This is a genomic window from Kitasatospora sp. NPDC056446 (genome assembly GCF_042796115.1).
Lineage (GTDB): Bacteria > Actinomycetota > Actinomycetes > Streptomycetales > Streptomycetaceae > Kitasatospora.
Genome location: NZ_JBHTRF010000010.1, coordinates 1 through 180,367, shown reverse-complemented (window position 1 = coordinate 180,367; position 180,367 = coordinate 1). Strand labels below are relative to the sequence as shown.

Sequence of the window (180,367 nt, the reverse complement as noted above, 5' to 3'; positions counted from 1 at the left end):
GCTGCGCGAAGCCGGACTGCACCCTGGCCCGCCGGTACGGCCCTCGTCGGCCCGCTGGAGCAACCGCGGGCCGTCGGCTACAGGCCGCCGAAGGCCCGGGCCCTCGGGGCCGTCCGGCCCGTTCCGGCTGTCAACGTTTCGCGGGCCGCAAACCCCTGCGGGGGACGGGAAGTGAACATCCGTCGATTCACGGCCGGCCGTCGTGCCGCATGCGCCATAACGGAGGGGTTCCCGCTCCGCCGACTCCGAGGACCCCACCCATGCCGATCAGCAACTACGGCGTGCTCGCCGCCACCGCCGTCGACCGGCGCCGCGAGGGCGGCACCGGCACCCCGCACTACCAGATCCACCTGCGCGACGGGCAGGGCACCGACTACCGCGCGGCGGTCAACGTGCTCTCCCAGCAGGCCCCGCCGGACCTGCGCTACCTGGTCGACGAGGACTTCCGGCACCCGGTCACCGGGCTCCTCCCGGCCGCCGGCAGCGGCTGGAACCCGCTGCCCTCCCGCCCCGGCGCGGCGAGCCTGGACTTCGTCCGCGGGCGCCTCTTCGACCCCGCCGCGATGAAGGTGCTGCCGCCCGACGCCCCGGGCCCGGACAACGACCTCGGCGATGTGCTCGACCGCTGCGTCCAGCAGGCGATCGCCGACCCGGCCGCCGCCCTCTACGTCTTCGGGCAGCGCTTCGGCCCGGAACCCTCCGTCCCGGACAAGGTGTTCGGCTTCCTGCCCGGCAACGGCGTCCACGACATCCACATGAACCAGGGCAACAGCGGCCGCTTCACCGGCGACGACGGCGTCTACCAGGACGGCGGCCTGCTCGTCCACCTCCCGGACCGGGGCCGCTGGACCGCGGTCTTCCTGGCCTTCCAGTCCCAGTCCTGGCACACCGACGACCGCACCGGCCACACCCTGCCCGGCACCACCCCCGTTCCGCACCCCACCCGGCACCACCAGCCCGCCGAGCGGCCCTGACGCCGTACGGCCCTGACGCCGTACGGCCCGGGGCACGCCGAACGGCCTCCCCAGCCGGACGGTGGTCCGGCCGGGGAGGCCGTCGGGGCTCCCCACCCCCGCGCGCAGGGTCGAGGCGGGGGTGGGAGCGGAGGGTGCGGGCCCCGGATCGCGGGGCCCGTCAGCTTTGGGCCGCCGCCGGGGCCGCCGGGGCCTCGGCGGGGCGCTCGGAGCGGGCGACCAGCCGCCAGGCGGCGAGGGCGCCGAGCAGGTAGGCGACGCCGACCAGGACGAACGAGACGGAGGCGCCCCGGCTCCAGTCCGGGGTGGCGTGCAGCACCACGCCGACCACCGCGATGCCCACCAGCGACCCGATCTGGCGGTTGGCGTTCAGCACCGACCCGGCGACGTTGGCGTGCTCGGGCCCGGCGGAGTCCACCATGGCCGCCGTCATGCCGGGGGAGATCACACCGGAGCCGACGCAGGCCACGCCGATGCCGATGGCGATCAGCCAGTAGGGCGTCGACGCGGAGATCGCGGTCAGCCCCAGCGAGCAGACCCCCGCCAGCAGCATGAAGACCGTCAGCAGCGGCCCGTTGGCGTACCGCCCGGAGATCTTGGAATAGACCACGTTCGCCAGCGGGGACAGGATGGTGATCGGGATCAGCTCCAGGCCGGCCACGAACGGGCTCGCGCCCTGGGCGTGCTGGAAGAACAGGCCGAGCATGAAGATGGTGCCGAAGAGCGCGAAGTTGAAGAAGAAGCCGACGAGGTTGGCACCGGAGAAGCCCGGACGGCGGAACAGCGCCCACGGCATGACCGGCTTGTCGCCACGGCGCTCGCGCCGGACCAGGAGGGCGGCGGCGACCACCGCGACGGCGTACGCGACGACCACCGGGGCCGCCCCCCAGCCGAGTTGCGGGCCCTCGATCAGGGCGTAGCTGAGCGCGGCGAGGGCCACGATCCAGATGAGGTGGCCGAGCGGTGCGGGCCGGGCCGCGCGGGCCTGCGGCGCGGCGATGAACCGCTTGGTCATCAGCATGCCGACCACGCCGATCGGCAGGTTGAGCAGGAAGATGCTCTGCCAGCCGAGCGAGCCCACCATGAGGCCGCCGAGCGTCGGGCCGATGCCCGAGGAGGTGGCGACGATCGCCGACCACAGACCGAGCATCCGGGTCCGCTGACGCTTCTCCGGGAACGAGAACACCAGCAGGGACAGCGAACTCGGCATGAACAGCGCGGCGCCGGCGCCCTGCACCATCCGGGCCGCGATCAGCAGCTCCGGCGTGGAGGACAGCGCGCACCCGAGCGAGGCCAGCAGGAACAGGCCCATGCCCCACATGTAGACCGTCTTCGCGCCGAGCCAGTTGGCCAGGCCGCCGGCCAGCATCAGCAGGGACGCGAAGGTCAGGATGTAGCCGTCCACGACCCAGGTGAGCTGGGTGAGCGTGGCGCCCAGCTTCTCCTGGAGGGTCGCGCCGGCGACGTTGACGATGGTGACGTCGAGGGTGGCCATCACGAAGCCGGTGGCCAGTGCGGCGATCTTCAACCCGCTGGAGGTGTTCGGCGGGGCGGCTGGGGAGGCGCCGGTCTGCGCCGGGCTGGTCTCGGCGGTTGTCATCGCTGGTTCCTTCTTTGCGGGTGACCGCTGCGCGTGGAGCGAGCAACTCGCGGGCCGCACGGTCGAGTTGGGTTGAGAAGCGCAGTTCAACTGAAAGGTATACGACGACACTTGTCAAATTGGACGGTAGTCGTCATATGACCGGAGTCGTACGATGGACGGGAAGCGATACCAGAGAGGTGCCATGTGACTGCCCACGCAGCCGACGACCGCATCGGCGACCACGCCGACGCCGCCGACATCACCCTGCAGCGACTCCTGGAAGCGTTCGCCGACCCGGTGCGCCGCAGCATCGTCCGGCAGATCGCCAACGCCCCCGATGCCACCGCCTGCGGCACCTTCAATCTCTCGGTGACCAGGTCCACCGCGACCCACCACTTCCGGGTGCTGCGGCAGTCCGGCCTGCTCCGGCAGTCCTACGTCGGCACCTCCAAGATGAACACCCTGCGCCGCGAGGACCTGGAAGCGGCTTACCCGGGGCTGCTGGACACCCTCATCGCCGCGGCGAACCGGGAGGCCGCCGCCGCCGCCTCCGCCTCCCCAAGCACCGTCTCCGCGGACACCGCCGGCTGAAGCGGGGCGTCGCCGGGGCGCCCGCCACCGGCCGGCCTCAGTCCAGCGAGGCCAGTGCGGCGGCGTCGAACGGGCGCAGCTCGTCCGTCCGCCCGGTGCGCACCTGTTCGGCCCAGGCCGGGTTGGCCACCAGCGCCCGCCCGACCGCGACCAGGTCGAACTCGCCCTCGGCGAGGCGCCGGGCCACCAGGCCGATGTCGTCGACCTCCGCGCCCCGCCCCTCCACGTACCCGAGGAAGTCGCTGTCGCGCAGGCCGACCGAGCCGACGGTGATGGTGGGCCGCCCGGTCACCTTCTTCACCCAGCCCGCCAGGTTGAGCCCGGAGCCCTCGAACGCGGGCTCCCAGAACCGCCGGGTGGAGCAGTGGAAGACGTCGACCCCGGCGTCCACCAGCGGTGCCAGGAAGGCCTCCAGCGCCCGCGGGTCGTCCGCGATCCGCGCCTGGTAGTGCGCGACCTTCCACTGCGAGACGCGCAGGATGACGGGGAAGTCCGGCCCGGTGGCCGCGCGGCAGGCCCGGACCACCTCGGCGGCGAACCGCGTCCGGCCGGCCGGGCCGCCGCCGTAGCCGTCGGTGCGGCGATTGGTGACGTCCCAGAAGAACTGGTCGAACAGGTAGCCGTGGGCGGCGTGCAGCTCGATCCCGTCGAAGCCCAGCCGGTGGGCGTCGGCGGCGGCCCGGGCGAAGGCCTCGACGACCTCGGCGATGTCGGACTCGGACAGCGCGCGCCCGGCCGGGCGGCCCGGCTCCAGACCGGACGGGCTGAGCAGGCCGCCCGGCGGCTCGAACAGGTCGACGCCCTTCGGGGCCGTGCGGCGGGCCTCGGCCAGGGACTTGCCCCACAGCAGCGGGTCCTGGCCGACGTGCCACAGCTGGGGGACGATCCGCCCGCCGGCGGCGTGGACCGCGCGGGCCACCCCGGCCCACCCGGCCAGCGCGTCCACCCCGTGGAAGCGAGGTACCGACGGCCGGTTGCCGGCCGAGGGGTGGCCCACGAAGGTGCCCTCGGTGATGATCAGCCCCACGCCGTGCCGGGCCCGGCGGGCGTAGTACTCGGCGACGTCCGCGCCGGGCACCCCGCCGGGGGACAGGTCGCGGGACATCGGGGCCATGACGACCCGGTTCTCCAGGGCCAGCCCCCCGGCCTTGAACGGCTCGAACAGCGGTGCCGCGGCTGCCGATCGGGACGGTGTCGTGCTCACGTGACTGCCTTCCTTCCAGACGGCCCTGCGGTCAGCCGGCCAGGCCGGTCCGCGCCCGCATCTCGCCGGGGGTGAACATGTGCGGGAACAGCACGCCGCCCGGGTCGAGCGGGGCCGACGCGTCCAGGCCGCCGAGGTCCACCGGGGTGAACCCGGCGTCGTGCACCAGGCCCGCCACCACGGCCTTGGCCGGGGCGTCGTCGCCCGCGATCGCGACGGCCCAGAAGTGCCGCTGCCGGGTGCCGCGCGACCAGAGCAGCTCGTCCATGACGTGGGTGAACGCCCGGACCACGGTGGCGTCGGGCAGTTGCTTCGAGGCGTGCCGGCCCTGGGTCACCCCGGGGGTGAGCCCGGAGACCACCCGGCCGTCCTCGGTGAGCGTCACCGGGTTGGTGGCGTCGATGACGATCTTCCCGGCGAGGTGCCCGCCGACCTCGGCGAGCACCTCCGCCGCGGCCTCGTGCGGGACGGACAGCAGCAGGACGTCGGCCGCCCGGGCCGTCTCGGCGAGGGTGGCCGCGACGGCCCCGGCGCCCAGCGGTTCGACGAAGGAGGCCAGGCGTTCCGGGGTGCGGGAGCCGAAGGTCACCGTGTGGCCGGCGGCCAGCCAGTGGCGGCCGACCGGCCGGCCGATGTTGCCGGCGCCGAGGACGCCGAGCTTCAGCGGCGTCGTGGAGGTGGTCATGGCAGTGGGGTTCCTTCCGGGAGCGGCTGGTCAGGCCGCGGAGGCCTGGGCGGCGAGGGCCTCGGCCGCGGCGTTGCGCTCGGCCTCGGTGCGCACGTCGAGCTGCTCGTAGTCCTTCTTCGCCGCCTCGATGGCGTCCTCGATCGACAGGACCCGGGGCAGGCCGAAGACCTCGGTGATGCCCTCCAGCCGCTCGGGGATGGTGCCGCCGATGATGTGGGTGGGGATCTTCAGCTCGTCCAGCACGTTCAGCAGGTGCTCGTCGGAGAGCACTCGGAAGCGCTCGTTCACCGGGCGGTGGCCGTTCGGGTCCAGCGGGAACTCGATCGGCAGGTGGACGAAGGCGTCGTAGGTCTCCTTGGCGTACTGCTTGAGCGCGACGCCGAGTTGGGCGACGACCTGCTCGTAGAAGCGGATCTCGTCGGTCTTCTCGACCGATTCGAGGCCGATGGACTCGTTGGGGTTGATGCCGACCGTGACGCGGACGGTGGCGTAGGTCCACTCGTGCAGCGAGGAGCCGTCGGAGATGTACCCGCCGGGCAGGTGGCTCTCGTGCACGGCCCGCTCGACGTAGCGGCGCACCACCAGCTGGATCAGCTCGGCCGCGTTGCACTCCTCCAGGGTCTTGCCCGGTACGGCGTGCGGCAGGATCTCCCGCATGGTCTTGGCGTGGGTGCGCGGGACGCCCGTCAGGTGGGCCAGCGCCATGGTGGTCAGGGTCTTGCCGGAGGAGTAGGTCCCGGAGATCGCAAGCTTCATGGTGTGCCTCTCGGACGACGGAAAACACCGGAAACGGGAAAGGGGGGAGCGGAAAGCGGGGAACGCGGGAGGGCGGCACCCGCGCGGAGAACGGGAAGCACGCGGACGCGCGAATCGCGGAAGAAGCGGAGCGCGGAACTCGGGAGGCGCGTACGGCGCGTACGGCGCGGATTCCGGCCCGTGGGCCGCCGCCGGCGGTCCGGTCGGATTCTCCGGTCCCGGGGTGGCGGTGCGTGAGAAAGGTTAGCGGCCGTGGAACTCGTGGGGCCAGGCTCCCCGTTTGCACACCCGTGTTCCCTCCGCGCCGGGGTGGGAGAGGGGGCGGGGCCGGGCCGCGGCTGCCCGGCCGGCCCGGTTGTGCGACTGGCGCCGCGGCCTCGGTTGCACACCGCCGGGCGGCCCGACCGGGGCCGGGGGCAGGGGAGTTGCCCCGCTCAGCCGACCCGGAGGACCGTGCGCAGCACGTGCCAGGCGTCGTCCGGCTCGACCGGGACGCCGTGGGCGCCGTCCCAGCTCGGCATGTACGAGAAGCCGTACAGGACGACCAGGATCAGGTGGGCGAGGGATTCCGCCGGATAGGACGGCGTGATCTCCCGTTCCTCCTGGGCTCTTCGCACACTCGTCACCATTTCCTGGCGGATGTCGCCGAACAGCCCGTGCGAATCGCCGAGGGAGCGTTCGCAGTCCGCCGCGAGCCGCAGCGCGGCCCGGAAACGGACGTTGGTCTCGAACTGTCCGCGCATCCGGCCGATGAGTTCGGTGAGCGCCGTCCCCGCCGAGGGCTTGGGGGGAGCGGCCCCGGGATCGGCCCGCAGGCTCTTCCAGTGCTCGACGCTCTCGTTGACCAGTTCGGAGGCGAGCTGGTGCTTGGAGCCGAAGTGCGCGTACAGCGCGCCCTTCGTCATTCCGGTCCGGGCCACGACGGCCTCGACCTTGGTGGCCGCGAAGCCGTGGACGGCGAACTCCTCCGCCGCGGCGTCCAGTACGCGTTCCCGGGTCAGCCATGCCCTGGCCTGCTTCACCACCGTGGCGGCCTTGTCACTCTGTTCACCCTTGAAAACCTACCTGTGCGAAGGTTTGCTGTCGAGGATAGCGACCGCCGGGGGCGGGCGGCCCGCCCCCGATGGTCGACCGGCCCTGACGGTGCGTCAATATCCCTGTGGAGCGGCCGGGCCGAGCAGGGCGTCGGCGTACTCGGCGGCGGCCGCCGGGGTGCCCAGCGCGCCATGGGTGGCCGCGGTGGTGATGTCGCGCCAGTACCGCTGGAAGGCGGAGCCGTCCCGGTGGACGTGCGAACCCGCGGCGTGGAAGAGGCGGTCGACCGCGGCGGCGCACCAGCGCACGGCGGTGACGGAGTCCCGCCGGTTCTCCGCCACCAGCAGCGGCGTCACCGCCTCCTCGTCCGCGCGCCGCGCGGCCCGCTCCAGGAGCAGCCGGGCCGCCGCGATCTGCGCCGAGCCCTCGCTCAGCGCCTGGTCGGTCTCGGCCCGCCGGGGGGCGACCGCCGCGGCGCTCCAGGCGTCCAGCGCGCCCTGGGCCGCGCCCGCCACCGGCCCGGCGAACATCAGCGCGCCGGCCAGCTGCACCGGCACCCGGTGGCAGCGTCCCGCGTCCCGCGTCGCGGGCCGTCGCAGGTCCGCCATGGTGAAGGAGCGCCGGGCGGGGACGAAGGCCCCCGCGACCTCCACCGCGTTGCTGCCCGTCCCGCGCATGCCCAGGCTGCGCCAGGTGTCCAGGACGGTCCAGTCCGCCCGGGGCAGCGCGAGGATCCGGTGCTCGGGGCGGTCCGGCGGCCCGGTGCGGGCGGCCAGCAGCAGCCAGTCGGCGTGGTCGACCCCGCTGGCGGTGTCCCACCTGCCGCCGAGCCGCCAGCCGCCCGGCACCGGGACGGCCTCCCCGCGCGGGGGCATGATGGCGGTGGCGACCGGCACGTCGGGGGAGCGGCCCCACAGCTCCCGCCGGCCCTCCTCGGGGAGGTAGGAGGCGAGCCGTCCGTGCGCGGCGAACAGCGTGGCGCACCAGGCGGTGGACGGGCAGGTGGCGGCCACCGTCACCGAGGCGGCGAGCAGCGCCGAGAACGTCCCCGCGGTCCCGCCGAACTCCCGTGGCACGAAGTGCCGGAGGAACCCGGCGGCGGTGATCGCGGCCACCGCCTCCCGGCCGAGCCGGCGCCGCTCCTCCAGCGCGGGCAGGTCGCGCTCCGCCGCCCGGACCACCCGCCCGACGGCCCCGGCGGGGAGCCCGACGGGGCCCGCCGCCCCGCTCACCGGGCGTCCCGGCGGGGCGTCAGGTCCGGTGCGGACCGGTACCCGAGGACGGCCGAGGCCAGCGTCGTCCCGCCCTGGACGGCCGTGACCTCCGCCGTCCCCGCGTCCGGTCCGGGGCGGACGGTGACGCCCACCGGGACGTCCGGCTCCCCGAAGGCGCCGAAGGCCGCGCGGATCCGGGCCGGGTCGGCCGGGGCCCCGGTGGCGAAGGCGGCCTGTCGGAAGGCTTCCAGCAGCACCATGCCCGGCACGTGGTCGGAGGGGTGGTCGAACAACACAGGGTGGCCGGGGTCGGGGTCGAGCAGGAACGCGCCGGGGGCGCCCCCCGGGTCGCGGGCGAGCAGGACGTGCCGGTCGTCCGGGTACCCCGCCTCCCAGGGGGCGAGCCGTCGGGGCTCCCCGGCGGACTCGCCGGCCGGTGTCGGGGCCGAGGCCGGTGTCGGGGTCGGGGTCGGGGTCGGGGCCGAGCGCCGGGCGCGGTCGCGCACCAGCGCGTAGAACTCGGGGTGCCGGACCTCCCAGCGGAATCCGGCCCGGCCGACGGGCACGCCGTCGACGGACGCCAGGGCGTCCAGCACCAGGCCGGTGCGGTGCGGGGTGGCCGTGGTCCGGGTGCAGACGGCGTCGAGCAGGAGGTGCAGCGGCCCGGCCGGCCGGAGCGCCGAACCGGCCGGGGTCAGGTCGAGGTCGAGGGCGGCGAGGACGAACGGATGCCCCTGCGGAACGCGGTGGAAGCGGTGCGACAGGTGGATCAGGGCCTGCCGGACGGTCTCGACCAGCAGCAGCGGGTCGAGCGGCCGGCCCGTCCCGCCCGGGTGCAGGAAGCGGTGCCGGTGCCACACGGCGGCTACGGCGAACCGGCCGTCCCCCGTACGGGCGGCGTCGGTGAGGAGGACCTCGTCCTGGGCGGCCTTGTGGACGGTGGCGGCCGGCAGGCGGTGGCGGAACGACAGCGTCCGCTCGGGCGGCGCCTGGGCGGCCGGCGGCAGGTACCTTGTCGATGCGGTGATGCCGGACATACGAGCACGTCTCCCCGTCGGTGCGCCGTTCCCTAAGGTGGTGCCACCCCGCTGCGGACGCGGGTCGCCCTCCCCGGGCGGCCGTTGATCACGGCCAAGAAATATACCTGGGAGAAGGTATATAGCCCGGAGCGACGGGACGCGAGAGAGGAACAGGGAACAGTGAGTCAGAGCAAGAGGGCCGCCGGCGAGCCGCTGTGGCCGGCGCTGCGCACCGGAGCGGCCGGGGCCGGGCCCTGTCTGCGGCAGGAGCGCGCCGAACGCACCAGGGAGCAGATCCTGCACTGCGCCGCACGGATCTTCGCCGAGCGCGGCTACGAGCGGACCGGCATCAAGGACGTGGCCGACGAGGTGGCCATGACCAAGGGGGCGGTCTACTTCCACTTCCCCAACAAGCAGGCGCTGGCCGTCGCCGTCGTCGAGGAGCTCTACTCCCGCTGGCCGGTCACGCTGGAGGCGGTCCGGGGCAAGGGGCTCTCGCCGCTGGACACGGTGATCGAGATGTTCAACGCCGCCACCACCGCGTTCCTGGAGGACCCGATCATGCAGGCCGGCACCCGGCTGCAGAACGAGCGCGCCGCCATCGACGTCGAACTGCCGCTGCCGTACGTGGACTGGACGAACCTGATCTCGATGCTGCTGCGCGAGGCCGGGGAGCAGGGGCAGTTGGCCGAGCACGTGGACCCGGACGTGGCCGCCCGGGTCGCGGTGTCGGCCTTCTTCGGCGCCCAGCACATCTCCGACAACCTTTACGCGCGGGCCGACTTCGCGGAACGCTGGCGCGAGGTGCGCGACACCCTGTTCCCGGCGCTGCGGGCCCGGCCGCGGTCCGGCGCGGCCGGGAGCCGTGCCCGCCCGGCGGCCGGCGGCCGCGCCGAGACGGGTGCCCGTCCGGCGTCCGGCACCCGTCCGGAGACCGCCGCCCGCCCCGCCCGAAGCGTCACCCCGAGGTGACCCGAGCCCCCGAGGAGCCCCCCGTGTCCCTGCCCGCCCGGCTGGCGTTCAGCGACGTCGACGAGACGTTGATCGACTGCAAGAGCATGTTCGACTTCCTCGACCACTACCTCGCCGCCCGGTACGGCCCGCAGGGCCTGCGGCGCGGCCGCCGGGTGCGGGAGGAGCTGACCGCGCTGGCGGCCGGCGGCACGCCGCGCGAGGAGACCAACCGGATCTACTACCGGGAGTGGGCCGGAGAGCCGGCCGGTGCCGCCGCCGAGGCCGGCCGGGCCTGGTTCGCGGAGCGCTCCGCGCGCACCGGCTTCTACATCGGCTCCGTCCGCGACGCCCTGACGCGCCACCGGGCGGCGGGCGACGGGGTCGTGCTGGTCTCCGGTTCGTTCCCGGCGATCCTCGACCCGATCGCGGCCGACATCGGCGCGACGCACCTGGTGTGCAGCCGGCCCGAGGTGCGCGGGGGAGTGTTCACCGGCGGCCTCGACGGCGAGCCGGTGATCGGGGAGGAGAAGCGCCGGGCCGTGCGCGCCCTGCTCGGCCGCCACCCGTGGATCGATCCGGCGCACTGCTACGGCTACGGGGACCACGCCTCCGACCTGCCGATGCTCACCGAGGTGGGGAACCCGGTCGTCGTCGGCGATCCGGCGTTGGCCGAACTGCTGCCCGGCGCCCGGCTGTTGCTGCTCGACGGTGCCTCCGCCGCGGGCTGACCGAGGGGCGCCCCGCCCGGTGTGTGACGGTTCTGCTGCCGCATGTTACGCCCTCATTAAAATACCTTCCCAGAGGTATGTTCATGTGCCACGATCTCGATGGAGCATTCGGCACCGGCCGTCGTGGAGCCACCCGGAGGCCCGCACCGACGGAACCCGCCCCCGCGGGCCCGCCGGTCGGCCGGGTGGCCCGGCGGCGCGGGCCGGTGCCCCTTTGGCCTGTCTCGACGAGGAGACGACCCAGCAGACCCAGGGAACCGGGCGGTACTTCCGCGAGCCGGGCGGTGACGGCACCACACCGCTCGTCCGACCGCCCTCCCCCGACGCATGCCAGAGGACTCGCCGTGAAGCAAGAGACCGTCAGCGACCGCGCCGAACCGCCCCTCACCTCCGCGCCCGGTCTACCGCCCCAGGAGTGGGCGCCGCCCCTGTCCGAGATCGTGCCGGTGCCGGTCGGGGCACTGCTGCCGGCCGATTCGCCGCGCACCGCCGGCGAGGACCCGGAGCACCTCAGGACCCTGGCCCGACTCGACCAGGACCTCCCGCCGATCATCGTCCACCGGTCCAGCATGCGGGTGATCGACGGCATGCACCGGCTGCGGGTGGCCGCCGCGCAGGGCCGGCCCGTCATCCCCGCCCGCTTCTTCGAAGGCTCCGAACGCGACGCCTTCGTCCTCTCCGTCCAGAGCAACACCCGCCACGGCCTCCCGCTCTCCCGGGACGACCGCACGGCCGCCGCCCGGCGCATCCTGCTCTCGCACGCCGAGTGGTCGGACCGGATGGTCGCCTCGGTCGCCGGACTGTCCACCAAGGCCGTGCGCGAACTGCGGCGCAGCGAGAGCGGGACCATCCCGCACGCCGCGGCCCGGATCGGCCGCGACGGGCGGGTCCGCCCGCTGGACAGCGCGCTCGGCCGGCTGCGCGCCGGCGAACTGATCAGCGCCAACCCCCGGGCGTCGCTGCGCGCCATCGCCGACGAGGCGGGCGTCTCCCCGGGGACGGTCCGCGACGTACGGGAGCGGCTACGGCGCGGCGAGGACCCGGTGCCCACCGGGCGCCGGCCGGCCCGGTCCGGACCCTCGACCCGCCCCGCGTCCCCGACCGGCCCGGCGTCCCCGACCGGCCCCGCCCCCGGGGGCCGACGGACCGCCCCCGTCCCGCAGCAGCCCGGCCAGGACCTCGCCCGGGTCATGGAACGGCTGATGAGCGACCCCGCGCTCCGGCTCACGGAGAGCGGACGCCACCTGCTGCGGATGCTCACCAGCAGCCTCCTGCCGCCCGAGCAGCGGGACCAGCTGGCCCGCAGCATCCCGCCGCACTGTGCCGACCGGGTCTCCCGGCTCGCCCTCGAATGCGCCGCCGCCTGGCGGGAGTTCGCGCACCAGGTGGAGACCGCGCAGCCGGAGGGCGGCCCGGTCCGAGCCACCGAGCGGCCCCCGGCCGCCCAGCCCGGGGCGGGGAGGGCCGGTGTTCCCGCAGCCGTCTGAACCGGTGCGCCGCCGACCGGTCGACGGCGCACCGGCCCGGAGGCTGTGCAACCAGGACCCGTCCTCAGTCGCACAGACGGTCGATCCGGGCGGCGGTCCGGTCACCCTGCTCGGGCTGCACCCGGCCGGCGGCAGCACGGCGTTCTTCGCCGGCTGGCAACGGGCACTGGGGGAGCGGGTGCACCTCGTCCCGGTCCGGATCCCCGGCCGGGACCCGGCCGGCGGCCACTGCCGCCAAGGGCTGCCCGGCCTGGTCGCCGCGCTGGAGCAGGACCTCGGCCCGCTCCTGGACCGGCCGTACCTCCTCTACGGCCACAGCATGGGCGCCCTGCTCGCCTACCGGCTCACCCGGCACCGGGCCGAGCACGGGCGGCGGCTGCCGGAGCGACTGCTGGTCGGCGCCTACCCGGCGCCCCACCTGCCGCATCCGCTGCGCCGGGCGGCGCGCCTCACGGACGCCGAACTCGTCGCCTGGCTCCTCGACTTCGGCGCGCTCCCGGCCGCCCTGCGGGCGGACACCGGCTGGCTGAGCGAACGGATCGCCCTGGTGCGGGCGGAGATCGGCCTCTGCGCCGGGGACAACGAGGGCTCCACCCACCGGACGCTGCCGTGTCCGGTCGAGGTGTTCTCCGGGGAGGACGATCCGCTGGTCCCGGCGGCGGACGCGGCCGCCTGGTCCGCGCACGCAGGCGGGGGCTTCGAGCTGCACCGCGTCCCCGGCGGCCACTTCTTCCCGAGGGAGGCCAAGGACGCCTTCTTCCGCCGCCTCGGCGGCCTGGTCGCGCCGCTGGCGGCCGTCTGACCGGCCGCGTTCCGGCGGGTCGTGTTCCGCCCTGTGCCGTCCTTGCTCCGCCCTTCGCCCTTCGCCTTTGGCCCTCGGTCCGCGGTCCGCATGCCGTCGTGCCGCGGTCCGCATGCCGTCGTGCCGCCGTCCGGTGGCCGGCGAGCGATCTCCGTGCTTGCGGAAGGCGTGGGCGGCGGGCAGAGTTCTCCGTGCCGGTCCGAACTACCCGCCGGACAAAGGGAGTTCGAGTTCCGAAGGCGGAGGGGCGAGATGCCCGCCGCCACGCCGGGCGCCCGATCCGCTCCGCCGCAGGCGCACCTCCCCGCGGCAGGTGACGTCCCCCGCGCCCGTACCTTCCGCACGGCCGCCCGAAGCGCCCCGCCCGAAGCGCCCCGCCCGACGGCCGAGGCCGGTAGGGGCGGACCCGCTTTCCCCGTCCCCGGATCCTCCCCGCACCCCGCCGCGCCCGCGCCGCCGAACGCACCGCCGACACCCAGCCCAGAGGAAGGAGGTCGCCATGCCGCACGCGCACACCCCGCCCGAGGCCGTCCAACTGCTGACCCCGGACGGCGAACGGAAGCACCACCCGGACTACCCGCTCGAACTGACGCCGCATCAACTCATCGGCCTCTACGAGGACATGGTCCGCGCCCGCCGGATCGACGCCGAGGGGGTGCTGCTCCAGCGCCAGGGCGAACTCGCCCTCTGGCCCTCGCTGCTGGGGCAGGAGGCGGCCCAGATCGGCTCCGCCCGGGCACTCGACGACGAGGACCACGTCTTCCCCAGCTACCGCGACCACGGCACGGCACTGTGCCGGCAGGTCGACCCCCTCGACCTCTTCGCGCTGTTCCGGGGCGCCACCAACGGCGGGTGGGACCCGCAGGAGCACAACGTCCACCTCTACACCCTCGTCATCGGCGCCCAGACGCTGCACGCCACCGGCTACGCGATGGGCGTGGCCAAGGACGGCGCGGAGAGCGCCGTCATCGTCTACTTCGGCGACGGTGCGACCAGCCAGGGCGACGTCAGTGAGGCCTTCAACTTCGCCGCCCTGAACGACGCCCCGATCGTGTTCTTCTGCCAGAACAACCAGTGGGCGATCTCCGAGCCCAGCGACAGGCAGAGCCGGGTGCCGATCCACCGGCGCGCCTCCGGCTTCGGCTTCCCCGGGATCCTGGTGGACGGCAACGACGTCCTGGCCTGCCTGGCCGTCACCCGCGAGGCCCTGCGGCGCGCCCGCAGCGGCCAGGGGCCGACGCTGATCGAGGCGTTCACCTACCGGATGGGCGCCCACACCACCTCCGACGACCCCACCCGCTACCGCGACGCGGAGGAGGTGCGCGCCTGGGAGCGGAAGGACCCGATCGCCCGCCTCCGGGCCCACCTGCTGGCCGACGGCGGGGCGGACGAGGAGCGGCTCGCCCGGGTCGACCGGGACGCCGAGGAGGAGGCCCGGTCCGTGCGCGCGGCCGTCCGCTCGATGGCCGCACCCCCGGCGGAGGCCATGTTCGCCCACGTGTACGCGGACGGCCACGCCCTGGTGGCGGAGGAAGCCGAGCAGTTCGCCGCCTACACCGCCGGCTTCGCTCCGACGGAAGGGGCCTGAGATGGCCGGACACCGGGCACCGGACGGGGCCCCCGACCCCACGCTCGCGCAGGGGATCAACTCGGCCCTGCGCGCCGCCCTGGAGGAGGACCCCCGGGTGCTCGTCATGGGCGAGGACGTCGGCAGGCTCGGCGGCGTCTTCCGGGTGACCGACGGCCTGCAGAAGGACTTCGGCGAGGGCCGGGTGATCGACACCCCGCTGGCCGAGTCCGGCATCGTCGGCACCGCGATCGGTCTGGCGCTGCGCGGCTACCGCCCGGTGGTGGAGATCCAGTTCGACGGCTTCGTGTTCCCCGCCTTCGACCAGATCGTCACCCAGCTGGCGAAACTGCACGCCCGCTCGAACGGCCGGATCACGCTCCCGGTGGTCATCCGCATCCCGTACGGCGGCGGCATCGGCGCGGTCGAGCACCACAGCGAGTCCCCCGAGGCGCTCTTCGCCCACGTCGGGGGAGTGAAGGTGGTCTCGCCGTCCAACCCCGCCGACGCGCACTGGATGCTCCGGCAGGCCGTCGCCGGCCGTGACCCGGTCGTCTACTTCGAGCCCAAGCGCCGCTACTACGACCGCGGCCCGGTGCCCGCCGCCGCCGAACTGCCCCTGCACGCCGCCCGGGTGGCCAGGCCGGGGCGGGACCTGACGCTGCTCGGCTACGGGCCGACGGTCGCGACCTGCCTGGAGGCGGCGGCGGTGGCCGCGGCGGACGGCGACAGCCTGGAGGTGGTCGACCTGCGCTCGGTGTCCCCGATGGACTTCGACACGATCGAGGCGTCGGTACGGCGCACCGGACGGCTGGTCGTCGTGCACGAGGCCCCGGTGTTCTTCGGCGCCGGAGCCGAGATCGCCGGCCGGATCACCGAACGGTGCTTCCACCACCTGGAGGCCCCGGTGCTGCGGGTCGGCGGCTACCACATGCCGTACCCGCCCGCCGCCTTCGAGGAGTCGTACCTGCCGGACGTCGACCGCGTCCTGGACGCCGTCGACCGCGCCCTGGCCTACTGAGGAGAGGAACCGTGACCACAACCGTGCAGCGCGTCCGCGAGTTCCCCCTGCCCGACGTGGGCGAGGGGCTGGTGGACGCGGAGATCCTCGCCTGGCACGTGAAGGCGGGCGACCGGGTGGCCGACGGCCAGGTCGTCTGCGAGGTCGAGACGGCGAAGGCCGCCGTCGAGTTGCCGATCCCGTACGACGGGGTGGTGCACCGGATCCACGTCGAGGCCGGGACGACGGTCGCGGTGGGCGCGGTCATCATCTCGATCGACACCGGTACGGACGCCGCCGGGCCCGTCGCGGTCGAGCCCCCCGCTGCCGAACCCGTTGCCGCCGAGGCCCCCGCCGAGCCCCCCGCCGTGGAGCCGGCCGCCCGGCAGCCGGTGCTGGTCGGCTACGGCGTGGCCCCCGGCCGGTCCGGCCGCAGGCCCCGCCGGAGCGCGACGGCGGCACCCGCCGCGGCCGGTCGCACCGAGCGGCCCGCCGCCAAGCCGCCGGTCCGCAAGCTGGCCAGGGACCTCGGGGTGGACCTGGGCCTGGTCGTCCCGACCGGCGTCGGGGGCGTGGTGACCAGGGCGGACGTGCACGCGGCCAGCCCCGCGCCGGCCACCGCGCCGGACACCTCGCCCGGCACCCCGTCGGTCCCCGGTACCCCGCCGGCGGCCCCCCAGGCCGGTCTGCCGGCCGACCCCGCCCCGACCGCCGGCGAGACCCGCATCCCGGTGCGGGGGGTGCGCCGGGCCACCGCCCGGGCCGTGGTCGCGAGCGCGTTCACCGCCCCGCACGTCACGGAGTTCATCACCGTCGACGTGACCCGCACCATGGCCCTGGTCCGGGAGCTGAAGCAGGACCCGGAGCTGGCCGGCCTGCGGGTGAACCCGCTGCTGCTGGTGGCCCGGGCGTTCCTGCTCGCCATCCGGCGCCACCCGGAGATCAACGCCGGCTGGGACGAGGAGAACCAGGAGATCGTCCGCAAGGACCGGATCAACCTGGGCATCGCCGCCGCCACCGACCGCGGTCTGATCGTCCCGACCGTCAGGGACGCGGGCGGCCTGACGCTGCCGCGGCTCGCCCACGCGCTCGGGGACCTGGTCGCCGCCGCCCGGGAGGGCAGGACCACGCCGGCCGCGATGACGGGCGGCACCGTCACCCTCACCAACATCGGGGTGTTCGGCGTGGATACGGGCACGCCGATCCTCAACCCCGGCGAGTCGGCGATCCTCGCCTTCGGCGCCGTCCGGGAGCGGCCCTGGGTGCACCGGGGCGAGGTCAGGCCCCGGCAGGTCACCACCCTCGCGCTCTCCTTCGACCACCGGCTGGTCGACGGCGAGCTGGGGTCGAAGGTGCTGGCCGACACCGCGGCCGTCCTGGAACACCCGAAGCGCCTGCTCACCTGGGCCTAGGCACGAGTGAGCCGACGCGGCCCGGCCGACCCGGTCCCGCCGAATCCACGAGGGAAGCCATGACAGACACCACAGACACCTCAGACACCGCCGACACCACAGGCACCGCAGGCACCGCAGAGCAGACCCGCCCCGATCGCGTCACCGTCGACGACTACCTGGGGCCGGGGGAGAAGCGCTTCTTCGGCGAGGGCTACAAGCGCGCCCGGCAGCGGCTCACGGACGTCCGGGTGGGCCCCGGCCCGGACGGCACCGCCACCGTCACGGCCCTCGCCACCGTCCGCTACCCGGACGACTGGTCGAAGAAGGGCAAGCGCAACCAGCGCCCGCACCTCAGCAGCATCGACGTGCTGCTGCTGGCCGGCGAGGCCGCCGAGGTGTACCTCGCCCACGTGCTGGGCCTGGACGCCGGGCAGCGCGCCGCCGCCCGGCTGCGCCGGGTCCGGATGAAGGCCGGCACCAGCCCGGTCGAGGAGGACCTCGACCTGTTCCCGGTCGAGGCGGCCGTCTCCGAACTCCCCGGCGCGAGCGGGGACCCGAGGGTCCGGGTGTCCGTCGCCGACTGCCGGGTCGGCGCCCTGCGGGTGCGGCTGGAGATCGAGCACCCGGCCGGCGCCACCCGCACCGGGCCCGGCTCGTACGCCGACCCGGACGAGCTGCTGGGCAGCGCCGCGCTGCGCCCGTACGGCACCGCGCACCAGGCCAAGTACCAGGTGATCGAGGGCCTTGCAGTCGACTTCCCGGCGAACTCGGCCGCCGCCACGGTGAGTTCGCGCTTCCGATCGGACGAGGACCTGCCGGTGCGGGGGCTGGAGAGCTACAGCCACCGGGCCACCTCGATCCTCGACGCCTTCGTCGCCACCATCCAGCTCGGCCAGATCCTGCTCTACGAGATCGACGGCGTCCCCCGCTCGGCGAGCAACACCCTCTGGATGCGGCAGACCGTGCTCGACATCGGCGACCCGCACCAGCCGGTCACCGAGCCCGAGCGGCTCACCGTGCACCTCGACGAGACCGAACTGCTCACCTCGCGCGAGGGCGAGACCTGGCGGCTGGTCGACATCGTCGGCGCCTTCCGGCACATGTCGGTCCGCTGCTCGGCCGCCCACCGGCTGCCCTGACCTCCCTGACCTCCCCGCTGGCCAGCCCGCCCTGCCCGACCGCCCGACCGCCCCGATGACGCCGACCGCCCACTGTGGAAAGGACCCAGACCATGACCGTTCGACTCCGCCGCGCCACCCCCGGAGGCCGGTCATGAGCCGGGCCGCCGTCCTCGCCGGCCTCGGCGCCACGGTGCCGGAGCGGGCCGTCGACAACGACGAGATCTCCCGGCTGGTCGACACCGACGACGAGTGGATCCGGACCAGGACGGGCATCCGCCGCCGCTACTGGGCGGCGCCCGGCACCGCCACCGGCGACCTCGCGACGGTCGCTGGCCGACGGGCGCTGGAGTCCGCCGGCGTCGACACGGTCGACCAGGTGATCCTGGCGACGAGCACCCCCAACCGTCCGATGCCCGCCACCGCCCCGGAGGTCGCCGCCGCGCTCGGCCTCGGCGGGGTGCCCGGCTTCGACCTGTCCGCCGCCTGCGCCGGCTTCGTCTACGGCCTGCACTCCGCCGCCGGCGCGATCGCGGCCGGATTCGCCGAACGCGTCCTGGTGATCGGCGCGGACATCTGGTCCACCCGGCTGGACCCGGAGGACCGCGCCACCGCCATCATCTTCGGCGACGGCGCCGGCGCGGCCGTCGTGCGCGCCGGGGAGGCCGCCGAGCCCGGCGCCCTGACCGGCTTCGACCTCGGCAGCGACGGCGCCAACCGGGACCTTGCCTTCCTGCCCGCCGGCGGATCCCGCCAGCGCTCCGAGCGGGCCCCGCTGCGCGAGGAGGACAACTACCTGGCCATGCGCGGCAAGGAGATCTTCACGCACGCGGTCGAGCGGATGGCCGGCTCCTCCGAAGCGCTGCTGCGCGCGATCGGCTGGGCGGCCGAGGACCTCGACTGGTTCGTCGGCCACCAGGCGAACGTCCGCATCCTGCACACCGTCGCGGACGTGATGAAGGTGCCGCGCGAGCAGGTGGTGGTGCACCTCGACAAGGTCGGGAACACCTCGGCCGCCTCGATCCCCCTCGCCCTCACCGACGCCGCCGCCGAGGGCCGGCTCGAACCCGGGCAGAAGGTGCTGCTGACCTCCTTCGGCGGCGGGCTGAGCTGGGGTTCGACGGCCCTGACCTGGCCCGACATCAAGGTCACCGGCATCGAGTCCGACTGATCCGGCCATCCGCCCGCCCGGCCACCCGGCTGCCCAGCCCCCCGCCTCCGCCCCCACTCCCGCCCCCGGCACCCCGATCGAAAGGACCGACGATGGACCGGATCTCCGAGCGCATCCTCGAACTCCTGCGTGACAAGTTCTCCCTCGAAGGCGAGGTCACCGCCACGACCGCCTTCTCCGACCTCGAACTCGACTCCCTCGTCCTGCTGGAACTGTCGGTCATCCTGGAGCGCGAGTTCGGCGCCCGTGTCCCCGAGGACGAGATGGCCGACGCGGGCAGCGTGGCCGGCCTGGCCGCCCTGATATCCGCCCGGACGGCGGCGGTCTGACCCCCGCTCCTCCTACTCCTTACGACACTCCTTCCGACGAATCAGGAATCACCCATGACGCTGAAGAACCGTTCGGGACAGCCCGTCGATCAGGCCCGCATCGACGAGCTCCGCGCCGCGGTCCGCGGCGAGGTGTTCGCCCAGGACGACGAGGGGTACGCCCAGGCACGGCTGGTGTGGAACGGCTACTTCAGCCGCCGCCCGGGCCTGATCGTGCGCTGCGCGGGCGCCGCCGACGTGGTCGACGCGGTCCGCTTCGCCACCGAGCACGACGTCCTGCTCGCCGTCCGCAGCGGCGGGCACAGCTACCCGGGCCACTCGACGATCGACGACGGCCTGGTCGTCGACCTGAGCCGGCTGAAGGGCATCCGGGTCGACCTCCAGCGCGGCGTGGCGATCTGCGAGCCGGGCCTGCTGCTGGCCGAACTCGACGACGAGACCTACCGGTTCGGGCTCTCGGTGACCGGCGGCCAGGTGTCGCACACCGGCATCGCCGGGCTGACGCTCGGCGGCGGGATCGGCTGGCTCTGCCGTTCCCAGGGCCTCACCGTGGACAACCTGGTCGCGGCGGACGTGGTCCTCGCGAACGGCGAGGTACGGCGGGCCAGCGCGGAGGACGACGCCGACCTGTTCTGGGCGATCCGTGGTGGCGGCGGCAACTTCGGCGTCGTCACCTCCTTCGAGTACAAGCTGCACCCGCAGGGCGCCTGCCGCACCGGCGTGGTGGCCTACCGCGCCGACGACCACGCGGCGGTCGCCCGAGGCCTCTCCGCGTTCGCCGAGACCGCCCCGGACCGGCTGGCCCTGGCCGTCGGCTTCTTCGACCTGGAGGACGGCGCGACGGGCATCGCCGTCCGCTACGTCGACACCGCGCCGGCCGAGGACACGGACGCGCTCGTCGACGCCCTGGCCGGCTTCGGCCCCGAGCCGGTGCTGCGGACCACCGAGACCCTGCCGTACCCGAAGGTCCAGCAGCTCGTCGACGCGGACATGGCCCACCACCGCCGCTACTACACCCGCTCCTTCATGGTCGACACCGTGACCGAGGAGGCCCTCGCCACCCTGGTCGACGGGTACCGGGCCCGGAAGTCGCCGCTGTCCCAGATCGGCCTGATGCTCCTCGGCGGCGAGGTCGCCCGGGTCGCCCCGGAGGCCACCGCCTACCCGCACCGCGACCCCGGCTTCCTGGTGACCCTGCTCGGCGGCTGGACCGACGAGCGGGACGACGAGGCCAACACCGGCTGGTGCCGCTCCGTCTACGACACCCTCCAGAAGTTCACCTCGGGCGGGGTGTACGTCAACGAACTGGTCGACGAGGGGGAGCGCCGCATCCTGTCCGCCTACGGCGAGGGCCACTACCGGCGGCTGTCCGAACTGAAGGCGAAGTACGACCCGAACAACGTGTTCCGGGTGAACCAGAACATCAAGCCCGCCAAGCCCGCCCACCCCTGACCGGCACCCCGGCCACCTCAGGAACCGGGGGAACCCCGGAAAACAGAAGAACCCCCAGACGAATCTGGGGGTTCCTGCCGGTGTCCGAGGGGGGACTTGAACCCCCACGCCCGATAAAGGGCACTAGCACCTCAAGCTAGCGCGTCTGCCATTCCGCCACCCGGACCAGGTGTCGTCCTCGCGGCTTCCGATCTCTCGTCCGTCGCGCTGACAGATGTAACTGTAGCAAAGATCGGCTTGGGGTCCCAAAACGGCTCCGGGCGGCGGAGTGGGGCCGGTGGCGGGGGCAAGGGGCGGCGTGTGGCGGGGGCGTGACCAGGGGGTTTCGGGGGCGTGCGGGGGGTGGATCCGGGTCGGGGGCTGGGGGAGGATGGGCGGACGTGCTCGTACGGCCCGGGTGCAGGTCCCGGGGGTGGCGCGCTGGTGCGTCGGTGCGGGCCAGAGACGAGGAGTGACCGTGAGCGAGCGGAGCGAGTCTGCGGCGTCGCAGGTGACGGCTGAGTCGGAGGTCGCCGGGATCTGTCGCGATCTGATCCGGATCGACACCAGCAACTACGGCGACGGTTCCGGTCCGGGCGAGCGCAAGGCGGCCGAGTACGTCGCCGAGCAGCTCGCCGAGTTCGGGCTCGAACCGAAGATCTTCGAGTCGGCCAAGGGGCGGGCCTCGACGGTGGTCCGGATCGAGGGCGAGGACCGTTCCCGCCCCGGCCTGCTGATCCACGGCCACACGGACGTGGTGCCGGCCAACGCCGCGGACTGGACGTACGACCCGTTCGGCGGCGAGATCGCCGACGGCTGCGTCTGGGGGCGCGGCGCGGTCGACATGAAGGACATGGACGCGATGACCCTGGCGGTCATCCGGGACCGGCTGCGCACCGGGCGCAAGCCCCCGCGCGACATCGTGCTGGCCTTCCTCGCGGACGAGGAGGCTGGCGGCACGTACGGCGCGCGCTTCCTGGTGGACAAGCACCCGGGGCTGTTCGAGGGCGTGACCGAGGCGATCGGCGAGGTCGGCGGCTTCTCCTTCACGGTCAACGACCAGGTCCGCCTCTACCTGGTGGAGACGGCCGAGAAGGGCATGCACTGGATGCGCCTGACGGTCGAGGGCCGGGCCGGGCACGGTTCGATGACGAACGACGACAACGCGATCACCGAGCTGTGCGAGGCGGTGGCCCGGCTCGGCCGGCACCAGTTCCCGCTGCGGATCACCAAGACCGTCCGGGCCTTCCTGGACGAGCTGTCCGACGCGCTCGGGGTCGAGCTGGACCCGGAGGACATGGACGAGACGCTGCGCGTCCTCGGCGGCATCGCCAAGATGATCGGCACCACGCTGCGCAACACCGCGCAGCCGACCATGCTCGGCGCCGGGTACAAGGTGAACGTGATCCCCGGTCAGGCGACCGCGCACGTGGACGGCCGCTTCCTGCCCGGCTACGAGGAGGAGTTCCTGGCCGAGCTGGACAGCGTGCTCGGCCCGCGCGTGAAGCGCGAGAGCCTGCACTCGGACAAGGCGATCGAGACGGGCTTCGACGGGGCGCTGGTCGAGGCGATGCAGACCGCGCTGCGGGCCGAGGACCCGATCGCCCGGGCGGTGCCGTACTGCCTGTCGGGCGGGACGGACGCCAAGTCCTTCCAGGACCTGGGGATCCGCTGCTTCGGCTTCGCGCCGCTCCAGCTGCCGCCGGAGCTGGACTTCGCCGGGATGTTCCACGGTGTGGACGAGCGGGTGCCGGTGGACGGCCTGAAGTTCGGCGTCCGGGTGCTGGACCGCTTCATCGACGCCTGCTGACGAGGCTCGACGTTCATCGACGCCTGCTGATCAGGTGACTCGGTCGGCCCGCTCCCGGAGTGCCGGGGGCGGGCCGAACGCATTGTCCGAGCTGATGATTGTGGGACGAGTCGAAAGAGATCGACAGAAACGATTCTGCCCGGGATTCCAGGGTGATCATGTGTACGAGTCATCACCGTTGCGGGTGAATGGCAAATCTGTTCCGTACCCCGTTTGCCGCAGCGTCGTTCATTCCTGTGGAGCCCGCCGAACGGGCTGCGTTGTCCATACAGGAGGAATGATGAAGGTCAAGAAGATCGCCGCTGTCGCCGCTGCCACCGGTGGCCTGGTGCTCGCCGCCGCCGGTGTCGCATCCGCGCATGGCGGTGCCGGTGCCGAGGGTGTGGCCGCCGGTTCCCCGGGCGTCGTCTCCGGCAACCAGATCCAGGTCCCGGTGCACATCCCGGTCAACCTGTGCGGCAACACCGTGAGCGTGATCGGTGTGCTGAACCCGGCGTTCGGCAACCACTGCGCCAACTTCTGAGCCGTGCTCCGGGCCGCTGAGGCCCGTTGAGTCGACTCGACCCGGCCCCCGGGCGGCGGACGCGCCGCGCCGGGGGCGTTCGCGTACCCGGCGGCGGCCGGGTGCGGACGGTCGCGGCGGACGGTCGCGGCGGTCAGTCGGGCTGCGGACGGTCGCCGCGGTCGGTCGCGGCGAGGGCAGACGCGGTGCGGATACACGGGTAGCGACACGATCGCTCGATCGAGTGAAGCTGCCGCGTTCGGCCCAACCTCCCCGTTCGCCTCTCGTTAACTCCTGTGCAGCCGAAGACCCTGCGTGATTTACGGATATATCAAAATTCCGACTTTCATAAGGTTCATGCCAAGGTCGACACGTCGTCTCGAAAACGTCAGGGGAAAACATGAGGAATGTAGCCAAGAAGGGGATCCTCACGGCCGTGGCCACCGGCAGTGTGCTGGCCTCGACCGCCGGCTACGCCTACGCGGGTGCCGAGGCGCAAGGAGGTGCGGTCGGGTCAGCGGGCGTCGCCTCGGGCAACTCGGTGCAGGTGCCGATCGAGGTGCCGATCAATGCCTGCGGCAACACGGTCGACGTGATCGGCGCGCTGAACCCGTCGTTCGGCAACCACTGCGCCAACGCCGGCGGCGGTCGCCACGCGGCGCCCGCGTCCGGGCAGTCCGGCCACGGCGGCCACGGCGGCCAGGCCGGTGGCGGCACCGCGGGCTCCGGCGCCGGCGGCAGCCGGGGCACCACCGCCGCGGGCTCCTCCGCCTCCGGGACAGCCGCCAACTCGCCCGGTGTGGTGTCCGGCAACAGCATCCAGGCCCCGGTCGACGTCCCGGTCAACGCCTGCGGCAACTCCGTCGACGTGGTCGGCGTCGCGAACCCGGCCTTCGGCAACGACTGCGCCAACGTGGCACATCCCGCGCCGAAGCCCGCGCCGAAGCCGACCGAGGACTGCCCCGAGGGCAGCCACCCGACCCCGCCGCAGGTCGGCGGCGAGACCAACCCGGGCATCCCGCGCACCGGCGGCCCGACCACCGCGCCGCCCGCGACCCCGAGCACCCAGGCCGTCCCGGCCGCCGCCCGTACGACGGCTGCCACGGCGGACACCCCCGTCGGCCAGCTGGCGTCCACCGGCGCGGGCAGCGTGGAACTGCTCGGCGCGGCCGGGCTCGCCCTGCTGCTCGGCGGCGGCGTGCTCTACCGCCGCGCCCGCGCCGGGGCTCGCTGACCCGACCGGTCGCCGGCCCCGCGGACCCTCCGCGCGGCCGGCCCCGCACCCCGTCCACGCGCACCCGCCGGGGACGACGACGCACCCGCGGCCACCGGATCACCGGGCGGTCGCGGGTGCGTCAAGGGCGTGCCCGAAGAGCGCGTGCCCGAAGGACGTGTGCCCGAGGAGCGCGCGCCGGAAGGGCGTCTGTGGAGGGCGCGGGTGAAGGCCGTGCGGGCGTCCGTGCGGGGCGGAGCGGCCCCGTCACCAGTTCCGGACCTGGCGGATGATCTTCCGCTTGAGCCGGACCGTCCGGCTGCCGTCGGGGAACAGCCGCAGCCGGTCGAGCTCCCAGTGCCCGTACTCGGCATGCTCGGTGAGCAGTTGGCGTGCCGCGTTGCGGGTGGTGCCGCGCGGCATGCGCAGCGACTGGTACTCGTACTCCGGCTGCCGGACCGGCTTCCGTGGGATCAAAACGCTCCTCCTGGAGATCACCTTCAAGCAAGCCTACGGCCTGCCCCGGACAGTCGGCCCGGGTATTTCCGGCCGTCCTCCCGCGCGGAACCGGCAGCCCGGAGGCCCCGGATCCGCACCCTCGACTGACAGTGCATCAGTTGTGTTGTCCCTGGGGAGGGGATACCCCGATCCCGGCGCGTGAAGCGGTGCCCGGACGGCCCCGCCGGGTCCGGCGCGCGCCCTCCGCGCCCCGCTCGCGCCGGTGCCGCACGGGGACGGATCGGTGCAGATCGGGCATCAGGGCGGAAGTTGCGGTGAAATCGCGGGTGTAGGTGACAACCGCTGTGCGTACCGACACCGCGGGGAGATAGCGTCTGCACCATGTCTGATGCCGCGCAGCCCACCATTGCCGAGGTACGCGCCGCCGCTGAGGCGGTCAAGGCCGCCATCGACCGTCATCTGGAAGCGGTGTCAAGCCCCAACGCAACCGATGATCCCGCCGTGACCGACGCTTACGAGCAGCTCGCGACGGCGGCCATCGCCTATGACCAGCTCCTGTACGAGGCGTACGACGAGGTCACGCCCTTCGAGATCCCCGGGGACGAGGGCCCCGGCGGGTACCACGGCCCCGAGCAGCCCGAGGCGATCAGCGTGCTGATCCGCCGTGACTACCACGTCGTCGACTCCACGAGGTTGCGCGCCCAGGCCGAGCGGCTGGACGAGTCGCTGACCCCGGGCGGAGCCGGCCCGGGCGGGGTGAACGCCGCGATCGGCGTGCTGTTCGGCGAGTACGAGCCGGACGAGATCGCCGCCCGCAGCGAGGAGTTCGGGCTGGAGGAGGGGGACTCGACGCTCTGGGTCGCGGCGGCCGAGCCGACCGAGCCGGGCGAGTGGCTGCCGGAGCCCTTCGAGCACGCCGATCCGCAGCTGCTGATCTGCCGGTTCGACGTGAGCGAGGTCTACGACGACGAGGACCCGGACGACTGAACGCGGTCCGGAACGGACGAAGGGCGGGCCCCCTGACCATCGGGGCCCGCCCTTCGCGCGTGGCGCGCCGGTGCGGCCGGTGCGCCGGGTGTCAGTCCACCGAGGCGGCGTTCTCGGCGAGCACCGCCCGCAGCCGGGTGGTACGCGGCTGCGCCGGGCGCTCGGCGACGGCCTGGGCGAGCGCCGGGCCCGCCGCGTGCACCACGGACAGGTGCCGTTCGGCCCGCCCGAAGGCGGTGTAGACCCACTGCCGGGTGAGCGCCGGGGCGGCGTCCTCCGGGAGCACGACCACGGCGCCCGGCCAGCGGCGCCCGAGCGCCTGGTGGACGGTCAGCGCCCAGCCGTGCCGCAGCTTGGCGGCATCGGCGGGCGGGACCGTCCGGCGCGAGCCGTCCGCGTACTCCAGGTGCAGGCCGGTGGCGTCGCCGTCCAGCACCCGGGCCGGGCGGGTGATGCCGGGCGTGGGGGACTCGACCACCCGGTCGCCCGGATCGAAGCCGCCGAACCGGCCGGGGCCGGGGTTGAGCCGCGCCTTGGCGGCCGCGTTCAGGGCCCGGGTGCCGGCCGAGCCGCCGTGGCCCGGGGTGAGCAGCACCACCTGCTCGGCGGGGATGCCGAGGGCGCGCGGGATGGAGTCGGTGAGCAGCTGGACGGCGCGGTGGACGGCCTCGCCGCCGTCCTTGGCGGTCAGGATGACCACCTCCTTGTCCGGCGCCTCGACCGGCTGGAGCTCGCCGATGCCGATGCCGGAGACCAGCTCGCCGATCGGGCCGAAGTCCGGGGTGCGGGAGGCGACCGCCGGGCAGGCCTTGGCGGCCAGCAGGTCGGCGAAGAAGCGGCCGGGGCCGGCCGACCAGAGCTGGCCCGGGTCGCCGCTGAACACCAGCCGGGTGCCGTCGGCGAGCGACTCCAGGACGGTCGCGGCCAGTTCGAGGTCCAGCAGCGGGGCGTCCAGGACGACCAGCAGGTCCAGCGCGAGCATGCCGTCCGGGGTGCGGCCGGGGCCGGCGGCACCGGAGAGCAGGTCGGCGAGGGTGACCACGGCGGGGGACTCGGTGGTGCCGGCATCGGCCTCGGCGCCGGCCGGGGCGAGCGCCGCGAAGGAATCCCGGCCCTGGTCGGTCCAGGTGGCGGCCCAGGCCCGCAGCCCGAGGCCCCGGGCGGCGGCGACCAGCGCGGCCGGTTCGGCCCGGGCCGCCTCGCCGCCGCTGTGCAGCACCAGGGCGCTGTCGGCGACGGCGCGGATCAGGGCGCTCGCGGAGGAGGACGACGCGGTTTCGGCGGCGGCCTCCCACGCGGCCGGGCCGGGGGCGGCGGGGGCTTCCTGGGTCGCGTCCTGAGTCGCGTCCCCGGTGTCCTCCGAGCCCTCCCCGTCCGCCGTGTCCTCGGCGTCCCCGGTGTCCTGGGTGGCCTCGGTGTCCGCCGGTTCGGCGTCCGCGCCCGGAACGAAGGTGGCCATCAGCTGGACCAGCGCCTCGGCGAGGGTGTCCTCCGCCATCGCCAGCCGCTCCAGCGCGAGCAGCGTGCGGGTCGGGGGCTCGTCGTCCTCGCCGCCCGCCGCGTGCGCCTCGGCTCCGGTGAGCTCCTCCTGCGAGGGCAGCACCCGCCCGTCCTCGACGGCGGCCTGGACCGCGGCGGCCGGGTCCGGCATCCGGAGCTTCTCGAGCCCGGCGGTCACGTCGGCCAGTTCCTGGGCCGAGTGCCCGCGCAGCGCCGCCTGCTCCAGCAGCCACTGCACCAGCGCCTGGGCGCGGCGCCGGTCGCCCGGTTCGGCCTCGGGGCCGAGCAGTTCACGGGCGAAGCCGTCCGCGTGCTCGGGACGGACGCCGGGCAGGCCGAGCACCGCCCACGGGTCCTCGCGCAGCCGTTCGGCGGCGTCGTCGCCGAACTCGGCCACGGCCGCCGCCGCCAGCTCGGCGGGGGCGCCACCGCCGGTCAGCACCGCTGCGGTCGCCCGGAGCACGTCGTCGCCAGGCCCCTCGGGGACCCGGGCGGCACGCGCGGGCACCACGACCGGTGCGGCCGGAGCGGCCGCCGGAGCTGCGGCGGGAGCAGCCGGCCCGGCCTGCCCGGCGGGCTCGGCGGGCCGCCGGGCCGGTGCGGAGGCCGGAGCCTCCGATGCCTCCCGAGCCTCCGATGCGTCCGGAGCCTGCGGATCCTCCGGCGACTGCGGTTCCTCCGAAGCCTGCGGATCCTCCGCGGACTTCCGGGGCAGCGGAGGATCCGGCCTCATCCCGCCCAGCCCCTGCGGCCTGGTGCTGAGCAGCTCCTGCCTCAGCGCCGCGACCTTGGCCGCCTTGGCCGCCTCCGCCGGAGTCACCTGGGCCCCGCCGGCTCCTGCCGGAGCACCGTTCCCCGTGTCACTCATCGTCGTCCGCTCCAAGGTCACTCCACTGCGTGTTCTGCTCGTCGATCCGGCCGGGCCGTCACAGCTCGGTCCACCCTTGGTCCGGGTAGCGGTGCACCGGCGACGAGACGTCGTCCAGCGCGCTGCGGATCTCACCCGGAAGCGTAAGCGCCTCCACCGACAGCGCCGCCTGGAGCTGCCCCACCGTCCGCGCCCCGACCAGCGCGCTCGCCACCCCGGGCCGGTCCCGGACCCAGGCCAGCGCGACCGCCAGCGGGCTGCTGGCGAGCCCGTCGGCGGCGGTGGCGAGAGCGTCGACGATCCGCCGGGAGCGCTCCCCGAGGTACGGCTGGACGAACCCGGTCAGGTAGGGGGAGGCGCCGCGCGAGTCCTGCGGGACGCCGTGCCGGTACTTGCCGGTGAGCACCCCGCGCCCGAGCGGCGAGCCGGCCAGCACCCCGATCCCGGCGTCCAGCGCGGCGGGCAGCGCCTCGCGCTCGATCCCGCGCTGCAGCAGCGAGTACTCCAGCTGCGCCCCGGCCAGCGAGGCCCGCCCGTGGTGGGCGCGCTGCCAGGTGGCGGCCTTGGCGAGCTGCCAGCCGCTGAAGTCGCAGACCCCGACGTAGCGGGCGCGCCCGGAGGAGACGGCGATGTCGAGCGCGCTGAGCGTCTCCTCGACCGGGGTCGCGGGGTCGAAGGCGTGCACCTGCCACAGGTCGACGTAGTCGGTGCCGAGCCGGCGCAGCGAGGCGTCCAGGGCGGTGAGCAGGTGGCCGCGCGATCCGTCGAAGCGGCGGGCGGACTCGGGGACGCTGCCGGCCTTCGTGGCGATGACGAGTTCGGACCGGGGGATCAGGTTGTCGGTGAGCCGGGAGATCAGGTACTCGGCCCCGCCGTCGGCGTACACGTCGGCGGTGTCGACCAGGGTGCCGCCGGCGTCGACGAACTCCTTGAGCTGCTCGGCGGCCTCGTGCTCGTCGGTGTCGCGGCCCCAGGTCATGGTGCCGAGGGCGAGCCGGGAGACCTGGAGTCCGGTGCGGCCGAGGTGACGCTTTTCCATCGGGCGGGCCCTCCACTGGCCGGTGGCGCCGGGAGCCCGGCAGCCCTGTAAACGCGCAGGTGGGGAGAGTGCTCCCCCCGTCGGCTGAGCGTAGCGGCCGGTGCGCGGACAGGTGGGAAGACCCGCAGAACGATCACTGCCGCCGCAGGTGGGGCGCATGTGACCCAGCCCACCACTACCCGTCAGTAGCATGTCCGGCGCGGGCGCGGTTACCCTCGGCCCGACCCAACCCACTGGAAGGTGTGGCAGATGCGACTCGGGATCAACCTCGGCTACTGGGGACTCGGCATGGACGCCGACAACATCGCCGTGGCCCAGGAGGCGGACCGCCTCGGCTACGCGGTCTGCTGGGCGGCGGAGGCGTACGGCTCGGACGCCGCGACGGTGCTCAGCTACGTGGCCGCGAAGACGGAGCGGATCGACGTCGGCTCGGCCATCTTCCAGATCCCGGCCCGCACCCCGGCCATGACCGCGATGACCGCCGCGACCCTGGACACCCTCTCCGGCGGACGGTTCCGCCTGGGCCTCGGCGTCTCCGGCCCGCAGGTCTCCGAGGGCTGGTACGGCGTGAAGTTCGACAAGCCGCTCGCCCGCACCCGCGAGTACGTGGAGATCATCCGCAAGGCGATGTCCCGCGAGCGGCTGGTCCACGAGGGCGCGAACTGGACGCTGCCGCTGCCCGGCGGCCCCGGCAAGCCGATCAAGCTCACCGTGCACCCGGTGCGCGAGCACATCCCGCTGTACATCGCCGCGATCGGCCCGAAGAACCTGGAGCTGACCGGCGAGATCGCCGACGGCTGGCTCGGCATCTTCTTCTCGCCCGAGCACGCCGCGCTCTCCCTGGACCCGCTGGTGGCCGGCCGTGCCAAGGCCGGGAAGACACTGGACGGCTTCGACCTCTGCCCGACCGTGAACCTGGCGGTCGGCGAGGACATCAAGGCCGGGGTCGACGCCCTGCGCTCGTACGCGGCGCTCTACATCGGCGGCATGGGCAGCAAGGAGAAGAACTTCTACAACCAGCTCACCCGCCGGATGGGCTTCGAGCAGGCGGCCGACGAGATCCAGGAGAAGTACCTGGCCAAGGACTACGCGGGCGCCGCCGCCGCCGTCCCGCACGACCTGATCGACGCGACCTCGCTGATCGGCGACGCCGCCCGGATCGCTGACCGGATGCAGGCCTACGCCGAGGCGGGCGTCACCACGCTCACCCTGGCCCCGGCCGGGTTCACCCTCGACGAGCGGATCCAGGCGCTGCGCACCGGCGTCGCGGCGCTGGAGCGCGCCGGGCTGGCCTAGCCGGTCCTAGCCGGTCCTAGCCGGACCTCGCCGGACCGGACACCCCGGCACCCCGGCACCCGGCACCCGGGCAGCGGGTGCCGGGGTATCCGGGCGGCGCTACAGCCAGTCGTGCCGCTTGAACACCCGGTGCAGCACCAGGCAGACCAGGACCATCAGGGTCAGCACCGCCGGGTACCCCCAGGGCTGGTGCAGCTCGGGCATGTCATCGAAGTTCATCCCGTAGACGCCCGCGATCATCGTCGGCACGGCGGCCAGCGCCGCCCAGGCCGAGATCTTCCGCATGTCGTTGTTCTGCTGCACGCTGACCTGCGCCAGGTTGGCGTTGAGGATGTCGGACAGCAGCCGGTCCATGCCGTCCACCTGGTCGTTCACCCGGGCCAGGTGGTCGGCGACGTCCCGCAGGTAGGGCGCCGTCTCGGGGCGGACGAAGCGGGTGTGGCGATCCAGCGTCAGCATCGGCTCCAGCAGCGGGCCGGTGGCGCGGCGCACGGACATCACCTGGCGCTTGTAGCCGTAGATCCGCCCGGCGGTGTCGCGGCCGACCCGGCCGGGGGCGAAGATGTCCGCCTCCAGCTCGTCCAGGTCGGCCTGCAGCCCGGTGGTGACCTCCATGTAGCCGTCCACGACGGTGTCGGCGACGGAGTGCAGCACCGAGCTGGGCCCGTAGCGCAGCAGCTCGGGCTCCTGCTCCAGCCGGGCTCGCAGGCCGCTGAGCGGGCTGTCGGTGCCGTGCCGGACGGTCATCACGAAGTCGCGGCCGAGGAAGACCATCACCTCGCCGACCGTGACGGCGTGCGCGCCGGGGGCGTAGCCGAGGGTCTTCAGGGCGATGAACAGGGAGCCCTGGTAGGCCTCGACCTTGGGGCGCTGGTGGGCGCTGACGGCGTCCTCGACGGCCAGTGGGTGCAGCGCGAACTCCTTGCCGACGTGGTCGAGTTCCTCGGCGGTCGGTTCGAAGAGGCCTATCCAGACGAAGCCGTCCGGACCGGCCGCGCGGGCGGCGGCGAGCGCGCCGGCCAGGTCGTCGGGGGCCTCGATCCGGCGGCCGTCGCAGTAGGCGGCGCAGTGGACGATCATGCGGGCCATTGTCACCCGGCCGCGGCCGTCCGGCACGGACCGGGCGCGCGGGCGACATCCGGACCGGCGGCCGGGCGGCGTCCGGACCGGGCAGGCGGCGTCCGGACCGGGCGGGAAACCGGACGGTGACCCGCTCCCACGGCCGTGCCCGGAGGCCGTAGGCTAAGCCCCATGCCCACCCTGCTGCTCGTCCGTCACGGCCGCTCCACCGCGAACACCGCCGGGATCCTGGCCGGTTGGACCCCCGGCGTGGACCTCGACGACACCGGGCGCGGGCAGGCCGCCGCGCTGGCCGGCCGGCTGGCGGGCATCCCGCTGGCACAGGCCGTCAGCAGCCCGCTGGAGCGCTGTCGGCAGACTCTGGAACCGCTGCTCGCCGCCCGGCCCGAGCTGGGCCGGCCGACCGAGGACGAGCGGCTGGGGGAGTGCCACTACGGCGACTGGACCGGCCGTCCGCTGGCCGAGCTGGCCAAGGAGCCGCTCTGGCGCACCGTCCAGGACCACGCCGCAGCCGCGGCCTTCCCCGGTGGCGAGTCGCTGCGCGAGCTGAGCCACCGGACGGTGAGCGCGGTGCGCGAGTGGAACGGGAAGATCGCCGCCGAGCACGGCGAGGACGCGGTCTGGATCGCCTGCTCGCACGGCGACGTGATCAAGGCGGTGGTGGCCGACGCGCTCGGCCTGCACCTGGACCACTTCCAGCGGATCAGCGTCGAGCCCTGCTCGGTCACCGCGATCCGCTACACCCCGCAGCGGCCCTTCGTGCTGAGAATGGGCGACACCGGCGACCTGGCGTCGCTGGCGCCGAGGCCCGGCCCGGCCGCGGCCGCCCCGTCCGGCGACGCGGTGGTCGGCGGCACGGCCTGAGCGGTCCGTCCGCCGGCACCGGCCGCCCGGTGCCGACCGACCGCCGCCGCCCGAGGCCGGAGTCCGCGCCGGGAGCCCGTGGCCGGAGCCCGCACCAAGGCCCGTGACACGGGCCCGGGGCAGCCCGGGCGGTCGGCACCCCGACCGAGCGGCACCGTCCGCACCCTGCGGTGCCACCCCGCCCGCGGCCGTCGGCTCGGCTCCCCGGCCGGAGCCCGAAGGTCGTAGGGTGACTTACGAGTCCGAACACCCGCGATCCCCCACGGAGGATCCGCGCCGACCGACACGATCCGGAGCGAGAGCGTGCCCCGTCAGGTCTACTTCTACGACCAGCCCGAACGGTTCGTGGCCGGTACCGTCGGCCAGCCCGGCGCCAGGTCGTTCTACCTCCAGGCCAGTGCCCGGGGCCGGATCACCAGCGTGCTGCTGGAGAAGACCCAGGTCGCGGCGCTCGCGGAGCGGATCGAGGAGGTCCTGGACGAGGCGCTGCGGCGCAGCGGCGGCGACACCGCCATTCCGGCCGCCGCCCCGAACGACCTGCTCGACACCGCCCCGCTGGACCTGCCGCTGGAGCAGGAGTTCCGGGTCGGCACCATGGCCCTGGCCTGGGACAGCGCGGACAGCTGTCTGGTGGTCGAGGCGCAGGCGGTGGTCGAGGAGGACGAGGAGGAGGACGCCGAGGCGGTCTTCACCGACGACGACAACGGCCCGGACATGCTGCGGGTGCGGCTGTCGGGCGCGATGGCCCGGGTGTTCGCCAAGCGCGCCCTGGACCTGGTCGCGGCCGGCCGCAAGCCCTGCCCGTTCTGCAACCTGCCGCTCGACCCGGAGGGCCACCTGTGCCCGCGCGCGAACGGTTACCGGCGCTGAACACCCAGACCCCGCCGCAGGCCGACCCGGCCGCCGCCGCCGCGCTGGCCGCCGACGTGCCCACCGCCCTCGCGCTGCTGCGCCAGGGCGAACTGACCGTGCACGGCCGCCTCACCGACGCCTCCAACGCCGCGCTGTACTGCACGGTCGCGCACGGCTCGCTGAGCGCGCAGGCCGTCTACAAGCCGGTGGCCGGCGAGCGCCCGCTCTGGGACTTCCCGGACGGCACGCTGGCGGGCCGCGAGGTCGCCGCGTACGAGCTGTCCGCCGCGACCGGCTGGGCGCTGATCCCGCCCACCGTGCTGCGCGACGGCCCGCACGGGCCCGGCATGGTGCAGCTGTGGGTCGAGCCGGACCCGGAGGCCGAGCCGCTGCTCGCGCTCCAGGACCCGCGCGGCCCGGAGGAGGGCTGGCTGCCGATCGTCCGGGCCGAGGTCGAGGGCGGGCGCACCGCGCTGCTGGTGCACCACGACGACCGTCGGCTGCGCCGGCTCGCCGTCCTGGACGCGGTGCTCAACAACGCCGACCGCAAGGGCGGCCACCTGATCCCGGCCGCCGACGGCCGGGTGTACGGCATCGACCACGGCGTCACCTTCAACACCGAGGGCAAGCTGCGCACCCTGCTCTGGGGCTGGGCCGGGGACCCGCTGCCGGCCGAGGCGCTGGAGGTGCTGACCGGGCTGGCCGAGCAGCTGGACGGCGAACTCGCCGAGCGCCTCGCCCCGCACCTGACGGCGGCCGAACTGGACGCCACCCGCGCCCGGGTGGCCGGGCTGCGCGGCTCCGGCCGCCACCCGCTGCCCTCCGAGGAGTGGCCCGCGATCCCCTGGCCGCCGATGTAGCCGGTGCGGCGGTCCGCGCCGGGCCGGAGCAGCGGACGGCCCGATGGTCCGGACCGGTCGATGGTCTGGACCTGTCGCCGGGATAGGTCGCACACTGCTCCGATGGACGCGCGACGGACCACCCCCACCCCCCGGGCCACGCCGGACCTGCCGTTGCACCGGCTGCAGGTCCCGCTGCCCCAGCTGCTCCCCTTCGCCATCGGCAGCTTCGACGCGATCGGCCCGCTGTCCCGGGCCGGATTCCCCCACCGGCACTCCTTCTACGAGATCGTCCACGTCACCGGAGGACGTGGTGCCCACGTCCTGGACCTGGTCCACCGGCCTTTGGCGCCACCGCAGTTGTGTGTGATCACGCCGGGCCAGGTGCACTACTGGGCGGACGCCGAGGGCCTCGTCGGCCGGGTCGCCCTGTTCAACGAGGACTTCCTGCTCGGCCACCCGCAGGACCTCGCCGCCCTGCGGGCCCTGGCCGGCCGTCCGGCCCTGGCGCTCGGTGAACACGCCGACGCGGTGGGCGCGTTGTTCGCCGACATGGAGCACGAGTACCGGACGATGGCGCCCGGCTACCAGGGCGTGCTGCGGGCCAGCCTGCACATCCTGATCGTCCGGGCGCTGCGGGCCTGTGTCCCGAGCGACCGCCCCTCGGTGCCCAGCCGGCCGGCCGAAGTGGCCGCCGCCTTCACCCGGTTGATCGCCAAGCCGGGCGGGGTGCGGCACTCGGTGGCCTCCACCGCGCAGGAACTCGGCGTCTCCCCGGGGCACTTGCAGACCCTGGTGAAGCAGGCCACCGGACGCACCCCGGGCGGCCTGATCCGCCGCCAGCAGACCCTGGAGGCCAAACGACTGCTCGCCTGCACGGATTTGACGATCCGTCAGGTGTCGAAGGAGGCCGGATTCGTGGACCCGGCGTACTTCTGCCGGTTCTTCCGCCGGGAGACCGGGATGACGCCGGGGGAGTTCCGGGCCCGGGTCGACGGAAATCACCACGATCCCCGGATCATGTCCATCGCGGTCGCACCCGACGGCCCGTAACTTTGCTGCTGGCCACCGGTGGCCGGTCCGGCGCGCTTGGACGGGCGACCGGTCCGGCCCTTGTCATGCCCCCACCATGGCAAGGGCCGCCCCCACACCCCGCCTCATGAGAAGGAGACGGCGCATGCCCACGCCCGACGGCATGATCAGCCGCAAGACCGTACTGAAGGCCGCCGCCGCGCTCGGGGCCGCCCCGCTGCTGATCGGCGGCGGGGTCGCACTGGCCCGGGACCAGGCCGGCAGCGGTCAGGCCCCGGAACTCACCCCCGACTGCCACGACGGTGACGACCCCACGATCGAGCAGACCGAGGGCCCCTACTTCAAGCCCAACTCCCCGCTGCGCAGCTCCATGGTCAACGACGGCCCCGGCACCCGCCTGGTCGTCAGCGGCTACGTCTTCGGCAGTGCCTGCCGGCCCGTCTCCGGTGTCCTGCTGGACTTCTGGCAGGCCGACGACAACGGCACCTACGACAACGTCGGCTACACCTTCCGCGGCCACCAGTTCAGCGACGCCAACGGCGCGTTCAAGCTGGACACCATCGTGCCCGGCCTCTACCCGGGCCGCACCCGGCACATCCACGTCAAGCTCCAGGCCCCCGGGCGCCGGATCGTCACCACCCAGCTGTACTTCCCGGGCGAGCCGCGCAACAGCACGGACACCATCTACGACCCCCGGCTGCTGATGAACGTCCGGCAGAACGGCAACGTCCGCGAGGGCAGCTACGACTTCGTGCTGGACGTGCCGCAGACCCCCGGCACGCCGAGCCCGACGCCCACGCCCACCGCCACCTCGACCCCGACCGGGACGCCCACCACGCCGCCGAGCGGCAGCTGGGCGGCCGGCACCTCCTACCGCGCGGGCGACCGCGTCACCTACTCCGGCGTCTCCTACGTCTGCCTCCAGGCGCACACCGCCCTGGTCGGCTGGGAGCCGCCGAACGTGCCGGCCCTCTGGCAGCGGTCGTAGCGGCTCCGGCCGCATCACCCGGGGAGCCGGGCGCCCGGTCGGCGGCAGGGCCGACCGGGCGCTCAACCATGTCCGCCCCCGGCATCGGCCGGGCCTTCCGCAGGGCCCTGACCGGGTCCTGACCGGGTCCTGACCGGGCCCTGACCAGGCCCGGATCCACCGCCGGAACCGTTCATTACCAGTCGGGAAGCGGTCGGGCAACGACTGAAAGAGAATCCAGTCGATCTTTCGCACTGGTTGGGCTTTCAAATGTTCGCAAGGTTAAAGTTGTTTCCATGCATGCCTGGCCCGCCTCCGAGGTTCCCGCCCTGCCTGGTCAGGGGCTCCCCCTCCGTATCCACGACACCGCAGCGGGCACGGTCCGAGAGGTGGTGCCGCAGGACGGCACCGCCCGGATCTACGTCTGCGGCATCACGCCCTACGACGCGACCCACCTGGGCCACGCCGCCACCTACAACGCGTTCGACCTGGTGCAGCGCGTCTGGAAGGACGCCGGCCACGACGTCCTGTACATCCAGAACGTCACCGACGTCGACGACCCGCTGCTCCAGCGCGCGGTCGAGACCGGCCAGGACTGGACCGCGCTGGCCGAGCGCGAGACGGCCCTGTTCCGCGAGGACATGACCGCGCTGCGGATGCTCCCGCCGGCCCACTACATCGGCGCCGTCGAGTCGATCCCGTGGATCGTCCCGATCGTCCAGAAGCTGCTGGCCTCCGGCGCCGCCTACTCGCTGGACGGCGACATCTACTTCTCGGTCGACGCCGACCCGCACTTCGGCGAGGTCTCCGGCCTCAGCCGCGAGGCCATGCGCCCGGTCTTCGCCGAGCGCGGCGGCGACCCGGACCGCCCGGGCAAGCGCAACCCGCTGGACGCCCTGCTCTGGCTGGCCGCCCGCCCCGGCGAGCCCGCCTGGGACACCGAGCTCGGCCACGGCCGCCCCGGCTGGCACATCGAGTGCGTCGCCATCGCGCTCCAGTACCTCGGCATGTCCTTCGACATCCAGGGCGGCGGCAGCGACCTCTCCTTCCCGCACCACGAGATGGGCGCCGCGCACGCCCAGGTCGCCTCCGGCACCCACCCGTACGCCAGGGCGTACGTGCACGCGGGCATGGTCGGCCTGGACGGGCAGAAGATGTCCAAGTCGCGCGGCAACCTGGTCTTCGTCTCGACGCTGCGCCGCGAGGGCGTCGACCCGGCGGCGATCCGCCTGGCGCTGCTCTCGCACCACTACCGCTCCGACTGGGAGTGGACCAAGGACGTCCTGGACGAGGCCGTCGAGCGCCTCGCCCGCTGGCGCGCCGCGGTCTCCCGCCCGGACGGCCCGTCGGCCGAGTCCCTGCTCGCCGAGGTCCGTGCGGCGCTCGCGGAGGACCTGGACGCGCCCGCCGCGCTGGCCGCCGTCGACCGCTGGGCGGAGCGGCAGGAGACCGGGGGCGGCACCGAGATCGGCGCGCCCGGCCTGGTGACCCGCACCGTGGACGCCCTGCTCGGCGTCGCGCTGTAGGTCCCGCCCGGAACCCGGAACCCGGCAGCCGGAACCCCGTACCACACAAGCCGAAGGGGCGTCAGGACCATCGTCCTGACGCCCCTTCGGCGTGCGGCGCCCCGCCCGCGGGCGGGCCCACCGGTGCTCGGCGGCCTACTCGTCCTCGGCGCCGTCCTGGCTCTCCCGGGCCGGGCCCGGCGGCTCCGGCTCGGCCGGCCGCTCCGCCGTGGCGTGCCCGGACACCGGGTCCGCCGTGGCGTGCCCGGCCACCGGCTTCTCGCCGGTCGGCCCGACGTTCTCCCGGCGGCGCAGGTAGCGCTCGAACTCGCGGGCGATGGCGTCCCCGGACGCCTCCGGCAGCTCCGCGGTGTCCTGCGCCTCCTCCAGCTGCTGGACGTACTCGGCCACCTCGCTGTCCTCGGCGGCCAGCTGGTCGACGCCCAGCTGCCAGGCCCGGGCGTCATCGCCGAGCTCGCCCGGCGGGATGCGCAGGTCCAGCAGGTCCTCCAGCTTGTTGACCAGCGCCAGCGTGGCCTTGGGGTTCGGCGGCTGCGAGACGTAGTGCGGTACCGCCGCCCAGAGCGTCACGGCCGGGACCCCGGCGTGCGTGCAGGCCTCCTGGAGCACGCCGACGATGCCGGTCGGGCCCTCGTAGCGGCTCTCCTCCAGGTCCAGCTGACGGGCCAGCTCCGGGTCGGAAGTGACCCCGCTGACCGGCACCGGGCGGCTGTGCGGGGTGTCGCCGAGCAGTGCGCCCAGGATCACCACCAGCTCGATGCCCAGCTCGTGCGCGAAGCCCAGCAGCTCGTTGCAGAACGAGCGCCAGCGCATGCTCGGCTCGATGCCGCGGACCAGTACGACGTCCCTGGTCGTCGGCTCCGTCACCCGGATCACCGAGAGCCGGGTGGTCGGCCAGGTGATCCGGCGGATGCCGCCGTCCAGCCAGACCGTGGGCCGGTTGACCTGGAAGTCGTAGTAGTCCTCCGCGTCCAGGGCGGCGATGACCTTGCCGCCCCAGGTCTCGTCCAGATGCGCCAGGGCCGCCGAGGCGGCGTCGCCCGCGTCGTTCCAGCCCTCGAAGGCACAGACCATCACCGGGTCGATCAACTCGGGAACATCTTCCAGCTCGATCACCCAGCGTCTCCCTCCGGTCGGTAACAGGACCGGCACCGCCCCGGCTGGTTTGCCTGGGCGCCGACGGGCCGGCTGCCGACTGTCGAACCTCTCGTCTCCCATGGAACGCCTCGCTCCATGGTCCCTACCTGCCCAGCCTACGGGCTTTGATGCGCACCGAGGCGGGGACCGGGACAGTCTGGGGGAGCCGGGCGCCCCGATCCAGCGGATATCGGCCCCCCGGAACCTGACGGTCCGTCAGGTCGCCGGGGCGGGTGCGGACCGCGTCCGGGCGGTGGCGCAGCGCGACGGGCGTGCCGCCCCGGCGCCGCGGCGGGATGATGAACGGGCGGGGGCCGGGTGGAAGGGGCCGGACCGATGAACCGATGGCTGTGGATCGGCGCGGGCGCGGCCGCGCTGGCCGGTACCGCGCTGGTGGCGGCGGACCGGGCCGGGCGGCGGCTGCCGGTGGAGCACGTCACCGAGGGCGGCCTGGAGCTCGCCCAGCCGCCCGGCGCGGTCTGGGACGTGCTCACCGACATCGACCTCTACCCGGCCTGGCGCCCGGGCCTCACCCATGTCGAGCGGCTGCCCGCCACGGCCGGCGGCCGGGTGCGCTGGCGCGAGTACGACCGGCACGGGCACACCACCTTCGAGGTGGTGGCCAGCGAGGCCCCGCACCGCCTGGTCACCGGCATCGCCGACCCGGACCTGCCGTACGGCGGCACCTGGACGTACGTGCTCACCGCGGCCGGGCCGGGCTGCTCGCTGACCGTCACCGAGCGCGGCGAGGTCCGCCGGCCGCTGTACCGGGCCGCCTCGCACTACCTGGTGGGCGAGGATGCGACGGTCCACCGCTACCTGGGCGCGCTGGCCCACCGCCTGGGCGTCTGACGGCCGCGCGCCGGCCGCCGCCCCCGACCGGGAGGCAGGGAGGCAGGGGGCCGGCGCGGCCGGCTACCGCACGTCCACCCAGCCGTTCCGGTACGCCGCCCAGTTCTCCGGCGTCGCGGCGAAGTCGACGTACAGCGCGACGCCGAAGTTCGCCCGGTGCGGGTCCTCCCGGCCCAGGCCCAGCCGGACGCCGCGGACGGCCGCCCCGACGGTCTCGGCGTCGCCCCAGTGGCCCCACCGGTCGTCCCAGTAGAACGGCAGGCCGATCAGCAGGTCCACGTCGGCGGGGGTGGCCCGCAGGGCCAGTTCGGTCTGCTTGGCGACGTAGCCGCCGTACAGCGGTTCGGTCGGCATCGAGGTGTCGTAGGTCATCACCGCGATCTGGTCGACCCGGCGGGCGGTCTCGGTGAAGTACGCCTGGTCCCACCACTTGCCGTGGTCGGTGAGCAGGATGCCCGCCGTGTGCAGGCCCGGGACCGGGTCGATCTGCGGGGCCGCGACCGAGAGCTTGGCGCCGCGAGCCGCGGTGACCGGGCGGACCTGGTCGAGCAGGGCCAGCCAGCCGGCCGAACCCGGCCGGATCGGCTCCATGTCGAAGTGCACGCCGTCGAAGCCGAGGTCCAGCACCTGGCGGGTGGAGGCGGTGACCCGCTCCCGGGTGGGGGCGTCCTCCAGGTCCATGGCGTCCCGCTCCGGCTTGACCTCGTCGCCCAGCCAGCCCTGCACCCGCACCCCCGGCAGCTCCCGGTGCACGGTGTCGGTGAACCAGCGGGCCCGCGGGTGGACGGCCGGCGGCAGCGAGCCGTCGTGCTCCAGCGGGCCGGTGTGCACGTACAGGTCGCGGATGCCGGTGCCGGCCAGCTGCCGTACCAGCGCCGCGACGTCGGTCTCGGTCTTGCGGCCGTCCACCCAGGCGTGGCCGAGCCAGATCACGTCGCGGCCCCGGGTGCGGGCCTCGGCGGCGGGTTCACCCGTGTAGTGCAGGCGGATCGAGACGAACAGCGAGCCGAGCGCGGCGACCGGCACGGCCGCCGCCAGTGTCACCACCAGCACTGTCCGGCGCCACCAGGACCAGTCTCGCCAACGGGCGCGCAGCGCGCGGAACGGGGCCGCCAGGGCCCCTCCGACGCGCCGCGCGCGGGTCCGGAATCGGGCCACGCGGTTGCTCCCCCCTTGCGGTCGAGGGCCCAGGATACGGAATGGGCCCGCAAGCCCACCCGTCGGCCGGATACCCTGACCACGTGCGTCCCGAGTAAGCGGGGTGCAAAGCCGACAGCCGTCGCACCAGGGAGAAGCCCCATGGCCACTGCAGCCGATCCGTCCGTCACCCAGCAGAGCCGCGCGAGCGCACTGCGTGAAGCGCTCGCCACCAGGGTGGTGGTGGCCGATGGTGCGATGGGCACCATGCTCCAGGCGCAGGATCCGACGCTGGAGGACTTCCAGAACCTCGAAGGCTGCAACGAGGTCCTCAACATCACCCGGCCGGACATCGTCCGCTCCGTCCACGAGGCCTACTTCGGCGTGGGCGTGGACTGCGTGGAGACCAACACCTTCGGCGCCAACTTCGCCGCGCTCGCCGAGTACGAGATCGCCGAGCGGATCTTCGAGCTGTCCGAGTCCGGTGCCCGGATCGCCCGCGAGGTGGCCGACGCCCACACCGCCGTGGACGGCCGCACCCGCTGGGTGCTCGGCTCGATCGGCCCCGGCACCAAGCTGCCGACCCTGGGCCACGCCCCGTACGAGACGCTGCGCGACGGCTTCCAGCAGAACGCGGCCGGCCTGATCGCCGGCGGCGCCGACGCCCTGCTGGTCGAGACCAGCCAGGACCTGCTGCAGACCAAGGCCGCCGTGCTGGGCTCCAAGCGCGCCCTCGCCGAGGCCGGGCTGGACCTGCCGGTGCTGGTGCAGGTGACGGTGGAGACCACCGGCACCATGCTGCTCGGCTCCGAGATCGGCGCCGCGCTCACCGCGCTGGAGCCGCTCGGCGTGGACTACATCGGCCTGAACTGCGCCACCGGCCCGGCCGAGATGAGCGAGCACCTGCGCTACCTCGCCAAGAACGCCCGGATCGGCCTGTCCTGCATGCCGAACGCGGGCCTGCCGGTGCTCGGCAAGGACGGCGCCCACTACCCGCTGTCCCCGGCCGAACTGGCCGACGCGCACGACGTGTTCACCCGCGAGTACGGCCTCTCGCTGGTCGGCGGCTGCTGTGGCACCACGCCCGAGCACCTGCGCCAGGTGGTCGAGCGGGTCCAGGGCCGGCCGGTCACCGCGCGCGAGCCGAAGCCCGAGCCCTCGGCGGCCTCGCTGTACCAGGCGGTGCCGTTCCGCCAGGACACCTCGTACCTGGCGATCGGCGAGCGCACCAACGCCAACGGCTCGAAGAAGTTCCGCGAGTCGATGCTGGCCGGCGACTGGCAGGCCTGCGTGGAGATCGCCCGCGACCAGATCCGGGACGGCTCGCACCTGCTGGACCTCTGCGTGGACTACGTCGGCCGCGACGGCGTCGCCGACATGAAGGAGATCGCCGGCCGCCTGGCCACGGCCTCCACCCTGCCGATCGTGCTGGACTCCACCGAGCCGCCCGTGCTGCGGGCCGGCCTGGAGGCCCTCGGCGGCCGCGCGGTGCTCAACTCGGTCAACTACGAGGACGGCAACGCCCCCGACTCCCGCTTCGGCCGGATCGCCTCGCTGGCCCGCGAGCACGGCGCCGGCCTGATCGCGCTGACCATCGACGAGGAGGGCCAGGCCCGCACGGCCGCCGCCAAGGTGGACATCGCCGAGCGGCTGATCGCCGAGCTCACCGCCGACTACGGCATCGACGAGGGCTCGATCCTGGTCGACTGCCTCACCTTCACCCTGGCCACCGGCCAGGAGGAGTCCCGCCGGGACGGCATCGAGACCATCGAGGCGATCCGCGAGCTCAAGCGCCGCCGCCCGAAGGTGCAGACCACGCTCGGCCTGTCGAACATCTCCTTCGGCCTCAACCCGGCCGCCCGCGTGGTGCTCAACTCGGTCTTCCTGCACGAGTGCGTGGAGGCCGGCCTGGACTCGGCGATCGTGCACGCCTCCAAGATCCTGCCGATCGCGCGGATCCCCGAGGAGCAGCGGGAGACCGCCCTGGACCTGGTCTACGACCGCCGCCGGGACGGCTACGACCCGCTGCAGCGCCTGCTGCAGCTGTTCGAGGGCGTCTCCTCGGCCTCGGTCAGGGCCTCCAAGGCCGAGGAGCTGGCCGCGCTCCCGCTGGACGAGCGGCTGCAGCGCCGGATCATCGACGGCGAGCGCAACGGCCTGACGGACGACCTGGACGAGGCCCTGGCCGGGCGCCCGGCGCTGGAGATCATCAACGACACCCTGCTGGCCGGCATGAAGGTGGTCGGCGAGCTCTTCGGCTCCGGCCAGATGCAGCTGCCGTTCGTGCTCCAGTCCGCCGAGGTGATGAAGACCGCGGTGGCCCACCTGGAGCCGTTCATGGAGAAGTCCGACAGCGAGGGCAAGGGCACCATCGTGCTGGCCACCGTCAAGGGCGACGTCCACGACATCGGCAAGAACCTGGTCGACATCATCCTGTCCAACAACGGCTACAACGTGGTCAACCTGGGCATCAAGCAGCCGGTCTCGGCGATCCTGGACGCCGCGCAGGAGCACAACGCGGACGTGATCGGGATGTCCGGCCTGCTGGTGAAGTCCACCGTGATCATGAAGGAGAACCTGGAGGAGCTCAACCAGCGCAAGCTGGCCGCGAGCTTCCCGGTGATCCTCGGCGGCGCCGCCCTCACCCGGGCCTACGTCGAGCAGGACCTGCACGAGATCTACGAGGGCGAGGTCCGCTACGCCCGGGACGCCTTCGAGGGCCTGCGGCTGATGGACGCGCTGATCGCGGTCAAGCGCGGTGTGCCCGGCGCGACCCTGCCGGAGCTCAAGCAGCGCCGGCACGTCCGGGTCGAGGTGGAGGAGCCGGAGCCGGAGGTCAACCTCGGCCAGATCCGCTCCGACGTCACCGTCGACAACACCGTGCCCGCCCCGCCGTTCTGGGGCGACCGGATCGTCAAGGGCATCCCGTTCGCCGACTACGCCTCCTGGCTGGACGAGGACGCGCTGTTCAAGGGCCAGTGGGGCCTGAAGGCGGCCCGCTCGGGCGAGGGCCCGTCCTACGAGGAGCTGGTGGAGACCGAGGGCCGGCCGCGGCTGCGGGCCTGGCTGGACCGGCTGCAGACCGAGGGCTGGCTGGAGGCGGCCGTGGTCTACGGCTACTACCCGGCGAACTCCAAGGGCGACGACCTGATCGTCTTCCACGAGGACGGCACCGAGCGCACCCGGTTCACCTTCCCGCGCCAGCGCCGCGGCCGCCGGCTCTGCCTGGCCGACTTCTTCCGCCCGGAGGAGTCCGGCGTGCGGGACGTGGTGGGCCTCCAGGTCGTCACCATGGGCAACCGGATCTCGGAGGCGGCCAACGAGCTGTTCGCCGGGAACTCCTACCGCGACTACCTGGAGCTGCACGGCCTCTCGGTGCAACTGGCCGAGGCGCTGGCCGAGTTCTGGCACGCCCGGGTCCGCTTCGAGCTGGGCTTCTCCGGTGAGGACCCGCAGGACGTCAAGGACATGTTCGCGCTCAAGTACCGGGGTGCCCGCTTCTCGCTCGGCTACGGGGCCTGCCCGGAGCTGGAGGACCGCGCCAAGATCGCCGACCTGCTGAAGCCCGAGCGGATCGGCGTGGTGCTCTCCGAGGAGTTCCAGCTGCACCCGGAGCAGTCCACCGACGCGATCGTGATCCACCACCCGGAGGCGAAGTACTTCAACGCCCGGTAATCCCCGCGCCCCGCTGCGTTCGCTCTTTCCGGACGAAGCGGGCGTATCCTGGATGATCCTGAACGGGCCGGTCCGCAGACCAGCGGGCCGGCCCGTGCCATCCCCGGGGCGTCCCCGGGCCGCCGGAAGGACGTCCGCCATGACCACCAGTCCCACCGCCACCCGCGTCCTCGACCACGGGGACGACCGCGGCCTCCAGGCGGTGCTGCTGGACATGGACGGGACGCTGGTGGACACCGAGGACTTCTGGTGGCAGGCCGAGGTCTCGCTCTTCGCCGAGCTGGGCCACGTGCTGGACGAGGCGGACCGCGCCCACGTGGTCGGCGGCCCGATGACCCGGGTGATGGAGTACCTGGTCGCCCGGACCGGCGTGGACATCGCCCCGGCCGACCTGGGCGCGCTCGTCAACCAGCGCTTCGTGGACCTGCTGGCGGACGGCGTGCCGCTCATGCCGGGTGCCGAGCGCCTCCTCAACACCCTTGCCGCGCACGGGATCCCGGCCGCCATGGTGTCCGCCTCGCACCGCCACGTGATCGACATCGTGCTGCGCTCGCTGGGCGCCCACCACTTCGCCTTCACCATCGGCGGGGACGAGGTGCCGCGCACCAAGCCGTTCCCGGACCCGTACCTGGAGGCGGCCCGCCGGCTGGGCGCGGAGCCGGCCCGCTGCGTGGTGGTCGAGGACACCCCGACCGGGGTGCGGGCGGGCGAGGCGGCCGGCTGCGCGGTGATCGCGGTGCCGTCGGTGGCGCCGATCGAGCCGGCGCCGGGGCGGCTGGTGCTGGCCTCGCTGGAGGAGGTCGACCTCGAACTGCTGCGCTCGCTGGTGGCCTCGCGAGTGTGATTGTCATCTCATTGCGGCCCGGCCCTACCGGCCGGTAAGCGGCCCGCCGAGACTCCCACCTGGGGGGATCGGGGGAGAAAAAGGGCATTGGCTGACATCTCGTCGGGCGGGGCGTGATGCCCTGAACCGCCGTGTCCCAAACGTCATCTGCACGGGTATCGGTCGTGCGTGTTCGATATGGCACGCTACTCGGGTTTCGTGCCACCGATAAGGACGCGTCCCGTGAAGACTTCAGCTGAACGCCTCGCAGTACTCGGCTGCGCCGGTCTGGTCGCCGTGACGGTGGCCGGCTGCGGATCCGTGACCGACGCCGTCAAGGGGGACAGCGGCAAGTCGATCACCATGGGCACCAGCCAGCTGACCGGCGTGCTGGACCCGGCCACCGCCTACGACTCCGGCTCCTGGCTGATCCTGCGCAACACCTTCCAGTCACTGCTGACCTTCCCGGCCGCCGCCAGCGCGCCCACCCCGGACGCCGCGCAGTCCTGCGAGTTCACCGGCAGCGAGGCCACCGAGTACCACTGCACCCTGCGGCCCGGGCTGAAGTTCTCCAACGGCCACCCGCTGACCGCCGCCGACGTGGTCTTCTCGGTCGAGCGCACCAAGAAGATCAACGACGAGAACGGCCCGGTCTCGCTGCTCTCCTCGATCAAGTCCGTCGAGGCCAAGGGCGACACCGAGGTGGTCTTCCACCTCTCCGCGCCCGACGCCACCCTGCCGGCCAAGCTGGCCACCCCGGCCGGCGCCATCGTCGACCACCAGGTCTACCCGGCCGACAAGGCGCTGCCCAACGACAAGCAGATAGGCTCCGGCCCCTACCGCTTCGACTCGGTCGAGACCCCGGGCGGCAGCAAGCAGCTGGGCAAGGTCGTGCTGTCGGCCAACGACAAGTACGGCGGCGACGCCAAGCTGCGCAACAGCAAGTTCACCGTGCGGTACTTCGACAAGACCGACGACCTCAAGGCCGCGCTGGACAAGGGCGACGTCGACCTCACCGACAACAGCCTGGAGCCGAACACCGCCGCCCAGATCCGGTCCGACCAGCAGGGCGGCAAGACCGACCTCCAGGTGACCGAGGGCGACAGCAACGACACCCGCTCGCTGGTCTTCAACACCAAGGACCCGGCCGTGTCGAACCCGGCCGTCCGCCAGGCCGCCGCGCAGCTGATGGACCGCAAGTCGCTCGCCCGCGACGTCTTCGCCCGGACCGTCCAGCCGCTGTACGCGATGGTCCCGGCCGGCGTCACCGGCCACACCACCGCCTTCTTCGACCGCTACGGCGACCAGGACGCGGCCAAGGCCAAGAAGATCCTCACCGACGCCAAGGTCCAGACCCCGGTCAAGCTCACCCTGACCTGGTCCCGCTCGCGGGCCGGCAGCAACGAGGCCGAGACGCTGAAGAAGCAGCTGGAGGCCGGCGGCCTCTTCCAGGTGACGGTCCAGCAGGAGCCGGACTGGGAGACGTACAAGAAGGGCTGGGCCGACGGCAAGTACCAGGCGTACGTCATCGGCTGGTTCGCGGACTACCCCGACCCGGACAACTACATCGCCCCGCTGCTGGTCAACGGCGGTGCCTACCACCACGGTTGGGACGACCCGCGGATCAGCGGCAAGCTCGTCCCGGACGGCCTCAAGCAGGCCGACCGCAGCGCCGCGGTGACCGGCTACGCGCAGATCCAGCAGATCGAGGCCGAGAACGTGCCGCTGATCCCGCTGTACCAGAACAAGGCGTTCTTCGCGGCGCGCTCCTACGTCACCGGCGTCGAGTCCACCGTCGACACCACCGGCTTCTTCCGCTTCTGGGAGATCAGCCGGAGCAGCAAGTAGCGCTCACGGAACGGCGGCCCGCCCGCTCCCCGTCGTCACGGGGGAGCGGACGGGCCGCCGTCGCGTCCGCGCGGGCCGTTCCCGGCCCGTCCCGGCCCTACAGGGCGCCGGGGCGCACCAGGCCGCTCTCGTAGGCGTACACCGCCGCCTGCACCCGGTCACGCAGCTGGAGCTTGGTCAGCACATGGCCGACGTGGGTCTTCACGGTGGTCTCGCTGACGAACAGCTCGGCCGCGATCTCCGCGTTCGACAGCCCCCGCGCGACCAGCTTCAGCACCTCCAGCTCACGCTCGGTCAGCGCGCTCAGCGCCTGCGGCGGCGCCTCGTCGCCCGAGGGCAGCTTGGTGGCGTACATGTCCAGCAGCCGCCGGGTGATGCTCGGCGCCAGCATCGCCGCGCCGTCCGCGACCACCCGGATCGCCTGCACCAGCTCCTCGGCCGGGACGTCCTTCAGCAGGAAGCCGCTGGCACCCGCGCGCAGCGCCTCCACCACGTACTCGTCCAGGTCGAAGGTGGTCAGCACCAGCACCTTGGCCGGGCCGTCCCGCCCCGGGCCGGCGATCCGGCGGGTCGCCTCGACACCGTCCATCCTGGGCATCCGGATGTCCATCAGCACCACGTCGGGCTGCAGCGCCCGCACCTGGTCCAGCGCCTGCTGACCGTCGCCGGCCTCACCGACCACCACCAGGTCGGACTCCGCCTCCAGGATCATCCGGAAACCGGTGCGCAGCAGCGGCTGGTCGTCGACCAGCAGCACTCGGATCGTCACTAGGACTCCTTGCTCCTCGGATCCCCCGTGGGATCGTCTTCGTCAGACGTACGGCTCAGCGGCAGCGGGTACGGCGGGGGCGTGCCGCCGAACTCCGGGCAGCTGGCCTGGTGGTCGCACCAGTCGCAGAGGCGGTTGCGGGTGGCCGGGAAGTCCCCGGTGGCCACCGCGTGCCCGATCCGCTCCCACAGCGCCTTCAGCTTGCGCTCCACCGCCAGCAGGTCGGCCTGGTCCGGGTCGTAGCTGACCACGTCCCCGCCCCCGCCGAGGTAGACCAGCTGGAGGCGCTTGGGGATCACGCCCTTCCAGCGCCACACCACCAGGGCGTAGAACTTCATCTGGAACATCGCCTTGCCCTCGAAGTCCCGCGAGGGCGCCCGGCCGGTCTTGTAGTCCACCAGCCGGACCTCGCCGGTCGGGGCGACGTCCACCCGGTCGATGTAGCCGCGCAGCAGCAGCCCCGAGTCCAGGGCCGTCTCCACGTACAGCTCCCGCTCCACCGGGTGCAGCCGGGTCGGGTCCTCCAGCCGGAACCACTGGCCGAGCAGCTTCTCGGCGTCCGCCAGCCAGCGGGTGAGCGCCGCGCCGTCCGGGTCGTCCGGGAACAACGAGCCCAGTTCCGGCCGTTCACCGAGCAGCCGCTCCCACTGCGGGCGCAGCAGGCCCAGCGCGCGCTCCGGCGTCCGCTCGGTCGCCGGGCTGTCGAACAGCCGCTCCAGCACCGCGTGCACCAGCGTGCCCCGGGTGGCCGCCGAGCTCGGCGGCTCGGGCAGCCGGTCGATCACCCGCAGCCGGTACAGCAGGGGGCAGGTGAGGAAGTCACCCGCCCGGGAGGGGGACAGGCCGGTAGGGGGCGCCGCCGGGCGCACCGGGGCCCCGGTGGCACTGGTGGTGGTCTGCTGCATGACCACGAGCCTATTGCCCCTCGCTGTCATCCTGCTGCCACGGTGCTGCCACCGGGGCCCGCGGAGTGGGTATGAACAGCGGGAGGGGCGCGGGGCGCCGGAGCGCCGCGATCACGTAGCGTGGGCGCACCGGGGCACGACGGGGGAGACGACCGAAGGGATCACGGTGAGCGACAGCAGGGGGCAGCAGACCTCCGACCAGCCACCGCAGGACGACCACGGGCGCCCGGCCGGGCAGCCGCGGGAGCGCGGCAGCGGCATCCTGATGGGCCGCCCCTTCGGCGTGCCGATCTACGTCACCCCGTCCTGGTTCGTCATCGCCGCACTGATCACCTGGGTGTTCGGCGGGCAGCTCGACGAGGTCCTGCCCGACCTCGGCGCCGCCCGCTACCTGGTCGCGTTCTCCTTCGCGGTCGCCTTCTACGCCTCCGTCCTGGTGCACGAGCTCGCCCACACCCTGGTCGCGCTGCGCTACAAGCTCGGGGTGCGGCGGATCCAGCTCCAGTTCTTCGGCGGCGTCTCCGAGATCGAGAACGAGGCCACCACGCCCTGGCGGGAGTTCTGGCTGGCCTTCGTCGGCCCGCTGCTCTCGCTGGCCCTCGGCGGCGTGTTCTACCTCGCCATGCAGGCCGTGGAGCTGTCCACGGTGCCCGGCGTGCTCCTCACCGGCCTGATGGTGTCCAACCTGGTGGTCGCCGCCTTCAACCTGCTGCCCGGCCTGCCGCTGGACGGCGGGCGGATGCTGCGGGCCGTCGTCTGGGCGGTCACCGGCAGGCCGATGGCCGGCACGGTGGCCGCCGCCTGGGTCGGCCGGGCGCTGGCGGTCGCCGTGCTGATCGGGCTGCCCCTGGCCGGCGCCGCCCGCGGCGTCGAGCGCACCACCACCGACACCCTGGTGGACGCGGTGCTCGCCGCCGTGCTCGCCGCGATCATCTGGAACGGCGCCACCGGCAGCGTGCGCAACGCCCGGCTCAAGGAGGCGCTGCCCGGCCTGCGGCTGCGCGAGCTCGCCCGCCGGGCCGTCGAGGTCACCGCCGACACCCCGCTCGGCGAGGCGATGCGCCGCGCCCGCGAGGCCGAGGCCGGCGCGGTGGTCGTGGTGGACGGCCGGGGCGAGCCGATCGCCATCCTCCGCGAGTCCGCGGTACGGGCCGTACCCGAGCACCGCCGCCCCTGGGTGGCCGTCGGCCCGCTCGCCCGCGACCTCGAACCCGGGCTGCGGCTGGACGCCGACCTCGGCGGCGAGGACCTGCTGCGGGCCGTCCAGACCACCCCGGCGGGGGAGTACCTGGTGGTCGAGGCGGACGGCCGGGTGTACGGCGTCGCGGCCCTCAGCGACATCGAGCAGCGGCTGACCTCCGCCGTCTCCGGGCGCTGACGCCCCCCGTCACCAGCGGGGCCGCCGGGGCTGCCGGGGCCGCCGGTGCGGCCGTGGAGGGGGTCGACCACCGGGCGTGGTGAGGCGGGGCACCCCGCTTCCCTTAGGATTGTCCGTATGTCCGAACCGACCGGTGCCGCCCGCCGACGCGGGCCCTTCCAGGTCGGGGACCAGGTCCAGCTGACCGACCCCAAGGGTCGCCACTACACGTTCACGCTCCAGGCCGGGAACCAGTTCCACACCCACAAGGGTGCGTTCCCGCATGACGAGCTGATCGGCGCCCCCGAAGGCACGGTCGTGCGCACCACGGGGAACGTCCCGTACCTCGCGCTGCGCCCCCTGCTCCCCGACTACGTCCTGTCCATGCCCCGCGGCGCCGCCGTGATCTACCCCAAGGACGCGGGGCAGATCCTGGCGATGGCCGACATCTTCGCGGGCGCCCGCGTGGTCGAGGCCGGCGTCGGCTCCGGCGCGCTCAGCACGTACCTGCTGCGCGCCGTCGGCGAGCAAGGGATGCTGGCCTCCTACGAGCGCCGGCAGGACTTCGCCGACATCGCGCAGAACAACGTCGAGCGCTACTTCGGCGGGCCGCACCCGGCGTGGAAGCTCACCGTCGGCGACCTCCAGGACAACCTGGTGGAGTCCGACGTCGACCGCGTCATCCTCGACATGCTGGCCCCCTGGGAGTGCCTGGACGTCGCCTCCAAGGCGCTCGTCCCCGGCGGCCTCATCTGCTGCTACGTGGCCACCACGACGCAGATGTCCAAGACCGTCGAGGCGCTGCGCGACCACGGCACCTTCACCGAGCCGCAGGCCTGGGAGACCATGGTCCGCACCTGGCACCTGGAGGGCCTGGCCGTCCGCCCGGACCACCGGATGATCGGCCACACCGGCTTCCTGCTCACCGCCCGCCGCCTGGCGGACGGCGTCGAGCCGCCGCTGCGCCGCCGCCGCCCGTCCAAGGGCGCGTACGGCGAGGACTACGACAACGGGGCCTCCGAGCAGACCCTGAAGGAGCGCGCGGCCGCCCGCAAGGCCGCCCGCGCCGACGAGGCCGACCAGCCCGACCTGGGCTGATCCCGCGGCAGCGGACAGGGGTGGCACGAGCAATCTCGTGCCACCCCTTGGCATTTCCGTCGACCGGGTGTGGGACGATGCTCGCTCACACGGACCAGCTCCTGGAGCACTGGAGGGGACGCCTGGTGGAGACCGCGGTCGGGACGACGGCGACGGCTGGACAGCACGCACCGCGGGGCCGCACGGGGCCCGGGCACGCGCGCACCGCCCCCTGGCACTGGGCCCTCGCCCTGGCCGGCTGCGGCGCGGTGGTGGCCGCCGCCCTCGCCGCCTCCCCGGCGACCGGCACCCCGCTGCCCGCGCACGGCACCCCGGCGGCCCTCGCGGCGAGCGCGGCCCCCGACCCGGCCCGGGCCCAACTCCCGATGGACTGCGGACCGTTCCCGGTCAAGACGGTGCTCAGCGTGCCCGCCCGGCTGGGCGACGGACGCCCCGCCACCGTGGTCGCCGCGCACTGCGCCGCCGAGAACGGCACCCCGCCGGACGCCGTCTTCCTGCTCGGCCCCGGCCCCGGCGGCCGCCCGGAGGTGACGGCCACCCTGCTCTCCGAGCGCGAGAACCTCACCGTGAGCCGGCTCGCGGTGCGCTCCGACGGCGCCATCACCGGCCACGCGCAGGGGTATTCGAGCCAGGACGTGCCGCGCTTCCGGCCCGACATCTCACTCGACCTCACCTGGACGCGCAAGGGCGGCGGCTGGGACCGCTCCCAGACCGCCGCCCCGGTCAGCCTGACCTAGCTGTTACTCGCCCGCTCGCCGGGTCAATTCACTCCGCGTCGGGCCCGTACACCTCGACCCGGTCCGCGACCCGGCGCACGTGGATGCAGTCGCCGGGGCACTCCTTGGCCGAGTCCACCACGTCCTGAAGGATCGTCAGCGGCACCGGGGCGGTCTCCCCGGGCTGCTGGCGCAGCTCGTCGTCCGCACCCTTCACGTAGGCCAGGCCGTCGATGTCGAGCTCGAAGACCTCCGGCGCGTACTGCACGCAGATGCCGTCGCCGGTGCAGAGGTCCTGGTCGATCCACACCTCCAGTGCCTCGGTCGTCGCCGCGGTCTGCTCGGTCACCGACATGGTCTCCTGCCGTTTCTGTCCCGGGTCGCCCATTTACGGAGCAATCCCGCCATTCGTACAACGATCGGACCTCGGGTCGTGGTCGCGATCGGATATCACTTCGCTCGACGATACATCTGGCCCGCTTTGGGTGGTGCGCGGTGGGTATCCCCTATGCAGAGGGGAAGCACGCTGGGGCGAAGATCGGACACGCCCGTTCCATCTTTCTTGATCTAGGGGTTTACGGACCCCTGGTCCCAGGTAGGGTCTGGAAGCGTCCAGCTCCCCGGAGGAGGTGAGGACCGTGGCAGCCCACGATGACGACTACAACCGCAGCACCGGCAGGCCCGCTCGTGGTTCCGACGAGGCCGCTCAGGTCTCGTTCCTTGAGCAGGAAATCGCCGTGTTGCGCCGCAAGCTCGCCGACTCGCCGCGCAATTCGAGGATCCTCGAAGAGCGGATCGTCGAGCTCCAGACCAACCTGGCGGGCGTGACCGCCCAGAACGACCGGCTCGCCTCCACCCTGCGCGAGGCCCGCGACCAGATCGTGGCCCTCAAGGAGGAAGTGGACCGGCTCGCACAGCCCCCGGCCGGCTTCGGCACCTTCCTCGAAGCGAACGAGGACGGCACCGCGGACATCTTCACCGGCGGGCGCAAGCTCCGCGTGAACGTCAGCCCCAACGTCGCCCTCGACGAGCTGCGCCGCGGCCAGGAGGTGATGCTCAACGAGGCCCTCAACATCGTGGACGCGATGGCCTTCGAGCGCATCGGCGAGATCGTCACCCTCAAGGAGGTCCTGGAGGACGGCGAGCGCGCCCTGGTTCTCGGCCACACCGACGAGGAGCGCGTCGTGCGCCTCGCCGAACCGCTGCGCGAGGTCACGATCCGGGCGGGGGATGCCCTGCTGCTGGAGCCCCGCTCCGGCTACGTGTACGAGGTCGTGCCGAAGTCCGAGGTCGAGGAGCTGGTGCTCGAAGAGGTCCCGGACATCGACTACCGCCAGATCGGCGGGCTGGGCAACCAGATCGAGCTGATCCGCGACGCGGTCGAGCTGCCCTACCTGCACGCCGACCTGTTCAAGGAGTACGAGCTGCGCCCGCCCAAGGGCGTCCTGCTCTACGGCCCGCCCGGCTGCGGCAAGACGCTCATCGCCAAGGCGGTCGCCAACTCGCTGGCCAAGAAGGTCGCCGAGGTCACCGGCCGGCCCCAGGGCAAGAGCTACTTCCTCAACATCAAGGGCCCCGAGCTGCTCAACAAGTACGTGGGCGAGACCGAGCGGCAGATCCGCCTGGTCTTCCAGCGGGCCCGGGAGAAGGCGAGCGAGGGCACGCCCGTCATCGTCTTCTTCGACGAGATGGAGTCGCTGTTCCGCACCCGCGGTTCCGGCGTCAGCTCGGACGTGGAGAACACCATCGTCCCGCAGCTGCTCGCCGAGATCGACGGCGTGGAGGGCCTGGAGAACGTCATCGTCATCGGCGCCTCGAACCGCGAGGACATGATCGACCCGGCGATCCTGCGGCCCGGCCGCCTGGACGTCAAGATCAAGATCGAGCGCCCGGACGCCGAGGCCGCGAAGGACATCTTCTCCAAGTACCTCAAGGACTCGCTGCCGTTCCACCCGGACGACCTCAAGGAGCACGACAGCTCCGTCGAGGCCACGGTGGCCGCGATGATCCAGGCGGTGGTGGAGCGGATGTACTCCGAGACCGAGGAGAACCGCTTCCTGGAGGTCACCTACGCCAACGGTGACAAGGAGGTCCTGTACTTCAAGGACTTCAACTCCGGTGCGATGATCCAGAACATCGTCGACCGCGCGAAGAAGATGGCCATCAAGGACTTCCTCGACCACGGCCAGCACGGTCTCCGTGTCTCCCACCTGCTCGCCGCCTGCGTGGACGAGTTCAAGGAGAACGAGGACCTCCCGAACACCACCAACCCGGACGACTGGGCCCGCATCTCCGGCAAGAAGGGCGAGCGGATCGTCTTCATCCGCACGCTGGTCACCGGCAAGCAGGGCGCCGAGTCCGGCCGCTCCATCGACACTGTCGCCAACACCGGGCAGTACCTGTAGTCACGCGGTTACCCGGGCCGGCAGCGGTCCCCGGAGCTGTACGCACACCGTCCGGCTGTGGCGCCTCGCGGCCCCGCAGCCGGACGGCGCGTCTCGGGGCCCGCCGTTCGGCGCCGGGTCCTAGGCTCGACCCACCGTCCGCGGTCAGATGGCCGGCGCCGGTGTAGTTCAGCGGTACGTCAGCGTGCTCCGCCCGCCGGGGGCGGCGCACCGGGCAAGGAGGGCCGCATGACCGTACGGCGCGTGATGGGCATCGAGACCGAGTACGGGATCTCCGTGCCCGGGCACCCCAACGCCAACGCCATGCTCACCTCGTCCCAGATCGTCAACGCGTACGCGGCGGCGATGCACCGGGCCCGGCGGGCCCGCTGGGACTTCGAGGAGGAGAACCCGCTGCGCGACGCCCGGGGCTTCGACCTCGCGCGCGAGGTGGCGGACGCCAGCCAGCTGACCGACGAGGACATCGGCCTCGCCAACATCATCCTCACCAACGGGGCCCGGTTCTACGTGGACCACGCGCACCCCGAGTACAGCTCGCCCGAGGTGACCAACCCGCGCGACGCCGTGCTGTGGGACAAGGCCGGCGAGCGGGTCATGGCGGCCGCCGCACAGCGCGCCCTGGAGCTGCCCAACGGGCAGAACATCCACCTGTACAAGAACAACACGGACAACAAGGGCGCCTCCTACGGCACCCACGAGAACTACCTGATGAAGCGGGCGACCCCGTTCGCCGACATCGTCCGCCACCTCACGCCCTTCTTCGTCTCCCGGCAGGTGGTCACCGGAGCGGGCCGGGTCGGCATCGGCCAGGACGGCTCGGCGCACGGCTTCCAGATCAGCCAGCGGGCCGACTACTTCGAGGTCGAGGTCGGCCTGGAGACCACGCTCAAGCGGCCGATCATCAACACCCGGGACGAACCGCACGCGGACGCCGAGAAGTACCGCCGGCTGCACGTGATCATCGGGGACGCCAACCTCTCGGAGATCTCCACCTACCTCAAGCTGGGCACCACCGCGCTGGTCCTGTCGATGATCGAGGACTCCTTCATCGCCTCCGACCTCGCCGTCGACCAGCCCGTGCGCACCCTGCACCGGGTCTCCCACGACCCGACGCTCAAGCACCTGATCACCCTGCGCAACGGGCGCAAGCTCACCGCCGTCCAACTCCAGCTGGAGTACTTCGAACTGGCCCACAAGTACGTCGAGGACCGCTTCGGCAACGACGCGGACGAGCAGACCGTCGACGTGCTGACGCGCTGGGAGGACGTCCTGGGCCGGCTGGAGCGCGACCCGATGTCGCTGTCCCGGCAGCTGGACTGGATCGCCAAGCGGGAGATCCTGGAGGGCTACCGCAGCCGGGACGCCCTGGAGTGGGAGAACCCGAGGCTGCACCTGGTCGACCTCCAGTACAGCGACGTACGGCCCGAGAAGGGCCTCTACAACCGTCTGGTGGCGCGCGGGCGCTTCGAGCGGCTGCTGACCGACGACGAGGTCGAGCGGGCCGTCTCCAAGCCCCCGGAGGACACCAGGGCGTACTTCCGCGGGCGCTGCCTGGAGCAGTACGCGGAGCACGTCGCGGCGGCCTCCTGGGACTCGGTGATCTTCGACCTGCCGGGCCGGGACTCGTTGCAGAGGGTGCCCACCCTGGAGCCGCTGCGCGGGACCCGCAACCACGTCAAGGAGCTGCTGGACCGCTGCCGCACGGCCGAGGACCTGCTCCGGGTGCTGTCCGGCGGGTAACTTTTCGATCACCACGGGTGAACCTCCGCCGAATGGGAATCATCCGGGGTGGCAGCGGGTGTTGGACAAGAAGCGCCACCGGCAAACCGGGAGCGGCAGTCGCACCTTGTGTATAGGGTCGGTGCAGCAAGCAGCGACCGAACCGTGCCAGACGAATCGAGCGGGGTGAGGGAAATGGCGAGCAAGGACACCGGCGGCGGCCAGCAGCGGGCGAACCGCTCCTCCGAGGAGGTCGAGGAGCAGGTCGCGGAAACGCAGAATTCCGACGACCTCAAGGAACGCCAGGAAAAGCTGGGCGACGACGTCGACGCGGTGCTGGACGAAATCGACGAGGTCCTGGAGTCGAATGCGGAAGATTTCGTCCGCGGATTCGTGCAGAAGGGCGGGCAATAGCCCCTCCCCGGCATTCGGGAATTCACGGTCGCGGCCGTCGAGGGCGGCCGGGCGGCGCCTGCCGTCCGGCCGCCCGGCACCTCACCTCCACCCGTGGACAGTGATCATCGGACGGGTAGGGTGCGGGCAGCGCGCGCTTCAAGCTACCTGGAAGGAATCGTGTGGAAGCCAACACTCGTGGCACCGGGCGTCTACCGGCTGCCTTCCTGACCCCGGGGTCGTCCTCGTTCCTCGACTTCCTCGCCGAGCACAAGCCGGAGCTGGTCCCCGGTCTGCGCGGGCTCCCCGAGGGTGTTGTCGTCGAGGCCCCGCACGGGACCACGATCGTGTCCGCGGTCTTCGACGGCGGTGTGGTGATCGCCGGTGACCGCCGGGCCACGATGGGCAACGTGATCGCCCAGCGCGACATGGAGAAGGTCTTCCCGGCCGACGAGTACAGCGCGGTCGGCATCGCCGGCACCGCCGGCCTCGCGGTCGAGATGGTCCGGCTGTTCCAGCTGGAGCTGGAGCACTACGAGAAGATCGAGGGCACCGTGCTCTCCCTGGAGGGCAAGGCGAACCGCCTCACCACCATGATCCGGGGCAACCTGGGCATGGCGATGCAAGGCCTCGCCGTGGTGCCGATGTTCGCCGGCTACGACCTGGACCTCGGCCGCGGCCGGATCTTCAACTACGACGTGACCGGCGGGCGTTCGGAGGAGCGCGGGTTCGCCGCCACCGGCTCGGGCTCGGTCTACGCCCGCGGCTCGATGAAGAAGCTCTACCGCGAGGGCCTGACGGCCGAGCAGGCCTCGACCCTGGTCGTCCAGGCGCTCTACGACGCGGCCGACGACGACTCCGCCACCGGCGGCCCCGACCTCACCCGCAAGATCTTCCCGCTCGTCTCGCTGATCACCGAGGACGGCTTCCGCCGCCTCACCGACGCGGAGGTCGGCGCGATCGCCCGCTCGATCACCGACGAGCGGCTCGTCCACCCCAACGGCCCGCAGGCCCCGCTGCTCTAGCCAGCACCTCACAGGAAAGGGACGACCGCCGGTGTCGACACCGTTCTACGTCTCGCCCCAGCAGGCCATGGCGGACCGCGCGGAGTACGCCCGCAAGGGCATCGCGCGCGGCCGCAGCGTGGTCGTGCTCACCTACGCCGACGGCATCGTCTTCGTCGCGGAGAACACCTCCAGGGCGCTGCACAAGGTCTCCGAGATCTACGACAAGATCGCCTTCGCGGCGGTCGGGCGCTACAACGAGTTCGAGAACCTGCGCATCGGCGGCGTCCGCTACGCCGATCTGCGCGGCTACTCCTACGACCGGGCCGACGTCACGGCCCGGGGCCTGGCCAACGTGTACGCCCAGACCCTGGGCACCATCTTCTCCTCGGTCGGCGAGAAGCCGTACGAGGTCGAGCTGATCGTGGCCGAGGTCGGCCGCGGCACCGACAACGACCAGATCTACCGGCTCACGCCGGACGGCTCGGTCGTCGACGAGAAGAACTACGTGGTGGTCGGCGGCAACGCCGACTCGATCGGCAACTACCTGGGCCAGCGCCACCGCGTGGGCCTGAGCCTCACCGAGGCGGTGAAGGTCGCGGTCGACTCGCTCGCCCGCGACCCCAACGGCGGCAGCCCGCGCACCCTCACCCCGGAGCAGCTGGAGGTCGCGGTGCTCGACCGCCAGCGGTTCCAGCAGCGCAAGTTCAAGCGGATCCTGGGCAACCAGCTCGGCCGGCTGCTGGACGGGGACCAGTCCGCGGAGACGGACGACGACGAGAACCCGGCGGACACCGCGCCGGAGTAGCAGTGCCTGAGGAGTCCCGTACGGCGGCCGGACCGCCGTCCGTACGGGGCTCCGGTGCCCCTGCGGCGGCCCAGTCGTCGTGGAGGCGGTTTCGGACAGCTCCGACAGAGAATGGAGTGCTCATGGACCGCCGGATTTTCGGGCTGGAGAACGAGTACGGGGTGACCTGCACGTTCCGCGGGCAGCGGCGGCTGTCCCCGGACGAGGTCGCGCGGTACCTGTTCCGCCGGGTCGTCTCCTGGGGCCGCAGCAGCAACGTCTTCCTGCGCAACGGCGCCAGGCTCTACCTCGACGTCGGCTCCCACCCCGAGTACGCCACCCCCGAGTGCGACGACGTGACCGAGCTGGTGACGCACGACAAGGCGGGGGAGCGCATCCTCGAAGGGCTCCTGGTGGACGCCGAGCGGCGGCTGCACGAGGAGGGCATCGCGGGGGACGTCTACCTCTTCAAGAACAACACCGACTCGGCCGGGAACTCCTACGGCTGCCACGAGAACTACCTGGTGGCCCGGCACGGCGAGTTCTCCCGGCTGGCCGACGTGCTGATCCCGTTCCTGGTCACCCGGCAGCTGATCTGCGGGGCCGGCAAGGTGCTGCAGACCCCGCGCGGGGCGGTGTTCTGCGTCAGCCAGCGCGCCGAGCACATCTGGGAGGGCGTCAGCTCCGCCACCACCCGCTCGCGGCCGATCATCAACACCCGTGACGAGCCGCACGCGGACGCCGAGCGCTACCGCCGGCTGCACGTGATCGTCGGCGACTCCAACATGTCCGAGACCACGACGCTGCTCAAGGTCGGTGCCACCGACCTGGTGCTGCGGCTGATCGAGGCCGGCGTGGTGATGCGCGACCTGACCCTGGAGAACCCGATCCGGGCGATCCGCGAGGTCAGCCACGACCTCACCGGCACCCACCAGGTGCGGCTCGCCAACGGCCGGGAGGCCAGCGCGCTGGACATCCAGGAGGAGTACTACACCAAGGCGCTGGAGTTCGCGGACCGCAAGGGCATCAACACCGGCACGGTGGGCCGGGTCCTCGACCTGTGGGGCCGCACCCTGGAGGCGGTCCGCAGCGAGCGCCTCGACGGGGTGGCCACCGAGATCGACTGGATCATGAAGTACAAGCTCATCGAGCGCTACCGCGAGAAGCACGACATGAGCATGTCCAACCCGCGGGTGGCCCAGATCGACCTGGCGTACCACGACATCCACCGCCGTCGCGGCCTGTTCTACCTGCTCCAGAACAAGGGCCAGGCGAAGCGGATCACCACCGACCTCAAGACCTTCGAGGCCAAGTCGATCCCGCCGCAGACCACCCGGGCCCGGCTGCGCGGGGACTTCATCCGCCGGGCGCAGGAGCAGCGCCGGGACTTCACGGTCGACTGGGTGCACCTGAAGCTGAACGACCAGGCGCAGCGCACGGTGCTGTGCAAGGACCCGTTCCGCTCGGTCGACGAGCGGGTGGAGAAGCTCATCGCGGGGATGTGACCCGGGAGTGTGAGCCCGGGGCGGCCCTGGTGTGAGCCGGGGCGCGGCCCGGGTGTGAGCAAGGCCTCAAGATCGCGGTGGTGGGTCCGGCCCCGGTGGTGTCTACCGGGGCCGGACGCGTGCCGGGCATACGCTGTCCGTCGAGTCAGGAGAGCCGACTTCGACCGACAGTTAGGACCACCGTGCGCCGCTCCGCCGGTTTGCTTCTCACCCTGCCGCTGCTGCTGGCGGTCGCCTGCAGCAGTTCCCCGAAGGCGGCCGGCCCGGCGACACCGTCCGCGGCGAGCGCCGCCCCCACGGTGCCGGCGCCGGTCGGCGAGGCGTCGCCGATGCCCACTCTTTCGGGTGGCGGGTTCGGCAGCAAGGCGACCATCACCATCCCCGAGGGCCAGCAGCCCAGCGGCCAGTTCGTGGTGAGCACGGTGAGCGAGGGCGAGCGCTCCACCGTCAACAAGGGCGACTGGGTGACGGTCAACTACACGGCGAAGGACTGGACCACCGGCAAGGACCTGCCCAGCTCGTACGACCCGAGCGGCAAGCCGCAGCTCTACCAGGCCGGCAGTGGACAGCTGGTGCCGGCGCTGGACCAGAGCGTGATCGGCAAGAAGGTGGGCTCCCGGCTGCTCGTGGTGGCCCCGCCGGCGGCGGCCTTCGGCGAGCAGGGCTCCACCCAGCTGGGCGTCAACAAGAACGACACCGTGGTGTTCGTGCTGGACATCATGGAGAGCCTGCCGCAGGACTCCACGCTGACCGGGACCATGACCGAGCCGGCCGCGACGCTGCCGCAGGTCAAGGACAACGGGAAGGCGCCGGTGACGATCACCGTCCCGGCCGGTCAGGCGGCGCCCACGGACCTCCAGCAGGCGGTGCTGATCAAGGGCGAGGGCAAGCAGGTCAAGAGCGGGCAGACCCTGGTGGTGCAGTACACCGGGGTGCTGTGGGGCAACGGCCAGCAGTTCGACGCCTCCTGGACGCACGGCGGCGCGCAGGCGGTGCAGATCGGCACCGGGAGCGTGATCGAGGGCTGGGACAAGGGGCTGGTGGGGCAGAACGTCGGCAGCCGGGTGCTGCTGGTGGTGCCGCCCGCGCTCGGCTACCAGGACAAGGCCCAGGGCTCCGTCCCCGCCAACTCCACGCTCGTCTTCGTGATCGACATTCTGGAAGCGGTCTAGGGGCGTGCTCTAGGAACTCACCCGGGGGATTCCGTACGCTTGGGCGGACGCTCGTACAACGAAGCGTCCGCCCTCATCCTGAGCTGTCATAATGCCCTCGCGCTGTGGCAGGCGCCGCCCGGCGCCAAGGTCCGGGGCGGGCGGTGCGACGGCAGTCCGGCGCTCAGCACGCCGGGTGCAGACCTGGAACCTGTGGCGAGATGGATGGGGAGTCATGACTGAGAAGACGCCGAGCCCGGGCGGGGCCGGTACCGCGGCGAACGACGGCCCTGCGGGTGACCCGGCCGCCTCCCGTCCGGGCGGACCGCTTCCGGGCGACGGCGAGTCGATCGTCGTTCCGCCGTCGATCCTGAAGCAGCAGGCCGGCTGGGCGCAGCCCGGCGAGGCGCCGCGGGCCGCGGGCGGGACCAAGACCGACGAGGCCCCGCAGATCTTCGCCTCCAACGTGCGCAAGAGCGACACCTCGGAGGCCGGGTACGACGAGAACCCGCCCGGTGTCGGCCGCCTGGGCGTGATCCTCGGCACGGTGATCGCCCTGCTGCTGGTCGGCAGCGGTGTCACGCTCTACATGGTGAACAAGGACGGCTCCAAGGACAGCGCCTCGGCCGCCAAGCCGGACGCGGCCAAGAGCGCGCCGCCCACGCCGACCGCCGAGCCGGTGCCGCCGATCAAGGACAGCGCCAAGGTGCTGCCGACCGTCACCGGTGACTTCGGCAAGAAGGCCGACATCCAGGTGCCGGGCGAGGCCTCGGACGGTTCCTTCGTGGTCAAGGTCCTCACCGAGGGCACCGGCGCCAAGGTGGACAAGAACTCCTGGACCTCGGTGGACTACACCGCCAAGGACTGGAACACCGGCAAGGACATCCCGAGCTCGTACGACGCCAACGGCAAGCCGCAGATCTTCCAGGCGGGCACCGACTCGCTGATCCCGGCGCTGGACCAGGCCGTGATGGGGAAGAAGGCCGGCAGCCGGCTGCTGGTGGTGGCCCCGCCGGCCGCCGGATTCGGCTCGCAGGGCAAGGCCGACATGTCGATCGGGCCCAAGGACGACCTGATCTTCGTGATCGACATCCGTAACGCCAACGCGCCGGACTCGGTGGTCAGCGGCACGGTCACCCCGCCGCCGGCGGACTTCCCGCAGGTCAAGGACAACGGCAAGAAGCCGGCCGAGATCACCCCGGTGGCCGGCGCCAAGGACCCGACCGAGCTGAAGTCGCACGTCCTGATCAAGGGCACCGGGCCGAAGGTGGAGAAGGGCGAGAAGGTCGTCGTCCAGTACACCGGCGCGCTCGCCAAGGACGGCAAGATGTTCGACTCCTCGCTCAGCAAGGGCCAGGCGTTCTCCTTCCCGGTCGGCGGCGGCCAGGTCATCCAGGGCTGGGACCAGGGCCTGGAGGGCCAGACCGTGGGCAGCCGGGTGGAGCTGGTGATCCCGGCCGCGCTGGGCTACGGCGACAAGGGCCAGGGCGACATCCCGCCCGGCGCGACGCTGGTCTTCGTGGTGGACATCCTGGACGCGGGTCAGGGCTGATCCACTTTCGGGTGACAATGGTGAATGTGTGACCTCCGGGTCCGGCCGCGTGGCCGGACCCGGACGGGCGGCGGGCGCGCGTACCGTGGTCCGCCCGTACGTCGTACGGGCGGACCGGGGCGGGCGTCCGCCGCTTGGTCGTGTAATGCAATGCGAAACGTGAGAAGAGGGACTGTGAGCGCCAACCTCAACGAGAAGCCCGAGATCGACTTCCCGATCGGCGACGCCCCGACGGAGCTGCAGATCCGCGACATCGTCGTCGGTGACGGCGCGGAGGCCAAGTCGGGCCAGAACGTCAGCGTCCGCTACGTCGGCGTGACCTTCGAGACCGGCGAGGAGTTCGACGCGAGCTGGAACCGGAGCCCGAACGAGTTCCGCTTCCCGTTGGGCGGCGGCCGGGTCATCAAGGGCTGGGACCGCGGTGTCGTCGGCATGAAGGTCGGCGGCCGCCGCGAGCTGACCATCCCGTCGCACCTGGCGTACGGCAACCAGTCGCCGACCCCGGCGATCCCGGCCGGCTCCACGCTGATCTTCGTGGTCGACCTGCTGGCCGTCTGAGGCCGTGCGGACCGTGGGCCGGACCCCTCCGGGGGCCCGGCCCACGGGCGTGTCCGGGGCCGGACGGCACCGCCCGGGGGCCGGGTGCGGGACGCGGCTTTTGCACTGCGTACCGCTACCGGTACGGTCGGTCCCGCCGGGTGGTGATCGCCCGGTTGGCGCACCCCGCGCGCGGCGCGGCACACCGGAAGGGTCAGCGATGGCGATCGCCAAGGCAGAGCGGCTGATGAATCTCGCCCTGTGCCTGATGAACACCAGACGTCCGCTCTCCAAGAAGGAGCTGCGGGAATCCATCGAGGCGTACCGCGAGGCCTGGCAGAGCAGCAGCGAGGACGCCTTCAACCGGATGTTCGAGCGGGACAAGGACGACCTGCGCGAGCTCGGCCTGGTGATCGACGTCGACGAGAGCACCCTGGACGGCGAGCTCGGCTACCTGGCCCGGGCCGACCGCAACCGGCTGCCCGAGATCGCGCTGGACGCGGAGGAGGCGGCCGCGCTGACCCTGGCGGCCCGGGTCTGGCAGCAGGCCAAGATGTCCGGCGCGGCCAGCGGCGCGCTGCAGAAGCTGCGCGCGGCCGGGGTGCCGTTCACCGAGCCCGAGGGCCGTACCGCCCTGGAGCCGCGCATCCCCGCCCGGGAGGCCGCGTTCGAGCCGCTGCTCACCGCCGCCCGGGACCGCCGTCCGGTCACCTTCGAGTATCGCAAGGCCGGTGCCGCCGCCGTCGAGCAGCGCAGCGTCGAGCCGTGGGCGCTGGAGTGCTGGCGCGGGCACTGGTACCTGGCCGGGTACGACCGCGACCGCGGCGACGCCCGGGTGTTCCGGCTCAGCCGGATCCCCGGCAAGGTGCGGGCGAGGACCGGGGCCTTCGTCGGCACCGTGCCCGAGCACGTGGACGTCCGGGCCACCGTGGCGAAGTTCGCGGGGGAGGGCGCCACCGCCACCGCGACCGTCCGGGTCCGCCGGGGCGCGGGCTTCCCGCTGCGCACCAAGGCGCTGAACAGCACCCGGGTCGACGAGGCCTGGGACGAGCTGGAGATCCCGTACGGCAACGGGCTGGGCGCCGACCTCGCGGAGTTCGGGCCGGATGTGCTGGTGCTCGGGCCGGAGGAGCTGCGGGCGGATGTGGTCGACCGGCTTCGGGCGGTCGCGGGGCTGGACTCGGAGGACGTGCGGGCATGAGCAATGCGATCGACCAGACGCGACGGATGCTGTCGCTGGTCACCTACCTGCGGGAGCGGCCGGGGGCCGAGGTCGCCGAGGTGGCCCGGGCCTTCGGGATCAGTGAGCGCGAGCTGATCGGGGACCTCAACGTGCTGCCGATGTGCGGCACCAGTTTCCGCGGCGGCGACCTGCTCGACATCGACACCGACGGCGAGCGGATCTGGTGGCACAACGTCGACGACGTGGCCCAGCCGCTGCGGCTGGCCGCCGACGAGGCGACCGCGCTGCTGGTCGCGGCCCGCGCCGTCGCCGGGCTGCCCGGGCTGCGGGCCGGGGACCGCGAGGCGCTCACCCGGGCCGTCGCCAAGATCGAGAACGCGGCGGGGGAGAGCGCCGAGGGCAGCGCCCGGGTCGGCGTCACCTTCGAGGCCGAGAGCCACGTCTTCGCCGACATCGACCGCGCGCTCAGCGAGGGCCGCCGGGTCTGGCTGCGCTACTACTCGCACGGGCGCGGCGGGATGACCGAGCGCGAGGTCGACCCGATCCGGCTGCTCACCGAGGGCCACACCTACCTCGAGGCCTGGTGCCGCACCTCCGAGGACCACCGGATGTTCCGGCTGGACCGGGTCGCCGAGATCCGCGTCCTGGACGTCCCGGCCGACCCGCCCCGGCGCGAGCCGCGGGACCTGAGCGGCGGACTGGTCAACCCGGCGGCGGACGACCCCGAGGTGGTGGTCGAGGTCTCCTCCGGCGGACGCTGGGTGGCCGAGTACTACACCCACGACCGGGCCGAGGAACTGCCCGACGGCGGGCTGCGGATCACCCTGCGCAGCGCCGACCCCTCCCAGCTGCGCCCGCTGGCGCTGCGGCTGGGCCGGGACGGCCGGATCGTCTCGCCGCCCGAACTGGCCGGGCAGGCGCGCTCGGCCGCGCGGGAGGCACTGGCCGCCTACGGGGAGGGGCAGGTCTGAGCGGTGGAGCCCGGGACCAGATTCAAGGTGTACTGCTCGGAGTGCCGGGAGAAGGTGGAGCTCCCGGCCGACGGGTTCCGGCTGACCCTCGGTCGGACTCCGGCCCAGGCGCACTACAGCTTCGGCTGCCCGCTGTGCGGGGCGGCGGTGCGCAAACCGGCCGGCGAGAAGATCGTCGAGGCGCTGCTCGGGGCCGGGGTGCGCACCATGCGGCTCGTCCCGGCCGAGGGGTAGTGCCCGTATAGGGTGGGCGCATGTCCTGGATGCTCGTCGCCGCCGTCCTGCTCGCCACCGCGGGCCTGCTGGTCCTCGGGGTCCTCGCGACCCGGCTCTGGCTGGACGTGCGGGCGCTCGCCAAGGGCGTGGACACGGCCTCGCGGGCGCTGGCCTCGGCGGCGGAGGAGCTGGCGGACGCGGTCCCGGCCCGTACCGGGTCGCCGGCCGTGTAGCACGGCCGGACCGTCGGTGGTACGGGGGCTGCTGTGCGGGGGCAGGGGCGGGTTACGCTTCCAGTCGGCTCCCGAACCGTGTACCGGGGGCTGCTGTCCTGTTCGGGCGGCCTTCGTCGCGGCGTCATCCGCAGCGGTTACCATCCGCAGCGGACGGCCCGGTCGGGCCGCCATGACTGAAGGTGGTCGCGCATGCGCATCTCGATGACCGCAATCGTGGTGATCGTGGTTCTCGCCATCGTGCTGTTCGGAGCCAAGCGGCTGCCGGAGGTGGCGCGCTCGCTGGGGAAGTCGCTGCGGATCCTGAAGAGCGAGGCCAGGGCGATGCGGACGGACGGTGAGCCCGCGCAGCCCGAGCAGCCGGAGCGGCCCGCTCCGGCCCCGGCTCCGGTGGACGGCACCGCGGCCAGGACCATCCAGGCCGCCCCGGGGGCCTCGGGCACGGCCCGTCCGGTCGCCGAGCCCGCCGCCGGGCCGTCCGCGCCCGACGGCGACCGCCCGCACTGAGCGCGGTGGGCGTGACCACGCAGATGGAGGCCCGTCGACCGGCGGGCCTCGACGCACGAGTTGAGGACCGGGGTTGAGCAAGCTCTCCAAGGCGTCGAAGGCGTCAAAGGATCCTGAGGGGCGGATGGCCCTCGCCGACCACCTGCGGGAACTGCGCAACCGCGTGGTCAAGTCGGTCCTGGCGATCTTGGTGTTCACGATCGTCGCGGGGATCTACCACAAGCAGTTGGAGAGCTTCCTCCTCCAGCCGCTGCCGCAGTGCAACAAGGCGAACGCGGCGGACTACCACGGGCGCTGCGCCCAGGTGTCCAACATCGGGCTCACCGCGGGCTTCAACTGGATGCTGAAGGTCGCGCTGACGGCGGGCGTGGTGGCGGCCGTCCCGGTCTGGCTGTACCAGGTGTGGGCCTTCGTCGCGCCGGGTCTGCACCGGCACGAGAAGAAGTACACCGTCATCTTCATGGTCTGCGGGGCCCCGCTGTTCCTGGCGGGCGTGGCCTGCGCCTTCCTGGTGATGCCGACCACGGTCGAGGTGTTGATCTCGTTCACGCCGAACGACACGACGCCGATCCTCCCGCCCGAGGACTACTTCGACATCGCCACCCGGATGGTGCTGGTCTTCGGTCTGGCCTTCGAGTTCCCGCTGCTGCTGGTCATGCTCAACCTGGTCGGCATCGTGACCGGCAAGCGGCTGCTCGGCTGGTGGCGCGGCATGGTCATGGGCATCACGGTGTTCGCCGCCTTCGCGACCCCGAGCGCGGAGCCGATCAGCATGCTGGTCCTGGCCGCGCCGATCTGGGCGCTGTTCTTCATCGCGGTGGGCGTCGCCCTGTTCAACGACAAGCGGAAGGCGCGCCGCGACCCGGACGCCGGGCTGGACGACGAGGAGGCCTCGCACCTGGACCTCAGCGTGCAGGCGGTGGACGGCGCGGAGAGCGTCGCGGCCTCGGCGGCTCCGACGGCGAGCAGCGCCCCGGTGCCGGCCGCCCGCCACGAGCAGATGGACGACATCACCTGAGCCGGTGAGCCGTCCTGAGGCCCCGGTCCGTCGCCTTCGAGCGGCGGGCCGGGGCTTTTCGCTGGTCGGGGCCCTGTCGGTGTCCCGGCCGGGCTCGGCCGGAATCGGCGCGGCGGTCTTGGCAGGGTAGATGGAATGTGACATATTACTGTCGTGCTGAAGACCGAGAGACCTCCCCTGGATGTCGTCGTGGTCGGCGCCGGAGTGGTCGGTGCCGCCTGCGCCTACTACGCCGCCCGCGCCGGGCTCGCCGTCGCCGTCGTGGACCGCGGGCCGGTGGCCGGCGGCACCACCGGCGCGGGCGAGGGCAACCTGCTGGTCTCCGACAAGGAGCCCGGGCCCGAACTCGACCTCGCCCTGCTCAGCACCCGGCTGTGGCGCGAACTCGCCGAGGACCTCGGCGCGGCCGTCGAGTACGAGCCCAAGGGCGGCGTGGTGGTCGCCTCCACCGCCGCCGGGCAGGAGGCGCTGCGCGCCTTCGCCGCAGGGCAGCGCACCGCCGGGGTCATCGCCGAGGAGGTCCCCGGCGACCGGCTGCGGGAGCTGGAGCCGCACCTCGCCCCCGGCCTGGCCGGCGGCTTCCACTACCCGCAGGACGCCCAGGTCCAGCCCGCCCTCGCCGCCGCCCACCTGCTGCGCGAGGCCCGCCGGATGGGCGCCGAGCTGATCACCGGGGAAGCCGTCACGGAGATCGAGCGGGGACCCGACGGCGCCGTGCGCGGCGTCCGGACCGAGCGGCGCCGACTGGCCGTGCCCGCCGTGGTGAACGCGGCCGGCACCTGGGGCGGCGAGCTGGCCGCCCTGGCCGGAGTGCACCTGCCGGTGCTGCCCCGGCGCGGCTTCGTCCTGGTCACCGAGCCGCTGCCGCGGGTGGTCCGGCACAAGGTCTACGCCGCCGACTACGTGGCCAACGTGGCCAGCGGCTCGGCCGGCCTGGAGACCTCCGCCGTGATCGAGGGCACCCCGGGCGGGCCGGTGCTGATCGGCGCCAGCCGGGAGCGGGTCGGCTTCGACCGCACCCTCTCCCAGGAGGTGCTGCGCCGCCTCGCCGGACAGGCCGCCGCGCTCTTCCCGGTGCTCGCGGACGTCACCGTGATGCGCGCCTACCGGGGCTTCCGCCCGTACCTCCCGGACCACCTGCCGGCCATCGGCGCGGACCCCCGGGTGGCCGGGCTGTACCACGCCTGCGGGCACGAGGGGGCCGGCATCGGGCTGGCCCCGGCGACCGGACTGCTGATCAGCGAACAGCTCACCGGCAAGCAGCCGGAACTCGACCTGACGCCGTTCCGGGCGGACCGGTTCCCGGCCGCCTGAGCTTCCGTTCCCGTACATGAGATTCCGTCCTGGATTGGAGACGCCGCCGATGCGCCGCCGCACCCCCGCCGGGCTGGTCGAGGCCGAGCCCGGGCCCGCCCACCACATCGAGTTCGACGGGCGGCCCGTCCCCGCGCTGCCCGGGCAGTCGATCGCCGCCGCGCTCTGGGCGGACGGCGTGCTCGCCTGGCGCACCACCCGGGTCGGCGGGAAGCCGCGCGGGGCGTTCTGCGGCATCGGCGCCTGCTTCGACTGCCTGGCCACCGTGGACGGCCGACCCAACCAGCGCACCTGCTTGCTCCCCGCCGAGCCCGGCACCACCGTCACCACCCAGGAGGGCCACGGCCGTGCCGACCTCGCCGTCTGACCCCTTCCGGTACGACCTCGCGGTGATCGGGGCCGGCCCGGCCGGACTCGCCGCCGCCGTCACCGCCGCCGACCTCGGGCTGCGCTGCGTCCTGCTGGACGGCGGCACGAGCACCGGCGGCCAGTACTACCGCCACCCGGCGCCCGGCCTCGGCGCGGCCCGGCCGGACCGGCTGCACCACCACTGGTCCACCTACCGCGGCCTGGCCGACCGGCTCGCCGCCCACGAACGGGCCGGGCGGGCCGCCTTCCGGGGCGGACACCAGGTCTGGGCGCTGGAGAGCGTCGAGGACGGCTTCGCGGCGCACGTCACCCGCGGGCCGGAGAGCACCGACCGGGCCACCGTCCGGACCCGGTCGGTGCTGCTCGCCACCGGGGCCTACGAGCGGCAGCTGCCGTTCCCGGGCTGGACCCTGCCCGGGGTGGTCACCGCGGGCGGCGCGCAGGCCATGCTCAAGGCCGGCCTGGTGCTGCCCGGGAAGCGGATCGTGGTCGCCGGGAGCGGACCGCTGCTGCTCGCCGCGGCGTCCTCGCTGGTCACCGCCGGGGCCGAGGTGCCCGCCGTGGTCGAGGCCACCGCCTACCTCGGGTACGCGCGGCGCCCGGGCGTCCTGGCGGGCGTCCCCGGCAAGCTCGTGGAGGGCGCCGGCCACGGGCGCGCGCTGCTGCGGCACGGCGTACGGCTGCGCCCGCGCAGCGCCGTGGTCGAGGCGCACGGCACCGACCGGGTCACCGGCGTCACGGTGGCCAGGCTGGACGCCGACTGGCGGCCGGTGCCCGGCACCGAGCGGCGGATCGACTGCGACGCGCTCGCCGTCGGCCACGGCCTGCTGCCGCAGATCGACCTGGCCACCGAACTGGGCGCCCGCACCCGCACCGGGCCGGACGGCGCGGTCGCGCTGGACGTCGACGCCCGGCTGCGCACCAGCGTGCCCGGCCTCTGGTCGGCGGGGGAGACCAACGGCGTCGGCGGCGCCGACCTCGCGATCGCCGAGGGCGAGCTGGCCGCGCACGCGGTGGCCGGGGCGCTGCCCGGGCCCGCGCTGCTGCGCCGCCGGACCCGGCTGCGGGCCTTCGCCGACCTGATGGCGGCGGCCCACCGGCCGGGGCCCGGCTGGACCGGCTGGCTGCGCCCGGACACCGACGTCTGCCGGTGCGAGGAAGTGCCGGTCGCGGCGATCCGGGAGGCCGTGGACGAGCTGGGCGCGGGCGATCCGCGCACCGTGAAGCTGCTCACCCGGGCCGGGATGGGCTGGTGCCAGGGACGGATGTGCGGTCCGGCCGTGGCCTGCCTGGCCGGCCAGGGTGAGCCGGGACCGGACCGGCGGCCGCTGGGCTGCCCGGTGCCGCTGTCCCAGCTGGCGGCGGGGCCCTCTACGGGGTCGTAGCGGGCCCGTCGTCGAACGGACGGGCCGGGGACCTTGTCTCCGGCCCGTCCGCACTTATAAAATGTCACACCTCACCAAGGAGTTCATCGTGTCCATCACCCAGCACGACACCACCCGTCCCTGGCGCGGCATCATGGTCGCCACCACGATCCCGCTGCGCCCGGACCACTCCGTCGACTACGACGCCTACGCCGCGCACGTCCGCTGGCTGATCGACTCCGGCTGTGAGGGCGTCGTCCCCAACGGCTCGCTGGGCGAGTACCAGACGCTCACCGCCGAGGAGCGCGCCCGGGTCGTCGAGGTGGCGGTCGAGGCGGCCGGCGACGGCTCCCGGGTCATGCCCGGCGTGGCCGCCTACGGCAGCGCCGAGTCCCGCCGCTGGGCCGAGCAGGCCGCCGAGGCCAGCGCCGGCTCCGTCCTGCTGCTGCCGCCGAACGCCTTCCGGGCCGACCACGCCTCGGTGCGCGCGCACTACGCCGAGGTCGCCAAGGCCGGCCTGCCGATCGTGGCGTACAACAACCCGATCGACACCAAGGTCGACCTCGTCCCGCCGCTGCTCGCCCAGCTGCACGCCGAGGGCTCCATCGTCGCGGTCAAGGAGTTCAGCGGCGACGTCCGCCGGGCGTACGAGATCGCCGAGCTCGCCCCTGGCCTCGACCTGCTGATCGGCGCCGACGACGTGCTGCTGGAGCTGGCGCTGGCCGGCGCGGTCGGCTGGATCGCCGGCTACCCGAACGCGCTCCCGGCGGCCTCGGTGGCGCTCTACGACGCCGCCGTCAAGCACGACCTGGAGACGGCGCTGCCGCTGTACAAGTCGCTGCACTCGCTGCTGCGCTGGGACTCCAAGACCGAGTTCGTCCAGGCCATCAAGCTGTCCATGGACATCGCCGGGCGCCCCGGCGGCCCGGTCCGGGCCCCGCGCCAGGAGCTCCCCGGGGACATCGAGGCGGCCGTCCGCGCGGCCACCGAGAAGGCGCTGGCCGACGGCCTCGTCTGAGATCCTTCCCCGGTCCGGACTCTCCGGGCGCTCCGGACCTCCGGACGCTCAGGACTTCCGGATGCCCAGGACCTCCCGGCCGGCTGCGGCGGCAGCCGGCCAGGTCCGCCCCCCATCAGGCACCAGATTCCGTAGGGAGTTGTGACCCATGCGCAGCCGTCACGTGTTCCACGCCGTCGACTCGCACACCGAGGGCATGCCGACCCGGGTGATCACCGGCGGCTTCGGTGTCATCCCCGGCGCCACCATGGCCGAGCGCCGGGTGCACTTCCAGCAGCACCTGGACCACTTCCGCACCCTGCTGATGTACGAGCCCCGCGGCCACGCGGCGATGAGCGGCGCCGTCCTCCAGCCGCCGACCCGCCCGGACGCCGACTTCGGCGTGCTCTACATCGAGGTCTCCGGCCTGCTGCCGATGTGCGGCCACGGCACCATCGGGGTCGCCACCGTGCTCGTCGAGACCGGGATGGTGCCGGTGGTCGAGCCGGTCACCACCGTGCGGCTGGACACCCCGGCCGGCCTGGTGGTCGCCGAGGTGCACGTCGAGGACGGCGCAGCCAAGGCGGTGACCATCCGCAACGTGCCCTCCTACACGGAGGCGCTGGACCGCAAGATCGAGGTGCCCGGCTACGGCGCGGTGACCTACGACCTCGCGTACGGCGGCAACTTCTACGCCGTCCTGCCGCTCGCCGAGTTCGGGCTGCCCTTCGAGCGCGAGCGCAAGCGGGACATCCTGGACGCCGGCCTCGCCCTGATGGACGCCATCAACGCGGGCCCGGACCGGCCCGTGCACCCCGAGGACCCGTCCATCCACAGCTGCCACCACGTCCAGCTGCTCGCCCCCGGCTCCACCGCCGAGCACTCCCGGCACGCGATGGCCATCCACCCCGGCTGGTTCGACCGCTCGCCCTGCGGCACCGGCACCTCGGCACGGATGGCCCAGCTGCACACCCGCGGCGAACTCCCCCTCGGGCGGGACTTCCGCAACGACTCCTTCATCGGCACGACCTTCACCGGTCGGCTGGTCGAGGAGACCGAGGTGGCCGGGCGCCCCGCCGTGGTGCCCACCGTCACCGGGCGGGCCTGGGTCACCGGCACCGCCCAGTACTTCCTCGACCCGAGCGACCCGTTCCCGGCCGGGTTCCTGCTGTAAGCCGCACCTGCTCCGAACTCCCCCTGAAGGGCTGCCAGCTGTGACCATCACCTCGTACAACCCCGCCGACCCGGACGACCTCGTGGCCGTCGTCGAGGAACCCGGCGCCGAGGCCGTGCGGGCCGCCGTCGGGCGGGCCCGGGCGGCGCAGACCGGCTGGCTCGCGGCCGGCGCGGGCGCCCGCTCGGCGGCGCTCGGCCGGATCGCGGACGCGGTCGAGGCGCACGCGGAGGAACTGACCGCGCTGATCGTGCGCGAGGTCGGCAAGCCGCTCGCCGAGGCCCGCGGCGAGGTCGCCCGGACGGCGGCGATCTGGCGCTACTACGCGCAGGCGCCGTACGCCCCGTCCGGAGCCGTGCACGAGACCGCCGCCGGCGCCGGACTGCTGCTCACCCGGCGCCGCCCGCACGGGGTGGCCGGGCTGATCGCGCCGTGGAACTTCCCGCTGGCGATCCCGACCTGGAAGGCCGCGCCGGCGCTGGCGGTGGGCAACACGGTGGTGCTCAAGCCGGCGCCCGAGGCGACCGCGTGCGCGCTGCGGCTGGCCGAACTGGCCCGGGCGGCCGGGGTGTCCGAGGACGTGTTCACCGTGGTCCCCGGCGGGGCGGAGGAAGGCGCGGCGCTGGTCGACGCGGCGGACGTGGTCTCCTTCACCGGCTCGACCGGCGTCGGCCGGGCCGTGGTCCGGGCCGCGACCGAGCGCGGCGTGCCCGTGCAGGCCGAACTCGGCGGGCTCAACGCCGCGCTGGTGCTGCCGGACGCCGACATCGCGACCGCGGCCGCGCACGTCGCGGCGGCCATCGCCGGGTACGCCGGGCAGAAGTGCACCGCCACCTCCCGGGTGATCGCGGTCGGCGCCGCGTACGAGCCGCTGCGCGAAGCCCTGGTGAAGGCGCTGGCGGCCGTCGACGACACGGTGTGCGGCCCGGTGGTCAACTCCGCCGCCCGGGAACGGCTGACCCTCGCCGTCGGCTCGGCCGTCGAAGCCGGGGCCAGCGTGCTCACCGGCGGCGGGGTGCCCGACCGGATCGGCTGGTTCGTCGAACCGACCCTGCTCGCCGACGTGCCGGCCGAACACCCGCTGGCCCGCGAGGAGTTCTTCGGCCCGATCGCGGTGCTGCACGCCGCCGCCGACCTGGACGAGGCGATCGCCCTCGCCAACGACACCCCGCACAGCCTCGCCACCTCGGTGCACACCCGCAGCCTGGACGTGGCGCTGGCCGTCGCCGACCGGCTCGACGCGGGCATGATCCGGGTCAACGCGCCGTCCAGCGGCGTCGACTTCCACCTGCCCTTCGGCGGGGCCAAGGGCGCCGCCCACGGCGACCGCGAACAGGGCCAGGCCGCCCTGGACTTCTACACCGTCGGCCGGACCGTCAGCGTGCTCCCGGGCGGGGGTGCCTGATGTTCGTGCGGACCATCGACTACCACACGGCCGGCGAGCCGTTCCGGATCGTCCTGGACGGCCTCCCGGCCATCCCCGGCGACACCGTCGCCGAGCGGCGGGCCATCGCGCTCGGCGCGGGCGGCAGCGCCACCGCGCCCCGGCCCAGCCCGCTGGACGAGGTCCGGCAGCTGCTCACCCGGGAGCCGCGCGGACACGCCGGGATGTACGGCGGGTTCCTGGTGCCGCCGGACGACGACGAGGCGCACCTGGGCGTCCTGTTCTGGCACAAGGACGGCTACTCGACGGCCTGCGGGCACGGCACCATCGCGCTCGGCGCCTGGGCGGTCGAGTCGGGACTGGTCGCGGCCCCCGAGGACGGCGTGGCACGGGTGCGGATCGACGTGCCCTCCGGCCGGGTCACCGCACTGGTCCACCGGGCCGGCGGGCGCACCACCGGCGTCACCTTCCGCAACGTGCCCACCCGGGTCAGCGCGCTGAAGCTGCCGGTGGAGACCTCGCGTGGCACGGTCGAGGTCGCGGTCGCGCACTCCGGCGCCTGCTACGCCTCGGTGCCGGCGGCGGCCCTCGGGCTCGCCGTCGAACTGGACCAGCTGCCCGAACTCACCGCCGTGGGCCGGGAGATCAGGGCGGCCCTGGCCGGATCGGAGGCCGTGGCGCACCCGACCGACGCCCGGCTGTCCGGCGTGTACGGGGTGATCCTGTACGACGAACTCCCGTCCGAGGACGGGGTACTGAACCAGCGGAACGTCACCGTCTTCGCGGACGGGCAGATCGACCGGTCGCCCTGCGGCTCCGGCACCTCCGCCCGGCTCGCGGTGCTCGCCGCCGAAGGCCGGCTCGCCCCGGGCGAGCCGCTGCGGCACGAGTCGATCATCGGCACGGTGTTCAGCGGCCGGGTGCTCCCGGACGGCGACCCGCCCCCAGCCTGGCGGCCGGGAGGTGCCCCCAGTGTCGGCGTTGTCACCGAGGTCGGCGGCACCGCCCACCGCACCGGCGAGCACGGCTTCGTGCTCGAACCGGGCGACGAACTGGGGACGGGGTTCCTGCTGTGAGTCCGACTGCGAGGCCCGGCGAGGCGGTTGTGCCGCTCCAGTACGCCGTACCGGGCACCGGCGGGGTCGGGCCCGCCGGAGCGGTGGGGGCGATCGAGCGGGTGCTGCTGGACGGGTTCGACCCGGAAGCGGCACCCGCCCGGTCGGCGGTGCCGGTACCCGCCGGCGAACTGCTGATGATGCCCGCCGCCGCCGGGCCGTACGCGGGCGTGAAGATCGCCGGGGTCGCCCCGGCCAACCCCGGACGGGGACTGCCCCGGATCACCGGCAGCTACCTGCTCCTGGACGGGCCCACCCTCCAGCCGCTCGCACTGCTGGACGGCGCCGCGCTCACCGCGCTGCGCACCCCCGCCGTCACGGCGGCCGCGCTGCGCCGGCTGGCCGTGCCGGAGGCCGAGCACCTGGTGCTGTTCGGCTCCGGGCCGCAGGCCTACGGGCACCTGGACGCGCTGCTGGCCGTCCGGCCGCTCACCCGGCTCACCGTGGTCGCCCGCGACACCGGACGGGCCGAGGCACTGGCGGCGTACGGGCAGCGGCTCGGCCTCGCGGCCGCCGTCGGCGGGCCCAAGGCCGTCCGGGACGCCGACCTGGTGGTCTGCTGCACCACGGCGCGCGCGCCGCTGTTCGACGGCGCGCTGGTCCCCGCGCACGCGGCGGTCGCCGCGGTCGGCTCGCACGAGCCGGACGCGCGGGAGGTGGACGAGATGCTGGTCGGGCGCGCCGAACTGTACGTGGAGGCGCGGTCGGTCGCGGCCCGGGAGGCCGGGGACCTGCTGATGGCGGGCGTCGCCGGGCGGCAGGTGTGGAACCTGGCCGAACTGGTGCGCGGGGACGCGCTGCTGCCGGAAGGGCGGCCGCGGTTCTTCAAGAGCGTCGGGATGGCCTGGGAGGACCTGGCGGTCGCGGCGGAGGTGTACCGGGCGGGCGGCCCGCGCTAGCGGCGGCCTGCTGTGGCGGCGGCCGCCCTGGCGCCGGTCGTCGCGGGGCCGGCCGCCCTGGCGTCAGTCGCCGTAGAGGCAGAGCCAGCTCCCCGGGGTCGCGGCGCAGTGGGCGAGCAGGTTCCGCAGGTCGCGGACGGCCGCCCGCTGCGCCTCCGTGGTGCAGCGGGAGAGCAGGGCGGTGGCCTCCTCGAAGGTGGCGCCCGCGTCCTGCTCGTTGAGCAGCGTGTCCCCGTAGGGGTCGATCCGGCGGAGCCGGTGGTCGGACGGCCCGGCGTGCGCGGCCAGGGCCTCGGCCAGGTCGCCGCCGTGGCCGGTCGACAGGTGCAGCAGGGCGGGGCCGGTGCGGCGGCCGTTGTTCGGGCGGCCGTCGTACAGGGCGATCTCGATCGACACGTGCGTTACTCCTGGCGCTGGTCGGGAGTTGTGAGGCTGGAGTCGGCCCGGTGGGAAGGGATCCCCCACCGGGCCGGCTTCGCTGCGTCCCGGATCGTGTGCGGTCGGCCGTTGTCACCGCCGACCCGGTACTGCCACCATGAACGTCCGCGGGGCTGACGGATCATGTGAATCACGGACAGTTGTGCACGCAACGTAACGTGACATTGTACGCTGGGGTTCAGCACCCACCCGGAGGAAACACCATGGCCGACCTCAAACCCCGCACCCTGATCTCCGTCCAGGAGCGGCTTCGCGACCAGGTCGCCCACGCGCTCCGGGCGGCCCTGATCTCCGGCGAGCTGCGCCCCGGCGTCGTCTACTCGGCACCCGCCCTCGCCGCCGACTTCGGCGTCTCCGCGACCCCGGTCCGCGAGGCCATGCTCGACCTCGCGCGCGAGGGCCTCGTCGAGGCCGTCCGCAACAAGGGCTTCCGGGTCACCGAGCTCACCGAGCGCGACCTCGACGACTACACCGAGATCCGCGCCCTCATCGAGGTCCCGACCGTCGGCCTGGTCACCCGCACCGCGACCAAGGAGCAGCTGGAACGGCTGCGCCCGCAGGCCGAGGCGATCGTCGCCGCCGCCCGCAAGCACGACCTGATCGGCTACCTGGAGGCCGACCGGCAGTTCCACCTGGACCTGCTCGGCCTGGCCGGCAACGCGCGGCTGGTCGACGTCGTCGGCGACCTGCGCAAGCGCTCGCGCCTCTACGGGCTCAACCGGCTCGACGAGCGCGGCGAGCTGGTGTCGTCGGCGGAGGAGCACCTGGAGCTGCTGGACCTGATGCTCGCCGGCGACGCGGCGGAGGCGGAGGCCTGCATGACGCGCCACCTCAGCCACGTCCGCTCGCTGTGGGCCGGCCAGGAGGACGCGGCCGAACCGGAGCGCCCGGCGCTGCGACTGCGGGCCCGCTGAGGCCAAACCGCCCGTTCGGGTGAAAACCGGGGCTCGGGCGTCGGAAGGCGCTCGCGCTCTACGATGATGTTCTCGACATCGGCAGCAGGAGGAAATCCATGTCCGCCGCAGCAGTGGAAGAGCCCATGGAGCAGCTGACGCTGCTCGAAGCCGCCGAGCTGATCTCCAACCAGCTCGTCGGCTACCGGGTCGAGATCATCGGGAGCGAGATCACTGTGACGCCGCCGCCGAACATCCAGCACGGTCGGTCGCTGACCAGGCTCATGCGCCTGCTGTTCGCCGCCGGTCTCGACGATGACGACGCGGAGGTCTTCCAGAACCTGGGAATCTGGCTGCCGGGCGGGCCGTCCGACTTCGCCGTTCCCGACCTGGCGATCGTCGACGCACACAGCGATGACAGGCAGGTCGAGTACAACTGCTATGACCCGGCGATCTTTCGCCTGGTACTGGAGGTCACCTCCTCCAATTTCGGCGACGATCTGAAGAAGAAGCCCGCCGCCTACGCCTCGGCCGGAGTGCCCGTCTACGTCATCGTGGACCGGACGAACCAGCGGGTCATGGTGCTCACCGAGCCGCAGGACGGCGAGTACCGCGTGCACGCCGTCCACCACCCGGGGCAGTCGTTCGCCCTGCCGGAGTCGATCGGGGCGTCGGTGACCCTCGCGGTGGACGACGTGCTCATCGCCAAGAAGTAGCTCAGGCCGCCGCGGGCACCGTCAGCCGGCCGTCGTGGACCTCGGCGACCTGGTCGACGGCCGTCAGGTGGGTGCGGTCGTGGGTGACCAGGACCGTGGCCGTCGCCCGGCGGTGGGTGAGTTCCGTGATCAGGTCCAGGACGGCGGCGCCGCGTTCGTGGTCGAGGGCGCTGGTCGGCTCGTCGACCAGCAGGACGGTGGGGTCGTTCATCAGGGCCCGGGCGATGTTGATCCGCTGGCGCTGGCCGCCGGAGAGCTGGTGCGGCCGGCGCCCGGCCTGGTCGCGCAGGCCGACGGCGTCCAGCAGCTCCAGCGCGCGGGGGAGTGCCTCGCGCGGGGAGCGGCCGTCCAGGTGGGCCATCACCTGGAGCTGCTCGGCGGCGGTGAGCGACGGCAGCAGGTTGGCCTGCTGGAAGACGATGCCGATCCTGGTGCGGCGCAGCGCGGTGAGGTCGGCCCGGCTGAGGCCCGCGGTGTCGGTGCCGTCGACGACGACCTGCCCGGAGTCCGGGCTGATCAGGGTGGCGGCCACCGCCAGCAGGCTGGACTTGCCGGAGCCGGACGGGCCGACGACGGCGGTGATCGAGCCCTTGGGGACGGTCAGCGAGACGTCGTCCAGGGCGGTGAGCCGGCCGTCGCCGTCCGGGTAGGTGAGGGTGATGCGGTCGAGGCTGAGACTCATCGGGCGCTCCCCAGGGCGGTCAGCGGGTCGACGGAGGTGATCCGGCGGATGGACAGGGCCGCGCCGATCGCGCCGAGGGCGATCATGACGACGGCGGGCAGCAGGACGGTCGGGGCGTCCAGGACGAACGGGACGGCGGAGCCGATCAGCGCGCCGAAGCCGGAGGCGATCGCGGTGCCGACGGCCGTACCGAGCAGCAGGAGCAGGACGGCCTGGCCGAGCGCGTCGCGCAGCAGGTAGCGGGTGGAGGCGCCGAGGGCCTTGAGGACGGCGATGTCGCCGCTGCGCTGGATCGTCCAGACGGTGAAGAACGCGCCGATGACCAGCGCCGAGATGGCGAACAGGAAGCCGCGCATCAGCTGGAGGGAGCCGTTCTCCGAGGTGTAGGAGCCGATCGCGGCGAGGGCGTCGTCGCGGGTGCGGCTCTCCGTGCCGTGGCGGGCGTCGGCGGCGGTGAGGTCGGCGTCCTTCGTGGTGGTGAGCGCGATGACGGTGGCGTGGCCGGTGCCGCCGGGGGCGAACTGCTGCCAGTCGGTGAGGCTGGTCCAGATCACCGGGGTGTGGCTGTACGCGGCGTCGCCGTCGACGGCGGCGACCCGCAGCGGGTGGCCGGCCAGGGTGAATTCGGCGCCGGGGGCGAGGCCGCCCAGGTTCTCGGCGGCGGTCTTGGACAGCACCGCCTGGCCGGGGGCGATCCGGCCGCCCTGCGGGGCCAGCCCGGAGCCGTCCGGGACGCCGAAGGCCGAGAGCGCGGAGGTGCGCTGCCCGGCGGCGGCCTTGGTGGTGGTGATGCCGAGCGGCTGGGCGGAGGTGACGCCGGGCTCGCGGGCCCAGGCCTGCCACTGCTCGGGGGTGACCTGGGAGTCGGTGAAGGACAGCTTCTGCCCGTCGGCGGGCTTGGAGAACACCAGGTGATCGGCGGGCAGGCCGGTGATCGCGGAGATGTTCTGGCGGCCGAGGCCGGCGGTCAGACCGGACAGCAGGCCGACCAGTACGGTGATCAGGACGATGACGGTTCCCATCAGGGCGAACCGCCCCTTGGCGAACCACAGGTCCCTCCAGGCGACGAACACGTTTGGCCTTCCTCTGGTCAGCTGTTTTCCGACGTTTCCACCGTCCCGGATCAGGGGGCCCGGAGGCATCGAGCCGGGGATTGCATCCTGGGCATCAAAGGGGAGAAGCGGAGTTCAACCTTTTGATTGATGCCGGGCGGGCAGAGCGGAACTTAGGCTGGAGGGATGGCGACCGAACGATCCAGAACCACCCCCGTCGCCCGCGTCCTCCAGGTCTGCCTGCACCTGCTCGTTGCGGGGCTGCTCGCGCTCGCCGTCGCCCGTGCCGCCTTCGCCGACCGCGGCGGCGATCCCGCGGCCGTCGCCGCGGCGGCCACCGCGATGGGCGCCGCCTACGCCGTCGGGCCGCGGCTGGCCGCCGTCCGGCGATCGCACCGGGCGGCCGCGCTCTGGCTGACGCTGCTCGGTGTCACCTGGGCGGGCGTCCTGATCGCCACCCAGGACGGGGTGTGGCTGGCGTTCCCGCTGTACTTCCTGGAACTGCACCTGCTCGGGCGGCGCTCCGGGCCGGTGGCCGTCGGGCTGACCGCCGTCGCCGCGATCGTCGCCTGGTCCTGGCACCAGCACAGCTTCAGCTTCGCCGCCTCGATCGGGCCGGCGCTCGGCGCGGCCGTCGCCACCGCCACCGTGCTCGGCTACCAGGCGCTGTACCGGGAGAGCGAGGAGCGGCGCCGGCTGATCGACGAGCTCACCGCCGCCCGAGCCGACCTCGCCGCCGCCCACCACACGGCCGGGGTGCTCGCCGAGCGGGAGCGCCTGGCCCGCGAGATCCACGACACCCTCGCACAGAGCCTCAGCTCCATCCAGCTGCTGCTGCGGGCCGCCCAGCGGGCCCTGCCCGAGCGCACCGAGACCGCCGCCGGGTACGTCGAGCAGGCGCGGCAGGCCGCCCAGGACAACCTGGACGAGGCCCGGCGGTTCGTCCGCGCGCTCACCCCGGCCGCGTTGGACGGCGACTCGCTGGCGGTCGCGCTGGAGCGGCTGTGCGCCACGACGACCGCGCAGAGCGGCCTGCCGGTGAAGCTGCACCTGTCCGGCGACCCGGTCCGGCTGCCGGTGGCCCAGGAGGTCGCGCTGCTGCGGATCGCGCAGTCGGCGCTCGGCAACGCCGTCCGGCACGCGAAGTCCTCGCGGGCCGAGGTGACACTCAGCTACATGGAGGGTGAGGTGGCGCTGGACGTGGTCGACGACGGGGCCGGGTTCGACCCGGCGGTGGTCGCGGGCCGGACCGGCGGGGACGGCGGCTTCGGGCTGCCCTCGATGCGGGCCCGGGCGCGGGCGCTCGGCGGGACCTTCACGGTGGAGTCGGCGCCGGGGGAGGGGACGGCGGTGGCGGTGCAGCTGCCCATCGGGCCGGGGACTCCGGGCTCTCCGGGGGCCCATGAGGCTCATGGGGCTCCGGGTGCTCCGGCCGCACCGGGAACGGGGGCGGCGTCGTGATCCGGCTGCTGATCGCCGACGACCACCCCGTGGTGCGGGCCGGGCTGCGGGCCGTCCTGGAGAGCGAACCGGACTTCGCGATCGTCGCGGAGGCGGCGACCGCCGAGCGGGCCGTCGAACTCGCGGCCGAGGCGGACGTCGACGTGGTGCTGATGGACCTGCAGTTCGGGCCCGGCGCGGCGATGAACGGCGCGCAGGCCACGGCGGCGATCACCGCCCGGCCGGGCGCGCCCCGGGTCCTGGTCGTCACCACCTACGACACCGACGCCGACACGCTGCCCGCCCTGGAGGCGGGCGCGACCGGGTACCTGCTGAAGGACGCGCCGCCCGAGGAACTGGCCCAGGCCGTCCGGGCGGCCGCGGCCGGACGCTCCGCGCTGGCGTCCAGCGTCGCCGACCGGCTGCTCGAACGGATGCGGACCCCGGCGGCGGCCCTCAGCGCCCGGGAGACCGAGGTGCTCGGCCTGGTCGCCGACGGGCTCACCAACCAGCGGATCAGCCAGCGGCTGCACCTCAGCCAGGCCACCGTGAAGTCCCATCTGGTGCACATCTACACCAAGTTGGGGGTCGACTCGCGCACGGCGGCGGTACGGGAGGCGCGCGGGCGGGGGCTGATCCGCCGAGCGTAGGGTGGGTGGGGTCCGAACCTTCCGGTGGAGTGGAGGAACCCCGATGGCCGTCCGATTCACGGAGTTCGCCGAGTTCGTGGAGTCGGCGGCGTTCGCCGTACCGGTGATCGCCGCGCCGATGGCGGGCGGGGCCTCGACCCCGGACCTGGTCACCGCGGTGAACCGGGCCGGCGGCCTCGGCTTCCTCGCGGCGGGGTACCGGAGCGCCGAGGCGATGGCCGAACAGATCACGCGGGTGCGCGAGTCGGGCGACCGCCCGTACGGCGTGAACCTCTTCGTCCCGGCCCCGCCCGGCGACCCGGCGGCCGTCGCCGCCTACCGGGAACGGCTGCGGCCCGAGGCCGAGCAATGGGGGGTCGCGCTGCCGGAGCAGATCGGGCCGGACCGCGACGACTGGGACGCCAAGCTCGCCGTGCTGCTCGCCGACCCGGTGCCGGTGGTCTCCTACACCTTCGGACTGCCCACGGCGGCGGAGGCGGCCGCCGTCCGGGCGGCCGGGACGCTCCAGGTCGGCACCGTCACCACCCCCGAGGAGGCGCGGGCGGCCGAGGCGGTCGGGATGGACGCGCTCTGCGTGCAGGGTCCGGAGGCCGGCGGGCACCGGGGCACTCACCGGGTCGCCGACCCGCCCGGCGAGCTGCCGCTGCTGCGACTGCTGCCCGCCGTACGGGCGGTGACGTCCCTGCCGCTGATCGCCGCGGGCGGGCTCGGCGACGGCCCGGCGGTCGCGGCGGCCCTGCGGGCCGGGGCGGTCGCGGTACAGCTGGGGACGGCCCTGCTGCGGGCCGACGAGTCCGGAGCCTCGCCCGCCCACCGGGCCGCGCTCACCGACCTCCCGGAGACCGCCGTCACCCGCGCCTTCACCGGGCGCTCCGCCCGTGGCCTGCGCAACGCCTTCATCGACCGCCACGGCCCGTACGCCCCGCCCGCCTACCCCGAGGTCCACCACCTCACCGCCCCCCTGCGGGCCGCCGCCACCCGCCGAGGGGACACCACGGCGATGCACCTGTGGGCGGGTACCGCCCACCGCCTGGCCCGCACGGGCCCGGCGGAGCGGATCGTCACCGACCTGTGGCGCGCGGCCCAGGAGTAGTGCGCCCGGCGCGCACCGGAAGCCGAGTGCCATCCCCCGCAGGAGTGGATTGAACGGGCGGTCGAGTGATGTCCACAAGTGAGTGCTTAACGTGGCGCTCATGGTGAAGTGGACCGGTGGAGCAGGCCGATGAAGGGGCGTAGTTGGACCGAGGTGCGAGCCGAGGTCGTGAAACGGTTTCCCGAGCTGGTGACGCCGGAGGCGGAAGAGAGGCGGGGGCAGGTCCGCCAGGAGATGCTTGCTCAGATCCGTGGGCATGAGCTTGCCGAGCTGCGGCGCAAGGCAGGACTCACGCAGAAGCACGTGGCCGAGTTGCTCGGGGTGAGCCAGGCGCGGGTGTCGCAGATCGAGCACGGGCAGGTGGACAGCCTGGACAACCTCCGGGCCTACGCCGCCGCGATCGGCGGGGAGGTCGAGGTCACGGTTCGGCAGGGCGAGCGGACGATCAAGGTGGCCTGACCGTCCGCCTTCCGTGCGGCTTCGGTGCCGTTCAGCTCAGCAGGGTCGCCATCCAGGCCTCGATGTCCGGGGCCGTCCTGGGGAGGGCGGCGGACATCAGGCGGGCGCCGTCCGGGGTGATGACCAGGTCGTCCTCGATGCGGATGCCGAGGCCGCGGAGTTCGAGCGGGAGGGTCTCGTCGTCGGGCTGGAGGTAGAGGCCGGGTTCGACGGTGAGGACCATGCCCTCCTCCAGGACGCCGTCCAGGTAGCGGTCGGCGCGGGACTTGGCGCAGTCGTGGTAGTCGAGGCCGAGCATGTGGCCGCTGCCGCAGAGGGTGTAGCGGCGGTACAGGCCGTTGTCCTCGGCGAGGGCCTGTTCGGCGGGGACGCGCAGGACGCCCCAGTCGGCGAGGCCTTCGGCGATGACCTTCATCGCCGCGCGGTGGAAGTCGCGGAAGCGGGCGCCGGGGCGCAGGGCGGCGATGCCGGCGCTCTGGGCGGCGAGGACCAGGTCGTAGGCCTGGCGCTGGACGGGGGTGAAGGTGCCGCCGAGCGGCAGGGTGCGGGTGATGTCGGCGGCGTAGAGGGTGTCGGTCTCGACGCCGGCGTCCAGGAGGAGCAGGGCGTTCGGGTCGAGGGCGCCGTCGTTGCGGATCCAGTGCAGGACGCAGGCGTGGGCGCCGGAGGCGGCGATGGTGGTGTAGGCGGTGCCGTTGCCCTCGGCGCGGGCGCGCAGGTCGAAGACGCCCTCGATCCAGCGTTCGCCGCGGTGGTGGCGCAGGGCGGTGGGCAGGGCGCGGACGACGTCCTCGAAGCCGGTGACGGTGTGGTCGACGGCGAGTTGCAGCTGGCCGACCTCCCACTGGTCCTTGACCAGGCGCAATTCGGACAGGACGGCGGCGAGTTCGCCGTTCTGGTGGGAGGCCGTGCGCCGCCTGGTGGCGTCGTCGACCTGGGCGTCGGCGCCGGTCAGCACCCGGGTGGGCGGCTGGGGCCCGGAGAGCAGTCCGGCCAGGCGGTCGAGGTGTTCGGTGCGGATGCCGGTGAGCCGGGCGGCTTCGGCGAGGTCGGGGCGGGAGCCGACCCAGAACTCGCCGTAGCGGCGGTCGCGGTAGAACTCGCCGCCGTCGCGGGGGGAGCGGGGGCGCAGGTAGAGGACCGGTTCGTGGCCTTCGGGGCCGGCCGGTTCGAGGACGAGGACGTGGTCGGCCTGGTCCTCGCCGGTGAGTCCGGTGAGCCAGACGTAGGCGCTGTGCGGGCGGAAGCGGTGGTCCAGGTCGTTGCAGCGGACCTTGAGCCGGCCGGCCGGGACGATCAGCCGTTCGCCGGGGAAGGCGGCGGAGAGGCGGGCGCGGCGGCCGGCGAAACGGTCGTAGCCGGGGACGCGCAGGTCCTCGGGAAGGGGGGTGTCGGCCCAGCGGGTGCCCATGAAGGCGGCGAGGGCGGGGGTGACCGGGAGGTCGTGGCTCCCGGTGTCGAGGCCGGTCGGGGTGAGGGTCACCGGTGAACTCCTTGGCGGGGCTGGGGAGATGTGCGGCACGGACACAGCTCGGTAACGGGTGGCGTCACCTCTTGTGCAGTGCAATTTCACATTACTATGTTACGGGTCACACAGCGGAGCGGCCTGATCAGGCCCCCCACAGCGGAGTTGCACATGACCAGGCGCACCCATGCCGCCCTCGCGGCGGCCCTCGCGGCGACCCTCACCCTCGGCCTCGGGGCCTGCAAGAACGACAAGAGCGACGGCGGCAGCGACGCGGCCCCCTCGAACACCCAGGGCCCGGGCGCGGCGGCCGGCTCGGTCGTCGGCGGTACCCCCGTCAAGGGCGGCACCCTCACCGTCCTGACCAACCAGGACTTCGCCCACCTCGACCCGGCCCGCAACTGGGTGGTGCCGCACATGGACTTCGGGACCAGGCTGCTCTACCGCACCCTGACGACCTTCAAGTCCGAGCCGGGCGCGGCCGGCAGCGAGATCGTCCCGGACCTGGCCACCGACCTGGGCAGGTCCTCCGAGGGCGGCAAGGTGTGGACCTTCACCCTCAAGGACGGCCTCAAGTACGAGGACGGCAGCCCGATCAAGGCCGCCGACATCAAGTACAACGTCGAGCGGTCCTTCTCCCCGGACCTCACCGGCGGCCCCGACTACGCGATCCAGTACCTGGCCGGCGGCGAGAGCTACAAGGGCCCGCTGAACGGCGAGCACCTGGCGAGCATCGAGACGCCGGACGACAAGACGATCGTCTTCCACCTGAAGCGCCCGGTCGCCGAGTTCTCCGACACCGTCACCCTGCCGACCTTCTCCCCGGTGCCGCAGTCCCAGGAGAAGGGCACCCAGTACGACTCCCGGCCGTTCTCCTCCGGCCCGTACAAGATCGAGAGCTACGACCGCGGCAAGCAGCTGGTGCTGGTCCGCAACACCGGCTGGGACCAGGGCACCGACACCGTCCGCAAGGCGTACCCGGACCGGATCGTGGTCACCCAGGGCATCAAGGGCGGCCAGGCCGACGACCGGATCATCGCCAGCGACGGCGCCGACGCCAACGCCATCAACATGCCCTGGATGCAGCACGAGACCGTCGCCAAGGTGCTGCCCAAGGCGGACGTCAAGTCCCGCATGGTCGCCGAGCAGACCGGCTGCACCGACATGCTGTACCTGAACACCGCCAAGGCCCCCTTCGACGACCCGAAGGTGCGCGAGGCCGTCATGTGGGCGGTGGACCGCGAGGCGCAGGTCACCGCGTTCGGCGGCCCGGCGGTGACCGACGTGGCGACCTCCTTCCTGCCCCCGTCGCTGACCGGCGGGGTCAAGTCCGACCCGCTGAAGATCCCGGTGGCCGGCGACCCGGAGAAGGCCAAGGCGATGCTCAAGGACGCCGGCAAGTCCGACCTCAAGGTCGCGCTCACCGTCTCCCTGGGCGACAAGACCCGCGCCGAGGCGATCCAGCAGTCGCTGGCCAAGGCCGGGATCCAGGTCACCGTCAACACCACCGACCCGTCCGCCTTCGCCGACACCATCGGGGACATCAAGAACGCCCCCGAGCTGACCATCAACGGCTGGTGTCCCGACTACCCCTCCGGCGCGACCTTCCTGCCGTTCCTGTTCGACGGCCGCACCATCAAGGACAAGGGCAACCAGGGCAACTACAGCCAGTTCAAGGACCAGGCCACGATGGACCGGATGGACCAGATCGCGGCCATGACGGACGTCAACGAGGCCAACAAGGCCTGGCAGCAGCTGGACCAGGACCTGATGAAGAAGGCCCCGGCCGTCCCGCTGATGTGGCAGCGCCGCCCCCTGCTGGTGGGCACCAACGTGGCCGGCGCGTTCGGCAACTCCGGCTTCGCGGGCATGATCGACCTCGCCGTGGTCGGCCTCAAGGACCCCGCCAAGGGCAAGGGCTGAGGGGCCGGCACCGATGAGTAGCACCACTCCACCAGGAGTCGCAGAGCCCGCCGCCGCAGCCGGTGCCACGGCGGCGGGTGCCGCGAAGTCCGCCGGGCGCGGCCCGTGGCGGCTGGTCTGGGACCAGCTGTGGGCCAAGGGCTCGGCCCGCTTCGGGCTGATCACCGTCGGCGTGCTGATCCTGGCCGCCGTCCTCGCCGACCCGCTGAGCTCGCTCGGCGGCTGGACCCCCGAGGAGTTCGACAAGCGCGCCATCGACCCGTACCTGGGCGGCCTGCCCAGGGGCGACTTCGGCGGTATCAGCGCCCGGCACTGGCTGGGCGTCGAGCCGATCACCGGTCGCGACCTGTTCGCCCGGGTGCTGCACGGCGGCCAGGTCTCCCTGCTGATCGCCTTCACCGCGACCGCCGTCGTCGTCATCGCGGGCACCCTGGCCGGCATCGCGGCCGGCTACTTCGGCGGCCGCACCGACGCGCTGCTGTCCCGGCTGATGGACCTCACGATGTCCTTCCCGTCGCTGATCTTCATGATCGCGATGATGTCGGTGGCCAAGGACGTCAACCGGATCCTGCTGATCACCATGGTGATCGGCCTGTTCACCTGGCCCGGCATCGCCCGCGTGGTCCGCGGCCAGACCCTGTCGCTCAAACACCGCGAGTACGTCGAGGCCGCCAAGGTCGGCGGTGCCCGTTCCTGGCGCATCCTCACCCGGGAGATCCTGCCGAACGTCTCCGGCCCGATCATCGCCTACACCACCCTGCTCATCCCCGGCATGATCGCCACCGAGGCCGCGCTCAGCTACCTCGGCGTGGGCGTCCGCCCGCCGACCGCGTCCTGGGGCCAGATGATCGCCGAAAGCATCGTGCACTACGAGACCGACCCGACCTACTTCCTGATCCCCACCGCCTTCCTGTTCCTCGCCGTGCTCGCCTTCACCCTGCTCGGGGACACGCTGCGCGACATCCTCGACCCCCGGGGAGGCCGGTCGTGATCCTCTACCTCGGCCGCCGACTGCTCGGCGTGGCGGGCATCCTGCTCGCCATCTGCGCCATCACCTTCACCATCTTCTACCTGCTGCCCAACGACCCGGCCGCGGCCGCCTGCGGCAAGACGTGCAGCCCCGAGCGGCTCGCCGACGTCCAGGCCGCGATGGGCCTGGACAAGCCGATCTGGGACCAGTTCCTCGCCTACCTCGGCGGCATCTTCGCCGGCCGCGACTACGGCTCCGGGCCGAGCGCCGTGCACTGCGGCTTCCCGTGCCTCGGCTACTCCTACGAGTACGGGCTGCCGGTCTGGGACCTGCTGACCGACCGTCTGCCGGTGTCCGTCTCGCTGGCCCTCGGCGCGGCCGTGCTCTGGCTGATCCTCGGCCTCGGCGCGGGCGTCAGCTCGGCGCTGCGCAAGGGCAGGCCGATCGACAAGGCGCTGATGGTGCTCTCGGTGGGCACCGCCTCGCTGCCGGTCTACTTCACCTCGATCATGCTGATCTGGGGCGTCGTCAGGACGGCCGGACTGCTGCCCTACCCGGCCTACCACCAGTTCACCGAGAATCCCGTCGCGTGGGCCTCCAACCTGCTGCTGCCGTGGATCGCCCTGGCCCTGCTGTACGCGGCCATGTACGCCCGGCAGAGCCGCAACTCGATGATCGAGGCGATGGCCGAGCCCTACATCCGCACCGCGCGGGCCAAGGGACTGCCCGCGCGGACGGTCACCGTCAAGCACGGGCTGCGCTCCGCGATGACACCGATCCTGACCATCTTCGGCATGGACCTCGGCGGCCTGCTGGCCGGCGCCGTCATCACCGAGTCGATCTTCGGCCTGCCCGGCGTCGGCCGGCTGTTCTACGACGGCCTCGGCCGCTCCGACCAGCCCGTCATCCTCGGCGTCACCCTGCTCGCGGCCTTCTTCATCGTCGTGGCGAACCTGCTGGTCGACCTGCTCTACGCGTTCGTCGACCCGAGAGTGAGGTACTGATGGCCAGCCTTCTGGAGGTCGATGACCTCAAGGTCGCCTTCGACACCCCGCGCGGCACCGTCCGGGCCGTGGACGGCATCTCCTTCACCGTCGAGTCCGGGCGCACGCTCGGGCTGGTCGGCGAGTCCGGCAGCGGCAAGTCCGTCACCTCGCTCGCCGTCATGGGCCTGCACCACGGCGCCGCCGTCACCGGCTCGATCCGGCTGCACGGGCAGGAGCTCAACGGGCTCGGGGAGAAGGAACTGGGCACCGTGCGGGGCCGGCGGATCGCGATGATCTTCCAGGACCCGCTGTCCAGCCTGCACCCCTTCTACACCGTCGGCGAGCAGATCGCCGAGCACTACCGGGTGCACTTCAAGGCCAACCGCAAGGCCGGCCGGGCCCGCGCGATCGAGATGCTGGCCGAGGTCGGCATCCCGGAGCCGGCCCGCCGGGTCGACGAGTACCCGCACCAGTTCTCCGGCGGCATGCGCCAGCGCGTCATGATCGCGATGGCACTCGCCTGCGAGCCGGAACTGCTGATCGCCGACGAGCCCACCACGGCCCTCGACGTCACCGTCCAGGCACAGATCCTCGACCTGATCGCCCGGATCCAGCAGGAGCGCGGCCTCGGCGTCGTGATGATCACCCACGACCTCGGCGTGGTCGCCCGGGTGGCCCACGACGTGCTGGTCATGTACGGCGGCCGGGCCGCCGAACAGGCCCCGGTCGAGGGGCTGTTCGCCCGGCCCGCGCACCCGTACACCCGTGGCCTGCTGGACTCGCTGCCGCGCCTGGACGACACCGACGACGCCCCGCTGCGGGCCATCCCCGGCAGCCCGCCGTCGCTGATCGCCCCCGCCCCCGGCTGCTCCTTCGCCCCGCGCTGCGCCCGCACCACCGCCGCGTCCGCCGAGGAACACGCCCGCTGCCTGGCCGAACGCCCCGTGCTCGGCCCGCTCGCCCCCGGCCACCAGGCCGCCTGCCACCTGCCGCTGGTGCCGGAAGGGGTGCTGTGATGACCGAACCGCTGACCGAACCGCTGCTGTCCGTCAGGGACTTGGTGAAGACCTTCCCTGGCCGGCGCAGCCGCACCGGCCGGCCCGGAGCGCCGATCCGGGCCGTGGACGGGGTCAGCTTCGACGTCGGCGCGGGGGAGACGCTCGGCCTGGTCGGCGAGTCCGGCTGCGGAAAGTCCACCACCGGCCGGATGATCGTCCGGCTGCTCGACCCGACCTCGGGCACCGTCACCTTCGACGGCACCGAGATCGGCGGGCTCTCCCAGGCCCGGCTGCGCCCGCACCGGCGGGACCTCCAGATGGTCTTCCAGGACCCGTACTCCTCGCTCAACCCCCGGCAGACGGTGTCCCGGATCATCTCCGAGCCGCTGCTCGTCCAGGGGGAGAGCGCGACGGCCGCGCGCAAGCGGGCCGCCGAGCTGATGGAACTGGTCGGGCTGATCCCCGAGCACCTGGACCGCTACCCGCACGAGTTCTCCGGCGGCCAGGCGCAGCGCATCGGCATCGCCCGCTCGCTGGCCACCTCGCCGCGGCTGGTGATCGCCGACGAGCCGGTCTCCGCCCTGGACGTGTCCATCCAGGCCCAGGTGGTCAACCTGATGGAGCGGCTCCAGCAGGAGCTCGGACTGGCGTACGTGTTCATCGCGCACGACCTGTCGGTGGTCAAGCGGGTCTGCGACCGGGTCGCGGTGATGTACCTGGGCCGGATCGTGGAGATCGGCGACAAGGCCGACGTCTACGGCAGCCCCGCGCACCCGTACACCAGGGCGCTGCTGTCCGCGGTGCCGCTGCCGGACCCGGCGGCGGAGCGGGCCCGGGAGCGGATCGTGCTGCTCGGCGACCCGCCGAGCCCGGCCGACCCGCCGCCCGGGTGCAGCTTCCACCCGCGCTGCCCGAAGGCGCAGGACCTGTGCCGGACGGAGCGGCCGCTGCTGCAGATCGCCGGGCCGGGCACCCGGCAGGCGGCCTGCCACTTCCCGGAGGTGTGATCCGGGGCCTCCCGGAGGCGGTCCGGGACTGCCCGGAGGTGTGATCCGGGCATCTGATACCCCCGGTCGGACGTGGCGGGGAACCTTGCGAGGGCCGCGTCCGACCGGGTTCCGACGTTTCCGGGCGCGCTTCCGGGTGCTTACCTCCCGGGCGCTTGCTTCCCGTGCTCCCGGTCCTCGTGCGCCCGGCTCTCCTGCGCCCGGACCTCGTGCTCCCGGTCCTCCTCCGGCAGCAGGAGGCGCGGCCCCGGGCCCTCCGCGGCCAGCTCGTCGCCGGGGTTGAGCACCCGGCAGCGGCGCAGCGACACGCAGCCGCAGCCGATGCAGCCGGTCAGCTCGCCCTCCAGCCGTTCCAGTTCCAGCCGGCGGGCGCGCAGCTGCTCCGTCCAGCGGCGGGAGATGCGCTCCCAGTCGTGCTTGCCCGGCATCCGGTCCTCCGGGAGGCCGGTGAAGACCTCGGCGACCTCGCTGAGCGGGATGCCGAGCCGTTTGGCGACCAGGATGAGCGAGATCCGGCGCAGCACGTGCCGCCGGTAGCGGCGCTGGTTGCCGGCCGACCGCTCGGAGGAGATCAGCCCCTGGTCCTCGTAGAAGCGCACCGCCGAGGTGGCGATCCCGGCCCGCCGGGCCACCTCGCCGACGCTCAGCAGATCGACCGGCGCGGTGGTCATGGCGGCCTCCTTGACTTCAAGTTCTGTTGAAGTCCTAGCGTACCGGACGTGACCGAATCATCTGCCGTGAAGAACGGCACAGCCGTTGCTCAGCTGGACAGTTACCCAGCGGAGCCGCCGTCCGACGGCAGCTCCGGCGGGTGGCGTGAACTCTTCTCCCGCCGTAACGCGGCCGCCGCCTCGATCCTGGCGGGCGGGGTCGCGCTGTACGCGATGAACCTGTACCTCACCGCCGCGCTGATGCCCTCGATCGTCGGTGACATCGGCGGTGACCGTTACTACGCGTGGGTGGCCACCGGCTTCCTGATGGCGGCCGTCATCGCCTCGATGCTGGTCAGCCGGCTGCTGGACCGGCTCGGCGCCGCCCGCGCCTACGTCCTGGGGTTCCTGGTGTTCGGCGCGGGCGCGGTACTCAACGCGCTCAGCCCGTCGATGGCGGCGCTGATCCTCGGCCGGGTGGTGCAGGGCCTCGGCGGCGGCCTGGTGGCCGGGCTCGGCTACGCCGTGATCCGCAGCGCGCTGCCGGAGCGGCTGTGGACCCGGGCGGCCGGGCTGGTCTCCGCGATGTGGGGCGTCGGCACCCTGGTGGGGCCGTCGCTGGGCGGGCTCTTCGCCCAGCTGGGCGCCTGGCGCGGGGCGTACGCGCTGCTGCTGGCGGCTGCCCTGGTGCTGGCCGCGCTGGCCCGCCGGGTGCTGCCCGGCCGGTCCGCCGAGGGGCGGCGGAGCGGCCCGGTGCCGCTGCCCTCGCTGCTGCTGCTCACCCTGGCGGCGGCTGCCTTCAGCGTCAGCGCGACCGTTCCGAGCGGCTGGCCGACGGCGGTCTGCATCCTCGCCGGCGTGGTCCTGCTGGTGGGCTTCGTGGCGGTCGAGCGGCGCGGTACGGCGACCGTCCTGCCCAAGCAGACCTACCGGGCGGGCAGCCCACTGAAGTGGCTCTACCTGACCGTCGCGGTGCTGTGCGCGGGCGTGGTGGCGGAGAACTTCATCCCGCTGTTCGGCCAGGAGCTGGGCGGCCTCGGCCCGCTGGTGGCCGGGTTCCTCGGCGCGGCGGTGTCGGCGGGCTGGACGGCGGCCCAGCTCTTCAGCGTCGGGATCGGGTCGGTGCGCGGCCGGGCCCGGGCGATCCGCACCGCCCCGCTGGTGCTGGTCGGCGGGCTGCTGGTCTACGGGCTGACGCAGACCGGGCACGCCTCCGGCCCGCGGGTGCTGCTGTGGGCGGTGGCGCTGTTCGTCGCCGGGACCGGCATCGGCCTGGCCTTCCCGCACCTGAGCGTGGCCGCGATGCGCAGCAGCAGCGACCCGGCCGAGGGCGGCAAGGCCGCCGCGGCCATCAACACCACTCAGCTGATCGCCTTCTCGGTGACGTCGGCGCTGGCCGGCACCCTGGTCAACCTGGGCGCCGACCGCCCGGTCGACGCGGCGCGGTACATGACCTTCGGGATCGCCGCGATCACCGCGTGCGGGGTGGCGACGGCCCGGCTCACCGCCCGCCGGCTCGGGCCACCGCTCCCGAAGGCCGCCGCCTCCGGGAGCGGTGAGCCCGGGCCGGGCGGGCCCGACACCGGGTGGAGCCGGGTGGAGCCGGGCGGGCCCCGGAGCGGGTGAGCCCCGAGAGCAGGCCCCGGATCCCTTTTCGTCGGGGGGATCCGGGGCCCTTCACCGTGCAGTGCCGTGCCGAGCTGTGCCCGGCCCGGCCCGCCTCAGCGCGGCCCGGCGGTCGCCGGTCGGGTCAGGAGGCCGGGCCCACCCGGACGGTGGTGATCCGCCCGCCCTGGGACTCCCGGACGACCTCGATCTTCGTGTTGGTGTCCGGCACCTTGACCGTCAGCTGCGGCGTCGCCGGGTCGGCGTACACCCCGCTGTGGTCGTTGAACACCGGGACGGCCGGCTCGGACGGGATCCGCACCGCGACGCCGCCCTTGTGCAGCGTGAACGGCGTGGTCGGCTTGAGCGAGAAGGTGGCGTCGAAGGTCTGCGCCCGCCCGTTGACCAGCGTCCCGTCGGCGAAGCGGATCGGCGCCGGGTGGGCGTCGATCGGCAGGATCAGCCCGCCGCCGGGGTGGTCCTTGGTGTTGTTGTCGCCGTAGGAGGTGTCCCACAGCCAGAGCAGGACGCCTTCCTGGTACGGGTAGTTGTCGACCACGTTGGCCTTGCCCGCGACGCCGCTGTAGCCGAAGTTGTACGGGCCGGTCTTCAGGAAGGACCCGTAGCCGGCGTAGCGGCGGTTCTCGGCGAGGTAGGCGCGCGGGTGCTGCTTGACGGCGGTGCGGCCGGTGATGACGGTGAACCCGTTCGCCGTCCAGCCGTTCGTCCCGTTCTCCGCGCCGTCGGCGAACAGCTCGGCGCCGCCGGCGGTGGCCTTCACGGCGTCGACGAGGACGCCGCGGCCGTGGGTGTTGTTGTCCGAGGTGGCGTGGAAGCGCAGCCGGACCTGCTGCCCGAGGTAGGTGTCCAGCGGGATGTGCAGCTTCCGGTAGGTGCCGGAACTCCCGCTCAGCCCGGGGGTGTTGGCGCTGGTGTTGCCGATCGGCGCGCCGTCGACGGTGCCGCCGAGGGCGGTCCAGTGCTTGCCCTGGTCGGTGGAGGCCTCGACGGTCAGGAAGTCGTAGTCCTGCTCGGTGTCGTACCAGACGGCGGCGTCCAAGGCGGCCGGGCCGGCGGCGGTGCGCAGGTCGACGTCCCGGGCGAGCGAGTTGTCGAGGCTGTCGCCGGTGTCGCTCCACCACTGCTTGCCGCCCTCGTACGGGTCGGCGAGGTCGGTGCGGGTGGTGCCGTCGGGCAGGTGGATGAGGACCGCCTGCGCCTGGTCGGTGTTGTAGCTGCTCACCCCGAGGGCGTGGCTGGAGCGGGTGGCGGCCTGGCCCTCGTCGTAGTCGAGCCAGCCGAACTGGAGCTTGCTCCAGGCGTCGAGGTCGCCCGGGTAGCCGCCGGTGGTGTTGGGGCCCTTGCCCAGGTACGAGCCGGAGGACATCAGCGACCAGAAGTTGACGCTGTTGTCGCCGCCGTTGGTCGGGTAGAGGTCGGGCAGCCCGAGGTTGTGGCCGTACTCGTGGGCGAACAGACCGACGCCGCTGTTCTCGCCCGCCTGGACGTAGTCGTAGACGTAGAGGCCGGTGTCGCCGACGGGCGCGCCGCCGATCTTGTCGCCCTCGGGGCCGGTCTGCCCGGTGGCGTCCGGGAAGGCCCAACTGCGGTGCGCCCACAGCGCGTCGGCGCCCTGGGCGCCGCCGCCCCAGGTCTCGTCCACGCCGGCGTGGACCACGATGACGTTGTCCAGGTAGCCGTCGGGCTTGTTGAACTCGCCGTCCTTGTCGTGGTCGTAGCGGTCGTAGACGTCGTACTGGGCGAGCTGCGCCTTGATGTCGGCGACGGAGCGCCCCTTGGCGACCTCGCCGTCGTACCAGGCCTTCACCGCGTCCCGGACGAACTCCTGGGCCTGCGTCCAGGCGCCGGAGCCCTGCGGGCCCTTGTTGCTGCCGTAGCGGGCCTCGTTGTACGGGACGGTGACCCAGTCGCTGACGGTGCCCTCGACGTCGTACCGGCCGGAGGACTGGGTGCGGTAGTAGTTGCGCATCGACACGGCGCCGGGCGCGTCGTCGAAGAACATCTTCTGGTAGTACGAGCGGTCGAAGTCCGACGACCACAGCGTGTGGTTGTCGTCCTTGCCCGGCTTGGGGATCTGGTTGTGACGCGGGCCGGCGGTGCCGCCGTAGCGCGGCTGGCCGTTCCACTGGGTGGAGTTGTCGACCTGGTCGCCGAACTGGGCGAGGATCACGAAGACCTTGTCCGTGCGCTGGTGCGCCAGTTGGACGTAGTCGTTGCCGATCTTCACCTTCGCGGGCGCCCGCTTGCCGGCGCTCTTGGCGACGGAGCCCTTGTTGAGCTGCTCCAGGGCCTTGCTGCGGAGCGCCTGGCGCTCGCGCTCCTGCGGGACGACGGGGGCGGGCGGTGCCTCGGCGCCCTGGGCGGCGGGGTCGCCGGCCTCGGCGGCGGCGACGGTGGGGGGTGCGGGGGTGGCGGCCTGGGCGGGGGTGCCCAGCAGGGTGGCCGCTATCGCGCTCGTGGTGAGCGCGGCGGCGAGGGCCGCGGACAGTCTGCGCAACTGACGGGTCCTTTCCGGGAGATGGGGGTGCTTCCGGTCATCGGTAGGTGAAGCGCAGGTAATATTTCACATGTCACGGGTCACGTGGAAGGGGCTCGGCGCAAGCGAAAGGGGCGGGGGCCCCCCCGGGGGGGCGCCCCCGCCCCCGCCGGGCCCCCCCGCCTCTGGCCGCTCGCCGCGGTCCCCGGCGCGCTCTCGCTCTGGCTGCCGCGCGGCGGCCTCCTCGCCACCGGCAGCGCCGCCGTCTACGCGCTGGGCACCCTCGCCCTCGCCCTGCACGCACCGCTGCGACTGGCCCGCACCCGCTCCCTCGCCCCCGGCGAGACCGCGGTGCTCACCGCACTCGCCGCGCCCTCGGTCGCCGGGGTCGCCCTGGTCGCCGAACGCTCCGGCTACCCGCTGTTCGGCTTCGAGCCGCACATCCTGGCGCTGACCGTCCCGCACTTCCACTACGCCGGGTTCACCGCCGCCCTGGTCGCCGGACTGGTCTGCCGCGCCGCCGACCCGGCCTCCCGCGCGGCCCGCTGCGCGGCGCTCAGCGTCCCGGCCGGCACCCTGCTGGTCCTGGCCGGGTACTTCCTCGGCAACTGGTGGCAGTTCGCCGGGGCCCTCGTGCTGACCACCGGGATGTGGCTGGTCGGCCTGGTCACCTGGCGCGAGCTGCGGCCCCGGGCGGGCGACGCCGTCACGGCCCGGCTGCTCGCCGTCTCCTCCGCCGTCCTCGCGCTCACCATGCTGCTCGCCCTCTGGTGGGCGCTCGGCCGGGCCGCCGGACTCCCCCACCCCACCCTGGGCTGGATGGCCGCCAGCCACGGGGTCGGCAACGCCCTCGGCTTCGCCCTCTGTGCCCTCCTCGCCTGGCGCCGGCTCACCACCTCGGAGGCCCACCGATGACCGACCTCAGCTACCCCGAACAGGGCGCCAGCGCCACCGGCGCGCTCCCCGACGGCTACCACCACCTGCGGCACCGGGCCCTGATCGGCCACGGCCGCGCCGCCCTGGAGGTCGCCGGAGCCGCCCTGCTGGGCTGGCGGATGCACCGGCTGGCGGGCGTCCTGATCGAGGCGGAGGCCGACAAGGCGGCCCCAGGGCTCGCCGTCCACTGCGCGATCGGCGTCGGCCCGCTGCGCGCCGGGGCCCCGAACCGGGTGCTGGCCACCATCGACGGCCCGGACCGCCACGGCTTCACCTACGGGACCCGGCACGGCCACCTGGCCTGCGGTGAGGAGACCTTCCTGGTCGGGTTGGAGCCGGACGGGAAGGTCTGGTTCACCGTCACCGCCTTCAGCCGCCCCGTCGCCTGGTACGCCCGGCTGGCCGGCCCGCTGCTGCCGCTCGCCCAGCGCGCCTTCGCCCGGCGCTGCGGCCGGGTGCTGGCCCGGATCGCCGCGGACGCGGTGTAAATGCCGCGACCGGCGGAGCGGCCGTCCGGCATGATCACCCGATGATGTCGATGCAGCCGGTCCTGGAGATACGCGCCACCGACGGCTTCACCCTCTGGCCCACGAGCGACCACGGGCCGTACGGGAGCCTCCCCCTGCACGGGAAGCTGACGCCGGCCGAGGTGGGCACGGCACTCTGGCAGCTGGCCGACCTCAACGACGTCGAGCTCAGCCCCGAGGAGGCCGCCGAACGCGGCCCCCGCCCGGAGGACCCGCTCGGGGCCTTCCTGCACGGGCTGCTCACCGACCCCGGCCCGTACGCCCCCGGCGGCCTGTGGGTGACCGACCCCGCCACCGGCACCGTCTTCGAACCCGGCTGCTGCACCGGCCTGGGGGAGTGGCGAGGCTGGCTGGACGTCACCGACGGCGGCGGCACCGCCTGGTTCGGCCACGACCCGGACGCCCGGGCCGAGTACGTCGGCAGGGTCGTCCGGCTCACCCAGGACGCCGAGGACCCGGGCAGCGCCGTGATCGAGCTGCCGCCGGCCGAGCTGCGCCGCCTGCTCGCCGACGCCGAACGGGACCTGCGGGACTTCCTCGACCTGGCGGCGCGCTGGGCCGAACGGCACCTGCCCGACCACGCCGCCGCCCTCACCGCCGCGATCGCCCGCGCGCTGGACCTGGACCCGGAGCCGGCCCCGGCCCCGGCCCCGGAGCCACCGGCATGACCAGCTTCCACACGCACCGGGCCCGGGTGCACGACACCTCGCTACCGCTGTACCGGCGGCACAGTGCGCTGCGCACCTGCCTGACCTGCTTCGCCCCGTACGGGCTACGGGCGACCTACCACCACCTCACGGTCGCCGCCCGGATGCCCCGGCACCTGGAGACCGACCCGGACTCGCTGCCGCGCGCGGTGGACGAGCTGCACGAGGCACGGGAGCTGTGGCGGGCCCGGGCCGAGGAGTACCGGGCGCAGCGCCGCGCGGAGAAGCGGGCCGGGCGGCGGCAGACCTCGCGGCCGGCCTGGTGGCACCTGTCCTGGTGGGGGTCGCCGGACTCCGCGTGGAGCCACGACCCCTTCCTGCACCCGCCGTTGAGCCTGCCCGACTACGTCCGGCGGCAGAACGCGCTGCTGGACGGCGCCGAGCTGCCCGGCTGCCCGGCCTGCGGGGAGGAGGGCCCGCCGGTGCGGGTGCCGGTCCCGGGCTGCGACGGCCTGGCCGGGCTGTGCCGGTCCTGCGCACGGGTGCTGACGCCGTGCCCGTGCGGACGGTGGCACAGCTTCGAGCCGACGCTGCGGGTCGGCTGGAGCCGCACGTGGCGGCGGGAGCACATGTCCGGCACCGGCGAGCCGGATCCGCACTGGCCCGGCGTCCGGGGCGCCGCCCGGGTCGAGCGACTGGCCGCGTACCGCCCCGTGCACGGGCCGTACTGAGCCCGGCCCGGCGGGACCGGCTCAGGCCCGGCGGGACCGGCTCAGGCCCAGCGGGACCGGCTCAGGCCCGGTGCGCCGGCACGGCGACCAGGACGGCGCCCGTGCCCTGGACGCGCACCTCGAAGTGGTCGATGTCGCCCGGCTGGAGCGCCGCTCCGCCGGTGGTGCGCAGCACCCCGTCCGGGCTCCCGTAGCCGCCCGCCGGGACGGTCCAGGTGTTCACCGTCTGCTGGGCCCCGGTGTGTGAGACGGCGACCAGGGCGCAGGTCAACGGGCCCCGGACACCGGAGAGTTGCATGCTGACCCGGCTGCCCCAGGTGGTCCCGTCCACACCGACGGTGGCGTGCGCGCCGGTGGCCGGATCGGTGGCGCTGAACTGCTCGGCCACCGCGACCACGGCGGGCGTGCTGTCCGCGGTGAGCACCGCGGCCGTGACGGCGGGGCCCGCCGCCACCATCGCGGTCGCGGCCAGGGCGAGCACCAGCCGGCGCACCCGGCCGCGCCGCCGGACGGTGCCGGCCTCGGCGACCAGCCGGTCCAGGAGGTGCGGGTCCGGACGCGGCGCGGGGGCGGCCGGGTCCAGCCCGGCGGAGGTCGCGGAGGCGGCGTACTCGGCGAGCAGCGGTTCGACGAAGCCGAACCCGGCCACCTGTTCGGCGCACCGGGGGCAGTCCGCGAGGTGACGTTCGAAGGCGGTGCGCTCGGCGGGCTCCAGCAGGCCGAGGACGTACGCCCCGGCGTCGACGTGCTCCGGGCCGCCAGGGCCGCCGGTGCCGCCGGTGCCGCCGGTGCCGCCGGTGCCGCCGCTGCCGCCAGGCGTGTCACCGGGCAGGTCGCCGGGCGCGGGGTCGGGGCGCTTGGTCACGATGTCACTCCCCGTTCCTCCAGTGCGAGCCTGAGCGAGCGCAGGGCGTAGAACACCCGCGACCGGACGGTCCCGGCCGGGATGCCGAGCACGGCCGCCGCCTCGTTGGCCGTGCGGCCCTTCAGATAGGTCTCCACGATGATCTCGCGGTGCGCCGCCGAGAGGTCGCCGAGCGCGTCCGCGACGGTCATCATCCGTAGCGCCCGGTCGAGTTCGTCCTCGGCGGGCAGCAGTTCCAGCGCGGTGGCGGCCACCTCGTGCGGCCTGGCCAGGGCGCCGCGGTGCTCGTCGATCACGATCCGCCGGGCGACCGTGGCCAGCCAGGGCCGCAGCGAGCCCGCCCCCGGGTCGAGCCGGTGGATGTTGCGCCAGGCCCGGAGCAGGGTCTCCTGGACGACGTCCTCGGCCCGCTGCCGGTCCCCGGCGACCAGGTGGAGCACGAACCCGAGCAGCGGACCGGCGTGCTCGCGGTACAGGGCGCGCATCAACTCCTCGTCCGACGCCCCCGCGCCGTGGCCGGCCGTGCCGCCGACGGGGTGCTCCTCGGTCACCACATCATCGTCGCGCACCCGGGCCTCCTGGTCGACGGCGGTCGGCATCGGTCAGCCGCCCCGGTCAGTAGCCCGGGGTGCTGGGCATCGGACTGGGCGTGGCCGGGCTCGGCTTGGTGCTCGGGGCCGGGGCCGGGGTGCTGTTCATCGCGGCGCCCGCCTTGCCGCCGGTCGGGGTGACCGCGAACCAGGTGCCGCCGACGCCCTGGCCCTTGGTGTCGCCGGGCTTGGCGTCCGGCGAGTAGCGGTAGACCGGCCAGCCGTTGAGGGTGACCTGCTTGGTGCCGTCCGAACGGGTGACGGTGCCGACCAGCTTGCTGTCGATGCCCTTCACCGTGACGTTGCCCGCGGCGTGCTCGGGCGGCCAGATGGTGGAGCAGCTGCCGTTGCAGTAGGACTCCGACGGGTTGCTCTCGTCCTGGTCGAAGCGGTAGAGCGTGAAGCCGGCGCTGTCGGTGACGATCGTGCCCAGCTTGGGGTCGTTCGCGGTCTGCAGGGTGGCGCTCGCCGGGGCGCTCGCGCTGCCCGGCGAACTCGTCGAGCTCGACGAGCCGGGCGTGGTCGACATACTCGGTGCGCCGGACTTGCCGCCCCCGGACGACCCGCAGCCGGCGATCAGGGTGACTGCCGCGATCCCGGCGGCGGCCATCACGGCGGCGCGGCGGGTACGGGGTGTGCGGGGCATGGGGTGCCTCCCGCGGTCGGTACGGACTGGACACCCTCCTGTACGGACGGCGGCGGCCGGCTGCTCACCGCCGGCCCGTCCGGCTCCGGAATACCCGGTCGACCACGACCGTTGTGGCGGGCACACGGGCAGATGGCCTGTACCGCCTCCTCCGGAAGGGAAGGAACCGCGAGATGAGCAGCACGGTCGAGCTGACCAAGGAGAACTTCGACGACATCGTCCCCGGCCCGGAGGGCCAGGACTTCGTCTTCATCGACTTCTGGGCCGGGTGGTGCGGTCCCTGTCGCCAGTTCGCCCCGGTGTACGAGAAGGCGGCCGAGCGCCACCCGGACCTGGTCTTCGCCAAGGTCGACACCGAGGCCCAGCAGGAACTGGCGTCCGCGTTCGGCATCCAGTCGATCCCCACGCTGGCGATCATCCGCGAGGGCGTGCTGGTCTTCTCGCAGCCCGGAGCGCTGCCCGAGACGGTGTTCGAGGACCTGATCGGCCAGGCCCGCGGCCTGGACATGGCCGAGGTGAAGCGCAAGGTCGCCGAGGAGCAGGCGGCCGGCGGCCAGGCCTGAGGCCCGGTCCGGCCGGCGGAGGCCCGGGGAGTGCGTCTTCCCGGGCCTCCGCCGTACCTCGGACCGGCCCCGCCGTACCCCGGACCGGACCCGCCGTGCCTCGAACCGGCCCCGCCCCCTCGGCGCCGCGCCACCGGCGCTTATCCGGGCGACGTCCCGCCCCACCACTCCTAGAGTCGTCAGTGACCGCGGCCCCACCGGGGGCCTCCCACGGGGGCCCTGCCGACGAAGGAGTGAACCGCCATGAGCACGTTCGTACTGGTCCCCGGATTCTGGCTCGGTGCCTGGGCCTGGGACGAGGTGGCCGCGCCGCTGCGCGCCGCCGGGCACGGCGTCCACCCGGTGAGCCTGCCCGGGCTGGCCGAACGGGCGGGCGAGGCCGGGGAGTTCGGCCTGGAGGAGCACATCGCCGACCTGGCCGAGCTGCTGGTCCGCGAGGACCTGTGGGACGTCGTGGTGGTCGCGCACAGCGGCGCGTCCGCCCCGGTGGGCGGGCTCGCGGACCGGATGCCGGAGCGGATCCGGCGGGTGGTCTACCTGGACAGCGGTCCGGTGGTCGACGGCGGTTCGCTGTACGACGCCTGGCAGCCCGACTACCGCGAGGCGGCCGACGCCTCGGTGGTCGACGGCCGCCTCCCGCTGCCGCCGTGGGACGTGATCGCCGCCCAGGGCGCCAGTGTCGAGGGGCTGGACGAGGACACGCTGGCCCGGATCCGCGCGCGGGCCACCCCGCACCCGGCCGGGGCGTACCGGGACCGGCTGCGGCTGACCGGCGCCGGGGCCGCCCTGCCGCAGGCACTGGTGTCCTGTTCGTTCCCGATCGCCCAGGTCCGGGAGATGATCGCGGCCGGCCACCCGTGGTTCGTCGGGCTCGACGGGCCGAACTGGGAGCTGCGCGAACTGCCCACCGGGCACTGGCCGATGTTCTCCCGCCCGGCCGACACGGCGGCGGTGCTCGCGGAGCTGGCCGCGCTCTGACCCCGCCCGGGCACGCCCGCCGTCCCGCACGTCCCGGCCCGCCCCCGGCCCCCCTGGGCACCGTACGGGTCGCCCGGTCCGCGCACTCCGCGTGTCCGTCCGTCGCGAAGACGCGCCCGGCGCGGCAGGATGGGCCCACGCCGTACCCGAGCGGAGGAGGGGAACCCATGAACGAGCGGACCGGCCGTACCGAACCGCCCGCAGCCGGACCCGAGTTCGGACCGGGCACCACCGCTCCGGCCGCCCGGAGCACCGCCGCACCGCGCCACCCGGGCGCCGGGGCGGCCATCGACACGACGGAGGACCGGGCATGACCAGCACCGCCGAGGAGTACGACGTCATCGTCCTGGGAGCCGGCCCGACCGGCGAGAACGTGGCGGACCGGACGGTCGCCGCCGGGCTGCGCACGGTCGTCGTGGAGGCCGAGCTGGTCGGCGGCGAGTGCTCGTACTGGGCGTGCATGCCGAGCAAGGCGCTGCTGCGCCCGGCCGCCGCGCTGGCCGACGCCCGCGCGGTGGCCGGCTCCCGGGAGGCGGTCGGCGACGGCCGGCTGGACCCGGCCGCGGTGCTGGCCCGGCGGGACTCCTTCGCCTCGCACTGGAGCGACGACGGCCAGGTGCGGTGGCTGCGGGACACCGGTATCGAGCTGGTCCGCGGCCACGGCCGGCTGGCCGGCGAGCGGACGGTGACCGTGGAGGCCGAGGACGGCAGTGAGCGGGTGCTCACCGCCCGGCACGCCGTCGCGGTGTGCACCGGCAGCCGCCCGGTGCTGCCCGCGCACGTGCCGGGGCTCGCCGGGGCCCACGCTTGGACCAACCGGGAGGCGACCGGCGCGCCCGCCGTCCCCGGGCGGCTGGCGGTGGTCGGCGGCGGGGTGGTCGGCGTGGAGATGGCCACCGCCTGGCGGGCGCTCGGCTCGGAGGTGGTGCTGCTGGTGCGCGGCGAGGGCCTGCTGCCCCGGATGGAGCCGTTCGCGGGCGAGCTGGTCGCGGAGGGCCTGCGCGAGGCCGGCGTGGACCTCCGCTTCGGCACCGAGGTCACCGCGCTGGAACGGGCGGACGGCTCCGGGCCGGTCACTCTGACGCTCGGGGACGGTGAGCGGCTGACCACCGACGAGGTGCTGTACGCGACCGGCCGGGCCCCGCGCACCGCCGACGTCGGGCTGGAGCAGGTCGGTCTGAAGCCGGGCGACTGGCTGGAGGTGGACGACAGCTGCACGGTGCTCGGCGTCGACGGCGGGTGGCTGTACGCCGCCGGGGACGTCAACCACCGGGCGCTGCTCACCCACCAGGGCAAGTACCAGGCCCGGATCACCGGCGCGGCGATCGCCGCCCGCGCCCAGGGGAGCCCGCTGGACACCTCGCGCTGGGGCGCGCACGCCGCGTCCGCCGACCTCGCGGGCGCGCCCCAGGTGGTGTTCACGCAACCGGAGGTCGCCGCCGTCGGCCTGACCCTGGCCGCCGCCGAGGAGGCCGGGCTGCGGGTCAAGGCCGTCGACCACGACCTCGGGGCCGTCGCCGGGGCGTCGCTCTACGGCGACGACTACCGCGGGCAGGCCCGGGTGGTCGTCGACCTGGACCGCGGGGTGCTGGTCGGCGCCTGCCTGGTCGGCCCCGCCGTGGCCGAACTGCTGCACTCCGCGACCGTCGCGGTGGTCGGCGAGGTGCCGATCGACCGGCTCTGGCACGCGGTGCCCGCCTACCCGACGATCAGCGAGGTCTGGCTGCGGCTGCTGGAGGGCTGCCGGGAGTAGCACGGGAGTAGCACCCCGGGACCGGCCCCCACCGCCCGGCCCACCGCCCGGCCCGGCGCCGGCCCTCCCGGGTGAACGGCGCGGCGAGGTGTGACCACCCGTGGACGGCGGGACACTGGCAGTCGGGGGCCGTCCCGGGGGGCCGCGCTCGTGACCAGGTGGTGTGAGGCATGACCGAGGTGCTGTTGGCTGTCGGAACCGAGAAGGGCCTCTTTCTCGGCCGCAGCCGCGACCGGCTGACGTGGGAGTTCAGCGGGCCGCACTTCCCGATGAACGCGATCTACTCCGTCTCCATCGACCGCCGCGGCGGCCGGACCAGACTCCTCGCCGGCGCCGACAGCAGCCACTGGGGCCCCTCGGTCTGGCGCTCCGAGGACCTCGGCGCGACCTGGTACGAACCGCCGCGGCCGGCCATCCGCTTCCCCGAGTCGACCGGCGCCTCGCTCACCCGGGTCTGGCAGCTCCAGCCCGCCGGGGCCGAGGCCCCCGGCGTCGTCTACGCGGGCACCGAACCCGCCGCACTGTTCCGCTCCACCGACGGCGGCGAGACCTTCGCCCTGGTCGAGTCGCTCTGGGAGCACCCCCAGCGGCCGCAGTGGGGCGCCGGCTACGGCGGCCAGGGCCTGCACACCATCCTCACCGACCCGCGCGACCCGCAGCGGCTGCTGGTCGCCGTCTCCAGCGGCGGCGTCTACCGCAGCAAGGACGGCGGCGACAGCTGGGAGCCCTCCAACACCGGGCTGCGCGCCGAGTTCCTCCCGCCGGAGAGCCAGTACCCCGAGTTCGGCCAGTGCGTGCACAAGATCGCCGCCGACCCGGTCCAGCCGGACCGGCTCTACCTCCAGAACCACGGCGGCGTCTACCGCAGCGACGACTGGGGCGGCAGCTGGCGATCGATCGTCGACGGGCTGCCCGCCGAGTTCGGCTTCGCCGTGGCCGCCCACCCCCGCCGGGGCGACACCGCCTACCTCTTCCCGCTCGGCGGCTCCGACGACCGCGTCCCGCCCGGCCGGCGCTGCCGGGTCTTCCGCACCACCGACGGCGGCACCAGCTGGCAGCAGCTCGCCGACGGCCTGCCCGGCGAGGACCACTACGGCATCGTGCTGCGCGACGGCCTGCGCACCGACGACGCCGACCCGGTCGGGATCTACTTCGGCAACCGGACCGGCGACGTCTACGGCAGCCGGGACGAGGGCGAGAGCTGGTCGCTGCTGCTCGCCCACCTGCCCGACGTACTCTGCGTCCGGGCGGCGGAGGTCGCCTGAGCGGAGGCGGCCCGCCGGACGTTCCACCGCCCTACGCCCGGACACCCGGACGCCCGGACGCCCGGACGCCCGGACGCCCGCCGGAAAACCGGTTGCCCCGGTGCACGGTTCCGGTGAGCATGAGCCGCCGACGAACGATCTCGTGCGAACACGTGTAAAGGGGTGGGCCATGGCCGAAGCGGACTGGGTGGTCAGGTACGACGGCGGCGGCACGCCGGTGCTGCGCTACCAGCAGGGCGAACGGGAGGGCCGGCCCTGGGCCGACCTGCTGGAGGTGCTGGACGGATCGGCGGACGCGGCCGGGTTCATCCGCGCCGAGCTGCCCGGGTGGGTGGTCTCCGGCAGCCCCGAGCTCGGGCAGCGGCTGGTCGCCGACGGCGCGACGGTGCTACGCCACGCCCACACCTTCCGGCGGGACCTGCGCGCCGACCCCCCGCCCGCCGACTGGGCCGGGGCCCCGCTGCGCGAGGGCCTGCGGGCGGTGCCCTGCGACCGCGCGCCCGAGGAGCTGTTCGAGGCCTGGCGGGCCGCCTTCGCCCCCGGCCACGTCGACCACTTCCCCGGCGACGACGCCCAGGCGCTCTCCGAACGCGTCGCCACCCTGCTGGCCGGCCGGGCCGTCGGGCCGGTGCTGCCCTCCAGCGTGCTGGCCGTGGACCCGGAGGACCGGGTGGTCGCCGGGGCGATCCTCACCGACCGCGACGGCCTGCCCTGGGTCGCCGAGGTCTTCCGCCACCCCCTTCGCGGCTACCGGGGCCTCGGCGCCGACGTCCTGCGCCGCGCGGTCGCGGACGCGGCCGCGCGCGGGCTCGCCGACGTCCACCTGGTGGTGTCCGAGGGCAACCCGGCCCGCCGGCTCTACGAGTCGCTGGACTTCCTGCTGCAGGAGACCTCGCTGACGGTGATCGTCCCGGAGTAGCCCACCCCCGGAGCCCGCCCCTGGGGACGGTTCCCCGGGGGCGGGCCGGCTCCCTAGGGGCTGGTCTGCTGCCTAAGGGTGGGCCAGTTCCAGGACGACGATGCCGCCCAGGACCGTGAGCGCCGCGGTCAGCCGCAGCCGGCCGAGGCGCTCACGGAACACCACCGCGGCGATCAGCGCGGCGATCACGATGCTGGTCTCCCGCAGCGCCGCGACCGTCGCCAGGTCCCCCCGGGACTGCGCCCACACCACCAGGCCGTACGCCGTCAGCGAGAGCACCCCGCCCGCGATCCCCAGCGGCACCGCCCGCCCGGCCCCGGCGAGCAGCGAGGGGCCGCGCCGGACCCGGACGATCAGCGCCAGGACGGGCCCCTGGAGCAGGAACAGCCAGGCCACGTAGCCGCCGACCGTCCCGGCGTGCCGGACGCCGTTGCCGTCCAGCACCGTGTACACGGCGATCATCACGCCCGTCCCGACGGCGGCCCCCAGCGCGGGCAGCTGCGCCCGCCCGGGTATGCCCTGGGCGAAGGCCAGCCCGATCAGCCCGCAGGAGATCACCGCCACGCCCAGCAGCTGCCCGGCTCCCGGGGGCCGCCCGAGCAGCGTGGCCGAGATCAGCGCCACCAGCAGCGGCGCCGTGCCCCGGGCGATCGGGTACATCTGGCCGAAGTCGCCCAGCTGGTACGCCTTCAGCAGCAGCAGTGTGGAGGCCACCTCGACCGCGACCGAGGACAGCAGGTACGGCCAGGCGGCAGCCGCCGGCAGCGGGTTGAGCAGCACCAGGACGAGCCCGCAGCCGGTGTAGGTCAGGTTGATCAGCGCGAAGCCGACCAGCTTGTCCGGGATCCGGTGCGCCAGGCCGTTCCAGACGGCGTGCAGCACGGCCGCCGTGAGCACGGCGACCGGCACCACCGGGACGGGACCGGGCATGACGGACCTCCCCTCCGACGGCCCGCCGGTGTCCCGGCAGGCTTGGAATCGAATTCCACGCTATCCTAGCGCCATGGAAGGACATTCCGAGTTCACGCCCCTGGAGTCCCGTCTCGCCGCGCAGATCCGGGCCCGGCTCGGCGAGCTGCGCGGCACCGAGGCCCGGGTCGCCCGGGTGGTGCTGGAGCGTGGCACCGACCTGGTGCACCTGAGCGTCAGCGACGTGGCGACGCTGGCGGGCACCGCCCCCTCCTCGGTGGTCCGGGCGTGCCAGCGGCTCGGCTTCCGCGGCTACCAGGAGCTGAAGATCGCCGCCGCCCGGCACGCCCCCGCCGCCGCACCCGACCCCGCCGACCCGGCCGACCGGGGCGATCCGGCCGCCCGGGCGCTCGCCGACACCCTGCGCGCCGCCCGGGCCGCCCTGGACGGCCTCACCGCCACGCTCCGCGCCGACGACCTGCGGGCGGCCGCCGCGCTGCTGGACGGCGCGGACCGGGTGGTGCTGCTCGGCGCCGGGCTGTCCGGCGCGGTGGTGCTCGACCTCGCGTACCGGCTGCGCGCGCTCGGCCTGCTGGTGGACTCCCCCGCCGACCCGATCACCGCCCAGCTGGCCGCCGCCGGGCTCGGGCCGGGCGGCGTCTGCCTCGCGGTCAGCCACACCGGCGCGACCCGCACCGTGGTGGACGCCGCCCGGCTGGCCCGCGAGGCCGGGGCCGACGTGCTGGCGCTCACCAGCTACGCCCGCTCGCCGCTCACCGAGACGGCCACCCGCACCCTGGTCGCGGGCGGGCAGGAGCTGGTCTTCGGCCTGGAGACCACCGCCAGCCGGCTGGCCCACCTGGCCGCCGTGGACGCGCTCGCCCAGACCCTGCTGGCGCTGCGCGGGCCGCGGGCCGAGCGGGCGCTGCGGCTCTCCGAGGACGTCACGGCCGACCACGCGTACTGACCGTGCGGCCGGGCCTACCCGGTGGGCGGGTGCCCGCCCTCGACCCGGGCGCCGCGGACCACGACCATGGTCAGGCCGACCGCGACCAGCAGCTCCGCCCAGAAGAACGCCGCGTAGTCCAGCAGCGAACCGATCGGCGGGCTGCCGGGCGCGGCGTTGCGCATGCCGACCAGCGCGAACAGGGTGGCCGCCATCCAGCCGAGGGCGGGCCAGAGGATCCCCCGCCGCTGCCGGACGATCAGCCAGGCCGCCACCAGGACGGACAGCGCCAGCGCCCACATCGCCGCCATCATGAACCAGGCCAGGATGAAGGTGCTGCGCGAGCGGCTGATCCGCTCGGTGACCGCGACGGCGCCCCCCTCGCTGTCCTCGGCGCTCAGCTTGAAGGCGAAGAACGGATCGGCCTCGCCGACCCCGATCACCACCGGCACGGGCTGCCCGCCGGCGGTGGCCTGGAAGCCGATCAGCGCGTGGTAGCGGTCGAAGGGGTAGTCGGTGACCCGCCCGTCGAGCAGGTTGAACATCACCGCGCCGGAGGCGATCCGCTGCCCCGCCGGGTACTTGAGCGAGGTCTGTTCCAGCGAGGTGGTCTCCAGCACGACGTCGCGGGCCGGCGCCAGCGGGTCGTCCGGCACCGCCAGGGCTCCGTGCGGCAGCAGCAGGACCTTGGCGGTGAGCGTCTGCGCGGCCGCGTCGACCCGCTGGAGCACCACGTCCACCTCCAGGAAGTCCGGACCGGGGGCGGTCCCGGCGATCTGGTCGTGGCTGCGGCTGGAGCGCTCGTCGAGGTAGAGCAGCAGCCCGGCGGCGACGGACAGCACGATCGCCGCCAGCACGGCGTACGCGCGCCAGGGCCTGACCTTCGGCCGGACGGCGTTCGTGGCGCGCGCCCGGGCGCGGCTGCGGGCCCGGATGCGGACCGGCGGCCGGGCCGTCGGGCGCGGTGGCCGGGCGGTCCGGCGGCGCGGCGGCGTGCTCATCGGCCTGCTCCCACGGTCGGCGGCGGCGACGGCGGCCGCCCGTTCCGCCACCCTCCGCGCGCCGCCGCCCGCCGCGCAACCGCAGACGGCCGATCGGGGCCCGCCGGGTGCGCGGAAAACACGCTGGTCGGAGGTGTCGGAGGTGCTGTGTAGGCTCAACGCTCATGGCGAGGGTGACGAGGGACGATGTGGCACGGGCGGCGGGGACGTCCACGGCGGTCGTGAGTTATGTGATCAACGACGGGCCGCGGCCGGTGGCGCCGGCGACCCGGGCGCGGGTGCTCGCGGCGGTCGAGGAGCTCGGCTACCGGCCCAACCGGGTCGCCCAGGCGATGGCGCGGCGGCGGACCAACCTGCTCGGGATGGTCGTGCCGGACGCCCGGCAGCCGTTCTTCGCAGGGCTCGCCCACGCCGTCGAGCAGGCCGCCGCCGAGCACGGCCGGCTGCTGCTGATCGGCAACTCCGACTACGCGGACGAGCGCGAGGCGCACTACATCCGCGCCTTCCTGGGGATGCAGGTGGACGGCCTGATCCTGGTCACCCAGGACCCGGCCACCCCGGGGCTGACCGGCTTCGACGTGGCCGACGGCACCCCGGTGGTGCTGCTGCACCACCGCGCGGAGAGCGAGAACGGCGTCGCCGTGGTCGCGGACGACGAGGGCGGCGCCCGCGAGGTGGTCCGCCACCTGCTCGGGCACGGGCACGCCGAGGTGCACTGCTTCGGCGGCACCCGGTCGCTCAGCCCGCACGACCCGGTCACCGGGCGGACGGCCGGCTGGGTCGCCGCGCTGGAGGAGGCCGGGCTGCCCACCGAGGGTCGGCTCGTCCCGGCGCCGTTCGACCGCGTCCGGGCGCACGCCGGGGCGCTCGCCCTGCTGGCCCGGCCGGACCGGCCGTCCGCCGTGTTCTGCACGACGGACGACCAGGCGATCGGTCTGCTGCGGGCCGCCGACGACCTCGGGATCCGGGTGCCGGAGGACCTGGCGGTGGCCGGTTTCGACGACATCGCCGAGGCGGTGATCGCCGGTCCCGCGCTGACCACGGTGACCACCGCGCAGGACGAGATGGCCCGTGCCGCGCTGGACCTCGTCCTCGGCGGGGCCGGGAGCCGCGCCGCCGGTGCCCGGACCTTCCCGGCCCGGCTGGTGGTGCGGCGCTCCTGCGGCTGCCCGGCGCCGGACCGGGCTGCTCCGGCCGACACCACCGGCGCGGCCCTGGCCGACACCGGCGCGGCCCTGGCCGACACCGGCGCGGCCCTGGGCTGACACCGGCGCGGCCCTGGGCTGACACCGGCGCGCCGCCGCCGGCGGCGCCGTCCGCCGCACAGGTCCGGGCGGGCAGGCGACGAATCGTCCGACCACCCCTGCGTCCGCCCGCGGGCCCCCGCCGGGGCGCGGGCGAACTGCCGTCAGCCGTCCAGCAGTTCGTCCGCGAGCAGGTCCATCAGCAGGTTGTCGTGCCAGGTGCCGTCCGACCCGCGCTCGTACTGGCGCATGGTGCCGACCGTCCGGAAGCCGACCTTGGTGTAGCAGCGGATCGCGGCGAGGTTGTCCGCGGCCGGGTCGATCACCAGCCGGTGGTAGTGGTGGACCTTCACCAGGTAGCGGGCCATCGTGCGCACCGCGTCGGTGCCCAGGCCCATGCCGTGCACCGTCGGATCCAGGTAGAGGTCCATCCCGGCGTGCCGGTACTCGTCGTCGTTGTTGGCGTACCACTGGATGGCGCCGACCACCTGGCCGCCCAGGTCGACCGCGAAGGTCTCGGTGTCGGGCGATTCCAGGTCGTTGGCGACCTCGGCGGGCAGGTCGTCACCGCCCCTCCAACGGGCGAACACCTCGGGCGTGCCGCGGATGGCCGCCAGGGCCGGGATGTCGTCGGTGGTGGCCGGTCGGAGCGTGACCAGGGCGCCGTGCAGAATCGTCCCCATATGGGGCATGTTGGCACGGAAACCCGGCTCCGGCGAGCCTTTTTGCCGTGCTACGCGGTCGGGTGCGCCGGGTCGCCCAGCGGGCCGAGCCAGACGGCGGTGACGGCACTGACGTACCGGGCGCCACAGTAGTCGTCGGGGACGACGAGCTGCGGGCCGACGGCGTCCAGCGGGGCGCCGTCCATGCTGGTGGCCAGCAGGATCCGCCGGCCGCCGAACTCCGGGTCGATCTCGGCCCAGGAGACCACCGCCCGGTGGCCGTCGGCGCCGGCCACCGAGAGCAGGAAGCGCAGCCGCTGCTTGCGGCCGGAGAAGTCCATCCGGGGGCGGGCCTCGCGCAGCACGTCGAGCAGCGCGGGGCCCTCGTAGCCGTGGCGCTGCTCGCCCTCGGTCCGGCAGTCGAAGCTGACCTCGACCCGGTGGGCGGGGAGGGCGCGCAGCTGGTCGACGGTCAGCTCGGCGGGCCGGTCGAGGTGGCCGTACAGCCGGACGGTGGGTCTCGCCGGGGTCATGGTGCTCCCTCCTCCCGGGCCGCAGCGCCGCGCCCCGGGAGGAGGACTACCCGAGGAACCATCCGGGCATTCGCAGCTGCGAGCCTGAAAGGCCGTATTCATCCGCAGCTGCGATGGCATATCCGCCGTTCGGCCGGAATCTGCGGCCCTGCCCGCCGGAACCCGGGCTCCCGCTCAGTCGTCCCCCGGCTGCAGCGCCCGCAGGACGTAGCGGGCACTGCCGGTGGAGCAGCCGACCAGGACCACGTCCTCGCCGTCCCGGCACTCGATCACGTCCCAGTGCCTCTCGATCGCCTCCGGGTCGCCCTCGCGCCACCGCCGGACCTCGGCCACCTCCAGCCCGGCGGGCAGGTGGTGGGCCCGCGCGCTGCTCGCGCGCAGCGGCGAGATCGCGAGCGCGGTCACCGAGACGTGCAGGAACTCCGCCGTCGGACGGCAGTACGGCCGGGCTCCGGTGACCGAACCCGGGAAGACCAGCACCTGCCCCTCGGCGAACGCGTCACCGCTCTTCTTCCCGTCCGTCTCCGGATCTCCGGGCGCCGGTCCGCCCACCGCCCCCAGCACCTCGACGACCGCGGTCAGAATGTCCACGAGCATTCGGATCCCCCCTCTGTCGCTCGCACGTTCGGATCATTCGACCACGGACGGGGCGTCGGCCGGAAGCGGGCGGGTCAGGGGGTCTCGTCCTGGCGGAGCCGGGTGCTGACCCGGCCGAGGCCTTCGGCGAGGACGGCCAGCTGCTCGCGGCTGAGCACGTCGATCAGCAGCTCGCGGACCAGGGCGACGTGTCCGGGCGCGGCCTGGCGCAGCACCTCCCGCCCCTGGTCGGTGAGTTCGGCGAAGACGCCGCGCACGTCGCTGGGACAGGAGCGGCGACCGACCAGCCCCATCCGCTCCAGTTGGGTGACCTGGTAGGTCAGGCCGCTCTTGGAGGTGACCAGCTTGTCGGCGAGCTCGGTCATCCGCAGCGAGTCGCCGGGGGCGGCGGAGAGGTGCACCAGGATCTCGTACTGCTGGTGCGAGAGGCCGGAGTCGTCCTTCAGCTGGCGTTCCAGCCGGCGGTTCAGCAGGTTGCTCGCGGTGACGAAGCCCCGCCAGGCGGCCATCTCGTCCGGGTCCAGCCAGCGGGGTTCGTTCAGTGAGGACATGGGACGAATCCTACTCCTGTTGTTCAAATTCGAACGAAGGTGTACCGTCGATCCCAGTAGACGTTCAAATTTGAACTACTATCGAACCACCACCCCGTGAACCCTCACGATCCGGTCCCGAGGAGGACGCCATGAGCGCCGCGGCCCCCGAGCGCATGCCCGCCCTGTACCTGTCGCACGGCGCTCCGCCGCTGGCCGACGACCCGGTCTGGCCGGGCGAACTGGCCGCTTGGTCCGCCGACCTGCCGCGGCCCAAGGCCGTCCTGATGGTCTCCGCGCACTGGGAGGAGGCCCCGCTCGCCCTCGGCACCGTCACCACCATGCCGCTGGTCTACGACTTCTGGGGCTTCCCCGAGCACTACTACCAGGTCCGGTACGCCGCCCCCGGCGCGCCCGAGCTCGCCGAGCGCGTGCGCAAGCTGCTGCGCGCCCCCGGCACGCCCGTCCAGGACATCCCCGACCGCGGGCTCGACCACGGCGCCTACGTCCCGCTGGTCGAGATGTACCCCGAGGCCGACGTCCCGGTCCTCCAGGTCTCGCTGCCCACCCTCGACCCCCGGCGGCTGATGGAGATCGGCCGCAAGCTCGCCCCGCTGCGCGACGAGGGCGTGCTGATCGTCGGCAGCGGCTTCTTCACCCACAACCTGCGGGCACTCAGCAGCGACGGCCGGATCACCTCGGTGATGGCCGAGTTCGACGACTGGGGCCGGCGCGCCCTGGAGGCCCACGACCTCGACGCGCTGCTCGACTTCGAGCACAAGGCCCCGGCCGGGCGCCTCGCCCACCCGCGCACCGAGCACTTCGCCCCGCTGTTCGTCACCCTCGGCGCCGGCGAGGCCGACCTGGACAGCCAGCGCAGCGTCATCGACGGGTTCTGGATGGGCCTGGCCAAGCGCTCGATCCAGCTGGGCTGAACCCCGCACCGGGGCCGGCGCCCGCGAGGACCGGCACCATAGGGCCGGCGCTCACAGGGCACAGCAGGTGAAGCGCTCGCCGATGTGCTCGGGCTGCTCGATCTCGTCCACCAGGGCGACCGCGTAGTCCGGCACCGAGATCCGGCTGCGCCCCTCGGCGTCGGTGAGCAGCTGCTCCAGTCCGGTGCGGTACCGGCCGGTCCGCTCCCCCGGGCCGATCTCGGCGGCCGGGCTGAGCACCGTCCAGCGGAGGTCGGAGACCGTCCGGAAGTAGTCCAGCGCCGCGCCGTGCGCGTGCATGATCTGCAGGACCGGCCCCGGCAGCCCCGGGGCGTCCCAGACCCGCACGCCCGGCGCGGTCTCCAGGCTGCCCGCCCCGCCGACCGCGATCAGCCGGGGCGCCGCGCCGTCGAGCCCGCGCAGGCCCTCGACCAGGGAGCGGGCGGCGGGCTCGATCAGCGCCAGGTGGCCCGGGCCGTCGCCGCCGCCGACCGCGCTCACCAGGACGTCCCGGCCGGCCGCGACCCGGGCCACGTCCGCCGGGTCCAGCACGTCCCCGCGCTCGACGGCGGCGGCCCCGCCCCGGTAGCGGTCCGGGTCGCGGACCACGGCGGTGACCTCGTGCCCGCGCGCCGCCGCCTCCGCGACGACCGCGCTGCCGATGCTGCCGTTGGCGCCGATCACGGCGATCCTGGCCATGGGGTACCTGCCTGGTGGCTCGGTGGGGCTGCGGGTGCCGACCGGCGCCGGAGCGGACAACACCCGTCCGATCGGCGTCCGGCCGATCGGCATCGGACAGGGTCGATTATCGGACGGACTCCCCGCAGCGGCCTCCGGGCGGGCGGCCGAAGCGGGGATCCGGCTCAGGCCTGACCGGTGGCGACGCGCTCGGCCCGGCTGCGCTCGACGCAGAACTCGTTGCCCTCCGGATCCGCCAGGGTGATCCACCCCGTGCCGTCCGGCCGGCGGTGGTCGCCCAGCACGGTGGCGCCCAGGGCGACCAGACGCGCCGCCTCCTCGTCCCGGCCGCGGTCCTGCGGCTGGAGGTCGAGGTGGACCCGGTTCTTCACCGACTTGCCGTCGGACACCCGGATGAACAGCAGCTGGGCGCCGTCGGACAGCACCGCGGCCTCCTCGTCCCCCGGGTTGTCGTCCTCGGCCAGGGTGCCGTCCAGTGCCTGCGCCCAGAAGCTCGCCAGGGCGTACGGGTCGGCGCAATCGATCGTCACATGTCGTACCAGAGAAGCCATGAGGCCTACTCTGACCTGCCGTGTTCGGATCCGTCCAGCCGTTTCCGGGAGTGCCGGTGGCCGTCCAGCGGATAGGGCGGGAACGCCGGAACGATCTCCAGCAGCGGGTAGCCGCTCTTCTCCGCGACCCGGCAGGAGGCGTGGTTGTCGCCCTCGTGCAGCAGGTCGAGCCGGCCCAGGCCGTCCTCCGCGAAGACGTCGAACGCCCAGACGGTGAGAGCCTCCACCGCGCGCGGTGCCACGCCCCGGCCGCGGGCCGGGCCCGCCGTCCAGTACCCCACCTCGGCCGTCCCCCCGCCCGGCGCACCGCGCTTGAGCACCACGGTGCCGACCAGCCGGCCGGCCTCGACGACCGCGAAGGTGTACCGGGTGCCGGCCAGCCGGCCCTCGTACTGCACGCCCAGCCAGTGCGCGGCCTGCTCGGCCGTGTCCAGCGGGGTGCGGTGAAGCGGCGCAGCGTCTCGTCCCGGTATATCTCGACCAGGGCCGGCGCGTCCGCGGACTCGAAGGGCCTCAGCAGCAGGCCTTCGGCGGTCGGATGCACGGTGACGGTCACTTCTCCGGGCCCTCCCAGCCCCAGCGCGGTCGGACCGGGCTCGCCGGGGTCGGTGCCGGCCGGGGAGACGGAGACGTCCTCCGCGAGGCAGTGGCCGGAGCCGGGCAGTTCGTCGCTCATGGGTGTTCTCCCCGTGGGTGGATGACCGTGCGGTGCGCCCTTCCTACCAGTCGGCGGCGCCGGGGCGGGCTCTCGGGCCCGGTATCCGCGCCTGGCTCGACCGACGGCGGAAGGGCCGCCGGGGGGCGGGCGACACCCCCGATCGGGGGTGTGCAGGAGGCGGGTGGGGGAGGACAGTGGGCCCATGCAGATTCCACTCTCCGTGATGGACTTCCTCGACCGGGCCGAGCTGGTCTACGGCGACCGGGTCGGCATCGTCGACGAGCCGGTGCAGCCGGCCGAATCCTGGGGCGAGCTGAGCTACCGCCGCGTCGCCGGACTCGCCCGGGCCCAGGCGGCCGGGCTGGACCGGCTCGGGGTCGGGCCCGGCGAGCGGGTCGCGGTCGTCTCGCACAACTCGGCCCGGCTGCTCACCTCCTTCTTCGGCGTGAGCGGGTACGGCCGGGTGCTGGTGCCGGTGAACTTCCGGCTGAAGGCCGAGGAGGTCGCGTACATCATCGAGCAGAGCGGCGCCTCCGTCCTGCTGGTCGACCCCGAACTCGCCGACGCGCTCGACGGAGTGGTGGCCAAGCACAAGTTCGTGCTCGGCGCGGACAGCGACGCCCTGCTGTACGACTTCGACAACTCCCCCCGGCAGTACGCGGTTTCCGAGAACGACACCGCCACCATCAACTACACCAGCGGAACGACCGCCCGCTCCAAGGGCGTTCAGCTCACCCACCGCAACGTCTGGCTGAACGCGACGCTGATGGGCCTGCACTACGGCGCGAACGACCGGGACGTCTACCTGCACACCCTGCCGATGTTCCACGCCAACGGCTGGGGCCTGCCGTTCTCGCTGACCGGGCTCGGCGCCCGGCACATCGTGCTGCGCAAGGTGGACGGCGCGGAGATCCTGCGCCGGGTCGAGCGGCACGGGGTGACCTTCCTGTCCGGCGCGCCCGCCGTGGTCCAGATGGTGCTGGACGCGGCCGCCGACTGGGACGGCCCGGTGCCCGGCCGGGACCGGGTGCGGATGATCGTGGCCGGCGCCCCGCCGCCGACCTCGGTGGTGCAGCAGGTCGAGGAGCAGCTCGGCTGGGAGTTCATGCAGCTCTACGGGCTGACCGAGACCTCCCCGATCGTCACGGTCAACCGCTCGCGGGCCGAGTGGGACGCGCTGCCGGCCGCCGAGCGGGCCGAGAAGCTGGTGCAGGCGGGCGCCCCGGCACTCGGTACCCGGCTGCGGGTGGACGCCTCCGGCGAGGTGCTGGTGCGCTCCAACACGGTGCTGGACGGCTACTGGCAGCAGCCCGAGGCCACCGCCGAGGCGCTGCGGGACGAGTGGTTCCACACCGGCGACGGCGGCGTCCTCACCGACGGGCAGCTGACGATCTCGGACCGGAAGAAGGACGTCATCATCAGCGGCGGGGAGAACGTCTCCTCGATCGAGGTGGAGGACTGCCTGTACGGCCACCCGGCGGTCGCCGAGGCCGCGGTGATCGGGGTGCCGCACGAGAAGTGGGGCGAGACGGTGAAGGCGCTGGTGGTCCTGCGGGAGGGCCACGGGCCGGTCACCGAGGGCGAGTTGATCGCGCACTGCAAGCAGCGGCTGGCCGGCTACAAGTCGCCCACCTCGGTGGAGTTCCGGGACGCGCTGCCGCGCACCGCCACCGGGAAGCTGCAGAAGTTCCGGCTGCGCGAGCCGTACTGGGCCGACCGGGAGCGCGGGGTCAACTGACCAGGCCCGCCCGGCCGCCGGGCCGCCGGGCCGCCGGGCCGCCGGGTCGCCGGGTCGCCGGGTCGCCGGGTCGCCGGGTCGCCGGGGCTCAGCCGACCAGGCCCGACTCCCGCGCGGCGAGGGCGAGTTCGGTCCGGTTGCGGACGCCGAGCTTGTGCATCGCGGACTTGAGGTAGCCGGTCACGGTGTTGCAGGTCAGGCCCAGCCGGGCGGCGATCTCCGGGTTGGTCCGGCCGGTCGCCGCCCAGCGCAGCACCTCGTGCTCGCGCGGGGTCAACGGCCGTACGGGGGCGGCTGGCCGGGGCTTCTCGCGGTTCCAGGCGGCGGCTCCGGCGAGCGCCCGCGCGGCGGCCCGGGCGAGGCCGCCGACGGCGGCGATCCGGACGTCCCCGAACGGCACCACGGCACGTACCGAGGCGTACACCACGCCGTGCACGGCGGCCCCGTCCAGCAGCGGGACGGTGAGCATCGCGTACAGGTCCTCGGCCGCCACGGCCGCGTCGTAGTGGTGCGAAATGGTCGTCGCCGCACGATAGTCGGGCACCCAGGTGGGCGCGCGTTCGGCGAGCGCCCGGCCGCCGAGGCCGAGTCCGGCCGGGACGGGCACGTTGTGCAGCAGGTCCGCCCGGGTGCCGGCCCAGTGGCGCAGCACCATGCCCTCGCAGCCCTTCCCGTGGCCCGGCAGCGGCTCCGGCAGGCCGACCAGGCCGACGTCGACGCCGCACTCCGCCACCACCCGCCGGGCGAGGTCGCCCAGCACGGCGTCCCGCACCAGCTCGGCCGCCCGGGCGTCGAGTTCGGGGTCCTCGGGGCGCGCGGTACCGTCGGCCGGGCGCGCAGCTTGGGGGGTGTCCGCGCTCGTCATCGCGCGATTGTCACACGCGGTGCGGGCGGTGGCGAGGGTTCCGACGTGCGTGTTTCGCGGAGTGCCGGGCGCCGGTGGCGGGGCGGGCGTAGGGTGCGGCCGTGACTACGGGCGGGTAGCGACTGCCTTGATCGGAGGGGAAACCGATGACCGAGCCGAGCACTCCCAGCGCCCCGCACGCCCCGGCGCCGCCCGCGGCGGACGTCCTGGGCGTGCTGGAGGACCTGCGGGCCGAGAGCGCCGTCCTGGACGGGCTGCTCACCGGCCTGCCGGCGGAGGGCTGGACCCGGTCGACGCCCGCCGAGGGCTGGACGATCGCGCACCAGATCGCCCACCTGGCCTGGACCGACGACTGGACGGCGCTGGCCGCCCGGGACGCGGAGGGCTTCGACGCGGCGCTCGGCGCCCGCTTCGCCGAACTGGTGGCGGCCGGGGCCGACCCGGTCGAGGAGGGGGCGCGGGAGGGCGCCGCCGCCGAGCCGGTGGTGCTGCTCGCCCGCTGGCGGGCCGGGCGGGAGGCGGCGCGGGAGGCGCTGTCCGCCGCGCCGGCCGACGTACGGCTGCCCTGGTTCGGCCCGCCGATGAAGCCCGCGTCGATGGCGACCGCGCGGCTGATGGAGACCTGGGCGCACGGCCAGGACGTCGCCGACGCGCTCGGCGTCACCCGCGAGCCGACCGCCCGGCTGCGGCACATCGCCCACCTGGGGCTGCGCACCCTGGGATTCGCCTTCACCGTGCACGGCCTGCCCGCGCCGGAACGGCCGGTACGGCTCGAACTGACCGCCCCCGACGGCGGGACGTGGGCCCTCGGCCCGGCCGGGGCACAGGACCTGGTGACCGGCCCGGCCCTGGACTTCTGCCTCCTGGTGACCCGGCGCCGCCACCGGGACGACCTCGCCCTCACCGCCACCGGCCCGGTCGCCACCGCCTGGCTCCCGATCGCCCAGGCCTTCGCGGGGGCGCCGGGCAAGGAACGCCCGCCCCGGGCGTAGCACCGGCGTCGCTCCGGGGTCCGGCTTTGGGGTTCAATGGCGGGCATGAACGCCCTGCTCGGCAACCTGCCCGCCATTTCCGACCTGCGCGACCGCTGCCGCGCGCTGGCCACCCTCGACGCGATCCTCAGCCCGGACGACTGGGAGGCGCGGTACCACTCCTTCGACGCCTCCTGGGACGAGGACGAGGTGCTGGCCTCGATGCGCAACGGCGAGGGCGACGACTGGGTCGTGGTCTTCTCCCCCGCCGGCGCCTACGGACGCGGCTTCGACCACGAGACCCCCAACGCCCCCGAGTTGCTCGCGGCCGTCCCCGAGGAGTTCCGCCGCTTCGCCGAGGAGCCCGCCTTCGGGGACGAGGACGGGCCCACCGTCACCCTCTGCTTCTGGCGCGCCCCCGGCGACGCGGCCTGGCAGGGCCCGGCCGCCGAGCAGTCCGGCGCGGAGCTGTTCGCGCTGGTGCTGGACGGCTCGGCCGAGGCGTACCGGGACTGGGCCGAGGAGTACTTCGAGTCGGAGCAGCCGCTGGACCTCGCCGCGATCGGGCACGTCCTGGCGCTGCGCCCGCTCACCCCGGAGGTGGTGGCGGCGCTCAACCCGGACACCGACCTGGAGGAGCTCGCGGAGGACCTCGCGGAGATCGGCTACCCGGCCTGACCTTCCCGGCCGGCCCGGCCGGCCTGCCGGGCCGGCCGGCCCACTCGGCCTGTTCGGCCTGTTCCGGGGCCCTCGAAGCTTCGGCGGCTTCGGGGGCCCCGGTGTTCTCAGAGCCCGATCCGGAGCGGGGTGAGCCGGGTGGCGATCAGGTTGGTGGCGCCCCGGTCGCGTTCGATGTGGCCGTGCACCAGCAGCCCGGCCCGGTCCAGGGCGGTACGGCGCTGGGACTCCCAGACCGGGCGGTTGCAGATCACGTTGATCAGGCCGGTCTCGTCCTCCAGGCTGAGGAAGAGCACCCCGCCCGCCGTCGGCGGCCGCTGCCGGTGGGTGACCAGGCCGCCGACCAGCACCGCCGTCCCCGGCGGCACGTCCGGGAGGCGGGCCGCGCAGAGCGCGCCACCGCGCTCCAGGTGGGCCCGCAGGTGCTGCAGCGGGTGGCTGGTGGCGGAGGTGCCGGTGGCCCACAGGTCGGCGATGGTCTCCTCGACCGGGCTCATCCCGGGCAGCTCCGGGGCGCCGGTGCCGGGCGTGGTGCCGGGGATCAGCGCGGCCGAGATCCCGGCGAACGCCCCTGCCGCCCACAGAGCCTGACGCCTTGTCAGCCCGAAGCAGTCGAAGGCCCCGGCGGTCGCCAGCGCCTCCAGGGCGGGTGCGGGCAGGCCGGTGCGGCGGGCGAAGTCCTCCAGGTCGGCGTACGGCTGTCCGGCCACGACCGCCTCGGCCTGCGGGGTGCCGATGCCGCGGACGGTCTCCAGGCCGAGCCGGATGGCCGGTTGCGGGCGCCCGGCGGTCAGCGGCGGTTTCGGGGTCGGCCCCCGGTACGGCTCCAGGGTGGGACGCGCCCCGCTGGCGTTGACGTCCACCCCGCGTACCCGGACGCCGTGCCGCCGCACGTCCGCGACCAGGCTGAGCGGCGAGTAGAAGCCCATCGGCTGGTTGGCCAGCAGGGCGCAGGTGAAGGCCGCCGGGAAGTGGTGCTTGAGCCAGGCGCTGGCGTACACCAGGTAGGCGAAGCTGATCGCGTGGCTCTCCGGGAAGCCGTAGTTGGAGAAGGCCTCGATCTTGCCGTAGACGTCCTCGGCGACCTCCGGCGGGATGCCGCGCTCGGCCATCCCGCCCAGCAGCCGCTCGCGCAGCCGGGCGACCCGCTCGTGCGAGCGCTTGGCGCCCATCGCCTGGCGCAGCCGGTCGGCCTCGGCGGGGCTGAACCCGGCGCAGTCGATGGCGAGTTGCATCATCTGCTCCTGGAACAGCGGCACCCCGAGGGTCTTGCCGAGCGCGTTCTCCATCAGCGGGTGCGGGCAGCCGGGCGGCTCCGCCCCGGCGCGGCGGCGCAGGTACGGGTGGACGGAACCGCCCTGGATCGGGCCGGGGCGGATCAGCGCGACCTCGACCACCAGGTCGTAGAAGTGGTCGGGCTTGAGCCGGGGCAGCGTCGCCATCTGGGCGCGGGACTCGACCTGGAACACGCCGACGGTGTCGGCCCGGCGCAGCATCGCGTACACGCCCGGGTCGTCGTCCGGGATGGTCGCCAGGTCGTAGCGCAGGCCGTGGTGGCGCTCGACCAGGTCGCAGGCGTCGTGCAGCGCGGCGAGCATGCCGAGGCCGAGCAGGTCGATCTTCACCAGCCCGGCACCGGCGGTGGACTCCTTGTCCCACTGGAGGACGGAACGCCCCGGCATCCGGGCCCACTCGGTCGGGCAGATCTCGCCGATCGGCTCCCGGGTCAGCACCATGCCGCCCGAGTGGATGCCCAGGTGGCGTGGCAGGCCGTGGAGCCGGGTGGCGAGCGAGAGCACGTCGGCCGGGATGACGGCGTCCGCGCCGGGGGCGGAGCGGAAGTCGGTCTGCCGGCTGAAGGCGTCCACCTGCCCTTGCGGGTAGCCGAGCACTCTGGCTGCGTCGCGGATCGCCAGCCGGGGCCGGTAGGTGATCACATTGGCGACCTGGGCGGCGTGGTCGCGGCCGTAGCGGCGGTAGACGTACTGGATGACCTCCTCGCGACGGCGGTTCTCGATGTCCAGGTCGATGTCGGGCGGCCCGTCCCGGGCGGTGGAGAGGAAGCGCTCGAACAGCAGCCGGTAGTGGACCGGATCGACGGCGGTGATCCCGAGGGCGTAGCAGACCGCCGAGTTGGCGGCCGAGCCGCGCCCCTGGCACCAGATGTCCTGGCTGCGGCAAAAGTCCACGATGTCGTGCACGATCAGGAAGTAGCCGGCCAGGTCGAGGTCCTCGATCACGTCCAGCTCCCTGGCGAGCTGGCGGCGGGCGGCGGCGTTGCCGGGGCCGAAGCGGGCCGGGCCCCCGGCCGCGACCAGGGCGCGCAGGTGGCTGGTCTCGGTCTCGCCCTCGGGGACGGGGAAGCCGGGCAGCTCCGGGTCCAGCCGGGCGAAGTCGAAGGCGCAGGCCCGGCCGAGGTCGGCGGTGGCCCGCTGCACGCCCGGGAAGCGGGCCAGCCGGCCGGCCATCTCGCGGCCCGAGCGCAGGTGCGCGGTGCCGGCCGCCCTGGTCCAGCCGGCCGCGTCCTGGAGGGTGCGGCGCTCGCTCAGCGCGGCGAGGCTCTGCGCGAGGCGGCCCTGGGCGGGACCGGCGTGGTGGGCGTTGGTGGAGGCGACGGCGGTCAGCCCGTGTCCGGCGGCGAGCGCGGCGAGGGCGTCGTTGCGCCGGTCGTCGCCGGGCAGCCACTGGTCGATCAGTTCGACGTACACGTTCTCGCGCCCGAACGCCTCGGTGAGGGTGGTGAGCCGCTGCCCGGCCGTACCGTCCGCCAGGCCCGCCGGGACCCGGCCGAGGCGGCAGCCGGTGAGCACCGCCCAGTGGCCGTCGTGCGCCCCGGCCAGCGCCGCGAGGTCGTACACCGGGCGGCCCTTCGCGCCGCCGGCCAGCTGGGCGGCGGCGATCGCGGCGGAGAGCCTGCGGTAACCGGCCGGGTCGCGGGCGAGGACCAGCAGGTGCTCGGCCTCGGCCGGGGGGTGGTTCGGGGTTCGCGGGTTCTGCGGGGGTTGCGGGGTTCGCGGGGGCTGCGGGCGCTCGGCCTCGGCCGGGGCGGTCGGGGGGCGGTTCAGGGTCAGCTCGGCGCCGAACACGGTGGCCACCCCGGTGCCCCGGGCCGCCTCGGCGAGCCGGACGGCGCCGTACAGGCCGTCGTGGTCGGTGACCGCCAGGGTCTCCACACCCAGCCGGGCCGCCTCGGCGACCAGGTCCTCCGGGTCGCTGGCGCCGTCCAGGAAGCTGAAGGCGGAATGGACGTGCAGTTCGGCCCAGGGCTCCTGCGGACCGGCGGGGCCCTTCGGGTCCTCCGGGTTCCCGCGGCCCTCCGGCATCGGGGGCGACGGCGCGGGGTGTTCCTGCGGCGCCGCGGGCTCCGGCCGGCCGGGGCGGTGCAGCGGGACGACCGTACGGTCCGGCGCCGTGCCGGTCAGCCGCCGGTGCAGTTCGCTCCAGGGAACGGTGGGGTGGCTGGTGAAGCCCATCGGGGGTCGCCTTCGTCGTTCTCGTGCTCGTCCTGCCCCCCTTCGGCCCGGCCGCCGGTCAGTCGTAACCGGCCTCCAGGTACCACGCACCCCCCTCCACCGTCAGCAGCAGCGCCCGGCCGCCGCCCACCACGACCTGGAACCGCGCCCGGCGTCGGGCGAGCGACCGGTCCCACCAGTACTCGACCGCCGGCCACGGCCCGGTCCAGCCGTCGACCCGCTCCTCCCGCCCCCGGACCACGACCAGCACCGGCCGCGCCGACACCCCCGCCCGGCCGTCCACCGTGACCGGCTGCCCGGCCCCGTCCAGCACCCGTACCGGCGCGGGCTCCCGCAGCACCACGGCCGGCCACACCTCCGGCAGCCGCCCCGGCCACGGCGCGTCGGCCGGCACCGCCGCGTCGTACGGCTCGCCCCACGGCACCCTGACCGCCTGCTCCCCCGGACCGCGCCCGCCGGCCGGCTCGATCCGGCGCAACCCGGCGTGCCCGAGCACCGCCTGCACCCGGGCGACCGCGCGCTCCACCCGGTCGTCGGCGACCGCCTGGCCCCACAGCCCCAACTGGCGCCCCTGGTCCGGGGAAAGGCCGTCGGGGGCCAACCGGAGCAGGGTGAAGCCGGTGTCGGGGTCCTCCCCGGCGGCGGCGAAGGTGCCCGCGCCCTGCCAGGCCTGGAGCTGCCAGCGGACCCGCTCGGCCAGCGCCGTCGCCGACAGCCTGCCCTCGTGCCGCCACAGCCGGGACGCCGTCCGGCCGTCCGCGCAGGCCACCTCGACGGCCACCCGGCGGCAGGTCAACCCGGCCCCGGCCAGCCGCTGGTGCAGCGCCTCGGCCAGCGTGCGCGCGACGAACACCAGCGGCTCGGCCAGCGGCTCCGGCGGATCGAAGCGCTGCTCGACGGCGAGGTCCGGCTCCTGGTCGCGCGGTACCAGCGGGCGCGGCTGCAGCCCGCGGGCCAGCCGGTGCGCGGCCGTCCCGGCCGGGCCGAAGCGGTCCGCGACCGCCTCGGACGGCAGTGCCGCGAACGCCCCGACGGTGGGCAGGCCGAGGCGCCCGAGCAACTCGGCCGGCGCCTCGTCGCCCAGCGTGCCCACCGGGTACGGGGCGAGGAACTCCGCCGTCCGGCCGGCCGGGACCAGCACACCCGCCCGGGCGGCGAGCACGGCGGCGAACAGGCCGTCGGCGACGCCGACCTGGGCTTGCGGGGTGTTCGCCCGGGGGGTGCCGGGGCGCGCGGGGGTGGCGGGGGTGCCGGGGCGCGCGGGGGTGGCGGGGGCGGTGAGGGTGTCGGGGGTGGTGGGGGTGGCGGGGGTGACCGCGCCGGGGACGGCGTCCGGGACGGGCGGCTGCCCGAGGGCGTCCGCCACCGCCGTACGAACCTTGGCCGCCAGCGCCTCCTCGCCGCCGAAGTAGCGCCCCGGCCCCTTCACCGGGATCGCGCACAGGCCCGGGCGGATCACCTCCACCCGGGGCGTGAACGCCTCCACCGCCGCGACCACCGGCTCGAAGCGGCGGGCCTCCGCCTCCGGGTCGCGGTCGCGCAGTTCCAGCTCCGGGCAGAGCCGCTGGGCCAGCTTGAGCCGCTGCCCCTGCCGCACCCCGGCCGCCCGGGCGCCCGCCGAACAGGCGAGGATCCGCCCGCCCTCGGTCACCGCCACCGGGTCGTCGGCGGTGACGGCCACCACCGGCCAGTCCGGGCACCAGACCGCCAGCACCCGGGGGGTCCGGTCCGCCACGGGCCCGGGCGGCTCGCCGCCGGGCGTCGCGCTGCCGGGTCGCTCGTTCTCGGGTCCCGCGCTCTCGGGTCCCGCGTTCTCGGGTCTCGTACTCTCGGGTCCCGCGCTCTCGGACCGCTCGCTGTCGGGTCGTTCGCCGCCCGCTCTCCCGCTCCCGGGCATCTCAGACCACCGCCGCGATGTGCGGGGCCGCCGGCTCCGCCACGGGCTGCGACTGCTCCCGGAGCGGGCGCACCGCGCCGTACTCGTCCGGCAGCCAGAGCCGGGCCGTGCGGCCGCGCACCGCCGAGCCCCGGCCTTCGGCCACCACCTCCACCTGCCGGCCGGCGAGCTGCCCGTGGCCGTCGCCCAGCCCGACCCAGTGCCCGGACCGCACCGCCAGCCGCAGCACCGCGCCCGGCCACGGCCCGGCGACCAGCAGTACGCAGCCGCTGCGCCGCAGCACCGCCGCCAGCCGGGCGGCCGACTTCGGCGGCACCGGCCCGTCCGGGCGCAGCATGATCAGTTCGACCGCGCCGGCCAGCACCGACACCACCTCGGCCCAGTGCGGCCCGGGGTCGTCCGCGACCAGCAGTCGGCGCAGGTCCAGCCCGTAGCCCTGGGCGGCGGCCAGTCCGAGGTCGGGCAGCCCGACCGCCGCCGCCCAGCCGCCCTCGGTCTCCCGTACTCCGGCGGCGAGCGCCAGCAGCAGTCCGGCGTCCCCGCCCGCCACCGACACGGCGGTGCCGCGCCGCAGCCCGCCGTCCGGCAGGACCTCCCGCAGGGCGGGTGGCACCGGCAGCAGGCCCCGGGTCTCCGCCGTCGCCCCGGACCCCCCGCGCTCCCCCGGCAGGGCAGCCGGGAGCGCCACCGGTCGGAGCAGGGGGCGTGCGGGCTGCTCGACGGTGGATTCGAAAACAGATTCGAAAACGGGCACGACCCCAGGATCGAACATCTGTTCGCAAAGATTCAAGTCCGACCCCGTAGCCCGACCCGTCACACTCCGTGCCAGGTCACGGCGGGTGCCGCCGCCGGACGGGTGAAAACGCTCGGCCGACCGGACTACCGACAAATCTTTTTTCCTTGACAAATTTTTCTGTCGGTCAGATCCTGGAACAGTGCTGGACGTCGCTGTGATCGAAGAACCCGCCGCGGCCGAGGCGTCCTTGGACCCGATCCGGGCCCGGATCCTCGCCGCCCTCGCCGAACCCGGTTCGGCCGCCATGCTGGCCACCCGCCTGGGCCTGCCCCGGCAGAAGGTCAACTACCACCTGAAGGAACTGGAACGACACGCACTCGTCGAACTCGTCCAGGAACGGCGCAAGGGCAACGTCACCGAACGGGTGTACCGCGCCACCGCGGCCTCCTACGTGATCTCCCCCAGCGTCCTCGCCGCCGTCAGCCCCGACCCCTCCCGCTCACCCGACCAGCTCTCCGCCCGCTGGCTGCTGGCCCTCGGCTCGCGGCTGGTGCAAGAGGTCGGGAGCCTGCTCACCGGCGCCACCCGGGCCCGGCGGCGGGTCGCCACCTTCGGCATCGACGCACAGGTGCGGTTCGCCTCCGCCGCCGACCGGACGGCCTTCGCCGAGGAACTGGCCCAGGCCGTGGCGACCCTCGTCAGCCGCTACCACGACGAGTCCGCCCCCGACGGCCGCAGCCACCGGGTGATCGTCGGACTCCACCAGATCCCCGCGGTGGCACAGCCCGCGGCCGGACCCGAGCCTGAACCCGAGGCAGCGGCAGCGACAGCGACAGCGACAGCGACAGCACAGACCGGGACCGAGCCGAACCGGGCCGGGACCGAACCGAAGCAGGAGGACCCACGATGACGCACCCGTTCGAGATCGAGCTGGAGACCTCCCTGCCCGCGAGCCCCGACCAGGTCTGGGACGCGATCGCCACCGGACCGGGGATCGACTCCTGGTTCATGGGCCGCAACGAACTGGACCCGCGCGAGGGCGGCACCGCCGCCATGGAGACCGGGGGCCACCGCTCAGAGGCGGTGATCACCGCCTACGAACCCGGCAAGCGCCTGGCCACCCGTACGGCCGCCGCCGAGGACGGCCGCTTCATGGCCTTCGAGTACCTGATCGAGGGCCGGGACGGCGGCGCCACCGTACTGCGCGTCGTCCACAGCGGCCTGCTCGGCAACGACTGGCAGGACGAGTACGACGCGCTGCGCCGCGGCTGGCCCTTCCACCTCCACACGCTCCGCGAGTACCTCACCCACTTCACCGGCCGCACCGCCGTACCCGTCTTCGCCGCGGCACCGTCCGCCGGACGGCCGGAGCCGGAGGTCCGGGCCGCCCTCGCCGGCGCCCTGTCGCTGGCCCTTCCGGTCACCACGGGCGCACGGGCCCACGCCGAGCCGGCCGGACTGCCGCCGCTGGACGGCGAGGTGGTCTGGGCGGACGACGAGCGCCTCGAAGTCCGCACCGCCGACGGGCTGTACACCTTCCACCACGGCTCGGGCCTGGTGCTGATGTTCCACCACCTCTTCGGCGCCGCACCGGAGGGGGCCGAAGCCGCCTGGCAGCGGTGGCTGACCGGGCAGCTCGCCTGAGCCCGTGGACCTACCGGCCCGCCGACCTGCCGACCCGCTGACCCGCTGACCTACTGACCCGCAAGCCCGCAAGCCCGTACGAGAACCGAGGAACCACCCATGCGCACCCTGATCAGTTCCGCCTTCATCTCGCTCGACGGCGTCGTCGAGGCCCCCGGCGGCGAGCCCGGCTACCGGAACTCCGGATGGACCTTCAAGGACATCGACTTCGTCCCCGAGGCGTTCGAGATCAAGGGGCGGGAGCAGGAGGAGGCCACCGCGATGCTGCTGGGCCGGGTCAGCTACCAGGCATTCAGCCCGGTGTGGCCGGACATGGCGGACTTCGCCCGCTACCGGACCCTCCCGAAGTACGTCGTCTCCACCACCCTCACCGACGACGACCTGGTGTCGAACTGGGGCGAGACCACCATCCTGCGCTCGATCGACGAGGTCGCCGCCCTGAAGGAGACCGAGGGCGGCCCGATCATCGCCCACGGCAGCGCCGCCCTAAACCAGGCCCTCTCCGACGCCGGCCTGATCGACCGCTACCACCTGCTCGTCTACCCCCTGCTGCTCGGCGCGGGCAAGCGCCTGTTCAGCAGCACGGACAAGGACGCCCAGAAGCTGAAGCTGGTCGAGCACGAGGCCTACAGCAACGGCCTGCAGAAGCAGGTCTTCGACGTCGTCCGCTGAACCTATCTGCCCTGAAAGGGAATTGACTGTCCGTCAATTCCCTTTCAGGGAGCGGCGAACGGACTGCGGACAGTGGGCAGCGGAAATCGGTGGACGGGCCCCCGGTGATCGACAGACTGTCCCCATGACTGTGACGGATGACAAGACCGACCTGCGGATCTACCTCCAGGACGCCCGCGACGCCCTGCTCTGGAAGCTCGAAGGCCTCTCCGAGTACGACCTGCGCCGCCCGCTCACCCCCACCGGGACCAACCTGCTCGGGCTGGTCAAGCACCTCACCGGGGCCGAAGCCCTCTACTTCGGCGACACCTTCGGGCGCCCGTTCCCCGAGCAGGCCCCGCTGTGGTTCATCGGCGGCACCGAGCCGAACGGCGACCTGTGGGCGCGGGCGGACGAGAGCACCGAGGAGATCGTCGGACGCTACCGGCGGGTCTGGGCGCACTCCGACGCCACCATCGAGGCCCTGCCGCTGGACGCGACCGGCCGGCTGCCGTTCGGCGACCGCCCCGAACAGACCCTGCACCGGGTGCTCGTCCACATGATCGCCGAATGCCACCGGCACATCGGCCACGCCGACCTGGTCCGCGAACTCGTCGACGGCGCCGTCGGCCAACGCCCCGACGGCGCCAACACCGCCGAGGGCGACGCGGACTGGTGGCAGGCCCACCACGACCGCGTGGAGCAGGCGGCCCGGAAGGCCGGCGGACTCGCCTGACCCGCCGGCCCCTCAGGGCCGGCCACCCGACCCGCCCCTGAGGGGCCGCTGCCCCCGTGGCTCCCCGTGGTTCCCCGCCCGATCGGGGCGCGATCGGGGCACAGGCTACTGGGCCGGGCGGGACCTGTCGGTCGGGGTTTCAAGATGGCGGGCGAGGACGGCGGCGAGTGCGAGGTACGCCTCGACCTTCGCGGCTCCGACGAGAGTGTCGGGCGACACGCGTTTTGGCAGCCGGTCCAGATACGCACGGGCGGCGTTGGCGTGGTCAACGTAGTCACTCATGCAGGCCCCCCCTGAGAATGAACACACAATGTGTGTGGAGCCTACGGCTGTCCACCGGGCCGCGGAGCCGTTTTGGCGGATGTCCCGTCCGGACCGGGGTCGAGAATGCCACTGCCGGGGACCGGGGCATGACGAAGGCCCCGGCCGGCGGCAACTACCCGCTGACCTCGGCCTTTCAGGCGCTCACTGCGAAGTGCCCCGGTGGGATCCGAACCTGTGCACCCGCCTCCGGCGTACGGTGCTCCGATGAGCCTGATGGAGTGGATCGATTCCGAGGGCGGGCCACTGGTGCTCGTCCCCGAAGCGGCACTGGGTGCGTGGACGGGTTGTGCGGGCGCGGACTACGACCGGGCCTGCGGGACCGACGGCCACCTCGGGCTGCTGGATGTCGGCGGGGCGCAGGCGCTGGTCCTCGGCGAGGAGCCCGCGTCGACGACCTACCTGCCCGAACAGGGACTGCTGTTGCGCTGGGTGGCGGCGGAATCCGAGGAGGCGGTCCTCGCCGCCCTGCCACGGGCCCTGCGACTCGCCGCATGGGAGCCGGAGACGGTCTGGGAGGTGGCGGGCGGTCCGGTGTACCTCTTCGACGCCGGGTGGACGGGTGCGGAGTCCGCCGCCGAGGGACGGCTCCGCCTCGACCTGGCCGCCGGGCGCCACCGCGTCCGCGCCGCTTACGTGGAACCGGACGGGGAGACCTCGGTCATGCTCGTCCGGCTGGGGGCAGTGGACGCGGCCTCCGAGGCCTGACCCTGGACTGGACTGGGACCGGGCTGGGACCGGTCGCGAGGCCCGGGCCGGTCGGCGGGCGGCACGGGGTGGCCGCCGGGCTCAGGCATGATCGGCACGTGAACGGGGCGGAGCAGGGCGTGCGGGTGGCCGTGCGATGCCCGGACTGCGGGGGCGCCGCCGTCCGGAGCGTCGGGCAGTTCCTGATGAACGGGCGGGAGCTGTGGTGGGATTCCGCGCTCTCCTGCCCGCACTGCGGCACCGAACTGTGCGAGCACACGGGCCCGGAGCCGGCCCCGGAGGGCATCCGCGAAGCCCTGTCGGCCACCCACGGCCCGGCCCGGCTCCGGCTCGCCGGGCCGCTCGCCGATCCGCCGGCAGCGCCGCGGACGCTCCGCGAGGTCTCCGGGGCCTCGTTGTCCCGGTCGCGTGAACTCCTGGACCGGCTGCGGGACTTCGGCGCGGCCGGAGCGGCCGTCGAGATGGCGTACTGGCGGGTCCGGCTGGCCGAGCGGGGTGTCACGGCGGAGGTGTCGGACGGCTTCGGCCGGGCGTACCGGTACGTGGGGCCGCCGGAGCTGCGGACGGCGGGCGGTCCCGTCGGCCGACCGGTGCGCACGGCCGGGGAGTTCACCGCCTGGGCGGAGGCCCGTACGGCGGCCGAGCTCGCGGAGCCGTTCACCTTCGTCGTGGAGCTGGGCGGCTCGCTGCGCCTGAATCCGCGCCGCAGCGAGCACGTGGCCTGCGCGCGGCCCCCTGGCCGCCGGAGCGTGGCCCTCTGGTCGCCGAGCCGGTGGACCGTCGTGCCTCCCCCGGCCCGAAACCGGCCGGCGATGTCCGACCGGGCCGCTAGGGTCTGGGGATCGGGGACGGGGAAGGGCGGGGCACGTGGAGTGCGAGCAGGTGGCGGGGTTGCCGGACGGCGTGGTGCACGCGGGGAGCCGGGAGTTCCTGACGCGGGAGGGGCTGCCGGCCGCCGGGGCGTTCCTGGACTTCGGCGCGCTCGGGAGCGGGGAGCTGCGAGCCGCCCCGGGCGACACGCAGCGACTGTTCGTCCTCGGGGAGACGGACTACTGCACGCCCTTCGCCGCCGTCGGCAACCTGGTGCTGCTGGACGGCACGACCGGTGAGGTGTTCCTGGACAACGGCGGCCCGCGACGGGACCTGCTGGCCTCCGACCTGACCGCGCTGGCCGGGCTGGTGCGCGAGGTGGAGGCGGTCGCCGAGGCGGCCCGACAGCCTCGGGCGCTGGACGGGCGGCGCGGGCCGGCAGCCGTGGCCGAGGTGCTGGCGGAGGCCGGGCGGCGGATGCGGGAGGTCGATCCCGCGCTGTTCGGGGACGACGCCGCGCTGTTCGGGGACGACGCCGCGCCGCCCGCCCACTGGCCCACCGCGCTGCTGGTGCGGGCGCTGGGCTGGGGAGCGGCACCGGGCGGTCCGGACGGTCTCGCGTACGACATCGGCGCGGAGCTGGTGACGGAGGTCGCCGCGCTGACGGACGAGGAGGACGGCCCCGGCCGGGTCCACCGGTTCCGGCCCGAGCACCTGCCCGCCGGGCTGCGGCACGAGCCGACCCGGCGGCTGCTGACCGAGGTCGGGCTGCCGCTGGGCGGGGCGATATTCGGGGTGTGCGACGAGCCGCTGGTCACCATGGGCGAGGCCTACCCGGAGTACTTCGACGGCGAGGAGGAGCGCCCGTACCAGCGGGACTTCATCGCGCTCGGGGACTGGCCGACCGACCTCACGATCGCGCTGGACGGCGCCACCGGCCGACTGGAACTGCCCGACTGGTACGACGACGGCCAACCCGAGGCCTACCTGAACCGCGACCTGTCCGCCCTGCTCTACGCCCTGTGGACGTACGCGCGGCTGCGCGCCGAGTGGGAGCGCTGGGACTACGGCCGGGGCCGCGGCACCTGGGCCGTGTTCGACCCGCAGTCGCTGCTGAGCACGGTGGTGGACCGGCTGGTGGAGGCCGTCGACCCGGAAGCCTTCGCCTCGCCGGGCCGGTCCTGGCGGCTGCTCGCCGAGGACGGGCACATGGGTGGCCTGCTGGGGTGACGCCGCGGCGTCGTGCTCCGCCGGGCCGCCGCCGCGCACCTCCGGGGCGGGCGACGGTCGCCGGTACGCTGCCCCGGTGACGAACATCCGTACGGCGGCCAGGCGACGGCGGGCGGTGCTCCTCGTCGGCGCCGCAGCCCTCGCCCTCGCCTCGGCGGCCGGACTGTACGGCCTGCTGTACGTACGGTCGCTGCACTACGCCGAGCGGTGCGAACACGGCCAGGTGTCGGGCGGCGGGCGACTGCTGGAGACGGGCGCGTCCTGGCTGCCACCGGACGCCTGGTGCCGCTTCGAGCACCAGAGCCTGTCCACCACCCCGTTCTGGGCGCTGCTGGTGTTCTACGGCCTGCTGACGGTGGTGGTGTGGTCGACGACCGGACTGGTCCGGCTCGTCCGGCCGCGCCCGTACCCCGGGCTGGACTGGCAGCCGGGACGCGGGCTGCGCTGACCGGCCCCACCGGCCCGGTACGGCCCCGGGCGGCGGGCGAGGGCGACGGGCGACGGGCGAGGGCCCCGCGCGACGGCCGCGGACGACGGTGAGCGCACGACGGAAGGGGCTCCCGGGCCGGGCGTAGGCTGTGCGATTCGATCACTTCGATCACATCGAACACTTTGATCACATCGTTCACTCCGGGCGCTCGGAAGGAGCACGCGAGAGATGCACAGCGATACGGGGGACCTCTACCGCGCGTTCGCGGAGCGGGAGGCTCGCGGCAACTCCGCGATCTACCAGGACCTGGCCGAACACGTCGCCGGGGACGACCGGTTGCGCACGCTGCTGGATGGGCTGCCGGCCGCGAAGCGGCAGCCGAACCTGCTGTTCGGCGCGGTCCGCCACCTGGGCGGGCCGGTGACGGAGGGCTGGCCGGCCTTCCGGGACTGGGTGGCGGCCCACTGGGCCGAGGCATCGGCGACGATGCTGGAGCGGCGGACGCAGACCAACGAGGCGGGCCGCTGCGCCACCCTCCTGCCGCTGCTGGCGGCACTGCCGCAGCCCCTCGCGCTGATCGAGGTGGGGGCCTCGGCCGGGCTCTGCCTGTACCCGGACCGGTACCGCTACCGCTACCGGCACCTGTCGGCGGACGGGACGGGCGCCCCGGCGACCGAGTTCGGTGCCGTGACGAGCCCGGTGACGCTGGACTGCGCGGTGAGCGGACCGGTGCCGCTCCCCGCGTCCCTGCGGGAACGGCTGCCGGAGGTGGTGTGGCGGGCCGGGATCGACCTCAATCCGCTGGACGTCCGGGCCGAGGAGGACGTGCGCTGGCTGGAGTCGCTGGTCTGGCCGGAGCAGACCCACCGGCTGGACCGGTTGCGCGGCGCCGTCCGGGTCGCCCGGGCCGAACCGCCGCTGCTGGTGCGCGGCGATCTCAACGCGGCGGTACGGGAGTTGGTGGCGCAGGTACCGGCGGGAGCGACGCCTGTGGTGTTCCACAGCGCCGTACTCGCCTACCTGCCGCCGGAGGCGCGGGAGGAGTTCGCGGTGACCGTGCGGGAGCTGCCGGGGCACTGGATCTCCAACGAGGCGGTCTCCGTGCTGCCGGCCGTCGCCCGACGCCTGCCCCGCCCGGCCCCGGCCGGGTCCGGGCTGTTCGCGCTCGCCCTGGACGAGCGGCCGGTGGCCTTCACCGGCCCGCACGGGCAGTCCCTGGACTGGTTCGGCGAGGCATAGGCGCCGGGGGCGGTGGCGGTGGCGGCACCGGGCCGGAATCGGCAGGGGCTGGGGCTGGGCAGAGGCTCGGCAGGGGCTCGGCAAAGTGCTGGAAACGCGGACTTGAAGTTGCCGCAGCGGCAGCTTCTACCGTCGTGACCAGGGCCGGAGGAACCGGCCCTGGTACGACGAACGTGGGGAACCGGAAGCGAGGGGAGGCGGCCATGGCCTGGCCGATTGCGGAGGTCGCCCGGATGTCCGGGGTGACCGCCCGGACTCTGCGGCACTACGACGAGATCGGACTGCTGCCCCCGGCCAGGATCGGCTCCAACGGCCACCGCTACTACGAGGAACGGCAGTTGCTGCAACTGCAGCAGATCCTCGTGCTGCGGGCGCTGGGCGTCGGACTGACCGGGATCGCCCGGATCCTGCATGACCAGGTGGACCAAGTGGACGCCCTGCGGGGCCACCATCGGCAGCTGGTTTCCGAGCGCGACCGGCTGGACGCCCTGGCCGCCACCGTTTCCCGCACGATCGCCGACCTGGAACGTTCCCGAGAGGACGGCACGCCCATGACCATCAACCGACCCGAGAACCTGTTCGAGGGCATGCAGCCCGCCGACATCGACGCGAGCCTGCGCGACTTCCCCGAGCACGCCGAGGCGGCCCGGCGGGTGACCGCCGCGATGAGCCCGGAGGAGGTCGAGGCCGGGCAGCGCGAGCGGACCGCGCGCATGGTCCGTCTGGCGGAGCTGCTGGCGGCCGGCCACCCGGCCGACGCCGAGCCCGTGCAGAGCACGATCGACGAGGAGTACCGACAGCTCGGCACCATCCGGCCCGTCACTGTGGAGGAGTACCTCGCGATCGCGCGCTCCTGCACCGAGAACGAGCAGTGGGGTGCCGCGTACGAGGCCATCGCCCCGGGCCTGGCCGCGTACCAGCGGGCCGCCATGGAGGCGTACGCGGCGGCACGGCTGTCCTGACTCCTCACTCCTGAGACCGCGGGCCCGAGGCCTGGGCCCGCAGTCTCAGGGGTTCCGAGACCGCAGGTCCTGAGACCGCAGGCCCTGCCGGGGTCCTCTCCCGCCCGGGGGACGGGAGAGGACCCCGCCGTCACTCCGTCCGCAGCGCGGTGACCGTCCGGGTCCGGGCCGCCCAGGTGGCGGGCAGGGCGGCACCGAGCAGGGCCAGCACCAGGCCGCCGAGTATCAGGGGCCCCACCACCGCCGGGTCGAACACGCCGATGTCCGTGTCGGGCACCCCGATCCCGGCGGCGCGGGCCATCGCCGGCATCACCTGGTGGTGCACCGCGATCCCGATCGGGACTCCGATCAGCCCGGCGACCAGTCCGCTGGCGCAGACGGAGGTGAGCACCATCCCGACGGTCTGCCGGGGCGACATCCCGAGCGCCTTGAGCACCCCGAGGTCGTGCACCCGCTCCCGGGTGTCCAGGAGCACGGTGTTGAGCACCCCGAGCCCCGCGACCACGGCGAGCAGCAGTGTGAGCGTCGCCGCCAGGGTGTTCATCGCCAGCACCACGATGTTGATGTGCTGCTCGCCGGGAGCGGCGCTCAGCCCCATGGGCCGGACCGCGCTGTCCAGCGCGTCGGCGTACGCCTTCGCGTCGGTGCCCGGGGTGAGGTCGATGTGGAAGGCGATGGCCTCTTCGGCGACGGCGCCGCCGAGTGGGGCCAGCGTGGACCGGTCCAGCAGGACGGAGTCGCTGGTGCCCAGGACCTCACCGGTGATCGTCGCCGGGGTGGTGCGCCCGTGGTCGGTGAGGGTCACGGTGTCACCGACCTTCGCCCGGTTGGCGCGCAGGTAGGCGGAGCCGACCACGATCTCCCCTGGGCCGTGGAACCAGCGGCCGGAGACCAGCTGGTAGCCGTTCCAGGAGGCGTCACCGGTGAACGCGACCACCTCGGAGCGCGCGGTGCTCCCCGCCACGGCCACCGGCGTCGGGACGCTGCTGTACCAGGCCCGGGTGCCGGGCCTGGCCTCGATCGCCCTGGCCACGGCGGCCTCGTCCACGTGGCCGGCGGGGTCGGGGGTGCCCTCGATCGGGGTCTGGACCATGACCTTGCCCCCGCGCCCGCTGTCCAGGCCGTCCTGGAGCAGGCCGAGCGAGAGCGTCAGGCCGACGCAGAGGGTGACCCCGGCCGTACCGAGCACCACCGCGGCCGCCGTGGTGGCCGAGCGGCCCGGCCGGTTGAACGGGCTCGCCAGTCCGAGGCTCAGCGCACGCGGCACCGGCAGCCGGCCCACCCCGTTGCGGACCCTCGCCAGGAGGCCCGCCGCCCCGGCCCGGCCCGGGGCCCCCTCGGCGGCGGCGCGCTTGGCGCCCGGGGCCGTGCGGCCGATCGCGAGCGCCTCCACCGTGCGCAGCCGCCCGGCCCGCAGCGCGGGCACCAGCGCGGTGCCCGCCACCGCGGCCAGGGCCGCCGCCGGGACGGCGAGGTCCACCCAGAGCGGGATGCCGAGCAGGCCGCCGCGCAGGGCCTTGTGGGCGATGCCGAGGACCGGTACGGAGAGCAGGTTGCCGCCGAGCACGCCGAGCCCCGTGCCGATCCCGGCGGGGATCAGCGCCTGGCCGACGTAGGCGCGCGCCACCAGGGCCGGGGTGAAGCCCAGTGACTTGAGGATGCCGATCCGCCGGGTGGCGGCGGTGACGGCTCCGCTGACCACGACGCCGATGATCAGCACCGACATGGCCAGGCCGAGCGCCCCGAAGGCGGTGACGAACGGGACGAAGGTCGAGGCCGTCCGGTCGGCCTCCTCCTGCGCGGGCCGGTACGAGGTCGCCCTGGTGAGCGCGCCGGCCGGGACCGCGGCGACGATCGCGGCGTGGTCGGCCTCCACTTCGGCGTCGGTGCCGGCGTGGCCGAAGCGGTAGAGGTACTGGACGGCGGGCGTCGTACCGGGCGCGGTGAGCCCGGCGACCTGCTCGGGGGCGACCCAGCCGTCCGCGCTCCAGGAGACGGAGGCCGCGAGGCCGACCACCTTGAGCGTCGGATGCCCGGGGAGGTCCGGGAACTGCATGCTGTCGCCGACGGTCAGCGGGGAGCGGCTGTCCGGGAACACCACCTCGCCGGGGCCCGCGACCCAGCGGCCCCTGGTGATCCGCAGGCCGTCCATCGGGCCGTCCTGTGCCCGACCGACCAGCGTCATCGGAGGGAGCGGCGTGCCGGGCGACGGGATCCCGGTGCCCTCCCCCGCGCGCGGCCGGACGCCGACCGCCGGGTAGGGGCCGGCCGAGGCCGTCACCCCGGGCGCGTGGGCGGCCGCGGCGAGCTGGGCCGGGCTCGCCTTGGCCGGGTCGTACAGCACGTTCAGGTGCGCGCCGTGCTGGTCGGCGAAGGAGCGCTGGTACGGGCCCTGGGCGGCGACCAGCAGCCCGACCGCGAGGATGCACGCCGTCACGGACATCATCGTGGTGAGCACCATGACCAAGGTCTGGACCCGCTTGCGGCCCACCCCGGCCCGGACCACCTTGCCGAGCGCGCTCATGCGCCCGCCTCCCTTCGCTCGACCCCGGCCTTCGCCGACCCGCGGCTCCCCCGCGCCGGCCCCGTCACAGCAAGCCTCCGGAGGCCGGCACGGCAGCGGTGTCCCGGACCAGCCGGCCGTCGAGCAGCTCGATCGTCCGGTCGGCGCAGGCCTCGGCGAGCGCGGTGTCATGGGTGACCAGCAGGATCGTCTGGCCCTCCGCGTTGAGCCCGCGCAGCAGGTCGCGGACGTCGGCGGCCGAGGCGGTGTCCAGCGCCCCGGTGGGCTCGTCGGCGAGCAGCACCGGCGGCCGGTTCATCAATGCCCGGGCCACCGCGACCCGCTGGCGCTCACCGCCGGAGAGCCGGCCGGGGAAGGCCTTGGCGTGCCGGGCCACCCCCAGCCGCTCCAGCAGCTCCCCGGCCCGGGCCCGGGCCTGCTCCCGGCGCATCCCGGCGAGCTGGGCCGGGAGCAGCACGTTGTCCTCGGCGTTCAGGTCGTCGAGCAGGTTGAAGAACTGGAACACCATGCCGATCCGTGTCCGCCGGTACTCGGCCAGTGCCGCCTCGCCGAGCTTGTGGACGCCCACGCCGTCCACCTCCACCTCGCCCTCGCTCGGGCGGTCGAGGCCCGCGATCAGGTTCAGCAGGGTGGACTTTCCGCTGCCCGAGCGGCCGAGCACGGCCAGCGCCTCCCCGGCCCGTACCTCCAGGTCGAGCCCGGCCAGGGCGGGAGGGGCTGTGTCGGATCGGTCGTACGTCTTGCTGACGCCGCGGATCCGGATGATCGGCGCGTTCACGGGCCCTCCACGGTTCGGGGTCCGGCACCGGGAGGCCCCGGTCCGGCTGACGGAACAGACGCTACGAATCGGGGAGGGGCCGCGGACAACCGTCTGGACGGCGTCTTCGGGGTGTATCCAGATACACCCCGAACTGGGTGTCCAGGCCTAGAGCGTCGGTTGTCGGGGGCCGGGCACACTGAGCTGGCGAAGATCGGAAACCGGGGTCCGCGGAGGCTCCGGGGCCACGGGCTTCGGGGCCCCCGGCGGGGGTTCCCGGGACGGCGAGGGGGCGCGTCATGCGTGCGGAGACGAGTACGGCGGCGGGTACGGCCGCGAGGCCGGCGGCGGGTGCGGGCCTGGGAGCGAGTGCGGGCCTGGGAGCGGTGCTCCGGGCCGCCAGGCGGGTGAGCGGGGCCTGTGTGGACGGGGTGCGCGCCTGGTACGTGGTGACGCTGGCCGTGACGGGCCTGGTCTCGCTGCTGGCCGGGCCGGTCCTGCTGGCCGCCGCGCTGTTCGGCCCCGACGAATCCCACCTGTTCGGGCCGGGCGGCCCCCTCATCCTGCTGGTGCCGTGCGGGCCGGTCGCCCTCTGGGCGCTCTGCTGGGCCACCGGGGGCGGCGGCCGGGCGGCCGGGGCCGCGCTGTTCGCCCCGGGCGCGCTCGCGGTGACGGCGACGCACCTCTACGGCGGCGCCGCGCCCGGCAGCCGGTCCGTCTCGCTGTGGCTGGCGCCGTCACTGCTGGTGCTCGGGCTGTTCTGCGCGCGCTGGATCGCGACGGAGAGCCGGCGGGTCGTCGGCAAGTGGAGCGGGCGGCCGGTCCCGGTGCCGTACCGAGGCCGGGCCGGAGCCGCCGGCCCCTGGCAGCGGCTGCGGGCCGGCGGCTGGCTGACCGACCCGGCGACCTGGCGGGATCTGGCCTGGGCGCTGCTCAGCGGGTGCGCGGTGCTGCTCACCGCCGCGATCGTGGTGCTGACCCCGATCGCCCTGGAGATCTTCGGCCGGAACGGGACGTTCTTCCCGCTGTTCATCATCTACTCGATGGGCCTCTGGGTCGCCCCGGTGGCCGCGCTGTGGGCCGCCCCGCCGGTCCTGCGGATCCACGAGAGGGCCGCCCGGGCCCTGCTCGGGCCCTCCCGCCGGGCCGACCTCGCCCACCAGGTCAGCCACCTGGTGCGGACCAGGGCGGACACCATCGACGCCGGGGCGGCCGAGCTGCGCCGGATCGAACGGGACCTGCACGACGGCGCGCAGGCCCGGCTGGTGGCCCTGGGCATGCTGCTGACCGTGGCCGAGCAGCTGAAGGACGACCCGGACGCCCTCGGCCCGCTGCTGGCCGAGGCCCGGACCTCCTCGGTGAAGGCACTGGGCGAGCTGCGGGACCTGGTCCGGGGCATCCACCCCCCGGTACTCGCCGACCGAGGGCTGGCCGACGCGGTGCAGGCGACGGCGCTGGACCTGCCGCTGCCGGTCACCTTCACCGGCAGCCTGCCCGGCCGGGCACCCGCCCCGGTCGAGTCGGCCGCCTACTTCGCGGTCACCGAACTGCTGGCCAACGTGGTGAAGCACGCAGGCGCCTCGCACGTATGGATCGAGATAGGGCACAGTAACGGGCTGCTGCGGATATCGGTCACCGACGACGGGCGCGGCGGCGCCGACCCGTCGCGGGGCACCGGCCTCAGCGGAACCGAACGCCGACTGTCCGCCTTCGACGGGGTGCTCGCCATCAGCAGCCCGTCCGGGGGGCCGACCATCGTGAACCTGGAGATCCCGTGCGCGTTGTCATCGCCGAAGACCTCTTCCTCCTCCGGGACGGCCTGACCCGGCTGCTGGAGGCCAGCGGCATGGAGGTCACCGCGGCGGTCGAGAACGGGGAGCAGTTGCTCGCCGCGGTGGCGGCCGACCGGCCCGACATCGCCGTGGTCGACGTCCGGCTGCCGCCGAGCTTCACGGACGAGGGGCTACGGGCCGCGCTGGCGGCCCGTCAGGCCCACCCCGGGCTTCCCGTCCTGGTGCTGTCGCAGTTCGTGGAGCAGCTGTACGCGCGCGAGCTGCTGGCCGGCAGCACCGGCGGGATCGGCTATCTACTGAAGGACCGGGTGATGGACGGCTCCCAGTTCATCGACGCCGTCCGACGGGTCGCCCAGGGCGGTACCGCGATGGACCCCGAGGTGATCACCCGGCTGCTCACCCACAACTCCTCGGCGGGCCCGGTCTCCACCCTCTCCCCGCGTGAACGGCAGGTGCTGGCGCTGATGGCCGAGGGTCGCTCCAACGCCGCCATCGCCCAGCAGCTGGTGATCACCGAGCGGGCGGTCGCCAAGCACACCGCATCGATCTTCGTCCGGCTCGACCTCCAGCCCTCCGACGACGACAACCGCCGGGTCCTGGCCGTCCTGGCCCACCTCAACAACTCCTGAAAGGAGCCGCCGGCCACAGCACCCGAGCCGCCCCGCACCCACCCCTTGAAAGATCACCGACAAGTGGCGAGTGGCCCTCCGCTGCAGGGGGCTCGCCCGCCACCGAACCGGTCATTTAGGCTGGTGACGTGCTCATCCTTGTTCGCCGCCGCCACGTGGACCTGCTCCGCGTGACCACCATGTCCTGTCGACGCTCCGGCTGAACCTCGCTTCACCCACCCTCAACGGCGGCCCCACCCGGCCGCCACCGCCTCCCGGCCCCGGAGCACCCGCCGCACCAGGCGCAGCTCCGCCCGTCCCCGGTCGACCACCGGGACCGGCCGGGACGAGACCCAGCGGATGTCACACATGACGCAGCAGCACACGCCCATATCCGAAACCGGCTCCGACTCCGGTTCCGACATCGGCACCGACGCCCCCACGGACGCCTCCACCGCCGCCCACCCGGACGCCCTCAGCACCGCCCCCACGGACGCCCTCCCGGTGATCGACCTCTCGCTCGCCACCGGCAGCCCGGAGGACCGTCGCCGCCTGCACGACGAGCTCCGCGACGCGGCCACCGGCGTCGGCTTCTTCCAGCTCGTCGGCCACGGTGTCACCCCGGAGGAGACGGCCGCGCTCACCGGAGCCATGCGCGCCTTCTTCGCCCTCCCCGAAGCCGACCGGCTCGCCGTGAGCAACCTCAACTCCCCGCACTACCGGGGCTACACCCGCACCGGCGACGAGCGCACCGGCGGCAGCCAGGACTGGCGCGACCAGCTGGACATCGGCGCCGAGCTGCCCCCGCACGTCCCCGGCACCGGCGAGCCCCCGTACTGGTGGCTGGAGGGGCCCAACCAGTGGCCCGAGGCGCTCCCCGAGCTGCGCGCCGCCGCCCTCGGCTGGATCGACCGGCTCGGTGACGTCGCCCGACGGCTGCTGCACGAACTCCTCACCGCGATCGGCGCCCGCCCCGACTTCTACGACCAGGCCTTCGCGGGCCACCCGCACCTGCGCCTCAAGCTGGTCCGCTACCCCGGCACCGCCCCGAACGGCGCAGGCCAGGGCGTCGGCGCCCACAAGGACTACGGCTTCATCACCCTGCTGCTCCAGGACACCGTGGGCGGCCTCCAGGTGGAACGCCAGGACGGCACCTTCCTGGACATCCCCCCGGTCGAGGGAGCCTTCGTCGTCAACCTCGGCGAGCTGCTGGAGGTGGCCACGGACGGCTACCTCAAGGCCACCAACCACCGCGTGGTCAGCCCGGTCGGCGCCCGCGAGCGCTTCTCCGTCCCGTTCTTCTACAACCCGCGCCTCGACGCCCACATCGCGCCGCTGGACTTCCCGCTCGCCCACCACGCCCCCGGCGCCACCGAGGACCCGGACAACCCCCTCTTCGCCGACTTCGGCCTCAACGAGTGGAAGGGCTACACCCGGGCCCACCCCGAGGTCACCCGCCGCCACCACGCCGCCCTCGCCTGAACCGGGGCTGCCACCACGGCGCCACCACGCCACCGAGCCACCACGCGGCCCTGGCACCCCTGAAGCCCCCGGCACACCTGACGCCCCTGCCCGAAACCGGACCCCGGTGGACGGCAGGGGCGTCGGCGTACCGCGGGAAGAGGCCGAGGACGAGCCGACGAGAGGCCGCCGGCCGCGAGTGTCCGACGGGTGGGGTTGACTGTCCGTCGATCGATCACACGTACCGGCAGCCCGGCCGATCACCGGGCGGGAGAGCGGCGGAGGCCCCTCATGCAGGAGGACATCATGACGGCCGGGGCGGGGCTGCGGGTCTACCCCGACCCCGCGGAGGTGTTCGTCACCGACCAGGTCGAACTGGCGGCGCACCTGCACCCGTTGGTCTCGATCGACCTCGCCGGGGTGGACCCGGCCTGGCAGGGGTGGATCCACCTGGTCAGCCCGCTGGAGCCGGCGGAGGCCTACCTCGGCGACCACACCGAGGCCTTCCACTCACCCCTGCAGAGGACCAACTGGCTCGGGTTCTCGATGGAGGGCGACCGCTACCGCCTCCTCGGCGACCCGCGCTACTTCGCTCGGGCGACGACCCCCGAGGAACTGCCCGACCCCTGGCCCGGGTTCCGTACGCGGCTCGACGAGCACTGCGACGCCGAGGAGCGCAGCTACCTGGCACACCGGGACGCCTACCGTCGCGAGGGCGTCCTGCTCATGCGCGACGACGACGGGTCGCCGCGATACGAAGGTGCCACCGCCCTGACCCTGCTGGAGCAGCTCGGCGGCGACGCGGACTCGCACGGCAACTGGGTCCAGCCCGAGCTGTTCCACGTCGAGTACGACGAGGACACCGCGTGGCCGGTCAGTCCGGCGGGCAACCCGTTCCGCTTCGTGGCCTCGGCGCACGGCTGGAACTACCGGCGCACGGGCGCCGACTCGATCCTGCTGTTCTTCGAGCCGGTCGAGCGGCTCGCGCTGCTGACCTTCGACTGGAGCTGAGGCGCCGGCCGGGGCCCGCGTCCGGCCCGACGGCGGGCCGCCACGGGCACCGGTGGACCGGCACGGGCAGCACTGTCACACTGCTGCTGTTACAGCAGGAGTGTGCCAGTAGGAGGCAGCAGATGGGGGAGCACGGCGCCGTGGTGGGTGAGGTGCGGCTGACGGTGGACGAGTTGGCGGCGCGGGCCGGGGTGACGGTGCGGACGGTGCGGTTCTACGGGACGAAGGGGCTGCTGCCGCCCCCGGAGCTGGGGCCGCGGCGGGTGGGGCTGTACGGGGAGGCGCACCTGGACCGGCTGGGGCTGATCGAGGAGTTGCAGCGGCAGGGGCTGACGCTGGCGGCGATCGAGCGGTACCTGGCGCGGCTGCCGCAGGACAGCACACCGCTGGACCTGGCGATCCACCGGGCGCTGGTGGCGTCCTGGACGCCCGAGGCCACCGAGGAGCTGGGGCGGGCGCAGTTGGAGCGGCGGGCCGGGCAGGGGCTGTCGGAGGAGCACATCGAGCGGCTGGCGGCGATGGGGGCGCTGGAGCGGACCGACGACACCGGGGTGTTCCGGGTGGACCCGGGCCTGCTGCCGTTGGGCGTGCGGATCCTGGACGTGCCGATCCCGCTGGACACCCTGCTGGCCGCCCGGGCGGTGGTGCTGGAGCACAGCCGGGCGACCGCGCGGGAGCTGCAGCGGCTGTTCCGGGAGACGGTCTGGAAGCCCTACCGGGAGAGCGAGCCGGCACCGGCGGAGCTCGCCCGGATGAAGGCGCTGACCGACCACATCCAGCCGATGGTGGCGCAGGCCCTGGTCACGGCGTTCCAGCGCTCGCTCCGGGAGGAGTTGGGTGAGGCCGTCCTCAACACAGCCTCACCCGAGCACCACAACGAGCCGGACCCCTCGTAGGAGCCCCTCACAGGAACCGTCAGTCGGTGAACGTCCGTCCCTCGGCCGCGATCCGCTCCAGCAGCGCCGGCGGCGCGAACCGCTCGCCGTACGCGGCGGCGAGTTCGCGGGCTCGGGCCGCGAAGCCGGCCGGGCCGCCCTCGTACCCGTTGATGTACTGGAACACGCCGCCCGTCCAGACGGGGAAGCCGATGCCGAGGATCGAACCCACGTTGGCGTCGGCGACCGAGATCAGTACGCCCTCCTCCAGGCAGCGCACGGAGTCCAGGGCCTCGCTGAACAGCATCCGCTCCTTGAGGTCCTCGAACGGGACCTCGCCCGCCCCGGCGGCGTCCCCGTCCGAGAAGTGCTCCAGCAGGCCGGGCCAGAGCCGCCCGCGCTTGCCGTCCTCGCCGTACTCGTAGAAGCCCGCGCCGCCGCTGCGCCCGGGGCGGCCGAACTCGTCGACCATCCGGTCGACCACCGCGTCCGCCGGGTGCGGCGTCCAGGTGCCGCCGACGGCCTCGACCGAGCGCCGGTACTCGTCGCGGATCTTGCGCGGCAGGGTGAGGGTGAGCTCGTCCATCAGGGAGAGCACCTTGGCGGGGTACCCGGCCTGGGCGGCGGCCTGCTCGACGGAGGCGGGGTGGATGCCCTCGCCGACCATGGCGACGCCCTCGTTGAGGAACTGGCCGATGACCCGCGAGGTGAAGAAGCCCCGGGAGTCGTTGACGACGATCGGGGTCCGGTCGATCTGCCGGACCAGGTCGAAGGCGCGGGCCAGGGCCTCGTCGCCGGTCTGCGGGCCGCGGATGATCTCCACGAGCCGCATCTTGTCGACGGGCGAGAAGAAGTGCAGCCCGATGAAGTCGCCGGTGCGCCGGACGCCCTCGGCGAGCAGGCCGATCGGCAGGGTGGAGGTGTTGGAGCAGAGCAGCGCGTCGGGGGCGACGACGCCTTCGATCTCCTGGAACACCTTGTGCTTGAGCTCGGTGTTCTCGAAGACCGCCTCGATGACCGTGTCGCAGCCGGCCAGGTCGGCGGGGTCGCCGGTGGGGGTGATCCGGGCGAGCAGGGCGTCGCGCTTGGCCTCGGTGGAGCGCCCGCGGGCGATGGCCTTGTTCAGCAGCCCTTCGGAGTAGGCCTTTCCGCGCTCGGCGGCCTCGGTGCTGACGTCCTTGAGGACGACCTCGATGCCGGCCTTGGCGCAGGTGTAGGCGATGCCGGCGCCCATCATCCCGGCGCCGATCACGGCGACCTTGCGGGCCGACCGCTTCTCGATGTCCTTGGGGCGCCCGGCACCGGAGTTGACCGCCTGCATGTCGAAGAACAGTGCCTGGATCATGTTCTTGCTGGTCTGGCCGCAGGCGAGTTCGGTGAAGTACCGGGCCTCGACGGCCATCGCGGTGTCGACGTCCACCTGGGTGCTCTCCACCGCGGCGGCCAGGACGTTGCGCGGGGCCGGGTAGGGCGCGCCGTTCAGCTGCTTGCGCAGGTTGGCGGGGAAGGCGGGCAGGTTGGCGGCGAGGGCCGGGGTCGAGGGGGTGCCGCCGGGGATCCGGTAGCCCTTGACGTCCCAGGGCTGGACGGCGGTCGGGTTGGCTTCGATCCAGGCGCGCGCCCGGGCGGTCAACTCCTCCGGGGTGTCGACGAGTTCGTGCACCAGGCCGTGCTCCAGGGCCTGCGCCGGGCGGTACTGGCTGCCTTGCAGCAGGAACTTCAGCAGGGCGTCGGTGATGCCGAACAGCCGTACCGTACGGACCACTCCGCCGCCGCCGGGCAGCAGGCCGAGGGTGACCTCGGGCAGGCCGATCCGGCTGGCCGGGGTGTCGAGCGCGATCCGGTGGTGGCAGGCGAGGGCGATCTCCAGGCCGCCGCCGAGCGCGCTGCCGTTGACGGCGGCGACGACCGGCTTGCCGAGGGTCTCCAGGGTGCGCAGCGAGCGCTTGATCCGCATCGACTTCTCGAAGACGGCTTCGGCGTCCTCGGGCCTGGCCGCGGAGAGCATCCGGAGGTCTCCCCCGGCGAAGAAGGTCTTCTTGCCGGAGGCGATGACCACGCCGCGCAGCGCGTCGCCGAGGCCGGCCAGGCGGCCGACGACGGCCTCGAAGTCGGCGGTGAAGGCCTCGTTCATGGTGTTGACGGACTGGGTGGGGTCGTCGAGGACGAGGGTGACCACGCCGTCCTGGTCCTGCTCCCAGCGGATGGTGGTGGTGTCGCTCATGAGGTTCACGGTCTCCAGGTCTGCGGGGAGGGGGTCAGACGCGCTCGACGATGGTGGCGACGCCCATGCCGCCGCCCACGCAGAGGGTGATCAGGCCGTAGCGCAGGTCGCGCCGCTCCAGTTCGTCGACCACGGTGCCGAGCAGCATCGCGCCGGTCGCGCCGAGCGGGTGGCCGAGGGCGATCGCGCCGCCGTTGACGTTCACCTGGTCGTGGCGGAAGCCGAGTTCGCGGATGAAGCGGAGCGCGACGGCGGCGAAGGCCTCGTTGATCTCGACCAGGTCGATGTCGGAGGCGGTGAGCCCGGCCTTGGCGAGCGCCTTGCGGGTGGCCGGGGCCGGGCCGGTGAGCATGATGGTGGGCTCGGAGCCGGAGACCGCGGCGGAGACGATCCGGGCGCGCGGGCGCAGCCCGTACCGCTCGCCGACCTCGCGGTTGCCGATGGCGACGAGGGCGGCGCCGTCGACGATGCCGGAGGAGTTGCCGGCGTGGTGGACGTGATCGATGGCCTCCACCCAGTGGTACTTCTGCAGGGCGACGGCGTCGAAGCCGCCGGCCTCGCCGATCGCGGCGAAGGAGGGCTTGAGGGCGGCCAGGGTGTCGACGGTGGTGCCGGGGCGGATGAACTCGTCGCGCTCCAGTACGACCAGGCCGTTGCGGTCGCGCACCGGGACCACCGAGCGGTCGAACAGGCCGTCCGCCTGGGCCTTGGCGGCGCGGGCCTGGGACTCGGCGGCGAAGGCGTCCACGTCGGTGCGGGAGAGGCCCTCGATGGTGGCGATGAGGTCGGCACCGATGCCCTGCGGGACGAAGTCGGTCTGGTAGGCGGTCATCGGGTCGGCGAACCAGGCGCCGCCGTCGGAGGCCATCTTGACCCGGGACATCGACTCCACGCCGCCGGCCAGGACCAGGTCCTCCCAGCCCGAACGGACCTTGGCGGCGGCCAGGTTGACGGCTTCCAGGCCGGAGGCGCAGAAGCGGTTCTCCTGGACGCCGGCGACGGTGTCGGGCAGTCCGGCCGCGATGGCCGCGATCCGGGCGATGTCGGAGCCCTGGTCGCCGACCGGGCTGACCACGCCGAGCACGATGTCGTCGATCGCGGCCGGGTCCAACTCGGGGTAGCGGGCGCGCAGTTCGTGGATCAGGCCGACGACCAGGTCGATCGGCTTGGTGCCGTGCAGCGAACCGGTGGCCTTGCCCCGGCCGCGCGGGGTGCGGATCGCGTCGTAGACGTACGCTTCGGTGGTCACGATGGGGGTGCCTTTCGGGGCGGGGGGGTCGGGGCAGAGGGTCCGGGGCAGAGGGTCCGGGGAGGCGGGGGCCGAAGAGGACCGGGACGGGCCGGGGAGGGTTCAGCCCAGGATGGAGCGGCCCACGATCTCCTTCATGATCTCGGTGGTACCGCCGTAGATGGTCTGGATGCGGCCGTCGGTGAACGCCCGGGCGACCGGGAACTCGCTCATGTACCCGTAGCCGCCGTGCAGTTGGAGGCACCGGTCGGCGGTGCGCTTCTGCAGTTCGGTGGCCCACCACTTGGCCATCGAGGCGTCCGCCGGGGTGAGCGCCCAGCGGTTGTGCTCGGTGATGCAGCGGTCGACGAAGGTCCGGGTGACGGCGCACTCGGTGGCGAGTTCGGCGATCTCGAAGCGGACGTGCTGCAGCTTGGCGAGCGGCCGGCCGAAGGCCTCGCGCTGCTTGACGTAGTCGGTGGTGATCTCGACCAGGTACTCGGCGCCGGCGATCGCGGCGGCGGCGATGGTGAGCCGCTCCTGGGCGAGGTTCCGCATCAGGTGGACGAAGCCGCCGTTGAGCTCTCCGAGCAGGTTCTCCTTCGACACCCGGACGTCGTCGAAGAACAACTCGGCGGTGTCCTGGGCCTTCTGGCCGATCTTGTCGAGGTTGCGGCCGCGTTCGAAGCCGGGCGTGCCGCGCTCGACGGCCAGCAGGCTCAGGCCGTGCGCCCCGCCCTCGGGGGTGGTGCGGGCCACCACGACGACCAGGTCGGCGAGGATGCCGTTGGAGATGAAGGTCTTGGCGCCGTTGAGCAGGAAGTGGTCGCCCCGGTCGACCGCCTGGGTGCGGATGCCTTGCAGGTCGGAGCCGGTGCCGGGCTCCGTCATGGCGATCGCGGTGATCAGTTCGCCCGAGCAGAAGCCCGGCAGCCAGCGGCGCTTCTGCTCCTCGGTGGCGAGCGAGGTCAGATAGGGGCCGATGATGTCGTTGTGCAGGCCGATCGCCAGCCCGGAGGCGCCGGCCCGGGCGAACTCCTCGGCCAGCACGGCGGCGTAGCGGAAGTCCGGGGTGCCGCCACCGCCGTACTCCTCGGGGACGGCGAGCCCCAGCAGGCCCTGCCGGCCGGCCGCGAGCCAGACGGAACGGTCGACGATCCCGGCCTTCTCCCAGCGGTCGTAGTGCGGCAGCACCTCCTTGGCGAGGAAGGCCCGCACGGTGGCCCGGAAGTCGTCGTGCTGCTCGGTGAAGATCTCGCGCTGCAACGCTACTCTCCTTGGTCTGCTGCGGAGTCGAGGGAGGGGATGCCCCAGTCCCGGGCCACGTCGGCGGTGTCCGCGCCCGGCAGGGCCGGCGGGCGGCGCAGCGCGCCGGGGGTGGCGGAGAAGCGCGGGGCGGGGGCGGGCTGGGTGACGCCGCCGGCTTCGACGTAGGTGCCGCGCGCCGACAGGTGGCCGTCCGCCGCTGCCTGACGCATCGTCAGGACCGGTTCCACGCAGGCGTCCGAACCGGCGAAGACGGCTTCCCACTCGGCCCTGGTCCGGGTGGCGAAGCGGGCGGCGATCCGGGCCCGCAGTTCGGGCCAGCGGGGCAGGTCGTACTGGCCGGGGGCGTCCGGGCCCAGTTCCAGCAGGCCGGCGAACTCGGCGTAGAAGCGCGGCTCCAGGGCGCCGACGGCCAGGTGTCCGCCGTCGGCCGCCCGGTAGACCGCGTAGAACGGGGCGCCGCCGTCCAGCAGGTTCGTCCCCCGGCGGTCCTGCCAGTGGCCGGCGGCGAGCAGGCCCCAGAGCATGCTGCCGAGGTGCGCCGCGCCGTCCACGATCGCGGCGTCCACCACCTGGCCGGTGCCGGTGGCCCGGGCGTGGTGCAGGCCCGCGAGCAGGCCGACGACCAGGTAGAGCGAGCCGCCCGCGTAGTCGCCCAGCAGGTTGGCCGGGATCCCGGGTGCCTCGTCGGCACCCCCGGGCGCCGCCACCAGGCCCAGTACCCCGGCCACCGCCGCGTACCCGAGGTCGTGCCCGGCGGTCGCGGCCCGCGGCCCCTGCTGCCCCCACCCGGTCATCCGCCCGTACACCAGCGCCGGGTTGCGGGCCAGGCACGCCTGCGGTCCTACCCCGAGGCGTTCCGCGACACCCGGCCGGTAGCCCTCGATCAGCAGATCGGCCCGCTCGACCAGGTCGAGCACCCGGCCGGGCCCCTCCGGTGCCTTCAGGTCGACCAGCACCGAGCGCTTGTTGCGGTTGCTGAGGTCGTACGCCGGATCGGTGCCGAGCGGTGACGGCTCCGGCCGGTCCACCCGCACCACGTCCGCCCCGAGGTCCCCCAGCAGCATCGCCGCGAACGGCCCCGGCCCGATGCCCGCGAGTTCCACCACCCGCACACCCGCCAACGGTCCGCCCACCGGCGGCCTGCCCGACGGCGGCCCGCCCGACGACGAACCCGGGCCGCCCGCGCCGCCCGCTGGACTGCTTGTGTCACGCACTGGCCGCAGAACCCTTCGGGGTTTGACAGTAAAGCTGTAACACTCGGGATGATAGGCAAGCGACCCGCCGGTAACAAGACCTCCGCGCCGCTCCGGCCTCCCCCGGGTCCGCGCCCGTCCGAGCACCCGGCCGCGCGGCCCGGAATATGGGCGGACACCCGTCGGCGTAATGGCCTATCGTGCGAGGCGTCCATTACGAATGACCACAGGGGAATCGTCATGACCACGGCCCAGCACACCGCCCGCACCGTCGTCGCCGTGTCCGAGCGACTGGTGCTCACCCGCCCGCAGGAGGGGGACGCGGAGGCGATGTTCGCCGTGCACGGGGACCCGGAGACCAACCGGTACAACCCGCACGGACCGCAGCGGGACCTCGCGGCGGCGCAGGAGGCACTGGACGGCTTCGTGGCCGACTGGGTGCGGGACGGGATCGGGTACTGCACCGTGTCGACGCGGGAGGAGCCGGGGGTGGTCATCGGGTTCGCCGGGCTGTACCTGCACACACTGGACGGACAGCGGGTGTTCAACCTCTACTACCGCTTCCGGCCGTCCGCCTGGGGCAAGGGGTACGCGGCGGAGGCCGCGCGGGCGGCGATGGCCGAGGGGCGGCCGCGCTTCCCCGGGGTGCCGGTGGTCGCCCTGATCCGGGCCGACAACCTGCCCTCGCGCCGGCTCGCCGAGCGGCTCGGGCTGGTGGCGGACCCGGACGGGCGGGTCGACGAGGAGGAGCGGCTGATCCACCGGATGGCCTGACCGGGAGGGTTCAGAACCAGGGCGCGGCGGCCGCCGTCAGCGCTTGCAGGGCTTCGGCGAGGGTGGTGGCGGCGCCCAGGGCCCCGGTGAGGGTGTACACGGCGCGCCTGATCCGGTCCCCGCCCGAGTCCCCAACGCCCGCCACCGCAGGACCGGTCCCGGTCCCGGCGGAGGCCTCCGCCACCTCGTCCAGCGCCTGCCCGGCCGCCTCCGCGGCGGCCGACGGGAGTTCGCCCGGCGGGAGCGCCCGCAGTCCTGCCCGCAGGGCGTCCACCGCGGCGAGCAGCGCCCGCGGTTCGGGGGCTTCGCCCTGCTCGGGGACGGTCTGCCGGTGGGTGAACTCGGCGCGGGCGCGGCTGCCGCTCTGCACGATCCCGGTGACGTTCCCGGTGATGCTGATCCCGCCGTGGTCGTCGGACGTGTTCGCCATATCGGTCGGCTCCTGATCGGTTTCGAAGACCGGTGGTCTCGGGGCTGTCGGTCGTGGGCGCCGGCGGTTCCGGGGCCCGGTCAGTCCTGCTGCGGCCCGCTGCCGACGCGCTGCGCCGGCGGGGTGACCGTCCGGTACGACGCGCTCGCCGCCGCCCCGCTCTGGACGACGCCGTGCACGTCGCCGTGCACCTGGACGCCGCTGTTGATCACCACGTTCTGCAGCACCTCGGCGCCGTCGGTGCGGAACCCGTGGTCCCGCAGGCAGTCGCGGACCGCGGACACGATCCGGGCCCGGACGGCCTTCACGAACCGCTGGACGTCCATCTCCTGGAACAGCTGCTGGTAGGCGGCCTCCGCGCCCAGTTCCCGGACGGACAGGGCGGGGCCGTGGTCGACCGGCCGGTTCTCCCGGCACATCCGGACGTACCGGCGCGCGTTGCGCACCTCCGCCCGTCGGCTGCGGGCGGCGCGGCGCAGCACTCCGGCCGAGCCCGCCACCAGGACGGGCAGCGAGGCCAGCGCGGCCGCGGCGAGGCCGAACCAGTCGCCCGCGTCGACGGGCGGGGCCGCGGTGTCGATCGCGTGGTAGGCGCGGGCGACGGGCGGCAGGACGAAGGCCCGACTCTCCAGGAACAGCTGCCCGCCCTGGAGTTGGGCCCGGACGTAGACCGTCACGACCACCTCGGCGTTCCAGCCCTCGACCCGTACCGCGAGGTAGTGGCGCAGCCGCTCCTCGGCGGCGAGGTCGACACTGTCCGCCCACCAGTGCGCCGCGCCGTACGGGGCACCCGCCGGTCCGGCCGGTGCGGGCCCGGCTGAACCGGTCCCGGGGGAACCCGTCCCGGGGGAACCCGTCCCGGGCGAACCGGTCCCGGGCACGGGGCGCGTCACGGACCGCTCCGCGTACGGCGCGAGGGCGGCGAACGCCGTACCGGGGCCGTAGCCGCACCAGTCGGTGGCCGGGCCGAGGCGCTTGCCGCTCTTGAACACCAGGTCGTCCACCGTGATCCCGTGCAGCCGGTCGCCCGGGTACGCCGGTACGGAGGCGGCGCCGAGGCGGGCCAGTTCGGCGCGCAGCCGGGCGTGGACGACGGGGACGGTCAGCACGGGGGTCGGGTCGGCGGCGGGGGCGGCGGCCGGGTCGGGCAGCAGCTCGTCCGCGAAGGACCAGTGGTCGAGCTGGACCCCGGCGCCGACGAAGGGCGCGTAGTCGCTGTAGACGACGTCCGGGTAGGCCTGCTGCCAGGCGAGCCGGTGGTAGACCTCCTGGCGGACCGGGTCCTCGGGGACGGCGGCGCGCCCGGCCCCGAGGTCGTGCAGGGTCCGTTCGAGCCGCACCCGGCCGGCGAGGGCCACCAGGAACCAGACGGCCAGCAGGCCGCCGACGAAGGCCCACCCCAGCACCTGCCCGGCCACCAGTGCGCAGCCGACGGCCAGCCAGGTGCCGAGCCGGCGCCTCCCGGGCCGGTCGGACCGGGCCAGCCAGGCCGCCACGAACACCAGCGGGATGCCCAGGTAGGCCAGCCCCACCCGGACCAGCAGGCCTACCGCCCGCGAGCCGGCGTCCGGCCCGGAGACCGGCTCGGACGCCGACAGGGACAGCAGGTCCAGCACCACGACGGCCGGCACCGCACCGGCCGCCAGCAGGACCAGGACGGCCCGCCCGACGGCCTGCCTGCGGGCGGCGAAGCACTCCTTGAGCACCGTCCCCAGGTCCACCCCGGGCGTCGGCGCCGGGACCCGGTACGGGTGCTCGGCCAGCTCCTCGATCACCGCGTCCCGGAAGGCCGGGTCCAGGTGGGCCCCCGCCCGCAGGTAGGCGGTCGCGTCACCGCACTCGGGCCCGGCCTGGGCCCGGATGAGCTGCTGCGAGGGGTCCGGGACGGGGGCGGCGGCCGGCCTCGGCGGAGGCCGAAGCGGAGACGGAGACGGAGACGGAGACGGAGACGGATCGGGCCGCCGGGACGGCGGCAGTGGTACGGACGGCTCGGCCATGTCGTGTCCCCTCCCGTGAAGTGCGCACCCGAATCAACGAGCCGCTCCACCGTCGGGAGGACGGCCGGGGACCGAGGTTCCCCCGGAGGAGGGAGGCCTACCCTTCACCGGGTTGACGTCCGGGGACGGGCGCGGCGGGACCGTGGAGGGCATGAGAATCGATGAACGCGCCGTACGGGCCGGAGCCGCGTGGACCGCGGTGGCCGCGACCGTGCCGTACCTGACGCTCAAACTGCTGTGGTTGACCGGGCACCCGGTGGGGTCCGACGACCCCGCCGGGTTGGACCGGCTCTGGCTGGTGAACCTGCTCACCTTCGGAATGGACGCGATCGCCGTCGCCCTGGCCCTGGCCTTCGTCCGGCCGTGGGGCCGGCGGGTACCGGCCGGGCTGGTGGCGTTCCCCATGTGGGTGGCGACCGGACTGCTCGGCACCATCCTGGTCGCGCTGCCGGTATTCCTGCTCACCCTCCTGGTGCGGGGGCCCGAGCACGGCGGCGGAAACGACGACCACGGCCTCGGCGGCTGGGTGTTCGCCGTCGTGTACGGCGGCTTCACCGTGCAGGGCCTCGCGCTGATCACCGCCTTCGTCCTGTACGCCCGACGGCGCTGGGCCGGCCTGCTGCGGCAGCGGATCGGCGACCTGCCGCACTCCCCCACGCTGACCGTTCAGCGCGCCCTCGCCTGCGTCGCCGCGCTGCTCGCCGTCGGTGTCGCGGCGGCCCGGGTCTACTGGGCGGCGGGCGGAACGGCCGGGCTGCCGGTCGCGATGGTGGAAGAGGGGAACGGGGGCGTCGCGGTGATGGACGGGGTGACGGCGGTGATGGCGGTGGTCACCGCGGTGGCGCTGCCGGCCCTGGTGTTCCGGTTCGGGCCCCGGCGGCGGCTGCTCGGACCGCTGCTGGCGGTCTGGACGGCGGCCGGTTCGCTGTTCGGCTGGGGTGGCTGGCAGCTGGTGGCCCTCGGGGCGACGGCGGGCCGGGTGACGGACCTGCGGAAGGCGGTGCCCGGGCTGATGCCCCTGGTGGAGACCGGCCAACTGGTCGTCGGGGTGCTGGTCCTGGCCGTCGGCGCGATCGCCCTGACCGAGCACGCCGCGGCCTCGGCGGCCCGGACCGCGGCGGCGGGCCTCCCGACCGGACGCCCCGACGGCCCGCAGCCCGCCGACCGGCGGCCCGACAACCCCCGGCCCGACGACCGGCAGGCCGAAGACCCCCGGCCTAAAAACCGACAGTCGGATGATCGGGCTGACGTAGAGTCACCCCGGTGAACACGGGGGCGGGCACGCGGCTGCGGCGTGCGGTGGCGGCGACGGTCGGGCGGCGGGCCCGGCTGCGCTGGGTGCACCTGGTGCTGGGCGGCGCGCTGCTGATGCCGTACTGGCTGCTGTCGGTGGTGCTGCTCGGAGCGCTCAACCCGGCCCAAGGCCCCTTCCGGCAGATGCTGTGGCAATTCCTCTCGCTGTTCACCTCGCTGCCGATGGCCGCCGTCACCGCGCTGCTGCCGACGGTCCGGGCCCTGGAGGGCGCGGCCGCGCGGGCGCTGTGCTCGGCCGCGCGGCCGGAGGAACTGGCCACCGGGCCGGCCCGTTCGTGGCCCGCCCGCCGGCGCACCGCGCTCTGGTTCGTGCTGCACCTGTTCTTCGGCGGGGTGGTCGCCGGAATGACCCTGGCCGGGACGCCGTTCGCGGTGGCGCTGGCCTTCGGCTACGGCGGGATCCGGGACCTCACCCGGTTCTGGACGGACCACTTCCCCGGCTGGATGATCACCGGCCCCGCCCTTGGCCTCGCCGTCCTGCTGCTGATCGCCCTCACCAACGCCGGCTGCGGCGCGCTGCTCGCCCGCTGGGCGCCCGCCCTGCTCGGCCCGACCCCGGAGGAACGACTGGCCGTCGCCGAGCGGCGGGCCACCGTGCTCGCCCAACGCAACCGGCTGGCGCGCGAGTTGCACGACTCGGTCGGGCACGCGCTCAGCGCGGTCGGCATCCAGGCCTCGGCGGCCGGCCGGGTGCTGCGCACCGACCCGGACTTCGCCGCCGAGGCGTTGCGGGCGATCGAGGAGACCGCGCGGGCGGCCGTCGCCGAACTGGACACCGTGCTCGGCCTGCTGCGCGAGGAGGACCCCGGGACCGCCGGGCCGGCCGGGCCCACCCTCGCCGGACTGGACGACCTGCTGCGCCAGCTCGCCCGCACCGGGGTGACGGTGGACGCCGAACTGGCCCCCGGCCTGGCCGGACTGCCCGCCCCGGTCTCCCGCGAGGCGTACCGGATCGTGCAGGAGGGCCTGACCAATGTGCTGCGGCACGCCGGGCCCGCCCCCGCCGGACTGCGGGTCGGGCTGGCCGGCGGGCGACTGGAGATCGAACTGACCAACCCGCTGGGCCCCGGGCGCCCGAGCCGCCCCGGCGGCGGACGCGGGCTGCGCGGGATCGGGGAGCGCGCGACGGCCCTGCGCGGCGGCAGCACGGCGGGGCCGGACGCGGACGGGACGACGTGGCGGCTGGCCGTCTGGCTGCCGGTGGAAGGGACCGCACGATGAACGACCGGCGCACCGGCGCACGGGACAACCGGCGCACGGGACCACGGGCGGACGGGACCACCGGCAAACGGGACCACGGGCGAACGGGACAACGAGTGGACGGGGAAACGCATGGACGGTGACGGCATCCGCGTGGTGATCGCGGACGACGAGCGGCTGGTCCGCACGGGCCTGCGGGTGGTGATCGACGCCGAGCCGGACCTCACCGTGGTCGGCGAGGCCGCCGACGGGGCCGAGGTCATCCCGCTGGTGCGCGAACTGCGGCCGGACGTGGTGCTGATGGACGTCCGGATGCCCGGCATCGACGGGATCCGGGCCACCGAACAGCTGGTCGGCGGGATGGCCGAGCCGCCGAGGATCCTGGTGGTCACCACCTTCGAGCACGACGACCACGTGTACGACGCGCTGCGCGCGGGCGCGGCCGGGTTCCTGCTCAAGCGGGCCCGGGCGGAGGAGATGGTGCAGGCCGTACGACTGGTCGCGCGCGGGGACTCGCTGCTCTTCCCGGCGGCCGTCCGCGACCTCGCGCTGCGCCACGGCGCGGACCGCCGGCGGGAGGCCGGCGCGGTCGACCGGGGGCCGACCGGGCGGCTGACCGAGCGGGAGGGGCAGGTGCTGCGGCTGATGGCCACCGGGCTGAACAACGGTGAGATCGCAGCCCAGTTGGTGGTGAGCCAGGAGACGGTGAAGACGCACGTCGGCAGCGTCCTCGCCAAGCTCGGCGCGCGGGACCGCACCCAGGCGGTCATCGCGGCGTACGAGTCGGGGTTCGTCCTGCCCGGCTGAACCGACGGGGAGCGGTCGCGAGGGCAGGGCTCCGGGGAGGTCCCGGGGAGGGGCCACCGCCGGAGGTCGCACACGTGTTCCACCTCATCGGTACCAGCGAGTAGAGTGCGAACTTCCCCTTCAGCCGTCCGATACCTCCCGTATCGCCTGGAACGAACTGGTGACCGTATGACAGTCCGGACCCGCCCCGCGCTGTGGTGGCGCATGGGGATCGTCCTCTCGGCGGGCCTCGGCCTGATCCTCGGCGTGGCACCGCTGGTGTACTTCACCGTGCAGAGCAACGTGATCGTGTTCGGCTACTTCATCGGCGCGGTGTACTGGATGGTCAGGCGCGACACCGTGGACGCGCCCGCGCCCCGGCTGCGCGGCGCCGCCACGCTGTACATCCTGATCACCGGGCTGGTCTCGCACATCCTGCTGCAGCACGGCGCCAACCCGCTGCCCGGACTGGTCAGCGGGCCGGACAAGCTGGCGCACTGGTCGTCCTTCTTCCTGCACTACGTGACGCCGGTGATGGTGATCATCGACTGGCTGGTGCTGAAGCCGCGCAACGCGGCGGCCTGGAAGGACGTACCGCTCTGGCTGGCGTTCCCGCTCGGCTACGCGGCGATCGTGCTGGCCCGCAACGCGCTGTTCGACGACTACCCGACGCCCTACCCCTACTTCTTCTTCGACCCGACCACCAAGGGCTACGGCTACGTCTGGGGGCAGATCGCCCAGCTGACCGTCGAGTTCGTGGTGCTCGCCGCCCTCGTCATAGGACTCGACCGGCTCGGGACGCTGGTCGCGGGCAAACTGCGGCCCGCACCTCGGGCGTAGCCCCGCAGCTCAGGCACGCCCGGCCCGGCACGGCACGGCAGGCACAGCCCCGCACACGGCGGTGGCTCCGGAAGCGACACACCGCGTCCGGGGCCACCGCCGACGGGTTTTCACCAGCCGTCAAAACCGTTTGCTGTCGATACCCCCTGGGACCGTTCCGCCCCGGCGCCGGATGGGCCCCGAGGAGGAAACGGATGCGGCGCGCCGGATGACGCCGGGGCGGCGGGGGCGCCCGTAGCGTCGGGAACGGCGGCGGAGGGGTTCCGCGGGGGAAGCCGGAGTTCGGCGGAGGCCGGAGATGACGCACAGGGGAATCGGCAGGACGGCGGCCGCGGTGGTGGCGCTCGCGACCGCGGCGGGGCTGGCGGCACCGGGGGTCGCCGCAGCACAGGGACGGCCGGGGAGCCCGCCGGTCGGGTTCTGGCGGACGGACGGCTACGGCATGGTGATCGCGATCGCCGGGGACCGGCTCACCGCCTACGACGTGACCGAGCACAGCTGCGTGCCCGGCTGGATCACCGCGACCCAGGCCGGCCCGCCCGGTCAGGACGGCACCACCCGCTACACCATGGGCACCAACGCGCTGACGCTCACCCCGAAGGGCCGCGACCGGCTCGTCGACCAGGAGGAGGGCGGGGTCGGCAGCAAGGCGCTCACCCGCCTCGCCGCCCTGCCGGCGCTGTGCGCCGCTCCGGCGTCGAACGACCCGCTCGCGGTCTTCGACCGGTTCTGGGAGACCTTCGAGGAGAACTACCCGTTCTTCGCCGCCAAGGGCATCGACTGGCAGGCCGTCCGGGACGAGCAGCGGCGCAGGATCACCCCGGCGACGACCACCGAGCAGGTGCAGGAGGTCTTCGTCGACATGCTCCGGCCGCTGGGCGACGCGCACACCGGACTGGCCCGGGTGGTCGACGGACAGCCGAAGCCCGTGTTCGGCGGACGGCGGCCCGGCACGACGGAGCGCACCAAGGAACTGACCGCGCAGGCCCGGCAGGCCTCCGCCGCCCAGCTGACCGGCCCGGAGCAGCTCTTCGCCGGCGGCCGGCTCGGCGTGGGGCTGCTCCCCGACGGCATCGGCTACCTCCGGGTGAGCAGCTTCAACAGCTACACCGACGGCGACTACCGCAGCCAGGTCGACGAGCTGGACAAGGCGCTGGACGCCCTGCTGGCCGACCCGGACCGGCTCACCGGCCTGGTCGTCGACGTGCGGCTGAACGGCGGCGGCTCGGACGCGCTCGGACTGCACATCGCCGCCCGGCTCACCGACTGCCCCTACGTCGCCTACCGGAAGGTGGCGCGCAACGACCCGGCCGACCCGACGAAGTTCACCCGGCCCCAGCCGATCACCGTGCGGCCCTCGGCGGGCGGGCACTTCACCGGACCGGTGGCGGTGCTCACCTCCTCGATCTCGGCCAGTGCCGCGGAGACCTTCACCCAGGCCATGATGGGGCGCTCCCCGCACGTGGTCCGGATCGGCGAGAACACCCAGGGCGTCTACTCCGACGTGCTGATGAAGACCCTCTCGCCGGACTTCATGGTCGTCCTGCCGAACGAGAAGTACCTGACCCGGAGCGGCAGCACCTTCGACGGACCGGGCATCCCGCCGGACGTCCGCACCCCGGTGTTCACCCCCGACGAGCTGGCCGGGCTCAAGGACTCCGCCCTGAGCACGGCCCGCCGGGTGCTCACCGACCAGGCCGACCAGACCGACCAGACCGACCAGGCTGCCCGGGGCGACCAGACCGACCGGGGCGACCGATCGGCACAGGCCGACCGGCAGGAGTAGCCCCCCGCCCCCGCCCCTGCCTCCGCCGACGCGGTACCCGCTACATCGGATCCACCGTCCTCAGGTCGCCGTCCAGCTCCAGCCACCTCGTCAGCCCGAGGCCGCGCAGGAACGGCAGGTCGTGGCTGGCCACGATCAGCGCGCCCTGGTAGGCGGCCAGTGCCTCGGTGAGCTGCCGGACGCTGGCGAGGTCCAGGTTGTTGGTCGGCTCGTCGAGCAGCAGCAGCTGCGGCGGCGGGTCGGCCAGCAGCAGGGCGGCCAGTGTCGCCCGGAACCGCTCGCCGCCGGAGAGGGTGGCGGCCGGCTGGTCGGCCCGGGCGCCGCGGAACAGGAAGCGGGCGAGCCGGGCGCGGATCGCGTTGTCCCCGGCGGCCGGGGCGAACCGTTTGACGTTCTCCACGACGGTGAGCCCGTCGTCCAGCAGGTCGAGCCGCTGCGGGAGGTGGCGCAGCGGCACCGGGGTGGTGATCTCTCCTTCCAGTGGGGCGAGTTCGCCCGCGATGGCGCGCAGCAGGGTGGACTTGCCGGCCCCGTTGCGGCCGACCAGGGCGATCCGCTCGGGCCCGCGCAGGTCGAGTTCGGCGGTGCTGCCGTGGGGCAGCCTGACCTTCTGCAGGGTGAGCACGGTGCGCCCGGCCGGGACGGCGGTGCGATGGGGGGACCCCCGGCCGGAGGCTGGGGGAAGGTCGATCCGGATCTCGGCGTCGTCGCGCACGGCCTCCTCGGCCGCGCTGAGCCGTGCCCGGGCCTCCTCCAGCCGCTCGGTGTGCATGCCCTGGAGCCGGCCGGCCGTTTCCTGGCCCTTGCGCTTGAGCATCCCCGCGAAGATGTGCGGGTCGTTGCGGGTGACCGAGCGCTTCTTGCCGTACGCGGCGCTGCGGTCCAGCCGGGTGCGGGCCTCGGCCAGGTCCCGCTTCTGGCGCTGGACGTCGGCCTCGGCGTTGCGCAGCAGCCGCTCGGCCGTCTCCTGCTGGGCCGTGAGGGTGCGCTCGTACTCGGCGAAGTTGCCGCCGTACCAGGTGACTTCGCCGTCCCGGAGGTCGGCGATCTGGTCGACGTGCCGGAGCAGCTCGCGGTCGTGGCTGACGATCAGCATCACGCCCTGCCAGCCGGCCACCGTCTCGTAGAGCCGCTCGCGGGCGGCCCGGTCGAGGTTGTTGGTGGGCTCGTCGAGCAGCAGGACGTCGGGGCGGGCCATCAGCAGGGCGGCCAGCCGCAGCAGCACCGCCTCGCCGCCGGAGAGCTCGCCGGTGGTGCGGTCGAGGCCGAGGCGGCGCAGGCCGAGCCGGTCGAGCGTGGCGCGGGCGCGCTCCTCGACGTCCCAGTCGTCGCCGACGGCGTCGAAGTGGCGCTGGTCGGTGTCGCCGGACTCAATGGCGTGCAGGGCCTCGCGGGCGGCGCGGACGCCGAGCGCCTCGTCCACCCGCAGGGTCGTGTCGAGCGTCAGGCCCTGGGGCAGGTAGCCGAGCTCGCCGTCGACCCGGACGGTGCCACCGGTGGGGGTGAGCTCGCCGGCGATCAGCCGCAGCAGGGTGGACTTGCCCGCGCCGTTGAGCCCGATCAGGCCGGTACGGCCGGGGCCGACGGCGAGGTGGAACCCGTCCAGGACGGGTTTGCCGTCGGGCCACTCGAACGTGAGGTCGGTGCAGAGGACGGCGGTGGTGGGTTGTGCCATGGAGGCCTCCCGGGGTGGTTGCCGAAGGGGTGGTGAGCAACACGGGGAGACACCGCGGGTGCGGAACGGTACGGCCGGAGGGGAGCGAAGGGGTGGCGTCACACGGGGGATCGCCACGGGGCCGTGACTGAGGTCGCACACACGCGCACCACGCGGCAGCGGTGCCTGCGTGGCGGGGCGGTGTCCCGGAACCTCAGTAGAGCAACGGCCTTCTCCTTGTCTGGCTGATGACTCCCACCACGCTAAGGACCTCCCGGAACGCCCGCAACCGGTTTTCCGGGCGGCCCCGGCCGGCACCTCACGCCCGGCCCGGACCGGCCCCGCAAAGGCTCGCGCCGGCCCGCGGCACCCCACCCGGAACCCCCCAACGGGCGCCCGCGCCAAGGCCGCAGGGAGGCCCGGTGCCGATCCGGTGCCGATCCCGTGACAGCCCCGTCCCGGTCGGGGGCGGATGTAAGGAGTTCCTTATCAACATGGCAGACTCCTCACCTGCCATACCTGCGGCCGGTGGGCCGTACCCGAGGATCGGGCCGTATGGCGGTCGTCAAACAGGGGGATTTGAACGCATGTCACCGATATCCCGGCCGAGCCGTGCCGTCCTGGGCGCCTCCGTGGCCGCACTGACCATGGTGGTCGCCACCGCGTGCGGACCGGACAACAGCGACCCGGTCGTGGCCCAGACCTCCGCGCCCACGGTCGCGGCCGACGCCTCCGGGAAGCCCGGCGCGGCCCCGATCAAGCTTCCGACGCTCGAAGAGCTGAAGACCTGGAAGCTGGACGACTGGGACAAGTGGGCCCAGGCGAACGTCGTGCCCCCGGCGGTCAAGGGCTACTGGACCCTGCAGAAGCTGCTGAACGCCAAGCCCAAGCCGCTGCCGCAGGCCCCCGCCCAGGACCCGACGCAGGCGCCGGCGCCGCAGCCGACCAGCGCGGCCCCGGCGCAGCCCACCGCCGCCCAGCCGCCGGCCGGCCCCGACCAGCTGCCCGCCGTGGTCCCGGCGAAGCCCGTGGCGCACCCGTTCCCCAAGAACATGCACGTCAACGGCAAGATCTTCTTCAAGGACGGCAACGAGGACTACGTGTGCTCCGGCACCGTCGTCTCCGACCCGGCCAACCCCGGCAAGAGCAACCTGGTGTGGACCGCGAGCCACTGCCTGCACGGCGGCAAGGGCAACAAGTACTACACCGACATCACCTTCGCCCCGGCCTTCAACAGCAACGGCGTGCTGAGCAACGGCAACAAGCAGAAGTCCAAGCTGGACGACGCGGAGCCGTACGGCGAGTGGGGCGCGACCGCCGGCATGGTCTCGCCGCAGTGGACCGCCGAGGCCGACCCGGAGCACGGCGGCCCGTGGAGCCAGTACGACTTCGGCATCATCAAGGTCGCCAACCCGGACCCGAACGGCAAGTCGCTGGAGGAGACCGTCGGCGGCTCGGTGCCGCTGTGGTTCAACGCCCCGCGCGACCAGCTGGCCTCCGTCGCCAACTACGGCTTCCCGGAGGGCAAGCCCTTCGACGGCGTCGAGCTGGAGCACTGCGACGGCGGCAAGCCGTCCAGGAAGACCGGCGACCCGAGCCGCCCGGCGATGCTGCTGATCGGCTGCAACATGACCGGCGGCAGCAGCGGCGGCGGCTGGTACGCGACCAAGGACGGCAAGCCGGCCCTGGTCAGCGACACCTCGATCGGCAACGGCGCGAACACCTACGAGGCCGGTCCGTACCTGGAGGACGTGGCCCAGCACATGTTCGAGTACTTCTCGAAGAAGGCCAAGTGATCCACGGGGAGTGACCTCCCCCACTGCTCCCCGGGGGCCGCGGCTGCCACAGCCGCGGCCCCCGGGCGTTTCCGGCGCCCGACCGGAACGCCGGGGGCCGGGAACGCCGGGGCCGCCGTGCCCCGTCTTTTCCGGCCCGGGCCCCGCTCCTCCTACAATCGGCCCCATCATGAGCGCGACACTCGTAGTCAAGGACCTCAGCGCCGGCCACGGCGAACGCACCCTCTTCACCGGCCTGGACCTGGTCATCGCCCCCGGCGACGTGATCGGCCTGGTCGGGGTGAACGGCGCCGGCAAGTCGACCCTGCTGCGGCTGCTGGCGGGCCTGGACACCCCCGAGGGCGGCTCGCTGCGGCTGAGCCCGGCCAGTGCCAACATCGGCCACCTCCCCCAGGAGCCGGAGCGCCGCGAGGGCGAGTCGGTCCGGGACTTCCTGGCCCGCCGCACCGGCGTGGCGGACGCCCAGACCGCGCTGGACGAGGCCACCGAGGGCCTGGTCGAGGGCCGGCCGGGCGCCGACGACGCGTACGCGGCGAGCCTGGACCGCTGGCTGGAGCTCGGCGGCGCCGACCTGGAGGAGCGCGCCGAGGAGGTCGCCGACTCGCTCGGCCTGAAGGTCTCCCTGGACCTGCCGATGACGGCGCTCTCCGGCGGCCAGGCCGCCCGGGCCGGCCTGGCCTCGCTGCTGCTCTCCCGCTACGACGTCTTCCTGCTGGACGAGCCCACCAACGACCTCGACCTGGACGGCCTGGAGCGGCTGGAGTCCTTCGTCAAGGGCCTGCGCGCCGGCACCGTGCTGATCAGCCACGACCGCGAGTTCCTGGCCCGCACCGTGACCAAGGTGCTGGAGCTGGACCTGCACCAGCAGCAGGTCAACCTGTACGGCGGCGGCTACGAGGCGTACCTGGAGGAGCGGGCGGTCTCCCGCCGGCACGCCCGGGAGGAGTACGACGAGTACGCCGACACCAAGGCCGGGCTGGAGGCCCGCGCCCGGATGCAGCGCGGCTGGATGGAGCACGGCGTGCGCAACGCCCGCCGCAAGTCCTCCGACAACGACAAGATCGGACGCGCGATGCGCTCCGAGTCCACCGAGAAGCAGGCCTCCAAGGCCCGGCAGACCCAGCGGATGATCGAGCGGCTGGACGTGGTCGAGGAGCCCCGCAAGGAGTGGGAGCTGCGGATGGAGATCGCCGCCGCGCCGCGCTCCGGCTCGGTGGTCGCCACCCTGCGCGGGGCCACCGCCCGGCGCGGCGGCTTCGCCTTCGGCCCGGTGGACCTGCAGATCGACTGGGCCGACCGGGTCGCCATCACCGGGGCCAACGGCGCGGGCAAGTCCACGCTGCTGGCGGCCCTGCTGGGCCGGCTCGAACTCGACGGCGGCAGCGCCTCGTTGGGCTCGGGCGTGGTGGTCGGCGAGGTGGACCAGGCGCGCGGCCTGTTCCTCGGCGGGGAGCCGCTGGCGGACGCCTTCGCCGCCGCCGTCCCGGAGCTGTCGCCGGAGGACGTGCGCACCCTGCTCGCCAAGTTCGGCCTCAAGGCGGTGCACGTGATGCGCCCTGCCGACACCCTCTCCCCCGGCGAGCGCACCCGGGCCGCGCTGGCGCTGCTGCAGGCCCGCGGGGTGAACCTGCTGGTGCTGGACGAGCCCACCAACCACCTGGACCTGCCCGCGATCGAGCAGTTGGAGTCCGCGCTCGGCTCGTACACCGGCACCCTGCTGCTGGTCACCCACGACCGGCGGATGCTGGACACCGTCGCGGTGAACCGGCGGATAGAGGTCCGGGACGGGCGGGTGCACGAGCTGTAGCCGCTGGCCCGACCGGCCCGACCGGCCCGGTGATCGGCCCGGTGATCAGCCCCTCCGGGAATTGGTCTCGACCTCTTCCCGGAGGGGCCGTCATGTGCTGTGCTGTGCGCCATGGTTGACCGTACAGATGTTGACAGCGCGAACGGCGCGAACGGCGCCGTGGCGGAGACGTCCCATCCGACCGTCCCGCTCACCCCCATGACGGTGCCCGCCCACGAGGCCGAGGCCCGCAGCAGGTCCTTCCACGACGTGATGGCGCAGCGCCGGACCGTCCGGGACTACACCACCCGCCCGATCCCCGACGGGGTCGTCGAATGGGCGGTCCGGACCGCGAGCACCGCGCCCAGCGGCGCCCACGTCCAGCCCTGGCGGTTCGTGGTGATCACCGACCCGGAGCGCAAGCGGCGGCTGCGCGAGGCCGCCGAGGCCGAGGAGCGCGAGTTCTACGGCCACCGGGCGTCGGAGGAGTGGCTGGCGGCGCTGGCGCCGATCGGCACCGACTGGCGCAAGCCGTTCCTGGAGGACGCGCCGGCCGTGATCGTGGTGTTCGAGGTGCACAAGGGGCCCGACTCGCCGCGCCCCTACTACACCAAGGAGTCGGTCGGGATCGCCGTCGGCCTGCTGCTGGCCTCGCTGCACCAGGCCGGGCTGGCCACCCTGACCCACACACCGAGCCCGATGAAGTTCCTCAACGAGGTGTGCGACCGCCCGGCCGAGGAGCGCGCGGCGTACGTGATCCCGGTCGGCTACCCGGCCGAGGGCGCGCGCGTACCGGATCTGCGGCGCAAGGAGCTCGACGAGGTGATGGTCCGGCTCTGACCCGCCGGGGCCGTGGCCGCGCACGCCCCGCCGGCGGGGAAATCGCGTGGTGACGGGTCCGGGCCAAGGACATAATCGCCGTCATGAGCCACCCACAGTCATGCTCCTGTGACCGCGTCCCGGCGGCAGGGGCGCGGACGGCGGCGGAGACGGCGACGGACACGCCCCCGGAGTCCTCCGCGGAGGTGACCGCCGGGCGGCCGCCCGAACGGCTGCGGCTGCCCGGCGGCCTCTGGCTGCGCCGCCGCAGCAGCACCCACTCCGCGGCGCTGAACCGGGCCGTCCGCGCCAACCTGGACCACCTGCGGCCCTGGATGGAGTGGGCGGCCGAAGCCCCCAGCCGGGCGCGCACCGCCGAACTCACCCGGGCCGGCTCGGCCGCCTGGGAGGCCGGCACCGACTTCATGTACCTGGCCGGCCTGGACGCCGAGCCCGGCGGTGTGATCGGCGCCTTCGGCCTGCACGGGCGGATCGGCCCGGGCGCGCTGGAGCTCGGCTACTGGGTCGCCGCCGGGCACGTCGGCCGCGGCATCGCCACCGCCGCGACCGGGGCGCTGACCGAGGCCGCCCTGGCCCTGCCCGGGATCACCCGGGTGGAGATCCGCTGCGACCGGGCGAACGCCGCCAGCGCGGCCGTCCCGCGCAAGCTCGGCTACCGGCTGGAACGGATCGCCCCGGCCGCCGTCCGGGCTCCGGCCGAGACCGGGCGGCAGCTGGTGTGGGTGAGGGAGCGGCCCGGGACCGCCGGGACGGGCCGGTAGCGCCCTGCGCGCAGCAGCGGCCCCGGACGGCCGGCAGCGCCCCGGCCGAGACCGGACGGCCGGCAGCGCTCCGGACGGCCGGTAACGCCCGGGGACAGCCGGGGAAACGGCCGGCAGGTCAGTAGCGCCCGCCGGTCGGCGCCGGCAGCGCGTCCAGCTCGGCGAGGTCGGCGGCCGAGAGCACGACCCCGGCCGCGCCCACGTTGTCCGCCAGGTAGCGCGGCGTGCGGGTGCCCGGGATCGGGAAGACGTACCGCCCCTGCGCCAGCACCCAGGCCAGCGCCACCTGCGCGGGCGTGGCGCCGACCCGCTCGGCGACCGCGCGGACCTTCCCGACCAGGTCCAGGTTCGCCTTCAGCGCGTCCTGCTGGAAGCGCGGCAGCCGGCGGCGGAAGTCGTCGGCGGGCAGCTCGTCGAAGGAGGCGATGCTGCCGGTCAGAAAGCCCCGGCCGAGCGGCGAGAACGGCAGCAGCGCGATGCCCTGCTCCTCCGTGTAAGGCAGCACCTCGGCCAGCGCGTCCCGGGTCCACAGCGACAGCTCGTTCTGCACGGAGGCCACCGGGTGCACCGCCTGCGCCCGCTCGATCTCCGCCACGGTCACCTCGGAGAGGCCGATGCTCCGGGCCTTGCCCGCCGCGACGACCTCGGCGAACGCGCCCCAGGTCTCCTCGATCGGGACCTCCGGGTCGACCCGGTGCAGCTGGTAGAGGTCGACGTGGTCGGTGCCCAGGCGACGCAGGCTCTCGTCGATCGAGCGGCGCACGTGCTCGGGCCGGCCGTTGCACTCCTGCTGGCCCCCGCCGCCCGGGACGATGCCCACCTTGGTGGCCAGGAAGGCGCGCTCCCGGTACGGGCCGGCCAGGGCCGCGCCGACGACCTCCTCGTTGGTGTAAGGGCCGTACATGTCGGCGGTGTCGATCAGGCCGACGCCGAGGTCCAGGGCCTGCCGGATCACCCGGACGGAGTTCTCGTCGTCCCGGCTCCGCACGTCGTAGGCCCAGGTCATACCCATGCAGCCGAGGCCGACGACGCCGATCTCGGGGCCGCTCGTACCGAACGGGGCGTTGCGCATGGTGGTGCTCCCATCGTGGTGTCCGTGGTGGTGCTTGATCGACTCCCTCAGCTTCCCCCTTGGAGTGCACTCAAGGTCAAGCCCGTTCGGGTCAAGCCCGTTCGGGCCGAGCCGGTTCGGGCCGAGCCCGTTCGGTTCGTATGGTCATCGGCCTGCCGCAGGGGTGCAGCCGGGGCGTGCGCTTCCGGTCTCACCACCGGGCCGCAGGACCCGGCCGTCGGCCCGTCGGCCCCGGCCCCGGGCCTTCCTCCCGGCCACCCCCGGTACCCCTCGTCAAACCGGCGCGCGAGAGCACACCCACGGACCTCCGCACCCCCGGACGCCGACCGTCCGGTCTTGGCAGGGCTCACCGGGACGGTCGACGCTCTGCACACAGCCGATCATCGGCTCTTCGGTCCAACGGACCGTCGGCCCACGGCTCGTCAGTCCACAGCCCATCGGGGAGGAACCCATGCAGCTCTCGCGCACCCGCGTCATCGCCGCCACCCTGCTCGCGGCCACCGCCGCCGCCACCGCGCTCGCCGTCCCGGCCCAGGCCGCCGGCGGCAACCGCGCCCTCAGCCGCTTCGACGACGGCAGCTTCGAGTCGCCCAAGGTCGCGGCGAACTCCTTCACCGAGTACAACGCCGGTCAGGTGATCGGCCCGTGGCGGGTCGTCAGCGGCAGCGTCGACCTGATCGGCGCGGGCTTCTGGCAGGCCGCCGAGGGCGACCAGTCGGTGGACCTCAACGGCGCCGACAGCGGCACCATCGCCCAGACCTTCGCCACCGTCCCCGGCACCACCTACTCGGTGACGTACGCGCTGGCCGGGAACCCGGCGGGCGGTCCCGTCCTGCGGACCGGCCGGGTGCGGATCGACGGCCAGAACTTCCAGGACTTCACCTTCGACATCACCGGCAAGACGATGGCCGCGATGGGCTACGTGGGGCGGCAGTTCAGCTTCGTCGCACAGAACTCCGGCACCACGCTGAGCTTCGTCAGCACCGTGGCCGGGCCGTACGGTCCGGTGATCGACAACGTGCAGGTCAAGGAGTGCAAGCCGTGCTGCGACTGAGCCCCCGGAGCCCCGCCCGCCGCCCGTCCGCCCTCGCTCCGACCCCGCGCGGGACCCGCGCGGGACCCCGTCTTAACCGTTCCTAAAACCTGCCCCCGGTGAGGCGTCAGGTGCCGGGAAGTGCTTGACGTGCACAGCTGGTCTAGTCCAGTTTGATGCTCAGCACCGCGCTCCCCCGCACCGGACCACCCAAGGCCGCCGCCCGCCCCGTGTCTCCCCCCTCGCGGCGCGGGCGGCCACCACGTCCCGAGAGGCACCCCCATGCCCAGCGCGCCCCAGCACGCCCCCACGCACCGCCGGCCCGCCACCCGGACCACCCTGCTGAGCTTCGCCGCCGCCACCGCGCTGGCCGCTGGAAGCCTGGCCGTCCTGGCCGGGAACGCCGGTGCCGCCGACGGCAACCTGCTCGCCAACGGCGGCCTGGAGAGCGGTGCGCTCAGCCCCTGGAGCTGTTCCGCCGGCACCGGGAGCGTCGTCAACTCGGGTGCGCACAGCGGGACGTACGCGCTGAAGGGGGCGGTGAGCGCCAGTGACACCGCGCAGTGCGGCCAGACCGTCAGCGTCCAGCCCAACACCACGTACAGCCTCAGCGCCTGGGTGCAGGGCCAGTACGTGTACCTCGGCGCCACCGGCAGCGGTGTCACCGACCCGGCGACCTGGACCGTCGGCGGCCCCAACTGGCAGCAGCTGTCCACCACGTTCACCACCGGCGCGGCCACCACCAGCGTCACGGTGTACCTGCACGGCTGGTACGGACAGGGCGGCTACCTCGCCGACGACATCACGCTGACCGGCCCCGGCGGCGGCGGCCCCACCACCGCGCCGCCCACCTCGGGCACGCCGACCGGGACCCCGACCGGCACGCCCACCGGCGGCCCGACCACCCCGGCGCCGAACGTCGCGCTCCCGGTCGCCCCGTACATCGACATGGGCGCCTGGCCCACCCCCTCGATGCCCGACCTGGCCAAGGCCGGCAACCTCAAGGGCTACACCATGGGCTTCGTCACCGGCGTCGGCTGCAAGGCGAGCTGGTTCAACGCCTACGACCCGCGCACCGGCTGGGCCAAGGACCAGGTGGACGCGCTGCGCGCGGCCGGCGGCGACGTCAAGGTCTCCTTCGGCGGCGCCAGCGGCACCGAACTCGCCGCCGCCTGCACCTCGGTGGACTCGCTGTTCGCCGAGTACGACGCCGTGGTGAGCGCCTACAACCTGCGCTACGTGGACTTCGACATCGAGGGCGCGGCGATCGCCGACACCGCCGCCAACGACCGCCGCTCCGCCGCGCTCGCCAAGCTCCAGCAGGCCCACCCCGGCCTCAAGGTCTCCTTCACCCTGCCCGTGCTGCCCGAGGGCCTGACCGCCGAGGGCGTCGCCATCGTCAAGTCCGCCCGCGACGCCGGGGTCACCACCGACCTGGTGAACATCATGGCGATGGACTACTACCGGGCCGGGACCGACTACGGCAACGCCGCCGTCCAGGCCGCCCAGGCCCTGTTCGGCCAGCTCAAGGCGCTCTACCCGGCGAAGACCGACGCCCAGCTGTGGGCCATGGTCGGCGTCACCCCGATGATCGGCGAGAACGACGACCACCAGATCTACAACCAGGCCGCCGCCCAGCAGTTGGTGGCCTTCGCCAAGCAGAACCACCTCGGCCTGCTCGCCTTCTGGGACGCCACCCGGGACGCCAACGCCTGCACCGGCGGGTCGCTCGCCAAGTGCACCAACATCCCGCAGCAGCCGTACGAGTTCGCGAAGCTGTTCAGCCAGTACGCGGGCTGACCGGCAGGTCGTCCGGTCCGGGGTGCCGGTGGTCCTGAGGGCCGCCGGCACTTCGGCGTTCCGGCGGTCCGGCGGTCCGGCGTCCGGCTCGGACCCGCGTGTGCCGCCCGTCCGCCCTTGCGGCCGAGTGACCGGCGGAAATTGGCATCTCATCGTCCCGGACCGTCGGCTACTGTCCGTCCCACGTGTACGGCACGAAGGGGCGGACATGACGGTCCGGGACGACCACCACCAGCTGATCACCATCACCACGGCGGCACCGGCGGGCGGCGCCGCGTGTGCCGAAGGCCCCGCCGCCGGCAGCCCCGCCCCCGACGCGCCCCGCCACGACGCACCCCGCCACGACGCGCCCGGCCCCGAGGAACTCGCCGCGTTCAGCCGCACCCTCGGCCGCCTGCGAGCGCTCCCCGCGCACGACCGCACCCGGCTGCACGCCGAACGGCAGCTCAGCTCCTTCGTGATGGAGAGCCGCAAGCGCCGCCGCCAGGAGGCCCGGCAGGCCCTCCGCGACGCCGACGCCGAACTGCTCGCCGCCACCGCGACCGGCGACCGACAGCGCCGCGAGGACGCGCCGCTCGCTCCCGCGAACGGGCCGGTCGGCGAGCTGCGGATACCGCGCAAGTGCTATGTCTGCAAACAGTCCTACCGCCGGGTCGACGGCTTCTACCACATGCTCTGCCCGGGCTGCTCGGCCGACAACACCACCCGCCGGGACCTGTCCACCGACCTGCGCGGACGCCGCGCCCTGCTCACCGGCGGGCGGGTGAAGATCGGTTTCCGGCTCGCCCTGATGATGTTGCGCGACGGCGCCGAGCTGGTCGTCACCAGCCGCTTCCCGCAGGACACCGTGCGCCGGTTCCGGGCCGCCGAGGGCAGCGAGGGGTGGTGGGACCGGCTCACCGTCGTCGGCATCGACCTCCGCGACCCGCGCCAGGTCATCGGCCTGACCGACCGGCTGCGCGCCGACGGGCGCCCGCTCGACATCCTCGTCAACAACGCGGCCCAGACCCTGCGCCGGCCACCGGAGTCGTACGCCCTGCTGGCCGCCGCCGAGCAGGACGCACTGCCCGCAGCCGACCGCCGGGCGATCAGCCACGCCCCGGGCTTCCGGCCGCTCGCCGGGCCGCCGTCCGGTGGGCTCACCGGGCCGCCCACCGGGCCGCTCTCCGGGCTGCCGCGACTCCCGTCCGGGGTCGGCTCGCTGTCCGGGGTCGGCTCGCTGCTCGACCTGACGGACGAGGCCGGACTGCTGCCCGACTCCGCGCCCGCCAACTCCTGGTCCGCCCGGCTCGGTTCGCTGGACCCGGCGGAACTCCTGGAGACCCAACTGGTCAACGCCCTGGCCCCGACTCTGCTCTGCGACCGGCTGCTGCCGCTGCTGCTCGCCTCCCCGCACCCCGCCCGCTACATCGTCAACGTCACGGCGGTGGAGGGCCGGTTCGCCGTCCGCAACAAGACCGCCCGGCACCCGCACACCAACATGGCGAAGGCCGCGCTCAACATGCTCACCCGCACCAGCGCCGCCGAACTCGCCCCCCGGGGCGTGCACATGTGCGCCGTCGACACCGGCTGGATCACCGACGAGAACCCGGCGCCCAAGAAGACCCGCCTGGCCGAGCAGGGCTTCCGCACGCCGCTGGACATCGTGGACGGCGCGGCCCGCGTCTACGACCCGATCGTCCGGGGCGAGGCGGGGCACCCGGTGTCGGGGGTGTTCCTGAAGGACTACCGGGTGGCGGAGTGGTGACGGATCAGGTGTCGTAGCAGCCGTCCCAGGGGGCGTGGAAGCCCAGCTGGTCGGGGTAGAGCTCGGCGGTGAAGCGGTAGTCCTCCTCGTCCTCCTCCACCTCGTCGTCCTCCTCCACGACCAGCCCGAACAGCACCCCGTCGACCCGGACCTCGAACGGCGCGACCGCGACGTCCCCGTACTCCCGGCCGGGCAGGGCGTCGAGCCACCCGGCCAGCACCCGGCGGGCCTCGGCTATCCCGGCGGCGGACTCGATCCGGGAGTCGAGGTGCTGCCCGGCCTCGTCGAACCGGTGCAGCACGGCGTAGCACTCGGGCCGGCCGGCCACGCCCGTGGCGGAGGCGAGGAAGCAGCCGCCCCGCCGGCGGCCGATGGTTCGGGTGCGCCCGAACGGCTCGTGCCGGATCGGGATCAGGTCGGGAACGTTCATGGGCGAACCATAAGCACCGGCACTGACAACGGCCCGGCCCGGGGGCGGTTCCGCCGCCCCCGGGCCGGGCCGTACGGCGGGATCAGCGCCCGGTGGGCAGGTTGGCCCCGCCGGTGCAGTCGAACACCACACCCGTGACGAAGGTGTTGGCGGCGACCAGGTGGATCGCCCGGGCGACGTCCTCGGCGCGGCCGACCCGGCCGACGGGGGCGGCAGCGGCCCCTCAGCCCGCGGAGGCCGCCAGACCCCGCCCGCGCACCAGCGGCAGGTAGACCTCGTCCACGATCTCCACCAGGACGTCGTCCGGCGCGGTCGGCACCCCGCGCGCCACGAACTCGTTGCGCAGCAGCACCACCGCCACCGTCGCGGCCCTGGGGTGCAGCACCTCGGGGACCGCCTCGCCCCGGGCGACGGCGCGCCCCAGGACGGTGAGCCAGGGCGCGGCCGCGGCGTCGCCGGACTGGTCCTGCAACTGCGCCAGGAACTCGGTCGCACCACCGGCCGCGGCCAGCAGCTCGCGCAGGATCGCACCGAGCGGGGAGCTCCAGTGCCGGTTCGCCTGGCGCAGCAACTCCAGGACGTCGCCGCGCAGTTCGCCGGTGTCGGGGAGCGGGGCGGTCTTGGCGAGCTGCTTGTAGCCGGCGAGGCCGAGCGCCAGCCGGTTGGGCCAGCGCCGGTAGATGGCGTTCTTGTTGGTGCCGGCGCGGGCGGCGACCTTGTCCATGGTCAGCCCGGCGTACCCGGACTCGGTGAGCTCGGCGACCGCCGCGCCGAGGATCGCCTCCTCCAGTGCCGCCCCGCGCCGTCGCGTCTGCCCGGCCATGCCCACACTCCGCCCGCCGCTGCCGCCCGTACTGCCCCCATCCTTCTTGCCAGGTCCGAACCTCGGCAACTAGGGTACTTGGCGTACCGTAAGTTCGGATCGCCTGAAAGGCAGCAGACCTTGCGCACCAAGGGAATCAGCTATGACACCGGTTTCGTCAAGAACGGAACGTACTCCCGGACCTCCTTCGATCCCGAGGTCGTCGAACGCGAGCTGCGGATCATCCGCGACGAGCTGCACTGCACCGCCGTCCGCGTCATGGGCGGCGACCCCGACCGGATCGAACTCGCCGCCGGAACAGCCGCCGGCCTCGGCCTGGAGGTCTGGTTCTCGCCCTACCCGCTGGAACTCACCACCGACGGGATGCTGCGCCTGCTCACCGACTGCGCCGAACGCGCGGAGCGGCTGCGCCTGCGCGGGGCCGAGGTCGTGTTCGTCGCCGGCGCCGAGCTCAGCCTGATGAACCCCGGCTTCCTGCCTGGCGACACCACGGACGAGCGCGTCGCCCTGCTCGCCCGGCCCGAGCTGGTGCGCGAGCACCTCGGGGCGGTCAGCGGCCGGGTCAACGCCTTCCTGGGCGAAGCGGTCGCCGCCGTCCGCGAACGCTTCGGCGGGCGCGTCACCTACGCCGCCGTACCGCTGGAACGCGTCGACTGGACGCCCTTCGACCTGGTCTCCCTGGACCTCTACCGCTCCGCCGGGACCGCCGACCGGTTCGCCGACGGCGTCCGCGACCTGGCCGCCCGGGGCGACGGAAAGCCGGTCGCCGTCACCGAGTTCGGCTCCGCCACCTACCGGGGCGCCGGCGACCGGGGCGCCCTCGGCCTGGACGTCGTCGAGTACGCCGCCGACGGCCCGGTCCGCCTGAACGGCGACCACCCGCGCGACGAACCCGGGCAGGCCGCCTACCTGCGCGAACTGCTGGAGGCCTTCGACACCGGCGGCATCGACGCCACCTTCGTCTTCACCCTGGCCCTCTACGACCACGTCCACCGCCCGGACGGCGACCCGCGCGACGACCTCGACCGCGCCTCCTACGGCATCGTCCGGACGTACGAGGACCGCCTCGGCACCACCTACCCCGGCGTCCCTTGGGACCCCAAGCCCGCCTTCCACACCGTCGCCGACTACTACCGCACCCACTGACGCGGCTGCCCCGGCTGCCCGGGCCGCGCGGGCTGCCCGGGCTACGCGGGAAGTCGGCCGCTCCGACTTCCCGCGCAGGCACCGGAGCGGGCACCCGCGCACCCGCCCCCGTCAGGCAGCGGCCGGGCGCCGCCTGCGGTGGTAGGCCCAGGCGAGCGCCAGGGTGGCGGGACCCCAGAGGACCGCCGTCGAGGTGCAGACGCGGCCCAGCACCGCCCACCAGCCGTTGCTGTACCCGACCTCCTCCAGCACACCCAACCAGGAGAGGGGCATGCCGCCGAACAGGGCGACCAGGACCAGGCCCCCGAGCACGGCCGGGACCACCGCCGCGAGCGGCGGCACCCGGCGTCCGCGCAGGAACGGCACCCAGCGCGGGAAGACCTCGCCCCAGCCGCTGACCAGCCCCAGGGTGAGGACGGTCAGCGCCTCGGTGACCACGCTCAGCCCGAAGACGTACGGGCCGGCCCACCAGACGTACGGCCCGGCGGCCGGGTCGACGGTGCCCATCCGGAAGTCGAACGCGAACGGCAGCCGCCACAGGCAGTGCGGCAGCAGGATGAACGGGAGGGCCTTGGCGAGCCGCAGGGCCCAGCGGGGCACGGGGCGCTCGGTGTCGCCCACCGGAATGTTCTTCAGCATGCGTCCACCGTCGCGGAGCACGCCCCCGGCCCGCCTCCTCCCGGCGGCCCGTCCGCCTCCCCCGCGCGAGCCGATCGCGGCTGGTCACCGAGGAGGAGGCGGACGGATCACGCCAGGTCGGGCAGGTTGTCGTGCGCCGCCGTCAGCAGCTCACGACGGTCGACACGGTCGCGGTCGACGGCGACCAGCCGGGCTGCTCCACACTGAACGTGGCGCTCACCGTCGTGCCGCAGGGCACAGTGCCCGTGATGCCGCCGACCTCGGCCCCGCCGGCCGGGATCAGGACGGTCGGGGTGACGGTGGCGAACGGCGGGCTGGTGATGCCGGTACTGGTCAGCCGGAAGGAGACCTGCTGGTCCTGCCAGGTCGGGCTGGTCGGCGTGGCGCGCCCGGACGCGTACACCTGGTTGCCGTTGACGGTGATACAGGCCCGGGTCGTGACGTAGTTCGGCGCACCCGGGCTCCCGCAGACGGTGGTGCCCACCGGTCCGGCCACGGAGCCGGTCGCGGAGGCAGATGCGGAGGCAGTCGCCGCGGTGGCGGCGTAGGCGGTGGCGGCCTGGGCGCCGGTCAGTGCCGCCAGGGCGGCGGTACCGGCGAGCACGGCGGAGAAGCGTTTCAAGGGGTCCCTCCCTCATTCGGCGCTCCCGACGGACGCCGAGAGCACTGTGACATGTCACATCGTTCTTGTCGGGCAGTGTGGCAGGCCATCACGAACGGAGTACCGGATTCCCCCAGGAGGGCCCCTCCCTGTCCACAACCGGCCGCCGAATGGCCTGGATGGCCTGTCATGGGCCGAACGAACCGCCGCCGGCCACGCAACTCCGAGCGAGAAAAGGCGAGTTGGCGAGCACCCCGGGAACCGGCGCCTCGGGAACCGGCACCCCCGGAACCGCCCCGTCAGTCCAGGAACAGTGCCGCGAGGCGGGGAAGGTGGAGCCGCATCGCGTCGTCGTCCTCCGGATCCCAGGTACCACCACCCGGGCGTTCGGGACGCGTCATACCGTCGATCGCGGCCTCCACCGCCGCCCTGAGCGTGTCGGTCTCGCCCCGGACCCTCCGGTAGGCGTCCGTGATCGGGAGGCTCAACGCCTCGAAACCGATCCAGCCGCCCTCGTCGCGGCTCATCCTGACGACCACCGGCAGATCGGCCAGGGAGTCGGGATCGGCCACCGCACGGCTGAACGTCTCCCGTCCGAGCAGGGCCAGCCCGTCGCGGAAGTCCATGAAACCGTCGCCCGAGACGCTGCCCTCGATCAGGAAGGAGGCCCACATCAGCGGATACCGCTCCGCGGCGTCGGTCACCTCGATGTGCTTCACGTAGAAGTCGATGATGTCGGCCGGTTCCAGCACCGCGAGTACGTCGACCAGCGCTCCGGGCAGCGGGTCGTCGGGCGAATCCCGGTCGTCGGCCCGGTCCCCGACCGCCGCCCGCGCCTGCCCGATGATGCCCCACCATGCGTCGATGTCCATGCCCGGGATCGTAGAAGCCGGCTCCGACAGGTCCCCGCCCACGGGCCGCGGACCCCCGGACCACGGCCACCTGCCGAGCACCGGGGCTGTGACCTCGGCTCTACACCAACTCCCCCAGGGAGAAGGCGGGTCCGGTCTCCATGGATCGCCATCCCCGACCGAGCGCCGCGCGGACTCCCGCCTCGACGACGGACGGCACGACCGGGAACGCCGACGTGCCGGCCAGGAGCACCGCGCTCCTCCGGCCGACCCGTTGGACCGCGAAATCCGACACGCCGTTGCCGCACGGGACACAGCAGCGGACACTGCCGATCACCCGCCACCGGTACACCACACCGTCGACGGTGATCAGACGCGAACCCTTCTTCACCAGCGACAACTTGTCCCCCCTCGTCCAGGACCACAGTATCGACCGCGGTCCGCCACCGGCTCGGACCGTCCCAACTGATCCGGTCCGCGGAGGAGGCCGTGACCGGCCGCCTCGCCAAGGGCGGGGCGGGTGCCGGCCCTTGGCGAGGGGAAGTGAGGAGTCGCGTCAGCCGGCCTACTCGGCGGCCGGCCAGTTCTGGGCGATGTCGTAGGCGTACTGGACCTCGCCGAGCGTCTTGCCGTCATCGTCCGCGAAGGGCATCTGCGCGTCCTTGGCCCGGGTCTGCCGCCCGGCCTCCGCGTGTGGAGGGATGCCAGGCTGAGTCAGCACGGATCCGGCCAGACGCCCCGCTCGGTCAGGTGGAGGACGAGGGCGGCGATGTTCCAGGCGTCGTCCTCACCGCTGTGGTGACGGCCTTCGAGCCGCCGCCCGGCGATCTCCAGGGCCCGCGCCATGCCAGGGCGTTTGCGCAGGCCGTACGCCTCGGTGAAGGCCGCCTTGGCGTTGGTGTGGTGCCGGCCGAAGGGGTAGGGCGTCCCGGTGGCCTGGCACTGCCGGGTGAACTGGTTGCGGTCGTAGTCGCCCCAACTGGCCCACGGGCGGGACCCGGCGTGGTGTTCGACCGCCAGCAGCCGGCACGCTTCGGCGAAGCCGACCCCTGCGTCCACCTCGTCCTGCGTGAGGCCGGTCAGCTCCGTGCAGAACTCGCTGACCGTGGACCGGGCGGGACGCACCAGGATCCGGTGCCGGGAGAGGCGCTCCGCGGTGGCCAGGTCGACGACGGTCAGCCCGATCTCGATGATCTCGCTGACCTCGCCCGCCGGTTGGCCGCGGGCCCAGCAGGTGGCCTCGACATCCACGACGTTCAGGAGCCGCTCGGCCCCGGTGCTGTCCATGGCGGGAAGCGTAGGGACGAGTGGCGGCCGGGGCACCTGGATTTCCTGCGCCGACGCGGCCGGGCGGAGCGGGAAGTCGGCCGGGCCGACTTCCCGCGCGCGGAGTCAGGGACGGTCGGCAGCTCGGAGGCCCGTCAGAGGCCCAGCTGTTCGGCGGCCATCGCCGTGCCCTCCAGACGGGCCCTGATCTTGGCGAAGGCCGAGTCGCGGGAGATCGACCGGTCGTCGGCGAACGGCGCGAAGCCGCTGTCGTCGCAGGTGCCCAGCCGCTCGGCCGGCAGGTGGCGCGCGGCGCCCAGGACCCGGTCGCGCACCTCCTCGGGGGTCTCCACCCGGGGGTCGACCGGGTCGGTCACCCCGACGAAGACCCGTGCCTCGGCCGGGAGGTGGTCGGCGATGACGGCGAGCACACGGTCCGGGTCGGACTCGCTCGCCAGCTGGAGGTAGAAGTTGCCGGCCTGGAGCCGGAAGAACGAGGGCAGCAGCTCGGCGTAGTCCACATCGAGGCTGTGGGTGGAGCCCTGGTCGTTCCCGGGGTCGGTGTGGACGCCGATCCGGGCCCGCTCGGCCGGGCTGAACCGGGACAGCACCCGGTTGTTGAGCTCGACGAAGTCCGCGAGGACCCCGCCGCTCGGGTCCAGCTTCACCGCCAGCCGCGCCTCGGTGACGTCGAGCTGCACGACGTGCGCGCCCGCGTCGAGGCAGCCCCGGATGTCCGCCTCGGCGCCGCTCACGACGTCGTCCAGGAACTGCTCGCGCGAGTACCCGGAGAGGCCGGCCGGCGGGTAGAGCAGGCTGAGCAGCGACGGCGCGACGACCGACTGCTTCACCGGTACGGTCGCGACCTTCTGGGCCGCCCGCAGGTACTGCTCGGCGTTCGCCCGGTAGCGGAAGGGACCTGCGGTCAGGACGGGCAACTGCCGGGTGTGCCCGTCGGCGTACGGGATGACGACGCCGTCGGCGGCCACGTTCCCGGCACCGGCGACCGGGTAGGTGAAAGCGCTCGGCTTGGCCTGGTCGCCGTCGGTGACGACCGGGGAGCCCAGCGACTCCAGCGTCCGGACGGTGTCCTGGACGGCCCGCTGCCGGGCCTCCGCGAGAGCGGCGCCGTCGATCGTGCCGGCGGCGTGCGAGGAGATCGCGCCCAGGAGTTCGGAGGAGCGCGGGATGCTGCCGATGAGTTCGGAAGGAATGGTCACGGCGGCAGCGTAGGAGCGGGGAGCGGCCGGCTCGGCGGATCCCGCCGAACCGGCCGCCGATCCCGCCCCCACGTGGTAGCGCGGGCGTGGGGAGTTGACCGGCGGCAGCTGCCGGGCCCCGGCCTCGGACGTACCCGTCACTCCGGACGGTCGCTGCTCACCAGCCCGGGTGCGAAGTAGTCGCGCAGTCGGGCGATCTTCCCGTCGCGGATGCGGAAGATCTGTACGAGGGAGACGGCCACGTCGTCACCGCCGTCCCCGTCGCCGTCGCCGTCGCCGTCGAAGACGGTGTCGATCTCGGCGATGAACACCTCGGGATCGGCGGTGGTGTGCAGCACGTAGCCGGACTTCTCGAAGTTCGGCGAACGCCCGGCCTCCACCGGCCGCGCGTAGTAGGCCGCCATCGCGTCCCGGATCTGCTCACGGCCCACCAGCCTGCTGGGGAAGTCGCCACCGGGGGGCACCAACGGCGCCTCGAAGACGCCGTCTTCGGTGAAGTTCTCGGCGAGGGCGTCGGCGTTCCGGGAGATGGTGCCGGCGTGGACGTAGCTCTGGAAGATCTCCTGCGGTGTACGGGACACGGTGGACTCCTCGGTCTTGGGCCCGGGCTCTGCGAGCCGTGTGGTGGCCTGGCGTGGCGCGGTGCCCATTGAACCGGTCCTGACCCGGTCCTGAACCGGCCGCCTACCGGGTCGTGCGCCTGCGGGCCACCTCCTTGCCCTCCTCGGGCAGCGCGTCGGCGGCCAACAGCCGTGGCAGCAGGTCCGGTTCGAGCGTGAACGCCCGGAACGCGAGCGCGACGGTCACGTCGTGGTCGGGCCGGTACACGATCTCGACGGGGTCGTCGGCCCGGATGTCACCCGGCTCGACCACCCGCAGATAGGCGCCCGGCACCGCGGCCCGGGTGAACTCCTTGATCCAGCCCTCCCGCTCCAGCCACCCCTGGAACGTCCCGCAGGGGATCCGCGGGCACGACACCTCCAGGACCACGTCCGGCCCGACGCGCCAACGCTCGCCGACCAGGGCGCCGTTGACGTCGAGCCCGGAGGTCGTGAGGTTCTCCCCGAAGACACCGTTCGCGAGCGGGCGGCCGAGCCCGGCCTCCCACCGGTCGAGGTCCTCGCGGGCATAGGCGTAGACGGCCTGGTCGGGCCCGCCGTGGTGCTTCACGTCGTAGACGCGGTCGCCCGCGAGGCCGACCTCGCCGGTGCCCTTGCGGCCAGGGGCGACAACGGCCACCGGGCCGGTGACGGGCCGCTTGTCGATGCCCGTGAGGCCGAGCCCCTTCCACGGATTGGACCGGGGCCTGCCGATATTGACGGAGAGCAGCTTCACACCCCGACCGTACGGGCCACTGCGGGCCGGGGCGACGCATTTCCCGTGCGACACCTGAGGATGAGGTGAGGAGTGGGAAGTCGGCCGGGCCGACTTCCTGTCGCGCCACACTGCACGGCCCCGCCGAAGCCGTCCTCTCCGTACGGGTGAATGACCGGCTGCATCCGGGCGACCACCACTCTCCCCGGTCGTGCAGCGGGGAACACCTGTCCTCCGACCGGACCACGAGGAGGTCGGAATGATCGGAACGAGGCGTTCCCGAGCCACCGCACTGGCGACCAGTGTGCTTCTTGCCGCACTACTTCCCGTCTCCGTCCCGTCCGCCCGGGCGGACGGGACCAGGACGCCGACGACCCGCACCGTGACCCAGGAGCCGGGCCACCCGATCATCCTCTACCCCGGCGGGGAGGGGCTGGCGACGGCATACTGCCCGCAGGGAACGACACCCACGGGGGGCGGCGCGGCCGTCGAGAGCGACCCCCTGGCCCCGGTCTTCTTCAGGGAATCGGCACCCGACCCGGCGCGGAACAGGTGGCAGGTGCGGGCCTACAACGGCAGCAACGCGGTGCAGACGGTGCACCCCCGGGTGATCTGCACGACGGACAGCAGCATCACCGAAAGCGTCGGACCGGACAGTTCCATCCAGCCCGGGGACTTCAACTCGGCGCCCGAGGTCGGCTGCGGCAACTCCCGCTTCGTGGTGGGCGGTGGGGTCCAGGCCGGCCCCAAGACGTTCATCATGGAGTCGGACTGGACGAGCATCAGGTCGTGGTTCGCAATGGCCAAGTACACGGACTACAGCCCGGACGCCCCTCTGTCGTACGTCCGTGCGATCGCCATCTGTTCCGACAATCAGCCCACCCTCAAGGTGGGCAGCACCAAGCTGGAGGCCGGAACAGTGGGAACGGCCCACGCGGAGTGCCCCGCCGGGCAGGTACCGACCGGCGGGGGCGGGGCCATCGGCCTCGACGGCCTGTTGAACGGATCGGCCCCGACTGCGACGGGCTGGACAGTCCAGGGCACGAACCAGGCAGAAGGACCCCGCACCCTCAACGCCTCGGTGTTCTGCACGACACCCTGACCGACAGGCACAGCCGACCGGGGAGCGGAGTGGGGGGTACGGCCGGGGCGCATGCCCCCAAACAGGGTGGGGACAAACCGCAGCGGGGGAGTCCCGGAACCCCCCCCCCACAAAACCCTGAGCGGG

The 180,367-nt window shown here is 73.8% G+C and carries 172 protein-coding genes and 1 tRNA gene; 111 read left to right on the top strand and 62 right to left on the bottom strand.

The window, feature by feature from the left end:
- Positions 1–260: 260 nt before the first annotated feature.
- Positions 261–974: a DUF2278 family protein gene (locus ACFQ6N_RS10065; RefSeq protein ID WP_380648228.1), complete on the top strand. Its 714-nt coding sequence runs from the start codon at positions 261–263 to the stop codon at positions 972–974.
- Positions 975–1,134: 160 nt separating this feature from the next.
- Here the strand turns inward: ACFQ6N_RS10065 and ACFQ6N_RS10060 are convergent, their stop codons facing one another.
- Complete coding sequence (locus tag ACFQ6N_RS10060; protein ID WP_380648226.1) at positions 1,135–2,574, bottom strand: MFS transporter; 1,440 nt, start codon at positions 2,572–2,574, stop codon at positions 1,135–1,137.
- A gap of 186 nt (positions 2,575–2,760) precedes the next feature.
- Between ACFQ6N_RS10060 and ACFQ6N_RS10055 the strand changes: the two genes are divergently transcribed.
- A complete protein-coding gene (locus tag ACFQ6N_RS10055) occupies positions 2,761–3,147 on the top strand; it encodes an ArsR/SmtB family transcription factor (protein ID WP_380648224.1) in 387 nt (128 codons plus the stop codon).
- A 37-nt stretch (positions 3,148–3,184) separates the two neighbouring features.
- Here the strand turns inward: ACFQ6N_RS10055 and ACFQ6N_RS10050 are convergent, their stop codons facing one another.
- The 6 genes from ACFQ6N_RS10050 to ACFQ6N_RS10025 form a co-directional block, all read right to left on the bottom strand.
- Positions 3,185–4,351 (bottom strand): NADH:flavin oxidoreductase, encoded by a 1,167-nt coding sequence (locus tag ACFQ6N_RS10050; RefSeq protein WP_380648222.1) that lies wholly within the window; start codon positions 4,349–4,351, stop codon positions 3,185–3,187.
- 31 nt (positions 4,352–4,382) lie between these two features.
- A complete protein-coding gene (locus ACFQ6N_RS10045) occupies positions 4,383–5,036 on the bottom strand; it encodes an NADPH-dependent F420 reductase (protein WP_380648220.1) in 654 nt (217 codons plus the stop codon).
- A gap of 30 nt (positions 5,037–5,066) precedes the next feature.
- Positions 5,067–5,795 carry an AAA family ATPase gene (locus ACFQ6N_RS10040; RefSeq protein WP_380648218.1) on the bottom strand — a complete coding sequence of 243 codons (729 nt, stop codon included), beginning with the start codon at positions 5,793–5,795 and terminating at the stop codon, positions 5,067–5,069.
- A gap of 434 nt (positions 5,796–6,229) precedes the next feature.
- Complete coding sequence (locus ACFQ6N_RS10035) at positions 6,230–6,820, bottom strand: TetR family transcriptional regulator (protein ID WP_380648215.1); 591 nt, start codon at positions 6,818–6,820, stop codon at positions 6,230–6,232.
- A gap of 123 nt (positions 6,821–6,943) precedes the next feature.
- The gene (locus ACFQ6N_RS10030) at positions 6,944–8,062 is read right to left on the bottom strand and encodes an oxidoreductase (RefSeq protein WP_380648213.1); all 1,119 of its coding nucleotides are present in this window, start codon (positions 8,060–8,062) and stop codon (positions 6,944–6,946) included.
- Entirely contained in the window at positions 8,059–9,081 is a 1,023-nt protein-coding gene (locus tag ACFQ6N_RS10025) for a ScbA/BarX family gamma-butyrolactone biosynthesis protein (RefSeq protein WP_380648211.1), read from the bottom strand. Before ACFQ6N_RS10025 ends, ACFQ6N_RS10030 begins: the two co-directional genes overlap by 4 nt.
- A gap of 162 nt (positions 9,082–9,243) precedes the next feature.
- On the opposite strand from ACFQ6N_RS10025, the gene ACFQ6N_RS10020 reads away from it, so the two are divergent.
- From ACFQ6N_RS10020 to ACFQ6N_RS09970, 11 genes are all read left to right on the top strand, one after another.
- The gene (locus tag ACFQ6N_RS10020; protein ID WP_380648209.1) at positions 9,244–10,035 is read left to right on the top strand and encodes a ScbR family autoregulator-binding transcription factor; all 792 of its coding nucleotides are present in this window, start codon (positions 9,244–9,246) and stop codon (positions 10,033–10,035) included.
- 23 nt (positions 10,036–10,058) lie between these two features.
- On the top strand, positions 10,059–10,745 hold the full coding sequence (locus tag ACFQ6N_RS10015) for an HAD family hydrolase (protein WP_380648207.1): 687 nt from the start codon (positions 10,059–10,061) through the stop codon (positions 10,743–10,745).
- A gap of 344 nt (positions 10,746–11,089) precedes the next feature.
- Positions 11,090–12,232: a hypothetical protein gene (locus tag ACFQ6N_RS10010; RefSeq protein ID WP_380648205.1), complete on the top strand. Its 1,143-nt coding sequence runs from the start codon at positions 11,090–11,092 to the stop codon at positions 12,230–12,232.
- 4 nt (positions 12,233–12,236) lie between these two features.
- Positions 12,237–13,034 carry a thioesterase II family protein gene (locus tag ACFQ6N_RS10005; RefSeq protein ID WP_380648203.1) on the top strand — a complete coding sequence of 266 codons (798 nt, stop codon included), beginning with the start codon at positions 12,237–12,239 and terminating at the stop codon, positions 13,032–13,034.
- 499 nt (positions 13,035–13,533) lie between these two features.
- Positions 13,534–14,622, top strand: coding sequence for a pyruvate dehydrogenase (acetyl-transferring) E1 component subunit alpha (gene pdhA / locus ACFQ6N_RS10000; RefSeq protein ID WP_380648200.1), 1,089 nt, complete (start codon positions 13,534–13,536; stop codon positions 14,620–14,622).
- Position 14,623: 1 nt separating this feature from the next.
- On the top strand, positions 14,624–15,622 hold the full coding sequence (locus ACFQ6N_RS09995) for an alpha-ketoacid dehydrogenase subunit beta (protein ID WP_380648198.1): 999 nt from the start codon (positions 14,624–14,626) through the stop codon (positions 15,620–15,622).
- Positions 15,623–15,633: 11 nt separating this feature from the next.
- On the top strand, positions 15,634–17,013 hold the full coding sequence (locus tag ACFQ6N_RS09990) for a dihydrolipoamide acetyltransferase family protein (RefSeq protein ID WP_380648196.1): 1,380 nt from the start codon (positions 15,634–15,636) through the stop codon (positions 17,011–17,013).
- A gap of 59 nt (positions 17,014–17,072) precedes the next feature.
- Entirely contained in the window at positions 17,073–18,134 is a 1,062-nt protein-coding gene (locus tag ACFQ6N_RS09985; RefSeq protein WP_380648195.1) for an AvrD family protein, read from the top strand.
- Between the two features lie 133 nt (positions 18,135–18,267).
- Positions 18,268–19,284: a beta-ketoacyl-ACP synthase III gene (locus ACFQ6N_RS09980; protein WP_380648193.1), complete on the top strand. Its 1,017-nt coding sequence runs from the start codon at positions 18,268–18,270 to the stop codon at positions 19,282–19,284.
- A gap of 92 nt (positions 19,285–19,376) precedes the next feature.
- On the top strand, positions 19,377–19,613 hold the full coding sequence (locus ACFQ6N_RS09975) for an acyl carrier protein (protein WP_380648191.1): 237 nt from the start codon (positions 19,377–19,379) through the stop codon (positions 19,611–19,613).
- Positions 19,614–19,667: 54 nt separating this feature from the next.
- A complete protein-coding gene (locus ACFQ6N_RS09970) occupies positions 19,668–21,065 on the top strand; it encodes an FAD-binding oxidoreductase (protein ID WP_380648189.1) in 1,398 nt (465 codons plus the stop codon).
- Between the two features lie 81 nt (positions 21,066–21,146).
- Here the strand turns inward: ACFQ6N_RS09970 and ACFQ6N_RS09965 are convergent.
- Positions 21,147–21,231, bottom strand: a tRNA-Leu gene (locus ACFQ6N_RS09965).
- A 291-nt stretch (positions 21,232–21,522) separates the two neighbouring features.
- Here ACFQ6N_RS09965 and ACFQ6N_RS09960 point away from each other — a divergent pair.
- From ACFQ6N_RS09960 to ACFQ6N_RS09950, 3 genes are all read left to right on the top strand, one after another.
- A complete protein-coding gene (locus ACFQ6N_RS09960) occupies positions 21,523–22,854 on the top strand; it encodes a M20/M25/M40 family metallo-hydrolase (RefSeq protein ID WP_380648186.1) in 1,332 nt (443 codons plus the stop codon).
- Positions 22,855–23,134: 280 nt separating this feature from the next.
- Positions 23,135–23,377: a chaplin gene (locus ACFQ6N_RS09955; RefSeq protein ID WP_380648184.1), complete on the top strand. Its 243-nt coding sequence runs from the start codon at positions 23,135–23,137 to the stop codon at positions 23,375–23,377.
- A gap of 379 nt (positions 23,378–23,756) precedes the next feature.
- Positions 23,757–24,590 (top strand): chaplin, encoded by an 834-nt coding sequence (locus tag ACFQ6N_RS09950; RefSeq protein WP_380648183.1) that lies wholly within the window; start codon positions 23,757–23,759, stop codon positions 24,588–24,590.
- A 246-nt stretch (positions 24,591–24,836) separates the two neighbouring features.
- On the opposite strand, the gene ACFQ6N_RS09945 is transcribed toward ACFQ6N_RS09950, so the two are convergent.
- Positions 24,837–25,043 (bottom strand): DUF5703 family protein, encoded by a 207-nt coding sequence (locus tag ACFQ6N_RS09945; protein ID WP_380648241.1) that lies wholly within the window; start codon positions 25,041–25,043, stop codon positions 24,837–24,839.
- Positions 25,044–25,409: 366 nt separating this feature from the next.
- Here ACFQ6N_RS09945 and ACFQ6N_RS09940 point away from each other — a divergent pair, with 366 nt between their 5' ends.
- Positions 25,410–26,015, top strand: a complete 606-nt coding sequence (locus tag ACFQ6N_RS09940; RefSeq protein WP_380648182.1) for a hypothetical protein — start codon at positions 25,410–25,412, stop codon at positions 26,013–26,015.
- A gap of 91 nt (positions 26,016–26,106) precedes the next feature.
- On the opposite strand, the gene ACFQ6N_RS09935 is transcribed toward ACFQ6N_RS09940, so the two are convergent.
- Both ACFQ6N_RS09935 and ACFQ6N_RS09930 read right to left on the bottom strand, forming a co-directional pair.
- Positions 26,107–28,383: a helix-hairpin-helix domain-containing protein gene (locus ACFQ6N_RS09935; protein WP_380648180.1), complete on the bottom strand. Its 2,277-nt coding sequence runs from the start codon at positions 28,381–28,383 to the stop codon at positions 26,107–26,109.
- 58 nt (positions 28,384–28,441) lie between these two features.
- Positions 28,442–29,422, bottom strand: coding sequence for an aldo/keto reductase (locus ACFQ6N_RS09930; RefSeq protein WP_380648177.1), 981 nt, complete (start codon positions 29,420–29,422; stop codon positions 28,442–28,444).
- A 249-nt stretch (positions 29,423–29,671) separates the two neighbouring features.
- Here ACFQ6N_RS09930 and ACFQ6N_RS09925 point away from each other — a divergent pair, with 249 nt between their 5' ends.
- Positions 29,672–30,718, top strand: a complete 1,047-nt coding sequence (locus ACFQ6N_RS09925; RefSeq protein WP_380648175.1) for an LLM class F420-dependent oxidoreductase — start codon at positions 29,672–29,674, stop codon at positions 30,716–30,718.
- A gap of 99 nt (positions 30,719–30,817) precedes the next feature.
- On the opposite strand, the gene ACFQ6N_RS09920 is transcribed toward ACFQ6N_RS09925, so the two are convergent.
- The gene (locus ACFQ6N_RS09920; protein ID WP_380648173.1) at positions 30,818–31,807 is read right to left on the bottom strand and encodes a magnesium and cobalt transport protein CorA; all 990 of its coding nucleotides are present in this window, start codon (positions 31,805–31,807) and stop codon (positions 30,818–30,820) included.
- A gap of 162 nt (positions 31,808–31,969) precedes the next feature.
- On the opposite strand from ACFQ6N_RS09920, the gene ACFQ6N_RS09915 reads away from it, so the two are divergent.
- The 6 genes from ACFQ6N_RS09915 to mshC all read left to right on the top strand — a co-directional run bounded on the left by ACFQ6N_RS09915 (position 31,970) and on the right by mshC (position 37,878).
- Complete coding sequence (locus tag ACFQ6N_RS09915) at positions 31,970–32,662, top strand: histidine phosphatase family protein (RefSeq protein ID WP_380648171.1); 693 nt, start codon at positions 31,970–31,972, stop codon at positions 32,660–32,662.
- Between the two features lie 303 nt (positions 32,663–32,965).
- Entirely contained in the window at positions 32,966–33,532 is a 567-nt protein-coding gene (locus tag ACFQ6N_RS09910) for a DUF3090 domain-containing protein (RefSeq protein ID WP_380648169.1), read from the top strand.
- Positions 33,502–34,374 (top strand): SCO1664 family protein, encoded by an 873-nt coding sequence (locus ACFQ6N_RS09905; protein ID WP_380648168.1) that lies wholly within the window; start codon positions 33,502–33,504, stop codon positions 34,372–34,374. Before ACFQ6N_RS09910 ends, ACFQ6N_RS09905 begins: the two co-directional genes overlap by 31 nt.
- Before the next feature lie 102 nt (positions 34,375–34,476).
- Entirely contained in the window at positions 34,477–35,406 is a 930-nt protein-coding gene (locus ACFQ6N_RS09900) for an AraC family transcriptional regulator (protein WP_380648166.1), read from the top strand.
- Positions 35,407–35,530: 124 nt separating this feature from the next.
- Positions 35,531–36,373, top strand: a complete 843-nt coding sequence (locus ACFQ6N_RS09895; protein ID WP_380648164.1) for a carbohydrate-binding protein — start codon at positions 35,531–35,533, stop codon at positions 36,371–36,373.
- 275 nt (positions 36,374–36,648) lie between these two features.
- Positions 36,649–37,878: a cysteine--1-D-myo-inosityl 2-amino-2-deoxy-alpha-D-glucopyranoside ligase gene (mshC, locus tag ACFQ6N_RS09890; RefSeq protein ID WP_380648163.1), complete on the top strand. Its 1,230-nt coding sequence runs from the start codon at positions 36,649–36,651 to the stop codon at positions 37,876–37,878.
- 135 nt (positions 37,879–38,013) lie between these two features.
- On the opposite strand, the gene ACFQ6N_RS09885 is transcribed toward mshC, so the two are convergent.
- Positions 38,014–38,994 carry a PAC2 family protein gene (locus tag ACFQ6N_RS09885; protein ID WP_380648162.1) on the bottom strand — a complete coding sequence of 327 codons (981 nt, stop codon included), beginning with the start codon at positions 38,992–38,994 and terminating at the stop codon, positions 38,014–38,016.
- 357 nt (positions 38,995–39,351) lie between these two features.
- Between ACFQ6N_RS09885 and ACFQ6N_RS09880 the strand changes: the two genes are divergently transcribed.
- Entirely contained in the window at positions 39,352–39,867 is a 516-nt protein-coding gene (locus ACFQ6N_RS09880; RefSeq protein WP_380648160.1) for an SRPBCC domain-containing protein, read from the top strand.
- A gap of 63 nt (positions 39,868–39,930) precedes the next feature.
- On the opposite strand, the gene ACFQ6N_RS09875 is transcribed toward ACFQ6N_RS09880, so the two are convergent.
- Positions 39,931–41,025, bottom strand: coding sequence for a hypothetical protein (locus ACFQ6N_RS09875; RefSeq protein ID WP_380648159.1), 1,095 nt, complete (start codon positions 41,023–41,025; stop codon positions 39,931–39,933).
- 141 nt (positions 41,026–41,166) lie between these two features.
- On the opposite strand from ACFQ6N_RS09875, the gene metH reads away from it, so the two are divergent.
- The 3 genes from metH to ACFQ6N_RS09860 all read left to right on the top strand — a co-directional run bounded on the left by metH (position 41,167) and on the right by ACFQ6N_RS09860 (position 47,350).
- The gene (gene metH, locus ACFQ6N_RS09870; protein WP_380648158.1) at positions 41,167–44,679 is read left to right on the top strand and encodes a methionine synthase; all 3,513 of its coding nucleotides are present in this window, start codon (positions 41,167–41,169) and stop codon (positions 44,677–44,679) included.
- A 139-nt stretch (positions 44,680–44,818) separates the two neighbouring features.
- On the top strand, positions 44,819–45,523 hold the full coding sequence (locus ACFQ6N_RS09865) for an HAD family hydrolase (protein WP_380648157.1): 705 nt from the start codon (positions 44,819–44,821) through the stop codon (positions 45,521–45,523).
- A 222-nt stretch (positions 45,524–45,745) separates the two neighbouring features.
- A complete protein-coding gene (locus ACFQ6N_RS09860) occupies positions 45,746–47,350 on the top strand; it encodes an ABC transporter substrate-binding protein (protein ID WP_380648155.1) in 1,605 nt (534 codons plus the stop codon).
- Positions 47,351–47,447: 97 nt separating this feature from the next.
- Here the strand turns inward: ACFQ6N_RS09860 and ACFQ6N_RS09855 are convergent, their stop codons facing one another.
- A complete protein-coding gene (locus tag ACFQ6N_RS09855; RefSeq protein WP_188299078.1) occupies positions 47,448–48,119 on the bottom strand; it encodes a response regulator transcription factor in 672 nt (223 codons plus the stop codon).
- Positions 48,119–49,024 (bottom strand): RecB family exonuclease, encoded by a 906-nt coding sequence (locus ACFQ6N_RS09850; protein WP_380648154.1) that lies wholly within the window; start codon positions 49,022–49,024, stop codon positions 48,119–48,121. Before ACFQ6N_RS09850 ends, ACFQ6N_RS09855 begins: the two co-directional genes overlap by 1 nt.
- Before the next feature lie 166 nt (positions 49,025–49,190).
- Here ACFQ6N_RS09850 and ACFQ6N_RS09845 point away from each other — a divergent pair, with 166 nt between their 5' ends.
- The 3 genes from ACFQ6N_RS09845 to ACFQ6N_RS09835 all read left to right on the top strand — a co-directional run bounded on the left by ACFQ6N_RS09845 (position 49,191) and on the right by ACFQ6N_RS09835 (position 52,216).
- Entirely contained in the window at positions 49,191–50,402 is a 1,212-nt protein-coding gene (locus ACFQ6N_RS09845) for a site-2 protease family protein (RefSeq protein ID WP_380648153.1), read from the top strand.
- A gap of 117 nt (positions 50,403–50,519) precedes the next feature.
- A complete protein-coding gene (locus ACFQ6N_RS09840) occupies positions 50,520–51,479 on the top strand; it encodes a tRNA (adenine-N1)-methyltransferase (RefSeq protein ID WP_380648152.1) in 960 nt (319 codons plus the stop codon).
- Between the two features lie 77 nt (positions 51,480–51,556).
- Positions 51,557–52,216 carry a hypothetical protein gene (locus ACFQ6N_RS09835; protein ID WP_380648151.1) on the top strand — a complete coding sequence of 220 codons (660 nt, stop codon included), beginning with the start codon at positions 51,557–51,559 and terminating at the stop codon, positions 52,214–52,216.
- 28 nt (positions 52,217–52,244) lie between these two features.
- On the opposite strand, the gene ACFQ6N_RS09830 is transcribed toward ACFQ6N_RS09835, so the two are convergent.
- Entirely contained in the window at positions 52,245–52,550 is a 306-nt protein-coding gene (locus ACFQ6N_RS09830) for a ferredoxin (protein WP_380648239.1), read from the bottom strand.
- Positions 52,551–52,833: 283 nt separating this feature from the next.
- Between ACFQ6N_RS09830 and arc the strand changes: the two genes are divergently transcribed.
- The 23 genes from arc (at position 52,834) to ACFQ6N_RS09715 (ending at position 75,992) form a co-directional block, all read left to right on the top strand.
- Positions 52,834–54,600, top strand: coding sequence for a proteasome ATPase (arc, locus tag ACFQ6N_RS09825; RefSeq protein ID WP_380648150.1), 1,767 nt, complete (start codon positions 52,834–52,836; stop codon positions 54,598–54,600).
- Between the two features lie 228 nt (positions 54,601–54,828).
- Positions 54,829–56,340: a depupylase/deamidase Dop gene (gene dop / locus ACFQ6N_RS09820; protein WP_380648149.1), complete on the top strand. Its 1,512-nt coding sequence runs from the start codon at positions 54,829–54,831 to the stop codon at positions 56,338–56,340.
- 174 nt (positions 56,341–56,514) lie between these two features.
- On the top strand, positions 56,515–56,733 hold the full coding sequence (locus ACFQ6N_RS09815) for a ubiquitin-like protein Pup (protein WP_380648148.1): 219 nt from the start codon (positions 56,515–56,517) through the stop codon (positions 56,731–56,733).
- Between the two features lie 161 nt (positions 56,734–56,894).
- Positions 56,895–57,737 (top strand): proteasome subunit beta, encoded by an 843-nt coding sequence (gene prcB, locus ACFQ6N_RS09810; protein ID WP_380648146.1) that lies wholly within the window; start codon positions 56,895–56,897, stop codon positions 57,735–57,737.
- A 31-nt stretch (positions 57,738–57,768) separates the two neighbouring features.
- Positions 57,769–58,524, top strand: coding sequence for a proteasome subunit alpha (gene prcA / locus ACFQ6N_RS09805; RefSeq protein ID WP_380648144.1), 756 nt, complete (start codon positions 57,769–57,771; stop codon positions 58,522–58,524).
- Positions 58,525–58,646: 122 nt separating this feature from the next.
- Entirely contained in the window at positions 58,647–60,008 is a 1,362-nt protein-coding gene (gene pafA, locus ACFQ6N_RS09800) for a Pup--protein ligase (RefSeq protein ID WP_380648142.1), read from the top strand.
- A gap of 182 nt (positions 60,009–60,190) precedes the next feature.
- Positions 60,191–61,180 (top strand): FKBP-type peptidyl-prolyl cis-trans isomerase, encoded by a 990-nt coding sequence (locus tag ACFQ6N_RS09795; protein ID WP_380648140.1) that lies wholly within the window; start codon positions 60,191–60,193, stop codon positions 61,178–61,180.
- 214 nt (positions 61,181–61,394) lie between these two features.
- The gene (locus ACFQ6N_RS09790; RefSeq protein WP_380648139.1) at positions 61,395–62,711 is read left to right on the top strand and encodes an FKBP-type peptidyl-prolyl cis-trans isomerase; all 1,317 of its coding nucleotides are present in this window, start codon (positions 61,395–61,397) and stop codon (positions 62,709–62,711) included.
- Between the two features lie 150 nt (positions 62,712–62,861).
- Complete coding sequence (locus ACFQ6N_RS09785) at positions 62,862–63,269, top strand: FKBP-type peptidyl-prolyl cis-trans isomerase (RefSeq protein WP_380648138.1); 408 nt, start codon at positions 62,862–62,864, stop codon at positions 63,267–63,269.
- A 199-nt stretch (positions 63,270–63,468) separates the two neighbouring features.
- Positions 63,469–64,449 (top strand): helix-turn-helix transcriptional regulator, encoded by a 981-nt coding sequence (locus ACFQ6N_RS09780; RefSeq protein WP_380648137.1) that lies wholly within the window; start codon positions 63,469–63,471, stop codon positions 64,447–64,449.
- The gene (locus ACFQ6N_RS09775) at positions 64,446–65,402 is read left to right on the top strand and encodes a helix-turn-helix transcriptional regulator (RefSeq protein WP_380648135.1); all 957 of its coding nucleotides are present in this window, start codon (positions 64,446–64,448) and stop codon (positions 65,400–65,402) included. The genes ACFQ6N_RS09780 and ACFQ6N_RS09775 overlap by 4 nt, the downstream gene beginning before the upstream one ends.
- Positions 65,403–65,405: 3 nt before the next feature.
- On the top strand, positions 65,406–65,636 hold the full coding sequence (locus ACFQ6N_RS09770) for a hypothetical protein (protein ID WP_380648133.1): 231 nt from the start codon (positions 65,406–65,408) through the stop codon (positions 65,634–65,636).
- Positions 65,637–65,656: 20 nt separating this feature from the next.
- Positions 65,657–65,851: a hypothetical protein gene (locus ACFQ6N_RS09765; protein WP_380648132.1), complete on the top strand. Its 195-nt coding sequence runs from the start codon at positions 65,657–65,659 to the stop codon at positions 65,849–65,851.
- A 192-nt stretch (positions 65,852–66,043) separates the two neighbouring features.
- Positions 66,044–66,358 carry a Sec-independent protein translocase subunit TatA gene (tatA, locus tag ACFQ6N_RS09760; RefSeq protein WP_380648130.1) on the top strand — a complete coding sequence of 105 codons (315 nt, stop codon included), beginning with the start codon at positions 66,044–66,046 and terminating at the stop codon, positions 66,356–66,358.
- A gap of 124 nt (positions 66,359–66,482) precedes the next feature.
- Positions 66,483–67,376 (top strand): twin-arginine translocase subunit TatC, encoded by an 894-nt coding sequence (gene tatC / locus ACFQ6N_RS09755; RefSeq protein ID WP_380648237.1) that lies wholly within the window; start codon positions 66,483–66,485, stop codon positions 67,374–67,376.
- A gap of 153 nt (positions 67,377–67,529) precedes the next feature.
- Entirely contained in the window at positions 67,530–68,690 is a 1,161-nt protein-coding gene (locus ACFQ6N_RS09750) for an NAD(P)/FAD-dependent oxidoreductase (protein ID WP_380648129.1), read from the top strand.
- 16 nt (positions 68,691–68,706) lie between these two features.
- On the top strand, positions 68,707–69,057 hold the full coding sequence (locus ACFQ6N_RS09745) for a (2Fe-2S)-binding protein (protein ID WP_380648127.1): 351 nt from the start codon (positions 68,707–68,709) through the stop codon (positions 69,055–69,057).
- The gene (locus ACFQ6N_RS09740) at positions 69,038–70,444 is read left to right on the top strand and encodes an NAD(P)/FAD-dependent oxidoreductase (RefSeq protein WP_380648125.1); all 1,407 of its coding nucleotides are present in this window, start codon (positions 69,038–69,040) and stop codon (positions 70,442–70,444) included. The genes ACFQ6N_RS09745 and ACFQ6N_RS09740 overlap by 20 nt, the downstream gene beginning before the upstream one ends.
- Before the next feature lie 133 nt (positions 70,445–70,577).
- A complete protein-coding gene (locus ACFQ6N_RS09735; RefSeq protein WP_380648234.1) occupies positions 70,578–71,441 on the top strand; it encodes a dihydrodipicolinate synthase family protein in 864 nt (287 codons plus the stop codon).
- A gap of 148 nt (positions 71,442–71,589) precedes the next feature.
- Entirely contained in the window at positions 71,590–72,594 is a 1,005-nt protein-coding gene (locus tag ACFQ6N_RS09730; protein WP_380648123.1) for a proline racemase family protein, read from the top strand.
- Positions 72,595–72,625: 31 nt separating this feature from the next.
- Positions 72,626–73,999, top strand: coding sequence for an aldehyde dehydrogenase family protein (locus ACFQ6N_RS09725; protein WP_380648233.1), 1,374 nt, complete (start codon positions 72,626–72,628; stop codon positions 73,997–73,999).
- The gene (locus ACFQ6N_RS09720) at positions 73,999–75,054 is read left to right on the top strand and encodes a proline racemase family protein (RefSeq protein WP_380648121.1); all 1,056 of its coding nucleotides are present in this window, start codon (positions 73,999–74,001) and stop codon (positions 75,052–75,054) included. Before ACFQ6N_RS09725 ends, ACFQ6N_RS09720 begins: the two co-directional genes overlap by 1 nt.
- Entirely contained in the window at positions 75,051–75,992 is a 942-nt protein-coding gene (locus ACFQ6N_RS09715) for an ornithine cyclodeaminase family protein (RefSeq protein ID WP_380648119.1), read from the top strand. Before ACFQ6N_RS09720 ends, ACFQ6N_RS09715 begins: the two co-directional genes overlap by 4 nt.
- Before the next feature lie 63 nt (positions 75,993–76,055).
- Here ACFQ6N_RS09715 and ACFQ6N_RS09710 read toward each other — a convergent pair whose 3' ends face one another.
- Positions 76,056–76,388 carry a hypothetical protein gene (locus tag ACFQ6N_RS09710; protein WP_380648117.1) on the bottom strand — a complete coding sequence of 111 codons (333 nt, stop codon included), beginning with the start codon at positions 76,386–76,388 and terminating at the stop codon, positions 76,056–76,058.
- A 245-nt stretch (positions 76,389–76,633) separates the two neighbouring features.
- Here ACFQ6N_RS09710 and ACFQ6N_RS09705 point away from each other — a divergent pair, with 245 nt between their 5' ends.
- A complete protein-coding gene (locus tag ACFQ6N_RS09705) occupies positions 76,634–77,344 on the top strand; it encodes a GntR family transcriptional regulator (protein WP_380648115.1) in 711 nt (236 codons plus the stop codon).
- A 98-nt stretch (positions 77,345–77,442) separates the two neighbouring features.
- Complete coding sequence (locus ACFQ6N_RS09700) at positions 77,443–78,039, top strand: Uma2 family endonuclease (protein WP_380648113.1); 597 nt, start codon at positions 77,443–77,445, stop codon at positions 78,037–78,039.
- 1 nt (position 78,040) lies between these two features.
- Here the strand turns inward: ACFQ6N_RS09700 and ACFQ6N_RS09695 are convergent, their stop codons facing one another.
- Together ACFQ6N_RS09695 and ACFQ6N_RS09690 are read right to left on the bottom strand one after the other, a co-directional pair.
- Positions 78,041–78,721, bottom strand: a complete 681-nt coding sequence (locus tag ACFQ6N_RS09695; RefSeq protein ID WP_380648111.1) for an ABC transporter ATP-binding protein — start codon at positions 78,719–78,721, stop codon at positions 78,041–78,043.
- Positions 78,718–79,794, bottom strand: coding sequence for an ABC transporter permease (locus tag ACFQ6N_RS09690; protein WP_380648109.1), 1,077 nt, complete (start codon positions 79,792–79,794; stop codon positions 78,718–78,720). Before ACFQ6N_RS09690 ends, ACFQ6N_RS09695 begins: the two co-directional genes overlap by 4 nt.
- 165 nt (positions 79,795–79,959) lie before the next feature.
- On the opposite strand from ACFQ6N_RS09690, the gene ACFQ6N_RS09685 reads away from it, so the two are divergent.
- The 4 genes from ACFQ6N_RS09685 (at position 79,960) to ACFQ6N_RS09670 (ending at position 83,415) form a co-directional block, all read left to right on the top strand.
- A complete protein-coding gene (locus tag ACFQ6N_RS09685; protein ID WP_380648108.1) occupies positions 79,960–81,234 on the top strand; it encodes a sensor histidine kinase in 1,275 nt (424 codons plus the stop codon).
- Positions 81,231–81,863 carry a response regulator gene (locus ACFQ6N_RS09680; RefSeq protein ID WP_380648107.1) on the top strand — a complete coding sequence of 211 codons (633 nt, stop codon included), beginning with the start codon at positions 81,231–81,233 and terminating at the stop codon, positions 81,861–81,863. The genes ACFQ6N_RS09685 and ACFQ6N_RS09680 overlap by 4 nt, the downstream gene beginning before the upstream one ends.
- Before the next feature lie 43 nt (positions 81,864–81,906).
- Positions 81,907–82,956: a nitronate monooxygenase gene (locus ACFQ6N_RS09675; RefSeq protein WP_380648106.1), complete on the top strand. Its 1,050-nt coding sequence runs from the start codon at positions 81,907–81,909 to the stop codon at positions 82,954–82,956.
- A gap of 129 nt (positions 82,957–83,085) precedes the next feature.
- On the top strand, positions 83,086–83,415 hold the full coding sequence (locus ACFQ6N_RS09670; protein WP_380648104.1) for an XRE family transcriptional regulator: 330 nt from the start codon (positions 83,086–83,088) through the stop codon (positions 83,413–83,415).
- 31 nt (positions 83,416–83,446) lie between these two features.
- On the opposite strand, the gene ACFQ6N_RS09665 is transcribed toward ACFQ6N_RS09670, so the two are convergent.
- Positions 83,447–84,898, bottom strand: coding sequence for an aminopeptidase P family protein (locus tag ACFQ6N_RS09665; RefSeq protein ID WP_380648103.1), 1,452 nt, complete (start codon positions 84,896–84,898; stop codon positions 83,447–83,449).
- A 153-nt stretch (positions 84,899–85,051) separates the two neighbouring features.
- On the opposite strand from ACFQ6N_RS09665, the gene ACFQ6N_RS09660 reads away from it, so the two are divergent.
- Genes ACFQ6N_RS09660 through ACFQ6N_RS09640 form a run of 5 tightly spaced genes read left to right on the top strand, consistent with a single transcriptional unit; the run spans position 85,052 to position 90,764 of the window.
- Positions 85,052–86,803, top strand: a complete 1,752-nt coding sequence (locus ACFQ6N_RS09660; RefSeq protein ID WP_380648102.1) for an ABC transporter substrate-binding protein — start codon at positions 85,052–85,054, stop codon at positions 86,801–86,803.
- Between the two features lie 13 nt (positions 86,804–86,816).
- Positions 86,817–87,794: an ABC transporter permease gene (locus ACFQ6N_RS09655; protein ID WP_380648101.1), complete on the top strand. Its 978-nt coding sequence runs from the start codon at positions 86,817–86,819 to the stop codon at positions 87,792–87,794.
- Positions 87,791–88,777, top strand: coding sequence for an ABC transporter permease (locus ACFQ6N_RS09650; RefSeq protein ID WP_380648100.1), 987 nt, complete (start codon positions 87,791–87,793; stop codon positions 88,775–88,777). The genes ACFQ6N_RS09655 and ACFQ6N_RS09650 overlap by 4 nt, the downstream gene beginning before the upstream one ends.
- Positions 88,777–89,775, top strand: a complete 999-nt coding sequence (locus ACFQ6N_RS09645) for an ABC transporter ATP-binding protein (RefSeq protein WP_380648098.1) — start codon at positions 88,777–88,779, stop codon at positions 89,773–89,775. Before ACFQ6N_RS09650 ends, ACFQ6N_RS09645 begins: the two co-directional genes overlap by 1 nt.
- Positions 89,775–90,764 carry an ABC transporter ATP-binding protein gene (locus ACFQ6N_RS09640; RefSeq protein WP_380648097.1) on the top strand — a complete coding sequence of 330 codons (990 nt, stop codon included), beginning with the start codon at positions 89,775–89,777 and terminating at the stop codon, positions 90,762–90,764. The genes ACFQ6N_RS09645 and ACFQ6N_RS09640 overlap by 1 nt, the downstream gene beginning before the upstream one ends.
- A 140-nt stretch (positions 90,765–90,904) precedes the next feature.
- Here ACFQ6N_RS09640 and soxR read toward each other — a convergent pair whose 3' ends face one another.
- On the bottom strand, positions 90,905–91,435 hold the full coding sequence (gene soxR, locus ACFQ6N_RS09635; protein WP_380648096.1) for a redox-sensitive transcriptional activator SoxR: 531 nt from the start codon (positions 91,433–91,435) through the stop codon (positions 90,905–90,907).
- Positions 91,436–91,483: 48 nt separating this feature from the next.
- Here soxR and ACFQ6N_RS09630 point away from each other — a divergent pair, with 48 nt between their 5' ends.
- Positions 91,484–93,040 carry an MFS transporter gene (locus ACFQ6N_RS09630; protein WP_380648095.1) on the top strand — a complete coding sequence of 519 codons (1,557 nt, stop codon included), beginning with the start codon at positions 91,484–91,486 and terminating at the stop codon, positions 93,038–93,040.
- A gap of 124 nt (positions 93,041–93,164) precedes the next feature.
- On the opposite strand, the gene ACFQ6N_RS09625 is transcribed toward ACFQ6N_RS09630, so the two are convergent.
- On the bottom strand, positions 93,165–95,537 hold the full coding sequence (locus ACFQ6N_RS09625; RefSeq protein WP_380648093.1) for an immune inhibitor A domain-containing protein: 2,373 nt from the start codon (positions 95,535–95,537) through the stop codon (positions 93,165–93,167).
- Positions 95,538–95,621: 84 nt separating this feature from the next.
- Here ACFQ6N_RS09625 and ACFQ6N_RS09620 point away from each other — a divergent pair, with 84 nt between their 5' ends.
- From ACFQ6N_RS09620 to ACFQ6N_RS09605, 4 genes are read left to right on the top strand one after another with little or no spacing between them, the layout of a single operon-like run.
- On the top strand, positions 95,622–96,431 hold the full coding sequence (locus ACFQ6N_RS09620; protein ID WP_380648091.1) for a YndJ family protein: 810 nt from the start codon (positions 95,622–95,624) through the stop codon (positions 96,429–96,431).
- Entirely contained in the window at positions 96,428–96,940 is a 513-nt protein-coding gene (locus tag ACFQ6N_RS09615; protein ID WP_380648090.1) for a DUF1990 family protein, read from the top strand. The genes ACFQ6N_RS09620 and ACFQ6N_RS09615 overlap by 4 nt, the downstream gene beginning before the upstream one ends.
- Before the next feature lie 41 nt (positions 96,941–96,981).
- Positions 96,982–97,647, top strand: a complete 666-nt coding sequence (locus tag ACFQ6N_RS09610) for a hypothetical protein (protein WP_380648088.1) — start codon at positions 96,982–96,984, stop codon at positions 97,645–97,647.
- Positions 97,644–98,357, top strand: a complete 714-nt coding sequence (locus tag ACFQ6N_RS09605) for a hypothetical protein (RefSeq protein WP_380648087.1) — start codon at positions 97,644–97,646, stop codon at positions 98,355–98,357. Before ACFQ6N_RS09610 ends, ACFQ6N_RS09605 begins: the two co-directional genes overlap by 4 nt.
- Before the next feature lie 61 nt (positions 98,358–98,418).
- Here the strand turns inward: ACFQ6N_RS09605 and ACFQ6N_RS09600 are convergent, their stop codons facing one another.
- From ACFQ6N_RS09600 to ACFQ6N_RS09590, 3 genes are read right to left on the bottom strand one after another with little or no spacing between them, the layout of a single operon-like run.
- Positions 98,419–99,222 (bottom strand): zf-HC2 domain-containing protein, encoded by an 804-nt coding sequence (locus ACFQ6N_RS09600; RefSeq protein WP_380648085.1) that lies wholly within the window; start codon positions 99,220–99,222, stop codon positions 98,419–98,421.
- A complete protein-coding gene (locus ACFQ6N_RS09595; protein ID WP_380648084.1) occupies positions 99,219–99,821 on the bottom strand; it encodes a sigma-70 family RNA polymerase sigma factor in 603 nt (200 codons plus the stop codon). The genes ACFQ6N_RS09600 and ACFQ6N_RS09595 overlap by 4 nt, the downstream gene beginning before the upstream one ends.
- Before the next feature lie 16 nt (positions 99,822–99,837).
- Positions 99,838–100,458, bottom strand: coding sequence for a hypothetical protein (locus tag ACFQ6N_RS09590; RefSeq protein ID WP_380648082.1), 621 nt, complete (start codon positions 100,456–100,458; stop codon positions 99,838–99,840).
- 173 nt (positions 100,459–100,631) lie between these two features.
- On the opposite strand from ACFQ6N_RS09590, the gene ACFQ6N_RS09585 reads away from it, so the two are divergent.
- The 6 genes from ACFQ6N_RS09585 to ACFQ6N_RS09560 all read left to right on the top strand — a co-directional run bounded on the left by ACFQ6N_RS09585 (position 100,632) and on the right by ACFQ6N_RS09560 (position 105,936).
- The gene (locus ACFQ6N_RS09585) at positions 100,632–101,021 is read left to right on the top strand and encodes a thioredoxin family protein (protein ID WP_380648081.1); all 390 of its coding nucleotides are present in this window, start codon (positions 100,632–100,634) and stop codon (positions 101,019–101,021) included.
- A 243-nt stretch (positions 101,022–101,264) separates the two neighbouring features.
- Positions 101,265–101,999, top strand: coding sequence for an alpha/beta fold hydrolase (locus ACFQ6N_RS09580; RefSeq protein WP_380648080.1), 735 nt, complete (start codon positions 101,265–101,267; stop codon positions 101,997–101,999).
- 167 nt (positions 102,000–102,166) lie between these two features.
- Positions 102,167–102,313 (top strand): hypothetical protein, encoded by a 147-nt coding sequence (locus tag ACFQ6N_RS09575; protein WP_380648079.1) that lies wholly within the window; start codon positions 102,167–102,169, stop codon positions 102,311–102,313.
- Positions 102,310–103,752 (top strand): dihydrolipoyl dehydrogenase family protein, encoded by a 1,443-nt coding sequence (locus ACFQ6N_RS09570; protein ID WP_380648078.1) that lies wholly within the window; start codon positions 102,310–102,312, stop codon positions 103,750–103,752. Before ACFQ6N_RS09575 ends, ACFQ6N_RS09570 begins: the two co-directional genes overlap by 4 nt.
- A gap of 170 nt (positions 103,753–103,922) precedes the next feature.
- Entirely contained in the window at positions 103,923–105,017 is a 1,095-nt protein-coding gene (locus ACFQ6N_RS09565) for a WD40/YVTN/BNR-like repeat-containing protein (protein WP_380648077.1), read from the top strand.
- A 169-nt stretch (positions 105,018–105,186) separates the two neighbouring features.
- A complete protein-coding gene (locus ACFQ6N_RS09560; protein ID WP_380648076.1) occupies positions 105,187–105,936 on the top strand; it encodes a GNAT family N-acetyltransferase in 750 nt (249 codons plus the stop codon).
- 72 nt (positions 105,937–106,008) lie between these two features.
- Here the strand turns inward: ACFQ6N_RS09560 and ACFQ6N_RS09555 are convergent, their stop codons facing one another.
- Positions 106,009–106,866 (bottom strand): EamA family transporter, encoded by an 858-nt coding sequence (locus tag ACFQ6N_RS09555; protein ID WP_380648075.1) that lies wholly within the window; start codon positions 106,864–106,866, stop codon positions 106,009–106,011.
- Positions 106,867–106,939: 73 nt separating this feature from the next.
- Between ACFQ6N_RS09555 and ACFQ6N_RS09550 the strand changes: the two genes are divergently transcribed.
- On the top strand, positions 106,940–107,812 hold the full coding sequence (locus tag ACFQ6N_RS09550; protein WP_380648074.1) for a MurR/RpiR family transcriptional regulator: 873 nt from the start codon (positions 106,940–106,942) through the stop codon (positions 107,810–107,812).
- A gap of 14 nt (positions 107,813–107,826) precedes the next feature.
- Here the strand turns inward: ACFQ6N_RS09550 and ACFQ6N_RS09545 are convergent, their stop codons facing one another.
- Positions 107,827–108,792 carry a DUF4436 family protein gene (locus ACFQ6N_RS09545; protein ID WP_380648072.1) on the bottom strand — a complete coding sequence of 322 codons (966 nt, stop codon included), beginning with the start codon at positions 108,790–108,792 and terminating at the stop codon, positions 107,827–107,829.
- Positions 108,793–108,956: 164 nt separating this feature from the next.
- Here ACFQ6N_RS09545 and ACFQ6N_RS09540 point away from each other — a divergent pair, with 164 nt between their 5' ends.
- Complete coding sequence (locus ACFQ6N_RS09540) at positions 108,957–110,057, top strand: LacI family DNA-binding transcriptional regulator (protein WP_380648071.1); 1,101 nt, start codon at positions 108,957–108,959, stop codon at positions 110,055–110,057.
- Positions 110,058–110,200: 143 nt separating this feature from the next.
- Here the strand turns inward: ACFQ6N_RS09540 and ACFQ6N_RS09535 are convergent, their stop codons facing one another.
- From ACFQ6N_RS09535 to ACFQ6N_RS09520, 4 genes are all read right to left on the bottom strand, one after another.
- A complete protein-coding gene (locus tag ACFQ6N_RS09535; protein WP_380648070.1) occupies positions 110,201–110,719 on the bottom strand; it encodes a GNAT family N-acetyltransferase in 519 nt (172 codons plus the stop codon).
- Positions 110,720–110,769: 50 nt separating this feature from the next.
- Positions 110,770–111,231, bottom strand: coding sequence for a molybdopterin-dependent oxidoreductase (locus ACFQ6N_RS09530; protein ID WP_380648068.1), 462 nt, complete (start codon positions 111,229–111,231; stop codon positions 110,770–110,772).
- A gap of 174 nt (positions 111,232–111,405) precedes the next feature.
- Positions 111,406–111,828: a hypothetical protein gene (locus ACFQ6N_RS09525; protein ID WP_380648067.1), complete on the bottom strand. Its 423-nt coding sequence runs from the start codon at positions 111,826–111,828 to the stop codon at positions 111,406–111,408.
- Between the two features lie 74 nt (positions 111,829–111,902).
- Positions 111,903–112,370, bottom strand: a complete 468-nt coding sequence (locus ACFQ6N_RS09520; RefSeq protein ID WP_380648231.1) for a MarR family winged helix-turn-helix transcriptional regulator — start codon at positions 112,368–112,370, stop codon at positions 111,903–111,905.
- 140 nt (positions 112,371–112,510) lie between these two features.
- On the opposite strand from ACFQ6N_RS09520, the gene ACFQ6N_RS09515 reads away from it, so the two are divergent.
- Positions 112,511–113,293 carry a dioxygenase gene (locus tag ACFQ6N_RS09515; protein WP_380648066.1) on the top strand — a complete coding sequence of 261 codons (783 nt, stop codon included), beginning with the start codon at positions 112,511–112,513 and terminating at the stop codon, positions 113,291–113,293.
- A 51-nt stretch (positions 113,294–113,344) separates the two neighbouring features.
- Here the strand turns inward: ACFQ6N_RS09515 and ACFQ6N_RS09510 are convergent, their stop codons facing one another.
- The 3 genes from ACFQ6N_RS09510 to ACFQ6N_RS09500 form a co-directional block, all read right to left on the bottom strand.
- Positions 113,345–113,992, bottom strand: coding sequence for an NAD(P)-dependent oxidoreductase (locus ACFQ6N_RS09510; protein ID WP_380648064.1), 648 nt, complete (start codon positions 113,990–113,992; stop codon positions 113,345–113,347).
- 164 nt (positions 113,993–114,156) lie between these two features.
- Positions 114,157–114,543, bottom strand: coding sequence for a VOC family protein (locus ACFQ6N_RS09505; RefSeq protein WP_380648061.1), 387 nt, complete (start codon positions 114,541–114,543; stop codon positions 114,157–114,159).
- 5 nt (positions 114,544–114,548) lie between these two features.
- A complete protein-coding gene (locus ACFQ6N_RS09500) occupies positions 114,549–114,941 on the bottom strand; it encodes a GNAT family N-acetyltransferase (RefSeq protein ID WP_380648059.1) in 393 nt (130 codons plus the stop codon).
- Between the two features lie 462 nt (positions 114,942–115,403).
- On the opposite strand from ACFQ6N_RS09500, the gene ACFQ6N_RS09495 reads away from it, so the two are divergent.
- Positions 115,404–116,939, top strand: a complete 1,536-nt coding sequence (locus ACFQ6N_RS09495; RefSeq protein ID WP_380648058.1) for an AMP-binding protein — start codon at positions 115,404–115,406, stop codon at positions 116,937–116,939.
- A gap of 88 nt (positions 116,940–117,027) precedes the next feature.
- Here the strand turns inward: ACFQ6N_RS09495 and ACFQ6N_RS09490 are convergent, their stop codons facing one another.
- Positions 117,028–117,804, bottom strand: a complete 777-nt coding sequence (locus tag ACFQ6N_RS09490) for a LuxR C-terminal-related transcriptional regulator (RefSeq protein ID WP_380648056.1) — start codon at positions 117,802–117,804, stop codon at positions 117,028–117,030.
- Between the two features lie 146 nt (positions 117,805–117,950).
- On the opposite strand from ACFQ6N_RS09490, the gene ACFQ6N_RS09485 reads away from it, so the two are divergent.
- Together ACFQ6N_RS09485 and ACFQ6N_RS09480 are read left to right on the top strand one after the other, a co-directional pair.
- The gene (locus ACFQ6N_RS09485) at positions 117,951–118,796 is read left to right on the top strand and encodes a TIGR03084 family metal-binding protein (RefSeq protein WP_380648054.1); all 846 of its coding nucleotides are present in this window, start codon (positions 117,951–117,953) and stop codon (positions 118,794–118,796) included.
- Between the two features lie 45 nt (positions 118,797–118,841).
- Positions 118,842–119,453 carry a hypothetical protein gene (locus ACFQ6N_RS09480; protein WP_380648053.1) on the top strand — a complete coding sequence of 204 codons (612 nt, stop codon included), beginning with the start codon at positions 118,842–118,844 and terminating at the stop codon, positions 119,451–119,453.
- A gap of 107 nt (positions 119,454–119,560) precedes the next feature.
- Here the strand turns inward: ACFQ6N_RS09480 and ACFQ6N_RS09475 are convergent, their stop codons facing one another.
- The 3 genes from ACFQ6N_RS09475 to ACFQ6N_RS09465 all read right to left on the bottom strand — a co-directional run bounded on the left by ACFQ6N_RS09475 (position 119,561) and on the right by ACFQ6N_RS09465 (position 125,577).
- The gene (locus ACFQ6N_RS09475; protein ID WP_380648051.1) at positions 119,561–122,926 is read right to left on the bottom strand and encodes an error-prone DNA polymerase; all 3,366 of its coding nucleotides are present in this window, start codon (positions 122,924–122,926) and stop codon (positions 119,561–119,563) included.
- A 58-nt stretch (positions 122,927–122,984) separates the two neighbouring features.
- The gene (locus ACFQ6N_RS09470; RefSeq protein ID WP_380648050.1) at positions 122,985–124,661 is read right to left on the bottom strand and encodes a DNA polymerase Y family protein; all 1,677 of its coding nucleotides are present in this window, start codon (positions 124,659–124,661) and stop codon (positions 122,985–122,987) included.
- A 163-nt stretch (positions 124,662–124,824) separates the two neighbouring features.
- On the bottom strand, positions 124,825–125,577 hold the full coding sequence (locus ACFQ6N_RS09465; RefSeq protein ID WP_380648049.1) for a hypothetical protein: 753 nt from the start codon (positions 125,575–125,577) through the stop codon (positions 124,825–124,827).
- Positions 125,578–125,758: 181 nt separating this feature from the next.
- Between ACFQ6N_RS09465 and ACFQ6N_RS09460 the strand changes: the two genes are divergently transcribed.
- From ACFQ6N_RS09460 to ACFQ6N_RS09445, 4 genes are all read left to right on the top strand, one after another.
- Complete coding sequence (locus ACFQ6N_RS09460) at positions 125,759–126,469, top strand: ArsR/SmtB family transcription factor (protein ID WP_380648048.1); 711 nt, start codon at positions 125,759–125,761, stop codon at positions 126,467–126,469.
- A complete protein-coding gene (locus ACFQ6N_RS09455) occupies positions 126,466–127,203 on the top strand; it encodes an SRPBCC domain-containing protein (RefSeq protein WP_380648046.1) in 738 nt (245 codons plus the stop codon). Before ACFQ6N_RS09460 ends, ACFQ6N_RS09455 begins: the two co-directional genes overlap by 4 nt.
- A 99-nt stretch (positions 127,204–127,302) precedes the next feature.
- The gene (locus tag ACFQ6N_RS09450; RefSeq protein WP_380648045.1) at positions 127,303–127,875 is read left to right on the top strand and encodes a dihydrofolate reductase family protein; all 573 of its coding nucleotides are present in this window, start codon (positions 127,303–127,305) and stop codon (positions 127,873–127,875) included.
- Positions 127,876–127,999: 124 nt separating this feature from the next.
- Positions 128,000–128,590 carry a DinB family protein gene (locus tag ACFQ6N_RS09445; protein WP_380648044.1) on the top strand — a complete coding sequence of 197 codons (591 nt, stop codon included), beginning with the start codon at positions 128,000–128,002 and terminating at the stop codon, positions 128,588–128,590.
- A gap of 105 nt (positions 128,591–128,695) precedes the next feature.
- Here ACFQ6N_RS09445 and ACFQ6N_RS09440 read toward each other — a convergent pair whose 3' ends face one another.
- Positions 128,696–128,872: a hypothetical protein gene (locus ACFQ6N_RS09440; protein ID WP_380648042.1), complete on the bottom strand. Its 177-nt coding sequence runs from the start codon at positions 128,870–128,872 to the stop codon at positions 128,696–128,698.
- A gap of 246 nt (positions 128,873–129,118) precedes the next feature.
- On the opposite strand from ACFQ6N_RS09440, the gene ACFQ6N_RS09435 reads away from it, so the two are divergent.
- The 5 genes from ACFQ6N_RS09435 (at position 129,119) to ACFQ6N_RS09415 (ending at position 134,290) form a co-directional block, all read left to right on the top strand.
- Positions 129,119–129,619 (top strand): Imm21 family immunity protein, encoded by a 501-nt coding sequence (locus tag ACFQ6N_RS09435; protein WP_380648041.1) that lies wholly within the window; start codon positions 129,119–129,121, stop codon positions 129,617–129,619.
- Positions 129,620–130,501: 882 nt separating this feature from the next.
- Complete coding sequence (locus ACFQ6N_RS09430; RefSeq protein WP_380648040.1) at positions 130,502–131,659, top strand: SUKH-4 family immunity protein; 1,158 nt, start codon at positions 130,502–130,504, stop codon at positions 131,657–131,659.
- Between the two features lie 76 nt (positions 131,660–131,735).
- A complete protein-coding gene (locus ACFQ6N_RS09425) occupies positions 131,736–132,107 on the top strand; it encodes a hypothetical protein (protein ID WP_380648039.1) in 372 nt (123 codons plus the stop codon).
- Between the two features lie 210 nt (positions 132,108–132,317).
- Positions 132,318–133,328, top strand: coding sequence for a DUF2332 domain-containing protein (locus ACFQ6N_RS09420; protein WP_380648038.1), 1,011 nt, complete (start codon positions 132,318–132,320; stop codon positions 133,326–133,328).
- A 203-nt stretch (positions 133,329–133,531) separates the two neighbouring features.
- Positions 133,532–134,290 carry a MerR family transcriptional regulator gene (locus ACFQ6N_RS09415; protein ID WP_380648037.1) on the top strand — a complete coding sequence of 253 codons (759 nt, stop codon included), beginning with the start codon at positions 133,532–133,534 and terminating at the stop codon, positions 134,288–134,290.
- A 130-nt stretch (positions 134,291–134,420) separates the two neighbouring features.
- On the opposite strand, the gene ACFQ6N_RS09410 is transcribed toward ACFQ6N_RS09415, so the two are convergent.
- Positions 134,421–136,814, bottom strand: a complete 2,394-nt coding sequence (locus ACFQ6N_RS09410; protein ID WP_380648036.1) for an FtsX-like permease family protein — start codon at positions 136,812–136,814, stop codon at positions 134,421–134,423.
- Positions 136,815–136,878: 64 nt separating this feature from the next.
- Positions 136,879–137,592 carry an ABC transporter ATP-binding protein gene (locus ACFQ6N_RS09405; RefSeq protein WP_380648035.1) on the bottom strand — a complete coding sequence of 238 codons (714 nt, stop codon included), beginning with the start codon at positions 137,590–137,592 and terminating at the stop codon, positions 136,879–136,881.
- Between the two features lie 278 nt (positions 137,593–137,870).
- On the opposite strand from ACFQ6N_RS09405, the gene ACFQ6N_RS09400 reads away from it, so the two are divergent.
- Both ACFQ6N_RS09400 and ACFQ6N_RS09395 read left to right on the top strand, forming a co-directional pair.
- Entirely contained in the window at positions 137,871–139,394 is a 1,524-nt protein-coding gene (locus ACFQ6N_RS09400; RefSeq protein WP_380648033.1) for a histidine kinase, read from the top strand.
- Complete coding sequence (locus ACFQ6N_RS09395) at positions 139,346–139,993, top strand: response regulator (RefSeq protein WP_380648032.1); 648 nt, start codon at positions 139,346–139,348, stop codon at positions 139,991–139,993. Before ACFQ6N_RS09400 ends, ACFQ6N_RS09395 begins: the two co-directional genes overlap by 49 nt.
- A 221-nt stretch (positions 139,994–140,214) precedes the next feature.
- Here ACFQ6N_RS09395 and ACFQ6N_RS09390 read toward each other — a convergent pair whose 3' ends face one another.
- Entirely contained in the window at positions 140,215–140,343 is a 129-nt protein-coding gene (locus ACFQ6N_RS09390) for a hypothetical protein (RefSeq protein ID WP_380648031.1), read from the bottom strand.
- Here ACFQ6N_RS09390 and ACFQ6N_RS09385 point away from each other — a divergent pair.
- The 3 genes from ACFQ6N_RS09385 to ACFQ6N_RS09375 all read left to right on the top strand — a co-directional run bounded on the left by ACFQ6N_RS09385 (position 140,342) and on the right by ACFQ6N_RS09375 (position 143,340).
- Positions 140,342–141,454, top strand: a complete 1,113-nt coding sequence (locus tag ACFQ6N_RS09385; protein ID WP_380648030.1) for an isopenicillin N synthase family dioxygenase — start codon at positions 140,342–140,344, stop codon at positions 141,452–141,454. The genes ACFQ6N_RS09390 and ACFQ6N_RS09385 overlap by 2 nt on opposite strands.
- Before the next feature lie 270 nt (positions 141,455–141,724).
- Complete coding sequence (locus ACFQ6N_RS09380; RefSeq protein WP_380648029.1) at positions 141,725–142,444, top strand: hypothetical protein; 720 nt, start codon at positions 141,725–141,727, stop codon at positions 142,442–142,444.
- A gap of 122 nt (positions 142,445–142,566) precedes the next feature.
- A complete protein-coding gene (locus ACFQ6N_RS09375; RefSeq protein ID WP_380648028.1) occupies positions 142,567–143,340 on the top strand; it encodes a MerR family transcriptional regulator in 774 nt (257 codons plus the stop codon).
- 19 nt (positions 143,341–143,359) lie between these two features.
- On the opposite strand, the gene ACFQ6N_RS09370 is transcribed toward ACFQ6N_RS09375, so the two are convergent.
- The 4 genes from ACFQ6N_RS09370 to ACFQ6N_RS09355 form a co-directional block, all read right to left on the bottom strand.
- Complete coding sequence (locus ACFQ6N_RS09370) at positions 143,360–145,543, bottom strand: 3-hydroxyacyl-CoA dehydrogenase NAD-binding domain-containing protein (protein ID WP_380648027.1); 2,184 nt, start codon at positions 145,541–145,543, stop codon at positions 143,360–143,362.
- Positions 145,544–145,577: 34 nt separating this feature from the next.
- Entirely contained in the window at positions 145,578–146,792 is a 1,215-nt protein-coding gene (locus ACFQ6N_RS09365) for an acetyl-CoA C-acetyltransferase (protein WP_380648026.1), read from the bottom strand.
- Between the two features lie 102 nt (positions 146,793–146,894).
- Positions 146,895–148,037, bottom strand: a complete 1,143-nt coding sequence (locus ACFQ6N_RS09360; protein WP_380648025.1) for an acyl-CoA dehydrogenase family protein — start codon at positions 148,035–148,037, stop codon at positions 146,895–146,897.
- A 2-nt stretch (positions 148,038–148,039) separates the two neighbouring features.
- Positions 148,040–149,173 carry a CaiB/BaiF CoA transferase family protein gene (locus ACFQ6N_RS09355; RefSeq protein ID WP_380648024.1) on the bottom strand — a complete coding sequence of 378 codons (1,134 nt, stop codon included), beginning with the start codon at positions 149,171–149,173 and terminating at the stop codon, positions 148,040–148,042.
- 300 nt (positions 149,174–149,473) lie between these two features.
- Here ACFQ6N_RS09355 and ACFQ6N_RS09350 point away from each other — a divergent pair, with 300 nt between their 5' ends.
- On the top strand, positions 149,474–150,007 hold the full coding sequence (locus ACFQ6N_RS09350) for a GNAT family N-acetyltransferase (RefSeq protein WP_380648022.1): 534 nt from the start codon (positions 149,474–149,476) through the stop codon (positions 150,005–150,007).
- Positions 150,008–150,017: 10 nt separating this feature from the next.
- On the opposite strand, the gene ACFQ6N_RS09345 is transcribed toward ACFQ6N_RS09350, so the two are convergent.
- The gene (locus ACFQ6N_RS09345; protein ID WP_380648021.1) at positions 150,018–150,437 is read right to left on the bottom strand and encodes a hypothetical protein; all 420 of its coding nucleotides are present in this window, start codon (positions 150,435–150,437) and stop codon (positions 150,018–150,020) included.
- 80 nt (positions 150,438–150,517) lie between these two features.
- Positions 150,518–152,212 (bottom strand): hypothetical protein, encoded by a 1,695-nt coding sequence (locus tag ACFQ6N_RS09340; RefSeq protein ID WP_380648020.1) that lies wholly within the window; start codon positions 152,210–152,212, stop codon positions 150,518–150,520.
- Positions 152,213–152,585: 373 nt separating this feature from the next.
- Between ACFQ6N_RS09340 and ACFQ6N_RS09335 the strand changes: the two genes are divergently transcribed.
- The 5 genes from ACFQ6N_RS09335 to ACFQ6N_RS09315 all read left to right on the top strand — a co-directional run bounded on the left by ACFQ6N_RS09335 (position 152,586) and on the right by ACFQ6N_RS09315 (position 158,360).
- Positions 152,586–153,701 carry a hypothetical protein gene (locus ACFQ6N_RS09335; RefSeq protein WP_380648019.1) on the top strand — a complete coding sequence of 372 codons (1,116 nt, stop codon included), beginning with the start codon at positions 152,586–152,588 and terminating at the stop codon, positions 153,699–153,701.
- Positions 153,698–154,969 (top strand): sensor histidine kinase, encoded by a 1,272-nt coding sequence (locus ACFQ6N_RS09330; RefSeq protein WP_380648017.1) that lies wholly within the window; start codon positions 153,698–153,700, stop codon positions 154,967–154,969. Before ACFQ6N_RS09335 ends, ACFQ6N_RS09330 begins: the two co-directional genes overlap by 4 nt.
- A 111-nt stretch (positions 154,970–155,080) precedes the next feature.
- Positions 155,081–155,755 carry a response regulator gene (locus ACFQ6N_RS09325; RefSeq protein WP_380648015.1) on the top strand — a complete coding sequence of 225 codons (675 nt, stop codon included), beginning with the start codon at positions 155,081–155,083 and terminating at the stop codon, positions 155,753–155,755.
- Positions 155,756–155,923: 168 nt separating this feature from the next.
- Complete coding sequence (locus ACFQ6N_RS09320; protein WP_380648014.1) at positions 155,924–156,574, top strand: Pr6Pr family membrane protein; 651 nt, start codon at positions 155,924–155,926, stop codon at positions 156,572–156,574.
- Between the two features lie 298 nt (positions 156,575–156,872).
- On the top strand, positions 156,873–158,360 hold the full coding sequence (locus ACFQ6N_RS09315) for a S41 family peptidase (RefSeq protein ID WP_380648013.1): 1,488 nt from the start codon (positions 156,873–156,875) through the stop codon (positions 158,358–158,360).
- A gap of 40 nt (positions 158,361–158,400) precedes the next feature.
- Here ACFQ6N_RS09315 and ACFQ6N_RS09310 read toward each other — a convergent pair whose 3' ends face one another.
- The gene (locus ACFQ6N_RS09310) at positions 158,401–160,035 is read right to left on the bottom strand and encodes an ABC-F family ATP-binding cassette domain-containing protein (RefSeq protein ID WP_380648012.1); all 1,635 of its coding nucleotides are present in this window, start codon (positions 160,033–160,035) and stop codon (positions 158,401–158,403) included.
- A 566-nt stretch (positions 160,036–160,601) separates the two neighbouring features.
- Here ACFQ6N_RS09310 and ACFQ6N_RS09305 point away from each other — a divergent pair.
- The 4 genes from ACFQ6N_RS09305 to ACFQ6N_RS09290 all read left to right on the top strand — a co-directional run bounded on the left by ACFQ6N_RS09305 (position 160,602) and on the right by ACFQ6N_RS09290 (position 165,197).
- Positions 160,602–161,810 carry a hypothetical protein gene (locus tag ACFQ6N_RS09305; protein WP_380648010.1) on the top strand — a complete coding sequence of 403 codons (1,209 nt, stop codon included), beginning with the start codon at positions 160,602–160,604 and terminating at the stop codon, positions 161,808–161,810.
- A 169-nt stretch (positions 161,811–161,979) separates the two neighbouring features.
- On the top strand, positions 161,980–163,617 hold the full coding sequence (locus ACFQ6N_RS09300) for an ABC-F family ATP-binding cassette domain-containing protein (protein ID WP_380648009.1): 1,638 nt from the start codon (positions 161,980–161,982) through the stop codon (positions 163,615–163,617).
- 198 nt (positions 163,618–163,815) lie between these two features.
- The gene (locus ACFQ6N_RS09295) at positions 163,816–164,436 is read left to right on the top strand and encodes a nitroreductase family protein (protein WP_380648230.1); all 621 of its coding nucleotides are present in this window, start codon (positions 163,816–163,818) and stop codon (positions 164,434–164,436) included.
- Positions 164,437–164,519: 83 nt separating this feature from the next.
- Positions 164,520–165,197 (top strand): GNAT family N-acetyltransferase, encoded by a 678-nt coding sequence (locus ACFQ6N_RS09290; RefSeq protein WP_380648008.1) that lies wholly within the window; start codon positions 164,520–164,522, stop codon positions 165,195–165,197.
- A 118-nt stretch (positions 165,198–165,315) separates the two neighbouring features.
- Here the strand turns inward: ACFQ6N_RS09290 and ACFQ6N_RS09285 are convergent, their stop codons facing one another.
- Positions 165,316–166,269 carry an aldo/keto reductase gene (locus ACFQ6N_RS09285; RefSeq protein ID WP_380648006.1) on the bottom strand — a complete coding sequence of 318 codons (954 nt, stop codon included), beginning with the start codon at positions 166,267–166,269 and terminating at the stop codon, positions 165,316–165,318.
- Between the two features lie 451 nt (positions 166,270–166,720).
- Here ACFQ6N_RS09285 and ACFQ6N_RS09280 point away from each other — a divergent pair, with 451 nt between their 5' ends.
- The 3 genes from ACFQ6N_RS09280 to ACFQ6N_RS09270 all read left to right on the top strand — a co-directional run bounded on the left by ACFQ6N_RS09280 (position 166,721) and on the right by ACFQ6N_RS09270 (position 170,849).
- A complete protein-coding gene (locus ACFQ6N_RS09280) occupies positions 166,721–167,323 on the top strand; it encodes a choice-of-anchor C family protein (protein WP_380648005.1) in 603 nt (200 codons plus the stop codon).
- Positions 167,324–167,584: 261 nt separating this feature from the next.
- Positions 167,585–169,102 (top strand): carbohydrate binding domain-containing protein, encoded by a 1,518-nt coding sequence (locus ACFQ6N_RS09275; protein WP_380648004.1) that lies wholly within the window; start codon positions 167,585–167,587, stop codon positions 169,100–169,102.
- Positions 169,103–169,310: 208 nt separating this feature from the next.
- Complete coding sequence (locus ACFQ6N_RS09270) at positions 169,311–170,849, top strand: SDR family oxidoreductase (protein WP_380648003.1); 1,539 nt, start codon at positions 169,311–169,313, stop codon at positions 170,847–170,849.
- A 4-nt stretch (positions 170,850–170,853) separates the two neighbouring features.
- Here ACFQ6N_RS09270 and ACFQ6N_RS09265 read toward each other — a convergent pair whose 3' ends face one another.
- Together ACFQ6N_RS09265 and ACFQ6N_RS09260 are read right to left on the bottom strand one after the other, a co-directional pair.
- Positions 170,854–171,279, bottom strand: coding sequence for a hypothetical protein (locus ACFQ6N_RS09265; RefSeq protein ID WP_380648002.1), 426 nt, complete (start codon positions 171,277–171,279; stop codon positions 170,854–170,856).
- A gap of 223 nt (positions 171,280–171,502) precedes the next feature.
- Complete coding sequence (locus tag ACFQ6N_RS09260; protein ID WP_380648001.1) at positions 171,503–172,102, bottom strand: TetR/AcrR family transcriptional regulator; 600 nt, start codon at positions 172,100–172,102, stop codon at positions 171,503–171,505.
- 120 nt (positions 172,103–172,222) lie between these two features.
- On the opposite strand from ACFQ6N_RS09260, the gene ACFQ6N_RS09255 reads away from it, so the two are divergent.
- Entirely contained in the window at positions 172,223–173,248 is a 1,026-nt protein-coding gene (locus ACFQ6N_RS09255; RefSeq protein ID WP_380648000.1) for a hypothetical protein, read from the top strand.
- Between the two features lie 111 nt (positions 173,249–173,359).
- On the opposite strand, the gene ACFQ6N_RS09250 is transcribed toward ACFQ6N_RS09255, so the two are convergent.
- From ACFQ6N_RS09250 to ACFQ6N_RS09210, 9 genes are all read right to left on the bottom strand, one after another.
- On the bottom strand, positions 173,360–173,887 hold the full coding sequence (locus ACFQ6N_RS09250; protein WP_380647999.1) for a hypothetical protein: 528 nt from the start codon (positions 173,885–173,887) through the stop codon (positions 173,360–173,362).
- A 142-nt stretch (positions 173,888–174,029) separates the two neighbouring features.
- The gene (locus ACFQ6N_RS09245) at positions 174,030–174,509 is read right to left on the bottom strand and encodes a hypothetical protein (RefSeq protein ID WP_380647998.1); all 480 of its coding nucleotides are present in this window, start codon (positions 174,507–174,509) and stop codon (positions 174,030–174,032) included.
- A 278-nt stretch (positions 174,510–174,787) separates the two neighbouring features.
- Positions 174,788–175,360, bottom strand: coding sequence for a DUF4240 domain-containing protein (locus ACFQ6N_RS09240; protein WP_380647997.1), 573 nt, complete (start codon positions 175,358–175,360; stop codon positions 174,788–174,790).
- Positions 175,361–175,460: 100 nt separating this feature from the next.
- A complete protein-coding gene (locus tag ACFQ6N_RS09235) occupies positions 175,461–175,739 on the bottom strand; it encodes a hypothetical protein (protein WP_380647996.1) in 279 nt (92 codons plus the stop codon).
- Between the two features lie 165 nt (positions 175,740–175,904).
- The gene (locus tag ACFQ6N_RS09230; RefSeq protein ID WP_380647995.1) at positions 175,905–176,060 is read right to left on the bottom strand and encodes a hypothetical protein; all 156 of its coding nucleotides are present in this window, start codon (positions 176,058–176,060) and stop codon (positions 175,905–175,907) included.
- A complete protein-coding gene (locus ACFQ6N_RS09225) occupies positions 176,054–176,626 on the bottom strand; it encodes an exonuclease domain-containing protein (RefSeq protein ID WP_380647994.1) in 573 nt (190 codons plus the stop codon). Before ACFQ6N_RS09225 ends, ACFQ6N_RS09230 begins: the two co-directional genes overlap by 7 nt.
- A gap of 134 nt (positions 176,627–176,760) precedes the next feature.
- Positions 176,761–177,825, bottom strand: coding sequence for a 5-methyltetrahydropteroyltriglutamate--homocysteine methyltransferase (locus ACFQ6N_RS09220; protein WP_380647993.1), 1,065 nt, complete (start codon positions 177,823–177,825; stop codon positions 176,761–176,763).
- 137 nt (positions 177,826–177,962) lie between these two features.
- Positions 177,963–178,406: a nuclear transport factor 2 family protein gene (locus ACFQ6N_RS09215; RefSeq protein ID WP_380647992.1), complete on the bottom strand. Its 444-nt coding sequence runs from the start codon at positions 178,404–178,406 to the stop codon at positions 177,963–177,965.
- A gap of 103 nt (positions 178,407–178,509) precedes the next feature.
- The gene (locus tag ACFQ6N_RS09210) at positions 178,510–179,160 is read right to left on the bottom strand and encodes an MOSC domain-containing protein (protein ID WP_380647990.1); all 651 of its coding nucleotides are present in this window, start codon (positions 179,158–179,160) and stop codon (positions 178,510–178,512) included.
- 361 nt (positions 179,161–179,521) lie between these two features.
- Here ACFQ6N_RS09210 and ACFQ6N_RS09205 point away from each other — a divergent pair, with 361 nt between their 5' ends.
- Positions 179,522–180,241 carry a hypothetical protein gene (locus tag ACFQ6N_RS09205; protein ID WP_380647988.1) on the top strand — a complete coding sequence of 240 codons (720 nt, stop codon included), beginning with the start codon at positions 179,522–179,524 and terminating at the stop codon, positions 180,239–180,241.
- Positions 180,242–180,367 lie beyond the last annotated feature (126 nt).

Excerpts from the sequence above, each read along its gene's own strand:
- ACFQ6N_RS09530 (WP_380648068.1), bottom strand. The coding sequence starts at position 111,231 with ATGACCCCGGCGAGACCCACCGTCCGGCTGTACGGCCACCTCGACCGG.
- ACFQ6N_RS09415 (WP_380648037.1), top strand. The coding sequence starts at position 133,532 with ATGGCCTGGCCGATTGCGGAGGTCGCCCGGATGTCCGGGGTGACCGCC.
- pafA (WP_380648142.1), top strand. The coding sequence starts at position 58,647 with ATGGACCGCCGGATTTTCGGGCTGGAGAACGAGTACGGGGTGACCTGC.
- ACFQ6N_RS09830 (WP_380648239.1), bottom strand. The coding sequence starts at position 52,550 with ATGTCGGTGACCGAGCAGACCGCGGCGACGACCGAGGCACTGGAGGTG.
- ACFQ6N_RS10065 (WP_380648228.1), top strand. The coding sequence starts at position 261 with ATGCCGATCAGCAACTACGGCGTGCTCGCCGCCACCGCCGTCGACCGG.
- ACFQ6N_RS09785 (WP_380648138.1), top strand. The coding sequence starts at position 62,862 with ATGCGAAACGTGAGAAGAGGGACTGTGAGCGCCAACCTCAACGAGAAG.
- ACFQ6N_RS09995 (WP_380648198.1), top strand. The coding sequence starts at position 14,624 with ATGGCCGGACACCGGGCACCGGACGGGGCCCCCGACCCCACGCTCGCG.
- ACFQ6N_RS09865 (WP_380648157.1), top strand. The coding sequence starts at position 44,819 with ATGACCACCAGTCCCACCGCCACCCGCGTCCTCGACCACGGGGACGAC.
- ACFQ6N_RS09930 (WP_380648177.1), bottom strand. The coding sequence starts at position 29,422 with ATGGAAAAGCGTCACCTCGGCCGCACCGGACTCCAGGTCTCCCGGCTC.
- ACFQ6N_RS09610 (WP_380648088.1), top strand. The coding sequence starts at position 96,982 with ATGATGTCGATGCAGCCGGTCCTGGAGATACGCGCCACCGACGGCTTC.
- ACFQ6N_RS09925 (WP_380648175.1), top strand. The coding sequence starts at position 29,672 with ATGCGACTCGGGATCAACCTCGGCTACTGGGGACTCGGCATGGACGCC.
- ACFQ6N_RS09985 (WP_380648195.1), top strand. The coding sequence starts at position 17,073 with ATGACAGACACCACAGACACCTCAGACACCGCCGACACCACAGGCACC.
- ACFQ6N_RS09670 (WP_380648104.1), top strand. The coding sequence starts at position 83,086 with ATGAAGGGGCGTAGTTGGACCGAGGTGCGAGCCGAGGTCGTGAAACGG.
- tatC (WP_380648237.1), top strand. The coding sequence starts at position 66,483 with ATGGCCCTCGCCGACCACCTGCGGGAACTGCGCAACCGCGTGGTCAAG.
- ACFQ6N_RS09505 (WP_380648061.1), bottom strand. The coding sequence starts at position 114,543 with ATGGCTTCTCTGGTACGACATGTGACGATCGATTGCGCCGACCCGTAC.
- ACFQ6N_RS09555 (WP_380648075.1), bottom strand. The coding sequence starts at position 106,866 with ATGCCCGGTCCCGTCCCGGTGGTGCCGGTCGCCGTGCTCACGGCGGCC.
- ACFQ6N_RS09275 (WP_380648004.1), top strand. The coding sequence starts at position 167,585 with ATGCCCAGCGCGCCCCAGCACGCCCCCACGCACCGCCGGCCCGCCACC.
- ACFQ6N_RS10045 (WP_380648220.1), bottom strand. The coding sequence starts at position 5,036 with ATGACCACCTCCACGACGCCGCTGAAGCTCGGCGTCCTCGGCGCCGGC.
- ACFQ6N_RS09575 (WP_380648079.1), top strand. The coding sequence starts at position 102,167 with ATGAACGAGCGGACCGGCCGTACCGAACCGCCCGCAGCCGGACCCGAG.
- tatA (WP_380648130.1), top strand. The coding sequence starts at position 66,044 with ATGCGCATCTCGATGACCGCAATCGTGGTGATCGTGGTTCTCGCCATC.
- ACFQ6N_RS09535 (WP_380648070.1), bottom strand. The coding sequence starts at position 110,719 with ATGGGGACGATTCTGCACGGCGCCCTGGTCACGCTCCGACCGGCCACC.
- ACFQ6N_RS09480 (WP_380648053.1), top strand. The coding sequence starts at position 118,842 with ATGAACGCCCTGCTCGGCAACCTGCCCGCCATTTCCGACCTGCGCGAC.
- ACFQ6N_RS09560 (WP_380648076.1), top strand. The coding sequence starts at position 105,187 with ATGGCCGAAGCGGACTGGGTGGTCAGGTACGACGGCGGCGGCACGCCG.
- ACFQ6N_RS09980 (WP_380648193.1), top strand. The coding sequence starts at position 18,268 with ATGAGCCGGGCCGCCGTCCTCGCCGGCCTCGGCGCCACGGTGCCGGAG.
- dop (WP_380648149.1), top strand. The coding sequence starts at position 54,829 with ATGACCGTACGGCGCGTGATGGGCATCGAGACCGAGTACGGGATCTCC.
- ACFQ6N_RS09880 (WP_380648160.1), top strand. The coding sequence starts at position 39,352 with ATGAACCGATGGCTGTGGATCGGCGCGGGCGCGGCCGCGCTGGCCGGT.
- ACFQ6N_RS09580 (WP_380648080.1), top strand. The coding sequence starts at position 101,265 with ATGAGCACGTTCGTACTGGTCCCCGGATTCTGGCTCGGTGCCTGGGCC.
- ACFQ6N_RS09490 (WP_380648056.1), bottom strand. The coding sequence starts at position 117,804 with ATGACGAGCGCGGACACCCCCCAAGCTGCGCGCCCGGCCGACGGTACC.
- ACFQ6N_RS09390 (WP_380648031.1), bottom strand. The coding sequence starts at position 140,343 with ATGTGTGACATCCGCTGGGTCTCGTCCCGGCCGGTCCCGGTGGTCGAC.
- ACFQ6N_RS09495 (WP_380648058.1), top strand. The coding sequence starts at position 115,404 with ATGCAGATTCCACTCTCCGTGATGGACTTCCTCGACCGGGCCGAGCTG.
- ACFQ6N_RS09550 (WP_380648074.1), top strand. The coding sequence starts at position 106,940 with ATGGAAGGACATTCCGAGTTCACGCCCCTGGAGTCCCGTCTCGCCGCG.
- ACFQ6N_RS09350 (WP_380648022.1), top strand. The coding sequence starts at position 149,474 with ATGACCACGGCCCAGCACACCGCCCGCACCGTCGTCGCCGTGTCCGAG.
- ACFQ6N_RS09295 (WP_380648230.1), top strand. The coding sequence starts at position 163,816 with ATGACGGTGCCCGCCCACGAGGCCGAGGCCCGCAGCAGGTCCTTCCAC.
- ACFQ6N_RS09605 (WP_380648087.1), top strand. The coding sequence starts at position 97,644 with ATGACCAGCTTCCACACGCACCGGGCCCGGGTGCACGACACCTCGCTA.
- ACFQ6N_RS09735 (WP_380648234.1), top strand. The coding sequence starts at position 70,578 with ATGGTCGCCACCACGATCCCGCTGCGCCCGGACCACTCCGTCGACTAC.
- pdhA (WP_380648200.1), top strand. The coding sequence starts at position 13,534 with ATGCCGCACGCGCACACCCCGCCCGAGGCCGTCCAACTGCTGACCCCG.
- ACFQ6N_RS09585 (WP_380648081.1), top strand. The coding sequence starts at position 100,632 with ATGAGCAGCACGGTCGAGCTGACCAAGGAGAACTTCGACGACATCGTC.
- ACFQ6N_RS09265 (WP_380648002.1), bottom strand. The coding sequence starts at position 171,279 with ATGAACGTTCCCGACCTGATCCCGATCCGGCACGAGCCGTTCGGGCGC.
- ACFQ6N_RS09780 (WP_380648137.1), top strand. The coding sequence starts at position 63,469 with ATGGCGATCGCCAAGGCAGAGCGGCTGATGAATCTCGCCCTGTGCCTG.
- ACFQ6N_RS09435 (WP_380648041.1), top strand. The coding sequence starts at position 129,119 with ATGAGCCTGATGGAGTGGATCGATTCCGAGGGCGGGCCACTGGTGCTC.
- ACFQ6N_RS09225 (WP_380647994.1), bottom strand. The coding sequence starts at position 176,626 with ATGGACAGCACCGGGGCCGAGCGGCTCCTGAACGTCGTGGATGTCGAG.
- ACFQ6N_RS09565 (WP_380648077.1), top strand. The coding sequence starts at position 103,923 with ATGACCGAGGTGCTGTTGGCTGTCGGAACCGAGAAGGGCCTCTTTCTC.
- ACFQ6N_RS09570 (WP_380648078.1), top strand. The coding sequence starts at position 102,310 with ATGACCAGCACCGCCGAGGAGTACGACGTCATCGTCCTGGGAGCCGGC.
- ACFQ6N_RS09315 (WP_380648013.1), top strand. The coding sequence starts at position 156,873 with ATGACGCACAGGGGAATCGGCAGGACGGCGGCCGCGGTGGTGGCGCTC.
- metH (WP_380648158.1), top strand. The coding sequence starts at position 41,167 with ATGGCCACTGCAGCCGATCCGTCCGTCACCCAGCAGAGCCGCGCGAGC.
- ACFQ6N_RS09510 (WP_380648064.1), bottom strand. The coding sequence starts at position 113,992 with ATGGCCAGGATCGCCGTGATCGGCGCCAACGGCAGCATCGGCAGCGCG.
- ACFQ6N_RS09345 (WP_380648021.1), bottom strand. The coding sequence starts at position 150,437 with ATGGCGAACACGTCCGACGACCACGGCGGGATCAGCATCACCGGGAAC.
- ACFQ6N_RS09485 (WP_380648054.1), top strand. The coding sequence starts at position 117,951 with ATGACCGAGCCGAGCACTCCCAGCGCCCCGCACGCCCCGGCGCCGCCC.
- ACFQ6N_RS09280 (WP_380648005.1), top strand. The coding sequence starts at position 166,721 with ATGCAGCTCTCGCGCACCCGCGTCATCGCCGCCACCCTGCTCGCGGCC.
- ACFQ6N_RS09455 (WP_380648046.1), top strand. The coding sequence starts at position 126,466 with ATGACGCACCCGTTCGAGATCGAGCTGGAGACCTCCCTGCCCGCGAGC.
- ACFQ6N_RS09655 (WP_380648101.1), top strand. The coding sequence starts at position 86,817 with ATGAGTAGCACCACTCCACCAGGAGTCGCAGAGCCCGCCGCCGCAGCC.
- ACFQ6N_RS09380 (WP_380648029.1), top strand. The coding sequence starts at position 141,725 with ATGCAGGAGGACATCATGACGGCCGGGGCGGGGCTGCGGGTCTACCCC.
- ACFQ6N_RS09660 (WP_380648102.1), top strand. The coding sequence starts at position 85,052 with ATGACCAGGCGCACCCATGCCGCCCTCGCGGCGGCCCTCGCGGCGACC.
- ACFQ6N_RS09595 (WP_380648084.1), bottom strand. The coding sequence starts at position 99,821 with ATGCCGACCGCCGTCGACCAGGAGGCCCGGGTGCGCGACGATGATGTG.
- ACFQ6N_RS09385 (WP_380648030.1), top strand. The coding sequence starts at position 140,342 with ATGACGCAGCAGCACACGCCCATATCCGAAACCGGCTCCGACTCCGGT.
- ACFQ6N_RS09790 (WP_380648139.1), top strand. The coding sequence starts at position 61,395 with ATGACTGAGAAGACGCCGAGCCCGGGCGGGGCCGGTACCGCGGCGAAC.
- ACFQ6N_RS09240 (WP_380647997.1), bottom strand. The coding sequence starts at position 175,360 with ATGGACATCGACGCATGGTGGGGCATCATCGGGCAGGCGCGGGCGGCG.
- ACFQ6N_RS09590 (WP_380648082.1), bottom strand. The coding sequence starts at position 100,458 with ATGCCCCGCACACCCCGTACCCGCCGCGCCGCCGTGATGGCCGCCGCC.
- ACFQ6N_RS09450 (WP_380648045.1), top strand. The coding sequence starts at position 127,303 with ATGCGCACCCTGATCAGTTCCGCCTTCATCTCGCTCGACGGCGTCGTC.
- ACFQ6N_RS09720 (WP_380648121.1), top strand. The coding sequence starts at position 73,999 with ATGTTCGTGCGGACCATCGACTACCACACGGCCGGCGAGCCGTTCCGG.
- ACFQ6N_RS09285 (WP_380648006.1), bottom strand. The coding sequence starts at position 166,269 with ATGCGCAACGCCCCGTTCGGTACGAGCGGCCCCGAGATCGGCGTCGTC.
- ACFQ6N_RS10040 (WP_380648218.1), bottom strand. The coding sequence starts at position 5,795 with ATGAAGCTTGCGATCTCCGGGACCTACTCCTCCGGCAAGACCCTGACC.
- ACFQ6N_RS10060 (WP_380648226.1), bottom strand. The coding sequence starts at position 2,574 with ATGACAACCGCCGAGACCAGCCCGGCGCAGACCGGCGCCTCCCCAGCC.
- ACFQ6N_RS09420 (WP_380648038.1), top strand. The coding sequence starts at position 132,318 with ATGCACAGCGATACGGGGGACCTCTACCGCGCGTTCGCGGAGCGGGAG.
- ACFQ6N_RS09935 (WP_380648180.1), bottom strand. The coding sequence starts at position 28,383 with ATGAGTGACACGGGGAACGGTGCTCCGGCAGGAGCCGGCGGGGCCCAG.
- ACFQ6N_RS09900 (WP_380648166.1), top strand. The coding sequence starts at position 34,477 with ATGGACGCGCGACGGACCACCCCCACCCCCCGGGCCACGCCGGACCTG.
- ACFQ6N_RS09895 (WP_380648164.1), top strand. The coding sequence starts at position 35,531 with ATGCCCACGCCCGACGGCATGATCAGCCGCAAGACCGTACTGAAGGCC.
- ACFQ6N_RS09745 (WP_380648127.1), top strand. The coding sequence starts at position 68,707 with ATGAGATTCCGTCCTGGATTGGAGACGCCGCCGATGCGCCGCCGCACC.
- ACFQ6N_RS09320 (WP_380648014.1), top strand. The coding sequence starts at position 155,924 with ATGACAGTCCGGACCCGCCCCGCGCTGTGGTGGCGCATGGGGATCGTC.
- ACFQ6N_RS09475 (WP_380648051.1), bottom strand. The coding sequence starts at position 122,926 with ATGGGCTTCACCAGCCACCCCACCGTTCCCTGGAGCGAACTGCACCGG.
- ACFQ6N_RS09730 (WP_380648123.1), top strand. The coding sequence starts at position 71,590 with ATGCGCAGCCGTCACGTGTTCCACGCCGTCGACTCGCACACCGAGGGC.
- ACFQ6N_RS09765 (WP_380648132.1), top strand. The coding sequence starts at position 65,657 with ATGTCCTGGATGCTCGTCGCCGCCGTCCTGCTCGCCACCGCGGGCCTG.
- ACFQ6N_RS09955 (WP_380648184.1), top strand. The coding sequence starts at position 23,135 with ATGAAGGTCAAGAAGATCGCCGCTGTCGCCGCTGCCACCGGTGGCCTG.
- ACFQ6N_RS09695 (WP_380648111.1), bottom strand. The coding sequence starts at position 78,721 with ATGAGTCTCAGCCTCGACCGCATCACCCTCACCTACCCGGACGGCGAC.
- ACFQ6N_RS09840 (WP_380648152.1), top strand. The coding sequence starts at position 50,520 with ATGTCCGAACCGACCGGTGCCGCCCGCCGACGCGGGCCCTTCCAGGTC.
- ACFQ6N_RS09440 (WP_380648042.1), bottom strand. The coding sequence starts at position 128,872 with ATGAGTGACTACGTTGACCACGCCAACGCCGCCCGTGCGTATCTGGAC.
- ACFQ6N_RS09375 (WP_380648028.1), top strand. The coding sequence starts at position 142,567 with ATGGGGGAGCACGGCGCCGTGGTGGGTGAGGTGCGGCTGACGGTGGAC.
- ACFQ6N_RS09975 (WP_380648191.1), top strand. The coding sequence starts at position 19,377 with ATGGACCGGATCTCCGAGCGCATCCTCGAACTCCTGCGTGACAAGTTC.
- ACFQ6N_RS09525 (WP_380648067.1), bottom strand. The coding sequence starts at position 111,828 with ATGCTCGTGGACATTCTGACCGCGGTCGTCGAGGTGCTGGGGGCGGTG.
- ACFQ6N_RS09915 (WP_380648171.1), top strand. The coding sequence starts at position 31,970 with ATGCCCACCCTGCTGCTCGTCCGTCACGGCCGCTCCACCGCGAACACC.
- ACFQ6N_RS09260 (WP_380648001.1), bottom strand. The coding sequence starts at position 172,102 with ATGGCCGGGCAGACGCGACGGCGCGGGGCGGCACTGGAGGAGGCGATC.
- ACFQ6N_RS09290 (WP_380648008.1), top strand. The coding sequence starts at position 164,520 with ATGAGCCACCCACAGTCATGCTCCTGTGACCGCGTCCCGGCGGCAGGG.
- ACFQ6N_RS09950 (WP_380648183.1), top strand. The coding sequence starts at position 23,757 with ATGAGGAATGTAGCCAAGAAGGGGATCCTCACGGCCGTGGCCACCGGC.
- ACFQ6N_RS09335 (WP_380648019.1), top strand. The coding sequence starts at position 152,586 with ATGAGAATCGATGAACGCGCCGTACGGGCCGGAGCCGCGTGGACCGCG.
- ACFQ6N_RS09920 (WP_380648173.1), bottom strand. The coding sequence starts at position 31,807 with ATGGCCCGCATGATCGTCCACTGCGCCGCCTACTGCGACGGCCGCCGG.
- ACFQ6N_RS09970 (WP_380648189.1), top strand. The coding sequence starts at position 19,668 with ATGACGCTGAAGAACCGTTCGGGACAGCCCGTCGATCAGGCCCGCATC.
- ACFQ6N_RS09545 (WP_380648072.1), bottom strand. The coding sequence starts at position 108,792 with ATGAGCACGCCGCCGCGCCGCCGGACCGCCCGGCCACCGCGCCCGACG.
- ACFQ6N_RS09615 (WP_380648090.1), top strand. The coding sequence starts at position 96,428 with ATGACCGACCTCAGCTACCCCGAACAGGGCGCCAGCGCCACCGGCGCG.
- ACFQ6N_RS09300 (WP_380648009.1), top strand. The coding sequence starts at position 161,980 with ATGAGCGCGACACTCGTAGTCAAGGACCTCAGCGCCGGCCACGGCGAA.
- ACFQ6N_RS09700 (WP_380648113.1), top strand. The coding sequence starts at position 77,443 with ATGTCCGCCGCAGCAGTGGAAGAGCCCATGGAGCAGCTGACGCTGCTC.
- ACFQ6N_RS09645 (WP_380648098.1), top strand. The coding sequence starts at position 88,777 with ATGGCCAGCCTTCTGGAGGTCGATGACCTCAAGGTCGCCTTCGACACC.
- ACFQ6N_RS09640 (WP_380648097.1), top strand. The coding sequence starts at position 89,775 with ATGACCGAACCGCTGACCGAACCGCTGCTGTCCGTCAGGGACTTGGTG.
- mshC (WP_380648163.1), top strand. The coding sequence starts at position 36,649 with ATGCATGCCTGGCCCGCCTCCGAGGTTCCCGCCCTGCCTGGTCAGGGG.
- ACFQ6N_RS09675 (WP_380648106.1), top strand. The coding sequence starts at position 81,907 with ATGGCCGTCCGATTCACGGAGTTCGCCGAGTTCGTGGAGTCGGCGGCG.
- ACFQ6N_RS09250 (WP_380647999.1), bottom strand. The coding sequence starts at position 173,887 with ATGCTGAAGAACATTCCGGTGGGCGACACCGAGCGCCCCGTGCCCCGC.
- ACFQ6N_RS09370 (WP_380648027.1), bottom strand. The coding sequence starts at position 145,543 with ATGAGCGACACCACCACCATCCGCTGGGAGCAGGACCAGGACGGCGTG.
- ACFQ6N_RS09305 (WP_380648010.1), top strand. The coding sequence starts at position 160,602 with ATGTCACCGATATCCCGGCCGAGCCGTGCCGTCCTGGGCGCCTCCGTG.
- ACFQ6N_RS09270 (WP_380648003.1), top strand. The coding sequence starts at position 169,311 with ATGACGGTCCGGGACGACCACCACCAGCTGATCACCATCACCACGGCG.
- ACFQ6N_RS10025 (WP_380648211.1), bottom strand. The coding sequence starts at position 9,081 with ATGTCCGGCATCACCGCATCGACAAGGTACCTGCCGCCGGCCGCCCAG.
- ACFQ6N_RS09850 (WP_380648154.1), bottom strand. The coding sequence starts at position 49,024 with ATGCAGCAGACCACCACCAGTGCCACCGGGGCCCCGGTGCGCCCGGCG.
- ACFQ6N_RS09540 (WP_380648071.1), top strand. The coding sequence starts at position 108,957 with ATGGCGAGGGTGACGAGGGACGATGTGGCACGGGCGGCGGGGACGTCC.
- ACFQ6N_RS09775 (WP_380648135.1), top strand. The coding sequence starts at position 64,446 with ATGAGCAATGCGATCGACCAGACGCGACGGATGCTGTCGCTGGTCACC.
- ACFQ6N_RS09445 (WP_380648044.1), top strand. The coding sequence starts at position 128,000 with ATGACTGTGACGGATGACAAGACCGACCTGCGGATCTACCTCCAGGAC.
- ACFQ6N_RS09705 (WP_380648115.1), top strand. The coding sequence starts at position 76,634 with ATGGCCGACCTCAAACCCCGCACCCTGATCTCCGTCCAGGAGCGGCTT.
- ACFQ6N_RS09325 (WP_380648015.1), top strand. The coding sequence starts at position 155,081 with ATGGACGGTGACGGCATCCGCGTGGTGATCGCGGACGACGAGCGGCTG.
- ACFQ6N_RS09835 (WP_380648151.1), top strand. The coding sequence starts at position 51,557 with ATGCTCGCTCACACGGACCAGCTCCTGGAGCACTGGAGGGGACGCCTG.
- ACFQ6N_RS09815 (WP_380648148.1), top strand. The coding sequence starts at position 56,515 with ATGGCGAGCAAGGACACCGGCGGCGGCCAGCAGCGGGCGAACCGCTCC.
- ACFQ6N_RS09410 (WP_380648036.1), bottom strand. The coding sequence starts at position 136,814 with ATGAGCGCGCTCGGCAAGGTGGTCCGGGCCGGGGTGGGCCGCAAGCGG.
- ACFQ6N_RS09940 (WP_380648182.1), top strand. The coding sequence starts at position 25,410 with ATGTCTGATGCCGCGCAGCCCACCATTGCCGAGGTACGCGCCGCCGCT.
- ACFQ6N_RS09515 (WP_380648066.1), top strand. The coding sequence starts at position 112,511 with ATGAGCGCCGCGGCCCCCGAGCGCATGCCCGCCCTGTACCTGTCGCAC.
- ACFQ6N_RS09310 (WP_380648012.1), bottom strand. The coding sequence starts at position 160,035 with ATGGCACAACCCACCACCGCCGTCCTCTGCACCGACCTCACGTTCGAG.
- soxR (WP_380648096.1), bottom strand. The coding sequence starts at position 91,435 with ATGACCACCGCGCCGGTCGATCTGCTGAGCGTCGGCGAGGTGGCCCGG.
- ACFQ6N_RS09400 (WP_380648033.1), top strand. The coding sequence starts at position 137,871 with ATGCGTGCGGAGACGAGTACGGCGGCGGGTACGGCCGCGAGGCCGGCG.
- ACFQ6N_RS09685 (WP_380648108.1), top strand. The coding sequence starts at position 79,960 with ATGGCGACCGAACGATCCAGAACCACCCCCGTCGCCCGCGTCCTCCAG.